This is a genomic window from Micromonospora sp. NPDC048040, from assembly GCF_055587185.1.
The window spans coordinates 1-164,309 of sequence record NZ_JBVJGT010000012.1; the positions used below are offsets into that span (position 1 = coordinate 1).

Genomic DNA, 164,309 nt, shown 5'->3' on the forward strand with positions numbered 1-164,309 from the left:
AACGGAAAGATCCACTCCGGGCGGGCTGCCGAGATCACCTGCACCCCACCATGATCCACGATGGACGCGAGACCCAGTTACGAGACGTCCCTTAGAACCGGCCAGCAACGAGGCTGGTGTGGTCAACAGAGGCACAACCGGCTACTGGCTGCCAGGCTGGCGGTGGGCCGTCACCGGGCCGTCTGGGCCGCCACGGGGTCGTCAAACGTCGACCAGAAATGGCTAACGACGACCGGGAGTGCCCGAAGGAACAGCAGGTCAGCCGCGATGTTCTTGCGGCTGACCTGCTGGGCTACGGACGAGCCGACCTGTACGCCGGATACTGCTGAAGGGGAGGGTCGGCGCTTTGGTCTCGGCCGGGTCAGTCGCAGGCGGTGCCGTCGCCGTCACGGTCCAGGGCCTTGCGATACCCAGGTTCGCCCCGCTGGATCGGTGCCGCCCCCGCCGCGCGCGCCTCGCTGCAGTTGGCGTAGTAGACATCGCCGCTGTCGTCGCCGCCGGGCGATCCGTCATCCGCGTGCTCCGGGTCGTCCAGAAGGTCGCACGCGAAGCCGTCGCCGTTGCGGTCCAGGGCTTTGCGGTACCCGGGATCGCCCTTCTCCAACACGAATACGCCAGCGTCCTCTACGGCGTTGCAGTCGGCGTAGTAGACGCTCGGCGAGGCTTCGGCTTGGGCGAGGCGGTGCGCGCGGAGGAGGACGGAGTCAGTGAGGCGAGCTGCTGCACCGGCGGGCTCGCGGAGGTGGCGGCACTCGTCGGGGCTGAGGACACAGCGTCCTTCGGGTCGTCGTCGCCGAAGACCGCGCTGCAACAGCAGCCGACGAGAAGCACGGCGCCGAGGATCATCCCGCCGACAGCCTTGGGACTGAGGGACTTCTGGGGACGGAGGTTTTCACGTTGGGCAGTGTGCGCTGCCAGTCCGGCAACCCCGACCTGGATGTCCGCTCCCTGACAGCGAATCGGTGCGCGAGGCTATCGACGGCCGCCGCGTAGCCAAGCGAGCAGCCCAAATCGGCGAGCGTTGGCGAGCGACGTATCTGCCGGCGGCGCGCAATTGCCCTGTCGGAGCCGTCACCGCATCCCAATCAACCGCGGCCACTGGCCCAGCCAGGACGGCCCGCGATGACCACTCACCACCCGATCAAGCCGGCCTGGACGTGTGGCGGCTGTGCGGAGGAGTGGCCATGCCAGACCCGGCGACGGGAGTTGCGAGCCGGACTACGACCAGGAGGTCTGGGACGAGCAGGTCCGCCAGCACAAGCAAGGCCACCTGAGAAATGAGCAGCCCAAGGTGCGCATGCAGAGACTGGTCTGATGCCAGCAGTACAGCAGCGAAGTACAGCATCGGTGCCAACCGAACCGGACCGAGAAGCGCCTCAGCAGGCCGTTTGACCTCGTATCGAGCCCGACCCGCCCGGTCACCGAGAGGAAGCGCCGACTCGTGTCATGATCGTCCGGCCCGGTGTCGGCCCAGCTCGCGATGATCGACTGGCGGCGAGCTGCGAGGCCCACGCGGTTCAGGGTGCGCGGCGGCTGAGGTCATGCGCTGGTAGCCTGACGCGTCTCGCGCAAGAGGTGGAGTCCGCCCGGTGCTCAGGATGGTGCTACGTAGGTCAGTCGCGGTGGTGGCCGCCTGCATGGTGACCGCGTGCGGTTTTTCGACGGCTCGTACAGCGGATCGATCAGCGGGCGAGACGATCCCCTCCGCGGCGCAGGCAACGGCCTCGGTCACCGCCACGAAGCCAGCTTCCCCAACGGTTCCGGCGACCGGCGGATCCGGCTACTCCGCGATGCTGTCCGCACGCCTGGTTACCATGGACTCGGTGCCGCCCGGATTCACTGTGGAAATCGCGACAGTCATGTCGCCGGATGCTGGAGATCAATCCTTAGGCGCCGAGGTCTCCTGTTCGGACAGCATGATCCCGCTGCTGTCGGCCACGCGGTTGACCGGGACTCCGTCAGCGATGGCCGCAGCCACCCTCAGCTATGACGCGGGTCCCGATGACCTCTGGGTGGGGAACGAAGTCCTCAGGACCTACGCCGATGACGGTGCACAACGAGCAATGACCGACCTGCGAACCTTCATCGGCCGTTGTCCCACCGTCGTCATGTCGTCCGGCCTTGGCATCGGCGACAGGTACCGCTTCGCAGTGGCACCAGGGCCGCAGTTGGGCGATGACAGTATTTACGTCAGCTGTAGCTCGATGTCCGATTTTGGCACGTTGGAATGCGACAGTATTGTCGTTCGGATCGGAACCACCTTGGTGGTCGTCAAGGAGGAGGGCAACAAGCCCGGCGGCAACAAATATCTCACCCAGCTCGCCGAAGCTGCGCTCCGCAGATTCCGGGCGACCGGATCCTGAATGGCATTACGCGTCCCGAGGCCAGGGCCGTTTGGGACCCGAGTGGCGGGACTGGGCCGTCGGCGTCTACCGGCAAGAGCATCCCAGCCGCGTGACCGTGTTCGACGTGGTCATGGCCGCCCTGGGGACCGGCAGCTGAGTGGCTAGCTGCGTGACCACCGACACGTACGACGCCGGACGTCCCCCGGACGACGGGGACTGTTTGTGCAGGTGAGCGGCTGTGGCACTGCTGGTCAAGATTGCTCGTCGGTTGCCTGTGGAGCAAGGTCGTGGGATGCCACGGGTCGCCCGGGTTGCCTTGGCCGTCAGCATGGCCGCTTCCGCTAGTCTTTGCGGATGGCTGTCCGGGCGGGTCGTGGTGGTCGATGGCGGGCGCCTGTGAAACCTAGGCCACCGTCGTCGTTGGAACTAGCCACCGAGGACCACGATCTTGAGAATGAGGCCACGTTTCGACGGCTAGGATTCTTCGACCTTGACTTGTCAGGGCGGTCGGCGGATGGCGTGGAGTTCGAGCAGTGCCGGTTCAAGGCTCGGACCTGAGCGGTACGCAGCTCGACGGGGCAGCGTTCACGGACTGCCTGTTCGAGAGCACGAACCTGGCAAACCTGCGGGCGGAGAAATCATCGATGATCCGCGCACGGCTGTCGACCTTACGGATGACGGGCGTGCATTGGATCAACGGGGCGTTACGGGATGTGACGATCTCGGAGTGCCGGCTTGACCTGTCGTCGTTCCGCTTCACGGACTTCTCCAGCGTGGTGTTCGAGGGGTGCAACCTGACCCGGGCGGACTTCCAGAACGCGGACCTGAGCGGTGCCCGGTTCACGAACCCTGATCTGACTGGCGCGCAGTTCTCGCAGGCGGCGATGGTGGGGACTCGGTTCGCCAACTGCGTCCTCGTTGGGATCGGTGGGGTGACGAGCATGGGGGGCGCGGTCGTCGCCCATCAAGATCTTGTTGCCTTGTCGTACACCCTGGCCGGCGCGCTGGGGATCCGCATCGAGGATGCCGAGGCCGAGTGATCGCCTGCGGTGTCGGCTCAGCGCTGTCCGTCAGCAACAAGTCAGCGGTTCCATGATCGTCGGTCGGTGCAGCAGACCCGGCCGTGGTTCCGTCTGGCAGCTAGCCTGCTGCGGCCAGCCTGGCTGGATCAGTTGATCAGTGGGCCTCGACGCGTGCGGAAAGGCAACGCGGTTACTGGTAGCCCGCCGACGAGGGCGGCCGCACCGAGGTAGGCCAGCGGCCGGAAGAGGATGAACGTGTACCCGACCCACGCAGGTTCTGCCGGATGTTCGGGTGTGAAGTAGCTGGCAACCAGGAGCACGGCGCTCAGTGCCGTGGCGGGAAAGAGGGCAAGGAGACCTGCGCCGCAGACGACGACGGTGAGGGTCCGCCGCGCCGGGGTGGATTCGTGGAAGCGCCGGAACACCCATGCCGCCAACAGCCAGCCAGCAAGACCGCCGGCAAGTAGACCGGCTGTGGTCAACGGCAGTACGACGGCGGGTGTGGTGCGGGCGACGGCGATCTGGAGCCCGTAGTGGGACTCGGAATCGTCGAGGTAGCCCTCTGAGAAGACCTCCACCAGCCACCCGTCCCGGTGAAGCGCAGTCTCAGGGCAGCAATCGGACGTCTGCTTGGCCGCCGGAAGCCATCCAGCCGCCCGCATCCGTTCGTCCGCTGCCGCTACGAGCTGCTGCGGAGGTTTGTTGTGCGGGTAGGTGAACTGGAAGAAGACCTTCCCCGCCCGATACTCGTCGGTGCCGCCCACCACGTAGGTCCATCGGGGATCGCTGTACTCCGGGTTGTTGTCGAAGATGAAGTCCCAGCGCTGTGGCTGCGCCGACGCCTCTGGCGGCAAGACCGGCTGGACCATCTGCAGCACCTCGGCGTTGCTCGGCAGGGGTGGCGCGGTCTGCCAGCCCAGATAGCTGCCGAACGCGCCCAGGGCCACTGCCGCGAACGTGGCGGCGGAGACCGCGGCAAGAATCCCGGCTGCTCCCCACACCCGGAACCGGAAGCGGATTCCACCGGTGAGCAGGTCCACGACCTCCGCACGGCTCGGCCGGACCCGGTCGGCCGGCGCGGCGTCCAGCAAGGTGGTCACCAGCTCGGCACCGTGCCGGCGCCTGTAGGACCGCGGGTAGGTCAGCAACAACCTGCGGTAACGGCATGCGAGCCTCGCCCGGTCACTCTGTTCTGACATCCGACTTCCTTACCGGTTCGTGAGACGACTGGACGAGGCGTATCAAGAGGGAAGCAGACCAGGCATCGGTGCCCACCCGGCCAGACGCTCCACAGCAACCTCGGAGTTACGACGTAACCGGGCAGCCTCCTGCCGCAGGGCAGCACCCCCGCGTTCCGTGAGCCCGTAGTAGCGCCGCACCCGCCCGTCGACCGCATCCTCACGATCAACCGCGATCAGCCCCTCAGCGGTCAACCGGTCCAATGCCGCGTACAAGGTGCCGGCGCTCAGCTTCACCCGGCCGCCGGACATCTCCGCCACCTGCCGCATCACGCCATAGCCGTGCAGGGGAGGCCCGGCCAGCGCTGCCAGGATCAGGAAGGTAGGTTCCCGCATGGTCACAGCCGCAATATACAGATGATCGATATAGTCAGGAAGCTTCCAGGCCGCGAGCGCCAGGGTCGGACTCTGGCTAACCCATCAAGCGGAGTCAACGCATCAAAGGGAATGCGAAGGCCGGCTGCCGCGTGTCGGGCTCCACTTGATCCGTTACGGATCAGCGTCAGATGATGCGTGACAGCTCCGTCTCAAGATGTTGGCGAGTCACGCAGGGTCGAAGTTCCAGTGAGGTGGCAGGGCGCCATCGCAGAGGGCGCACGCGAAGTCGCCGTCTCGTACGATGTTGCGTTCCCCGCAGGCTGCGCAACGTCTGAAGGTCAGTGCGGCGGTAAAGCCGCCGGGATGCGGCATGCCGAGACGATCAAGTGCTGCGGCGACTGCTGGCCAGCAGTCAGGGTCTGGGCAGTAGCCGGTCGACTGGTTGCTAACCGTCTGGACGAAGTACCCGGCGTTGCTCGCGGCGAAGGCAATCTCTCCGGCGGCCAATACGTCCTGCCCGGCAGCACAGGCAACGTGCTCGCTTTGGCGGGGTGCCACCCGGAGCGTGCCATGAAGGTCGACGACGAACGTGGCAGCCTCGTCGAGCTCCGTCGCGCGTCGCGCGTCGAGCCACGTATCGAGCGCTTCTCGCGTGTCGGCGACGACTATCCCCACCGGGCCTACCTGCCGGGCCAAGATCTCTGCTGGTCCGACATACCGATACCGCTTGAGCCGCGTCACGGCGCGAAGCTACCCGCGCTGACTCCGGCCGTCCATCGAGGTTGGCAAACAGATGCCGGTCGCCTGTCCGGGCCGACCGTCCCGGCGGTGGGTGACGGTCGAGGTCTATCGGCGTGTCACGCATCTTGTGGAGTCAATTTGTAACGGATCAAGCGGAGTCGGACAGCCGGCTGCCGGCGATGCCTGGTCCCGCATGATGGTTGACACGTCGGCCTCGCCTGATGCTTTACACGCTCAGCAACTATCGCCACCGATGACGATCGCGGTGATCTTGTTCCGTTCGAGCCGCTGCCTCAGCAGCTCAAGCTCCACCCGGGTCCCCTCGATGCCGGTGGTAACCGCGCGCTGAGCCGCCGTCTTCGCCTCCGACAACGAAGCTCCGGTATCACGGAAGACCTTCAACAACGCCACACGGCCAGGTCCCGTCACGCCCTCGACGGTGAGGCGTGCCAACCCGCAGCCAGCGACCAAGGCATCGCGGGTCTCGGCGGGGGTGTCATCCCAGCCGAACGTCTCCTCGGCCGAGCCGCAGTGGGGGCAACAACGCCAAGCGGTCCAGTGCAGCCGGTCGCGGACGATGCGCTGGGCCAGATCGCACGTCATCTCAAATCCGCAATCGCCACACGGACGGGTGACTTCTACGCCGTAGGAGATCACCGGCCACCTCTCGCGATCGGTTCAGCTTCACCTGCGCCAGCAGGCGCGACTTCAGCGCGATCATGTCAACCATCAGCCGAGACCGCCGTGTCAAACATCAACCGACGCACGACACCCGGCTGCCGGAGCGCCTTGGTTGCCTGGGGAGCAAGGGGTCGGCGCCGCCAGGTCCAAGCCGTCGCCAGCCTTTCAGACATCGTGAACGGTGCCTATGCGGGCCTCACGGTGTCAACCAAGGTCGTACGGATCCCGAGCAGCTAGTGCCTCAGCCTCCGACAACCCAAGGCGGCTGGCGACCCGCCGTCGCACCCGGACTTGGGCGCGCGTTCGTGGCCGGAACTTCGGCTCCCGCGAGCACCCGCAGACCTGGAAACCCTCGTAGCGCAGTCCCGCCCCGAGAACTGCCGCAACCGCAGCCCACCCGGAGTCATTCCGCCGACGGGGGGCCGCGAAGTCGTGGCCAGCGAAGACCATCGGTTGTCGGCACGAGGTGCACGGGTGCTTCGCGTCGTCCCAGGCGTACTTGTGACTACGGCGACACGACACGCACACGTAGTGGACCTTGTAAGTGGTCTCGGCGTATCGGCACATGTCCGCATGTTAGCGGCTTGCCAAGGCCCGGGAGAGAAGCTGTCGACAGCAACCGGCTGGGACGAGGACATCCGCCAGCTGCTAAGCGAGGACAGCCGCCCGAGGCCCCGAACGCGGACGGCCCCGCCGGATGAAAGCACGCAGAACTTACACGCGAGGGGTCGGAGCGGCCTGGATAAGTCGGGAGTCGACGAGAATCAGGCCCAGGCCGTCAAAGGCGTACCATCAATGCCCAACGACGACCATCAATTCCTCGTGTTTGCGCAGCTTCACGCCGAGTTGACCAACTTCGCCGGACAAGCCGATCGCCCGGAACCAGTTCAACGCCAAGTGAGGGCCTGGTCTACGCCGGCTGCGGCGGTGGATTGAGCCAGGCGAGGGGTTGCCCGGCCAGCGCGGCGTCGGCGAGGCGGTGAGCGGATGCGGTCTTGAGGGCCGCACGTGAGCTGTCGATCCAGCGTTGGACGTTGTCGATGCCTTGATGGCGATACTCGACGGCTTGGACGAGGCATTCGAGCTTGTCGGCGTCGCGGGCGACGACGGCTTCCAGGGTTTCGCCGGTTTCGTATTCGGTGACGGCGGCGGTGATGACGTCGGCGACGGCCGGTGGGCAGGCGGCGACTTGGTCGGCCGTGACGGTGGTGTTGGGTGCGGCGGCAAGGTAGCGCTTGGCGATGTGGGGGATATCGGTGACTCGGGTCTCCTGGGTGTCGTGCAGGACGCAGAGCATGGAGACCCGGGCTGGGTCGGCGCCCTCCATGGCGGCGAGCATCATGCCGATGAGTGCAGTCCGGAAGGAGTGCTCGGCGATGGACTCGGGGTGCTTGACACCAGCGAACCACCACCCGGTGCGGGCCGCCCGCTTGAGTACGCCCGCTTCGAAGATGAAGCTCATCGCTCCGACGGCGTCGTGGTCGTCGCTCATCTGCCCGTCCCTGTGCCGGTGAGTCCGTCTGTTCGAAGGCTGTAGACGATAGACGTTAGTTCCCGTCGGGACTGCGCGGAGATCCGGTCGCTGTCCAGGAGCGCGGTACTGCGTTCGATGAGCGCCCGTCCGGTGTTCGGGTCATCGAGGGCGAGGCTGCGTCGTGCGGTGAGCAGGGCCCAGACGTTGTGGATGTTGAGGTCTACGAACGGGTGGCCGACGTCGAGGCGCAGAACCAGGTGCCGGAGCAGGTGAGAGCCTCGCCAGTCGGTGAGGGCAGCGGGCATGAAGAAGTCGTCGCGTTGGCGATAGGGGATTTCGCCGACCCAGTAGGCCGAGTAGTTGAGGGCCGCTCGTTCGCAGGCGTCGTCCGGGTGTGCACGGGCGATGAAGTCCCGCAGCGGCTCCGGGTCGCCCTGGTTTGCCAGCGACGTGACGACGGAGCGGGCGTCGGGCCACAGCGGCGACCAGGTGTGGAAGGTGGTTGCCCGGTGTGCCTTTCTGGCGCTGGTCTGTGCGAGCCATGCGGCGGTGGTCCGGGTGGGGTCCATGCCGGCAAGGAAGCAGGCCTGCCGGTGTAGCAGGACGTTCGGGTGACGTCCTGCGGCGCTGCGCTCGGCGAGCACGTGAAGGTGTGTGAAGAAGGCGCGTTGCTGATCGGCGGGCAGGAGCGGCCCAGAGGCCACGGGACCGCGCCGACGGTGGGGTGTCGAGACGGCTCTGACGAAGGTGGGTGCCTGCCCCAGGACTGCCCAGAGGACCAGGTCGGTCAGGCGCTGGGTGAGCACTGACCAGCCGAGGGGCTGCTCGGCCAGGTCCGTGCGCTCGACCTGTTCGTCGAGTACCGCGGAGAGGATGAAGTCTGCTTCGGCGGCGTCATCGAGGGCAGCGAGCAGGGTGGGGTTGGCTCCGATTCTTCCGAGCCTCTGGCGGGTCGCGATTGCTTGTCCGAACGGTACTGACGTGAAGGGGCGGCGCCCGGACTCCCAGCTCTGCACGGTCGTGCGGTCGACGACCAGCTCGACAGCTAGCTGCTCCTGCGTCATTGGGATGGATTCGCGGATCAACTTCAGCAGGTACCCGGTCACGCTGCCGCCCTGAACCGCTGGTCGGCCGAGATTTGCCATCTGACATCCCTACGTTGACCGGTGGTCGACGTTTCCCCGCCGGCAGCACCCTCATGGCTCGATATGACCTGCTTAGAGCGCGTCTCAGGTGGCGGCCAGCTGACCTTGGTGGTAGATCGCTTCTACTGTGGACGAGCGGTTGCGCAGGTTGCACGTCGCGACGCTGGACCAGCTCGGCGCCAAGGGGCTGATCGACTGGTCCCGGGCCATCGCCGACGCGGCGTCGGTGCGGGCGAAAAGGGGGGCGACCTGACCGGCCCCAGCCCGGTAGACAGGGGCAAGCCCGGCAGCAAGATCCACGCCCTGTCCGACCGCAACAGGCTGCCCCTGTCCGTCGGGGTGTCCGCTGCGAACACCCACGACAGCCTCTGCCTGGAGTCCCTCATCCAGGCCATCCCTGCCGTGCGTTCCCGGCGCGGACCTCGCCGCCGGCGGCCCGACAAGCTGCACGCCGACAAGGGATACGACTACTCCCACCTGCGCCGCATGCTGCGCGCCCGCGGCATCCGCCCTCGAATCGCCCGCCGAGGCATCGAATCCTCACACCGACTCGGGCGGCACCGGTGGGTGATCGAAAGGAGCTTCGCCTGGTTCACCGGCTATCGCCGACTGACCATGCGTTACGAACGCTCGGCCAGCCTGTACTGCGCGTTCGTCACCCTCGCCGCCGCCCTTACCTGCCACAAGCGCTACCTCAAACTCACCACCTGAGACACGCTCTTACTCGTACTCCTGGTGAGTCCACCGAGCGTCGTCGTGATCGTAGCGTCGTAGTTACCGAACGTTCCAGATCCGGTCCCGTAGTTCGGGGTCGGCCATGTCGCGCTGCCCAGCGAAGGGAGAAACGATGGGGGACAGCACACCCTTCGGGGCCGGCCGTTCGCCTGGGGCCGGCGCACCACGATGGCGACGAGTCTCGTACGAGGAGTACCTCAGCGCCGCCGCGATGACCCTGGCTCGGCGGCATCGTCCGGCGTGGTCGTGGCGCCGGTGGAGATGGGTCTGCCGATGCGGAGCCGACCTGCCCTGCCGCAACCAGCACCGTATCCCGATCAAGCGCGATCACTGGCCGGAGCGGGAGGGGCAGTGAGCAACGAGCTGGAGCAGCGTGTCCTGGAGGCGCATCTGCGGGACGAGGACGGCACGTGCGTTGGTTGTCGGGCGTGGTGGGGGCGGATGGTGCCGTACCCGTGTTGGCAGTCGGATTGGGCGACCAGCCGGCAGGCACGGACGAGCATGGCGCGCTTTCTGGGAATTCAGGCATGACGACGCACGGGCCGGTGTTGCCGATCTGGAGCTGCGGCGGGTGCGGCGCGCCCTGGCCGTGCCGGACCCGCCGAACCGAGTTGCAAGCGGAGTTCGCGGACGCGCCGATGTCGCTGGCGCTCTATATGGGGTCGCAATTCGTCCGCGCGGCGGAGGATTTGACATGGGCGCCCGCCGGCACCCTGCACCGGCGCTTCCTCGGCTGGCTGCGGTGAGCATCCTTCGTCGCGGCGACGAGAAGTTCCACTACAGCGACGGCTCCCACAAGTGGATCCCGCCCGACCCGGACTACGACCAGGAGGTCTGGGACGAGCAGGTCCGCCAGCACAAGCAGGGCCACCTCAGGAACGAGCAACCCAAGGTTCGCATCCAGCGCCTCGTCTGATGCCAGCAGTGCAGCAGCGAAGTACAGCAACCGTGCCAGCCGAACCGGCACGAGACGAGCTTCAGCAGGTCAGATGAACTCGTATGAAGCCCGCTCCGACCGTCTTGCCGAGAGTTGACACCGAAGAGACCGCTGGATCGATCCGAGTAACGCCCACAGGTCGACGGCCACTTCCCGGAAACGGGAGGCGGGCCTTCTGCTGTCGTACAGCAGCGGTGCCGACCTGGCATAACCGCAGCTCGGCCCCGGCCCGGCTGCAAGACTCGCAAGGGTGAGCAGCGACGGCGAGCGCACAGGAACGCGGCGACTGGAGCCCGCCGCGCCGGGGAGCAAGGTGACCCCGCTGGAACTCTTCTACGACCTGGTTTTCGTCTTCGCCTTTCTCAACGTGACGGCGACGAACGCCAAATACCTCACCCCGACCGCGTTGGTGAAGAGCCTTCTGATCCTGGCCCTGCTCTGGTTCGCGTGGACGACCTTCGTCGCGCTGGGCAACGTCGTACGCGTCGATCAGGGTGTCATGCCCCTGGTCGGGTTCGCGACCATGATCGTCGTCTTCGTGCTGGCGGTGACGATCCCGGACGCCTTCTCGGACGCGCCGCACGGGCTGCCGGGAGATCTGGTCTTCGCCACCTGCTATTTCCTGCTACGGGCGCTGCAGGTGCTGGCTCTCTGGCACACCGTGCGTGGCGACCGGCAGTTGCGCCGCCGGTGGTCGGGGCTCGTCGCGCCAGCGCTGATCAGCACGGCGCTGCTGCTCGTCGCCGCACTCGTGCCGCAGCGGCTCTTCACCGGCACCGCCGAGTTCGGCGCCCGGGCCGGCCTGTGGCTGCTGGCCATCGCCGTCGAGTACACCGTCAGCGCGGTGGTCCGGACCGAGGGCCTGACCATCGTCTCGGCCGGGCACTGGGCGGAACGTCATGCCCAGATCGTCCTGATCGCGCTCGGCGAGTCGGTCATCTCCCTCGGGACCGCTTCCAACCTCGCGGTGGGATGGCCGCCCACCTGGCCCATCATTCTCGCCTCCGCGCTCGGCATCGTCCTGATCTCGGCGCTCTGGTGGGTCTACTTCGACGTCCGCGCCATCGCCGCCGAACACATGCTGCACAGCGCCCGGGGCCGCACGCGGGCCGCGCTCGCGCGGGACGCCTACACCTACCTGCACCTGCCGATGATCGCCGGGATCATTCTGTTCGCCCTCGGGCTCAAGCGGGTCCTCACCAACATCGCCGAGCCCACGGTGCCCAGCTTCGAGGATGCGCTCAACGGAGCCGAGGTCTACGTCCTGTACGGCGGAGTCATCCTCTACCTCCTAGCGGTGCAGGGCTTCGAGCGCCGCGCCGTCCGCCGGTCCGACTGGTTCCAGGTGGCCAGGATCTTGCTCCTGACGGCGCTGATTTCGGTGGCTGACCGGCTGTCCGCCATCGCCGCACTGACCCTCCTGGTGCTGGTCGCCACCGCCCTGATCGTCGCGCAGAGCATCCGCACCAGGCAGCTCCGTCGGCGCGTACGCACGTCCAGGCTTGCCGAACAGCGGGAACTGGAGGCCGAGGAGACGACGTGGCGTCGCCGGCACCGATGACCGCGCACGCTGTGACCGGAACAGGCGGCGTGCGGGTCGGGTGCCGGCGACGGCCTCGGCGCGTCGGAAGCGCCCGCTTCTCAGCTCACCGCCTGCCTCACGAGCGCGCCGATCCTGGCTTCGACGTCGGCGGTCAGCTCGGTCAGCGCGAAATAGGTCGGCCACATGGCGCCCTCGTCGAGGTTCGCCTCGTCACTGAAGCCGAGCACCGCGTACCGCGTCTTGAACTTCGCCGCGCTCTGGAAGAAGCAGACCACCTTGCCGTCGCGGGCGTACGCGGGCATCCCGTACCACAGCTTGGATGTGAGGACGGGCGCGTTGGCCTTGATCAGGGTGTGCAGGCGCTCGGCGATCACGCGGTCGGACTCCGACATCTCGGCGATCTTCGCGAGCACCTCGCTTTCCGTGTCGGCCTTGGCGCCCCGCCGAGCGCTCCTCTTCAGCTCCTTGGCGCGCTCCTTCATCGCGCCGCGCTCCTCGTCGGTGAAACCGTCGTACTTCTCGCCGTTCGCGCTGGTGGTCTTCGTCGTGGTCGACATGACAACGTCCTCTCTGTGCCGTGTGGGGGTCGGGCGGTACTGGTCGGTGGAGCCCTCTCCGGGGCCGGCTTCCACCGGTTGGTTCAGCGTTGACCGGTCTCTTCGGCCTTGATCAGCAACAACGTCACCACGTGCCGGCCTGCTGGCGGGTCGGCGCGTTGAGCCGGTTGAAGGCGTTGGTGATCGCGATGTTGAGCAGCAGCGCGGCCAACTCCTTCTGGTCGAAGTGCGTGGCGGCCACGTCCCACACCCGGTCCGGCACCGGGTCCGGCTGGTCGGCGAGCCGGGTCACGGCCTCGGTCAGGGCCAGCGCGGCGCGCTCCTCGTCGCTGAACCAGGGCGTCTCCCGCCACGCGGCGACGGCGTGCACCTGGTCTGCGCTCGCGCCGTGCTGGCGGGCCTGGTGGACGCCCCCGGCCACACACGGGCCGCAGCCGTTGATCTGGCTGGCCCGCAGGTGGCTCAGCGCCAGCAGCTTGCCGTCGACTCCGGCGCCCGCGATGGCTCTGTTGACCGCCATCAGGGCCTCCATCGCCTCGGGGATCAGAACCGCCGGGTTCGGCATGCGCTCGGTCGACATCGCCTCTCCTTCGTCGTGGGTGTCTCTGACAGGAGTCATCCGACCATCGGCGCGCCGGGGCCTGCGCGGTCCGTGGGACACCGTGGGACACCTGGAACGCGATCTAGCAGCGCAAACGCGTCGCCGATCCGGGTCCGTGGTCCGGGACGGTACGGTGTTGCGCGTGTCCAGCCCCCAGGAGCGACTGGTGGCTCAGCTCGCCCGGCTCAAGGAGTTGAGCGGGCTCAGCCTGCGCGCCCTCGCCCGCCAGGCTGGTCTGAGCAGCTCGTCGCTGTCGCGGTACCTGACCGGTCAGCTCGTGCCGCCGTGGGAGGCCGTCGTGGCGCTGTGCCGGGCGGTGGGCCGCGACCCCCGGCCACTGCGCGCGGTGTGGGCCGAGGCGGCCAGGGCCGGCGCGGCGCCCGCCCCACGCCGCAACGATCTGCCGGCCGACCTGTTCGACTTCACCGGCCGGGAAGCGGAGTCCGCGCTGGTCGAAGAGCTGCTGCACACCACCGGCGCGGTCGCGATCGACGGCATGGCGGGCGTGGGCAAGACCAGCCTGGCCGTGCATGTGGCCCATCGGCTCGCCCCTGCTTATCCGGACGGCGGGCTCTACCTCGACCTGCACGGCTTCACCCCGGGCCAGGAGCCGCTGGAGCCGCAGGCCGCGCTGGGCCGGTTGCTGGGCGCGTTGGACGTGACGCACCCCCCGACCGGCGTCACCGAACGCGCGGCGCTCTGGCGGTCGGAGCTGTCCCGCCGGCGGGCTCTCGTCGTGCTCGACAACGCGGTCGACGCGGAGCAGGTGCGCCCGCTGCTGCCCGGCGCGGGGAAGTCCGCGGTCCTGGTCACCAGCCGCCACCGGCTGGTCAGCCTGGACGGGGTGCCGCCGGTGTCCCTGGAGCCGCTGACCGACGACGACGCGGCGCACCTGTTCGGCCGGGCGGCCGGGCTCGCGCTCGCCGAGGAGGAAGCGGTCAGCCAGGTGCTGCGGCAGTGCGGCGGGCTCCCCCTGGCGCTACGGATGGCGGGCGCCCGGCTTCGCCACCGCCCCGGCTGGACGGTGGCGGTGCTGGCCGAGCGGCTGCGCGACACCGCCAACCGCTTCGACTCCGTGTTCGGCATGTCGCTCCGGCAGCTCGACGCGGTCCAGCGCCGCGTGTTCCGGCTGCTGGGCGTCCTGCCGGGCGCCGACTTCGACGCGGCGGTGGTGGGCGCGCTCACCGACATGCCGCCCGCCCGGATCGGCGCGGCGCTGGAGGAGTTGGTCGACGCCCACCTGGTCCAGGAGCCCGCGCCCGGCCGGTACCGGATGCACGACCTGATCCGGCAGTACGCGGCGGACATCGCCGCCGAGGAGGAGCCACAGGCCGACGCCGCCCTGCGTCGGGTCCTCAGGCACTATCTGGCGCAGGCGGTCGCCCACGATCAGACCCTGCCCTCGCCGTACCGCAAGGAACCCTCGCCGGGAGATCCGGCGAAGGCCATGGCCTGGTTCGACCTCGAGTACGTCAACCTGGTGGCCTGCTTCGACGCCGCCGTGCGGCTCGGCGTGGACGAGGTGGTGGCCGAACTGCCGCAGGCCATGCGGGTGTGGTTCTTCCGGCACCGCGGAACCGACGACCAGGCGCGCCTGCTCGAAGCGGCCGCAGCCGCCGCGGCACGTCTCGGCCGCGACCAGCAGCGGGCTTCGCTGCTCGCGGACCTCGGCTACGCCTGTGCCGCCGCCGGCCGCCTTACCGAGGCGCTCTCCGCCTACGAGCTGGCGGAGCAGTCAGGGCCGGACGACGACATCGCGGCCGCCCTGGCGCTGCGTACCGGCCTCGTGCGCCGGGACCTCGGTGAACTCGAAGCGGCACAGGCGCACTTTCGGCGGGCACGCGAGCTGTTCGAGAAGATCGGGCGCCGTGCCGGGCAATCCCAGGCGTTGGCCTTCGACGGATGGGTGACCCTTCACCTCGGGCGGCACCGTGAAGCCGTCGAACTCGCCCGGGCATCCGTCGCCCTGGCGGACGGGCCCGCACAGATCACCGGGCTGGTCACCCTCGGTGTCGCACTGGCACCTGACGATCCGACGGAGTCGCTGCGCACGCTGCACGACGCGTTACAGCTCTCCGAGCAGAACAATCTTCAGCACAACGAGGCGTGGTGCCACAACTATCTCGGTGTCGCGCTGCGGGTCATGGGTTCACCCGAGAAGGCGCTCGAACACCACCGGCGGGCCCTCGAGCTGCTGGAGCCGCTGGCCGAGGTGCAGTTGGAGATCGACTTCCTGCACACCTACGCCGAGACGTGCCGCGCGGCGGGTCGCTACGACGAGGCGCTGGCGCTGCTGGACCGGACCGTCGAGTTCGCGCGTGCCCTGGGCCGGCCGTACGACGAGAAGCGCGCCCGTGCGGCGCGGGAGATTGTGCGCGCCGCACGCTGAGTCATCGCCACCGTCCGTACGCCAACGGCCGGCGACGCGCGGTGGCGCCCGCCCGGCCGGCCGGCCGGCCCGGAGGATGGCGGACCGGCCGGGTGGGGCGCGCTGTCACCAGGCGTAGGTGACGGAGATGGTGACGTTGGGGCAGTTGTCGGCCCAGTCGGTCAGGGCGCTCTTCTCGGCGCTGTCGACGGTGAGCCGCCAGCGGATCTTCACCGCGACCCACTCGTTGATGTAGCGGCAGCGGGCGGAGGCGTAGGGCGGCATCCAGGTGGCCGGGTCCTGGTCCCCCTTGGCCTGGTTGACGTTGTCGGTGACGGCGACCAGGGACCGGCTGTCGCCCAGGTCGTTGGCGAAGGCCTGGCGGCGGCTGCTCGTCCAGTTGCGGGCTCCGGAGTCCCAGGCTTCGGCGAGCGCGACCATGTGGTCGATGTCGAGGTCGCTGGTGAGGGTCCAGTAGGCGTCGTCGTAGTAGGAGTACCAGCGGCCACCGGACAGGGTGCAGGTGCCGCTGATGCTCGGCCTGGTGGTGGCCTCGGCGATGAGGACCTCGTTGCGGGTGTGGCAGCCGTCCCCGTCGGCGTCGATCCAGTGGCGGAACAGGTCGCGGCTGTAGCCGGTGCGTACCTCGGTGGCGACGGGGAGATCGGCGACGGCGGTGGTGAGGGAGGCGGAGTAGCTGGCGGCCCAGGCAGGCTGGGCGAGGCCGAGGGTGGCGGCCAGGATCGCGGCGAGGCTGACGGCCGTTGCGCGCAGGGTGCGGGTCATGATGCTCCGTCCGGGTGAGAGCAGGTGGTTGCCGTACCCATATAGACAGAGTTGAAAGTGATCGTCCAGATCGATATCCGCGAACATCTGGTGGCCGTTGCCCGATGCAGGGACACGACGCGTGGCTGTAGGGGCCACACCACCGCTCAGTGGACGACGCTGTACCAGTGCGCGGTCTCGCCGGGAATCGGCACCAACCGCACCTCGGTGCCGCCGGGGTGGTCGAACATGCGTACCCCGTCGCCGAGCAGCACCGGGGCGAAGAACATCAGGACCTCGTCGAGCAGCCCGGCCTCGATGCACTGCTGGGCGACGTTCGCGCCGAGGATGTTCACGTACTTGTCGCCGGCGGCCTCCTTGGCCTGCGCGACGGCGCTGTGCAGGTCACCGACGAACGTGACACCCGGGTGTGGTGCGGCCGGCGGCCGGTGGGTGAGCACGAACACCGGCCCGTGGTACCGGCCGCCGAACGCGCCCTCGCTGTCGGTGCCGCGGTTCGGGTCGTCGCCGCCGAAGGTGCGGTTGCCGGCCAGGATCGCGCCGACGTCGGCCAGCAGGCGCTCCGCCGTCGGGTTCTCGCCGGCAAGGTGCGCGGTCAGCCAGGACATGTCGCCGCCCGGGCCGGCGATGTAGCCGTCGAGCGACGCCGTCGCCGAGTACAGCAGTTTGGCCATGAGGGCTCCTTTCGCAGTGGTCACTGAATAGCCGGCCGGCGGCCGGAAGAGTCGCCGCCACGCCGAGCGGAGCGGACACCGCCCTCGTCCTCCGCCGGGTCAGGTCCCTCACCTGCCGGCTCCGCTGACGCGGCCGGGCTCGGCGCCGACGCCTTGCCGCCGTCTGCCATGCTCTGGACGGTGACCACCGGCCACCCGACCAGTCCCCGCAGCCGCAGCCGCAAGGGCAGCCGCGTCCGGAGCCGTACCGCCCGCAGGGCCATCCTGCTCGGCGCGGTCGCTGCCGTCGTCGTCGTCCTCGCCGTGGTCGTCGTGCCGTTGCTGCGGCCGCCCGGTCCGCGCCCGCTCTTCCAGCTCCCCGTCGCCTGCGGCGAGACCTGGCAGCTCGGGACCTACCCCGGCCACGACGACTACGACGTCGACCTGTTCCCGACCGAGGGCGAGGCGTGGGGGCGACCGGTGCTCGCGTCCTACGCCGGCACGGTCACCGTGGCCGGGATCAACGGGTCGCTGGGCGGTCGCACCCCCGACAACCCGAGCGGCCCGCGCGGTCGCGGCGGCGGTTACTGGGTGAAGATCGACCACGGCGGCAGGTGGGAGACGCAGTACCTGCACCTGCTCGAACCGCCCCTGGTGCGGGCCGGTCAGCGGGTCGCCCAGGGCGAGCAGATCGGGCGGATCGGCAGCACCGGCAACTCGGGCGCGCCGCACCTGCACTACGAGCAACGCCGGGGCTGGGAGAAGGTCGAGAGCCACTTCGACGGCGAGCCGTCCGGCATCACCCACGACGACACCGAATACACCGTCAGGCGTACGAGCAACAACTGCGCCCCCGGGCAACGGTAGCCGCTGTGCCGGTGCGGTAATTCGCTGCCGGAGCGTCGTACGCGGCTGGCATGCTGGCCGGCGTGACGCCGTTGAGGATCATCAAGGGTGATGCGACCAGCCCCCAGGCCAAGGGCCCGAAGGTGATCGCGCACATCTGCAACGACCTCGGCGGCTGGGGCAGGGGCTTCGTGGTGGCGATCTCCCGTCGCTGGCCCCAGCCCGAACGCGACTACCGCGACTGGCACCGGCACCGCGCGGGCAACGACTTCGCCCTCGGCGCGACCCGCCTGGTGCGGGTCACGCCGGACGTGTGGGTGGCGAACATGGTCGGCCAGCGCGGCATCAGGACCGGCAGCGGCGGCCCGCCCATCCGCTACGACGCCGTCGAACGCTGCCTGGCGTCGCTCGCCGACCAGGCGCAGGCGTTGGGGGCGTCGGTGCACATGCCCCGGATCGGTTGCGGGCTCGCCGGCGGCACCTGGAACCGGATGGAACCCGTCATCGAGCGCACCCTCTGCGCGCGCGACATCGCCGTGACGGTGTACGACCACGGGTGACAGCCCTGCCGGGACGGCTGCCGGCGAACGGGTGGCTTGCGTCTCCCGTAGGGGGAGGCGCGTGGGTTGGGGCCTTGACGGTGAGGCGCTCCACTCGATCGGGGAACCGGCCCGGCGGACCGGGCTGACGGTGAAGGCATCAGGGGAGTGCCCGGCGGCGTGCCGGCCGCCCTCGGGCCCTGACCCGGCCAACGGGGTTCGCGCTCGGTGACCGCTTCGTAGACTCCGGTCATGCCGCGGATCGTGCAGTTGCTGGCCTCGCCGGTGCACCGCTACGTGGGCCGGCCCGCGGACGGCCCGGCGCCGGCGCCGCCCGGCGAGCTGGTCGAGGAGGTCCGGGTCCGGGCGGGCCTGGGCATCGTCGGTGACCGGTACTTCGGCAAGCCGGCGCACCGGGAGGCGAGCGTCACCGTGATCGCGCAGGAGTCGTTGCCGCCCGGTGTCGACCTGGTGCAGGTCCGGCGGAACGTCCTCACCGCCGGCATCGCCGTGGACGAGCTGGTCGGGTCGGTGTTGACCCTGGACTCGGGGGAGGGCCCGGTCAGCCTGCGGGTCAACCGGCCGGCGCACCCCTGCGCCTGGATGAACGTCACCGTCGGGCCCGGCGCGTGGAAGGCGCTGCGCGGCCGGGGCGGCGTCCGCTGCACGCCCCTGAACGACGGTGTCCTGCGCGTCGGCCCGGTCGACGTCACGGTCGAGGGGTAGCCGGGCCCCGGCGGCTTTGACTCTGGTGGCTGCGGCCCTGGTGGCTGTGGCCCCGGCGCTTGTCGGCCGGGCGGCGCAGAGGTCCGGTCTCGTGGACGGGGCAGCTCGACAGCGCGCCGCGGGCACACCCCGCACCCGGCTGGGCGGCGTCGGCCGCCAGCAGGGCGGGTGTCACCCGGAGGCGGGTGGGCGGTCCGGCCGCTGTCTCGCTGGTCGGCCCGGAGCGGAGACGCCCCGGGGAGCGGAGACGTCCCGGCGGCGGTGAGCGCGGATCGCGAGGATGCCTCTACGATTCGGCGTATGGCGCTGCTGCACCGGGCGGAACTGCACCCGTCGAAACTGGAACTCCTGGCGGCGTGGCTGCCCGGCCGGCCGTGGTACCAGGGGCCCGACGACGCCGACGTGGTCCGCGTGGCGGCCTACCGGTTCGACGATCCGGCCGGCGAGGTCGGCATCGAGACGATGCTCGTCCGGGCCGGGGACGGGCCGGTCCACCAGGTCCCGCTCACGTACCGGGGCGCTCCGCTGGACGGCGGCGACGAGTGGCTGGTCGGCACCACGGAGCACTCGGTGCTCGGCCGCCGCTGGGTGTACGACGCCTGCGGCGACCCCGTCTACGCCGCGGCGCTGGCGGGCGCCGTGCTCGCCGGCGCCGGTCAGGCGGAGGAGTTCATCGAGATCGACGGCCGGCTGGAACGCCGTGAGCCCAGCATGACCATCACCGGTGGCGGCACCCCCGGTGCCGACGTCCCGGCGGTGGGCGCGCTGCGTCAGGTGGTGCCGGACGACCCGACGCTCATCGTCACGGATGCCGTCGACCTGGTCGTCGTGCGCCGCCTCGACGGCGGGAGCCGGCCCGAGGGCGCCACGCTGACCGGCGCCTGGGCGGGCCAGCCGACTGCGCTGCCGTTGGCGTACGCCCGGCCGCGCTGACGCCCGCCGGCGCACCTGCCGGCCCTGGACCCGGCGCCCGCCGCCGAGCCCGTCGGGCGTCGGCGTGACGGAGGCCACCGGCAGCGCCGCCCGGACCGGCCCGGACGGGAACTATGGTCGGGGCCATGACCTTGGACGACGGCAGCCCCGACGACTGGACCACGCCCGGCGCGTTCGAGGTCGCCCCCGGGGTCTGGCGCGTGCCGCTGCCGCTGCCCGATGACGGCCTGCGGGCGGTGAACGTGTACGTCCTGCGCCACGACGACGGTCTGGTGCTGGTCGACTCGGGGTGGGCGGTCGCCGGGGCGCGGGCCACCCTCGACGCGGCGCTGGAGGAGTTGGACTCGACGGTCAAGGACGTCCGCCGCTTCCTCGTGACGCACATGCACCGGGACCACTACACGCAGGCCGTGCACCTGCGCCGCGAGTTCGGCATGCGGGTGAGCCTCGGCGCCGGCGAGCGCCCGAGCCTCGAGGTCACCATGTCGCCGGAGCGGGACCCGCTTGCCGAGCAACTCGACCGCCTGCGGCTGCTCGGCGCGGGCGAGCTGGCCGACACCCTGGCGAGGATCACCCGGGGGCGCGCCCCCGAAGAGGACTGGGAGCTGCCGGACGACTGGTTCCGCGGCGGGGACGAGGTCAGGCACGGCGACCGCACCCTGCACGTCGTCGAGACCCCGGGGCACACCCGCGGCCACGTCGTCTTCCACGACACCGGGGCGCGGCTGCTGTTCGCCGGCGACCACGTGCTGCCCACCATCACGCCGTCGATCGGGTTCGAGCCCGTGCTCTCCGCGAACCCCCTCGGCGACTTCCTCGGCTCGCTCGCGCTGGTGCGGCAGCGGCCCGACGCGCGGCTGCTCCCGGCGCACGGGCCGGTGACCCCGAGCGTGCACGCACGCGTCGACGAGCTGGTCGCGCACCACGGCGCACGGCTCGACGAGACGGAGGTCGCCGTCGCCCGTGGCGCGCAGTCGGCGTACGAGGTCGCGGCGCGGCTGCGCTGGACCAGGCGGGAACGCGAGCTGGGCGACCTGGACGTGTTCAACCGCATGCTCGCCGTCACCGAAACGGCGGCGCACCTTGAGCTGCTGGTCGCGCAGGGGCGCCTGACCCGGGCCGACGTCGACGGGTTGCGCTGCTACGCGAGCGCCTGAACGCGGCGCGAAACCCCGTCCCCGGCGCGCCTCTAGGCTGTCCGCATGCGTACCCCGCTCCTGCCCGACGACCAGTCCGTGGCCCCGCGGAGCGGTACGGGGGTGTGGGGGGCGGTGAGCCGCCCGTCCGTGCCCACCCAGCGGGGTGGCGGGTCGACGGCTGCGCCCGGGGGCCTGCCGGGCGTGGCGGAACGGTGCGCCCGGATCGCCCGGTCGCGGCCGTTCGACGTGCTCATCGTCGTGGTCATCATGGCGAACGGGGTGGTGCTCGGCGTCGAGACGTACCCGGACCTCGGTGCCGCGGGGCGGGCCCTGCGCTGGTGCGAGTGGCTGTTCCGGCTGGTCTTCGTCGTCGAGATCGCCATCCGGGTGCTGGCGTACGGCCGCCGGCCGCAGGACTTCTTCCGGCACGGCTGGAACGTCTTTGACTTTGTGGTGACGGCGGCGATCTTCATCCCCGGCCTGCACGGCGACTCGGCGCTGCTGCGCTTCGTGCGGGTCGCCCGGGTGCTGCGGCTGGTGCGGTTCTCGCCGGGGCTGCGCACGATCGTGGCGGCGCTGTGGCGCAGCATCCCCGGCGTGGCCGGCTTCCTCGCGCTGGCCGCCGTGACCCTCTACGTCTACGGCATGGCCGGCTGGCTGATCTTCGGGGAGCGCTATCCGGAGCAGTACGGCGACATCGGTCGTTCCCTGCTGACCCTGTTCGTGCTGCTGTCGCTGGAGACCCTGCCGGACCTCATCGCGCAGGGCATGGCGGTGTCGCCGTGGACGCTGCTCTACTACGTCAGCTACGTGATGATCACGGTGAACCTGCTGCTGAACATCCTGATCGCCGTCATCGTGAACTCGATGGAGGAGGCCCGTCGGCTGGAGATGACCGAGCGGTTGTCGCCCGACTACGACGAGGACGGCGACGGCGTGCCGGACGAGGTGGACCGGATCGCCCTCACCCAGCGGCTGGACGACCTGCGGGCGGTCATCGCCGAGCTGGAACGGGAGCTGCGCATCGACCGGGAGGACGGCCACGGCCCGGCCCGCCACCACCACGGCGAACGTACGGGCGGCCGGCCCCCCGGGTAGGGGACCGGCCGCAGCGTCGGTGGGGCGGGTCAGCCCCAGATGGCCGTCGCCCACTCCGGATGGTCGACGAACGGGTTCCGGTTGCCCTGCCAACGCTCGTAGATCCGCTGGTTGCGGCGCTTCTCGAAGGCGTCCGGCGGGTCGAGCTGGTTCCACTGCAGCAGCACCGACATCCGGCCGTGGTACGGCGCGGTGCCGTTGTTGACCGACTGGTTCATCTCCAGGTTGGGCCAGCCGTCGGTGCCCTCGTACCGGATCGCCATGTACATGATCATGCGGGCCACGTCGCCCTTCACCGCGTTGCGCGGCTCCCACGAGTCGGCGTCGGTGTAGCAGCCGGGCGCCTCGGCGACGGGGCTGCCGCCGTTGTCGAAGTCCTTGTTGCCCCGGGTGGAGTTGACCGAGACGTCGGTCGGCCGCAGGTGGTGGACGTCGGTCCCCGGGCCGGTCGCGGTGCCGAAGTCGCCGTGCGACTTGGCCCAGACGTGCTCGCGGTTCCAGTCGTCGACACCGCCGCCGTTGCTGGTCTTGCTCTGCGACCGGCCGGTGTAGAGCAGGATCACGTTGTTGGTGTTCGCCGGGTCCTGGTCGGTGTCCCGCAGCGCCTCCCACACCTGGTCGTAGGAGAGCTTGGTGTGCACCTTGATGATCGAGTGCAGCGAGCTGCGCAGCGCCGGGCCGGTCTTGCCGATCGCGCTGGCGTAGTAGGTGGAGTCGTAGTCGCCGCCGGGCGAGGTCGGGGTGGGGCCCGGCGTCGGCGACTGGGTCGGCGAGGGCGTGCCGCCACCGCCGCCGAGGGTCATCGCCGTCGGGTTCTTCAGGCCGCCGTGGCTGAAGTAGGCGGTCAGCGTGCCGGTGGCGGTGACGCGCTGGCCCCGCAGGCCCGGGTTGGTGAGCAGCCCGAAGGTGCTCCGGTAGGCGGCGGTGACCTGGACGTAGAGCATCCTGCTCGTGCTGGTCTCGGCCGCCGTGTCGGCGATCGCGATCGCGGTGTCGGACGTGAAACCCGACCGCAGCACGGTCGTGTTGCTGGTCGGTTGACCGATCACGTAGCCGGTCACGGTCGCCGTCCGACCGTCCTGGGTGGCGAGCGCCTGGGCCACGGTCAGGGTGGTGGCGGCCGAGGCCACCGCCGTCGTCACCACCACGGGCGCCACCAGCACGGCGGCCAGCGCGAACGCCGTCGCGAGCCTTCTGGGCCGCAAGCGGGTGCTGTTCTTCGTATTCATGAACAGCGATGCTATCGGTGCGGGCGTGAACGCCGGGAGAGCGGGAGCGCAACATTTCGGGCGCGAGCCGTCGGCGGCGCGGCCCTCCCTCGGCCCGGCCGGCCACTACCGTCGGGGCATGGTCACCGTCGCCGACGTCCGCGCACTGGCACTGACCCTGCCACGGACCACCGAGCACCTCATCCGGGACCGCGTGAAGTTCCGCGTCGGTGCCCTCGTCTACGTCGCGTTCTCCCGGGACGAGACGACGATGGGGTTCGCGTACCCGAAGGAGGAACGCGCCGGGCTCGTCGCCGGCGACCCGGACCTGTTCCTCCTGCCTGACGCGGCCGACCTGCGCTTCAACTGGGTGTGCTGTCGCCTTGACCGGCTCGACCGCGACCACATGACGGAGCTGGTGACGGATGCCTGGCGGATGGTCGTGCCGAAGTTCCTCGCGCGCCAGCGACTGGGCGGCTGAGGGAGGCGCCCCGCCGACCAGCGGCCCACCGCCCGGCCGGTCCGGCCGGCCGGAGATTCGCGGCGGCGAGGTCCGCCACGTCGCCGGCCGTCGGACCGTCGGCGGCGTAGGGTGGTTCGCGTGGATCAAGAGGACCGCATCGCCCTGTTCCTCGACTACGAGAACCTCGCGCTGGGGGCGCGCGACCACCTCGGCGGGGCGGCCTTCGACCTCCGTCCCATCGCCGACGCCCTCGCCGAGCGCGGCCGGGTGGTGGTGCGCCGGGCGTACGCCGACTGGTCGTACTTCGACGAGGACCGGCGGATGCTCACCCGGTCACACGTCGAACTCATCGAGATACCCCAGCGCATGGGCGCCTCCCGCAAGAACGCCGCCGACATCAAGATGGCCGTCGACGCGGTGGAACTGGCCTTCGAGCGCGGCTACATCTCGACGTTCGTGATCTGCACCGGCGACAGCGACTTCACGCCCCTCGTGCACAAGCTGCGCGAGCTGAACAAGCGCGTCATCGGGGTCGGCGTGGAGAAGTCGACCTCGGCGCTGCTGCCGCCCGCGTGCGACGAGTTCCTCTACTACGACCGCCTGGAGGGCGTCGACGTTCCCCCGGCGCGGGGCCGGCGCGCCCGCCCGGCGCGGCTGCCCGGCCCGGAGGCGCAGCAGGCCGAGCCGGAGCGGGAGCCCGAGCCGCAGCCGGTGGGCGAGGAAGCCGCCCGCGACGTCGACACGCTCGCCGTGCTGGTGGCGCAGACCGTGGCCGGCCTGCAGGGCAGCTCCAGCGGCGCGGTGACCGCCTCGACGCTGAAGCGGACCCTGCTCAGGAAGGACCCGACGTTCAGCGAGTCCGACTACGGCTTCCGCACCTTCGGCGAGCTGCTGCGACACCTCGCCCAGCACAACGTCGTCGAGCTGGGGGAGGGCCCCGCCAAGGGCGACCCCGAGGTGTCCCTGCCCGAGCACGGCGACCGGGAGGTGGCGTTCGGGCTGCTCCGCTCGGTGGTGTCCGACCTGGCCGGCGACGAGGGGGCGGTGGCGCTGTCCGGCCTGAAGAACCAGCTCCGCCGGGCGCGGCCTGACTTCAGCGAGAAGAAGCTCGGCTACCGCAGCTTCCTCCAGTTCTGCAAGGCGGCAGCCACCAGCGGCATCGTCGACCTGCGGTGGAGCCAGGACGCCGACGACTACCTGCTCACCCCGCAGTCCTCCTGACCACACCGGTGGCCGTGCCGGCGGGCGGCGCCGGCCCTCCCACGGACGCCAGTTCCTCCGGTGACGTTTGAAGATCCCGAGGATCGGAGAAGGTGCGCTGGCACGGGCACTGCCGCCCGCCGGCTCTCGGGAGGAACTGTCATGACACGGATGGTGCGGGCGGCTGCGCTCGTCGGGGTGTTCGCCCTGGCGCTCAGCGGCTGCGGAGGCGTCGGCGGTGGCGACGGGGGCGATGGCGGTGGCACGGCCACCAAGGGTGCCCTGAGCACGATGGGTTTCGGCCTGTCCGACGAGATCGCCAGGACGCGCGTGGACGCGTTCAGGCGCGACCACCCGGACGTCGACCTGAAGATCACCGAGGGAGCCTTCGACGAGCAGCAGTTCCTCTCCGCGGTCGCCTCCGGCAACCCGCCGGACCTGGTCTACATGGACCGCAAGCTGATCGGCACCTACGCCGAGCGCGGCTCCATCCAACCGCTGACGGACTGCGTCGAGAAGCAGGACATCGACATGGGGCAGTACCGGCCCGCCGCCAGGGAACAGGTCACCCTCGACGGCACCGTCTACGGCATCCCGGAGTTCTCCAGCGTCCGGGTGGTCTACCTCAACGAGGCGCTGCTCAGGCAGGCCGGTCTGACCGCCGACGACGTCGATCTCGCGAACTGGGCGGGGCTGCCGGCGCTCAACGCCAAGCTGGCCACCGTCTCCGGGGGCCGGCTCTCCCGCATCGGCATCGACCCGAAGATCCCCGAGTTCCTGCCCATGTGGGCCAAGGCCAACGGGGCCGACCTGCTCTCCGCCGACGGGACGAAGGCGAACCTCGACGACCCCAGGGTGGTCGAGGCGCTCACCACCGGCGTCAAGCTGATCCAGGACCAGGGTGGCTGGGGGAAGTTCAAGTCCTTCCGGGACACCTTCGACTTCTTCGGCGCGCAGAACCCCCTGGCGAAGAACCAGATCGTCGCGTGGCCGATGGAGGAGTGGTTCCTCAACCAGGCCGCCAAGAACAGCCCGAAGGCCGAGCTGGTGGTCAGGCCCTTCGCCGACCGGCAGGGCAAGCCGGTCACCCTGTCCTCCGGGCAGGCCTGGGTGGTCCCCAAGGGGGCCAGGAACCCGGACGCGGCGTGCGCCTTCGCCAGGACGGTGACCGCCACCGACACCTGGGTCGCCGCGGCCAAGGCCCGCGCCGACGCGCGCAAGGCCGCGGGCCAGCCGTTCACCGGCGTCTACACGGGCAACGTCGCCGCCGACAAGCGGATCTTCGACGAGCTGTACCAGCCCACCGGCAACAGGCGGTTCGACGACGCGGTGGCCACCATCCGCTCGGTGCAGGACAGCGCGTTCGCCATGCCCGCCTCGCCCGCCGGCGCCGAGTTCGACAAGGCCTGGACGGACGCCGTCAACCGGGTGCTCTCCGGCCAGGCGCAGCCGGCGCAGGCGCTGGCCCGCGCCCAGCAGGAGGCGACCGCCGCGCTGGACAAGGCGTCGAAGTAGGCCCGGGGATGGCCACCACCACCGTCCCCGCCCCCGCCGGCCGGCGGCGTCGTACGCCGCTGGCCCGGCGGGAGGCGCGTTGGGCGTACGTCTTCCTGGCGCCCTGGATCGTCGGGTTCCTGGTCTTCAACGCCGGGCCGATGATCGCCAGCGCCTGGCTCAGCCTCACCGAGTACGACGTGATCAACGCGCCCCGGTACACCGGCCTGGACAACTACCGGGAGCTGATGGCCGACCCGATGGTGGCCCGCAGCCTGGGCAACACCGTCTACTACACGGCCCTGCACGTGCCGCTGGTGATGGCCATCTCGCTGGGGCTGGCGCTGCTGCTCAAGCGGGTGGGACGGTTGCAGGGCTTCTTCCGTACCGTCTTCTACCTGCCGGTGATGACCCCGGCGGTGGCGGTCGGCATCCTGTTCCTGCTCCTGCTCAACACCCAGGACGGCCTGATCAACCGCGGCCTCGCCCTGGTCGGGATCGAGGGTCCGAGCTGGACCACCGACCCCGACTGGGTGATGCCCGGCATCGTCCTGATGAGCCTGTGGAGCCTCGGCTCCACCGTGATCATCTACCTGGCCGCCCTGCAGAACGTGCCGCGTGACCTGTACGAGGCGGCGAGCATCGACGGCGCCGGCGGCTGGGCCCGGTTCCGGCACGTGACGCTGCCGATGATCTCCGGTGCGCTCTTCTTCACCCTGGTCGTCAACACCATCGCGTCCCTGCAGATGTTCACCGAGGTCTACACCATGTACTTCGGCAACCGGCAGACGCAGGGCTCGTTCAACAGCGACGCCGCGTCGTTCTACGTCATCCACCTGTTCCAGGAGGCGTTCCAGTTCCTGCACATGGGCTTCGCCTCCGCGATGGCCTGGCTGCTCTTCGTGATCATCCTGATCATCACGCTGGTGCAGGTGAAGCTGAGCAACCGCTTCGTGTACTACGAGGGAGACCGGCCGTGACGGGGCACCGGGGGCGACGCGGCGTGGCCCGCGCGCGCCGGGCCGAGGGAGGCCGGTCGTGACGGCCGCGGCAGAGCGGACGGTCGCCGCCCCCGTGGCCGCCGCCGCGCCGTCGGCCGTCGAGCGCCGGCCGGCGGCCGAGGACGCCGGGCGGCCGGTCTGGCAGCGGGTGCTGCTCGTGCTCGCGCTCGTCGGCGCCGCCGTGGTGTTCACGGCGCCGTTCGTCTGGCTGATCAGCGCCTCGCTGCGGCCCCGTGAGTAGTCCTTCCCCACCGGGTTCCTGCCCACCCCGTTCGCGCCGGGGAACTACGCCGAGGCGTGGCAGGCCGTGCCGATGGTCACCTGGCTGCTCAACAGCCTGGTGGTCGGCGTCGCGGCGGCGGTCGCGGTGACGCTGTCCAGCGCGTGGGTGGCGTTCGGGTTCGCGTACTTCCGGTTCCCCGGGCGGGACATCCTGTTCGGGCTGGTGCTCGCGACGATGATGCTGCCGTTCGCGGTCACCATGATCCCGACGTACCTGATCTGGTCGGAGCTGCGGCTGACCGACACCCAGGTGCCGCTGTGGGCGGGCAACCTGTTCGGCTCGGCGTTCTACGTCTTCCTGCTGCGGCAGTTCCTGCTCTCGCTGCCCCGCGAGTACTTCGAGGCGGCCCGGGTCGACGGGGCGAGCTACCCGCAGTTGTTCTGGAAGCTGGCCTTTCCGTTGATCCGTCCCGCCCTGCTGGTGGCCTTCGTCTTCGAGTTCAAGGCGAGCTGGACGGACCTGATGAAGCCGCTGATCTACCTGCGCAACGAGGAGCTGTACACCCTGCCGCGCGGGCTGAAGGTGGTGCTGGACCGCTTCGGCTACGGCGGCGAGCAGCAGTGGGAGATCGTGCTCGCGGGCAGCGTCATCGCGACCGTGCCGATGCTGGTGCTGTTCTTCCTCGCCCAGCGCCACTTCGTCGAGGGCATCGCCACCACCGGCCGCAAGGGCTGACGCACGGAGCGGCTTGACCCGCCGTACGGGTCGGGTCGGGCCGGTCCCGCGGAAGTCGACCCGCGCCGCCGGGCGGCCGGCGGTGCGCAAGGCCCGGCCGGTCAGGGAATCGTCAGCCCGTACGCGGCCAGGATCTCGGTGATCGGCTGGTAGTAGGTGGTGCCGCCGGTGGCGCAGTTGCCGCTGCCTCCGGAGAGGATGCCGAGGATGGTGCCGGTGGCGGCCACGTAGAGGGGCCCGCCGCTGTCGCCGGGCTCGGCGCAGATGTTGGTCCGGATCAGGCCGGTCACGGTGCCCTGGGCGTAGTTGACGGTCGCGTTGAGCCCGGTGACGCTGCCGCAGCGTACGCCCGTGGTGGCGCCGCTGCGGCAGACCGCCTGGCCGATGTAGGCGTTGCCGGCGCCGTAGACGGTGAGCAGCCCGGGGTGGGTGTAGACCGCGCTGGGGTGGGCGATCCCGCCGGTGTGGCGGACCAGACCGTAGTCGTTGCCGGGGAAGCTGGTGCCGGTCCGGGTGCCGAGGACGGTGGTCTGCGCGCTGTCGGCGTACCAGGTCGAGGCGGCGACGGTGCAGTGGCCGGCGGTCACGAAGTAGGCGGTGGTGCCGCTGCGGACGTTGGCGCCCAGCGAGCACCGTCCGCCGCCGCCGTAGACGGCCTGCCCGCCGGCGATGAGGACGCGCAGGTGGCCCGGCTCCCGGCGCAGCAGCGCCCCGGCGCGCGCGACTGTCGCCCGGAGCGCCGCCACGTCCCGGGCCGGGACGGTGTCGTCGACGGTCAGCGTCATCCGTCCGGTGGCCGGGCCGAGCCCCCAGGCGGTGCCGGGGGTGCGGACCGCTGCGAGCGTGGCCGCGGCGCGGGCGGCATCGGCGTGGTCGGGGGCGGCGTGGGCGGGCTCCGGCAGGCCGAGCATCATCGCGGCGAGCAGGAGCAGGGCGAGCGGGAGACGACGCATCCGAACCTCCGATAGATCCGTCTCTGTCGATTCCCTACAGGATCCACCCGCGGGCCTGACGCGGACAAGCCACGGGCGCGGCAGTCTGCGGACCCGCCGGAGTCCCCCGTCGGGGGCTGCCGCCGACGAGGATCGACGCCGGCGAACGCGGCGCGGCGGCGGCGCCGGCCGGGCAGGTGTCAGTGGCGCGCGGCGGCGGCGCCGGCCGGGCGGGCGGGTGTCAGTGGCGCGCGGCGCCGGCCGCGGAGATGTCAGCGGCGCGCGGCGGCGGCGTGCCGGAGCGCGTCGAGCAGGCCGCGCAGGGCGGGCTGGTCCAGCGCGGCCTCTCGGACGGCCGCGTGGATCGCCCGGACCGGCCGTGGGTGGCGCAGGGGGCGGACCACCACGTCGGGGTGCGGGCTGTCCAGCGCGGTGCGCGGGACCACCCCGACCCCGAGCCCGGCGGCCACGAACGCCTGCGTGGTCGGGTAGTCCTCGCTCTCGACGGCGACGGCCGGGCTGAAGCCGGCCGCGCCGCAGGCGTCCAGCACGGCCTCCCGGCACGGGCCGGCCGGCTCGCTGCCCACCCAGGGTTCGTCGGCGAGGTCGGTCAGGTCCAGCACCCGCGCGCCGGCGAGCCGGTGCTCCCGTGGCAGGACGACCAGGTAGGGGTCGTCGAGCAAATGGACGAGCCGTACGCCGTCGCGGGCCTGCCCCCGGCGGCGGACCACGATGGCCAGGTCGGCCTCGCCCCGCTCCACCTCGGGCAGCGGATCGTCGGGGTCGACCAGCCGGAGGTCGACGCGGACGTCGGGGTGCTCGCGGCGAAAGCGGGCCAACGCCGGCGGCACCAGGGCGGCTCCGGCGGTGGCGAAGTAGCGGACCGCCAGCCGCCCCGTGCGTCCGGCCCGCAGCTCGGCGAGGGCGGTCTCCGCCTCGGCGAGGTGCCGGCCGATGACGGCGGCGTGCTCGGTGAGCAGCCGCCCGGCGGCCGTGGGACGCACGCCCCGGCCGGACCGCTCCAGCAGCGCCGTGCCGGCCTGCTTCTCCAGCGCGGAGATCTGCTGGCTGACGGCGGACGGCGTGTAGCCCAGGTGCGCCGCGGCGGCCGTCACCGATCCGCTGGTCACCACCGCGCGCAGGACCTGCATCCGCCGTACGTCGAGCATGTAGCAGACCTTAACAGTTCGGCAGAAACATTCACTTGTGCTGTTGGGTTGCTCCGGGCACGGTGGACCGGGACGGCGGTGCGGCGAGACGGGGGCGGCGATGGGCGGGGGACCGTGGGCGGTGCTGCGGCTGGGCGTACTGGCCCTGCTGTGGGGCTCGACCTTCTTGTGGATCAAGGTGGCCCTGGAGGGGTTCTCCCCGGCCCAGGTCACCGTCGCCCGGTGCGCCCTCGGCGCCGCCGCGCTGCTGGTCGCCTGCCGTTGGGTGGGGCACCGCCTGCCCCGCGACCGGGCGACGTGGGGCCGCCTGGTGATCGCTGCCTTCTTCTGCAACGCCCTGCCGTTCGCCCTGTTCAGCGTGGGGGAGCGGACCGTCGACTCCGGAGTGGCCGGCGTGCTGAACGCCACGACGCCCCTCTGGTCGGTGCTGCTCGGGGTCGCCCTTGGCACGGAGCGGGCGCCGCGTCCGGTCCGACTGACCGGGCTGCTGCTCGGCTTCGCCGGCGTACTGACGATCTTCGCGCCCTGGGGCCGGGCGGGGCTGGTCAGTGTGGACTCGCTCGCCATCCTCGGTGCCGCCGCGAGTTACGCGGTCGGCTTCGCCTGGATGGGCCGCGAGCTGGCCGGCCGGGGTACCCCCACGATCGCGCTGTCCGCCGCCCAGCTCGTGGCGGCCACCGGGTGGAGCGTCCTCGCCCTGCCCGCCGGCGGCCTGGTGATGCCCCGGCCCACCCCGGCGACCGCCGTCGCCGTCGTCGTCCTCGGCGTGCTCTGCACGGCGGTCACCTTCCACCTCACCTTCCGGGTCGTCGCGGAGGAGGGCGCGACGAACGCCGCCGCCGTCGGATACCTGCTGCCGGTGGTGTCCGTGGCGCTGGGGGCCGTGTTCCTCGGCGAGGGCCTGACGCCGCGTACGGTCGGCGGGATGGTCGTCGTGCTCGCCGGCGTGGCGCTGACCCGCCGCGGCGCGGCGGCCCGGGACGCCCCGCCCGCCGGGAACCCGCCGCACCCGATCGCCGCCCGGTCATGACGGCGCACCCGGCGGGCTGCGGCGTTCCGGCGAGGGCCTGGCGGGGTGGCGCACCGGCGGGCTCGGCGCGGCGCGCCGGCGGTCAACCGGTCCCAGCCGCTACGGCAGCGGGACCGAGATGCCCCGGGCGTGGTCGGTGAGGGCCGCGCCGACCACGGTCGCCTCCAGCGGCAGCACCTCCAGGCAGCGGCGCACGGCGGCGGCCATCAGCGCGTTCGGCACCCGCATCGACAGCGTGCAGTGCGGCACCCAGCGCCCCGGCTGGTAGTGCTCGACCAGCCCGATGCCGGCCTCGGCCAGCCGGCCGTGCACCTCGGCGTGGTGCGCGAGCAACTCGGCGGTGGGGGTCGGGCCCAGCCAGAGCACCCGCCCGACGAACTGACCGGCGTGCTGGAAACTCAACCGCAGCGGCGCGGCCACCACCGTGCCGCGCAGCGCCGCCGCGACCCGCTCCGGGTCGAAGCGGGGCGCGACGGCGAGCGAGACGTGCGGCCGGTGGCGCTGCTCCAGCAGCGACCGCATGCTCTGCACGCCCTCGGTCTCCAGCGCGTCCCAGAGCACCCGGATCCGCCGGGTGGCGTCGGTGTCCAGGTAGAGCTCCAGCGCCGCGACCACATGATCACTCTAGGGTCGCGGTGGTCACGGCACGACGACGGCCCGGCCCTCCAGCGTGCCGTCGGCCATCTTCCGGTACGCGACGACCGCCTCGTCGAGCCGGAAGGTGCTGGCCTTCGGCTTCACCATGCCCCGGGCGCCCAGTTCGAGCACCTCGATGAGCTCCGGCCGGCTGCCCCAGTACGTGGTCTGGATGCTCACCTCGTACGGCACGCCGAAGTAGCTCACCGGCAGCGTGCCGCCGCCGATGCCGACGATGGTGAGGTCGCCGACGGTGCGGGCGGCGGCGGCGCCGAGCGCGAGGGTGGGGCTGGCCCCGACGAAGTCCAGCACCACGTCGGCGCCCCGGCCGCCGGTGGCCCGGCGGATCTCCTGGGCGGTGCCCTCGCCGGAGAGCATGGTGAGGTCCGCGCCGCACTCCTCGCCGAGCTTCAGCGCCTCCTCGCGGGTGTCCACCGCGATCACCCGGGCCGCGGTCGTGGCCTTGAGGATCTGCACGCCGACGTGGCCGAGCCCACCGACGCCGATCACGACGGCGGTGCTGGTCGGCCCGAGCTTCTGCCAGGAGCGGCGGATCGCGTGGTACGGGGTGAGGCCCGCGTCGGTCAGTGGCGCCGCCAGCACCGGATCGAGCCCCTCGGGCAGCGGCACCACGTGCCGGGCGTGCGGCACCAGCATGTACTCGGCCATGCCGCCGTCCAGGCCGAGGCCGCCGCCACCGCCGGGCACCGGCGCCTCGGCGACGTTCTCGCAGTACGGGTCGATTCCCACCCGGCAGCGCGCACAGGTGCCGCAGCCCCACGGGCCGTAGACGGCCACCGGCTGGCCCATCGTCAGCCCGGTGACCCCGTCGCCGAGGGCGTGCACCCAGCCGGCGTTCTCGTGGCCGAGGGTGAACGGCGGGTTCCACGGCACGGCGCCGGCCTCGAAGTCGTGCATGAGGTGGAGGTCGGAGTGGCACGCGCCGGCGGCCCCGATCTTCACCACCACCTGCCCGGGGCCCGGGGCCGGCTCGTCGACCTCGACCAACTCGGGTTCCGACTTCCAGTTCGGCAACCGCAGCGCGCGCATGAACGTCTCCTGTCCTCCGGTTTCCGGCTCCGCCCGCGGCCTGCCCGCTCAGCGCCCGGTCAAACGACCCGCCTTCCGGCGGCGCAGGGCCCGCGCCACGTCGAGCGGCGCGGTGCCGGCCGCCTCGCACGTCTCACCCCGTCCGGGTGAGTCGGCCTCACCCGCCGGTGGGAGCCTGCTCCGAACCGTCGGCCGCCCACACGGCCGCTGGCCGCTGCGCCGGGGCGGCCGTCGCGGACGGGGCCGTGGCGGGGGCGGGCGGTGGTCCGGCACGGCGGGCCAGGCCCCGGTCGACGCCCACGAAGAGCAGGCCAAGCAGCCAGAACGCGACGGCGAAGAAGACCGCGCTGACGCCCACCCCGTCGTAGCCCAGCTCCCCGGCGTCGAGGAACGGGTACGGGTACCGCTCGACCACCAGCCCACGGACCAGCGCGAAACCGAGGTAGCCCAGCGGGAAGGCCAGCCACCACGCCGCGTACCGCGGGCGGAGCCGGCCCCGCCGGTCGAACAGCGCCCAGTCCGCCACCGCGAGCAGCGGCACGACGGTGTGCAGGAACTGGTTGCCCAGCGCCTCGCCGAGCGCGCGGTCGGGCTGCGGCATCGCGAACGGGCTGGCGGGGTTGGCGAGCACCAGGTGGTAGACCACGCCGGTGATGGTGATGTAGAGGGTGACCGCGCCCTTGAGCGGCGACGGTGGTTCGGGACGGTCCCGCCAGGCCAGCCAGGCGGCGTATCCGGCGAGGAGACCGACGGCGAGGTTGCTCTGGATGGTGAAGTACGGCAGCAGGCCGGTGACGCTGGCGGGACCCAGCGCGGTGAGCACGATCCCGGCCAGCACGCTGATCACGATCACCACGCGGAAGACCATCGCCACGCGTCGACGCCGCAGACTCATCGGGGCAAGCTATCAGCCGGGCCGTTCCGGGGCACCGGGCGAGCGCCGGCCGGTGCGCGTCGGCGTCCCACCGGTTGGCCGAGCCGCCCGCGCGGCGCGTTCGTCACGTGCGACCCCTTCCCGGCGACGCCCCGGGGCACGTGACCGGCGGACAGACGTCGGTCCGCCGTGGCCCACGGCGCGATGGCGTGGGTCAGCGACTGCCGCCGCTGCCCGGTGCGGGGCGACCGTGGTCGGGCGAGACCTGGTCGTTGCCGGGCGAGACCCGGATGTTGCCGGGCGAGACCTGGACGTTGCCGGGTGCCGGGGGCCGGCCGGCCGGGACGGAGGGCGATGTCGTGGGTCGCCCGGGCTGCTGGGGGGTCGGGGTGCCGTCGGGCCGGTCGACCGGTGTGCCCGCCGACTCGGGGCCCGCCGACTCGCCGGGCAGCAGGCGGTCGCAGTAGCCGGCCACCTTGCCGCGGCCGCCGGCCGCGCGGACGAGGTCGTCGAAGGCCGGCTTGTCCAGGGCACGGGCCGGGCCGTCGCCGCCCGTCCGGTAGGCCCGGCACAGCCCTGCCACCGACGCGCTCGGGTCGGGCCGACCCTCAGTCGTGGTGGGCGGCGCGGACGGCCGGCCGGGACCCGCGGTGGGGGAGACGGCCGGGGGCGGCGCGGGCGGCGCGGGTGTGGCGGTGGTGGGGGCGGGGCCACGCAGCGGTCCGGGCAGGGTGCCCCCGGCCGCGGCGAAGGCCACCCCGCCGGTGACGGCGAGAGCGACACCGGCCAGCCCGGCGCGGACGCCGAAGCCGGCGAGGGCGCGGCCCCGACGACTCCGCTCGGGACTGCCGACGGGGGTGCCGGCCCGCGCCAGCCGGTACGCCCGTACCGCGGCGTCCTCGCCGGCGAGCTCAGCCGCGCGGGGTGCGGCACGGACCGCCGTCAGGAGCGACGCGACAGGTTGCGGAGCGTCCCGCGGGTCGACGACCGGACCGCCGAGCAGTCGATCGACAGTCTCCTGGTCCATCCGATGTGCTTTCATCTCGTGTCCCTCAGCGCCGCCGGATGCCGGGACGTCACACGGGGTGAGTGTGACGTCCGACAAACACCGGGCCGGGAGACGGGGCGGGGCGGGGCCGCGCGGGGGCGTCAACCCATGGTCTTGGCGCCGTCGATGGCCTCGCGGAGGATGTCGGCGTGCCCCGCGTGCTGGGCGGTCTCGGCGATCAGGTGCAGCAGGACGCGGCGGACCGTCCAGCTCGCGCCAGACTCGAACCAGGGGGCCTGTGGCAACGGGTGGGCGGCGTCGAGGTCGTGCGTGGCGATCAACTCGTCCGTCGCGGCGGCCACCCGGTCGTAGTCGGCGAGCAGCCCGGCGAGGGTCTCGCCGTCGAGCATGCGGAACTGGCCGGCCCAGTCGACGGGATCACTGTTCATCGCCTCGGCGCCGCCGACGGCGAACCGCATCCACCGGTGCTCGACCTGCGTCACGTGCTTGATCAGGCCGCCCGGGCACAGCTCGCTGACCGTGCTGCGGGTCGCGGCCTGCTCGTCGGTGAGCCCCACGACGGTCTGCCGGAGGAAGCCGCGGTGCAGGCGCAGCGTCTCCAACAGGTCGGCCCGCTCACCGGTCAGCTGCTCTGTCGTGGTCATCCCGCCACCCCTCTTCACGGACGTCCGAACGGACTCACGATAGGGCCGGCCACCGACAGAACCGCGTCCCGCCGTGCCGGTTTTCCGCCAGCGGTTGCCGATTCGTCCGATCCGCGATCCACTGAATCACATGGGTGTCATCAAGGTGGGCACGTCGTCCTGGGCGGACCAGATGCTGCTGCGCTCGGGGTGGTACCCGCGCGCGGCGAACACCCCGGCCGGCCGGCTCGGCTTCTACGCCGGGCGGTTTCCCCTGGTCGAGGTCGACACCTCCTACTACGCCGTGCCCGTGCCCGAGACGACGCAGGGGTGGGTCGACGCCACGCCGGAGGGCTTCACCTTCGACGTCAAGGCGTTCAGCCTCTTCACCGGCCACCCGACCCCGGTGGCGGCGCTGCCCCGCGACCTGCGCCCGGCCGGCGGCCCGAGCCGGATCCGGCGCCGGGACCTGCCGGCGACCGCGTACGACGAGCTGTGGGACCGGTTCCGGGCGGCGCTCGACCCGATCGCGGCGGCCGACCGGCTCGGTGTGGTCCTGCTCCAGTTCCCGCCGTGGCTGGCCCGCGGCGCCGCCGCCGAGCGGCGCATCGCCGAGCTGGCCGAGCGCTGCCGGCCGTGGCGGGTCGCCGTCGAGCTGCGCCACGGGTCCTGGTTCGACGGCACGGCGGCGCTGGACACGCTCGGTTTCCTGCGGGAGCGCGACCTGTCGTTCGTCTGCGTGGACATGCCGCAGGGGCACCCCTCGTCGGTGCCGCCCATCCTGTTCGCCACGGCGGAGCTGGCGCTCGTCCGCTTCCATGGGCACAGCAGCGCCTGGGGGACGGGGGACAAGCAGGAGAGGTTCCGCTACGCGTACGGCGACGAGGAACTGCGCCGCTGGTCGGAGCTGCTGACCGAGCTGGCCGGGCAGGCCGGCGAGCTGCACGTGCTGTTCAACAACTGCTGCGGCGACCAGGCCCAGCGCGACGCGGAGCGGCTGGCCGAACTGCTGGGCGTCGAACCGGTGGGGCGGGGCCGCCCGGCGCGGGCGGGAGCGGCGTCGCCCTCCTGACGGCGGGCGTGCGGCCCGTGTGGGCCGGCCCAGCCGGACAAATTCCGTCGACCGGGCCGCGCGAGGGCCGGCATGATCGCCGGGTGGCGGCACCCTCTCGCGCGCTCTTGCGCTGGCAGTTCGACCTGACGTGGTCGCTGTTCGAATACCACCTCGAGCGCCTCGACCCGGCGGACTTCCTCTGGGAGCCGGCCGGGCACTGCTGGACGGTGCGTCGCGGCCCCGACGGCGGCTGGACGCCCGACTGGGCCGACACCGAACCCGACCCGGTTCCGGTCCCGACGATCGGCTGGCTGACCTGGCACATCGGCTGGTGGTGGACGGTCGCCACGGACCACCTCCGGGGGCAGCCGCCACGACAGCGCGCCGACGTGGAGTGGCCGGGCGCGGGCGAGCCGACCGTCGCGTGGCTTGACGCACATGCTCGGCTGGGTCAACGCCGAGTTGATGAAGAACGCCGCCGAGATCGGTCAGCTCCGGCTGCTGCGCGGCGGGACCCGGGGCCTGACCGGGCCGCGCCCCGAGGCCGGGGGCGGCCGGGACGTACCGCGCCGCCGCCCACGTCGCTCAGGAGCGCCGGCCCCTGGTCCGTAGCGCGTCCTCCGTCCGCTCCTCGACGTCGGCGGCGTCGGGGAAGGACCGCCGGGACGGCGCCGGGTCCGGGGGCGCGCCGGGTCCGGCCGGCAGCGTACGGGTCGGCTCGACCGGCCCGAATCCGTGCCGGCCCCCCTTCCCGGTCGGCCCCGCCGGCTCGCCGGCGCGGCGGTCCCCGCGCCGGCCCTCCGGCACGGCGGTCTCCTCACTGCCCTCGTCCATCGGGTCGTGCTCGCCGGTGCCCCAGGGCGGTTCCGCGTCGAAGCCGTCCCTGGTCACCCACGGGGTGACCGACTCCGGTGTGCGCCTGCCCCCGCTGCGTCCGTCTCCTGTCGCCATGGTCACCTCGCTGGTCGGGTCCGCCGCTACCGGCTCCGATTGCCCGTCCCGGGGCCGGTCATGCCTGCGCCGGCGCCCCCGGCGGGGTCGTGCGGGGCGGACTCGCCCCGCCCGGCTCCGGACGCGGAGCGGCGTCCCGCCGCCGAGGAGTCGGCGGGACGCCGGCCGGTGGGCACGTCGCCCGGTCAGCGACCGGCCATCGCCATCCGCTTCTTCTTGGCCGCCGCGCCCATCGCCATCACCGCGCCCATCCCCTTCGGCAGCCCGCCCGCGCGTCCGAGCATCCCCCGGAACACCTCGCCGGGCTTCTGCTGCTCGCCCATGTACGCGGTCACCACGATGAGCGCCCCCGTCAGCGCGGGCACCGCCCACTGGAGCATCCGCATCTTCCGCTGGCAGGACGCCACGTTCGACGGCGTCTGCGAATTGGGTTCGGTGACCCCCTCGACCGACGGGCCGCCGGCCTTCTCCAGCTTCATGCCGAGCAACCGGCTGTAGCCGGTCACCGCCAGCGCGCCGACCGTCAGCGCGGTCTTCAGGGTGCTGACCCGGGCGACTCCCGATTGCGCCGCCATCCGGGGGCTCTCCGTCACCAGTTCGCCGACGGCGCCCGCGAGGTGGGCCCCGATCGCGGCGGCGTTCACCGGCGTCCACCGGGCCCAGCCGGCCGAGGCCATCGGCAACCGCTGGGTCGAGTCGTTCATCTGTGCCGCCGCGCCGTTGACGCCGAACGCTCCCATCAGGGAGCCCCCGAACCAGGCCGCCAGGCCCAGATCGTGCATCGAGCGCAGTGCGGTGTGCCGTTCGGACATCTGATCCCCTTCCACCGTGTCGGGCGCTGCGGCATACCCGCCGCCCGGTCGGCTATGCCCGTCCGTCACCCGCCGATAGGGCGCGGTCACGCGGATACCGGGGAAGACCGGGAACCGGTCGCGTCGCCGCCCGCGCCGCGGCGCGGACCCGGCCGGGCGGCGGCGGGTACGGCGGTCGCGCCGGCGACGGGGCGCGGCCGGGAGGAGTCGGCGGGGCCGGTGCGGGTAGATCGCGGGACGGACGATCCGAGCGAGAGGGGAAGAGGATGTCGCAGCCCGACGAGAGCCGGGAGAAGACCGCCTCCACCGACGCGGTGCTGATGCACCCGGGCAACGATCCGCGCAAGACGACGTCCCAGGTGCCGCCGCCACCCGAGCGCGGCGAGACCCGCGTCGAGCGGGACGGCGAGATGGTGCCCGTCGAGACCGACGAGTGACCGGACCCCGGGCGGCGGGCACGCGGCACGCCGCCCGGGGAGGCGTGCGGGCGTGACGTCGGCGGGACCGACCCGACCGTGGTGCGCCGCCGTCGACCGAGGACGCCTCAGCGGGCCGGCAGGTCCGCGGCGAAGCGAGCCACCCGGGCCGCCAGCGGCGCGGCGGCGCGTACCCAGGTGAAGTGGTCCATCCGGGCGCCGGCCTGCGCCGCGGTGTAGCGCTCGCGCACTACGGGCGCCGCGGCCAGCTTCGCGCAGAGGTGGTCGAGCGTCTCGTGCGGCGTGTACTGGTCGTCGTCGACGCTGACCGCGAGCACGGGGCTGCGCAGCTCCCGGACGGCCGCCTCGGCGTCCACCCCGCCCAGGCGCGGGAAGCGGCCGGTCCGCGCGGTGTGCGCCCAGTCCCGGATCACCCCGCGCGCCTGCCGGCCGCCGAAGCCCCAGCCGGGCCAGACGCCGAGCAGCCGGGCCGTCGCCGCGATCCCCTGGGTGTACGGCAGGACGCCGTACCCGCGCAGGCCCGGGTAGCTGCGCCACCAGGGCATGCCGACGGCGACCAGGGCCAGCCCGTCGACGTCGTGGTCGCCGTGCAGGGCGAGGTGCAGCAGCGCGGTCTGCCCGCCGAGGGAGTGCCCGAGCAGCACCGTCTTCCGCCCGTCCCGCCGGGCCTTGAGCGCCGCCAGCACGGCGCCCACGTCGGCGGCGAGTTCCGCGTAGCCGTAGCGACAGGCGCGGCTCGGCGCCGGCGTGCTCTCCCCGGTGCCCCGCAGGTCGGCCACCGCCACGGCGAGGCCGGCGGCGCGCAGCTCGGCGGCGAACGGCCGGTAGTAGCGTGCGCGCACCCCCATCGCGGGCGAGACCAACACCAGCGGCGCGTCGGCGACGCCGTCCGGCTCGGGGTAGACCTGCAACCCGATCCGGGCCCCGTCGACCTCGACGAACTCCTGCCGGTATTCCCCCGTCGCGTTCATCGCCCCAGGCTACGGCCCGAGGCTACCGGCGGGTAACCGAGGGGTGGTGGGGATCACCCGCGTCGCCGCCGGCCGTCAGGCCAGGGCCGGGGCGGTCCGGCCGACCGTGCTGACCGAGGCGTAGACCGCGCTCAACTGCTCGGCGCAGCGCTTCCACGAGTACCGGCTGCGGACCCGGTCCAGCGCCGCCGTGGCGTACGCGAAGCGGCGGACCTTGTCGGCGAGCAGCCGGCGGATCGCGGTGCCCAACGCCCGGGGGTCCCGGGGCGGCACGAGGTCGCCGGTGAGGCCGTGGACGACCGTGTCGGCGATGCCGCCGACATTCGAGCCGACGACGGGCACGCCGCAGGCCATGGCCTCGAGCGGGGCCAGCCCGACCGGCTCGTACCAGGGGGCGGCCACCACGAGGTCCGCCGAGCGGTACCAGCCGGCCAACTCCGTGCGGGGCACCGCGCCGACCAGCTTCACCCGGTCGGCCACCCCGCAGGACTCGGCGAGCGCCCGGAGCCGGCGGGCGAAGCCGTCCGTGGGGAGCAACCGCGCCGGCGGGCCGCCGACCACCACGCACTCCGCGTCGGGCACGGCCGGCAGGGCCCGGACGACGTCCTGGAGGCCCTTGCGTTCCACCATCCGGCCGACGGTGACGATCCGCGGACGGGTCGGGTCACGCGGGGCTACGGGCCCGTCGGGGCGGAAGACCTGCTGGTCGACCCCGCAGGGGACCAGCACCATCCGGGACCGGGGCACGCCGAGGCGGACCAGTTCGCCGATCTCGTCCTGGCACTGCACGACGATCCGGTCGGCGGCCCGGCCCAGGGCCCGCTCGTAGCCGATCCGGCCTGGTGGACTGGTGTCCCGGGCGCCCTGCTGCCGCCGCTCGACGGTGCCGAGCGAGTGGTACGTCAGCACCACCGGGACCCCGGTGCGTCGGCCGGCGTGCAGGGTGGCCAGGCCGCTCATCCAGTGATGGGCGTGCGCCACGTCCGGCGTCCAGTCGCCGTCGCGCCACTGACCGGCCAGCCAGCGCCCGAACTCACCCAGGTGCGGCATCAGCTCCCGTCCGGGCAACCGCAGCGCCGGCCCGGCCGGCACGTGGCACACCTGGTAGCCGTCCGGAGTGGACACGGTTTCGGGCTGGGCGGTGGACTCCCGACGGGTGTAGACGCGGACGTCGTGCCCCTCGCGCACCAGCGCGGCGGCCTGCTCCGCCACCCGCGTGTGCCGCCCGCCGGCCTCCCCGAGGACGGCGAGCGGGCTGGCGTGCTCCGAGATCATCGCGATGCGCATGTCTTCCTCCATCGGCCGGCCCGGTCGTCGGGGAACGGGTAGCGCCGCGGACGCTGCGCGCCCCGCGAGCCCGTCGCACCCGCATGCGGAGTCCCCTACCCCCGGCCTGGTCGCCTAACCGCCGGCCCGCCGAGTTCTCGGCGGGCCGCCCGGCCGGCGGCACGGACCCGGCCGGCGGTGGGGCGAACCGCCGCACCACCGGTGTCCGGTCGGTCGCGGAGGGTCAGTTCCGGTCGTCGCGGAGCATGCCCGGGCCGAACACCTCGTAGGCGATCCGCTCCGCCGGCACCCCCCGCCGCAGCAGGCCACCCCGGACGGTGTTCATGAACGGCAGCGGCCCGCAGAGGTGCACGTGGGCGTCGGGGGAGAGCGGGATCAACGCGGGGTCGACCCGGCCGCCGGCCACCTCGGCGGCCAGCCCGGCCAGTTCGGCGTCGGTGACGTCCTCGTACCACAGGGCGGTACGCAGGTTGGGCAGCGCGGCGTGCAGGCGTGGCAGGTCGCCGCGGAACGCGTGCGCCGCGCCGGCCCGGTCGGCGTGCACCAGCACCACCGGGCGGTGCGGCTCGGTGGCCGCCAGGTGCTCCAGGGCGGCCATCGCCGGGGTCAGCCCGATGCCGGCGCTGACCAGCAGCAGCGGGCCTTCCCCGGCCACGGCGCTGACCTCGCCGAAGGGCGGGCTGAGCCGGAGGACGTCGCCCTCGGCCACGTGCTCGTGCAGGAAGGTGGAGACCATGCCGTCGGGGCCGGCGCCGGTGCCGCGTACCCGCTTGACGGTGATCCGCCAGTGGTCGGCCCCCGGCCGGCCGGAGAGGCTGTACTGGCGGATCTGCTGCCCGCGACCCTCGTCGAGGTCGACGGCGACCGAGGCGTACTGGCCCGGGACGAAGGCGGGCACCGGGCCGCCGTCGGTCGGGACCAGGGTGAACGAGACGACGTCCACCGCCTCGGTGACCCGACCGGTGACCCGCCAGTCCCGCCAGACCGACGCGCCCTCGGCGAGCCCCGCCGCGGCGTAGAGGCGGGCCTCCCGGGCGATCAGCTCGCAGGCCAGCAGCCAGTACACCTCGTCCCAGGCTGCCGCGACCTCCGGAGTGACCGCGTCGCCGAGCACCTCGCCGACGGCGGCGAGCAGGTGCCGGCCGACGATCGTGTACTGGTCGGGGGTGATGCCGAGCGAGGCGTGCTTGTGCGCGATCCGGTCCAGGATCGGGCCCCACGGCGCGTTGCTGCCGCCGGTCAGGTGTTCCGCGTACGCGACCACGGAGGCCGCGAGCGCGGCCTTCTGCGCCCCGGTCGCCTGGTTGCCGCGGTTGAAGATGTCGAGCAGCTCCGGGTGGGCGTCGAACATCCGCTGGTAGAACCGGCCGGTGATCGCCTCGCCGTGCGCCTGCACGGCGGGCAGGGTCGCCGTCACCACTGCTGTTGAGGACTCCGAGAGCACGACTTGTCTCCTTCTGCGCTGAACCGCTCGGACCCCGCCAGCAAAACAGGCATTCCAGATACCTCTTTAGGGCCGAAGGTCCCGGGTCAGGGGTCGGGTGGATCACAGATCGCGTCCGTCGCCCCGTGGTGGGGCGGGTCGGCGCTGGCTAGGGTCGGGACGTGAAGCTCAACCGGTCCACCGACATGGCACTGCGGATCGCCATGCTCACCGCCGCGAACCCACGGCGGATGACCGTGGACGAGCTGGCCGACCAGCTGGCGCTGCCCCGCAACCACGTGGCGAAGGTGGTGCAGCGGTTGCAGCGGCTCGGCGTGCTGGTCACGATCCGGGGCCGCTCCGGCGGGGTCGCCTTCGCCGAGGGCGGCCACGAGACCACGGTCGGGCGGGTGGTCCGGGCGTTCGAGGGCGACGACGAGGTGGTGTCCTGCGACGAGCCGGCCTGCTCGCTGCGCGCGGCCTGCCGGCTCCGGGACGAGCTGCGGCGGGCCCGTGACGCCTTCCTCGCCGTGCTGGACGGGGTGACCCTCGGCGGCCTCGTCGACGGGCCGACCGGTCCGGTGCTGCTCGCCCTCGGTCTGCCCCGCGCCCGCTCCGCCCCGGGACGTGACTGATCCGGGCGTAGACGCGGCGGAACCCCGCGCCGGGCGGCGCGGGGTTCCGGGACGCGGTCGGGGTCAGGACACGGTGACGGAGCCGTCGGCGGCGCGGACGCAGGCCACGGAGCGGGCGCCGGTGGCGGCCGCGCCGGTCAGGCACTGCCCGAGCACCTGGTGGCCGGCGGCGTTCGGGTGCCACGACTCCTGGCAGGTCTGGAAGTAGCTCACGCAGGTGTTCGCGATCCGCTGGATGGCGATCTTGTCCTTGCCGGCGAGGCTGGTGACGAATACGCCGTTCGGCGGGCTGTCCTGGAGACGGATCGGGGTGGCCAGCGCCCCGGTCGGGCTGGCCCCCGACTCGCAGAGCCGGGCGCCGTCGAAGGCCCGCTGCACGTTGAGGTGGACCAGGTCCGCGCCGGGGAACTCGGCGGCCAGGGCGTCGCGGGTGGACCTCACCAGGGTGCCCAGGCCCTGCGAGAAGCGGTGCCCCGGCAGCAGGCTGGCCCGGTGGATCGGGCAGCCGGCCGCGTACCGCTCGGCACCCAGCGCGCGGAACTTGTCCCGGGTGTCGTCCCGGCTGTCCTCGCTGTGGAAACTCGGCTCCAGGTCGAACGGCAGCGGGTTGGTGTAGTCCTGGAAGACGATCCGGTGCTGGCCGTCGGCGTCGATCTCGCGCAACGTGGTGAGCAGTTGGCGTACGGCCGAGGTGGTCTCGGCGGTCGCGGCGCTCCACTGGGCGGCGGTGGCCAGGTCGGCGTCCGTGCAGGGCTCCTGCTCGACCGGCCCGCCCAGGTAGGCCCAGAATTCCCACCAGCCGGTCCAGGCGTCGGCGATGAACCGGTTGGCGCACTTCTCGGCGACGTCGCCGAAGGTGAACGAGCTGTTGTTCGAGCCGAGGCCGAGCAGCACCAGGTCGATGTCGTGGGTCCGGCCGACCGCGCGGAGCTGGTCGAGCTGGGCGGCCACCTGCCGGCCGCCGGTCCGGGCCGACGAGGCGGTGGCGATGTCGTGCGGCTGGCCGCCGGAACACGCGAGGTTGAACCGGTCCTGGATGCCCGGCAGGCTCGCCCGGTGCAGCGAGGCGTTCGCCGAGCGGTGACAGAAGAACGCGTTGCTGTTGGGCGCGGTCCAACCCGGGAAGCCCTGGGCGACCCCGGTGACGTCGACGACGGGGGTGTACGCGCCGGCGCCCTCGCCGCTGATGAAGCTGTCGCCGAGGGCGACCGCGGCGGTGGGTGGCGCCGCCGCGGCCGGGGCGGGCAGCCCGACGGCGGTCGACAGTGCGGCGGCGGCGACGGCGAGCGCCGCCGCGAGAGTCGTACGACGGAACCTGGACATGACGTCCTCCATCTGTACATCGAAATGTGAAAGATCCTCTCGGCCGCGATCCCATCACCCCGGCACGACGGACGTCAATGGCTCGGCATGGAATGGTCCGATGCGGGACGCACCCGCCCGGTCCGTTTCCGTCTGGTGGCAGCCCCTCCCGGCGTCGACCACACCGCGTCCCGGCGGCCACCGGGCATCGGGTGCCCATGACGGAGCGTCGATCGTCGGGCGGCCCGGGGTCTGTCCTGACGGTCTATGTCCCGCTTGTGCTCACAGGATGTGACGGCTATGGACACCGGTCGAAGTGCGTCTCTACAGTTCCGGCGTCCGGCTTTCTACTTCCACGGGGGTTGCGGTGGCCGTCGGCCGCTCGATGCACGCTGTCCAGGTCCAGAAACGATCCGTACGCCGCCTGATGGCCGGCGGGCTCGCGGCGGCGCTCGGCGCCACCGTGCTGGCCCCGCCCGTGTCGGCCGCGCCGCCGGCCGCCGCCGGTACGGGCGCGGCCACCGAGGCCGCGCGGGCCGCCGCGGCGGCCGAGCGGACCGGCCAGCGGGTGGAGGTCCTCTCCGCCCGCACCGAGTTGACCCAGGTCTTCGCCAAGCCCTCCGGCGGCTTCGTCGCCGAGACCGCTGCCGTCCCGCAGCGGGTGCGTCAGACCGACGGGTCCTGGGCCGACGTCGACCTCGCCCTGCGCCGCGACGGCGCGGGCGGGTTCCGTCCGGCGGTCTCCCCGGCCGACGTGCGGTTCTCGGCCGGCGGTCGCGGCCCGGCCACCACGCTGACCAGCGGCGGCAAGTCCCTGACCCTGTCCTGGCCCGGCGAACTGCCCGCGCCGGTGGTCAGCGGGGACGCCGCGACCTACCCCGAGGTGCTGCCCGGGGTGGACCTGGTGCTCCGGGCCACCCACACCGGCTTCACCCATGTGCTCACGGTGAAGACCCCGCAGGCGGCCGCGAACCCGGCCCTGCGGGAGATCCGCTTCGACCTCGGCGGCGACGTGCGGGTCCGGCGCGACGCCGACGGCTCGCTGCGGGCGCTCGCCGGGGCGGCCGAGGTGGCACGCAGCGCGCCGGCCGAGATGTGGGACTCGACCACGACCTCCGCCACCGGCCGGTCGGTCGCGGGGAAGTCCTCCGCCGCCGGCCCCGGCGCGGGGGCCCGGACGGCTCCGGTCGCCACCGCGATCGACGCCGCGGGCGACCTGGTGCTGCGCCCCACGCCGGCCCTGCTCGACCCGGCCAGGGCCAGCTTCCCGGTCTACATCGACCCGGCCTGGTCCGCGGGCGCGTCCCGCTGGGCGTACGCCACGAACAACAACTCCACCAACAGCGACCTCACCGCCGCCCGGGTCGGCAAGGACTCGGGGAGCGGCGTCATCTACCGCTCCTACTTCGAGTTCCCCATCTCCGCCCTCCGCGGCAAGCACATCGAGTCCGCCTACGTGCAGATGAGGCTGGACCACTCCTTCTCCTGCGGCAGCACGCCGACCTACATGTACCGGTCGGCCGGGATCGCCAGCACCCCCCGCACGGCGTGGGCGCCGACGCTGAGCACCCTGCAGGCGTCCGCCAGTTCGCACGCCAACGAGAGCCCCGGCTGCATCGACTCGCCCCAGCCGGACATGACGGTCAACTTCACCGGCAGCGGCGTCACCGCCGGGCTCAGCAGCGCCCTCACCAGCGGCATGACGGCGATCACCTACGGTTTCTGCGCGTGCAGCGACTCGTCGGGGACCGGTGAGAGCACGCTGGACCGTTGGAAGAAGTTCATCCCCGCCAACGCGAAACTGGTGGTCGACTACGACTCCCTGCCCGGCCAGCCGACCGCTCTCCAGGTCGGCGGGCAGGCCTGCGTCACCGGCGACCGGGTCGCCCTCGCGACCCCGCCGACCCTGTCGGCCGTCTTCCCCGACGAGGACGCCGGCCAGACCCTGCAGACCGCGTACGAACTGCTGGAGATCCCGGCCTCGGGCAGCTACGACAGCAGCACGCCGCGGCTGACCCCGCCGGCCGGCTCGGCGGTGACCGCCGGCGCCCGCTCCACCACGGCGCCCGTGACCGGCGTCCTCGGCGGCAAGGCGTACGCGTGGCGTGCCCGCAGCACCGACCCCGCGCCGTACGGCCTGCTCAGCCCCTGGTCGGCGTGGTGCGAGTTCACCGTCGACGACCAGCCCCCGACGGTGACCGTCGACCCGGTCACCAACCCCGCCCCGCCCGGCCAGTTCTACACCTACAAGCTCCGCTCGCCCGACCCCGACGTGGTGATGTTCCGCTACGGGTGGAGCAGCCCGCCGACGGAGGAGGCGGAGGCCGGCACCACTCTCGGCTACCCCGGGAAGACCGTCTCCGTGACGCTGACCACCCCGGCGTACGGCACGAACACCCTGTACGTGGCGGCCGTGGACAGTGCCGGGAACGTCGGGTACGGCTCCCTTGTTGTCCAGGTGGACCCGCCCGCGGCCGGCTGACCCGCGAACCGGTCACGGCGCCGCCGGGCGCCGGATCCGGACAGACCACGCGACGACGCCGCCGAGGCCCGCACCACACGACGTGGTGCGGGCCTTGCTGCGGGGCGCCGTCGTCCTGTCGCATCTCCCGGTTAGGCTCGCTGCGGCGCGCCGGCCGACCGCCGATGTCGGACGCGGCACCACACCGCCGAGACCTGGGAGTACGACCAGTTGACCGCAGAGCCTGAGACCCTGTACGGGGCCGACGACCTCACGCACCTCGAGGGGCTGGACGCCGTCCGCAAGCGGCCCGGCATGTACATCGGCTCCACCGACAGCCGTGGCGTGGGTCACCTCGTCAACGAGATCCTCGACAACTCCACCGACGAGGGCGTCGCCGGCCACGCCTCGAAGGTCGAGGTGACGCTGCACGCCGACGGCTCCGTCCAGGTCGACGACGACGGGCGGGGCATCCCCACCGACGTGCACGCCAAGTCCGGCATCTCCGGTGTCGAGCTGGTGCTGACCCGGCTGCACGCCGGCGGCAAGTTCGGCGGCTCCGGCTACAAGACCTCCGGCGGTCTGCACGGCGTGGGCGCCTCGGCGGTCAACGCCCTGTCCCGCCGGTTCGACGTCACGGTCCGCCGGGGCGGCAAGATCCACGCGATGTCGTTCCGGCACGGCGTGCCGGGGATCTTCGACGGTGACGGCCCCGAGGCGGCCTTCACCCCGGGCCCCGGGCTCCAGATCGTCGGCGCGATGAAGCGCGGCCAGCGCACCGGCACCTCGATCCGCTGGTGGCACGATGCGCGCTACTTCGAGACCGGCGCCGCGCTGGACGCGGACGCCGTCCGGATGAAGCTGCGCAACACGGCCTTCCTGGTCCCCGGCGTGAGCTACACGCTGCGCGACCACACCGGCGAGGAGCCGACCGACGAGCGCTTCCACTACCCCAACGGCCTGACCGACATGGTGGAGTTCCTCGCCCCGGCCGGCGACCGGCCGGTCTCCGGCACGCTGCTGGTCACCGGCGAGGGCACCTACCGGGAGAACGCCGCCGACGCCAACGGGGTCATGCAGTCCAACGTGCAGCGCCGGGCCGAGGTCGAGGTGGCCTTCCGCTGGGGCACCGGCTACGAGCGCACCGTCGAGTGCTTCACCAACACCATCCGCAACGCCCACGGCGGCACCCACCGCAAGGGCTTCGAGCGGGCCCTGGCGCGCACCCTCGCCGACGCGGTCCGCAACACCCGTGGCCTGCTGAAGGCCAAGGAGGACCCGCCCACCCTGGACGACGTCTTGGAGGGCATGACGGCGGTCGTCCACGTCCGGATCCCGGAGCCGCAGTTCACCTCGCAGACCAAGGACGAGCTCTCCACGGCCGGCATCACCAAGGTGATGCAGTCGCTGGTCGAGCAGCACCTGAAGTCCTGGCTGGAGGACCGGAGGACCAAGGCCGAGGCGCGCACGGTCCTGCAGAAGATCGTCGACGCGGCCCGGGTGCGGCTGACGCAGAAGCAGCAGAAGGACGCCGCCCGGCGCAAGACCGCCCTGGAGGGCGCGTCGATGCCGGCCAAGCTGGTCGACTGTCGCGCAGCGGGCATCGAGCGCAGCGAGTTGTTCATCGTGGAGGGCGACAGCGCCCTCGGGACAGGTCGACTTGCCCGGTCTGCCGAATACCAGGCGCTTCTTCCGATCCGGGGCAAGATCCTCAACGTGCAGAAGGCCAACCTTCAGCAGGTGCTCGACAACGCCGAGTGCGCCGCCATCGTGCAGGTGCTCGGCGCCGGCTCCGGCCGCACCTTCGACCTCTCGGCGATGCGGTACGGCCGGGTGCTGATCATGGCGGACGCCGACGTGGACGGCGCGCACATCCGCACCCTGCTGATCACGCTCTTCGCCCGCTACATGCGGCCGCTGATCGAGGCCGGCCGGCTCTACGCGGCCATGCCGCCCCTGCACAAGATCACCACGAAGGGGCGCAACCCGCAGACGATCTACACCTACACCCAGGCCGAGATGGAGGCGACGGTCCGCAAGCTGGAGAAGGCCGGCAAGCAGATCGTCACCCCGATCCCGCGCTTCAAGGGTCTCGGCGAGATGGACGCCGACGAGCTGTGGGAGACCACGATGAACCCGGCCACCCGGGCCGTCCGCCGGATCACCCTCGACGACGTCGACGCCGCCGAGCGGATCCTCGAGCTGCTGATGGGGGAGAAGGTCGAGCCGCGCCGCAACTGGCTGATCGACTCCGCCGACCGGGTCGACCGCGAGGCGATCGACGCATGACCAGGCCCGCCACCACCCGTCCGGAAGAGAGCTGACCGATGGCACGCCGCAAGGACGACCGCGCCAAGGTGGACCTGTCCGCCTTCGACCAGGCCGGCGCGCGGGTCTTCGACAACCCGCTGGTCACCGAGGTCTCCGACTCCTACCTGGAGTACGCCTTCTCGGTGATCCACTCGCGGGCTCTGCCCGACGCCCGCGACGGCCTCAAGCCGGTGCACCGGCGCATCCTCTGGTCGATGTACGAGCAGGGGCACCGCCCCGACCGGGGGCACGTGAAGTCCGCCCGCATCGTCGGCGACGTGATGGGCAAGTACCACCCGCACGGCGACACCGCGATCTACGACGCGATGGTCCGGCTCGCCCAGGACTTCTCGCTCAACGCTCCGCTCATCGACGGGCACGGCAACTTCGGCAGCCCGGACGACGGGCCGGCGGCGGCGCGCTACACCGAGGCCCGGATGTCGCGGGAGGCGATGCTGCTCGTCGGCGAGCTGGGCGAGGACACGGTCGACGTGGAGCCCAACTACGACGGCTCCCTGACCCAGCCCACCGTGCTGCCGGCGGCCTTCCCCAACCTGCTGGTCAACGGGGCGTCCGGGATCGCGGTCGGCATGGCGACGAACATGATCCCGCACAACCTCGGCGAGGTGGTCTCCGCCGCCCGCTGGCTGATCAACCACCCGGACGCCACGCTGGACAAGCTCATGGAGTTCGTCCCCGGGCCCGATCTGCCCACCGGTGGCCTGCTGCTCGGGCTCGACGAGGTGCGCCGGGCCTACGAGACCGGGCGCGGCGTGGTCCGCATGCGGGGCCGGGTGGAGATCGGCCCGCTGGAGGGCAGCCGGGGCCGGCAGGCGATCACGGTCGTCGAGCTGCCGTACGGCGTCGGCGCGGAGAAGGTCATCGCCGCGATCACCAACGAGGTCAACAAGACCAAGCGGCTCACCGGCATCGCCGACGTCAAGGACCTCACCGACCGGGAGAGTGGCACCCGCCTGGTCATCGAGTGCAAGGTCGGCGTCAACCCGCAGGCCCTGCTCGCCGACCTCTACCGGCTCACCCCGCTGGAGCAGTCGTTCGGCGTCAACAACCTGGTGCTGGTCGACGGGCAGCCGCAGACCCTCGGGCTGAAGGCGCTGCTGGAGGTCTTCCTGGCCCACCGCTACGAGGTGGTCACCCGGCGCAGCTCCTACCGCCGCCGCAAGCGCGAGGAGCGGCTGCACCTGGTCGACGGTCTGCTGATCGCCCTGCTCGACATCGACAAGGTGGTCAAGCTGATCCGGGCCAGCGAGGACGCCCAGGCGGCCAAGGACGGCCTGATGCAGAAGTTCAGGCTCTCCGAGATCCAGGCCACCTACATCCTGGACACTCCGCTGCGCCGGCTGACCAAGTACGACCGGATCGAGCTGGAGGCCGAGCAGGAGAAGCTCCGCACGGAGATCGCCCAGCTCTCCACGATCCTCGACGACCCGAAGGTGCTGAAGAAGGTCGTCTCGGACGAGCTGGCGGCGGTGGTGAAGCAGTTCGGCGCCCCGCGCCGCACCACGCTGGTCGACGGCGACCTCAAGGAGGTGCTGGCCGCGTCCGTGCCGGCCGGCCCGCTGGAGGTCGCCGACGATCCGTGCCAGGTGATCCTGTCCGCGACCGGGCTGGTCGCCCGGACCGCGGCGGAGTCGGAGGAGGCGTCCGAGGGGCGCCGGCGGCACGGCCGCGTCAAGCACGACGCCGTACGCGCCATCGTCCACTCCACCGCCCGGGGGCGGGTGCTGCTGGTGACCAGCGCCGGCCGCGCGTTCAAGGTCGACGTGCTGCCGCTGCCGGTGCTGCCCGAGCAGGCCGGGACGGTGTCGCTGCGCGGCGGGATGGCGGCCGCCGAGCTGGTGCCGCTGGAGCCGGGGGAGACGGTGGTCGGGCTGGCGCCGCTGGGGCCGACGGCCGAGGGCTCACCGGGGCTGGCGCTGGGCACCCGGCAGGGCGTGGTCAAGGTCTGCGCGCCGGAGTGGCCCGTCCGCTCCGACGAGTTCGAGGTGATCGGCCTGCGTGAGGGCGACGAGGTGGTCGGGGCGACCTGGCTCACCGACGGGGCGGAGACGCTCACCTTCGTCACCTCGGAAGCGTCGCTGCTGCGCTTCGCCGCCGGGCTGGTCCGTCCGCAGGGTGTCAAGGGCGGCGGCATGGCGGGCATCAACCTGCCGGCCGGCGCCCGGGTGGTCTTCTTCGGCGCGGTCCGCACCGACGACCCGGGTCACGGCGAGCCGATGGTGGTCACCTCCACGGGAGCCACGGTGAAGGTGACGCCGTTCCAGGCGTACCCGGCGAAGGGGCGGGCGACCGGCGGGGTGCGCGCCCATCGCTTCCTCAAGGGTGAGACCGACGTGGTGGTCGCCTGGGTCGGGTCGCGTCCGGTGGGCGCGACCGCCACCGGCGAGCCGGTGGAGCTGCCGGCGGCCGACCCGCGCCGCGACGGCTCCGGCTTCGCCGTCATGCTCGGCCCGACCGTCGTCGGCCACCAGGTCGAACGCGACTGACCCCCGGACGGTCGAGGGGACGGCTGCTGACGCACCCGTCCCCTCGACCGTCCACCCTCCCGCCCACTCCCCGCGTCGATCATGAAGTTGTTGCCGCGACACGCCGGGCGGTGTCGAGGACAACAACTTCATGATCAACGGGCTATGGCCTGGGGGTGGGGGTGGGGGTGGTGCCGCGGAGGTGGGCCACCAGGCGCATGCCGTGGTAGACGACCAGGGCGGCGGCGGTGCCCAGGGCGATGCCGTTGAAGGAGAGGTCGCCGGCGGTGAGGGTGTAGTTGGCCGCGCCGACGATCACCGCGACCGCCGCCGTCATCAGGTTCACCGGGTCGTGGAAGTTCACCCGGTTCTCGATCCAGATCCGGGCGCCGAGGATCGCGATGAGGCCGTAGAGCGCGGTGGTGGCACCGCCGAGCACGCCGGCCGGCACGGTGAGGATCAGCGCGCCGAACTTCGGGCTGAGCCCCAGCAACACCGCCGCCACGCCGGCCACCCAGTACGCGGCGGTGGAGTAGACCCGGGTCGCGGCCATCACGCCGATGTTCTCCGCGTACGTGGTGGTGCCTGAGCCGCCGCCGGAGCCGGCGAGCACGGTGGCCAGCCCGTCGCCCAGGAACGCCCGGCCCATGTCCCGGTCCAGGTTGCGGCCGGTCATCGCGGCGACCGCCTTGACGTGCCCGGCGTTCTCGGCGATCAGCACCAGGATCACCGGGATCACCAGCACCACCGCGCGCAGGCTGAAGCTCGGCGCGTGGAACTCCGGCAGGCCGACCCAGGCGGCGTCCCGCAGCCCGTCGACCGCCTTCGGGTCCAGGTCGCCGAGCGCGGCGGCGAGCAGCCAGCCGACCAGCACACCCAGCAGGATGGACAGCCGGGCCAGGAAGCCCCGGAAGGCGACCGTGGCGAGCAGGATCGCGGCCAGGGTCACCACCGCGATCAGGGGCTGCGCCTTCACCCCGGTGCCGCTGCCGCCGCCGTCCCACGCGACCGGGGCGAGGTTCAGGCCGATCAGCGCGACGATCGCCCCGGTGACGACCGGCGGCATCAGCGCGTCGATCCAGCGCGACCCGGCGAGCTGCACGACCAGCCCGACGGCGGCCAGCGCGACGCCGGCCACGACGATGCCGCCCAGGGCCGGGCCGATGTCCCCGCCGGCCTTCGCGGCCAGCACCGGCGCGATGAAGGCGAACGACGAGCCGAGGTACGAGGGCAGCCGGTTGCCGGTGATCAGCAGGAACAGCAGCGTGCCGAGCCCGGAGAAGAAGAGGGTGGTCGCCGGCGGGAAACCGGTGATCAGCGGCACCGTGAAGGTGGCGCCGAACATGGCCACGACGTGCTGCACGCCGACGCCGAGCGTGCGCGGCCAGGACAGCCGTTCGTCGGGGTGGACCACGTCGCCGGGGCGGATGGACCGGCCGTCGCCGTGGACCGCCCAGGCGGACCAGCGGGAGCGCGGCTCGGTGGAGGACTTGGTCATGCGTCGCCCTTCGCGTCGTCAAGAGGTGACGGGGGCGCTGACGAAACCCAGGAGTCGTTTCTAGCAGAGCGCCGCCTCGCCCCACCCGCCACCCCGGCCACCAGGCACGATCGGTCCCGCACCTGATGCCCTGTCCCGCACACGATGCCCCTTTCGTCGGGCGGAAAGTGCAAGATCGGCGGGCGGGGATCGGGGCGGGGGTGGGCGCGCGGCGGGGTTATCTGCCGGTGAGGACCCGGTCGTGATCGGGGCCGGACTGGCGGACGATCGCCGGTGCCGGAATCGTGGGGCGGAGCGTGAGCAGGCTGCCCACCAGGCCCGAGAAGAGCACGACCACGCCGAGCGCGATCGCGGTGGCCGAGGGGAGCACCACCCGCAGGGTGTCGTGCGGGTTCAGGTCGCCGAACCCGTCCAGCCCCCAGTAGGCGACCGCCCCGACGGTGCCGGCGACACCGGCGACGAGCAGCAGCAGGCCGACGGTGACGCTGGTCTCCAGCCGCAGGAGGCGGATCCAGCGGTCCGACGCGCGCCGCGGGACGAGTGCCTCCTGCCGGCCGTAGATCTCCGCGAGGCCACCGAAGAGCACGAGCTGCACCCCGACGAGCACCATCAGGCAGGCGTACACCAACGTGCTGACGTCGAGCCGGACCGGGCCGAGGGTCAGCGGGCCCGGGGTGAGCGCCCCCACGCCGGCCAGCCCGAGCGCGGCCAGCGCGGCGCCCGGCCGGACGAGGGTCTTGCGCGGCGCGAACACCAGCAGGAACCGCAGGTGCCGCCAGCCGTCCCGCCAGGTCCGCAGGTGCGGCGGGCGGGACCGGCCGTCCGGCGACAGGGTGGTCGGCACCTCGACGATGTCGTACCCGGCCAGCGCGGCGCGCACCACCAGCTCGGAGGCGAACTCCATGCCCGGCATGCACAGCCCGAGCGCGCGGATCCGCTCGGCGTTGAAGCCGCGCATGCCGCAGTGGAAGTCCCGGACCTCGCGCAGCCCGAACAGCCGCCGGCCGAGCCAGCTCAGGACCGGGTTGCCCAGGTAGCGGTGCAGGGGCGGCATGGCGCCCGATGCGATGCCGCCCCGGAACCGGTTGCCCATCACCACGTCGTGCCCGGCGCGCAGCGCCTCGACGAACGGGCCGAGGTCGGCCAGCGCGTACGAGTCGTCGGCGTCGGCCATGATGACGTACCGGCCGCGCGCCTGGTCGATGCCGTTGAGCAGGGCGCCGCCGTAGCCGCGGATCGGGGCGTGCACCACCCGGGCGCCGGCCCGCTCGGCGATCTCCTGCGACCCGTCGGTGGACCCGTTGTCGGAGACCAGCACCTCCCCGACGACCCCGCACTCCCGCAGCGAGCGCAGCGCCTTGCGGACGCAGACCTCCAGCGTCTCAGCCTCGTTGAGGCACGGCAGCAGCACCGTGACCTCGATCTCCGGTTCGTTCGTCATGATCCCCGTTGCTTTCTGCCGTGGTGGGCGCGAGCCGGTCCGGCTCGCCGTCAGCCGAGATGAGCCCGACCGGATCGCCGTCGGCCAGCGGGCGCCCGACCGGCTCGCCGTCGGCCGACGCGGGCCGATCCGTCGGATGGGGTGTCGAGCGCAGCCGCTGCCAGCCGACAGCGGCGGCGATCGGGAGGAACGCCAGGGCCGGTAGGCCGTAGCGGTGGTCGAACATCGACGTGGCCACCGAGAAGACCATGATCCCGAGGCCGATGCCGGCGTACAGCAGGGCGACCAGGCTCAGCCGCAGCCGGCCCCGGCGCGGCCACACCGCCCCGACCAGCGCGATCAGCAGCATGGCGGCCAGGACCGGCGGCGGGGTGACCCCGTACCGGCCGTAGCCGTGCAGGAAGCGGCTGGCCGCGTTCGGCTCGACGTCCCGCGACGGCGCCGGTCTCCACTCGTACCCGGGGCCGGCGGTGCGCGGCACGCAGTCGTAGTCGGCCGCCCAGTCGGTCGGCGCGGGCTGCGGTCGCCACCAGTTGGCCAGGCACGACTCGGTCGGCGCGAGTGGGGTCGGCCAGAAGTAGCGCGCGGTGTCCGACGCCACGGCGGCCAGGTAGTCGCCGGGCTGCTGGCGGAGCACCTCCCGGGCGAACTCGTCGAGGTCCTCGGGGCGTTCGGCCTGGCGGATGGGGCTGTCCCGGTTCCAGATGAACCAGTCGGGCCGGGCGGGGCGCTGGCCCAGCGGCTGCGCCGGGCAGAGCTTGCGCAGCCCCGGCCGCAGCTCCAGCCGGTCGCAGTCGGCGATCTGCGCGGTCCGTCCGTAGAGGAACTTCCCGCCCTCCAGCCCCAGCGCGCCCTTCACGGTGCCGATGCCGGCGAAGGCGGCACCGAAGAACACGACGACGCCGAGCAGGTACGCGGTGGGCGCCCGCCAGCCGCGCCACGGCACGAGGAGGAACAGCAGCAGGGCGCCGAGGGCGACCACGCCGGTGGGTCGGGTCGCCATGCCCAGCGCGACGGCGACGCCCGCGCCCAGGGCGGCGAGCGTCCCGGGCCGTTCCCGGCGGACCAGCAGCAGCGCCGCGAGGGCCAGCGCGGTGGTGAACAGCGTCTCGGTGAGCAGATACTGCTCCAGCGTGAGCTGGGTGGCGTCGAGCAGGACCGGCGTCGCGGCGAGCGTGGCCGGCCACGGGCCGACGCCCAGGCGGCGCAGCAGCAGGTAGGCCGCGACGCCCAGGGCGAGCCCGGCGAGGTGCTGCACGGCCACCACGGAGGCGACCGTGCCGGTCCACTCGAAGGCCCTGAGCAGCCACGGGTACGTCCACCGGGCCGGCATGTCCGGCCACTGTGCGGAGAGCCGGAGGTACGTGCCGGAGTCGCCCTGGAACCACAGCGCGGGCGGGTACGCCGCCATCGTCGTGATTCGCAGCGCGAGCCCGGCGGCGAGCACGACGAAGAACCCGACGTGGCGACGCAACAGGGCGGGGAGGGAACGAGCGCCGGCCCGCCGTGTGGCCGGGCGTCCAACGAGCACGGAAAGCTCCAGGAGACAGCGGAGAGTGATTGAGTGGTCAAGCTAACACGGTGACCGGTGACGGTGGGTGCACTGACCGGACCCGAGGGCGGCTCAGGCGACGCCGGCGGGTCGAAACTGGACGCTGACCCGGGGCCCGACGGGGCGGGCCGTCTTCGGTACCGCGTGCTCCCAGGTGCGCTGGCAGGAGCCGCCCATCACCACGAGGTCGCCGTGCCCGAGCGGGAAGCGCAGGCTGTCGCCGCCGCCCCGGGGCCGCAGCAGCAGCGTGCGCGGCGAGCCGAACGAGACGATGGCGACCATCGTGTCGGTGTGCGCGGAGCGGCCCTGGGTGTCGCCGTGCCAGGCGACGCTGTCCCGGCCGGAGCGGTAGAGGCACATGCCGGCGGTGACGAAGGGCTCGCCGAGCTCGGGGGCGTAGTGCCGGGTGAGCGCGGCGCGCGCCTGCGTGAGCAGCGGGTGCGGCAGCGGCCGGTGGCCGGAATACCAGCAGAGCAGCCGCGGCACGTCGACCTCGGCGTCGTACATCGTGCGGCGCTCGGCCCGCCACGGCACGTCCCGCAGCAGCGTGTCGAAGACCTGGTCGGAGCCGGCGACCCAGCCGGGAAGGTGGTCGACCCACGCGCCCCGGGCGAGCGGGTGCCGGCGCAGCCGGCCGGCCAGCGGCCCCAGCGACGGCCCCGCGTCGGTCAGGTCCAGCATCGACGGCTGGTACGCGGCCCCGGTCATCCGCCCAGCGTACCGGCCCGGTTGGCACAGGTGTACGACGCGGGGGATCTCGTCGCCCGCCCGTCACCTGGCGCACACGTCGGCGTCGCCCGGCGTCGGCGGGCCGCCCCTACCGTGAGGCGGCTCCGTCCGGGCCCGGGCGGGCCGCGCGCCGAGGAGACGACCAGTGCAGAGCAGTTCCACCCGCGTGCCGGTGGCGCCGCGCCCGGCGGCCCCGCCGCAGGCGACCCCTGTCCGCCCGGCCCGCCGAGCCGTGGTCGCCGTCGGTTGGCTCGCCGCCGCCTGGGTCGTCCCGGTGCTGGCGTACGCGCTGGGCGTGGCCGCCGTGCTCCCGCCGCTCGTGCTCGTGCTGACGGCCGCGCTGCTGCGGGTCGGGCGCACCCTGCTGGACCGGCTGGTGCTGGCGACGGCGCTGCTGCTCGGGGCGCTCTGCGCCGCCGCCCTGCTCTTCTCGGTCTGGCCGTGGGGCCTGCACCCGGTCCCGGTGGCCGGCACGGCGCTGACCGCGCTGCTCGGCCTCGCCCTGGTCACCGGGGTCCGGCCGCGCCTGCCCCGCCCGGTGGCGGCCGACGCGGCGCCGGTCGTCGCGGCGGCGTTGGCGACCCTGGCCCTGGCCTGGCCCTACCTGCGCGCCGACGGACTGGCCGGCCGGCTCGCGTACGCGATGACGGGCGAGGACAACAGCCGGCACCTGGCCGCCGTGGAGGGCATCCGGGCGGTCGGCGGCTACCTGTTCAGCGACCCGGACGGCGCGGCCCGGATCGCGCCCGAGGCGATGGTCTGGTACCCGCAGGGCTTCCACGTGACGGCCGCGCTGCTGGACGGCTTCCTGCGTTCCTCGACCGCGCCCGGCTCGGCGACGAGCACCCTGGACCACTACCTCGGCTGGTCGCTGGCCGCGTACGCCCTGCTGGTGCTCGCGGTGCTCTGGGCCGCCGCGCGGATCGCCGGCCGACTGCTCGACCCGCTGCGCGCCGCCGCCCTGGCCGGCGCGGTCACCGCGCTCGCCCTGGGCTCGGAGCTGGCCCGCTTCGTGGTGTACGGCTACCCGGGGGAGAGCCTCGGCCTGGCGCTGACCGCGATCCTGGTCGCGCTGGTGTGCCGCCCGGTGGCCCACACCGGCACCCAGCTCTGCCTGCTCGGGGCGCTCTGCGTCGGGGTGGGGTTCGCGTACCTGATGTTCCTGCCGGTGGTCGGGGCGCTGGTGCTGGCCTGGCTGGTCCGGCACCGGCGGGCGGTGCGCCGGCGGCCCTGGCTGGCCGGCGTGGTGGCCCTGGCCACGGCCGTGCTCACGCCGCTGCCGAGCGTGGCGGGCCTGCTCTTCACCGACCAGGTCGACAACGCCGCCACCGGTGGCGGCGTCTTCCCGCGCTACGACGCCTACCTGGCGCTGACCGGCGTGGTCGCCGCGGGTCTGCTCGCCGGCGGCCTGCGGCTGCCGGTGTGGCGCCGGTACGCGGGCGCCCTGGCCGTGGCGCTGGTCTTCGCGGCCGGCTTCCGTGCCTGGTTCGCTGTGCAGGGCACCGACCCGCGTTACTACTACGGCAAGACCCTGCACCTGCTGCTGGTGGTCCTGTTCGTCGGGGTGGGCGCGGTGTTCCTGCTGCGGCCGGTGCCGTGGCGCGCGCGGCGGCACCCGGGCCGGTCCGGCGCGGTCGCCCGGGCGCTCGTGGCGCTGTCGCTGGTGGCGGCGACGGCCGGAGCGGCCGGCCTGGCGCGCGGCGGCGGGATCTTCGCCCAGCCGTTCGGCGCCCGGACCACCACCTGGGCGGCGGCCTGGTGGTCGGGCCTGCTGGACCGGCCGAGGCAGGCCGACGTGACCATGCGCGCGCTGGCCCACGCGCCGGTACGCGACGGCGAGGTCACGGTCGTGGTCAGCGAGCACCGGCGGGAGGGCTACCTGGAGACGCTCTTCCTCGCCACCCTCCAGGGCACCCACGGCGCCTCCGCGCCCGCGTTCTACAACCTGCCGCTGTCCGAGCCGGCCCGCTCGGCGGCCCTGGTCGAGCAGGAGCGGCGGCCGATCCGCTTCCTCGCCACCGGGCCGGAGGCGGCGGCGGTCGTCGAGCGGCTCCTCGCCGAGCGCCCGGAGCTGCGCTCCCGCATCACCCTCGAACTCCTGCCCTGACGGCGGCCGTGGCTAGGGTGTCGACGTGCTCATCTCCCAGTACACGTACTTTGCCTTGAGTTCGACACAGGTGTCGGCAGTCCAGATCACCGCCCGGCTCGGCATCGAGCCCGATGAGGTGCTCGTTCGCGGCAGCCGTCGGGAAGAGCCGGTAATACCCGCCATGCATCGCTGGAAGGTCGCTTGCCGCAAGCCCGGATTGACCGTCGACGAACAGGTCGCACGGATTGTGGACCGCCTGTTCGACAACGCCGAACGCATTGGCGCACTTGCTGACGAGTTGGGGCGGCTCGACGGGACGTCGTGTGCGAGCACGCTGCAAGTCGTCCGGGTGTTCGAACACCCGGACGGTGAGGAGGAAGACCTGAGCAGCCCGGTCGAAGGCTGGCAGAAGCTCCCTGGGCAACATCAACTATTGGGCTGGCATCTCGACGGCCGAGCACTGGAGTTCCTTCGGCTGACGGGAGCGGAACTGGACGTGGACGAGTACGCCTACGGATGAAGCACTCAGGTCGACGATTTCGGGTTCAGTTGATGGTGGGCGTCGCGACCCACCAGTCTGGTCTTTCTTCGCGCCAGGGCAGCTGGCCTGTGTAGTTCCAGTGCCGGCGGAGGTGTTCGAGGAGGTCTTGTTGGGCGGCCTCGATGGGTGCGTCTGGTGGCGTGTCGGGTAGGTCGCCGCATCCGACGGCTTCTGGTGTTCCCCAGACCGAGATCCGCCACCGTTTGAGCGTCCGGTAGAGCAGGACCTGTTGGACGACCCTGTTCATGAGGAAGGCTACCTGCCTGCTGCCTGTAGGCGGCTATTCGGCGACGAAGACGCCCACGCCGGGCAGCGTCTCGGTCATCCCCTTGATCCGTAGCACCTGCATGGCGCGGTCGATCACCGGCTCGGTGACCCCGTAATGCTCGATCAACTCTCGCCGGCTGGGCAGCTTGGAGCCGGGCGGGAACTCGCCGGATGCGATGCGTTCGGCGAGGTCGTCGGCGATCTGCTCGTAGCGGTAACGCGGTGGCACGGTGTTCCCCTCGGTTGGCAACACGAGTAGACCACCTACGTCAGCCCTTGACTACCCAACGGTACCTATGGGAGGTTGCCGAGGAGGTCGATTCCCCCGGTTGGCGCTGTGGGCCGTCCTCGCCGGCGTGGATGCCTGAGCGCACACCCGCGATCGGGCATCCACGCCTCCGGACACCTGCGACACGAGGAGGCGGCCGTGATCCCTTCCATGTCTTCAACAGGGCGACTCATGACCGAAGCCGCAGAGGCGAGCCGATGAAGCGGGTCTCTTACGACGAGTACGTCCTGGCAGTGGCGCTGACCCTCGCGCGCCGCCATCGGCCGGTCTGGTCAGGGCGGCAATGGCGACGCTTCTGCCGGTGCGGAAGCGACCTGCCATGTCGGAGCCGTCATCTCATCCCGATCAACCGTGGTCACTGGCCCCGCCAGAACGGCCCGAGATGACGACCCATCGTCCGATCGTGCCGACCTGGACGTGCGGCGGCTGCGGCACCGAGTGGCCCTGCCAGACCCGCCGCCGGGAACTGGTGGCCGAGTACGACCGCGCCCAGGTGTCGCTGGCCCTCTACCTGGCCGCCCAACTCGTCGATGCCGCCCAGGACCTGGCCCACGTTCCCGCAGGCCACCTGCACCACCGGTTCCTCGGCTGGACCCGGTGAGCATCCTGCGGCCGGGCGACGAGAAGTTCCACTACAGCGACGGCTCCCACAGGTGGATTCCGCCCGACCCGGACTACGACCAGGAGGTCTGGGACGAGCAGGTCCGCCAGCACAAGCTGGGCCACCTGCGCAACGAGCAGCCCAGGGTGCGCATCCGACGCCTCGTCTGACTCCGGCGGTTCTCCGCCGGGATCAGGCCGGCGTGGCGGCGAGGGAGGCCAGCACCGCGTCGGCCACCCGGCCCCGGCCCAGGCCGTCCACCGTCGACCAGGCGCGGGCGGACAGGGCGGCGCGGCGTTCCGGGGAGGCGAGCAGCCCGGTGAGGGTCCGGGCGGCGGCGGCCCGCGCCGCCCGCCCCGGCACCCCGGCGGCGGCCAGCTCCGGCAGCTCGCCGAGGCCGGCGACGAGACCGTGCGCGACCACCCGCTGGTACGACTCACGTTGGTTGTCGACCACGCAGACCAGCGCGGACGGCGCGCCGAGGCAGCACAGCTCCCACGTGGACGTGCCGGCCGCGCTGACCACCAGGTCCGCCGCGCCGATCAGCGCGGGCAGCTCGTCGGTGGGCGGCACCGGGCGCAGCGACTGCCCCCGCCCCGGCGGCACCGCCGCCAGTTCCGCCTCCACCTCGGGGCGGCCGACCACGACGGTGAGGTCCATCGGGTGCCCGGTGGCCAGCAGCACCCGGGTCAGCACCGGGGCCGCCCCGACCGCGTCGGTGCCGCCGAAGAACGCCAGCACCCGGGGCCGGCCCACCGCTGTCGCGGGCCGGGGCGCCGCCGGCCGGGCGGCCACCACCGAGTCCCGCAGCAGGGCGTACGTGGTGCCGGCGAGCAGCCGGCCGGCTGGCGCCACGGTCGCCGCGCCGAAGTTCTGGTCCAGGTAGAGGTCGGCGTCCTGCCCCCGGGTGTCGCCGTCGACGACGGCCAGGGTCAGCACGCCCGCCTCCCGCAGCGCGCCCGCGCCGGCCGGGTCCAGCTCGTACGAGTCGAGCACCAGCACGTCCAACTCGTGCCGGCGCGCGGTCGCCACCAGTTCCTGCGGGGTCTCCGGGCCGGGGTGCAGCGGGATGCCGCGGGCGGCAAGTTGCGCGCCCGCCCAGCCGACCCGCTCGACGGTGCCGAACACCTCGACCGAGGCCCCCCGGGCGAGGAACTCCTCGCCGAGGGCGAGACAGCGGACCAGGTGCCCGACGCCGCGCCGCGGCCCGGCGTCGCAGCGCAGTCCGACGCGTACGGTGCTCAGGACTCCTCCAGCCGTTTCTGTCGTACGCCGGCGTTGACGGCGCGCAGCGCCGGTTGCCCGTCGAGCCAGTCGGCGAGCTTGGCCAGCGGCACGCTGACGTCCCCGAAATGGTCGGCCACCGCCCGCACCAGGGTCCAGTCGGCCTCGGTGTCGAGCGTGAGCCGCAGGTCCGACCGGTCCGGGGTGAGCGTCACCCCGAGCACCCGGAACAGCTCCGGACGGGAGTGCGCGTACGAGGTCACGTGCACCCGGTGGTGGTCGGTGGCGAGCCGGTCCAGCGTCCGCAGCGTGTCCGCCCGGACGATTTCGACGTCCAGGCCCCGGGGGAGGGTGCGGGCGATGGACGTGCTGGCGTAGTCGAGCCCGGGCACCGCGCGCCAGACCGCGGCGACCAGCGTGATGATCTCGGGGTCGAGCAGCGGGCAGTCGGCGGTGAAGCGCATCACCGCGTCGCCCGGGTGGGCGTCCAGCGCGCCGACGAAGCGGGTGAGCACGTCGTCGACGGGGCCCCGGTGCCACGCTACGCCCAGCCGGTCGCACTCGGCCACCACCGCGTCGTCGGCGGGCTCGGTGCTGGTGGCGACCACCAGGTCGGCGAGGACGCCGCTCTCCCGCGCGGCCCGCACCACCCGGCCGAGGACGCTGCGCCCGGCGAGCGGCCGGAGCACCTTGCCGGGCAGCCGGGACGAGCCCATCCGGGCCTGCACGACGCCCACGATCCGCGGGCCGGTGCCGGTCGCGGCCGCCTCGGGTGGCTGGAGGGCTCCTGCCGGTTCGGGTGCCCGCCGGTGCCCGGTGTCGGTCTCGCCCGCCGTCGACCGGGAAACGGTGCCGGTCGGGCCGGGCGCCGTCGGGGTGCCGGCGGTCGCTGTGTCGGTCACTGATTCTCCTCCGGCTTCGGGGCGAGGGCCTGCCGGGCCCGGCGCTTGGCCGCCCGGGCGCCCCGCTTCGCGATCCGCGCCGGCGCGATGGCCAGCCGGCCCACCCGGTAGCTGAGCGAGCCGCTGAGCAGGTGGATCGTCGCGTCGGCGCGGCGCAGCGCCCGCTCCCGCGAGGTGAGCAGTTCCTCGGTCCACTTGAGCAGCGCGGCCAGCCGGGTCAGTTCCTCGCGCTGGCGCAGCCACGCCTCCCGCAACTGCTGGTAGCTGCGACTGCCGAGCGGTGGGTCGGTCGGCTCGACGGCCCGCAGCTCGGTGGCGAGGGCGACGCGCCCGTCGGCGTCCAGCCCGTGCAGGGCGGCGGCGATCGCCGCCTCGGCCTCCACGGCCGCGGCGACGGTCGGCCGGTCCAGGTCGTGGCCGGCGACGCCGCCGAGCACCACGGTCAGGCCCGCCACGTCCAGCGTGGACGTCCACGGGTGGGCGTACCCGCCGGTGAGCAGCTCGGCGGCGAAGCGCCACAGGCTCCGGGCGAGCACCACGTCGACGGCGAGCGGTTCGGCGGCCCGCCAGCTCGGGTCGAGCACCGCGTAGGCGTCCCCGGCCACGACGACGTTGTCCACGCTGGCCAGCCCGAACGGGCCGGCGAGCCGGCCGTCGGCGTCGACCTGCCCGGCGAGCCAGCGCGCGTACCCGCGCAGGAGCCGGCGCAGCGCGTCCGTGTCCCGCCGCAGGCAGCCGTCGAGCAGCAGGGTGCGCAGCAGGCGCCCGTCCGGCACCGGCCCGGTGAGCGCCCCCGGGTCGCGGTACGCGGCCAGCCGGCTGGCGAACGGCGCCGCCGCCGGCCCGCCCCGGGTCTCCGCCTTGGCGGCCCGCCACCGCCAGCCGTCCGGGCCGTCGACCACCTCGACCATGCCGGCCCCGGGCGGCCCGGTCTGCACCAGCGCCACGGGCAGGTCGGCGCGCCCTCGGGCGGCCGGGTCCGCGCCGGCCGGGGCCGTGGTCGCGGGGTCCGGGGCGGCCGGGTCGTCGGACTTGCGGGCGAGCACCAGCCAGGCCGGCGCCAGCTCGCCCGCCCGGCCGGCGTGCAGCGCGTCGACCGCGAGCCGGGCCGGGTCCTGGAGCACCGTGTCCCGGGCGACGGCGCGGGAGCCCGCGCCGTGCAGCGCCGCGTCGAGGAACCCGGACGCGGTCCGCCGCGCCAGCGCGCCCGTGTCGACCAGCGCGGTCGGCGCCGCCGGGTGCGGGTACGCGGCGAAGCAGGCGTCCGCGCGCAGCCCCCGGGAGCCCAGCCGCTCGCGCAACTGCTCCAGGTTGGCCGGGCGGTCCGCGTCGAGCACCCCGCCGATCATCCAGGCGGAGTCGTCGCGCCCGGCGTACCAGGGGGAGGTGGCGACGAGCCGGTGCAGGCCGAGCGGGTTGTCCAGGCGCAGCAGCAGCGTGCCGCCGGGGCGCAGCGCCGCCGTCAGCCGGTCGAGCACGCCGGCCCAGCCGAACCGCGTCCCCTCCACCGACTCGACCGCGTCCAGGCCGGCGCCGGCGATCACCACGTCGAACCGCTCGCCCGCCGGCAGCCCGGCCGGGCCGGCCACCACGACGTGCGCGGCGCGCTCGGCGAGGGCGACGCCGTCGGGGTGGCTGCGCAGCAGGCAGGTCACCTCGGCGTGCGCCAGCCGGTCGAGCAGCGCGGGGTCGTGCGGCCCGGCCAGCAGCACCCGCGCGCCGGCGGGCACCACGCGGGCGGCCAGCGCCGCCAGCGGCCCGCCCTCGGCCAGTCGCTCCGCTGGCAGGTCGGACCAGGCCAGCATCTCCCCGCCCGGCAGCGCGATCCGGGGTGCCGTCTCAGTCGTCACTCGTCTCCTCCTGGAGGTTCGCCCACCCGAGCAGCTCGCGCAGCTCGGCCGGCGTGCAGCGGTGGTCGGTGCCCAGCTCGGCGCGGGCGATCGAGACGGCGGTGGGCAGGTCCACCTGTTCGCCGTGCAGCTCCGGCCACTGGCGGCGGATCCGGGCGGTCCCGCCGAAGGTGGGGTCCTCGTCCGCGAGCACCATCGGGTCGCCGTACACGGCCGGCTCGCAGCCGGCGGCGATGCCGTAGAAGATGGCGCTGGTCAGCCGGTTCGACGCCACCCGCCGGTGCCGGCGCAGCTCGGTGAGCTGCTTGTCGAGGAAGAGCGGGTCGGTGTCCTTCCACCAGTGGCCGCGGTAGCCGTGGCAGATCACCCGGAAGCCGGCGTTCTCGTAGAGCCGGCGCACCCGGCGCATGCCGTACTCGTGCCAGTAGAGGCAGACGGTGACCGGGCCGGGCTCGGTGTCGCGGATACGGGCGATCAGATCCCGGTGGTCGCCCCGTACGTGCTGACCCTCCCAGCCGTGGAACGGGTACCAGATGGTGCCCTCCCGTTCCGTCTCCGGCGGGTCCTCCGGCCGTATGGCCAGCAGGTACGCGAAGGGCGCCCCGATGACGGTGACGTTGCGCCGCCCCACCGACCAGGCCCGCCGCCGGGTCTGCTCGGACCAGAGCAGGCTCGGGGTCCGCTCGGCGTACGGGTGGCCGGGGGCGAGGCCGTCGCCGATGTTCCAGCCGTGCTGGACGTACCCGTTGATCCGGGGCGGATGGCCGTCGCCCAGCCCGGCGTAGCGGGCCAGCACGTGGGCGTGGCCGTAGAAGTGGTTCGCGTGGTGCATCGGGTCCCCTCAGGCGGCGGAACGCGCCGTGGCGGCGCGCAGCGCCGTGCCGAGGGCGTCGATGACGCGGTCCTGGTCGGCCTCGGTGAGGTCCGGGAACAGCGGCAGGGACAGCTGCTGCTCGTAGAACGACTCGGCCACCGGGCAGGATCCGCGCCGGTAGCCCAGGTCGGCGAAGGCCGGGTGCCAGTGCACGGGGATGTAGTTGACCTGCACCCCGATGCCGGCGGCGCGCATCCGGTCGTACACCTCGCGGCGGCGCCCGTCGAGCACCCGGATCGGGTAGAGGTGCCACGCCGGGGCGGCCCAGGACCGCCGGCCCGGGGTCAGCACGCCGGGCAGGTCGGCCAGCGCCTCGTCGTAGCGGGCGACCAGGCGGGCCCGGCGGGCCAGGAAGTCGCCGAGCCGGCGCAACTGGCTGCGGCCCAGCGCGCAGAGCACGTCGGGCAGCCGGTAGTTCAGCCCGAACTCGTGCACCTCCTGGTGCCAGCCGCCCTCGTCCGGCCAGCGCTGCTCGTCGCGTTCCCGGACCAGGCCGATGTTGCGGAACCGGCGCGCCCGCTTCAGCAGGTGCGGGTCGGTGGCGGCGACCGCGCCGCCCTCGGCGGTGGTGAGGTTCTTCGTCGGGAAGAACGAGAACGTGGTCAGGTCGGCCAGCGAGCCGACCGGCCGCCCCCGGTAGGTGGCGCCGATCGAGTGGGCGGCGTCGGCGAGCAGCAGCGCGTCCGTGCCGGCCGTCGCGGCGCGCAGCGCGTCGTAGTCGGCCGGGTGGCCGGCGTAGTCGACCGCGGACACCACCCGGGTCCGGCTGGTCGTCGCCGCGGCGACCGCCGCCGGGTCGAGGGTGAACGTCTCGTCCTCGACGTCGGCGAAGACGATCTTCGCGCCGAGGGCGACCGCGCTGCTGGCGGTCGCCACGAACGTCATGGGCGGCACGACCACCTCGTCGCCGGGGCCGACCCCGGCCGCCGCGTACGCCACGTGCAGCGCCGCGGTGCCGTTGGAGACCGCCGCGCAGCCGGCGCCGCCGGTCCACCCCGCCAGGTCGGCCTCGAACCCGTCGACCTGCGGGCCGGTGGTGAGCCAGTCGCTGCGCAGGGCGGCGACCACGGCGGCGACGTCGTCCTCGGTCACCGACTGCCGGCCGTACGGGAGCAGCCCCGTCATGCGGCGATGCCGAGCATGTCGCGCAGGTGCTCCACGCTGAGCCACTCGTCGTTGCTGTCCGACTGGTACGCGAACCCGTCCGGCACCGGCTCGCAGCCGACCGGCGGCTGGTAGCCCCAGGTGGCGATGGTCGGCTGCACGATGTAGCGGTCCTTCGCCCGCAGGGTCCGGCGGCTGTCGTCCGGCGCGATCATCTCCTCGTGCAGCTTCTCGCCGGGGCGGATGCCGACCTCGTGCGTGGTGGCCTCCGGGGCGACCGCCTCGACCAGGTCGAGGATGCGCATGCTGGGAATCCGCGGGACGAACAGCTCGCCGCCCTGCATCTGGTCGAACGAGTCCATGACGAACTGGACCGCCTGGTCGAGGGTGATCCAGAACCGGGTCATCCGCTTGTCGGTGACCGGCAGGCTCTTGCCCTCGGCGGCCAGCCGGCGGAACAGCGGGACCACCGAACCCCGGCTGCCGACCACGTTGCCGTAGCGGACGACCGCGAACCGGGTCGGGTGCTGCGCGGCGTAGTGGTTCGCCGAGACGAACAGCTTGTCGCCGACCAGCTTCGTCGCGCCGTACAGGTTGATCGGGCTGGACGCCTTGTCGGTGGAGAGGGCGATGACCTTCTTCACGCCGGCCTCGATCGCCGCGTCCACGACGTGCTGGGAGCCGGTGATGTTGGTGGCGATGAACTCCGACGGGTTGTACTCGGCGGTGTCCACCTGCTTGAGCGCGGCGGCGTGCACCACGTGGTCCACCCCGTGCATCGCGCGGGTCAGCCGGTGCCGGTCCCGGACGTCACCGATGAACCAGCGCAGCCGCGGGTCGTCGCCGAGCTGCTGGCGCAGCTCGTACTGCTTGAGTTCGTCGCGGGAGAACACCACCACCCGGGCCGGGTCGGCCTCGGTGAGGACGTGCCGGAGGAACGTCTTCCCGAAGGAGCCGGTTCCGCCGGTGATCAGAATGGAAGACCCATTCAACTCGCTCAATTGGTGCTCCCGTGGTCGTGGTTGTTTCCGCGGCGACCTTGCCCGGTCGACCGGATCGAGACGCTAGACCCGGCGGGTTAACACCCCGACGCCCCTCGGTGAACGGTCGCCGCGTCTGGAGTGAATGCGGAACACCTTGCAGGCAAACACTTTTCGCCAGTTCAGGGCCAGGTTGAGGGGCCTTCGGCCTCGGCTACACTCGGCCCGCACGTCGAGGCGTGCGGACCAGTTACGGAGGAAATCGCGGTGGAACTTCAGCGACTGAGGGTCGTCTTCCGCGCGGCGTTGGAGCTTTCCGACGACGCCGTTGTGGACAATCTCGAATATCGCGGAATCGAGAAGTGGGATTCGCTCGCGCACATGTCGTTGGTGGCCGCCATCGAGGACGAGTTCGGCGTCATGCTGGACACCGACGAAGTGATCGACCTCAGTTCCTTCGACCGCGCGCGGCAGATCCTGGAGAAGCACGGTGTCGTCCTCACCGACTGACACCGGCACGGCCGCCGCGTCCGGACCGGGCGCCGGCCGGGACGCGCCCGCCCGCCGGGTCCTGGTCACCGGGTCGACCCGGGGGATCGGCCGCGCCGTCGCCCGGCGGCTAGCCGCGCAGGGCTGCGCGGTCGCGGTGCACGGCCGGCTGCCCGGCTCCGCCGACGAGGTGGCCGCCGACCTGCCCGGCGGACCGCACCTCGCGGTGCACGGCGACGTGGCGGAGCCCGACCAGATCCGGGCGGCGATGCGCACCGTATTCGCCCGGTGGCGAGGGCTGGACGCGCTGGTCGTCAACGCCGGGGTGCACGAGGCGGGGCTGCTGGGCTCGGTGCCGGACGAGACGGTGACCCGGCTGTTCGCGGTCAACGCGGCCGGTGCCGCGCACACGCTGCAACAGGGGTCGCGCCTGTTGCGCCGGGGCGACCGGCCGGCGGTGGTGCTCACCGCCTCGCTGGTCGGCTCGGCCGGAGCGGCCGGCCAGGCCGTCTACGCGGCCAGCAAGGCCGCCGTCGAGGGGCTCACCCGGGCCGCCGCGAAGGAACTCGGTCCGGCCGGGATCCGGGTGAACGCGGTCGCGCCGGGCTTCATCCGTACCGACCTGCTGGCCGACCTCGACGAGCCGGGCCGTCGGGCCCGCGTGGACGCCACGCCGTTGCGCCGGCTCGGCGAGCCGGAGGAGGTGGCCGAGGTGGTCGCGTTCCTGCTCTCCCCGGCCGCCGCCTTCGTCACCGGCCAGGTGCTCGGCGTGGACGGCGGGCTGACCCTGTGACCGGCCTGCCGCACCCCGACGCGGCCGGTCTGCCGCACCCCGACGCCCGGCTGGTGGACGCGGCGACCGGCCGGCAGGTCGGGGGCGCCGAACTCGCCGCCCGGGTCGCCGACCTCGCCGCGCTGCTCGACCGGGAACCACCGGGCGTGGTGTTCGCCGCCGCCCCCGCCGAGATCGACGCGGTGCTGCGGATCCTCGCGGCCTGGCAGGCCGGCCGCGCGGTCGCGCTGCTCGACCCGCAGATCGCGCCGGGCGCGCTGCGCGAGCTGGTCGACCGGTTCCGCCCCGCCGTGCTGCTCACCGGCCCGGAGCCGGTCGACGGCTACGAGGCGGGCCCGGTCGGCCTCGGCCCGGCCTGGCGGCGCACCGGGCCCGCCGGACCCGCGCCCCACCCCGACCTGGCACTGCTGCTGACCACCTCCGGCTCGACCGGCAACCCGAAGCTCGTGCGGCTCTCCGGCGCGGCGGTGCGAGCCAACGCGGCGGCCATCGCCACCGCGCTCGGCATCGACGGCGACGAGGTGGCCCCCACCACCCTGCCGCTGCACTACACGTACGGGCTGTCGGTGCTCACCAGCCACCTGCACGCCGGCGCCACCGTGCTGCTGGAGCGCTCCGGCCTCACCTCCCGCGAGTTCTGGACCGCCGTCGACCGGCACCGGGTCACCTCCCTGGCCGCCGTGCCCTACCAGTACGAGATGCTGCGCCGGCTGCGCTTCGCGCCCGCCCGGCACGAACGGCTGCGGACGCTCACCCAGGCCGGCGGCCGGCTGCACCCCGAGCTGGTGGCGGACTTCCACGGCCGGGTGGCCGAGGTGGCCGGCCGCCTCTTCGTCATGTACGGGCAGACCGAGGCGACCGCCCGGATGACGGTGCTGCCGCCCGACCGGCTACCGGAGAAGCTCGGCTCGGTGGGGCTGCCGGTGCCCGGCGGGGCGCTGTCGGTCCGCGCCGACGACGGCACGGAGACGACCGCGCCCGACCGGACCGGCGAGATCGTCTACCGGGGACCCAACGTGATGATGGGCTACGCCGAGACGGCGGCCGACCTGGCCCGCCCCGACGAGCTGGGCGGCGTGCTCGCCACCGGCGACCTGGGCCGGCTCGACGCCGACGGGTTCCTGCACGTCACCGGCCGGATCAAGCGGATCGCCAAGGTGTTCGGGGTCCGGGTCAACCTCGACGACGTGGAACGGTCCCTCGGCCACCACGGGCCGGTCGCCGCGATCGCGGGCGCGGACCGGCTGGTGGTGGTGGCCGAGGGCGCCGACGCCGACCGGCTCGCCCGGATCCGCGCCGAGGTGGCGGAGGCGCTGGGCACCCACTCGTCCGGAGTCCAGGTGCGTGGCGTGGACGCCCTCCCACTGACCCCGACGGGCAAGCCCGACTACCGCGCGCTGGAGGCACAGTGCTGACCGACGTGTTCACGCTCACCCAGCCCGAGAAGGAACACCGGCTCCGCGACGAACTGGTCGGGCTCCTGGCCCACCACCGGCGCCACTGCCCGCCGTACGCGCGGATCCTGGACGCCCTGGGCGGCGCGGACGGCGACGTCGAGACGCTGGCCGACCTGCCCTGGCTGCCGGTGCGGCTGTTCAAGACCCGCAAGCTGGCCAGCGTGCCGGACGACGAGGTGATCCGGGTGCTCACCTCCAGCGGCACCACCGGCGAGGTCAGCCGGATCCACCTGGACCGGGAGGCGGCGGCCACCCAGTCCCGGATGCTGGCCCGCACGCTGGGCGCCGTGCTCGGCCCGCGCCGGCTGCCGATGGTGGTGGTGGACCGGGCCGGCGTGGTCGGCGACCGGCGCTCCTACTCGGCGCGCGGCGCCGGGGCGCTCGGCATGGTCAACTTCGGCCGCGACCACCTGTGGCTGCTCGACGCCGACGACCGGCCGGACGCCGCGGCGCTCAAGGACTTCCTGGCCCGGCACGGGGACGCGCCGTTCCTGGTCTTCGGCTTCACCTTCATGGTCTGGCGCTACCTCTACGAGGTGGCCCGCGACCACGGACTCGACCTGTCGAACGGGATCCTGGTGCACTCCGGCGGCTGGAAGAAGCTCGCCGACCAGGCGGTGGACAACGCCGAGTTCCGCCGCCGGCTCGGCGCGGACACCGGCCTGGAGCGGATCCACAACTTCTACGGGATGGTCGAGCAGATCGGCACGGTCTTCCTGGAGGGGCCCGACGGCGGCTCCCTCTACTGCCCGGACTTCGCCGACGTCATCGTCCGCGACCCGGTCACCTGGCGGGAGGCGCCGATCGGCACGCCCGGCGTGATCGAGGTGCTCAGCACCCTGCCCACCTCCTACCCGGGCAACGTGCTGCTCACCGAGGACCTCGGGGTGGTGCACGGCGTCGACGACGGGCACTGGCCGGGCAAGCGGTTCAGCGTGCTGGGCCGGCTGCCGCGCGCCGAGGCCCGGGGTTGCAGCGACACCTACGTCGGAGGTCAGGCATGACGGTACGGATGAGGTTCCCCGCCGGGCCGGAGGTGCCGGTGGACGACCTGCTGCCCCCGGCCGCCGACCCGCCGCTGACCGTCGGCGACGAGCGGATCGTGGACTTCCTGACCTCGGTCTCCCGGCGGCTGCTGGCCCCGGCGCTGGCCCGCCGCCATCCGGAGCTGGGCTCGCTCGGGTTCTTCCTGCGCCGCCGGGAGTTGCTGCGCGGCGTCGAGCGGCTGCACGCCGGGCTCGACGACGGCGTGCTCGCCTTCCCCCGGGGCGTGGTGTTCCACATCCCGCCCGCCAACGTGGACACCATCTTCGTCTACTCCTGGGCGCTGTCCGCGCTGGCCGGCAACACCAACGTCGTCCGGGTGTCGCCCCGCTCGGCGGCGGCGGCCGACGCGATCCTGGACGTGCTCAACGACAGCCTCGACGCCGCCGACCCGGTCGTGGGCCGCACGCAGCGCATGGTCACGTACGGCCACGACGACGCGGTGACCGGCCGGCTCAGCGCAGGCTGCGACGTCCGGGTCGTCTGGGGCGGCGACCGGGCGGTGACCGCCGTGCGCCGGCACCCGCTGGCCCCCGCGGCGCGGGACCTCACCTTCCCCGACCGCTCGTCGTTCGCGGTGCTGTCGGTGGCCGGCTGGGAGGCCGCCCCGCTCGCCGCCCGGCGGGACGCCGTGGCGCGGTTCGCCAACGACGCCTACTGGTTCGACCAGGCGGCCTGCGCGTCGCCCCGGGCGGTCTTCCTGGTCGGCGACGCCCGCCGCGCCGACGCCGTCCGGGCCGAGTTCGTGGCGCTGCTCGGCGTGGCCGTACGGGAGCGGGGCTGGGACGTGGACGCGGCGATGGCCGTCGAGAAGCGGGTCGGCGCGTACGGGCTGGCCGCCGACGGGGGAGTGGCCCGGATGGTGTTCCACGACAACCTCGTCGCCACCCTAGAGCTGGACGGGCCGGCGGCGGCGCCCCGGGAGTGGCTCGGCGCGGGGACGTTCGGCTTCGTCACCCTGGGAGAGCTGACGGAGCTGGCGCCGTTCGTGCGCCGGCGGGACCAGACGCTGACCCACTTCGGGTTCACCCGGTCCGAGCTGGTCGACTTCGCCCGGCGGCTCGGCGGCCGGGGCATCGACCGGATCGTGCCGTTCGGCGCGGCGCTGACCTTCGCGCCGGTCTGGGACGGCCACGACCTGCTCCGCGAGTTCGTCCGGCTGGTCACGGTCGCCGACTGATCCCGTACCCCCGGCGCCCCGCCCGGGCGGTCGCACGAGGAAGCCGGCGCCCGTCCGGGCGTCCGCATGAGGAGGGGGCCCGGTCCGTGCGGACCGGGCCCCCTCCTTTCGCGGTGCGGGTGGCCTCAGACGAGGTCCCAGCTCAGCGGCGTCCCCTTCGGCACGTCCCGGGTGAAGGCGCGGCCGAGGACCCGGTCGAGGTCGGCCGGGGGGAGCCCGCCGGCCGGCCGGATGGAGCGCACGACCGCCGCGGTGACCGGGTCGCCGGCCCGGACGTCCTCGACCACCCAGAGGGACCGGCGGAACCGCAGCCCCTCCCGCTCGGTCGGGGTGGGCCCGATCGCGGTGCCGCCCAGCGCCGCCCACGCCCGTTCCGACTCGACGGTGAGGGCGGTCAGCTCCGCCGGCTCCAGCGAGAAGTCCGAGTCGACGCCCCCGTCGGCGCGGCGCAGCGTCACGTGCTTCTCGATCAGGCAGGCGCCGAACGCCACCGAGGCGACCGGGACGCCGATGCCCGGCGTGTGGTCGGACAGGCCCACCGGCAGGCCGAACGTGTCGGCCAGCACGGGCAGCCGGCGCAGGTTGCTGTCCTGCGGCGGCGCCGGGTAGGACGCCGTGCAGGCGAGCAGCACGATGCCGCCGGCGCCGCCCTCCCGGGCTGCGCGGACGGCCGCGTCGATCTCGCCGACGGTGGCCATCCCGGTGGAGATGACCAGCGGTTTGCCGGTGGCCGCGACGAGCCGGATCAGCGGCAGGTCCACCAGCTCCGACGACGCGATCTTGTACGCGGGCGCGTCCAGCTCCTCCAGCAGCTCCACCGCCGTCGCGTCGAAGGGCGAGGAGAACACCGTGAGACCGTGCCGGCGGGCCCGCTCGAAGATCGGCGCGTGCCACTCGTAAGGGGTGTGGGCGCGCTCGAAGAGCTGCCAGAGGCGCTCGCCGCCCCACAGGTCGTGCCCGTCGGAGAGGCGGAACGCGGGGGCGTCCACGTCGATGGTGATGGTGTCCGGCCGGTACGTCTGGAGCTTGAGCGCGTGCGCCCCGCTGGCCGCCACCGCGTCGACGATGGCGAGCGCCCGGTCCAGGCTGCCGTTGTGGTTGCCGGACATCTCCGCGACCACGAGGGGCCGCTCGCCGGGGCCGACCGCGTGCGGGCCGATCTTGACTGTCGCCGTCATCTTCCTCTGCTCTTCTCCGTCCACACCACCTGGTGCGGCGTGCCGTCGATGTCCCGCTCGTAGCGCCGGACCTCGCGAAATCCGAAGCGCCGGTGCAGGGCCAGCACCGGCTTGTTGGCGGCCAGCGTCTCGCCGCCCAGCGTCTCCGCCCCGAGGGTGTCGAAGGCGTACGCGATGGCGGCCCGCTCCAGCGACAGCCACGCCGTTAGCAACTGCCCCCGGGCGTCCAGGCCGTCGATGTCGAGGTAGAAGCCCCAGGTGAGGGCCCGCTCCGGTGAGGTCACCCCGGAGAACGTGACGATGCCGGACGGCACCTCGTCGTGCAGGTGCACCAGCACCCGCCGGTCCGGGTCGACCCGGACCCTCGCCCACCAGGCGGTGTGCTCGACCAGGCCGATCTCGTGGCTCGTCAGGCTCACCGCCCGCACCTGCGGGTGGTTGCGCCAGAGCAGCATCCGGTGCAGGTCGCCGTTGTCTGCCGGCCGCAGCGGCCCGGCCACCGGAGGCTCGGTCGTCGGAAGCCCGGTCGTCGGAAGCCCGGTCATCGGCGGCTCGCCATCGCGGTGGTCTGGTCCGCCGCCGTCCCGGTCGCGGGTCGCCCGGTCTCCGCGACCTGCCCGGTCTCCGTGGCCTGCCCCGCCTGGCCGGCCTCGGGCGAGGGGAGGGCCGGCGGGACGGGCCGGCCCCGCACCCGGCCCGCCGCCCGGTGGGCCCGGCGCAGCGCCGCGTACGCGAGGTAGCTGTTCCGCCCGACCAGGCGGTGCTTGAGCCCCGCGACGCCGGCGGGGCGGGAGTAGCCCGCGTCGGGCAGGTAGCGGCGGTAGTGCTCGGCGACCCGGCGGAAGAACGCGCGGCGCAGCCGCGGGTGCAGCCGGCCGTCGTTGCCCGCCACCACCAGGTAGTGGCTGATCATCAGGGTGAACAGCTCGGCCCGCAGCCGGTCGTCCGGGGCGTGCCGGTCCAGCCAGTCGAAGAGCCGCTCGTACTGGTCGAAGGCGTCGAAGTGCCGGCGGCTGCGGGTGGAGGTGATCGCGCCGAGCCGGCCCTGCCGGTAGAGGTAGCAGACCCGGTCCAGCACGGAGATCCGCTCCGCGCCGATCAGCAGCGGGTGGCTGAACGGGATGTCCTCGTACCAGCCGGGGAAGAAGCGCAGCTCCAGCTCGGCCATGAACCCGCGGCGGACCACCTTGTTCCAGGCGGTGTGCTGCACCCTCAGCAGTTGCGGCCGGTCGGCGAGGCGGACCACGCCCGGCACCCCGCGCAGCAGGTGGCTGCTCGCGTCGACCTCCCGCCGGCCGCCCTCGTGCACCCGCAGGTGGTCCAGCATCAGCACGTCGGGCCGGTCCCGGCGCAACCGGTCCAGCACCGCCGGGATCGTGCCCGGCGGCAGCCAGTCGTCGCTGTCGACGAACCAGACGTACGCGCCGGTGGCCACGTCGAGACCGGCGTTGCGGGCCAGCCCGAGGCCGACGTTGTCGGTCAGGTGGACGGTACGGATGTCGACCCGCCCGGCCGCGTACGACCGCAGCATCTCCCCGCAGCGGTCCGGGGAGGCGTCGTCCACCGCGATCAGCTCCACCGCGCCCGCCTCGCCGGCCGGGATGTCGGCGCGGATCGACTCGAGGCACTGGTACAGGTACGGCTCGACGCCGTACACGGGCACGACGATGCTCAGCAGCGGTGCTTGCGTCGGCTCAATGACCACGCCGACACCATCGACCGCGCGGATGGACGGCCCCGGAACCTCACGTTGCCGGCGAAGGTGGAGTCACTGAACAGCCGCCCAGCACGGGGTTAACGGTTCAGGATGCGCCTCACCGGGCCGCCCACCACCCGCTTGACCCGGGTGCGCAGGCGCTGCTCCCGCAGCGTCTCCGCGTCCTGGTGCAGCTCCGCGTTGCGGTCCCGCAGCCACTGGATCCGCTCCAGCAGCACGTCCGGCGCGGTCGCGCTGGCCGGCCGCACGGCCGGCGGGAACGTGGTGGCCCGCACCCGCGCGTCGAACCGGGCGGCGCTGTCGCCGTCGGCGAAGGCATTGCCCAGGTCGTGCTTGGCGAGGAAGGCGAGCATGGTCTCGTAGCGTGCCTTGTGGCCGTCGTTGAGCGCCGTGTAGTCCGCCTCGTCGTAGAGCTGGGCGGCGTCGACGTCGGCCGGCACCTCCTTCATCACCCGGTGCGGGATGTCGAAGTACCGGGCCAGCTCCAGGGTGCGCGAGTCGTGGGCGAAGAGGTAGCCGGGCGTGCCGGCGACCAGCGCGGTGATGGTGCCGTGGATCCGGGTGCCGAAGGCGAACTCGAACCCGGAGAGGTAGTCCATCCAGGTCCAGGGGTCGACGAACATCCGCACCTTGTCCTCGGTGAACAGCGGGTGCGAGGTGTGGATCGGGATCGCGCTGGACTTGCCCCGGTCGTCGGGGGCGTCGCCGTAGAGCAGGGTGCCGAGCGTCTTGAGGTCCTGCGGCAGGTAGCGCAGGTTCGGGTACCGCTCGTGGTGCCGGGCGATGATCTTCGCCATCGACTTCACGTACGGCGAGACGGTGAGCGCGAGCCGGTCGTCGGGCGCCAGCGCCGCCTTCCGCTTCTCCACCCGCAGGCTGTCGCCGTGCAGGAACATCGACGGGCAGCCGATCACGTCGACGGCGGAGAAGCCCAGCGTGCGCAGGTAGCCCTCGGTGATCTCACCCCGTACGCCGATGCTGTGCGAGCGGTCGAGCACGGCCCGGACGAAGCGGGTGACGGCGTCGTCGATCGGGCGCAGGTACTCCCGGTCGCCCTTGACGTCGGTCTGCACGCCCACCCCGAGCACCACCACCGGGATCTTCAGCCGCTCGACGAGCTTCGTCATGAGTTCGATGCGGTGGGCGTAGCTGCGCCGGAAGGCGTTGGCGAGCGGGATGACGTAGACGTCGTACCGCTCGTTGATCATGTCGGCGTCGCGCGGGTTGACCTTGAACTCGGTCGGGGTGATCTCGGTGGTGCTGGTCTGCAGCAGCTTGTGCGCGGCGTGGCTGAAGACGAGGTTGCCGTTGTTCTCGCCGATCCAGTTCCCCTCGAAGGCCTCCTCGGGGGAGTAGACGTCGAACGGGCCCTTTTTCGCCCGCATCAGGATCCGCTGGTGCATCCGTCCCCGCCTCTCGTCACCTCCGGGTCACGGAATATTAGGCCACCGGCCGGCCCCGGCACAGACGCGCGTCACTCCGCCACGCGGAGGGACGGAACCGTCACGCGGTGGACGGGGACGCCGGGGGACATCCGGGGCGGCGGGTAGGGTGCCCGGCGGCGGCGCCGACCGGAGGCCGCCGCGGGCCGTCCTGCGCCGCCCGCCGACGGCCGAGGAGGAGACGTACGTGCTGGTGACCCTGCGGACCGCCGGGCCACCGGCATGACGGGGGCCGCGACCGTCGCGCCGGAGGCCCGGCCCGCGCCCCCGGCCGGTCGGCTGCCCTCGCTGACCGGGCTGCGCTGGGTGGCGGCCCTGCTCGTCTTCGGCTTCCACGCCGGCACGATGGGGATCATCGCCGAGCCGGACCACCGGGCAGTGGTGAACTGGGTCTTCACCCTGGGCCTCTCCGGCGTGCAGTTCTTCTTCATCCTCAGCGGTTTCGTGCTGGTGTGGTCGGCCCGGCCGACGGACTCCCGCCGGGCGTTCTGGCGTCGCCGGATCGCCAAGATCTGGCCCAGCCACGTGGCGCTGTGGGCGCTCGCCCTGCTGGTCGCGGCCTGGTTCGCCGACCCGGTGGACCGCGTCGTCGCGGTGGAGAACCTCTTCCTGCTCCAGGCGTGGGACCCCCGGCCGGGCGCGTTCTACAGCATCAACACGGTCAGTTGGTCGCTGTCCTGCGAGTTCTTCTTCTACCTCTGCCTGCCGCTGGCGCTGCCGCTGCTCCGCCGGGCCCGGCCGTGGGCACTGTGGACCGTGGTCGTCGCGGTGCCGCTGCTGATCCTGGCGCTCTGGCCGGCCCAGGCCCTGGTGCCCGAGGAGAGCCGTTGGTGGTTCACCCAGATATTCCCGCCCGTCCGGTCCCTGGAGTTCTGGATGGGCGTGGCCGCCGCCGAGCTGATGCGGCGCGGCCGGTGGCGGGGGCCGGGCCTGCCGGTGGCGAGCCTGGTCTTCGTGGCCACCTGGGTGGTCGCCGCGCAGTGGGTACGCGCCGAGCTGTGGGCGGCGTTGCTCTCGGTGGCGTACATCCTGGTCATCACCGCGGCGGCGGACGCGGACGTGCGCGGGCGGCGGTCGCCGTGGCGGTCCCGGCCGATGGTCTGGCTCGGCGAGGTCTCCTTCGCCTTCTACCTGGTGCACGTGCTGGTGATGGTGACCGTGCTCCGGCTCACCGGCGACTGGGGCGTCGGGTACCGCGGCTGGTGGGGGCTGGCCGCGGTGCTCGGTTTCCTGCTGGTCAACCTGGCCCTCGCCGGAGCGTTGCACCGCTTCGTCGAGACGCCGATGATGCGGCTGCTCGGCCCGCGCCGCCCGGCCCGGCCGACGCCGCCGGTCGAGGGTGTGGCCGACGCGCGGCAGCGACCGCCGGCCGTGCCGGGGGCGCGGGGGCGCGTCGTGCCGCGCCCCCGGCACGCCGAGCCGGAGGCGGACCACCGACCGGCGTACGTCGAGTCCCCTGCGACCGCCGGCCGGCCGCGCCCCCGGGCGTAAAACGACCGCGTCCATCGGCCCAGGTCGACCACCTGGGCGGCCGGACCACCCGTCCACCCTGGTCCGTGCGGTCCGGGGTGGACGGCCGGACGCGCCGAGCACCGGGCCGGAGGGCCGCCGAGACCGCCGCACCCGGGACACGCCCGGCGGCGATGCGGACCGGCGGCATCGGCGGTAGCGTGGTCGCGTGCTTGCCGTCGCGCTCACCTGTCCCCTGTGGTGGGTGGCGCGGTGGGCCGCGCGGCTGCTGACCGGCCTCGCCGTCGCGGTCGCGTTCGCCGTCGGCGCCGGGGCCCTTCCCGCCGTCTCGGCCCAGGCCGGAGTGCCGTCGACCGACACCTGGGCGCCCCCGGCTCACACCTGGGCGCCCCCGGCCCCGGCGCTCCCCGTCACGCTGGCACCCGCCGACCCGCCCGTGGTCGTCGCCGACCACCGCGTCGTCGCCGACGGTGTCGCCGCCGACCGGGCCGCCGCTGACCGGGCCGCCACCGGCCCCGGCCACCCCGCCGCTCCGGCCGACCCGGGCGCAGCCGCCGGGGCCGTCACCGTCGGCCCGGTCCCCGCGCCGGCCGGGCACACCCCGGGGACAGTCGGCCCCCGGGGCCCGCCGCACGTGTGATCCGCACCGCCCCGCGGGGCACGCGCCCCGCGACCGCACCCGCCGCAACGGCGTAGGAAGGGCACCTTCCGCTGTCGCAGGCGTTGGCAAAGGCGCCCGTCCTCCGCCCTCCACCACCCGCACCCGTCCCGGCGGCGGGACGTGGCACCGCCGCGCCCCGCCATCCGGGCGCCGGGTGCGCCCCGCTGCCGCACTCGCTCCCCGTGAGGTGCCGACCATGGAGACCGTCGTCTACCAGTTCCTGATCGAGGTGCCGCGGGCCGTCGCCATCTGGTCCGCCCTGCTCCTGCTGGCCCTGACCGTGCTCGCCGTGCTGGTCGCCCGCCCCGAGCGGGTCCGTCCCGACGGCGAGCCGGTCGCCCCGCCCGCGGTCGACCCCGAGGCGGAGGCGGCCGACCTGCGCCGCTACGCCGAGGAGGTGGCCGTCGCGGCGGGCCGGGCCGCCCGCACCGCCCGGCGGCGGCGGGCCGACTGGCTCGCCGCGCAGGAGGAGGCCGACCGGGCCTGGCGGGCGTACGACGAGGCGGAGACCGCCGCCCGCCGCTTTACCGGGGCCGCCGCCCTGCCCGCCCCGCGCACCCCGCGCACCCCCGCCGAGTACGCCGCCCGCGAGCGCTGGCTGCACCAGGCGGCGGTGGCGGCCCACTGGCGCGGCGACCTCTCCACCCGCCAACTTCGCGAGGTGTTCGGCCGCCGGGCCGGCTGGGATCCCCGCCGACACCCGGTCGAGCAGGAGATCGCGCTGGCCCGGGCGGTACGCGCCGCGAGGCGGGCCGACCACCGGGCCGCCGCCGAGCGGGAACGGTTGGCGTGGCGGGACGCCGACCTGGCCGCCGAGGCGGCGCGGGCGCTGGCCGGGGAGGCGTACGCGGCGGCGGTCCAGCTCCGGCCGGGCCGGCTCCCGGCGGCCCGGCCGGTGTCCGCCGGGCGTCGGCCCGCGCTCGCCGCGCGCTGGCGGCCCGCGCGGGTGGGCTGAACCGCCGGGGCAATTTCGTGACGCCGGTCATAGCGGTGCCGAACCGGTCATCCGGCGCGGCCCGGCCGATTCCCGCCGACGATTCCGCGCCGATGTCCGTCGCTCGTCCGGTTGTCGACGCAAGGTGCGTCGGGAAACGGTCGTCCCATTGAGTCGCGTCAGTGCCGAACTGACCGCAAAAAAAGTCCCTCGATCAAGGTTTAAGCAGGTGGAAGCGGGTTGGCAGGGCGCGGGCCGACCAGTAGTGTCGGCCCGTCCGGTGCGGTACCCGATCGCAAGAGGCGACGCCGCGCCGACCCGCCTAATCGTGAACAGGCGAGCCGGGGACCCAGTGCAACATCGGGGTGAATCCGCGGGCCACGGCCCACGGTAGGGCGTTCTTCCCGCCCGAATCCGTCAGCTAACCCGGTCGGCGGCGTCGGAAGGAGTTCCATCCCCGTGCAGCACCCACCCGCCCCCCGGTCGTTCCGGCGCCTCCACGGCGCCGCGGTGCCCGCGCTCGCCCGACCGCACGCCGCGAGCTGACCCACCGGTCACCGCCCGTCGCCCGGCATCCCGGGCGCATCCCCTGAGTGGTCCACCACCGCCGGACGCCGTCCGCGCGGTCGGTCCCCCCTGCGCGGACCGGCGGCCGCTCACCCCCCGAGCCCGTGGAGGAAACCGTGAAGCACCACCTCAAGCGACAGCTCCGTCGCCTCACGTCCGAGCGTCCGTACCAGGTGGCCGCCGCGTCGGCCGCGGCGCTCGTGCTCGCGTCGGGCACCGGCGCGCTGCTGGCCGGCACCGACGAGGCACCCGCCGCCGCACAGGCCCCGGTGGCCGTGAGCGAGCTGCGGGACGGCACCGTCGCCTCGCGCGGCGACGCCCGCGTCGCGGCGGCCCCGTCGACCGGCGCCCCGGCCGCGTCCAGCGCCGCTCCGTCGGCCAGCGCCACCAGCGCCGCCCCGAACCCGGACCTGACCCGCAAGCCGGAGCCGCCGAAGCCGCCGAAGGCGAAGTCCCTGGACTACGACTACCAGGCCCAGACCACCTTCTACAACTGCGGTCCGGCCGCCGTCCGGCACGCCCTCAGCGCCGCCGGCATCGCGCGCAGCCAGGACGCCCTCGGTGCCCAGCTGGGCACCGACGAGATGGGCACCGACTCGGCCGAGGACACCACCCGGGTGCTGAACGCGACGGTGAAGGGTGACCCGTACCGGACCCGGATGATCCCGGGCGGTGCCGCGACCCCGGCGCAGATGGACCAGCTCCAGGCCGACGTCGTCGCCGCCATCACGGACGGGCGGGGCGTCGTGGTGAACGTCGCCGGCAGCGCCACGGACACCGACGGCGGCTGGCACTCGTTCCCCGGCGGCCACTACATCGCCGTCGTGGGCTACCAGGACGAGGGCCGGCTGGTGAAGATCGCCGACTCGGCGAACCCGGCGACCGCGTCGTACTGGATGTCCACCATCGCCCTGGCGAACTGGGCCGCCACCCGCGGCTACTCCGCCTGAGAAAGACACCCGTCGGGCGTCGGCTCCCCACCCCGGGAGCCGGCGCCCGATGTCGTCTCCGGGTCACGGCCCTCGCCGGGGCGTACGGCGGGTGGCACACTGCGGCCTATGGTCGATGAATCGGGTGACCGGGACGGCCGGCGCGTCCTGCTGCTGCTGCACGGCATGGGCGCGACCGGGGACGTGTGGCTGCCCTGGGCGCCGCTGCTGGAGCGCCGGTGGGCGGGGCGATGGCTGGCGCCGGACCTCGCCGGCCACGGCTGGTCGCCGCCGCTGCCGGCGTACTCGTTCGCCGGGCTGGCCGACCGGATCGCCGCGGGGCTCGCGGCGGGGGACCGGCTCGTCGTGCTGGGGCACTCCCTCGGCGGCGTGGTCGGGCTGGCGCTGGCCGCCCGCCGCGCCGGGCTGCCGGTCGACGCCGTGGTCGGGCTCGGCATCAAGGCCGTCTGGTCCCCGGCCGAGCTGGCGAAGGCCGGGGAGCTGGCCGCCCGACCGGTGACCTGGTTCGCCAGCCGGGACGAGGCGGCCCGCCGGTACCTGCGGGTGGCCGGCCTGACCGGGCTCCTCGCGCCGGACCACCCCGTGGTCGAGGCCGGGCTGCGGCAGGTCGACGGCCGCTGGCGGCTGGCGATGGACCCCGCCGCGTTCGGGGTGGGGGAGCCGGACCTGCCGACCCTGCTGGCGGCGACGGACGTGCCGGTGCTGCTGGCCCGCGGCGAGCACGACCCGATGGTCACCGACGCCCAGCTCAAGGAGCTGGGCGTGCCGGTCGCCACCCTGCCCGGCCTGGGCCACAACGCCCACGTCGAGGCCCCCGAGGCCGTCCTGGAGCTGGTCGACCCGTACCGCTGACCCGCGAGGCGGCGGCCGGTCAGGCGGTGGCGGGGAGGGTCGCCCCGTCCGGCTCGACCGGCAGGCCGGTCCCGCCGACGGCGCGCGGCGTCGGCGGGTTCCAGTCCGCGTCGAGCTGCCGCCGCGCGGCGTCCAGGAACGCCTCGGCGTACGACTCGGCCGGGAAGTCGCCCAGGTAGCGGCTCCGGGTGGCCCAGCGGGCGGCGGCGAGCGGGTCGGTGTCGAGCAGCGCGGCCAGCACCTCGTCCACGTTGGACATGTCGCGGCGCAGCACGTAGCCCGAGCCGGCCAGCGGGAACCGCTCGGCGAACCGGTCGCCCTCGTCGCCCATGTCGGTGACGGCGTACGGCTTGCCGGAGTAGAGGTAGTCGGAGATCACCCCGGACACGTCGGAGACCAGCGCGTCCGAACGGTTCACGCACTCCGTCAGGGTCAGCTCGCGGGTGGCGGCGGCGCCGAAGACGTGCTGCCGGCCGGTACGGGCCCGGTCGGCGGCCAGCAGCTCGGTGAGCCGGCCCAGCTGCCGCGCCGAGGCCGGGTTCTGCGAGGTGTACGGGTGGGCCCGCAGGATCACCGTCGCGCCCCGGTCGAGCAGCCGGCGCAGCAGCGTCTCGGCCACCGGCAGCGAGCAGTAGTTGGCGTCCGCGTGGTGGCCCGTCCAGGTCGGCGTGTAGAGCACCGTGGGGTTCGGCAGGCCGCGCACCGGCTCCGGGCGGACCTCGATCGACTCGACCTGCGGCCGGCCGACCACCACGAACTTCTCCGCCGGGATGTCCACGCCCGCGCGGGCGTACCGGTCGACGGCGGCCTGACCGGCGACGAAGATCCGGTCGAAGATGGCCGAGACCGGGTTGGCGCTGGGGGCCTTGTCGCTGTCGCCGTGGTGCAGCTGGACGTGGGTGAGCTGGGTGAAGCGGATGCAGTGGCTGTTCTTCGCGCCGTGGTTGACGTAGAACGCCACCCGCAGGCTCGGCACCAGCGCCTCGTCCATCGCCTTCGTCGTCGGGCAGTAGACCACCGGCGCGGTGGTGGCCGCCGCGACGGTGGACAGGAACTCCGGCTCCCGCACCATGACCAGGAACGGCCGGCCGATCCGCTCCAGGTACGGCAGCCACATGGTGACCTGGTATTCCGAGCCGGGCGGGGCGGAGAAGTGGAGCAGGAACTCGGGCTGGTGCCGGCGCAGCGCGCGGGAGACCGCCGACCCGCCGGCCCCCGGCCGGAACCGCCGCCGGGCCAGGTCCAGCCCGACGGCCCCGGCGCCGGCGGCGACCAGCGCGACGGCGGCCAGCGCCACACCGGCCGGCAGGGTCGCCGCGGCGGCCGCCGCCACCACGGCGAGCAGCCCCAGCAGGGCGTCGCCGAGGCGCGCGGCGACCAGGGGCGTCCAGGTGCGCACCGGCAGGTTCGCGGCGCGCACCTCCAGGCCGCCGGCGTCCCGCAGCGGCCCGACGAGCAGCACCAGCCCCAGCAGGACCAGCGCCGTCGCGGCCAGCGCGGGGTCGAAACCGGCGTCGAGGCGCCGGGCGTACCCGACCAGGACCGCCGCCGCGACCAGCGCGGTCTCGGCGACGCTGTCGGCGCCCGGGCGGACCCGCCGTTCCCAGGCGGCCGCCGCGAGGGCGGCCACCGCCAGCCCCAGCCCCCAGCCGGTCGCGCCGGTCAGCGCGACGACGAGGAACGCCAGCACCGCCAGGCCGGTGGCCAGGGCGCGGGCGATCAGCTTCCGGACCAGGTCACCACGCATGTCGGCTCCGTTCCCCGCCGTGGCCCGAGACCCGCGTCAGCCGGCGCTGGCCGGGCTGGCGGCCCGCTCGGCCTGCCCCGGCACCGGCTGGGCCGGCACCTCGCCCGGCGCGCGGCGCACGTCGATGACCTGACCGGTCAGCTCCGAGATCAGCACGTCCAGCGAGGCCTGGGCGACGGTCTCGGCGGCGAGCAGGGTGTGCTCCGGCTCCTCGCCGAACGCCTTCGTGCGCATGGGGGTCGCGGTGCGCTCGGGGTTGATGCAGTTGACCCGTACGCCGAACTCGGCCCACTCGTCGGAGAGCGCCTGGGTGAGGTTGACCAGGGCCGCCTTGGTGGAGGAGTAGAGGGCGTACTGGGCGCGGCCCCGGGTGTAGGAGCTGGACGTGTAGAGCAGCAGCTGACCCTTGGTCTGCTGGAGGTAGGGCAGCGACTGGCGGGCGGCGATGACCGGCCCGACGAAGTTGACCTGGAGCACCCGGTCCATGGTCTCCTCGTCCATCTCGACGAGGGCGCCCTTCTCCAGGATGCCGGCGGTGACCACCACGTGGTCGATCCGGCCGGTGGCCTCGAAGGCGGTCTTCAGCGCCGCCTCGACGTCCGCGGCGCGCTCCACGTGGGTGCCGGTGCTGGAGCGGCTGAACGGGAAGACCTGCGCGCCGTAGCGGCGGGCCAGCTCGGCCAGGTCGTGGCCGATGCCGTAGCTGCCGCCGAAGATGACGATGGTCCGGCCGGTCAGCTCCTCGGTGTAGCTGCGGTGGTCGGTGACCCGGGGGGCCTGCGCGGCGGCGAGCTGGAACAGCTTGTCCGCGAGGTGCACGTCGACCGGGTGGGTGACCTTGATGTTCTCGTCGGAGCCGTCGATGACCTTGATCGGCGTGCCCGGCAGGTAGCGCAGCACCACGCCGCAGTCGTCGGTGGCGGCGAAGTGGGCGTCGCCCTCGGCGATCCGGTACGCCTCGCGGATCGTGCCCGAGCGGAACGCCTGCGGGGTCTGGCCGCGGCGCAGCGACGAGCGCACCGGGATGTCGGTGATGCAGTCGTCCTCGTCGACCTGGATGATCGTGTCGGCCGACGGGATGGCCACGTCGACCGCGGAGTACGTCCAGAGCGCGTTCACGCACTCCCGGACGATCCGGCCGCTGACCAGGGGCCGCACCGCGTCGTGGAAGAGGATGTTGCAGTCGCCCTCGCCGACCGCGTCCAGCGCGATCCGGGTGGTGGCGTTTCGGGTGTCGCCGCCCTCGATGACCTTGGTGACCTTGCGGAAGCCGGCCTTGTCGACGATCTGCTGGGCCTCGGCGACGTGGCCGGTGGCCATCAGCACGATGATCTCGTCGATCTCGGGGGCGGCCTCGAAGACCGCCAGGGTGTGCTCGATGATCGGCTTGCCGGCGATCTTCAGCAGCTGCTTCGGGATGCCGAGACCCAGCCGCGTCCCGGTGCCGCCGGCCAGCACCACCGCCACTGTCCGCGAGGGCCGCCAAGGCGCCGGGGTCTCCGGTGCGGCGTCCGGGCCAGTGGTGTGGTCCTGCGTCATTGCCGAATCCTCACTCTCAGGGGTGCGTGAACAGACGGTTCCGCCCGCGCGGCGACCGGATGAACCTTAACGCGCCGACCGCGCCGCCCCAACGGGACGACGCGGTCCGACGGCATCTCCGTCGATGCCGTCCGGCGCGCTACTTGCCGTTGGCGAACGCCTCGTACGCCCGCAGGACCTCGTCGGTCGGGCCGTCCATGCGCAGGACGCCCGATTCCAGCCAGATCGTCCGCTCGCAAGTGTCCCTGATCGAGGAGAGCTGGTGGCTGACGAGGAACACCGTGCCGGCGCTCTCCCGCAGCTCCCGCACCCGCTGCTCGCTGCGCTTGCGGAAGCCCTTGTCGCCGGTGGCGAGCGCCTCGTCGATGAGCAGCACGTCGTGCTTCTTGGCCGCGGCGATGGAGAAGCGCAGCCGGGCCGCCATGCCGGAGGAGTAGGTGCGCATCGGCAGCGAGGCGAAGTCGCCCCGCTGGTTGATCCCGGAGAACTCGATGATCTCCGGGGTCTGCCGCTGCACCTCCGCCGGCGGCATCCCCATGGCCAGGCAGCCCAGCACCACGTTGCGCTCGCCGGAGAGGTCGTTGAGCAGGGCCGCGTTCACGCCGAGCAGCGAGGGCTGCCCCTGGGTGTAGACCGCGCCGCGGTTGACCGGCAACAGGCCGGCGATCGCCCGCAGCATGGTCGACTTGCCCGAGCCGTTGCTGCCGATCAGCCCGATCGCCTCGCCCCGGTACGCGGTGAAGCTGACCCCCTTGACCGCGTGCACCTCCCGGATGTTCGGCGCCGAGGTGCGGCTGACCATCCGCTTGAGCGCGCCGACCGGCCCGCCGCCCCCGCCGCCGCCCTTGTGCACCCGGTAGATCACGTGCGCGTCGTCGACCACCACGGTCGGCACCCGGTCCTGGACCCGGGGCAGCGTCACCGTCACGTCGTTGGACGACTCGAACTGCTCAACCACGGCCGTACTCCTGTTCGCCCCGCCAGAAGTAGATGAAACCCCCGACGCCCATCACGATCGCCCAGCCCGCCGCGGCCAGCCAGAGCTGGAGCACGGAGGAGCTGAGCAGCGGCGCCTGCTCCAGCAGCGCGACGCGGGCCAGCTCGATGTAGACCAACGCCGGGTTGAACTCGACCAGCTTGCTGGCCCAGGCGGGCAACTGCTCCTCGAAGAGCGTCACGCTGTAGAGCACGCCGGAGCCGTACATCCAGGTGCGCAGGACGAAGGGCATGACCTGCTTGAGGTCGGCCAGCTTCGCGCCCATCCGGGCCACCGTCATGGTGAGCCCGGCGTTGAAGACCGCCTGGAGGATGATCGCCGGGACCAGCAGCAGCCAGGCGAAGGTGATCGGCTCGCCGGTCACCAGCACGATGGCGACGAGCACCACCATCGAGCCGAGGAGCTGCTGGAACTGGGTGACCGTGACGGCCAGCGGCAGGCAGGCCCGGGGGAAGTGCAGCGCCCGGATCAGGCCCAGGTTGCCGGTGATCGACTGGGTGCCGTTCTGCACGGCGGTCTGGGTGAAGTTGAAGATGAACAGACCGGTGCAGAGGTAGGCGATGAAGTTCGGGATGCTGTCCTGCTTCAGCACCACGCCGAAGATCAGGTAGTAGACCGCCGCGTTGGTCAGCGGGGTGAGCACCTGCCACAGCTGCCCGAGCCGGGCGTTGCTGAACGACGCGACGAGCTTCGCGTTGGCGTACGCGGCGATGAAGTGCCGGTAGCGCCAGAGCCGCCGGGCGTACTCGCCCAGGGGCGGCCGCTCGCCGGCGACCCGGAGCCCGTGGCGGGCGGCCAGCTGCGCCTGGGTGAGGCCGGAGTCGGGGTCGGCCAGCGCGGTGTTGGCCATGGGATGGGCGCTCCGATCTTTCGTGACGACGGATGAGGCGCGACGATGGAACCAAGCGGGGAGCGCCGCCTCGCCGCTGCGTGGACAGTAGTCCGAAACACGTCGGGACGCAACCGTACCGTCGTTGCGCTACATTGTTCCTCGTGACAGCCGAGACGAGCTCCAGGTGACGACCGGGAAGAGGCGGGCGCCGGCCGGCGCGGCGGTGCTGCGGGACGACATCACCACGGCGATCCGCCGCGCGCTGATGCAGGAGCTCGCCGCGGTCGGCTACGGCCGGCTCTCCATCGAGGCGGTGGCCCGTCGGGCCGGGGTGAGCAAGACCGCGATCTACCGGCGCTGGAGCTCGAAGCTCGAACTGGTGCTGGAGATCGTCGCCGCGGCGGCCACCGGCAAGCTGCCGGCGCTGGACACCGGCACCCTGCGCGGCGACCTCCAACTGCTCTTCCAGGTCGTGGCGCACGCGTTGCGGCACCCGCTGGCCTCGCAGATCATCCCCGACCTGCTCGCCGAGGCGGCCCGCAACCCGACCATCGACCAGACCCTCCAGCAGCTGCTGCGGGCGCGGCAGCAGGAGATCGGCGGCCGGCTGATCGGCCGCGCCGTGCAGCGCGGCGAGCTGCCGCCCGACACCGACCCCGAGGCGGCCGTCGACCTGATCGTCGGCCCGCTCTACTGGCGGCTGGCGATCGCGCGGACCCCGCTCACCGACGCGTACCTGGACACGCTGGTCGAGGCGGTGGCCACCGGGCTCGGCGCCGGCGCCGGCGTGCCCCGGCCCCGCGCGGCGGCCACCGACGCCACGCCCGCCTGACCGGCCACCCCGCGCCCGCCCCGGCGCGCGTCCTGGACCGGTGCCGCCCGTTCTGTGCGGGCCCGGGGCTCGCCGCCCCGAACCCTCCGGGCCGGAGGTCGCCGTCCGCCCCGGCGCGCATCCAGGACCGGTGCCGCCCGCCCTGGTGCCGTCGGGTCAGCGCGGCGCGTCGACCGGCAGCCGGGAGACGATGTGCCGGGCGATCTCCAGCGAGCTGGTCGCGGCGGGGGAGGGCGCGTTCAGCACGTGCACCTGCCGGTCCGCCTCGACGATGAGGAAGTCGTCCACCAGACCGCCGTCGGGCAGGATCGCCTGGGCGCGGACGCCGGCGCCGGCCCGGACGATGTCCGCCGGGGTCAGCTCCGGCACCAGCCGGGCGAGGCTCGCCGCGAACCGCTTCTTCGACAGCGACCGGGCCACCTCGGTCAGCCCGTAGCGGTAGTGCCGGCGGCCCAGTGCCCACAGGCCCCGGTAGGTCAGCTCGTCCCAGATGTCGCGCGGGCTGATCCGGCCCCAGGAGTAGCCCTCGCGGGCGGTCGCCAGCACGGCGTTCGGGCCGGCGTGCACGCTGCCGTCGATCATCTTGGTCAGGTGCACCCCGAGGAACGGGAACTGCGGGTCCGGCACCGGGTAGATCAGCCCCCGCACCAGGCCCTGGCGCTGCGGCACCAACTCGTAGTACTCGCCCCGGAACGGCACGATCCGCACCGGCGTGGACACCCCGGCCAGCCGGGAGATGCGGTCGGCGTGCAGACCGGCGCAGTTGACCAGGACGTCCGCGACCACCTCGCCCCTGGTGGTGCTGACCACCACGCCCTCGGGTCGGGTGGCCACGCCGGTGACCTCGGTCTCGGTGCGCAGCTCCGCCCCGCCCGCCGCGAGCAGCTCGGCGAGCTTGCGGCAGACCGCCCCGAAGTCGACGATGCCGGTCGAGGCGACGTGCAGCGCGGCGACGGCCGCGACGTGCGGCTCGTACTCGGCCGCCTCGGCGGCCTCGATCAGCCGCACCGGCAGGCCGTTGGCCGTGGCCCGCTCGTGCAGGGCGTGCAGCCGGGGCAGCTCCTCCGGGTCGGTGGCGACGATCAGCTTGCCGCAGATGTCGTACGCGAGCCCGTGCCGCTCGCAGAACTCGACCATCGACGCGCTGCCGGCCTTGCACATGGTGGCCTTCAGGCTGCCCGGCTTGTAGTAGACGCCGGCGTGGATGACGCCCGAGTTGTGCCCCGTCTGGTGGGCCGCCCAGCCGGCCTCCTTCTCCAGCACGGTGACCTGGTCCCCGGGCCGGTCGGTCATCAGCCGGTGTGCCACGGCGAGCCCGACGATGCCGCCACCCACCACCACGAACCTGGTCATCTCATCTCCCCTGCCGACGCCGCGACCGATGGTAACCAAGCCGTCCCGCGTGCCCGACTCGCGGACGACCCGCCCGGTTGGCCTAGACTGCTCCGGGTCCATCACTCTGGGGGTCACATGTCTGAGGTCATCGCGCTCGGCCAGCCCACGGTCGGCGAGGCGGAGCTCGCGGCCATCGCCGAGGTCTTCGCCTCCGGCTGGCTCGCCGGCTCCGGGCCCACCTGCCGCCGCTTCGAGGAGCGCTTCGCCGCCACCGTCGGCACCCGGCACGCCCTCGCCACCAGCAACTGTGGCTCGGCGCTGCACCTGGCGCTGCTCACGCTCGGTGTCAAGCCGGGCGACGAGGTGATCGTCGGCGACTACACCTTCCCGGCCACCGGGCACTCGGTGATGTGGACCGGCGCCACGCCGGTCTTCGCCGACGTGCGGCCCGACACCTGGACGGTCGACCCGGCCGCCGTCGAGGCCGCGATCACCCCGCGCACCGTCGGCATCATCGCCGTCGACGCGTTCGGGCAGCCGGCCGACTACGACGAGCTGCGCGCCATCGCCGACAAGCACGGCCTGTTCCTGGTCGAGGACGCCGCCTGCTCCGCCGGCGCCACCTACAAGGGCCGGCCGGCCGGCAGCCTGGCCGACGTCGCCACCTTCAGCTTCCACGGCCGCAAGGGCATCACCGCCGGCGAGGGCGGGGCCTACGTCACCGACCGGGACGACCTCGCCGCCCACGCCCGCAAGCTGCACACGTACGGGGTGGAGGGGGCGCTCACCCGCGCCGAGCTGTCGCACCTGCCGATCCCGACCTTCACCGAGCTGGGCTACAACTACCGGCTCTCCGACATCTCCGCGGCGATCATGCTCGCCCAGCTCGACCGGCTGCCGGACCTGCTGGCCGCGAAGCGCCGCACCGCGGCCCGCTACGGCGAGCTGCTCAAGGACCACGAGCTGATCACCACCCCGTACGAGGCGCCCGACCGCGAGCACCCCTGGCAGTCGTACGTCGTCACGCTGGCGCCCTCGGTCGACCGGGGCGCGGTGGCGCTGGCGCTGCGGCAGCGCGGTGTGCAGTGCACCTTCGGCACGTACGCCTCGCACGTCCAGCCGCTCTACGGCCAGACCACGCCCTGCCCGGTCTCGGCGGACCTGTTCGCCCGGCACCTGGCCATCCCGATGCACGCCAACCTCACCGACGCCCAGGTCGAGACCGTCGCGGCCACGCTGGTGGACGTCGTCAACACCGCGGCCACCAGCCGCTGACTCCCCAAGGAAGGACACGCTCCGCCATGTCGAAGCAGACCGTCTTCATCACCGGAGGCGCGGGTTTCATCGGCCTGCACGTGGTGCCGATGCTGTTGGAGAAGGGCTACAAGGTCCGCATCTTCGACAACATGTTCCGCGGTGACCGGGACCGCGTCGCGGAGCTGGTGGCCACCGGCGACGTCGAGCTGATCGACCAGGACGTCCGCTACGGCGGCGCCGTGCACGCGGCCATGAAGGGCTGCGACTACGTGATCCACCTGGCCGCGGTCTCGATCAACAAGAGCCAGGCCGACCCGTACGAGTCGATCGACATCAACATGGTCGGCAACCACAACGTGTTCGCCGCCGCCGCCGACCACGGCGTCAAGCGGCTGGTCTTCGCGTCGTCGGCCTCGGTCTACGGCGACCCGAAGAAGCTGCCGATGCACGAGGACGACCGGCTCGACCCGCTCACCCCGTACTGCATCTCCAAGCGGGCCGGCGAGGACCTGCTCGGCTTCTACCAGCGCAGCAAGGGCCTGAACTGGATCGCCCTGCGGTTCTTCAACGTCTACGGCCCGGGCCAGAAGCCGACCGCCTACTACACCTCGGTGATCAACCACTTCGTGAAGCGGCTCAAGAACGGCGAGCCGCCGGTCATCGACGGCAAGGGCGAGCAGTCGATGGACTTCATCCACGTCCACGACATCGCCCGCTCGGTGGTCGCCGCGATGGAGGCCGAGCAGGGCAACGTGCCGGTCAACATCGGCACCGGCATCGACACCTCGATCGCGACCCTCGCCGAGATCCTGATCAAGGCTGTCGGCGTCGACGTGCAGCCGCAGTTCAACCCGCGCGAGGTGCTGGTCAGCCGGCGCGCCGCCGACATCACCCGGGCCCGCGAGGTGCTCGGCTGGGAGCCCACCATCGCCGTCGAGGACGGGATGACCGACCTCATCAAGACCGAGGTCGCGTGACCCAGTCGCCGTCCGCCGGGGGCCCGTCGTCGCACGGGCTCCCGGCGAACCCGTACAACCCGCACGCGTGGGTGATCGGCGAGCCGGTGATCGGCGCGGGCACGTGGATCGGCGCGTTCACCGTCATCGACGGCTCCGGCGGGCTGACCATCGGCGCCGGCTGCGACATCAGCTGCGGCGCGCAGATCTACACCCACTCCACCGCCCGGCGTTGCGTGTCGGGGCGTGCCCATGCTTCCGTTGACCGGGCGCCGGTGGTGATCGGCGACCGGGTGTTCATCGGGGCGAACGCGACCGTGATGATGGGCGTCACCATCGGTGACGGCGCGGTCGTCGGCGCGGGGGCCGTGGTCACCAGAGACGTGCCACCGGGGGCGGTCGTGACGGGAGTCCCCGCCCGGGTGGTCTCCACAGTCGAGTTGGACGGCGGCGATGTCCGGTTCGTCCCTGTAGCGGAGAGCTAGGAGCACCCCTCCCGTGCGTATCGCAGTGGTCAACAACTTCTTCCCGCCGCGCGCGGGCGGAAGCTCGCACCTGTCCGAGTCGCTCGCCAAGGGCTACGCCGCCGAGGGGCACGACGTGCTGGTGCTCACGGCCGCCTACCAGGACGCCCCGGAGGTCGAGGAGCGCGACGGGCTGCGGATCGTCCGGCTGCCGGCGTGGATGCTGCCGCAGACCCGGCTGGCCGTGAGCTTCGACATCTCGTTCACCACCCGGCCCAGCCTGCTGCGCCGGGTCCGCAAGCTGCTCGACGAGTTCCGGCCGGACGTCATCCACCAGCACGGCCAGTTCTTCGACCTGACCTGGGCGACCGCGCTCTACGCGCGCAAGCGCGGGGTGCCGGCGCTGCTGTCCATCCACACCCGGCTGGAGAACCCGCAGGCCCGCTACGCGAAGGTGTTCCGCGGGCTGGACGCGACCATGGTCAAGCCGTTCATGTGGCGGTCCAAGCCGCGGCTCGTGGTGATGGACGTGCTCATGCAGGAGTACATCGAGGCCCGCTACCAGGGCGCGCACTCCGGCCTGGTGCCGATCCCGGTCGGGGTGGACCCGGACTGGGTGGTCGGCGGCAACGCCCAGCGGGTCCGTGAGCGGCACGACCTGGGCACCTCGCCGGTGATCCTGTCGGTGGGGCACGTGATCCCGCTGCGGGACCGCATCGCGCTGGTCGAGGCGCTGCCCGAGGTGCTGGCCAAGGTGCCGGACGCGAAGCTGCTCATCTGCGGCCAGGTCTACTACGGGGTGTTCGCGGAGCGGGCCCGGGCGCTCGGCGTCGAGCACGCCGTCATCGCGGCCGGCAAGGTGGCCAAGAGCGAGATCCCGGACTACCTGGCCGCCGCGACGGTGGAGTCGCACGAGCAGGGGCTCGGCCTCGGCACGGCGACCCTGGAGGCGATGGCGGCGGGCGTGCCCGTGGTGGCGCCCGCACGGGCGGACAACTTCCCCGGCATCTCGCTGCGCGACGGCGAGAACGTCCTGCTCTGCCGGCCCGGCGACGTGTCGGGCCTGGCCGAGCGACTGATCGCCGCGCTGACCGACCCGGCCCTGGCCAAGCAGATCGGCGTCAACGGCCAGTCCCTCATCCGGGAGCGCTTCAGCCTCGACCGGGTGCTGCACCGGCACCTGGAGGTGCTCGGCGAGATGGCGGCGGCCCGCCGCCGCTGACCGTACGACGAGAAGGTGCCCCCGACCACGAGCGTGGTCGGGGGCACCGGCGTTTCGCGGGACGGTGTCCGCCGGGCACGGGCCGGCGGACAGGCGTCAGGGGGTGGTGACCGGCGCGGCGGCCTGGTCGGCGGCGGAGCGGGGCACCGGAACCTGCTCGACGGGGATCGCCTCATCGGGGGCGGCCTCGTCGGGCGCCCCCCGGCGGAGCTGCCGCACCCCGGACAGGGCGGCGATGCCGGCGGCGAGGAGGTCGGCCACCGTGAAGATCAGCCGGGAGGCGAGGGCGATACCCGTCGCCGCCCCGATGCCCCCGGCACCGGCGAGGAAGGGCGCCATGGTGGCGACCAGCACGGCCTCCCGGACGCCGAGCCCGGAGGGGGAGAGGAAGGCGAACATCCCGACGGTCATCGCGATGGCGAACGAGCCGATGCTGCGCAGCAGGCCGCCGACGCCGGGAGCGGCCTGGGCGTTGGCCAGCAGCCACAGGTGCACGCCGAACAGCGTGTAGCCCAGGGCGCTCCAGCCGACCACCCGCAGCACGCCGGGCAGCGTCAGCCGGTGCTGCAGCGGCGGTCGGCGCAGCACCTTGAGGACGATCTGGATCAGCCGGGTGAGCACCGCCGGGATCGCGCAGATCAGGGCGATCGGGAACAGCACGGCGACGATGTAGAGCGCCACCCGGACCGGCTCGGCGTACTCGGCCCCGGTCTCGGCGGTCGCGTCCAGCAGCGAGGGCAGGCTCAGCAGGCCGACGCCGAGCGCGGCGACCACGCCGAGCCCCAGCGCGACCAGCGTGGCCAGGAAGGCCCGCGCGCGCGGCAGCCCGGCCCGCCGGCCCAACTCCATCTGCAGGACGTACGCCCACACGCTGCCAGGGATGTACTTGCCGAGCTGCCCGACCATGCAGATCCGCAGGGCGGCGGGAACGGACACCCGGTGCTCCAGGTCCTCCGCCGCGGCCCGCCACGCCATCGAGTTGGCGAACATCCCGGCGAGCACCGCCAGCACGGCGAGCACCACCGAGGGCCACGCCAGGTCGAGCCAGGTCTGCCGGACGTCCGGCCACTGGCTGACGACGCTCCAGGTCATGCCCGCCGCGATCGCCGCGATCACCACGACCCGTACGCCCAGCGAGAGCCAGCGGGACGCACCCTTCGCCGTGCCGGCCTCCTCGGCCGGTGCGGTCACCGTTTCGACCTGCGTCGCGGTCTCTGCCACGGCCGTCCTGCCTCCGCGTCGCCCTGACCCGTTGGGGTCGCCTGCACAATTCGCCGAGACTAGCGCAGCGCGGGGCGTACCACGAACCCAGCCCGGTCGGCGAGTCGGGCCCTCGCCGGGCGTGCGCGGATTCTCGCCGGGGCGGTCCAGATGTGCCGGGGTCCTCCCGCGCTGCTACGGTCTGCACGCTGCCCCACACCCCAAGGAGAGCTCCTGTGATCCCGATTTCCGTCGTCAAGCTGGACGAGGCGGCCGAGCGGTTGGCGGTCGAGGTGATCCGTTCGGGCGTCATCGCGCAGGGACCGATGGTGGCCCGCCTGGAGCGCGAGTTCGCCGACCTGGTCGGCGTCGAGCACGCGGTGGCCGTCAACAACGGCACCACCGCGCTCGTGGCCGCGCTCCAGGTGCTCGACCTCCAGCCTGGCGACGAGGTCGTCACCAGCCCCTTCACCTTCGTCGCGACCCTCAACGCGATCCTCGAGGCGGGCGCCACCGCCCGGTTCGCCGACATCCGCGAGGACGACTTCTGCGTCGACCCGGAGGCCCTCGCCGCCGCCGTCGGCCCGCGCACCAAGGTGCTCATGCCGGTCCACCTGTACGGCCAGCCCGCCGACATGGACGCGATCGCCCCGCTGGCGCGGCAGCACGGCCTCGGCCTCGTCGAGGACACCGCCCAGTCGCTCGGTGCCACGATCTCCGGGCGCGGCGCCGGCAGCTTCGGGCTCGGCACCTTCTCGCTGTACGCCACCAAGAACCTCACCACGGGTGAGGGCGGCATGATCACCACCGACGACGCCGGCCTCGCCGACCGGCTGCGGGTGCTGCGCAACCAGGGCATGCGGCAGCGCTACCAGTACGAGGTGGCCGGGCACAACTACCGCCTCACCGACCTGCAGGCCGCGCTGGGCATCCCGCAGATCGCCGCGTACGGCGAGAACGTCAAGCGCCGCAAGGACAACGCCGCCCGGCTCTCCGCCGGCCTGGCCGACGTCCCCGGGCTGCGCCTGCCGACCGAGCTGCCCGGCCGCTCGCACGTCTGGCACCAGTACACGGTGCTGGTCACCGACGAGGCCCCGGTGAGCCGCGACGAGGTGATCACCCGGCTGAACGAGCGCGGCGTGGGCTGCGGCATCTACTACCCGAAGACCGTCTACGACTACGACTGCTACCGGGACCACCCCCGCGTGGTCGCCGACCCGGCGCCGGTGACCGACCGGGTCGTGCGCCAGTGCGTCTCGCTGCCGGTGCACCACCACCTCTCCGACAGCGACGTCGACCAGGTCGTCGAGGCCGTCCGCGCGGCGGTGGGCGCATGACCGCCAAGCTGCGTTTCGCCCTGGTCGGCACCGGGATGATGGGCTCGCTGCACGCCCGGGTGATCGCCCAGTCCGACCGGGCCGAGCTGGCCCGGGTGATCGAGCCCCGGCGCTCCGTCGGCCAGCAGATCGCCGAGCGGTACGGGGCCGGCTGGGCCCCGAACGCCGACGACCTCTCCGACGTCGACGCCGTGGTGATCGCCGCGCCGACCGAGTTCCACCACGGCCTCGCCGACCAGGTGCTCGCCGCAGACAAGCCGCTGCTGATCGAGAAGCCGGTCTGCGGCAGCCTCGCCGAGACCGAGGAGATCGTGGCCACCGCCGGCAAGCGCGGCGTGCCGCTGCTGTGCGGTCTGCTGGAGCGGTTCAACCCGGCGGTGCTGACCGCCCTCGCCCTGGTCGACCGCCCGGTGCACCTGACCGCCACCCGGCACTCGCCGTACGCACCGCGGATCCGCACCGGGGTCGCCTGGGACCTGCTCATCCACGACGTCGACCTGGCGATCCAGGCGTTCGGCGGCGAGGAGCCGGTGGGGGTCCGGGGCACCTTCGGCCACTTCCACCCGGACTCGCTCGCCGAGGCGGAGGACGTGGCGGAGACGGTGTTGAACTTCGGCAGCGGCGCCCTGGCCAACGTCTCGGCCAGCCGGATCGGGCAGCGCAAGGTCCGGACGCTGGTGATCAGCGAGGTCGACCGGCTGATCGAGGCGGACCTGATCCGCAAGGACGTGACCATCTACCGGCACGTCTCGTCGGACGCGGCCACGCCGGACGGGCGCGGCTACCGGCAGCAGAGCATCATAGAGGTGCCGGAGCTGCTCACCAACCGGGAGCCGCTCGCCGCCCAGCTCGACCACTTCCTGGACATCGTCGCCGGTACGGCCGACGCCGACGTGGAGCGGCAGCGCATCCTGCCCGCGCACCGGGTGGTCGGCCGGCTCTTCGCCGACAACGGGCGCTGACGGGCTGACACGCGAGGGGCGGGGCGACCACGGTCGCCCCGCCCCTTGTCGTCGTCCGGCCCGGCGGCGGGCACGCACGGCCGTGCCGCCGACGTGAACCCGCCCCGCCGGCCTGCCGGGCGTCTCCCGCCAGGCCGTCTGCCCCGAGGGCCGGGGCACCGGCGTGCCCCGGCCCGTCGCGCTCAGCTCCCGGTGGCGCAGCTCCGGCCGGCCTCGGTGACCCGGTAGATGCTGATCCGCCCGATCGTGTGGGCCAGCTCCAGCCGGTCGCTGGCCTCCAGCCGCTCGCGCTCGTAGTGCTTGTCCCAGGCGCCGGGCATGTTCCGCTTTCCGACCACCACGTACGAGATGTTGAACTGGCGCACCTCGCACCCGGCGGGCCGGGCGTCGGCGTTGTCCACCAGCCAGTTCCACGCGTCCCACCGCCGCTCGTAGTTCTCCGTCGGCAGGCCGGGCAGCGGCGGGATGCCGAACAGCAGCGGCACCTCGTAGTCGGCGTAGGCCCAGGTGATGAACTCGTGGTGCCGGTCGTAGGCGACGGTGGCGCCGGGCGGGTTGTTCTCCGCCAGCCACTCGAACGTCTTCTCGTAGGAGGAGCCCACCGGCGCCCGGCCCTTGAACGCGCCGCGCAGCGGCTGCCAGCTCGCCGGTACCGCGGCGAGGCCGAGCAGCACGGCCACCAGCACCCCCGCGGCGATCGCCGTCGGCGCCTCCGACCCGCGCAGCGCCCCGGCCTTCGCGGCGACGCGGGTCAGCAGCCACTGCACGGCCAGCCCCAGCACCACCGCGCCGGCGACCGCCAGCAGCCCGTACACCGGGAAGATCATCGAGCGGACCCGCTCCCGGACGCCGTACCACAGGCTGGAGAGCGTCATCGCGGCCGTCGAGTCGGACGCGGCGGTCCACACCCCGATCGCCGTCCAGACCACGCCGGCGGCGAACCACGGCCGGGCCCACCGCAGCCGCGGCAGCACCAGGCAGAGCGGGGAGAGCAGCAGGCACGGGATGACCAGCCAGAGGCCGACCTGGATCGTCGGCTCGCTGAGCTGGAAGTCCTTCCCGCCGACGCCCGGGTAGGCGAACAGCACGTAGCGCTGCGGGTCGGTGACCCAGTACTCGAACGAGTCGCCGTACCTGCCGAGCAGGGCGGGCGGGTTGGACAGCCGCTCGCCGTTGGCGCCGGCCAGCACCCCGAGCAGCGGGAGCAGCGGCACCAGCGCGGCCAGCACCATCGCGCCGGCCGACGCGGCGACCCGGCGCAGCACCCACCGGCCGCGTACGGCCAGCAGCATGCCGACCGCCAGGACGGCGATGAACAGCACGTCGTACGTGTGCGTCATGACGATCCCGGCGCCGCACAGGCCGGCGAGCAGGCCCAGCCGGACCGGGTGGGCGCCACGCGCGGCGAGCGCGATCAGCAGCGCGATCGCCCCGGCCATGCAGGGGGCGGTCTGCTCGGTGATCCGACCCGTGATCACCGACATCCACATCGGGCCGAGCACGGCCGGCGCGGCGGCGGCGCTGGCGGCCACCACCGGCCTGCCGCCGAGGGCCCGGACGCAGGCGTAGACGGCCGCCACCAGCGCGAGCGGCCCGACGAGGATCGACCAGGCGCTCAGCACCGTGCTGATCCGCCCGCCGGAGATCTCCGCCGCCTGGGCCCAGGCCACGTTGGCCGCGAGCGGGTAGAAGGAACAGGACAACGCCGGATCGGTGGAACCGGTGGTGCAGGCCGAGGAGATCAGCACGCTGTCGGTGTCCATGATCCGCCGGGTGAGGAAGCCGTGGTTCATGGCGTCCCACCCGGGCGGGGCGACGAGCCGGCCCAGCATCAGCCAGCCGAAGGCGACGCTGACCACGGCGGGCACGGCGATCCCGAGGACGTCGGCGCGGCCGGGGCGTACCGCCGGGAGCCGCAGCCGGGTGATCCGCGCCCGCCACCCGGCGTCGGTCGGCCGCCCGGCGGCGTCGCCGCCGACGGTGGCGGTGCGGTCGGCGGCGTCCGGGTCGACCAGGCCGCGGGTCACCAGCCGGGACGCGAGCACCGCGAGGCCGGCGAGCAGCACCTCGGCGGCGAGCACCGCCAGCGGGCCGTCCGGCAGCCCGAGTTTCGGCAGCCATGTCATGGCGAGGGTGACCAGGCCCAGGGTCAACGCCGGGGCGGCGGCCCAGGTGGCCCACCGGTAGCGGCCCGGGGGCAGCGCGAATCCGAGCAGCGCGCCGGGCACGATGGCGACGGCGAGCGCGATGAGGCTGGTCAAACCGTGGATCCTTTCCAACGGAACTCGCGGTTGCCCCGCGGCGGCTGGTGCGCGGAGCCGAGGTGCGGCCGCCCGTGCGGCCACCCGGTCGGCGAGCGGCCGGACCAGTATAGGAACGGGAGCCGGCCGTGCTGACCCGGCGAACCCGGCGTCGGCGACGCGTCGTCACCGGCGTCGTTTTTGCGGTGGATCATCCCGGCCCGGTGGCGACTGTGGCCCGGAGGGACCAAATCGTCCCGGTGTGGCGGTACCCGAGCGATACCGGCGCGTTCCTTCGCGTTAAGGTCACACCGGCGTGGTGGCGGGTGGCCGCGGGCGCCGGTGCCGTCGCTGGTCAGCGACGATGGACGGACAGGCGGGTCGCCGCGACCGCTGTCCCGTCCCGTCGCGTTCCGTCGGGGCGCGCCGGTGGCGTCCGGGCGCCGACGGTCGCCGAAGCGGGGAACGCTGCCGTCACGGCGCCAGTGACGGTCGGTGAGCCAGTCGTCGATCTCGTAGGGAGCTAGTCCTTGTTCGGCAAGTTGATGGGACCGGCGGGAGTCGCCGCCCGCGGCGCGCTGCTGCTGCTGGCCTACCTGGTGATGCTCGCCGCCGGCGCGCTCGGTTGGATCGGCGCCTTCGCCGTCGCCGGGCTGGCCGCGCTCGCCGGCGAGTACGCGCTCGCCCGCTGGTCGCCCGCCACACACACGCTGCTCGATAAGGTCGGCCTGCGGGGCGACTACCGGCAGCTCGCCCGCGACCTCGCGGTCGTCCTGCTGGTGGTCGCCGAGGTCCGGCCGAGCGCGTGGGAACTCAGCCTGGTCCTGGTGCTGCCGTCGACAGTCTGGCTGATCTCGGTCTTCGCCGGCGCGCTCGCCACGATGATCGACCGGCGCAACCCCCTGTCGGCGCTGGTGCGCAACATCGAGCTCGGCCCGATGCGGGCCGCGCCCCGCCCGCCGGACTGGGCGGCCTGGCTCGCCGGCGACCGGCTGGCCCTGGTCAACGTGGTGCTGGCGCCGGCCGCCGTGTTCGCGGCGGTGCTCGACAACGCCGCCCCGGTGATCGGCGCGGGAGTGGTGGCGGTGTTCGCCGCCGCGCTGGTGGGCGGGATCGTCGCGCTGACCTGGCTGCGCGGGCGCGGGATGGGCCAGAGCCCGCTGCTGCCCGCCGTCCAGCGCTGGCTGGACAGCTACCGGCCGGAGGTGGCCCTCTACTTCGCGGGGCCGGCGAAGGACGTCTACCAGGCCAACATGTGGCTCGCCCCGACCGAGGCGCTCGACCAGCGCGGCGTGGTGCTGCTGCGCAACAAGGAGGCGTTCCTCGAGCTGGCCGACACCCGGCTGCCGGTGATCTGCGTGCCGGCCGGCGTGGACTTCATGAACCTCGAACTGGGCAGCGTGCGCGCCGCGCTCTACGCCGCGAACGTCGGCGCGAACATCCACATGCTCCGCGAGCCCGGCATGAAGCACGTCTTCGTCGGGCACGGCGACAGCGACAAGCAGGCCAGCGTCAACCCGTACAGCAAGGTGTACGACGAGGTGTGGGTCGCCGGCCTCGCCGGGCGCGAGCGGTACGCCCGCGCCGGGGTGGGCGTGCTCGACTCCGACATCGTCGAGATCGGACGGCCGCAGCTCGCCGGGGTGCACACGTTCGGCGCGGAGTCGGTCGACCGGCCGTTCACGGTGCTCTACGCCCCGACCTGGGAGGGGTGGCTGGACGACGACCCGTACCACACCTCGCTGGTGCTGATGGGGGAGCGGATCGTCAAGGGGCTGCTGGCCACCGTGCCGGCGGTCCGGCTCATCTACAAGCCGCACCCGCTGACCGGCTCCCGCGCCAAGGAGGCGAAGACGGTGCACGAGCGGATCGTGCAGCGGATCCGCGCGGCGGGCGGTGACCCGGACGCGACCTCCCTGGACGGCACGCGGCACCTCGTGGTCACCGGCCGGACGCCGGCGCTGTTCGACTGCTTCAACCAGACCGACCTGCTGATCAGCGACGTGTCCAGTGTGGTCTCGGACTTCGTCCAGAGCCAGCGGCCGTACGTGGTGGCGAACCCGGGCGGCCTGCCGGAGGACGAGTTCCGCCGGGAGTACCCGACGTCGCGGGCGGCGTACCTGCTCTCCCGGGACTGCGGCGAGCTGGAGAAGATCGTGTCCGTCACCCGGGCCGGCGACGACCCGATGACCGACGCCCGGCGGGAGCTGAAGACCTACCTGCTCGGCCCGGCCGAGGCGAACCCCATGGAGCGGTTCCGGGAGGAGATCGCGCGGCTCTGCCGCTGAGCACCGGCGCGTACGCGACGGCGGTGGACGGGAGCGCCCGTCCACCGCCGTTCTCGTCGGAGGGGTCAGCCCTGCCGCTGCGGCGGGGTGTCCACGTCCCGGGAGACGACCTCGCCCCGCTCGTCGACCCAGCCCTTCGGCCGCGCCGGGTTGCCCGCCACGAGCTGGTACGGCGCCACGTCCTTGGTCACCACGGAACCCGCCGCGATCATCGCGTACTCGCCCACCTCGATGCCGCAGACGAGGGTGGCGTTCGCGCCGATCGAGGCGCCCCGGCGGACCGTCGTCGGGGTGATCTTCCAGTCCGGGTTCTGCGCGCGGGGCCGGAAGTCGTTGGTGAAGACGGCGCACGGCCCGACGAACACCTCGTCCTCCAGGGTCACCCCCTGGTAGACGGAGACGTTGTTCTGGATCTTGACCAGGTCGCCGACCGTGACGCCGGCGTCGACGTACACGTTGCGGCCGATGACGCAGCCGGCGCCCACCTGGGCGGAGGACCGGATGTGGGCCAGGTGCCAGACCTTGGTGCCGTCGCCGACCCGGGCACCCTCCTCGACGTCGGCCGTCGGGTGGACGAAGACCGAGGGGGACGGGGAACTGCTGTCAGTCATCCTTCAACTCGCATGGGTCGCAGGGCGCGCCGGGCGCCGTCGGTGACCCGCGTTCGGCGTACGCCGGGAGGGGCGGCCGCCCGCGCGGGTCCGGGCTGCCGCGCCGGCCCCGGGCACGGAGAGTGAGGCCGGGGCGCGCGGACTCGGCGTAGCATATCGACCCGCTCAGCCCAGCAGCGCCGCCACGGCGTCGGCGACCGGCACGTCCGCCGGCAGGGCGTCGGCGGCCACCACCGCCGGCACCGGCAGCGGCCCGTAGATGTGGGGGAAGAGCGCGCCGCCGCGCGACGGTTCCCAGCGCAGCGCGTCGCCGAGCCGGGCCGGGTCCACGGTGAGCAGGGTCAGCCCGGTGGCGCCGGTGAAGTGCCGGCGGGCCGTCTCGACCACCTGGTCGGGCCCGGAGAGGTGGATGAACCCGGACTGCGCGTCCGTGGCGGTGCCGGCGAAGTGGCCCGCGGCCAGGGCGTCGTCCCACTCGACGGTGGTCAGCAGCTTGTAGATCACCCCGGCAGCCTACGCAGAACCGGCCCGGTTCTCGGCGGTACCGCCCGCGCCGCCGCTCTCGGTGCGGGTCTCCGGGCTCCGACCCGGGGCCCGCCGCCCGCTCCCGGCGGGGCCGGAGAGGTCCGGGCCGCCGTCCGCACGGCGGTCGCCGCGGGGCCTACCCTCCCGCTCCCGGCCGGCTTCTGCCACCATTCGGGGTCGACATACCGACGAATGGGGGCCCCGGGTGCGCATCCTGCTGGTCGAGGACGACCGTCGGGTGGCCGCCGCGCTCTCCTCCGCCCTCACCCGCCGGGGGTACGAGGTCGAGCACGCCGCGACCGTCGCCGCCGCCCTCTCCGCCGCCCCCTGCGACCTGGTGCTGCTCGACCTGACCCTGCCGGACGGGGACGGCACCGACCTGTGCCGTGAGCTGCGCCGGCGCAGCAGCCAGCTCGGCATCATCGCGGTGACCGCCCGGGGCGAGGAGCGGGACCGGGTGCTCGGCCTGCGGCTGGGCGCGGACGACTACGTGGTCAAGCCCTTCTCCATGACCGAGCTCCAGGCGCGCATCGAGGCGGTACTGCGCCGGGCGGCGCACACGGTGCCCGAGCGTAACCTGATCGAGGCCGGGCCCGTCCGCATCGACGTGGCCGCGCGGACGGTCGCCGTGGCCGGCCGGCCGGTGGCGCTGACCCGCAAGGAGTTCGACGTCCTGCTCTCCCTGGCCCGGCAGCCCGGGGTGGCGGTGCCCCGCGAGCGGATCCTGCTCGACGCCTGGGGCACCACCTGGGGCGACGGGCACACCGTCGAGGTGCACGTCGGCTCGCTGCGGGGCAAGCTGGGCGACCCCCGCCTGGTGGAGACCGTCCGTGGGGTCGGCTACCGGCTGCGCGGCGAGTGAGGCGCCGTGCGACGTCGGCTGGTGATCAGCTACCTGCTGCTGATGGTGCTGGTGCTGATCGCGCTGGAGACCCCGCTGGCGGCCACCCTGGCCACCCGGGAGACCGACCGGGTGCGCGCCGACCGGCTCGCCGACGCCACCCGGTTCGCCTCGCTGGCCGGCCCGGCGCTGCGCGGCGGGACCCCCGGCCCGCTCGACAACGAGCTGCGCAGCTACGACGACCTGTACGGGATCGGCGCGGCGGTGGTCGACCGGGACCGCCGGACGGTGGCGGCCTCCGAGAGTTGGCGGCCGGCGGCGGGGACCCGCGAGGCGCTGGACACCGCGCTCTCGGGCCAGCAGGCCAGTGGGCCGGAGTCGGTCTGGCCGTGGGTCGACCGGCCGATCGTGGTGGCGGTGCCGATCAACGACGGCGGTGAGGTGCTCGGGGCGGTGGTCACCGCCACCCCGACCGACTCGGTCCGGCGCGCGGTCACCGTCTGGTGGCTGGTGCTGGCCGGGACGGGGCTGCTCGCCGTCCTGGCCTGCGTGCTCACCGCGTTCGGGCTGGCCGGCTGGGTGCTGCGCCCGGTCACCGAGCTGGACGCGGTCACCCACGAGATCGCCGAGGGGGACCGCGGCGCCCGCGTACAGCACCGGCTCGGCCCGCCGGAGCTACGCCGGCTGGCGACCAGCTTCAACCACATGGCCGACGTCGTCTCCGACGTGATGGACCGGCAGCGCGCCTTCGTCGCGCACGCCAGCCACCAGCTGCGCAACCCGCTGACCGCGCTGCGCCTGCGGGTGGAGGAGCTGGGGCTGGGCCTGACCGACCCGGATGGCCAGGCCGAGCACCGGCTGGCCCTGGAGGAGACCGACCGGCTCGCCCTGGTGCTGGACGCGCTGCTGACCCTGGCCCGCGCCGAGCGGCGGGAGAACCAGCGGGTCACCGTCGACGCGGCGGCCGTGGCCGCGTCCCGGGTCGCCGCGTGGGAGCCGCTCGCCCGGCACCGGTCGGTCACCCTCCGGCTCGCGGCGGAGGACGCCCCGGCGTACGCCCGGACCGTGCCGACCGCCATCGACCAGGCCCTGGACGCGCTGATCGACAACGCCGTGAAGTTCAGCGGCGCCGGCGGGGCGGTGACGGTGACCGTGCGGCACCACGAGGGCGGGACGGCGCTGGAGGTCCGGGACACCGGCCCGGGCATGACGGAGAGCCAGCTCGGCCAGGCGACCGAGCGGTTCTGGCGGGCGCCGGAGGTGCAGAACGTCGACGGCGCCGGGCTGGGCCTCACCATCGTCGCCGTGCTGGTCGACGCCTCGGACGGGCGGCTCACCATGCGCCGGGGCGAGCCGCGCGGCCTGGTCGCCGGCCTCTGGTTCCCGGCCCCGACCCGGCCGGCGGCCCCGGCGGACCCGAGGGACCCGGCGGATCAGGCCGAGCCGGTCCCCGCCGGTGCTCCCGCACCGCCCGTCGGCGCGCCCGCCGCACCGGTCGGGCCGGGGCACGCCGTGACCGGGTGACGCCCCGCCCGGGCGACGTCGCCGGCGGTCGACCGCCAGGGTCAGGGCTTGGCGGCGCGGTACCAGCCGGCGGCGCCGGGGTGCAGCGGCAGCGGGGAGGTGGCGATGGCCGAGCGCGGGCTCATCCGGCCGGCGGCCGGATGAGCCGCGGCCAGCTCCTGCCGGCGTTCCATCAGCAGCCGGGTCACCTCCCGGACCAGCGCATCCGGCAGGTCGGCCCGGACGATCAGGAAGTTCGGGTTGGCCACGGTGGTGACCGGGTCGGTGCCGTACACCGAGCGGGGGACGTCCCGGGAGACGTAGACCTGGGGGTTGCTGCCGCGCAGCAGCTCGGTCCACTCGCCGAGGTCGACGATCCGGGTCGCGCTGTCGTCGGCGAGCTGCTTCACCGCGCTGACCGGCAGCCCGCCGGAGAAGAAGAACGCGTCGATCGTGCCGGCCCGCAGCGCCGCCACCGAGTCGTCGAGGCCGAGCCGCTCCCGGTGCACCCGGTCGCCGCCCAGGCGCGCCACCTCCAGCAGCCGGGAGGCGGTGATCTCGGTGCCGGACCCGGGGGCGCCCACGGAGACCCGCCGCCCACCCAGGTCGGCCAGCGTGCGGACCGGCCCGCCGGCGGTGGTGACCAGGTGCAGCAGGTCGTCGTAGACCCGGGCGACCGCGACGACCGACGGGTGCGTCGCCGGCGCGGCCGGCAGCACGTCGGCCTGGGTGAAACCCAGCTCGGCCTCGCCCGAGCCGACCAGCCGGACGTTCTCCGCCGAGGCGGCGGTCACCACCACGCTGGCCTCGACGTTCGGCATCTCCCGGTTGAGGATGTCGGCCAGCGACCGGCCGAAGGCGTGGTAGACCGCCGTCGGGCTGCCGGTCGCGATCCGGATCCGCACCGGCGGCTCGGGGGAGTCCTGGCAGCCGGCGAGGCCGGGCAGCGTCACCACCAGCAGCAGCGACAGCAGCGCCGCCGGACGACCGGGGCGCGGGCGGCCATGTCGGAACCAGGACGACGGGCGCACGGCGCGGGCGCGGCAGGACCGGGTTCGGCTCACGGGCTGCACTCTGCGCCGCGCGGGCCGTCACCGCAACCCGAGGCCCACCGGTCGGACTACGACCCCGGCGCCGGGTCGACGGTGAGGCTCAGTTCGCTGCGGTACGCGACCGAGGTCGGAACGGCGGTCCCGGGCGGTCCGCCGGTGCCCCGCCCGACGCGGTCCGCGCGGTGGTCGCGGTCATCCGGCCGTCATGCCGGCTCGGCCGCCCGGGCGGGCTCCAGCGCGGCGCTGTGCAGGATCCGCTCGCGGTCCGGGCCGTCGGCGACGCAGACCAGGAAGCACCCGGTGCCGGGGCGCAGCAGCGCCGGCACGTCCAGCAGAGCGGCCCCGCGCACCAGGACGGCGGCCAGTTCCCGGTCGGTGAGCCGGACGCCGAGGATGTGCCGGCGCACGTGCCGCCCCCCGGCGAGCAGGGCGGCCCGCCAGGCCGCCGCCGCCAGCCGGGGCCGCCACACCCGCCGCGCCGTCGACGCGCCGGGGACCAGGCCGCCCAGCAGCTCGCGCCGGCCCTGCCGCCAGCCGGCCTCCAGCGTCCGCGCGTACGCCGGCCGGTCCGCCGGGGGCACCGAGAGCCGGTGCAGCTCGTACCGGCGGCGTAGCCCGCCGACGGTCACCTCGTGCCCGATCGGGACGTCCAACCGGCCGAGCAGTTGCCGGAACCGTAGGGCGGCCTCCTCCCGGTTGAACTCGACGGTCGCCGGACGGTGGTGCGGCACCGGGCGGCGGGCGCCGGCGACGGCCGGCGGGGGCATGCAGCGCAGCAGGCAGGCGGCCTCGAACGCGTCGGCCAGGGTCAGCCAGTCCAGCGGCGGCGGGGTCGACGGGAGGCGCGGCCGGTCGAGCAAAATCGGTTCGGGAGCCAACTCAGGCACTCCTTGTCGGCGTCGGGGTCCCCCTACCGTGGCCCGAAGACGCCGACGGGGAAACCGATCCGCCCCAGCCTTGAGGAAATCTTGCGGCAGCCCTACAGCTCGGTGACGACCAGGTCGACCTGGCGTGGCCGGTGGGACGGCCCGGGCTGCTCCAGCACTGTGTACTTCAGGTCGCGCAGCGCCGCCACCAGCCCGTCGGCCGAGCGCGGCCGGGCGCCCGCGGTCAGCAGGTCCCGCACCAGCCGACCCTTGGTCGCCTTGTTGAAGTGGCTCACCACCGACCGGACGGGCACGCCGTCGACCTCCCGCTCGTGCAGCACCCGGACCGTCACGGTGCGGGCGGCCACCTCGCCGCGGGGCGCCCAGGTGGCCGCGTACGCGCCGGAGCGCAGGTCGAGCACCGGCCCGGCGCCGGCTGCGGCGTCCATCGCCGGCGCGAGGGCCCGCCGCCAGTACGCCGACAGCGCGCCCACCCCCGGCAGCCGCGCCCCGATCGGGCAGCGGTAGGGCGGGATGCGGTCGGTGAGTCGCACCGCGCCCCAGAGGCCCGAGCTGATCAGCACCGACCGGCGGGCCGCCCGCTGCGCGGCCGGCGGGAGCGAGGCGAGGTCGAGCGCCTCGTAGAGCACGCCGGTGTAGAGCCGGTCGGCGGGGGCGGTGGCCGCCACCCGCAGCCGGGCGTTGCGCCGCAGCTCGCCGCGCTGGCCCTCGCTGAGCCCCAACGCCGCCCGGGCCGCCTCCTCGTCGCCGCCGTCACTGAGCGCCACCAGCGCGGCCAGCACCTCCTCCCGGGCGCCGGTCAGCTCCGGCAGGGAGAGGCGGGCGAGGTCCAGCCGCCGGCCGGTGCCGGCATCAGCCTTCCCCTCGGAGGGCGGCAGCAGGATGAGCATGGGTGACTCCTCGCCTCGGCGCGGCGCCCGCGCGCCGGCCCGGCCAGCGTACGGCCCGTCCCTACCGCCACGGCCGCACCGGAGTCTCCGGGTGGTACACGCGATAGCCGCCCACCTCGGCGAGCAGCGCCGCGTCGGCCCGGTCGCCGAGCAGCCGGCGCAGCCGCCGCTCCGCCGCCGAGTCGACCGCGAGCACGTACCCGGGCCGGTCGGCCCGCCCCACCTGCCGCCAGTACGCGGAATAGCGGTTCTGCCCCGGGGTGAGTTCGCCGTCGAGCACCGCGCACACCACCGACTCGTCGGTGTTGAAGATCAGCCGGTTGCAGGTCCAGTAGTCCCCGTACACCTCGTGGGGGCCGCCCGCGCGGAGCCGGTCGGCCAGCTCGCGGGCCTGCCGCTCCTCGACCCGGGACGCCTCGGTGCCGGTGGCGGCGAACTGCACGGTGACCACCAGCATGGTCGCGGTCAGCGCGGCGAGCACGGCGGTGGCGAGCGCCCCGCCCAACCGGCCGAGCGCCCCGACCGTGCCCCGCCAACAGGCGACCGAGGCCAGCCAGAGCGGCCACAGCACCGCCGGCAGGGAGAGCTGGAGGACCGACAGGTACCGGGCGTTGTCCAGCGGGCTGGTGGCGGCCAGCGGGCTGCGCACGTACGACAGCAGGGTCAGCGCCGCGCCCACGACCAGCGCGAGGTGCACCACCGGGCCGACCCGGCGGCCGGGCGGGGTGCCCGCGGCCCGGCGGTACGCGACCACGGCGAGCGCGGCGGCGACCACCAGCAGCAGCGGGTAGAGCAGGCCGAACCACCCCTGCCAGCGGGAGCAGCCGTCCACCGGGCAGAGTCCGGTGGCGAGCGGCACCCCCTCCAGCAGCCCGCCGTCGAGCCGCCGGCTCCACGGCGGCGTCGGCCCGGCCCGGGTGCTGACCTCGCGCAACACCGACAGCGAGTCCTCGCCGGGCGGAGCGACCAGGTTGTCCCGGATCATCGGCGCGATCCCGACGGCGAACCCCGCCAGCAGCAGCACCCCGGCCCAGCCGAGCAGCTCCCGGCGGGCCACCCAGAGCAGCGCCAGCGCGGCCACCCCCAGGTAGGGCAGGATCAGCCAGTCCGACCAGGCGGCCACCCCGGCGAGCAGGCCGAAGAGCCCGACGGCCAGCCGGCGGTGCCGCACGGTGGCCCGGGCGAGTCCCACCACGACCAGCAGCATCAGCAGCACGGCGACCTTGACCTCCGGCCGGCCGCCGACCACGGTCAACTGGTCCCGGACCACCCGCTCCCCGCCGAGGGCGAGCAGCCCGACGACGAAGGCGGCGAACCAGGGCGAGCAGATCCGTCGGGTCAGCCGGTGGATCAGCCAGAGGAAGACGGCGTAGAGCAACAGCAGCGGCAGGCGCAGCAGCGGCCAGCTCGGCCCGGCGACCGCGATCAGCGGCGCCGCCAGGTAGGACTCCAGCACGCCCATGTAGCGCTGGCCGTAGAGGAAGACGGGCAGCTCGCGGCCCTGCGCGATGTGCATCGCGGCCAGCCCGAAGGTGGCCTCGTCGCTGTTGGAGACGGGCACCGTGTGCAGGGTCAGCACCAGCCGGTAGCCGACCCCGGCGAGCCCGAACAGCAGCGCGACGAGCGCCGGCCGGTCGAGCTGCGGACGCCACCGCCCACGCCTGTGTACTGGTTGCGACACGACCAACGCCCCCGTCGTCGTCCCGACCGGAGTGTTACACGCCGCCGGGGCCGGGCGGGGCGGTTCGGCGCAGCCGGCGGCCGGCGAAGATCGCCTCGCGTGGCCGAGGTCGTCGGGTTGTGGCAGGGTTGCTGACGTGCCACCCACTCCCGCCGGCCAGTTGGCCGTACCGAACCTGCACCGGGCCGCGCGGATCGAGGACGCCGTGCACGCGCTGGTCGAGCGTCGGCTGCGGCGTACCGGCTGGCGGACCAACATCATCGCGTACGCCGGCTACGGCACGCCCGGTTGGGTACGGGTGATGTGCCGGGTGCTGCTGGGGCGGCCGGACACCCGCCAGCGGGGCCGGCTGGAGAAGGTCCGTGGCTGGCGCAGTTTCACCACCCTGCCGGCCAAGCACGTGACGGTGACCGTCGAGGCCGGCGGGGTGCGCCACGAGGCGCATGCCGACCGCAGCGGCTTCGTCGACACCGTGGTCGATGCGGACCTGCCGCCGGGGTGGGGCGCGGTGCGGATCAGCCTGCCGGACGCCGAGCCGGTCGAGGCGCCCGTGCGCATCCTCGACCCGGAGGTGCGCTTCGGCATCCTCTCCGACATCGACGACACGGTCATGGTGACCGCGCTGCCCCGCCCGCTGCTCGCGGCCTGGAACACCTTCGTCCTCGACGAGCACGCCCGGACGGCGGTGCCCGGCATGGCGGTGCTCTACGAGCGGCTGGCCACCGCGCACCCCGGTGCGCCGGTCTTCTACCTGTCGACCGGCGCCTGGAACGTCGCGCCGACGCTGACCCGGTTCCTGTCCCGGCACCTCTACCCGGCCGGGCCGCTGCTGCTGACCGACTGGGGGCCGACCGCGGACCGCTGGTTCCGCAGCGGCCGGGAGCACAAGCGGGTCACCCTGGCCCGGCTGGCGAAGGAGTTCCCCGACGTGAAGTGGCTGCTGGTCGGCGACGACGGGCAGCACGACCCGGAGATCTACCGCGAGTTCGCGGCCGCCCACCCGCAGAACGTGGCGGGGGTGGCGATCCGCCGGCTCTCGCCCACCCAGGCGGTGCTGGCCGGTAGCCTGCCCGCCCCGGCCGGCAGCTCCTCGGCGGGGCCGGTGGGGCAGAAGTGGCTCTCCGCGCCCGACGGCGCCGGCCTGTGGAAGCTGCTGCGCGACGCCGGCCTGGTCTGATTCCCGGTCGGCGACCCGCGCCGGGGCCGGGCGCTCAGTCGTGGCGGAGCCAGAGCACGCCGAGCGGCGGCACCTGGAGCGCGGCGGACGCCGGCAGGCCGTGCCACGGCACGTCCTCGGCGTGCACCTCGCCCAGGTTGCCGACCCCCGACCCGCCGTAGTGGTGGGAGTCGGTGTTGAGCACCTCCGCCCAGGCGCCGCCGGCGGGCAGCCCGATGCGGTAGTCCGGCAGCGGCCGGGCGGAGAAGTTCGCCACGCAGACCAGGGTCGCGCCGTCGGGGGCGATCCGCACGAACGAGACGGTGTTGTTGGCGACGTCGTCCGCGGCGATCCACCGGAACCCGGCCGGGTCCGTGTCCTGTGCCCACAGTGCGGGGGTGTCCCGGTAGACGCGGTTCAGGTCGCCGACGAGGCGCTGCACGCCGGCGCGGGCCGGGTCGTGCAGCAGGTGCCAGTCGAGCCCGCGCTCCTCGCTCCACTCCCGGTCGTCGGCCAGCTCGCAGCCCATGAAGAGCAGTTGCTTGCCCGGGTGCGCCCACATGTACGCCAGCAGGGCGCGGACGGTGGCCAGCCGCTGCCAGGTGTCGCCGGGCATCTTGCCCGCGAGGGAACCCTTGCCGTGCACCACCTCGTCGTGGCTGATCGGCAGTACGTAGTTCTCGCTCCAGGCGTACGCCAGGGAGAAGGTGAGCTGGTGGTGGTGATGCTGCCGGTAGATCGGGTCCTTCGAGGTGTAGAGCAGGGTGTCGTGCATCCAGCCCATGTTCCACTTGAAACCGAAGCCGAGCCCGCCGGCGTCGGTGGAGCGGGTGACCCCCGGCCAGGCGGTGGACTCCTCGGCGATCATCACCACCCCGGCGTGGTGCTTGTAGACCGTCGCGTTCACCTCCTGCATGAACGCGATCGCCTCCAGGTTCTCCCGCCCGCCGTACCGGTTCGGGACCCACTGCCCCTCGGGGCGGGAGTAGTCCAGGTAGAGCATCGAGGCCACCGCGTCGACCCGCAGCCCGTCGACGTGGAACTGCTCGCACCAGTAGAGCGCGTTGGCGACCAGGAAGTTGCGCACCTCGCGGCGGCCGAAGTCGAAGACGTACGTGCCCCAGTCGGGGTGCTCGCCCCGGCGCGGGTCGGGGTGCTCGTAGAGGGGGGTGCCGTCGAAGCGGGCGAGGGCCCACTCGTCCTTGGGGAAGTGCGCCGGCACCCAGTCCAGGAGCACGCCGACGCCGGCGGCGTGCAGCCGGTCCACCAGGTAGCGGAAGTCGTCCGGGTCGCCGAACCGGGACGTCGGCGCGAAGTAGCCGGTGACCTGGTAGCCCCAGGAGCCGCCGAACGGGTGCTCCATCACGGGCAGGAACTCCACGTGCGTGAAGCCCAGCCCGGTGACGTACGCGGTCAGCTCCTCGGCCAGCTCCCGGTAGTCCAGCCCGGGCCGCCAGGAGCCCAGGTGCACCTCGTAGACGCTCATCGGCTCCTGGTGCGGCTGCCGGCGGGCCCGCCGCTCCAGCCAGGCGGCGTCGCCCCACTCGTACGTGGACCGGTGCACCACCGACGCGGTGGCCGGCGGCACCTCGGCGTACGCCGCCAGGGGGTCGGCCTTGTCCCGCCAGTGCCCGTCGGCGCCGAGGATCCGGTACTTGTAGCGGGCGCCGGCCGAGGCGCCCGGGACGAAGACCTCCCACACCCCGCTGGCGCCGAGCGAGCGCATCGGCCAGCCGTCGTCCGGGGCCCAGCCGGTGAAGTCGCCGACGACCCGGACGCCACGCGCGTTCGGCGCCCAGACGGCGAACGCGACGCCCTCGTCGAGGACCCGCGCGCCGAGCGCCTCCCAGAGCCGCTCGTGCCGGCCCTCGCCGATCAGGTGCAGGTCCAGTTCGCCGACGGTGGGCGGGTGGCGGTACGGGTCGTCGTGCACCCGGCCGTCGACCTCGATCCGGTAGTCGAGCACCTCGCCCGGCACCGTGGCCTCGAACACGCCGACGTCGTGCACCCGACGCATCGGGTGCCGCCGGCCGTCGACGAGGACGGCGACGTCGGCGGCGCCCCGGCGCATCGTGCGGACGACCGTCCGCCCGTCGGCCGGGTGCGCGCCGAGGACGGCGTGCGGGTCGTGCGTCGCGCCGGCGATCAACTCGTCCATCGGGGGTCGTCCTCCTGCCCGGGAACGGTGGGGGCGGTGCCGCCCGAGAGGTCGTCGGGAACGTTCTCGACGGTCAGGCCCTGCGCCGCCAGCGCCCCTGCCGCCGGGCCGGCCGGCGGAGCGGGCCGCCGCACGGTCAGCACGTGCGCGGGTTGCAGGTACGGGTCGAGCCGCACCGCGTTGTGCTGCCCCCAGTCGTAACTGGCGCCGGTCAGCTCGTCGTGCACCGTGAACCGGTCGTGCCAGTCGAAGCCGAGCGCCGGCATGTCCAGCGTGGTGTTGCCCCACTGCACGCCCTGCGCGTCGAACGAGCAGACCACGACGACCGTGTTGCCGGTGTCCGGGTCGTGTTTGGACCAGCAGAGCAGCGCCGGGTTGTCGATCTCGTGGAAGACGAGGTTGCGGAGCTGGTGCAGGGCCGGGTTCTCCCGGCGTACCCGGTTGAGGGTGGCGACGAACGGCGCCAGGGAGCGGCCCTGCGCCTGCGCGCCCGTCCAGTCCCTCGGGCGCAGCTCGTACTTCTCGCTGTCGAGGTACTCCTCGGCGCCGGGGCGGGCCACGTGCTCGAACAGCTCGTAGCCGGCGTACATGCCCCAGGAGGGGGAGAGCAGCGCGGCCAGCACCGCCCGGATCTTGAACATGGGCGGGCCGCCGTGCTGCAACGAGGAGTGCAGGATGTCCGGCGTGTTCGGCCAGAAGTTGGGTCGCATGTGGTCGGCCGCCGCGACCAGCTCCTCGCAGTACGCCCGCATCTCGGCCGCCGAGGTGCGCCACGTGAAGTACGTGTACGACTGGGTGAAGCCGATCTTGCCCAGGCCGTGCATGATCGCCGGCCGGGCGAACGCCTCGGCGAGGAAGAGCACGTCCGGGTCGACCTTCTTCACCTCGCCGATCAGCCAGTGCCAGAAGTCGACCGGCTTCGTGTGCGGGTTGTCCACCCGGAAGATCCGGATGCCCTCGCCCACCCAGTGCAGCACCACCCGCAGGATCTCCGCCCGGATGCCCTCCGGGTCGTTGTCGAAGTTCAGCGGGTAGATGTCCTGGTACTTCTTCGGCGGGTTCTCCGCGTACGCGATGCTGCCGTCGGCCCGTGCGGTGAACCACTCCGGGTGCTCCGTCACCCACGGGTGGTCCGGCGCGCACTGCAACGCCAGGTCCATCGCCACCTCCAGGCCCTGCTCGGCGGCGGCGGCGACGAAGTCCCGGAAGTCCTCCGGCGTACCCAGGTCGGGGTGGATGGCGTCGTGGCCGCCCTCGGCGGCGCCGATCGCCCACGGCGAGCCGACGTCGTCCGGGCCCGCGGTGAGCGAGTTGTTGCGGCCCTTGCGGTTGACCCGGCCGATCGGGTGGATCGGCGGCAGGTAGAGCACGTCGAAGCCCATCGCGGCGACGCCGGGCAGGCGCTCGGTGGCGGTGGCGAACGTGCCGGAGCGGGCCGGCGCGTCGACGGTGGCCGGGACGGCCCCCTCGGAGCGGGGGAAGAACTCGTACCAGGCGGAGAAGAGCGCGCGGGGGCGGTCCACCCAGAGCCGGTGCTCCTCGCCGGTGGTGACCAGCTCCCGGACCGGGTGCTCCCAGAGCAGGCCGGCCAGCTCCAGCGCCGGGGCGACCCGCCGGGGCAACGGCAGCCGGTCGTCGCGCAGCGCCGCCACCGCCGCCGACACCCGGTCGACGTCGCCCGCCGGCACCAGCGCGGCGGCGGCCGTCAGCACCCGGGCGCCCTCGGCGAGGTCGTTGGCCAGCTCCGCCGGCCCCTGGCCGGCGGCGAGCTTCTTGGTGACCGCGTTCTGCCAGGTCAGGTAGGGATCGTGGAACGCCTCGACGGTGAACACCCACTCGCCGACCGCGTCCGGGCGGATGACCGCGTGCCAGCGGTCCTGGCCGGGCTCGCCGGGGCGCATCCGGGTGAACGGCCGGGCCCGCCCGTCGGGGCCCAGCCACACCACGTTGCAGCCGAGCGCGTCGTGCCCCTCTCGGTAGGCGCGGGCCGACACCGGCACGGGCTCGCCCACCACCGCCTTGGCCGGGTAGCGACCGCAGGAGACGACGGGGGAGACGTCTTCGATCGGAAACCGTCCAGTCACCCCGCCAACCTACTGCGCGAGATCGATTCCCGCGCGGCTCAGCCGGCGGCGCCCACCGACCGGTACACCTCCAGCGTCCGCCGCGCCACGGCGTCCCAGGAGAACTGCTCGACGGCCCGGCGCCGGCCGGCGAGCCCGAACTCCGTGGCGCGCCCCGGGTCGGCCAGCACCTCGTTGACCCTGGTCGCGAGGTCGGCGACGAAGCGGCCCGGGTCCAGCGGCCGGCCGGAGCCGTCGGCGGCCTGCTCGATCGGCACCAGCAGCCCGGTCCCGCCGTCGGCGACCACCTCCGGGATGCCGCCGGTCGCGGTGGCCACCACCGCCGTCTCGCAGGCCATCGCCTCCAGGTTCACGATGCCCATCGGCTCGTAGACCGACGGGCAGACGAAGACCGTGGCGTGCGTGAGCACCTGGATCACCTCGTGCTTGGGCAGCATCTCGGCGATCCAGACGACGCCCGAGCGGCCCGCCCGCAGCTCGGCCACCAGGCCCTCCACCTCGGCGGCGATCTCCGGGGTGTCCGGCGCCCCGGCGAGCAGCACCAGCTGGGCGTCGGCGGGCAGGTCGCGCGCCGCGCGCAGCAGGTAGGGCAGCCCCTTCTGCCGGGTGATCCGCCCGACGTACACCACGCTCGGGCGGGCCGGGTCGATGCCGAGCCGGTCCACCACGTCGGTGCCGTGGTCCGGGGAGTACTCGTCGGTGTCGATGCCGTTGTAGACCACCCGGACCCGGTCCGGGTCCACCGCCGGGTAGGCGGTCAGCACGTCGCGCCGCATCCCCTCGCTGACCGCGATGACCGCGTCGGCGGCCTCGAAGGCCGTGCGCTCGCACCAGGACGAGAGCGCGTAGCCGCCGCCGAGCTGCTCGGCCTTCCACGGCCGCAGCGGCTCCAGGCTGTGCGCGGTCACCACGTGCGGCACGCCGTGCAGCAGCTTCGCGGTGTGCCCGGCCAGGTTGGCGTACCAGGTGTGGCTGTGCACCACGTCGGTGCCGGCGCACGCCGCCGCCATCTCCAGATCCACGCCCATCGTCCGCAGCGCGGCGTTCGCGCCGCCCAGGCCCGCCGGTTCGGCGTACGCGGTGACGCCCGGCTCGGTGCGCGGCGCGCCGAAGCAGTGCACCCGCACGTCGGCGAGCCGGCGCAGCTCCCGGGCCAGGTACTCCACGTGCACCCCGGCGCCGCCGTACACCTCGGGCGGGTACTCCCGGGTCAGCAGGTCGACGCGAAGGTGCGCGGATTCCGTCATCCACCGCACCCTAGTGCAGAAGTGTGCCCGTACGAGTGGTGAAGTCCGCGGCGGATGGTTAGCGTCTGAACATGGCTGCCAAGGTGCTCGCGATCGTCCTGGCCGGCGGAGAGGGCAAGCGCCTGATGCCGCTCACCACGGACCGGGCCAAGCCGGCCGTCCCGTTCGGCGGGATGTACCGCATGGTCGACTTCGTCCTCTCCAACCTGGCGAACGCCGGCTATCTCAAGATCGTCGTGCTGACCCAGTACAAGTCGCACTCGCTGGACCGGCACATCACGAAGACGTGGCGGATGTCGACGCTGCTCGGCAACTACGTCACCCCCGTGCCGGCGCAGCAGCGGCGCGGCCCCTGGTGGTTCGCCGGCTCCGCCGACGCGATCTACCAGAGCTTCAACCTGATCAACGACGAGCAGCCGGACCACGTGATCGTCTTCGGCGCCGACCACATCTACCGGATGGACCCGCGGCAGATGGTGGAGGACCACATCGCCTCCGGCGCCGGGGTCACCGTGGCCGGCATCCGGCAGCCGCTGTCGACGGCCGACCAGTTCGGCGTGATCGAGGTCGGCGAGGACGGCCGGCGGATCCGGGCGTTCCGCGAGAAGCCCACCGACGCGGTCGGCCTGCCCGACGCCCCCGACCAGATCTACGCCTCGATGGGCAACTACGTCTTCAGCACGAAGGCGCTCTGCGAGGCGGTCGAGCGCGACGCGGAGGACAAGACCAGCAAGCACGACATGGGCGGCAGCATCATCCCGATGCTGGTCGAGCGGGGCGAGGCCAACGTCTACGACTTCCGCGACAACGAGGTGCCGGGCAGCACCGACCGGGACCGCGGCTACTGGCGCGACGTGGGGACGCTCGACTCCTTCTACGACGCCCACATGGATCTGATCAACGTGCACCCGGTGTTCAACCTCTACAACTTCGAGTGGCCGATCTACACGGAGCAGCCGCCGTACCCGCCGGCGAAGTTCGTGCACCAGTGGGGCGAGCGGGTCGGCCGGGCGGTCGGCTCGATGGTCTCGCCCGGCGCGGTGATCTCCGGCTCGCTCGTGGAGAACTCGGTCGTGTCGCCGAAGGTGAAGGTGCACTCCTGGGCCCACGTGGACGGCGCGGTGCTGATGGAGGGGGTGGACATCGGCCGCCACGCGGTGGTCCGCCGGGCGATCCTCGACAAGAACGTGGTCGTGCCCGAGGGAGCCGAGATCGGCGTCGACCTGGAGAAGGACCGGCAGCGCTACACCGTCTCCGACAACGGCATCGTGGTGATCGGCAAGGGACAGAAGGTGGAACCGTGAGCAGTCATCCCCGGGCCGGCAAGCCCGCCCAGCCCGCCGACCTGGTCGACGTGCCGCGGCTGGTGACCGCCTACTACGCCGAGCACCCCGACCCGCAGGACCCGGCGCAGCAGGTCTCCTTCGGCACGTCCGGGCACCGCGGGTCGAGCCTGCGCAACGCGTTCAACTCCGACCACATCCTCGCGGTCACCCAGGCGCTCTGCGACTACCGCCGGGAGCGGGGCCTGGACGGCCCGCTGTTCGTCGGCCGCGACACCCACGCCCTCTCCGCCCCGGCCGCGGTGGACGCGCTGGAGGTGCTCGCCGCCAACGAGGTCACCGTGCTGCTGGACAGCCGGGACGGCTACACGCCCACCCCGGCGGTGTCGCACGCCATCCTCACCCACAACCGGGGGCGCACCAGCGGGCTGGCCGACGGCATCGTGATCACCCCGTCGCACAACCCGCCCGACGACGGCGGCTTCAAGTACAACCCGACCCACGGCGGGCCGGCGGACACCGACGTCACGAAGTGGATCCAGGACCGGGCCAACGCCATCCTGGCCGACGGGCTGAAGGAGGTCCGCCGGATCCCCCACGCGCGGGCCCGCGCCGCCGACACCACCGGGTCGTACGACTTCCTCGCCGGCTACGTCGACGACCTGCCGGCGGCGATCGACGTCGACGCGATCCGCGACGCCGGGGTGCGCATCGGCGCGGACCCGCTCGGCGGGGCGAGCGTCGCCTACTGGGGCGAGATCGCCGAGCGGCACCGGCTGGACCTGACCGTGGTCAACCCGGCCGTCGACCCCACCTGGCGGTTCATGACCCTGGACGGGGACGGCAAGATCCGGATGGACTGCTCGTCGCCGAACGCGATGGCCTCGCTGATCGCGGCCCGCGCCGACTACCAGGTCTCCACCGGCAACGACGCCGACGCCGACCGGCACGGCATCGTCACCCCCGACGGCGGCCTGATGAACCCCAACCACTACCTCACCGTGGCGATCGCCCACCTGTTCCGCACCCGGACGAACTGGGGTCCGGCCGCCGCGGTCGGCAAGACCCTGGTCTCCTCCTCGATGATCGACCGGGTCGCCGCCGACCTGGGCCGCCCGCTGCTGGAGGTGCCGGTCGGCTTCAAGTGGTTCGTCCCCGGGCTGCTCGACGGCGCGGTCGGCTTCGGCGGCGAGGAGAGCGCCGGCGCGTCGTTCCTGCGTCGCGACGGGGGCACCTGGACCACCGACAAGGACGGCATCCTGCTCTGCCTCCTCGCCGCCGAGATCATCGCCACCACCGGCCGTACGCCGAGCCAGCACTGGACGGAGCTGGCCGAGCGCTTCGGCGCGCCCGCGTACGCCCGGATCGACGCGCCGGCGAGCCGGGAGCAGAAGGCCGTGCTCGGCAAGCTCTCGCCGGAGCAGGTGACCGCCACCGAGCTGGCCGGCGAGCCGATCACCGCGACCCTCACCGCCGCGCCGGGCAACGGCGCGCCGATCGGTGGGCTCAAGGTCACCACCGACTCCGGCTGGTTCGCCGCCCGGCCGTCGGGTACGGAGGACGTCTACAAGATCTACGCCGAGTCCTTCCAGGGGCCGAAGCACCTGGAACGCATCCAGCAGGAGGCGAAGGACTTGGTCACCGAGGTGCTCAAGCGGGCCTGAGTACTCCTGCCCACACGCCTTGGCGTTCGGGCATGCCGGCCGTCCTCCGCTGTCGAGCTGCCCTCACAGACGGGGCAGCGACCGCTCCGGCTTGGTCCCGTAAAGGGGCAGCTCGACAGCGTTCCACCAGTCACGTCACGGCCGCTGGCCGCGCACCCGCCAAAGCCCTGGCCGGGACGCGACCGGTCAGCGGGGCGGCGGCAACTCGCGGCGGTTGAGCTGCTCGCGGAGGCCCTTCGGCAGCAGTTCGCGGAGCTGGTCGGGGAGCAGCGGCAGGTCCAGCAGGCTCAGCTTCAGCTGGTTGCGTTCCTGGTAGCGGCGCGGATCCAGGCGGACGACCAGGCCCGCGTCGGGCCGGTAGCGCACCTGCACGACGCCCTCCGTCGCGGCGTCGCGGATCACCAGGCCGTCCACCTCCACCGCCACCGGCCCGGAGCCCTCGCGCAGCTCCAGGTGGATCGTCTCGTCGGGGGAGAGCACCACCGCGCGGGAGATGCCGGCCATCGGAGCGGACGGGGTCACCAACACGGCGTCGGTGGCCGGGGAGACCAGCGGGCCGCCGGCGGCGTAGCTGTATGCGGTGGAGCCGGTGGGGGTACTGACCACCAGCGCGTCGCAGCGGTAGTACCCGTACTGCTGCCCGTCGACCGCGAGGGAGGCGTCGACGAAGCCGGAGCCGGGTTGGCGGATCAGCGCCACGTCGTTGAACGCGACGAGGTCGTCGCCGCACACGTCGCAGGCCAGGCAGCTGTGGCTCTCCACCGTGAAGTCGTGCGCCACCAACCGGTCCAGCGCCGTCGGCAGGTCCGGCGGCTCCACCTCGACCAGGAAGCCGAGCTTGCCGACGTGTACGCCGAGCACCGGTTTCGGGTCGTGGACGGCCGAACGCAACGCGCCGAGCATGGTCCCGTCCCCGCCGATGGCGATCAGCGCGTCCGACCGGACGGCCACCTCGCCCACCGGCAGCGGCTCGACGGCTGCCGGCACCCGGTGCCGGTCCTCCGCGCGTACGGCCAGGGACATCCGGTGCCGGGCGGCCCATTTCACGATGGTGTCGACCACCGCGGAGACGTCCCGGGTGGGATGCAGCACCAGCCCGAGCAGGCTCCGGTCCATGCGTACACCTCATCACATCCCGCAGTGTCCGGACGGGCGTACCGGTAGGTGCGCCGGCGCTCGGAGACCGTCGGCGCACCCCGCGTCCGACCGGCTGCGGGGCCTACTTCCTGCGCGGTATATGCCTTCAAGTGCCGTTGTGGGGCTTTCGCGTCACGGGTGGGGGTTCCGGTCGTTGTAGAGACGGGCGGGGGCCCGGAAGGGCCCGGTACGCCGTGCCCACGCGTAGGTGGCGCGTCGGGCGGAACCACGAGGAGGATCCTTGAAGATCGTCGTTACCGGTGGCGCCGGTTTCATCGGGTCCAACCTGGTACGCGCGCTCGCCGACGCGCCGCGGGTCGGCGAGATCGTGGTGGTGGACGACCTCTCCACCGGATCGCTGGACAACCTTCTCGACCTGCCCGTCCGCCTGTTCACCGGCACCATCCTCGACCCCGACCTGCTCGACGAGGCGGTGAGCGGGGCCGCCAGCGTCGTCCACCTCGGCGCCCTCGGCTCGGTGCCCCGCTCGATCGACGACCCGCTGCGCAGCCACCACGCCAACGCCACCGGCACCCTCAGCGTGCTGGAGGCGGTCCGGCGCCACCGGGTGCCGCACGTCGTGGTCGCCTCGTCGTCCTCCGTGTACGGCGTCAACCCCGTCCTGCCCCGGCAGGAGACCCTGCGACCGATGCCGGTGAGCCCGTACGCGGTCTCCAAGCTCGCGACCGAGGCATACACGCTCGCCTACGCCTCCTGCTATGGCATCGAGGTGCTGCCGTTCCGCTTCTTCAACGTCTACGGGCCCCGGCAGGCCGCCAACCACGCGTACGCCGCCGTGGTGCCGCGATTCGTCTCCGCGGCGCTGCAGGGCCGGCCGCTTCAGGTGCACGGCGACGGCACCCAGACCCGCGACTTCACCTACGTCGGCAGCGTCACCGACGTGATCGTCGACGCGGTTCTGCGGCGCGTCTCCGCCTCGGACGTGGTGAACCTCGCCTTCGGCGCGCGAATCTCGCTACTGGAGCTGATCGCCGAGTTGGAGGACGTGCTCGGCCGCAGGCTCGACGTGGAGCACGGCCCGGCCCGAGCTGGCGACGTGCGGCACTCCGACGCTGACAACCGGGTGCTGCGGACGCTCTTCCCCGACGTCACGCCGGTGCCGCGTGCCCAGGCGCTGCGGGCGACGGTGAAGTGGTACGAGACCCGCGCGGAGCAGCCGGTCTGATGACCGACCGGCAACCGGCCGCCAGCCAAGGTCCGGCGACCCTGGTCGAGGGCGTCCCGAGTTCGGCGGCGGGAGACGCTGTCGCAGCAGCACCGGATACCCCGCGCACGGGGGATGCGTCGTGGCAGGCCGGCCGGTCCCGCAACCGGGCCCTGGCCACGGGCATCGCCTCGTCCCTCGGGGGCAAGGCGGTGGGCCTGGCGGCGCCGCTGCTGATCACCCCGGTCGCCTTCGACTACCTCGGTGCCCAGCGGTACGGCCTGTGGATGGCGGTCACCTCGCTGACCAGCATGGCGCTTTTCGCCGACTTCGGGCTCGGCAACGGCCTGCTCACCCGGCTCGCCCGGCTGCACGCCACCAACGACCGGCGGGCGGCGGCGCGGGAGATCGCCAGCGCGTACGCGATGCTCGGCGCGTTGGCCGCCGGCCTGCTGGCGGTCCTGGTGGCCACCGTGCGGGTGGTTCCGTGGCCCGCGTTGCTGAACGTCACCGATCCGGCGGTCGCCCGCGACACTCGCGCGGTGGTGCTGCTCTGTTTCGGCGCGTTCCTGGTCAACATCCCGTTGGGGCTCATCCAGCGGATCCAGTACGCCCACCAGCAGGTCGCGCAGAGCAACCTCTGGCAGGCCGGCGGCAGCGTCGTCTCGGTCGGGCTGGTCTTCGCGGCGGTCGCCGCCGACGTCGGTCCCGTCCCGGTGGTCGGCGCCGCCGTGCTCGCCGTCCCGCTGGTGAACTACCTCAACGCGCTGTGCTGGTTCCGGGGGAAGGGACGGGCGTTGCGCCCCCGCTCCGTCGACGTCCGTGGGGCGACCATGGGCGCCCTCCTTCGGTTGGGCGTGAGGTTCTTCGTGCTCTCCGTGCTGACGTCCATGGCGCTCAACGTCGATCCGTTTCTGGTCGCTCGGCTCCTGAGTCTGGAAGCGGCCGCGAACTACGCTGTTGTGCTGCGCATGTTCAGTGTGTTGTCGCTCTTCGTGACGCTGGTTAACTTGCCGCTCTGGCCAGCCAACGGCGAGGCGCTGGCAAGGGGAGACCTTGCCTGGGTGCGTCGCAGCACCCGTGTGATGACCCTCCTCTCGGTTACTGCCGTCGCGCTCCCGGCGGCAGGGCTCGTGGTGTTCGGCGACGATGTACTTCGCTTCTGGGTGCGATCGGCGGAAACGCCGACGACGTCGGTGACCATGTTCGCCGCGCTCGCCGGGTGGTCGGTGCTGGTGGCCTCGTCGTCGCCGATGTTCATGGTGCAAAACAGCGTCGGCCTGCTAGGTCCGCAGTTCGTAGGCTGGGCCAGCTTCCTGGTGGCGTCACTTGCGCTCAAGGTCGCCCTGGCCGGTCAGCTCGGCCTGGCGGGTGTCGCTCTCGCTGGGGCGTTCGCGTACGCGTTGACGGTGCTACCGGCGGCCCTGGTCGGTTACCGCAAGTCACTCGCCGTGGTTGCGGCCCGGAGTGACGGGAAGGGTGGGGATGTACCGCTCCGCTGACGTGACGATCAGAGTCGTCATACGCACCATCGGGCGGCCGTGATGCGGGTGGACTCGTGCGAACCCCGACCGCTGGTGAATCGGCTCGCGTTCCTGATCGACAAGGCGTGGACTGCTGGGTCCCGCCTGCGGCGGGCGGCGCGCGGGTGGGCCGCCGCGCCCCGCTTCGCCGCTCGAGGAGATGGGGTGGTGTTCGACCCCGACGGGATCTATACCTACGAGACAATCGAGCTCGGCTCCAATGTGGATCTCGGTTACCGGCCCGTGCTGATGGCTGCCCACAGCCGCATCCGGATCGGCGACAACGTCATGTTCGGCCCGCAGGTCACCATTCGGGGCGGCAACCACCGGATCGACAGGGTTGGCGTGCCGATGATTGCGGTTCACAAGCAACCAGGGGACGAAGACTACGACCGGGGCGTCACGATCGGCGACGATGTCTGGATCGGTACCAGGGCGATCATCCTGCAGGGCGTGACCATCGGCCGTGGCGCGGTGGTCGGCGCGGGAAGTGTGGTCACCCGGCCGGTTCCGCCGTACGCGATCGTCGCCGGGAATCCAGCTAGAGTCATCCGGCTCCGTTGGTCGGTGCAGGCGATCGTCGCGCACGAGCGGAAGCTGTATCCGCCCGATCAGCGGCTGCGAACTGATGAACTGGCTGCGCTGGCGGAGTTCGAGGGCCCGGCTCCAGTTTCGTCGGTGACGAAGTCGCTCACCGTCGATCTCCAGGACCGGTAGTCGAACGACTGTGCCCGCTGGCGGGCGCGGCGGCTCATCTGCCACCACTGCGCGTCGTCCATGGCTAGCGCTCGGGTGAGGCCGTCCCGGACGTCCGCTGCTGTGGGACCTGCGAGAACGATCCCCTCCTGGCCGTCGGTGATGTGATGAGCGAGATCGCTCGTGTGGTTGAGCAGGACAGGGCAGCCAGCAGCCAGGCTCTCCGGCACCTTGGAGGGAAAGCCGGCGCGGGCGTATCCGGCGGTCGGCCGTACGAGGACCGAGAAGTGCGAACGCGCCAGTTCCAGGAGTACCCGCTGCCGTGCAACCCGGCCCAGGAACGTGATCTGACTGTCGAGTTCGGCCAGGTCATGCTCGTCCAAGTCGGAGACGCCAGTGGCCTGGCTTCGGTTCATGCCGGCGATGACCAGACGCACCCTGGCGCGGTCCTCAGGAGCCAGTCGGCGTATGCCTGCCAGCACCACACCGAGCAGGTCCTTGGGGCCGGCCGAGCCGGCGTACAGCAGTCGTAGGCCGTCGTGTAGTGGTGGGGGCGCGGGTGCCTCGTAGTCGGCGAGATCCACCTGTGGCGGGACGACCATGGTACGTCGGCCATGTTCGAGGAAGTGCTGCTCCAGCGCCTCGGAGATGGCTATGACGCGATCCGCTGTCCGACCGGCGAGGAAGGCCGTCCACCGGTGCCGGATGAAATACGGCGTCAGGCGGCCCCGCGGAAACTGCTCGGGGTCGTGCCGCTCCACCACGTCCACGGTCAACGGGCAGCGCAGTGTCAGTCGCAGGGCCGCCCAGGTGGTGAGGGTCCACAGCCCGAGCGGCAGGTACGCCCCAGTCAGCTCGTCCGTCCGTACCCCCGACCGGCGTAGCGCGGCAAGTGTCCGCCACGGCCGGGTGCGTTGGTGCAGCCATCGACCGACACGGCCCCTGCTGCGGCTGGTCAGCGTGATGAGGTGGACGCCGGTCGGCAGCTCCGGGTCGAGATCGGGGCGGCTGCCGTCGGCCGGCCAATCGTTGACGATCAGTGTGGTTGCGCCCTCTGGGGTGGCGGAGCGAGCTAGCTGGAGCAGCCGGTTCGACATGGCGTCCCCGTGCGGGAACCGGTATGCCGCGAGGGCCAGCAGTCTCGGCGGACCTGATTCCTCGCTCGCTCCAAACTCGAGCGACGCGTGGGGTGCCTGCTGCTCTGTCATGCGATCCTTCCGGTTCGGCCCTGTCGCCGCAATTTTGGGGAAATGTCGGTGTTACCCTACGCACTCTCACTGTCACCAACGACCGTAGAGCCGGTCGGTGCCGTCCACGCCGAAGGGAGTGTTCATGGAGACGTCCATCCCGCCATCCCGCCACGACCCGACGTCGCTGCTACCTGGCCGGTCGCGCCCGGTCGTGGTGCAGCATTCGGCCGGTAAACCCGGCGCCAACGGTCCGTTGACGGCCGTGCGGCGGGTACTCGACTCACCGCTCGCGCAGCGTTACGAGTTCGTCCGCATGCACCAGGACGGCGGCAACGGGGCCGTCGACGCCGCCCTGCTGCGTGACTGGGTGCGGCTGCTGCGCCGCACACGCCCGGACCTGGTGCACGTGCGCGGGTTGCAGAACGAGGGATTCCACGGCGTCCTCGCGGCCCGGCTGGCCGGCTGCCCCCGGATCTTGGTCACCGTGCACGGCACGGTCCGTGACCTGCGGCAGGGTGGTCGGAGCTGGCGGCGTCGGCTGCTGACGTACGGCGCGGAGCCGGCGACGCTGCGGATGGCCAGCCACGTCGCCACCGTCTGCGAGTATGCCGCCGGACGGGACTTCCTGCGCCCGTACGCCGGCAAGTTCGTGGGGGTCATCCCCAATGGGGTCCCGCTGCCACCCGAGCCCACGGCGGCACGGGACCGGGTGCGCGGCGAGCTGGACCTACACCCCGGCGACGTGGTGATGATCGCGGTCGCCAGGTTGACCTGGGACAAGGGATACGGCGTTCTGGCCGACGCGCTGCGCCGGCTCCCGGCGGCCGGCTCCCGGCGGGTGCTGCTCGTCGCCGGCGACGGGCCGGACCGGGCCGGGATCGCGACGGCCCTGACCGGCGCGGACGGGACCGAGGTGCGGATGCTGGGGAACCGGTTGGACATTCCTGAACTGCTCGCCGCCGCCGACGTGTTCGTCTTCCCGACGCTGCACGAGAACCTTTCCAACGCGTTGCTGGAGGCGATGGCGCACGGACTGCCGGTGGTCGCGTCGGCGGTGGGCGGCAACGTGGAGGTGCTGCGGTCCGGCGGCGGCCGACTGGTGCCGGCGGGGGACCCGGACGCGCTGGCGGCGGCGTTGGCCGGGCTGCTCGACGATCCGGCGGAGCGGCACCATCTGGGCCAGCTTGGCCGCAAGGTGGTCGGCGAGGGCTACAGCCTCGACGTGATGCTCCAAGCGCTCGACGGCGTCTACGAACGGATGCTGCGGCGGTGACCGCGCCGGACCGCTGCCCGGTCCGGGTCGTCGTGCTCGGCTTCACCGTGCCGGACGACCTCTTCGCCGAGATCATGGCCCGGGACACGATCATGCCGGTGCAGACGCACACCTTCGCCTGGGCAGTAGTGCGTGCTCTGCGCGCCGCGGGTTGCCCCGTGCGGCTGCTCTCCGCGGCCCCGGTGTCCAACTGGCCCGGTAACCCCCGGCTGCGGTTCCGGCCCGTCGCGTTCCGCCAGGACGACGTGGAGGGGCGGTTGCTCGGCTTCGTCAACGTGCTGGGTCTGAAGCACCTCACCCGGTTCGTGGCCGCTTGGCGGACGGGTACCCGCATGCTGCGCGACGGGGGCGCGGACGTGCTGCTGGTGCACGGGGTGCACTCGCCGTTCCTGTGGTTCGGGGCGCTGCGCGGGCGCCGCCTCGGCGTCCGGGTGGTGCCGGTGCTGACCGACCCGCCGAGCGTCGACCTGCCCACCGACGGACGGCTGGTCCGGTGGTTGCGTCGGCTGGACCGGGCCCTGGTCCGCACCGCGCTGGCCCGCTGCTCCGGCGTGGTCACGCTGACCGACGCGCTCGGCGAGGACTTCGCCCCGGCTCTGCCCCGGCTGGTCATGGAGGGCATCTTCACCCCGGCCGGCCCTACCGCTGGGGTGGCGGGGGAGGCGCCGCCGGAGACCGGGATCCGGGAGGTGGTCTACGCCGGTGGGCTCAGCCGGGCGTACGGCGTCGACCTGCTGGTGAAGGCGTTCTGTGGGCTGCCTGACGCCGACCTGCGGCTGCGGGTGTACGGCCGGGGTGAACTCGAGGAGTGGCTGCGCGACCAGGCCGCTGTGGATCCGCGCGTCGAACCGCCCGCGCTGCTGCCCCGGGAGGCGCTGCTGCCGCGGTTGGCCCGAGCGGCCGTGCTGGTGAACCCGCGTCCCGTCGGGCAGGACTTCGTCCGCTGGTCCTTCCCGTCGAAGCTCATCGAGTACCTGTCCACCGGCGTTCCGGTGGTGACGACCCGGCTGCCCGGCATACCCGAGGACTACCGGCCGTGGCTGGTCCTCGCCGACACGGACTCGGTCGAAGGGCTGCGGGACGCGGTCGACCGGGCGCTGCGGCTGTCACCCGGGGAGCGCGACCGGATCGGGCGTGGGGGCGCTGCCTTCGTCAGCGAGACCCGGGGGCCGTCCGCGCAGGGCCGCCGCATGCGTGACTTCCTCGCCGCACTGTCCGGTGCCGGGCAGGCCGACGTGCCGATCCCGGCCGCACCCGAGCCGGTCCGCCCGCGCTGACCGGCCGGGCTGCAGGGCAGACGGTCCTCCGGCAGTCCGTACCGGCCGGTGTCAGCGCCGTCCCACCGGGACGTGGCCGTTTCGGTCGACCGGATTCCGCATCGGCGCGAAGGTGTCGGGCCGTCGGCGTCGGCGTCGGCGTCGGCCACGGGGCGGTGGCGCCAGCACCACGGGCAACCGGGACCAGAGTGCCAGCACCAGCCAGGCGAACGGCGAGATCTCCCAGTGGCCGCTGAGCCAGATGGGCGTCCACCCGACGACGAGGCTTCCGACGAGCAGGGCGTTGTTGCGTCCGGACCGGGGCGCGGCATCCATGACCACGTGCGCGACCAGCGCGCCGAAGATGACGATCCCGATCAGGCCAGCGTCGTTCCCGAGCGTGAGCAGCAGGGAGTGTGCCCCGATACCGAAGTAGGGGTTGGTGCCCGGGAATGCTCCTACCCCGATGCCCACCAGCGGCGACTCCCAGAAGGACGCCTCGGCGATCGGCCAGACGAGGAGCCGTCCGGAGAGGTCGTCCAGCGGTCTGTTGAAGACGGTGTCGAACCACTCGGGCCGGTATGGGGTGAGGTGCCCGAACGGCACGACCGCCAGCATGAGGGCAGACACTGCCGCGGACCAGGCCCAGGCGGGCCGGTACACCCATGCGACCAGCAGGTACGCGGCGACGAGGGCGAGGGCGATGAGGCTGGCCCGGGTCCCGGTCAGCGTGACCGCGTGGACGAGCAGCGGGATGAGCGCCATGAGCGCTACCCGGACGAGCCGGTTCCCGGTTCGGGCGACCAGCAGCATGAGGCAGACGAGAGCGCCGGTGGTCAGCGCGTAGGCGGTGTAGTTGATGCCGACTCCATCGAGACCGACACGCAGTGACCCCTCCTCGGCGTCTTCCGCGAGGACGAGTCGGACCGCTGTCCACGTCGTGCCGCCGAGCAGGGCGCCGGCCACCACCAGCGCGCGGGCACGACTGGTCAGTACGTGACGGGCGGCGATCAGCAGGAACGCCACCGTCCACCACGCCTGTACCGCGACCTGGCTGGCCGCCACGTCGCGGGTCCACATCAGCGTCGCGGTGATCCAGCCGCAGAGCAGCAGGGCCAGGTAGTCCAGTGGTCCCAGCCGAGGAACACGTCCGCTGCCCAGCAGGGCTAGGCCGGCCAGCCACAGCCCGGATCCGTACAACATGCCGGGATCGACGGGTGCGATCGCGGCCGCCAGAGCGATCGGCGGCACGCCGAGCCAGGTCGGCCGGAAGCGGAGCTGCTCGGGTACGGCGTGTGCCGGCCCGGCGGCGCGTCGTGCCGGTCGGACGGAGTGTCGGAGCGCCGCCGCTGCCGGTGGCCGCGCCCCCGGCGCTTCCAGCGTGGACCCTCGCGCATCGGACCGATAGGCCACAGCTCTCCTCCTGCCCCGGACGGTGGTCGCTTAGCGTCCGCCTGACTCGGGCGACGACGAGGCCGCCGTCCTTTCCGCCCGGTGGGGCGGGGCCGGAGTCGACCCCGCCTGTCTCGGGAGGGTCAACGAAGCAGGGGTTCCGAGGTGGTGGTTCCCCGAGCCGGTCGCTCATGCTCACCCGGTCGAGGTCGCCGTCCGGCCCCGGTTGTGGCGGCTATCGGCGCGCTGACTTGCGGCAGTGTCCTTGGGCCAAATTTGCCCTTTCGGTTGGGCGGTGTGAGCCGGTTCGGATGGTTTCGCCTAGGTCGTAGGAAAATGGGTCTCCATGTGAATACTGCCCGTTCGTCCCGTTTGGCCGTTTCCCGGTCCTGGGCCGGCTCGTTGCGGGGATGTGACTGCCGCTGCCCGTGACCTGCGGCGCAGCCGTCGTGATCCGCCAGAAAGCGAGACGGGGAGCAACCAGTGACGTATTCGACCACCGGCCGCCGGGTTCTCATCACCGGCGGCACGGGTTCCTTCGGCAAGACGATGGTGCGGAGGCTCCTCGACCGCGGCGCCGGTGAGGTCCGGGTGTTCAGCCGTGACGAGGCCAAACAGGACGACATGCGCCGCATGCTCGGCGACGACCGGGTCCGCTACCACGTCGGGGACGTGCGCGACTACGACTCGGTGCTACGGGCCAGTCGGGGCATCGACCACATCTTCCACGCGGCGGCCCTGAAGCAGGTCCCCTCGTGTGAGTTCTTCCCGCTGGAGGCGGTGCGGACCAACATCCTGGGCAGCGCCAACGTCGTCGAGGCGGCGGAGCGCAACGGGGTGGGCTCGGTGGTGGTGCTGAGCACCGACAAGGCCGTCTACCCGGTGAACGCGATGGGCATGAGCAAGGCCCTGATGGAGAAGGTGGCCCAGGCGCACGCCCGGAACAACCCGAACAGCGCGACCACGGTCTCCTGCGTCCGGTACGGCAACGTCATGTACTCGCGTGGGTCGGTGATTCCGCTCTTCATCGAGCAGATCAAGGCGGGCCGGGCGCCGACGGTCACCGACCCGGGGATGACGCGGTTCCTGATGTCGCTGGCCGATTCGGTGGAGCTGGTCGAGCACGCCTTCCAGCACGCCCGGCCCGGCGACATCTTCATCCGCAAGGCCGCCGCCTGCACCATCGGCGACCTGGCGGAGGCGGTCTGCGCGCTCTTCGATGTGCCCGCCAAGCTCGATGTGATCGGCGTCCGGCACGGCGAGAAGCAGGACGAGACGCTGGCCAGCCGCGAGGAGCTCGCCCAGGCCGACGACTTCGGCGATTTCCTGCGGGTGCCGCTGGACGCCCGGGACCTGAACTATGCGCTCTACGTCTCCGAGGGTGGACTCGGCGAGGGGCCCACGGAGGACTTCAACTCCGCCAATGCGCCGCGGATGGGCGTACCGGAGATCATGGAGCTGCTGAAGACGCTGCCCGAGGTGCGCGCGGAGCTCGCCCTGCGGGACCCGGTGCTGGCATGCTGAGGCTCGCGGTCACCGGAGCCGGCGGCTTCCTCGGCTGGCACGTACGGGTGCTGCTGCGCGTCCTCGGCTGGCCGGACCCGGTCGTCGTCACCCGGGCGGAACTCGCCGACCCCGAGCGGGTCGCGGCGAAGGTCGGCGGGGTCGACCGGGTGCTGCACCTGGCCGGGGTCAACCGGGGCGAGCCGGCGGACGTGTCCGCCGGCAACGTGCAGCTCGCGGCCCAGCTCGCGCAGGGTCTCAAGCACTGCCCGACGCCGCCCGGGACGGTGGTCTTCGCCAACTCGGTGCAGGCCGGCAACGGCACGCCCTACGGCGACGCGAAGGCTGCCGCCGCCGGCATCCTTGCCGACACGGGCCTGTCGGTCGACGACGTCCTGCTGCCGAACCTGTACGGGGAACACGGGCGGCCTTTCTACAACTCCGCGGTCGCGACCTTCTGTCGGCTGCTCGCCGAGGGCGGCCGGCCGGAGGTGCACGCCGACCGGGAGCTGAGCCTGGTGCACGTCACCGACGCGGCGGCCCGGCTCGTCGGCGTTCCGGCCGGGGGATCGTGGGATCCGGCCATGCCGGCGCTGCGGATCGGCGTGCGGGCCCTCGCCGACCGGCTCGCCGACGTGGCCGCCACCTACCGGACGGGGGAGATCCCGGCTCTGCTGGACCGGCACGACGTCCGGCTGTTCAACACGTACCGGTCGCACTGCTTCCCCGCGCACTATCCGCTGGCGCTGCCGCGCCGGGCCGACACCCGGGGCGAGTTGGTCGAGACGGTCAAGGCGCACGGGGGAGGCGGCCAGACCTTCTGCTCCACGACCCGTCCCGGCATCACCCGGGGCGAGCACTTCCACCTGGCCAAGATGGAGCGGTTCGTCGTGCTGCACGGCACGGCCGAGATCAGCCTGCGCAGGGTCGGCGACACCGAGGTGGTGCGGTTTCCCGTCTCCGGCGACGAGCCGGTGCTGGTGGACATGCCCACCATGTGGGTGCACAAGCTGGTCAACACCGGATCGGACGAGCTGGTCACCATGTTCTGGACGAACGAGGTGTTCGACCCGGACCGGCCGGACACCTGGCCCGAACCGGTGGAGGCCCCCCGGGCGGAGCAGCCGGTGGTCGACGCGTGAGGATCGGCCTGGTCAGCCAGTGGTATCCGCCGGAAGAGGTGTTCATCCCCGGCAACCTGGCGCGCCAGTTGGCGGATCGGGGCCACGAGGTGCGGGTGCTCACCACCTTTCCGAGCTACCCGCACGGCCGCATCTTCCCGGGCTGGCGGCAACGCTGGCGGCACACCGAGGCTGACGGCCCGGTCACCGTCCGGCGGGTGCCCGCCTACCCCAGCCACGACACGTCCGCCGCCCGGCGCGCGCTGAGCCACCTCTCCTTCGGGGCCAGCAGCGCGCTGGGCGGCGTCCGTTGGTTGGCCGGCGCCGACGTCACCTACGTCTACCACCCGCCACCCACCTCGTTCGCCGCGGCGGCGATCGTCCGCGCGGCCCGGCGTACGCCGATCGTGCTCCACGTGCAGGACCTGTGGCCGGAGTCCGTGCTCGGGTCGGGCATGGCGCCGACCGGCCGGGCCGGCCGGGCGTTGCAGCGGGGGATCGCCGCGCTGATGCGCGCGACGTACCGCCTGGCCAGCGCCGTCGTGGTGATCTCGCCGGCGATGGCCGATCTGGTGGTGGCCCGTGGCGCGGACCCGGCCCGGGTCCGGGTGGTGTGGAACTGGACCGACGACGCGCTGTTCCGGCCGGTGCCGGCCACCGACGCGGCCCGCGCGGCGCTCGGCCACCGTGGACGCTGCACGGTGATGTTCGCCGGCAACATCGGCCTGTTGCAGGGCATCGAGACCGCGATCCGGGCGGCGGCCGCTGCCCGCGACCGGATCGACCTGGTGCTGGTCGGCTCCGGCGCGGACGAGGACGCCGCCCGGCGGCTCGCCGCAGACCTCGGTGCCGACAACGTCCGCTTCGTCGGCCGGCGCCCGGCCGAGCAGATGGCCGAGCTGTACGCCGCCGCGGACTGGCAGCTCGTCTGCCTGCGCCCCCTGCCCGCGTTGCGCGGCAGCATCCCGTCGAAGCTGCAGGCCGCCCTGGCCTGCGGCGCCCCGGTGATCGCCTCCGTGGGCGGCGACGCCGCGGCCCTGGTCCGCTCGACCGGCGTCGGGCTGGTCTCCCCGCCGGGAGACTGGCAGGCGCTCGCCGCGCGGTTCTCCGTCGCGGCGGCCGAGTCCCCGGCGGCGCGGGCGGAGCTGGGTCTGCGGGCCCGGCGCGTCTATCAGGAGCGCATGTCGCTGCGGGTGGGCGTGGACCAGTTCGAGGACATCATGAGCAAGCTGGCAGCAGAGAGAGGACGGGCATGACCCGGATCATGACGGTGGTCGGCACCCGACCCGAGATCATCCGGTTGTCCCGGGTGATCGCCCGGCTCGACGACACGGTGGACCACCTGCTGGTGCACACGGGGCAGAACTGGGACAGCACGCTCTCCGACGTCTTCTTCAAGGAGCTGCGGCTGCGCGAGCCGGACCGGTTCCTGCGGGTGGACACCTCGTCGCTCGGTCGCGTGCTGGGCGGCGTGCTGGTCGGCATGGAGGCGGTCGTCGCCGAGACGCGGCCGGACGCGCTGCTCGTGCTCGGCGACACCAACAGCTGCATCGCCGCACTGATGGCCCGGCGGATGCGGGTGCCGGTCTACCACATGGAGGCCGGCAACCGCTGCTTCGACCTGAACGTCCCGGAGGAGACGAACCGGCGGCTGGTCGACCACGTCGCCGACTTCAACCTGGTCTACACCGAGCACGCCCGGCGCAACCTGCTGGCCGAGGGGCTGCACCCGCGCCGGATCCTGCACACCGGCTCGCCCATGCGGGAGGTTCTGGAGCACTACCGGTCGGACATCGCCGCGTCGGCGGTCCTGCGACAGCTCGACCTCACGCCCGGTCGGTACTTCGTGGTCAGCGCGCACCGCGAGGAGAACGTCGACCAGCCGGCCCGCCTCCAGCGTCTGCTCGACTGCCTCAGGGCGGTCCGTGGCCGCTGGGGGCATCCGGTGCTGGTCTCCACGCACCCGCGTACCCGCAAGCGGTTGGAGGCGTTGGCGCCGGACACGACCGCCCTGGAGGGGATCGCGTTCCACGAGCCGTTCGGCCTCTTCGACTACGTGCACCTCCAGACCAGGGCCTACTGCACGCTCTCCGACAGCGGCACGATCAGCGAGGAGGCCGCGATCCTCGGCTTCCCTGCCGTGACGCTGCGCGAGTCGATCGAGCGTCCCGAGGCGTTGGACGCCGGCGGGATCATCATGACCGGGCTCGACCCGCAGGGCGTGGTCGAGGCGGTCGAGGTGACCGTAAACCAGGTCGCCGCCCAGGGGGTGCCGTGCCCGGTCGACTACCGGGTCCCGGACACCTCCCGTCGGGTGGTCGACTTCATCCTCTCCACCGTTCGGCGGCACCACGACTGGGCGGGCATCCGCCGCTGAGGTGTGTACGACAGGGCCGGCGACCGGAGCTCCGGTCGCCGGCCCTGTCGTGCCCCGTGCCGACAGGACCCGCCGCGGGCCCCGTACCCGGCCTGATCGGGCGTGCCCCGGGCCCCAGCGGGCGGGTCGACCGGGCCGGGCGGAGGACACCGGCCGCGCCGGGGCGAGGGGGACGCCGGCCGGGCTGGCGTTCTCCCTGGCGCGTAGACGCGGACGTGTGGACGCCGCCGACCCGGCGGGCCGGCGGCGTCCACGGGGAGACCTCAGCGCGACAACGGAACCTGCACCGGGGCGGCGTGGACAGGACCGGTCGGGTGGGCACAGAGCTGGGCGAGCTGGGCGACGACCTTCTCGGGGGCGTCGTACGGGTCGAGGCCGCTGACCTCCATCGGGTCCAGCGCGGGCACCGCCACGTGCGAGACCAGCGGGTGCAGCGGCCGGGTGTCGACCTCCCCGGTACCGAAGAGGTCCTCGTGCAGCTTCTCGCCGGGCCGCAGCCCCGTGTAGACGATCGGCACGCTGCTGTCCGCCTGCTCGGCCATCTGCCGCGCCAGGTCGGCGATGCGGACCGGCTCGCCCATGTCCAGCACCAGCGCCTCCCCGTCCCGCCCGATCTCGGCGGCCTGCAACACCAGGTGCACCGCCTCCTGCACCGTCATCAGGTAGCGGGTCACCTCGGGGTGCGTGACGGTGAGCGGTCGGCCCAGCTCGATCTGTCGTTGGAACGCCGTCACCACCGAACCGCGGCTGCTCAACACGTTGCCGAAGCGGACGCTGAGGAAGGTGCCGGGGAAGCGGGAGGCGGCGTGCGCGGTCAGCCGTTCGGTGATCCGCTTCGAGTAGCCGAGGACGCTGATCGGGTCGGCCGCCTTGTCGGTGGAGATGTTGACGAACCGGGCGACGTCGCGGCAGGCGTCGAGCACGGAGAGGGTGCCCCAGACGTTCGTCTTCACCGCCTCGCCGGGGTGCCGCTGGAGCAGCGTGAGGTGCTTGAGCGCGGCGGCGTGGAAGATGACCTCCGGCCGACGCTCGCGGATGATCCGTCGGATTCCCTCGTCGTCGCGAAGGTCGGCGAGGATCAGCTCGGGGCCGTCCAGCAGGGCCCGGCCGGCCAGCGACATCTGGAGGGCGTGCAGGGCCGACTCGTCGCGGTCGAGCATCATCAGCTCGCCCGGTTCCGCCTTCATCACCTGCCGGCACAGCTCCGAGCCGATGGAGCCGCCGGCGCCGGTGACCAGGATCCGTCGACCGCTGAGCCCGTTGGTGTCCAACGCCATGTCGGCGACCACCTGCCGGCGCCCGAGCAGGTCGCCGATCTGCACGTCGCGGACGTCGGTGACGGTGATCCGGTGGTCGACGAGGTCCCGGACGGGAGGCAGCACCTTGAACGCCGCCCCGGTCCGCAGCGTGGCCTCCCGAATCTGCCGGATCAGCGCGGCGTCGGCGTTCGCGACGGAGAAGATCACGGTCGTCGCGCCGGTACGCCGGACGGCCGCCGTGACGTCCCGCCGGCCGCCGAGCACGCGTACTCCGCCGATGCGCAGGTCCCGCTTGTCGGGGTCGTCGTCGAGGGCGCCCACGGGCCGGTACCGCCCGCGCGGGTCGCTGAGCATGGCCCGCAGCAGCCCCTGCCCGGCGTCGCCGAGCCCGAACAGCAGCACCGGGTTCGAGGACCGGACGTCCGGTCGCATGGCGAGGTCGCGGCGGTGCCGGTAGGTGAGCCGGGCGGCGAGCATGAACAGCAGCGCCAGGGCGCCCCCGACCAGCGGGGCGCTCGCCGGCACCGGCCGCACGCCGGCCGGGAGCAGCCCGACCAGCAGGATCGCGGCGGTGGTGGCCGCGGTGCCGGCGACCCCCTGCACCTCCTGGAGGCTGCCCAGCGGGTGGCGTCCGGAGTAGATCCGGCGCACCGCCGCGACGGCCACGTGCACGACGGCGGCGAGGGCGCCGCAGGCGACGGCGCGCGCGAGCTGGTCGGGCGTCAGGTCGAACTCGTAACGGAACCAGACCGCGGCGAGGAACCCGCAAACCCAGGCGGTGCTGTCGGTGGCGAGAAATCCGATGGTCCGGCGGCGCGCCCTGGACCGGTGTGACCCCTGCTCGCTGAGTCGGATGGTCTCTGTTTCCGGCGGCATCTGTGCTCCCTGTCCGTCTCCGACCGCTTCCGCCATGGGGCGGAAGGAGCTTTAGGCTACTTTAGTTGATACATGCCTAAAAGCGATGTTTGGGAGCTTTCGGGTTTGATGACCGAATTTTGGCCGAGGGGTCGAGACCGTGTCGGGTCAACGGGCGGGTACCCCCTTGACGACCACGCCGTCCGGCACGTCCCGCACGACGCAGGCACCCGCCCCGACCGTGCTGTTCCGCCCCACCCGCAGGCCCTGCAACACGGCCGCCGTCGTGCCGACGAGCACCCCCTCCGCCAGGTGGCAGTCGCCGGAGACGGCGGCGAGTGGGTTGACCGACACGAAGTCGGCGAGGGTGCAGTCGTGGCCCACGGTGGTGTTCTGGTTGAGGTGCACGTGCCGGCCGACGGTGACGTTCGTGGTGACGCGGGCCCCGGCGAAGGCGACGAAACCGGGGCCGTGCACGGTGTCCGGCCCGATCGTCGCCGCCGGGTGCACGAGGCTCGCCGCCGGCACGCCGTACGCGTCAACACGCCCCGCGACGGCCCGCCGGACGTGCGGGTCGCCGATGCCGATCACGTGGTGCGTTTCCGGGGGCGCGTCGCGCAGCCAGGCGACTCCGCCGAGGTAGGGGACGTCGAGCCGCTGCACCCGCTTCAGGTTCTCCTCGGACGGGCGGTCGTCGACGAACCCGAGGAGGCGCCAGCGCCGCCGGCCGGCCACGGCGTCCGCCGCCCGGGCGATCGTCAGGACCTCCCGGCCGTGGCCACCGCAGCCGACGACCACCAGGGGAGTCGTCACGCCGTCGACGCCCCCGCCCGCACCGCCAGGAACTCGTCCACGGCGGCGAGGACGTGGCCGATCTGTGCCTCGTCAAGGACGCTGCCACTCGGCAGGGCCAGCCCGTCGGCGAACAACCGCTCCGCCGCGCCGGTGACGAGACGCTCGGCGGTGGCGTACGCCGGTTGCAGGTGCATCGGCTTCCAGACCGGTCGGGTCTCGATGTCCCGCAGGGCCAGGTGGGCCGCCAGGTCGGCGGCCCGCCACCCGGACCGCTCCGGATCGACCGCGATGGTCGTCAGCCAGCAGTTGGAGCCCGCGTCCTCCGCGCCGAGCAGGCGTACGCCGGGGACTGGGGCGAAGAGCTTGGCGTACCGGTCGCGAAGCTGCCGGCGCCGGGCGATCATCCCGTCCAGCCTGACGAGCTGGGCTCGGCCGAGCGCGGCGAGCAGGTTGCTCAGCCGGTAGTTGTAGCCCGTCTCGCGGTGCTCGTAGTGCGGCGTCGGTTCGCGGGCCTGGGTTGCGAGGTACCGGGCCCGGGCCAGCAGGGCCGTGTCGTCGGAGACGAGCATGCCGCCGCCCGACGTGGTCATGATCTTGTTGCCGTTGAAGGAGAGGATGCCCGCCTGGCCGAAGGAGCCGGCGGGCCGGCCGCGATGGGTGGCGCCGAGGGCCTCGGCGGCGTCTTCGACGATCGGGACGCCCGCCGCGTCGCAGACCGGCAGCAGCGCGGTGTAGTCGACGCAGCTGCCGAAGAGGTCCACCGGAACGACCGCCCCGACACGCTGGCCCCGGAAGGTCAGGTTTCGGATCAGCTCGGCGACGAGAGCGACGTCGACGTTGCCGGTGTGCGGGTCGCAGTCGACGAAGACCGGTCGGGCGCCGGCGTACCGGACCGCGTTCGCGGTCGCCACGAACGTCAGCGTCGGCACGATGACGGCATCCCCGGGCCCGACTCCCACCCCGAGCAATGCCAGGTGCAGCGCGGCCGTGCCGGAACTTACGGCAACGGCCCCGCGGGCGCCCACCCTCGCGGCGACCTCGCACTCGAACGCGTCGAGGTCCGGCCCGACGGGCGCGACCCAACCGGACCGCAGGGCGGCGACGACGTACGACTCCTCCAGCGGCCCGACGTCGGGCGCAGACAAATGGATGGTGCGGCTCATCGGCCACCTCCGGCGGGAACGGTCAGGGTGGTCTCCCGGCCCGGCGCGGCGGGAACGAGCGAGGGCGTGCCGAGGAACTCCGGCGCGGTGGCCGAGCCCGCCGCGGAGATCCCCTCGCGGCGCAGCACGGCGCGGACGGTCGCGGCGAGGATCGACAGGTCCAGCCGCAGGCTGCGATGGTCGACGTACCAGACGTCAAGGTCCAGCTTCTCCTCCCAGCCCAGGCTGTTGCGTCCACGTATCTGGGCCAGCCCGGTGACGCCCGGCCTGACCTCGTGCCGCCGGGCCTGGGTGGGGGAGTAGCGCGGCAGGTACTGGGTGAGCAGGGGACGGGGGCCGACCAGGCTCATGTGGCCGCGCAGCACGTTCCACAGCGTCGGCAGCTCGTCCAGGCTGGTGGAGCGCAGGAACCGCCCCAGCGGCGTCAGCCGGTCCCCGTCGCACACCCGTCCCCGCCGCGGATCGGGCGGGAGCATGGTGCGGAACTTGACCAGCTCGAACACCTGGCCGTGCCGGCCGGCGCGCGGCTGCCGGAACAGCACCGGCCGGCCGAGCCCCGCGGCCACCAGCGCCGCCACCACGAGGACGAGCGGCGCGGTCAGCACCAGCAGCACCACGGCTGCCGTCAGGTCGATGGCCCGCTTGAGGCCCTCCGGTCGGGCCCGCTCCGCCAGATCCCCCGGCGCGTTCACGGAACCATGCACGGTGTCGACCTCCAAGCCAATCGAGTCATTATGGACCAGACAGGTTGTATCAGGCATGAAAGCGTCAAGCGGGCAGAATCGCCCCACTAGGTTCTGATTCCGACAGGTCAACCGCCCAACCGTCCGCCAGGACTCGGTCGGCTACCAAGACGTGACCTTCGATCCGGCCCGACCGGCAGTAGAGTCCTCGACCGTCGACAGGGCGAGGGGGAGGACCGTGCTGCACCTGAGGGTGATCGCTCCACCGGACCAGTCCGCCGCGGTGGCCGAGCTGCTGGCCGCCGACCCCGGGGTGACCCATCTGGCCGTGCTCGCCGGCGCCGCCCGCCAGCCCGAGGGCGACCTCATCCTCTGCGACGTGGTCCGGGAGAGCGCCGACGGCGTGCTGCGCGACCTGCGGCAGCTCGGCGTGGAGGCACGCGGGGCCATCGCGGCCGACGACGTGGAGCTGGCCATCTCCGCGGCGGCCGACCGGGCGGCCCGGACGGCGCCCGGCAGCGGCGCGGACGCGGTGGTCTGGGACGAGATCGCCGCCAAGACCGGCGAGCAGACGGAACTGTCCGCCACCTACCTTGTGCTGATCACCGTCGCCACCATGCTCGCCGGCATCGGTGTCCTGCTCGACCAGCCGATCCTCATCGTCGGCGCGATGGTCGTCGGCCCCGAGTTCGGCCCCCTGGCCGCGCTCTGTGTGGCGCTGCTGCGCCGCAGGCTGCCGGTCATCGTCCGGTCGGTGCAGGCGCTGGTGGTCGGTTTCCTCGTCGCCATGGTGGTCACCGTGCTCAGCACCTGGGCGCTGACCGCCGCCGGTCTGGTCGACCGCGGGATGCTGTTGGCCGATCGCCCGCTCACGGACTTCATCTGGCGGCCGGACGCGCTCTCCTGGGTGGTCGGCCTGCTCGCCGGTGTGGCCGGCATGCTCTCGCTGACCTCGAAGAAGTCCGGCAGCCTGGTCGGGGTGCTGATCTCGGTGACCACGGTGCCGGCCGCCGCGAACGTGGCCGTCGCCGCCGCGTACGGCGTCTGGCACGAGGCGGCCGGCTCGGCCCTCCAGTTGGTGATCAACCTCTGCGCGATCGTGCTCGCCGGCCTGGTCACGCTGGTGGTGCAGCAGTCGTGGTGGTGGTACCTGGCCCGGCGCGGCCCCGGGCCCGGCCGGGCCCGTCCCTGACCCCCGTCAGGGCCCCTCGTCACCGCCGTCCAGCCGGCGGGTGAGCAGCGTGCGCAGCGGGATGGACTCGCCGTCCCGGCCACCCGCGCCGACGACCAGCGGCGGCGGGCTGGGCTGCGGCTCGGCCCCGAGCAACCGGGCGCGCAGGCCGCCCGACACGGTCAGCAGGTGGAACCGCCCGTCCACGTCGACCGCCCGGGTCCGGGCCCGGTCGACGTACCAGCCGCGCAGCCGCGTCCGGTAACGGCCGCGCCCGTCGTAGGCCCGGGCCGTGAGCCGTTCCGTGGGCAGCCCGCGCCGGATCGCCTCGGCGACGAACCAGGCCACGAGCTCCGCCGCCTGCGCCTGCTCGGCCGCCCGGCGCCGCTCGTCGGCCGCCGCGTGCGCCCGCACCGCCCGTCGCTGCCGCTCCCGCCACTCCAGGCCGTCGCCCTCGTCCACGACCGCGACGGTACGCCGCGCGGCCCGCCCCCGGTACCTGTGGCTCCCCGCGCGGCCCGCCCCGGTACCGGTTGCTTCCGCGCCGTCCGCTGATCTCGGGCAGCGGTCGCCACCGGCCGCACCCGCCGGCCTCGGGCCCGCCGGGCGGTGCGCGTTCGCGCCCGCCCGGCGGGATGACCTCAGGCCAGGCCGGCCCGGCGCAGCGCGTCGGCCATGGCGCTGTTGGCCGCTGCCGGCGCGGCGCCGCCCCGGCCGCCCTGCCGCTGCGGCGACCCGCCGCGCCCGCCGCGTCCGCCCTGCCCACCGCCGTCCCGGCCACCCCGGTCGCCGCGCGGCCCGCCCTGCCCGGGCTGCCCGCCGCGCTCGCGGCGACCGCCCTCCGGACCGCCGCGACCGGCGCCGGCCTCCGCGTCGTCCTCCAGCCGCAGGGTGAGCGAGATCCGCTTGCGGGGCACGTCGACGTCGAGCACCTTGACCCGGACCACGTCGCCGGACTTGACCACCTCGCGCGGGTCCTTCACGAACGTCCGGGACATGGCCGAGACGTGCACGAGGCCGTCCTGGTGGACCCCGACGTCCACGAACGCGCCGAACGCGGCCACGTTGGTGACCACGCCCTCCAGCACCATCCCGGGCGTCAGGTCGCTGATCTTCTCCACGCCCTCCACGAAGGTGGCGGTGCGGAACTCCGGCCGGGGGTCGCGGCCCGGCTTCTCCAGCTCGGCGAGGATGTCCGTGACGGTGGGCAGGCCGAAGGTGTCGTCGACGAAGTCGGTGGCCCGCAGCCCGCGCAGGATGGCGCTCCTGCCGATCAGGGACCGCACGTCCTGCCCGGTGCTGGCCAGGATCCGGCGCACCACCGGGTACGCCTCCGGGTGCACGCTGGACGAGTCCAGCGGGTCGGCGCCGCCCGGGATGCGCAGGAAGCCCGCGCACTGTTCGAACGCCTTCGGCCCGAGCCGCGGGACCTTCTTCAGCTCGGCCCGGGTGCGGAACGGCCCGTTGGCGTCGCGGTGCAGCACGATGTTCTCCGCCAGCCCGGCGCCGATGCCCGACACCCGGGTCAGCAGCGGCGCGGAGGCGGTGTTGACGTCGACCCCGACCGCGTTGACACAGTCCTCGACCACCGCGTCCAGCGACCGGGAGAGCTTCACCTCGGACAGGTCGTGCTGGTACTGGCCGACGCCGATCGAACGCGGGTCGATCTTGACCAGCTCGGCGAGCGGGTCCTGCAGGCGGCGCGCGATGGAGACCGCGCCGCGCAGCGAGACGTCCAGCCCGGGCAGCTCCTGGGCGGCGTACGCGGACGCGGAGTAGACCGACGCCCCTGCCTCGGAGACCACCACCTTGGTCAGGTTGAGCTGCGGGTGCCGCTTGATCAGCTCCCCGGCCAGCTTGTCCGTCTCCCGGCTGGCGGTGCCGTTGCCGATGGCGATCAGCTCGACGCCGTGCGCGCCGGCGAGCCGGGCGAGGGTCTCGATCGAGGCGTCCCACTGCCGGCGCGGCTCGTGCGGGTAGATCGTGTCGGTGGCGACCACCTTGCCGGTGGCGTCCACCACGGCGACCTTCACGCCGGTGCGCAGGCCCGGGTCCAGCCCCATCGTGGGCCGGGTGCCGGCGGGCGCGGCGAGCAGCAGGTCGCGCAGGTTGGTGGCGAAGACCCGCACCGCCTCCTCCTCGGCCGCCTGCCACAGCCGCATCCGCAGGTCGGCGCCGAGGTGGATGAGGATCCGGGTGCGCCAGGCCCAGCGCACCGTGTCGGCCAGCCACCGGTCGGCCGGCCGGCCCTTGTCGGTGACGCCGAACCGGCCGGCGATCGCCGCCTCGTAGCGGCTCGGCCCGGTGGGCGCCGCGTCGGCCTCGCCGGCCTCCTCGGGCTCCATGGTCAGGTCGAGCACGCCCTCCTTCTCGCCCCGGAACATGGCGAGGATCCGGTGCGAGGGCAGCTTCGGGTACGGCTCGGCGAAGTCGAAGTAGTCGGCGAACTTCGCGCCGGCCGACTCCTGCCCGTCGCGTACCCGCGAGACGAGCCGGCCCCGCGACCACATCTGCTCGCGCAGCGTGCCGATCAGGTCGGCGTCCTCGGCGAACCGCTCGATGAGGATGGCCCGGGCGCCCTCCAGGGCGGCGGCGGGGTCCGCGACCCCCCTGTCCGCGTCGACGTAGCCGGCGGCGGCCTCGCGGGGATCCCGGGACGGGTCGGCCAGCAGCGACTCGGCGAGCGGCTCCAGCCCCGCCTCGCGGGCGATCTGCGCCCGGGTCCGCCGCTTGGGCTTGTAGGGCAGGTAGATGTCCTCCAGGCGGGACTTCGAGTCGGCCGCCATGATCTGCGCTTCCAGGGCCTCGTCGAGCTTGCCCTGGCCGCGGATCGACTCCAGCACCGCCGCGCGCCGCTCGTCCAGCTCGCGCAGGTAGCGCAGCCGCTCCTCCAGGGTGCGCAGCTGGGTGTCGTCGAGCAGGCCGGTGGCCTCCTTGCGGTAGCGGGCGATGAACGGCACGGTGGCGCCGCCGTCGAGCAGCTCCACGGCCGCCCGTACCTGGCGCTCGGCGACGCCGAGCTCCTCGGCGATCCGCTGATGAACAGAGAGGGTCACGATCTCGATCCGCCTTCGGTGTGGGTTCCGCTGAGCATTGTGCCGGCCCCCACCGACTGCCGTCGCCGCCCCCGCCCCGGCGCGTCGCCGCCCTGCCCGAGCGCGCCGCCGCACTGCCCCGGCGAGCCCGTCCCGGCACGTCGCCGCTCCGCCCGGTGCCGCCTCCTCGGTCCGGCGCCCATCGCCGCCCTCCCGGCGGGCGTGCCGGCGGCGACCGGTCGTCGGTCCGGCCCGTCCTGCGCTAGCGTGGCGATCATGGAACCTCCCGCGGACCCGCGGGCCCGGCGGCTCTTCGGCGGCAGCGCCCGGGCCCTCGGTGACCTCGCCGCCAGCCCGTTCCGGGCCGACCGGGACCGGATCGTGGCCTCGCCGTTCTTCGCCCGGCTGAACGGTGTCACCCAGGTGGTCAGCCCCGGCGGCTCCGGCCTGCTGGTGCACAACCGGCTGACCCACAGCCTCAAGGTCGCCCAGGTGGCACGCGCGATCGCCGAGCGGCTCACGGCCGACGGCGAGCACCGTGACCTGCTGGAGAAGTTGGGCGGCTGCGACCCGGACGTGGTGGAGGCCGCCGCCCTCGCGCACGACCTCGGCCACCCGCCGTTCGGGCACCTGGGGGAGCGGGTGCTGGACCGGCTGGCCCGGCAGCGGCTCGGGCTCACCGACGGCTTCGAGGGCAACGCCCAGTCGTACCGGATCGTCACCAGCACCGAGATCCGCGGCGCGGCGACCACCGGCCTGGACCTCACGGCGGCGGTGCGGGCGGCCATGCTGAAGTACCCGTGGACGCGCCTGGACCATCCGGACCCGCACCCCCGCCTGCTGGACCCACCGCCGCGCGGTGCCACCCCGCCGCCCGACGACCCCGGCAGCGGCTCCTCGAAGTTCGGCGCGTACCGGACGGAGGTCGACGACCTGCGGCAGGCTCGGGAGCCGTTCGTCGGCCGGATTCCGGACTGGCAGCAGACCGTCGAGGCGTCGGTGATGGACACGGCGGACGACATCGCGTACGCGATCCACGACGTGGAGGACTTCTACCGCGTCGGGGTGCTCCAGCAGGGCGCGGTCTCCGCCGAGCTGATGGCCTGGCAGCGCGAGAGCGGGCACTTCCGGGCCATCACCGACGCGGCCCTGACCGCCGCGGCCCGCCGGCCCGGCTCGGCGATCGAGCGGCTGCGCCGGCAACTGCACCGCAAGGACGCCTGGATCGCCGACGACGAGGCGTTCGCCGCCGCCGTCGAGCACGTCCGCGAGGAGCTGGTGGAGGGGCTGCTGGCGATGCCCTTCGACGGCTCCATCGAGGCGGAGCAGTACGTGGCCCGCTTCTCCGCCCGCTGGACCACCCGCTTCGTCGACGCGATCACGGTGGTCGAGCAGCCCTCGGTCCGCTCCGGCCACGTGCTGCTCGCCCCGGCGCAGTGGCACGAGGTGCAGGTGCTCAAGTTCGTCCACCACCGGTTCGTGCTGGCCCGGCCCGACCTGGCCCTGCACCAGCGCGGGCAGGCCCGGCTGCTGGGCACCCTGGTGGAGGCGCTGCTGGACTGGCTGCTCGACCCCGAGGAGGAGTCCCGGCTGCCACGCCGCCTGCACGACCTGGTGGAGCTGGCCGAGGCGGAGCTGCACCCGCGTACGCCGGACCGGCTCGGCAAGGCCCGCGGCCGGGCGATCGTCGACTTCGTCGCCCAGCTCACCGACGGGCAGGCGGTCGCCATGCTGGACTCCCTGTCGGGCCGCTCCGGCGCGCTCTGGACCGACGCGTTCGTCCTCTGAGGACGGTCAGGCGACGGCCTGCCACCAGCCGTCGACGGCCGGCGGGTCGTCCACCACCACCCGCTCGCCGGGGCGGGGCACGGCGAGCCGCACGTCGCGGGCCTTCGCTTCGGCCCAGATCCGGTCCACCGGCTCCGACCAGTCGTGCAGGGCGAGGTTGAACGTCGCCCAGTGCACGGGGAGGAGCAGCCCGCCGCGCAGGTCGAGGTGGGCGGCGACGGCCTCCTCGGGGAACATGTGGATGCTCGGCCAGGCCCGGTCGTACGCGCCGATCTGCATCAGCGTGACGTCGAACGGCCCGTGCTCGGCGCCGATCGCGGCGTAGCCGTCGAAGTAGCCGGAGTCGCCGGTGTAGAAGACGTTCCGGTGCGCGCCGGCCACCACCCAGGAGCCCCACAGCGTGCCGTCGCGGCGCAGCCCCCGGCCGGAGAAGTGCTGGGCGGCGGTGGCGGTGATCTCCAGCCCGGCGACCCGGTGGCTCTCGGACCAGTCCAGCTCGACGATCCGCGCCGCCGGGACGCCCCAGCGGTCCAGGTGCGCGCCCACCCCGAGCGGCACCAGGAACGGCGCCGACTGGAGGTCGGTCAGCGCCCGGACGGTCGCCAGGTCGAGGTGGTCGTAGTGGTCGTGCGAGATCAGGATCGCGTCGACCGGGGGCAGCTCGTCGAGGCGGACCGGCATCTCGTGCAGGCGGCGGGGGCCGACCAGGGCCGACGGCGAGCACCGCTCGCTCCACACCGGGTCGAGCAGCACCTTGCGGCCCTCGATCTCGATCAGCGCGGAGGCGTGGCCGTACCAGACGACGTTCAGCTCGCGTGCGACGTCGGTGGCCGGGGCGGCGCCCGGGCGCAGCAGCGGCACCGGGGCGCTCGGGCGGCGCTTCTGCTTGCCGAAGATCAACTCGCGGATCAGGCCCCGGTCGGGCGTGCCGGCCATCGAGCGGGCGCCGCCGGGGTTGTGGAAGGTGCCGTCGCGGAACTGCGGCGAGCGCGCCGCCCGCTCCGCCCGCGCGCCGGTGAGCCGGCCGCCGAGCGCCGCCGGCACGTCCCGGGCCACCCACGCCAGCCCGGCCAGCGCGGCCAGCCCGGCCGCCCCGCGCAGCTGGCGCCCCAACGCCCGGTCGAGTCCCGCGCGTTCCGCTGGTGCGCCCATCGCCGTCCCTCCGCCGTGTCCCGTCGTACACGGTAGCCGGGTCTCCGGCGGGTCTGCGGGCGGTCAGGGTGGCCCCGGCCGCACGCCCGCCGGGACCACCCGCGCCGCGCGGCGGCTCAGCCGCCGTTGCTGGGCCGCTGCACGGCCGGACGATGGATGGCGCCGGTGCCGGTGAGGCGGTCGACCGCGGCGAGGAAACGCCGGCCCATCCGGGCCCGGGCCTCGACGGCGGGATGGGTGGCGCCGTAGTCGTCGGCGCCGGCCTGCCCGTCGGCGAAGAGGGCGTACGTCAGCAGGGGCGCGCCGGCCGCGTCGAAGATCACCCCGGCCTCGTGCCGGGCGTCGGCGAACCAGCCGGCCTTGGTGGCGATCCGGGCCCGCTCGGCCGAGGACATGACGCGCCGGACCCCGTCGGTGTACGCGACGGGGGCGCGCAGCAGCCGCAGCACGAACGCCGTGGCGGCCGGCGAGAGCAGGGTGCCGCCCACCAGGGCGCGCAGCAGGTCGTGGGTCTCCCGGGGGGTGCTGGTGCCGAGGAAGAACCGGTTCGGGTTGGCCACCGGCTGCACCTGCGTGTTCGGGAAGCCCTTGTCCCGCAGGATCTGGTTGAGTTCGGCGGCGGGGCAGACCAGGCCGCACAGCCGCACCGCCGTGTCGTCGGAGACGGTCAGCAGGTTGGCCAGCGCGTGGCCGAGCGTCACCGAGCTGGGGTAGGCGCCGTCCAGGCTGAACATGCCGTCCCCGCCGGGCACCACGATCGCGGCGGTGACCTCGACCCGCTGGTCGAGCGCCAGCAGCCCCCGGTCGACCTTGTCCAGCACCGCCGCCGCCACCGCGATCTTGTTGACGCTGTACGCCTCGATCCGCCGGTCCGGCTCGTCGGCCACCGCCACCGCCGGCTCGCCGGCCGGGTCGGCGACGCTGACGTACGCCTGCCAGTTGCCGCCGGCGCGGTCGGTCTCCCGCGCGTAGCTCTCGGCGACCCGACGGGCGGCCTGCCGGGGTGTGGCCGGAGCCGGTTCGGTGACCTCGGGGGCGGCGGACGCCGGCGCGGCGGCGCCGAGCACCGTCCCGGCGGTGGCCACCGTGCCGAGTCCCAGCGCGGTCCTGCGGTTCACCCGGATCGTCAATCGTCTCTCCCGTCGTGGTGGTCGGCCGTGCTCTCCGGCCCACCACCCTAGGCGAAACGATCGACGCCGGTGATCCCACGACGCGCTCACCCGGCCGATCCCGCTGGTCGCGCCGGTGACGACCACCGTCCGGCTCACGGCGCGAGCACGACCTTGACGCAGCCGTCCCGCTTCTTCTGGAACATCTCGTACGCCTGCGGCGCCCGCGCCAGCGGCACCCGGTGGGTGCGCAGGTCCTCCACGCCCAGCGGGTCGTCGTCGGAGAGCAGCGGGATGATCTCGTCGGTCCACCGACGCACGTGGCACTGGCCCATCCGCACCTGGATGCCCCGGTCGAACATCTCCATCAGCGGCATCGGGTCCACCTCGCCGCCGTACACGCCGGAGATGGAGACGGTGCCACCGCGCCGGACCGCCTTGAGCGCCGCCTTGAGCACGACGAGCCGGTCGACGCCGACCTTGTCGGTCATGGTCTGGGCGAGTTTGTCGGGCAGCAGCCCGGCGGCGGTCTGGGCGATCTTGCCGAGGGGAGCGCCGTGCGCCTCCATGCCGACGGCGTCGATCACCGCGTCGGGGCCGCGCCCGTCCACCAGGTCGATCAGCGCACCGGGCACGTCGTCCAGCTCGCTGACGTCGAGCACCTCGATGCCGTGCCGGCGCGCCATCGCCAGCCGCTCCGGAACCAGGTCCAGCCCGATCACCCGGTCGGCGCCGAGGTGCCGGCCGACGCGCGCGCAGAACTGGCCGACCGGGCCGAGCCCGAAGACGGCGAGGGTGCCACCGCGCGGGGTGTCCGCGTACTTCACCGCCTGCCACGCCGTCGGCAGGATGTCGGACAGGTAGAGCCACCGCTCGTCGGGCCCGGTCTCCGGCACCTTGATCGGGCCGAACAGGGCGTGCGGTACCCGCAGGTACTCCGCCTGCCCGCCGGGCACCGAGCCGTAGAGCGAGGTGTAGCCGAACAGCGCGCCGCCCTTGCCCTCGGACGTCACCTGGGTGGTCTCGCACTGGGCGTAGAGCTGCCGCTGGCACATCCAGCAGGTGCCGCAGGAGATGTTGAACGGCACCACCACCCGGTCGCCCGGCTTGAGCCGGGTCACCCCCGGGCCGACCTCCTCGACGATGCCCATCGGCTCGTGGCCGAGGACGTCGCCGGGCTTGAGGTACGGCCCGAGCACCTCGTAGAGGTGCAGGTCGGAGCCGCAGATGGCGGTCGAGGTGATCCGGACGATCGCATCGGTCGGCTCCTCGATCCGCGGATCCGGCACCTCCTCGACCCGTACGTCCCGCTTGCCCTGCCAGGTCAGTGCCTTCATGTCCCGATGTCCCCTCTCGCATCCTCCGGTGGACTGCTACCCGTCCACGCCGGCTTGAACCGGGCGTGAACCGGACCCGCCGGCCGGCTGCCCGACGGCCCGGTCGGTTGCCTGGTTGCCTGGTTGCCTGGCTGTCCGGTCCGTGAGTGCCGGCGTCAGACAGTGGGCGTCGGGGCGCGGCTGGGCGGCTGGCCGTCCCGGGTGGCGGCGGCGAGTTGGTGAGGTGGGTCGGGGGCACGTGGTGGCTGTCGAGCTGCCCCGTGGGGCGGGGCAGGGTGGTTGGTGACGTGCTGCGGGCGTGACGGCGGCGGGCGGGCGAGTGCCGGAAAGCGGGCGGGCCGCCGCACCCGCAGGGGTGCGACGGCCCGCCGTCGGCGTGCTGCCGGAAGGGGTCAGGCGCCGGGGGTGTTGTCGCCCCGCTTCGAGGTGGCCATCAGGTAGTCGCGGTTGAGTCGGCCGATCGTGTTCAGCGGGATGCCCTTCGGGCAGACCACGGTGCACTCACCGGCGTTGGTGCAGCCGCCGAAGCCGGCCTCGTCGTGCGCGTCGACCATGCCGATCACCCGGGTGTAGCGCTCCGGCTGACCCTGCGGCAGCAGCGAGAGCTGGGTGATCTTGGCGGCGGTGAAGAGCATGCCGGAGCCGTTGGGGCAGGCGGCCACGCAGGCGCCGCAGCCGATGCACTCGGCCGCCTCGAAGGCGGCGTCGGCGTTGGCCTTGGCGACCGGGGTGGAGTGTGCCTCGGGGGCGCTGCCGGTCGGCGCGGTGATGTAGCCGCCGGCCGCGATGATCTTGTCGAACGCGCCCCGGTTGACCACCAGGTCCTTGATGACCGGGAACGCCCGGGCCCGCCACGGCTCGATGTCGATCGTGTCGCCGTCGGAGAACTGCCGCATGTGCAGCTGGCAGGCGGTGGTGCCGCGCTGCGGCCCGTGCGCGTTGCCGTTGATCATCAGGCCGCACATGCCGCAGATGCCCTCGCGGCAGTCGTGGTCGAACGCCACCGGCTCCTCGCCGGCGAGGATCAGCCGCTCGTTGAGCACGTCGAGCATCTCCAGGAACGACATGTCCGGGGAGACGTCGTCGACCTTGTAGGTCACCATCCGACCCTTGTCCTCGGGGCCGGACTGGCGCCAGATGCGCAGGGTCAGGTTCACTTGTAGCTCCGCTGCGTGGGGTGGACGTATTCGAACTTCAGGTCTTCCTTGTGCAGCACCGAGGGCTCGCCGGTGGCGGTGAACTCCCAGGCCGCGACGTACGCGAACCGCTCGTCGTCGCGTTCCGCCTCGCCGTCGGGCGTCTGGTGCTCGGCCCGGAAGTGGCCGCCGCAGGACTCCTCGCGGTGCAGGGCGTCGATGCACATCAGCTCGGCCAGCTCGAAGAAGTCGGCCACCCGGCCGGCCTTCTCCAGCGACTGGTTGAGCCCCTCGCCGGTGCCCGGCACCCGGACCCGCTGCCAGAACTGGTCGCGCAGGGCGCGGATCTCGTCGATCGCCTTGCGCAGCCCGGTCGCGCTGCGCTCCATGCCGCAGTGCTCCCACATGATCTGGCCCAGCTCGCGGTGGAACGAGTCGACGGTCCGGTCGCCGTCGACCGCCAGCAGCCGCTGGATGCGGTCCTCGACGTCGGCGCGTGCCTGCACGGCCGCCGGGTGGCTGGCGTCGACCTTGTCGAACGGCCCGGCCGCCAGGTAGTTGGCGATGGTGTTCGGCAGCACGAAGTAGCCGTCGGCCAGGCCCTGCATCAGAGCCGAGGCGCCGAGCCGGTTCGCGCCGTGGTCGGAGAAGTTCGCCTCGCCGACCACGAACAGGCCCGGGATGGTCGACTGGAGGTCGTAGTCGACCCAGAGGCCGCCCATCGTGTAGTGCACGGCGGGGTAGATCCGCATCGGGACCTCGTACGGGTCCTCGCCGGTGATCCGCTCGTACATCTCGAAGAGGTTGCCGTACTTGGCCTCGATGGCCTTGCGGCCGAGCCGGTTGATCGCGTCGGCGAAGTCCAGGTAGACGCCGAGCCCCGTCTGGCCGACGCCGCGTCCCTCGTCGCACACGTTCTTGGCGGCGCGGGAGGCGATGTCCCGGGGGACCAGGTTGCCGAAGGAGGGGTAGATCCGCTCCAGGTAGTAGTCCCGCTCGTCCTCGGGGATGTCCTTCGGGCTGCGGGTGTCGCCCTTGGCCTTGGGCACCCAGACCCGGCCGTCGTTGCGCAGCGACTCGCTCATCAGGGTCAGCTTCGACTGGTGGTCGCCGGAGACCGGGATGCAGGTCGGGTGGATCTGCGTGTAGCAGGGGTTGGCGAAGTACGCGCCCTTGCGGTGCGCCCGCCAGGTGGCGGTGACGTTGCAGCCCTTGGCGTTGGTGGAGAGGTAGAAGACGTTGCCGTAGCCGCCGGAGGCGAGCACGACCGCGTCCGCGAACTCCGTGGTGATCTCGCCGGTGACCATGTCCCGGACGACGATGCCCCGGGCCTTGCCGTCGACGACGATCAGCTCCAGCATCTCGTGCCGGGCGTTCATCTCGACGTTGCCGAGGCCGATCTGCCGCTCCAGCGCCTGGTACGCGCCGAGCAGCAGCTGCTGACCCGTCTGGCCCCGGGCGTAGAAGGTGCGTTGCACCTGCGCCCCGCCGAAGGAGCGGGTGTCCAGCAGGCCGCCGTACTCGCGGGCGAACGGGACGCCCTGGGCGACGCACTGGTCGATGATGTTGACCGAGACCTCGGCCAGCCGGTGCACGTTCGACTCCCGGGACCGGAAGTCGCCGCCCTTGACGGTGTCGTAGAAGAGCCGGTGCACCGAGTCGCCGTCGTTGCGGTAGTTCTTGGCGGCGTTGATGCCGCCCTGCGCGGCGATGGAGTGCGCCCGGCGCGGGCTGTCCTGGTAGCAGTAGGACTTGACCCGGTAGCCCTGCTCGGCGAGCGTGGCGGCGGCCGAGCCGCCGGCCAGGCCGGTGCCGACCACGATCACGGTCATCTTCCGGCGGTTGGCCGGGTTGACCAGCTTGGCCTCGAAGCGGCGGCGGTCCCAGCGGGTCTCGATCGGGCCCTCGGGAGCCTTGGTGTCGGCGATCGGGTCGCCCTCGGTGTAGAGATCCATGTCAGGACACCAATCCGGTGAGTACGGCGAACGGGACCACCAGGAAGCCGGCGCAGAGCGCGACGGCGAAGACCAGCGCGGCGGTGCGCGCCCGGCGCTCGCCCTTCGGGGTCTGCTGCCCCAGGCTGCGGAACGCGCTGAACGCCCCGTGCCGCAGGTGGAAGCCCAGCGCGACGATCGCCAGGGTGTAGAAGAGCGTGACGTACCAGCGCTCCGGCGCGAAGTCGGCGACGACGTTGGCGTACGGCTTCGTCGGGTCGCCGACCGGGTTCAGGTGACCGGTGGTCAGGTCCAGCAGGTGGTAGATCACGAAGAGCAGGATGATCACCCCGCCCCAGCGCATCGTGCGGGCCGCGTAGCTGCCCTGGACCTTCGGGCGGTGTGCGTACCGGACCGGGCGGGCGGCGCGGGAGCGCCGGGCCAGGGCGGTGGCGGCGGCGATGTGCGCCACGACGGCGACGGTCAGCGCGCCGCGCTGGATCCAGAGGAACCAGACGCCCGGCAGCAGCGGCTTGCCGATGTCGCGCAGCCAGTGCGCGTAGTGGTCGAACGAGGTCTCCCCCGTGAACACCTTCAGGTTGCCGAGCATGTGCAGGATGAGGAACAGCACCAGGATGATGCCCGTCACCGCCATGACGGCCTTGAGGCCGACGTTGGAGCGGATGGGCGACCGTGTTCTCGTGACTACCACGCGAACGACGCTAGGAGCACATGGATCAGTCGTCCAATGCATCGACCTCGCAGTCTTGATAGCTATAGGCTATGTAGATGCAGCTCCATCAGCTGAAGTACTTCGTGGCGGTCGCCGAAGTCCGACATTTCACCCAAGCCGCCGATCTGGTGGGCATCACGCAACCATCCTTGAGTAAGCAAATTCACGCCCTGGAGGACGCCCTCGGCGCCCCCCTCTTCGAGCGGGTAAGGGGCAACATCGCGCTGACCGCGGCGGGGGAGGTGCTGCTTCCGCTGGCCAAGCGGATCCTCGCCGACGTGGACACGGCGACCCGCGAGGTGCAGGAGCTGGTCGGGCTGCGGCGCGGCCGGGTCCGGCTCGGCGCCACCCCCAGCCTGGCCACCTCGCTCGCCCCGCCGGTGCTGCGCCGGTTCCGCGACGCCCACCCCACCGTCGACCTGCGGGTGGAGGAGAGCGGCTCGCAGGACCTGGTCCGCGACCTGCTTCGCGGCGACCTCGACCTGGCGCTGATCATCATGCCGGCACAGGGCAGCGATCCCGGGCTGCGCGCGGACCCGATCCTGCGGGAGAGCCTGGTGGTCGCCTCGGTGGAGGAGCTGCCGGTCGCCCCCGGCGCCGGCCAGCTGCGCGTCGGCGACCTGCGCGACCAGCCGATGGTGATGTTCCGGGAGGGCTACGACCTGCGCGACGCCACCATCCAGGCCTGCCGGGAGGCCGGCTTCGAGCCCACCATCGCGGTCGACGGCGGCGAGATGGACGCCGTGCTGAGCTTCGTCGAGGCCGGGCTGGGCGTCGCGCTGGTGCCCGGGATCGTGGTGGCCCGCCGGGCGGGCGTCCGGGTCACCCGGCTGGCCCCGCCCGGCGTCCGGCGGACCATCGCGGTCGCCCGACGCCGCGACGTGGTGCCCACCCACGCCGGCCGGGAGCTGCGCCGGATACTGCTGGAGTACGTCCGCGACGCCACCACCAACGGCGACCTGCCGCCCGGCGTCGAGCCGCTCTGACCCGCCGGGACAACCCGTCGGCAAGGTGACCTCGGGTGCGCAAGGCGGAAGGCGAATCCCGGCCGGCGGTCGACCTACGCTGCCCGCATGGCAACCGGCAGCGCCGTGGTGATCGGCGCCAGCATGGGCGGCCTGCTGGTCGCCTGCGCACTCACCGAGGCGTACGACCGGGTCACCCTCGTCGACCGCGACGTGCTGCCCGAGCGGGCGGCCAGCCGCCGGGGCGTGCCGCAGGGGCGGCAGTTGCACGTCCTCCTGGCCCGGGGCCGGCAGGCGTTCGAGGAACTGCTCCCCGGCATCACCGCCGAGCTGACCGCGAACGGCGTGCCGACGGTCGACCTGCACGAGCAGGTCCACTGGTACAACGACGGCCACCGGATGCGGCGCGCGCCGTCGCCGCTGCTCGGCTTCGGGGTCAGCCGGCCGCTGCTGGAGCAGGTGGTCCGGCGGCGGGTCGCCGCCCTGCCCGGAGTCCGGATCGTGTCAGGCTGCGAGGCGGAGGGGCTCACCACCACCGCCGACCGGCGCCGGGTCACCGGCGTGCGGCTGCGCCCCCGCGACGGGGAGCCGCACACCGTCGAGGCCGACCTGGTGGTGGACGCCGGCGGCCGGGGCAGCCGCAGCCCCGTGTGGCTGGCCGAGCTGGGCTACCGGCCGGCGCCCGAGGACCGGGTCCGGATCGGGGTCACCTACGTCACCCGCACCTACCGCCGCGAGCCGCACCACCTGGAGGGGCTGCTCGGCGCGCTCACCAACGCCGTGCCCGGCCAGCCGTGGGGCGGCATCGTCGCCGTGCAGGAACAGGACCGGTTCGCGGTGGCGCTCAGCGGCGTGCTCGGCGAGGAGCCGCCGGCCGACGACGAGGGGATGGCCGCCTTCGCCGACCGCCTCGCCGCCCCGCAGATCGCCGAGCTGCTGCGTACGGCGCGGCCGGCGAGCCCACCGGTGACGATGCGGTACCCGGCCAGCGTGCGGCGCCGCTACGAGCGGCTGCGCCGCTTCCCGGCCGGCTATCTCGTGGTGGCCGACGCGTTGTGCAGCTTCAACCCGGTCTACGGGCAGGGCATGACCGTGGCCGCGCTGGAGGCGCTGTTGCTGCGCCGGCTGGTCCGGCGGCGGCCGGACCGGCTCGCCCGGAGCTTCTTCCGGGGCGCGCGTCGCCTGATCGACGGGCCGTGGTCCATCGCGGTCGGCACCGACCTGCGCTTCCCCGAGGTACCCGGTCGGCGTTCGCCGCGGGTGCGCCTGGTCAACGCGTACGTCGGCCGGCTGCACGCCGCGGCGGCCCGGGACGCGGCGCTGGGCGCGGCGTTCCTGCGGGTGCTCAACCTCGTCGACCCGCCGGCGCGGCTGCTCTCCCCGGCGGTGCTGCTGCGGGTGCTGCGCGGCTCGTCCGCGTCGGCGCGCTGACCCGCCCGGCTCAGCCGCGCCCGGCGTCCCGCCCGTGTCGGCGCGCTGCCCCCGCCGGGCTGACCCGGCGGCCGTCGCGGAGACGAATGCCGGCGTAGCCCGGCCGCACCGGGACTGGACTACCTGCCCTCGGCGTCGTCCATCGCGCGGTAGATCCGCTGCTCCGACACCGGGTACGGGGTGCCCAGGGCCTGGGCGAAGACGTTCACCCGCAGCTCCTCGATCATCCAGCGGATCTGCCGGACCGCCGCCGACTGCCGGCGGCTCGGCGGCAGCGCGGCGAGCATGTCCTGGTATTCCTTCTGCACCACCGCGATCCGGTCCTGCTGCTGCTTGTCGCGCTGCGGGTTGCCGGGCAGCCGGTCCAGCCGCCGCTCGATCGCCGTGAGGTAGCGCAGCACGTCGGGCAGGCGCGCGTACCCGGTCTCGGTGACGAAGCCGGCGTGCACCAGGCCGGTGAGCTGGGCCCGGATGTCGGCCAGCGCCGCCACCACGGCCAGGTTCTGGGTCTTGCCGAGCCGCTGCTCCACCGCGTGCGCGGCGGCGAGCACCCGGCGCACCCGGTCCATCACCTCGACCACGGTGTCCACCAGGTCGGCGCGGACCTTCTCGCGCAGGGCGGCGAAGCCCTCGGCGTCCCAGGCCGGGCCGCCGGCGTTGCCGATCAGCTTGTCGATCGCCGCCCCGGCGGCATCCTCGATGAGCTGCTGCACACCCCCGTGCGGGTTGCGGCTCAGGGCCAGCTTCGCCTCGTTGCTCAGCCGCCCCTGGAGGAACCTCGCCGGCGACGGCACGGTCAGCCGGAGCAGCCGCCGGGTGCCCGCCCAGTGCGCGGCCTCCTGCTCGGCCGGCGAGTCGAACACCTTCACCCCGACCGTGGCGCCCTCGTCCACCAGCGCCGGGTACGCCGTCACCGCGTACCCGGCCCGGACCTGCTCGATGGTGCGCGGCAGCGTGCCGATGCCCCAGTCGGTCAGCCCGGTGCGGGCCACGTCCGGCGCGGCGGCGGCCACCACCTGGCGTACCTCCGCCTTGAGTTGGCGTTGCAGGGCCGGCAGGTCCTTGCCCTCGGCGACCGGCTTGTTCTCCTCGTCGAGCACCCGGAAGCTCACCCGCAGGTGCGCGGGGAGCCGGTCGAGGTCCCAGGCGTCGCGGGGCACGGTGACGCCGGTCATCCGGCGCAGCTGCCGGGTCAGCGCGTCCAGCAGCGGCTCCTCGCCGGCCGGCATCGCGGCGAGCGCCGCGCGGGCGTAGTCCGGCACCGGGACGAAGTTGCGGCGCACCGCCTTGGGCAGCGAGCGGATCAGCGCGACCACCAGTTCCTCGCGCAGCCCGGGGACCTGCCAGTCGAAGCTCTCCGCCGGCACCTGGTTGAGCAGCGGCAGCGGAATGTCGACGGTCACGCCGTCGGTCGCGGTGCCCGGCTCGAACCGGTAGGTCAGCGGCAGGGTCACCCCGTCGGCCGACCACTCGTCGGGATAGTCGGCCTCGTCCACCCCGCCGCGGCCGGCGTTGACCAGCAACTCCCGGGTGAAGGTGAGCAGGTCCGGCTGCTCGCGGCGGGTCTTCTTCCACCAGGCGTCGAAGTGCCGCCCGGAGACCACGTCCGCCGGGACGCGGGCGTCGTAGAAGTCGAAGACGGTCTGGTCGTCGACGAGGATGTCGCGGCGGCGGGCCCGGTTCTCCAGCTCCTCGATCTCCGCCAGCAGCCGCTGGTTGTCCCGCCAGAAGTGGTGGTGGGTCTGCCAGTCGCCCTCCACCAGGGCGTGCCGGATGAACAGCTCGCGGGACAGCGCCGGGTCGATCCGGCCGAAGTTGACCTTGCGAGAGGTGACCAGCGGGACGCCGTAGAGCGTCACCTTCTCGTACGCCATCACGGCCGCCTGCTTCTTCTCCCAGTGCGGCTCGCTGTAGCTGCGCTTGACCAGGTGCTGGGCGAGGGGCTCGACCCACTCCGGCTCGACCCGGCCGTTCACCCGGCCCCAGAGCCGGGAGGTCTCCACCAGCTCGGCGGCCATCACCCACCGCGGCGGCTTCTTGAACAGCGCCGAGCCCGGGAAGAGCGCGAACTTGGCGCCCCGCGCGCCCAGGTACTCGTGCTTCTGGGCGTCCTTGAGCCCGATGTGCGACAGCAGGCCGGCGAGCAGAGACTGGTGCACCTTGGGGGTGTCGATCTCCTCCGGCAGGTCCGCGCCGCCCCGGCGCCGACCGCCGCCGTCGGCGTCCCGCGCCGGTCGCCCCTCATCGGGGGTACGCAGCACCTGGCGCAACTGGCTGACGATGTCCTGCCATTCGCGTACCCGCAGGTAGTTGAGGAACTCCGCCTTGCACATCCGGCGGAACGCGCTGGAGGACAGCTCGCGCTGCTGCTCGCGCAGGTGCCGCCACAGGTTGAGCAGCGTCACGAAGTCCGACTCGCGGTCGGTGAACCGGGCGTGCGCCTGGTCGGCCTGGGCCTGCCGGTCCGCGGGCCGTTCGCGGGGATCCTGGATCGACAGCGCGGCGGCGATCACCATCACCTCGGTGGCGCAGCCGTTGCGCTCACCCTCGACGACCATCCGGGCCAGCCGCGGGTCGACGGGGAGCTGGGCGAGCCGCCGGCCGAGTGGGGTGAGCCGCTTCGCCGGGTCGGTCTCGGCCGGGTCCAGCGCGCCCAACTCGTGCAGCAGGTTGACGCCGTCGGCGATGTTGCGTCGGTCCGGCGGGTCGATGAACGGGAACGCGGCGATGTCGCCGAGCCCGATCGAGGTCATCTGGAGGATGACCGAGGCGAGGTTGGTGCGCAGGATCTCGGGGTCGGTGAACTCGGGGCGGGACAGGAAGTCCTGCTCGTCGTAGAGGCGGATGCAGATGCCGTCCGAGGTGCGCCCGCAGCGCCCCTTGCGCTGGTTGGCCGACGCCTGCGAGACCGGCTCGATCGGCAGCCGCTGCACCTTGAGCCGGCTGCTGTATCGGGAGATGCGGGCCGTGCCCGGGTCCACCACGTACTTGATGCCGGGCACGGTGAGCGAGGTCTCCGCGACGTTGGTCGCGAGCACCACCCGGCGCCCGGCGTGCGGGGCGAAGACCCGGTGCTGCTCGGCGGTGGAGAGCCGGGCGTAGAGCGGCAGGATCTCCGTGCCGCGCAGCGCCGGCTTCTTCTCCACCAGCTTGCCCAGCGCGTCGGCGGTGTCCCGGATCTCCCGCTCGCCGCTGAGGAAGACCAGGACGTCGCCGGGCCCCTCGGCGGCCAGCTCCTCGACGGCGTCACCGATGGCCTGGATCTGGTCCCGGACGTTCTCCTCGTCGTCCCCGTCGTCCTCGCCCTCGGCGACCTCGACCAGCGGCCGGTAGCGCACCTCGACCGGGTACGTGCGCCCGGACACCTCGACCACCGGCGCCGGGACGCCCTCCGGCGCGTCGTCGGTGGGCGGCCCGGCGAAGTGCCGGGCGAACCGCTCGGTCTCGATGGTCGCCGAGGTGATGATCACCTTGAGGTCGGGGCGGCGGGGGAGGAGCTGCCGGAGGTAGCCGAGGATGAAGTCGATGTTGAGGCTGCGCTCGTGCGCCTCGTCGATGATCAGGGTGTCGTACTGGCGCAGCATCCGGTCGGTCTGCAACTCGGCGAGCAGGATGCCGTCGGTCATCAGCTTGACCAGGCTCCGGTCGCTCACCTGGTCGGTGAAGCGCACCTTGTAGCCGACCACGTCGCCCAGCTCGGTGCCGAGCTCCTCGGCGATCCGGTCCGCCACCGTACGCGCGGCCAGGCGGCGCGGCTGGGTGTGCCCGATCAGCCCGTTGATCCCGCGCCCCAGCTCCAGGCAGATCTTGGGCAGCTGGGTGGTCTTGCCGGAGCCGGTCTCGCCGGCCACGATCACCACCTGGTGGTCGCGGATCGCGGCGGCGATGTCGTCCTTGCGCTCGCTGACCGGCAGCTGGGCCGGGTAGGTGACCACCGGCACGGCGGCGCGCCGGTTCTCCAGCCGCGCCTCGGCCCGCGCGACGTCGGCGGCGATCTCGGCGAGCGCCTCGTCGCGCCGCTGCGGGTCCCTGAGCCTGCGCACCCCGTCCAGCCGCCGTTGCAGACGACGCTGGTCGCGGAACATCAGGGGGCGGAGGCGGCGGTGCAGCTCGCGGACGGGATCGGTCGCGGCGGGTGCGGCTGGATTCTGCATGTCGTCGCCAAGGATAGGCAGCCGGCGGCCGGACCGCTCCCGGGTTACCGCTCCGCCCGCGCGCGTCCGCCCGCGCGGGCGCCGGCGGGTCTAGAGTTGACCGCCGACCGACGTCGAACCACGGGGATGCGCGATGACGATGCGGGACACCGACCGGGCCCTGGTGCAGGCTGCCACAGCGGTCGCCAAGCTGCGTTGCCGCAGCGAGAACCACACGGTCGCCGCCGCCGCGCGGACCACCGACGGTCGGGTCTTCACCGGGGTGAACGTCTACCACTTCACCGGCGGCCCCTGCGCGGAGGTGGTCGCGGTCGGCGCCGCCGCCACCCAGGGCGTCACCGAGCTGGAGACGATCGTCGCGGTGGGCGACCGGGGGCGTGGGGTGATCGCGCCCTGCGGGCGCTGCCGGCAGGTGCTGCGCGACTATTTCCCCACCATCCGGGTCATCGTCGGGCCGATGGACGCGCTGCGCGTGGTGCCGGTCGCCGAGCTGCTGCCCGAGACCTACGTCTGGGCCGACCACCAGCTCGACGGCCCGTCGCTGCCGGCGGCCCGCGCCGGGGACTGACGGCTCAGTCGCCGGCCGCCGCCTCCAACATCGACCGGGGGACCGGCACGCTCTCGAACCGCACGTTGCCCTCCGGCACCATCCAGCTCATCACCTGCACGGCCAGCTGCCCGGCCCGCACGGCCGGGTCGTTGTGATACAGCTCGCGGGCCTCCTCAGGGCTGATCGGGAGCACGACGAACCCGCGCAGCCGGTCGTCGTCGGCCCCCACGAAGGGCCCCGCCGCCAGGACGAGACCCTGGTCCACCAGCCCCGCCTGGTGGGCCAGGTGGGCGTCCTGCAACCGGTCGGCCGCGTCCAGCGGCAGCTCCGGGGCGTCCGGCGGGCGCACCAGGAGCACCACCGTGTGCTGGTCGAATCGCATCCCCCCAGCGTAGGGCCGGGACGTGCCGCCGGGCGGCGGCGCGGCGGATCGACCACCGCTGGTTAGGCGGCCCTAACCGGGTGGTCTAAGGTAAGGCGAACCTAAGCACAGCTTGCGGGAGACTCGTGACCACCCTCGCCACCCCACCGGCCCCGGCCGGCGCCCGGCCCCGCGCGCATGGCGGCCGTCGGGCGGCGGTCGCCGTCGCCGCCGCGCTGGCGCTGCTGTTGGCCGTGCTGGCGAGCTTCGCGCTCGGCAGCCGGTCGCTCGCCGTCGACGAGGTGTGGCGCGCCCTGGTCGCCCCGGACGGCGGCGAGGCCACCACCATCGTCCGGGAGCTGCGGATGCCGCGCACCGCCCTCGGCCTCGCCGTCGGGCTGGCGCTCGCCGTCGCCGGGGTGCTCTTCCAGGCGCTGACCCGCAACCCGCTCGCGGAGCCGCGCATCCTCGGGATCAGCGCCGGCGCGTCGTTCGGCGTGGTGCTCGCCATCTCCGTCTTCGGCGTCGGCAGCCTCGCCGGCTACGTCTGGTTCGGCATCGGCGGCGCGCTCCTCGCCGGCCTGCTGGTCTTCGCCGTCGCCACCCGCGCTCGCGAGGGCGCCAGCCCGGTCACCCTCGCGCTGGTCGGCGCGGCCCTCGACGCCAGTCTGGCCTCCGTGGTGTACGCGCTGCTCAGCATCGACGCCCGCACGTTCGAGGACTACCGGTTCTGGGTGGTCGGCGGGCTCACCGGGCGGGATCTCTCGGTGGCCGCCCAGGTGCTGCCGTTCGTGCTCGCCGGGCTGACGCTGGCCGCCCTCGTCGCCCGCGGCCTGGACGCCCTCGCCCTCGGCGACGACGTGGCCCGGGGCCTCGGGCACCGGATCGGGCTGGTCCGCCTCGGCGGCGGCGTCGCCGCCGTGCTCCTCACCGGGGCGGCCGTCGCCGCCGCCGGCCCGATCGCCTTCGTCGGGCTCGCCGTGCCGCACCTGGCCCGTGCCCTGGTCGGCGCCGACCACCGCTGGACCCTGGCGGTCTCCGCAATGCTCGGGCCCGCGCTGCTGCTCGGCGCCGACGTCGTCGGCCGGCTGGTCGCCCCGCCCGGGGAGGTGCCGGCGGGCATCGTCACCGCACTCGTCGGCGCCCCGCTGCTGGCCTGGCTGGTCCGCCGCGCGAAGGTGGTGACGGCGTGATCGGCCTCGCCCTGGTCGGCGCTCTGCCGCCCGCCCTGCTCGTTCCCCGCGCGAAGGTGGTGACGGCGTGACCGCCCCCGCCCGCCCCGCCACCCGCAAGCCGGCCGACCGGTCGACGGGCCGCCCCCGTGCCGGAGTCGTCGCGCTGCCCGGGCGTTCGCTGGTGCGCGTCGGCCCGGTCAGCGTGCAGATCCGCCGCCGCTCGGTGCTGGTCGCCGCCACGCTGGTCGTGCTGCTGCTGGGCGCCGGGGTGCTCAGCCTCTCCCTCGGCACCCCGTACGTCGCCCCGGTCGACGTGCTGCGCGCCCTCTCCGGCGCCGGCACCCCGTACGACCTGGTCGTCTTCGACCTGCGGCTGCCCCGGCTGGTGCTGGCCGCGGTGGCCGGCGCGGCCTTCGGGGTCGCCGGCACGCTGATCCAGAGCGTGGCCCGCAACCCGCTCGCCAGCCCGGACGTCGTCGGCATCACCCAGGGCGCCGGTCTCGCCGCCACGGTGGCCCTGACCGGCGGGGCCGCCGCGGTGATCGTGGCGCCGGCGGCGCTGGCCGGCGGCCTGGCCGCCGCCGCGCTGCTGTTCGTCCTCGGCGCCCGGCACGGGCTGGCCGCCCAGCGGTTCGTGCTCGCCGGCGTGGCGGTGGCCTTCGCGCTGCGGGCCCTGACCGAGGTGGTCATGCTCACCGCCGACCCGATCGACGGGCTGCGCGCGCAGATCTGGCTGATCGGCACGCTCGCCGGCAAGGGCTGGACCGAGGCCATCTGGATCGCCGCCACCCTCGTCGCGCTCCTGCCGGTGCTCGCCTGGGCCGGTTGGGCGCTGAACAGCACCGCGCTGGACGACGACACCGCCCGGGGGATCGGCCTGCGCCCGGTGGCCCGCCGGGTCGGCCTCGCCGGCACCGGGGTGCTGGCCGCCGCGATGGTCACCGCCCAGGTGGGCGCGGTCGACTTCGTCGCCCTGGTCGCCCCGCAACTGGCCCGGCGGCTGGTCCGCGCGGAGCGCCCCCCGCTGGTCTGCGCCGCGCTGCTCGGAGCGCTGCTGCTGGTGCTGGCCGACCTGGCCGGCCGGCGGCTCTTCGCCCCCACCCAGCTGCCCGCAGGGGTGCTGACCGCCGCCATCGGCGGCCCGTACCTGATCTTCCTGCTGGTCCGCGGCCGCCGGCGGCCCTCGTGATGTCCCACCCTGGCAAGGAGGCATGATGCTCTCCACCCGCGACCTGGTCGCCGGCTACGACGAGCGGACGGTGCTGGACGGGCTCGACCTGGAGCTGCCCGCCGACGCGTTCACCGTGATCGTCGGGCCCAACGCCTGCGGCAAGTCCACCCTGCTGCGCACCATGGCCCGTCTGCTCACGCCCCGGCGGGGCGCGGTGCTGCTCGACGGCGCCGCCATCCGGGACCTGCCGACCCGCGACGTCGCCCGGCGGCTCGGCGTGCTGCCGCAGAGTCCGCTGGTGCCGGAGGGGGTCACCGTCGCCGACCTGGTCGGCCGGGGCCGGCAGCCGTACCAGCGGTGGTGGCGGCAGTGGTCGGAGGAGGACAGCGCCGCCGTCGACCGGGCCATGGCGCTCGCCGACGTGGCCGGGCTGGCCGGCCGGCCCGTGGACACCCTCTCCGGCGGTCAGCGGCAGCGCGTCTGGATCGCCATGACCCTCGCCCAGGACACCGAGGCGCTGCTGCTCGACGAGCCGACCACCTTCCTCGACCTCGCCCACCAGGTGGAGGTGCTGGACCTGCTGCACCGGCTGCGCGCCGAGCGGGGCCGGACGGTGGTGGCCGTGCTGCACGACCTCAACCAGGCCGCCCGGTACGCCGACCACCTGGTCGCGATGCGGTCCGGCGCCGTGGTGGCCGCCGGGCCGCCCCGGGAGATCCTCACCGCCGACCTGGTCCGGGACGTCTTCGGGCTCGACTGCGTGGTCGTGCCCTGCCCGGTGACCGGGGCGCCCCTCGTGGTGCCCGCGCTCACCAGCCCCTCGCTGACCCGGCCGTCCGACGCGGCCGACCTGGTCGGCTCAGCTCCGGCGGGACCGCCGGCCCCGGCGGCCCGCCCCCCGGCCGAGGACGCGCTCACCCCGCGCACCGGCTCGTAACCCTCGAAAGGAATCTGATGCGTCGTCTCGCCGCCGCCCTCACCGCGGCGCTGGTCCTCGGCGTCGGCCTCACCGCCTGCGGTGAGAGCGACCCGGTCGCCGGCACCACCACCGGGGAGACCCGGGAGATCACCCACGCCATGGGCACCACCAAGGTGCCGGCCGACCCGAAGCGGGTCGTCGTGCTCGACACCGACAAGATCGACACCGCGCTGTCCCTCGGCGTCACGCCGGTCGGCGCCGCCACCGCGGGCGAGGCGAAGAGCTGGCCGACCTACTTCGGCGAGGAGAAGCTCGCCGGCATCAAGGAGGTCGGGGTGCTCACCGAGCCCGACCTGGAGGCCATCAACGCCCTCAAGCCGGACCTGATCCTGGGCAGCAAGTTCCGCCAGGAGAAGTTCTACGACGAGCTGAAGGCCATCGCGCCGACCGTGTTCACCGAGAAGGTCGGCATCACCTGGAAGGAGAACTTCCTCCTCGACGGCAAGGCGCTCGGCAAGGAGCAGCAGGCCAAGGACCTGCTCACCGCGTACGAGACCCGGGCCAAGGAGTTCGGCGCCAAGCTGGGCGACGCCGCCGACCGCAAGGTGTCCATCGTCCGCTTCATGCCGACCGAGATCCGGGTGTACGGGCCGGACTCGTTCTCCGGCATCGTGATCGGCGACACCGGCCTGGGCCGCCCCGAGCGGCAGCTGCTGACCGGCAAGGAGGACCGGCGGATGGACCGGGTGAGCCCGGAGCGCATCGGCGAGGTCGACGGTGACGTCATCTTCGTGACCGCGTACGGCGAGAAGGCCGCCGCCGAGCAGGCGAAGGTCACCGGCGGGACGCTGTGGAAGGCCCTGCCGGCGGTCAAGGCGGGCAAGGCGCACGTCGTCTCCGACCAGATCTGGATGACCGGCATCGGCGTCGGCGCCGCCAGCCGGATCCTCGACGACCTGGCGAAGTACCTCACCGCCTGACCGACGTCTGCCCGGGTTCGCCGGGCAACCGCCTGTGGTGGGGGGGGGGGCGCCGGGGGGGGGGGCACGGGGGGGGGGGGGGGGGGGGGGGGAAGGGGGGGGGAGGGTGGGGGGGGGGGGGGGGGTGAGAGGGGGGGGGGGGGAAAAGCAGCAG

The 164,309-nt window shown here is 73.3% G+C and carries 144 protein-coding genes, 2 pseudogenes and 1 riboswitch; of the genes and pseudogenes, 73 read left to right on the forward strand and 73 right to left on the reverse strand.

The window, feature by feature from the left end:
- Positions 1 to 361: 361 nt before the first annotated feature.
- A complete protein-coding gene (locus tag ACZ6O2_RS14690; protein ID WP_466023179.1) occupies positions 362 to 811 on the reverse strand; it encodes an excalibur calcium-binding domain-containing protein in 450 nt (149 codons plus the stop codon).
- A 778-nt stretch (positions 812 to 1,589) separates the two neighbouring features.
- Between ACZ6O2_RS14690 and ACZ6O2_RS14695 the strand changes: the two genes are divergently transcribed.
- Positions 1,590 to 2,363 (forward strand): hypothetical protein, encoded by a 774-nt coding sequence (locus tag ACZ6O2_RS14695; protein WP_466023180.1) that lies wholly within the window; start codon positions 1,590 to 1,592, stop codon positions 2,361 to 2,363.
- 515 nt (positions 2,364 to 2,878) lie between these two features.
- Complete coding sequence (locus ACZ6O2_RS14700) at positions 2,879 to 3,385, forward strand: pentapeptide repeat-containing protein (protein WP_466023181.1); 507 nt, start codon at positions 2,879 to 2,881, stop codon at positions 3,383 to 3,385.
- A gap of 128 nt (positions 3,386 to 3,513) precedes the next feature.
- Here the strand turns inward: ACZ6O2_RS14700 and ACZ6O2_RS14705 are convergent, their stop codons facing one another.
- From ACZ6O2_RS14705 to ACZ6O2_RS14730, 6 genes are all read right to left on the reverse strand, one after another.
- Positions 3,514 to 4,467 (reverse strand): hypothetical protein, encoded by a 954-nt coding sequence (locus tag ACZ6O2_RS14705; RefSeq protein ID WP_466023182.1) that lies wholly within the window; start codon positions 4,465 to 4,467, stop codon positions 3,514 to 3,516.
- 141 nt (positions 4,468 to 4,608) lie between these two features.
- Positions 4,609 to 4,941, reverse strand: coding sequence for a PadR family transcriptional regulator (locus ACZ6O2_RS14710; protein WP_466023274.1), 333 nt, complete (start codon positions 4,939 to 4,941; stop codon positions 4,609 to 4,611).
- A gap of 207 nt (positions 4,942 to 5,148) precedes the next feature.
- Positions 5,149 to 5,664 (reverse strand): hypothetical protein, encoded by a 516-nt coding sequence (locus ACZ6O2_RS14715; protein WP_466023183.1) that lies wholly within the window; start codon positions 5,662 to 5,664, stop codon positions 5,149 to 5,151.
- A gap of 234 nt (positions 5,665 to 5,898) precedes the next feature.
- The gene (locus tag ACZ6O2_RS14720) at positions 5,899 to 6,321 is read right to left on the reverse strand and encodes a hypothetical protein (protein WP_466023184.1); all 423 of its coding nucleotides are present in this window, start codon (positions 6,319 to 6,321) and stop codon (positions 5,899 to 5,901) included.
- Between the two features lie 934 nt (positions 6,322 to 7,255).
- Positions 7,256 to 7,837, reverse strand: coding sequence for an HD domain-containing protein (locus ACZ6O2_RS14725; protein WP_466023185.1), 582 nt, complete (start codon positions 7,835 to 7,837; stop codon positions 7,256 to 7,258).
- On the reverse strand, positions 7,834 to 8,964 hold the full coding sequence (locus tag ACZ6O2_RS14730; RefSeq protein ID WP_466023186.1) for a helix-turn-helix domain-containing protein: 1,131 nt from the start codon (positions 8,962 to 8,964) through the stop codon (positions 7,834 to 7,836). Before ACZ6O2_RS14730 ends, ACZ6O2_RS14725 begins: the two co-directional genes overlap by 4 nt.
- On the opposite strand from ACZ6O2_RS14730, the pseudogene ACZ6O2_RS14735 reads away from it, so the two are divergent.
- From ACZ6O2_RS14735 to ACZ6O2_RS14750, 4 genes and pseudogenes are all read left to right on the forward strand, one after another.
- Positions 8,943 to 9,675, forward strand: a pseudogene (locus tag ACZ6O2_RS14735) (IS5 family transposase). The gene ACZ6O2_RS14730 and the pseudogene ACZ6O2_RS14735 sit on opposite strands and share 22 nt — an antisense overlap.
- Positions 9,676 to 10,109: 434 nt before the next feature.
- Positions 10,110 to 10,445, forward strand: coding sequence for a hypothetical protein (locus ACZ6O2_RS14740; RefSeq protein WP_466023187.1), 336 nt, complete (start codon positions 10,110 to 10,112; stop codon positions 10,443 to 10,445).
- Positions 10,442 to 10,615, forward strand: a complete 174-nt coding sequence (locus ACZ6O2_RS14745; protein WP_441173654.1) for a hypothetical protein — start codon at positions 10,442 to 10,444, stop codon at positions 10,613 to 10,615. The genes ACZ6O2_RS14740 and ACZ6O2_RS14745 overlap by 4 nt, the downstream gene beginning before the upstream one ends.
- Before the next feature lie 271 nt (positions 10,616 to 10,886).
- Entirely contained in the window at positions 10,887 to 12,197 is a 1,311-nt protein-coding gene (locus tag ACZ6O2_RS14750) for a low temperature requirement protein A (protein WP_466023188.1), read from the forward strand.
- A gap of 80 nt (positions 12,198 to 12,277) precedes the next feature.
- On the opposite strand, the gene ACZ6O2_RS14755 is transcribed toward ACZ6O2_RS14750, so the two are convergent.
- Together ACZ6O2_RS14755 and ACZ6O2_RS14760 are read right to left on the reverse strand one after the other, a co-directional pair.
- Entirely contained in the window at positions 12,278 to 12,736 is a 459-nt protein-coding gene (locus ACZ6O2_RS14755; RefSeq protein WP_466023189.1) for an iron chaperone, read from the reverse strand.
- Between the two features lie 124 nt (positions 12,737 to 12,860).
- Positions 12,861 to 13,316, reverse strand: a complete 456-nt coding sequence (locus ACZ6O2_RS14760; RefSeq protein WP_466023190.1) for a carboxymuconolactone decarboxylase family protein — start codon at positions 13,314 to 13,316, stop codon at positions 12,861 to 12,863.
- Positions 13,317 to 13,479: 163 nt separating this feature from the next.
- On the opposite strand from ACZ6O2_RS14760, the gene ACZ6O2_RS14765 reads away from it, so the two are divergent.
- A complete protein-coding gene (locus ACZ6O2_RS14765; RefSeq protein WP_466023191.1) occupies positions 13,480 to 15,726 on the forward strand; it encodes an ATP-binding protein in 2,247 nt (748 codons plus the stop codon).
- Positions 15,727 to 15,831: 105 nt separating this feature from the next.
- Here ACZ6O2_RS14765 and ACZ6O2_RS14770 read toward each other — a convergent pair whose 3' ends face one another.
- Both ACZ6O2_RS14770 and ACZ6O2_RS14775 read right to left on the reverse strand, forming a co-directional pair.
- Positions 15,832 to 16,491, reverse strand: coding sequence for an HNH endonuclease family protein (locus ACZ6O2_RS14770; protein ID WP_350706635.1), 660 nt, complete (start codon positions 16,489 to 16,491; stop codon positions 15,832 to 15,834).
- 146 nt (positions 16,492 to 16,637) lie between these two features.
- A complete protein-coding gene (locus ACZ6O2_RS14775; RefSeq protein WP_466023192.1) occupies positions 16,638 to 17,165 on the reverse strand; it encodes a dihydrofolate reductase family protein in 528 nt (175 codons plus the stop codon).
- Positions 17,166 to 17,333: 168 nt separating this feature from the next.
- Here ACZ6O2_RS14775 and ACZ6O2_RS14780 point away from each other — a divergent pair, with 168 nt between their 5' ends.
- From ACZ6O2_RS14780 to ACZ6O2_RS14805, 6 genes are all read left to right on the forward strand, one after another.
- Positions 17,334 to 18,011: a M23 family metallopeptidase gene (locus ACZ6O2_RS14780; protein ID WP_466023193.1), complete on the forward strand. Its 678-nt coding sequence runs from the start codon at positions 17,334 to 17,336 to the stop codon at positions 18,009 to 18,011.
- Positions 18,012 to 18,073: 62 nt separating this feature from the next.
- Positions 18,074 to 18,550 carry a macro domain-containing protein gene (locus ACZ6O2_RS14785; RefSeq protein WP_466023194.1) on the forward strand — a complete coding sequence of 159 codons (477 nt, stop codon included), beginning with the start codon at positions 18,074 to 18,076 and terminating at the stop codon, positions 18,548 to 18,550.
- A 231-nt stretch (positions 18,551 to 18,781) separates the two neighbouring features.
- A complete protein-coding gene (locus ACZ6O2_RS14790; RefSeq protein ID WP_466023195.1) occupies positions 18,782 to 19,255 on the forward strand; it encodes a molybdenum cofactor biosysynthesis protein in 474 nt (157 codons plus the stop codon).
- 300 nt (positions 19,256 to 19,555) lie between these two features.
- A complete protein-coding gene (locus tag ACZ6O2_RS14795) occupies positions 19,556 to 20,188 on the forward strand; it encodes a CG0192-related protein (RefSeq protein WP_466023196.1) in 633 nt (210 codons plus the stop codon).
- A 125-nt stretch (positions 20,189 to 20,313) separates the two neighbouring features.
- Positions 20,314 to 21,345: an MBL fold metallo-hydrolase gene (locus ACZ6O2_RS14800; RefSeq protein ID WP_466023197.1), complete on the forward strand. Its 1,032-nt coding sequence runs from the start codon at positions 20,314 to 20,316 to the stop codon at positions 21,343 to 21,345.
- A 45-nt stretch (positions 21,346 to 21,390) separates the two neighbouring features.
- Positions 21,391 to 22,425 (forward strand): ion transporter, encoded by a 1,035-nt coding sequence (locus ACZ6O2_RS14805; RefSeq protein WP_466023198.1) that lies wholly within the window; start codon positions 21,391 to 21,393, stop codon positions 22,423 to 22,425.
- A 29-nt stretch (positions 22,426 to 22,454) separates the two neighbouring features.
- On the opposite strand, the gene ACZ6O2_RS14810 is transcribed toward ACZ6O2_RS14805, so the two are convergent.
- Complete coding sequence (locus ACZ6O2_RS14810; protein ID WP_466023199.1) at positions 22,455 to 23,654, reverse strand: endonuclease; 1,200 nt, start codon at positions 23,652 to 23,654, stop codon at positions 22,455 to 22,457.
- A gap of 118 nt (positions 23,655 to 23,772) precedes the next feature.
- Between ACZ6O2_RS14810 and ACZ6O2_RS14815 the strand changes: the two genes are divergently transcribed.
- The 6 genes from ACZ6O2_RS14815 to ACZ6O2_RS14840 all read left to right on the forward strand — a co-directional run bounded on the left by ACZ6O2_RS14815 (position 23,773) and on the right by ACZ6O2_RS14840 (position 28,749).
- A complete protein-coding gene (locus tag ACZ6O2_RS14815; RefSeq protein WP_350706617.1) occupies positions 23,773 to 24,114 on the forward strand; it encodes an MmcQ/YjbR family DNA-binding protein in 342 nt (113 codons plus the stop codon).
- Positions 24,115 to 24,234: 120 nt separating this feature from the next.
- The gene (locus tag ACZ6O2_RS14820; RefSeq protein ID WP_350706615.1) at positions 24,235 to 25,317 is read left to right on the forward strand and encodes a PIN domain-containing protein; all 1,083 of its coding nucleotides are present in this window, start codon (positions 24,235 to 24,237) and stop codon (positions 25,315 to 25,317) included.
- 141 nt (positions 25,318 to 25,458) lie between these two features.
- Complete coding sequence (locus ACZ6O2_RS14825; RefSeq protein WP_466023200.1) at positions 25,459 to 26,811, forward strand: extracellular solute-binding protein; 1,353 nt, start codon at positions 25,459 to 25,461, stop codon at positions 26,809 to 26,811.
- Positions 26,812 to 26,819: 8 nt separating this feature from the next.
- The gene (locus ACZ6O2_RS14830; RefSeq protein WP_466023201.1) at positions 26,820 to 27,770 is read left to right on the forward strand and encodes a carbohydrate ABC transporter permease; all 951 of its coding nucleotides are present in this window, start codon (positions 26,820 to 26,822) and stop codon (positions 27,768 to 27,770) included.
- Between the two features lie 58 nt (positions 27,771 to 27,828).
- Positions 27,829 to 28,032, forward strand: coding sequence for a hypothetical protein (locus ACZ6O2_RS14835; protein ID WP_466023202.1), 204 nt, complete (start codon positions 27,829 to 27,831; stop codon positions 28,030 to 28,032).
- A 72-nt stretch (positions 28,033 to 28,104) separates the two neighbouring features.
- Entirely contained in the window at positions 28,105 to 28,749 is a 645-nt protein-coding gene (locus ACZ6O2_RS14840) for a carbohydrate ABC transporter permease (protein ID WP_466023203.1), read from the forward strand.
- Positions 28,750 to 28,850: 101 nt separating this feature from the next.
- On the opposite strand, the gene ACZ6O2_RS14845 is transcribed toward ACZ6O2_RS14840, so the two are convergent.
- Positions 28,851 to 29,702, reverse strand: a complete 852-nt coding sequence (locus ACZ6O2_RS14845; RefSeq protein ID WP_466023204.1) for a S1 family peptidase — start codon at positions 29,700 to 29,702, stop codon at positions 28,851 to 28,853.
- A 251-nt stretch (positions 29,703 to 29,953) separates the two neighbouring features.
- Positions 29,954 to 30,850, reverse strand: a complete 897-nt coding sequence (locus ACZ6O2_RS14850) for a LysR family transcriptional regulator (protein WP_466023205.1) — start codon at positions 30,848 to 30,850, stop codon at positions 29,954 to 29,956.
- 100 nt (positions 30,851 to 30,950) lie between these two features.
- Between ACZ6O2_RS14850 and ACZ6O2_RS14855 the strand changes: the two genes are divergently transcribed.
- Positions 30,951 to 31,880, forward strand: coding sequence for a DMT family transporter (locus ACZ6O2_RS14855; RefSeq protein WP_350706603.1), 930 nt, complete (start codon positions 30,951 to 30,953; stop codon positions 31,878 to 31,880).
- 99 nt (positions 31,881 to 31,979) lie between these two features.
- Here the strand turns inward: ACZ6O2_RS14855 and ACZ6O2_RS14860 are convergent, their stop codons facing one another.
- The 5 genes from ACZ6O2_RS14860 to ACZ6O2_RS14880 form a co-directional block, all read right to left on the reverse strand.
- Complete coding sequence (locus tag ACZ6O2_RS14860) at positions 31,980 to 32,495, reverse strand: 2'-5' RNA ligase family protein (protein WP_350706601.1); 516 nt, start codon at positions 32,493 to 32,495, stop codon at positions 31,980 to 31,982.
- Positions 32,496 to 32,519: 24 nt separating this feature from the next.
- Entirely contained in the window at positions 32,520 to 33,566 is a 1,047-nt protein-coding gene (locus ACZ6O2_RS14865; protein ID WP_466023206.1) for an NAD(P)-dependent alcohol dehydrogenase, read from the reverse strand.
- Positions 33,567 to 33,723: 157 nt separating this feature from the next.
- Positions 33,724 to 34,461, reverse strand: coding sequence for a Pr6Pr family membrane protein (locus ACZ6O2_RS14870; RefSeq protein ID WP_466023207.1), 738 nt, complete (start codon positions 34,459 to 34,461; stop codon positions 33,724 to 33,726).
- A gap of 193 nt (positions 34,462 to 34,654) precedes the next feature.
- The gene (locus ACZ6O2_RS14875; protein ID WP_466023208.1) at positions 34,655 to 35,467 is read right to left on the reverse strand and encodes a hypothetical protein; all 813 of its coding nucleotides are present in this window, start codon (positions 35,465 to 35,467) and stop codon (positions 34,655 to 34,657) included.
- Positions 35,468 to 35,589: 122 nt separating this feature from the next.
- On the reverse strand, positions 35,590 to 36,093 hold the full coding sequence (locus tag ACZ6O2_RS14880) for a DinB family protein (protein WP_466023209.1): 504 nt from the start codon (positions 36,091 to 36,093) through the stop codon (positions 35,590 to 35,592).
- 130 nt (positions 36,094 to 36,223) lie between these two features.
- Between ACZ6O2_RS14880 and ACZ6O2_RS14885 the strand changes: the two genes are divergently transcribed.
- The 3 genes and pseudogenes from ACZ6O2_RS14885 (at position 36,224) to ACZ6O2_RS14895 (ending at position 37,738) form a co-directional block, all read left to right on the forward strand.
- Positions 36,224 to 37,144, forward strand: a complete 921-nt coding sequence (locus ACZ6O2_RS14885; RefSeq protein ID WP_466023210.1) for a DUF72 domain-containing protein — start codon at positions 36,224 to 36,226, stop codon at positions 37,142 to 37,144.
- Between the two features lie 83 nt (positions 37,145 to 37,227).
- Positions 37,228 to 37,536: pseudogene (locus ACZ6O2_RS14890) on the forward strand (DinB family protein); the annotation flags it as partial.
- Between the two features lie 19 nt (positions 37,537 to 37,555).
- On the forward strand, positions 37,556 to 37,738 hold the full coding sequence (locus ACZ6O2_RS14895; RefSeq protein ID WP_466023211.1) for a hypothetical protein: 183 nt from the start codon (positions 37,556 to 37,558) through the stop codon (positions 37,736 to 37,738).
- Here the strand turns inward: ACZ6O2_RS14895 and ACZ6O2_RS14900 are convergent.
- Positions 37,712 to 38,077 carry a hypothetical protein gene (locus tag ACZ6O2_RS14900; protein WP_466023212.1) on the reverse strand — a complete coding sequence of 122 codons (366 nt, stop codon included), beginning with the start codon at positions 38,075 to 38,077 and terminating at the stop codon, positions 37,712 to 37,714. The genes ACZ6O2_RS14895 and ACZ6O2_RS14900 overlap by 27 nt on opposite strands.
- A gap of 185 nt (positions 38,078 to 38,262) precedes the next feature.
- Positions 38,263 to 38,889 (reverse strand): hypothetical protein, encoded by a 627-nt coding sequence (locus ACZ6O2_RS14905; RefSeq protein WP_350706586.1) that lies wholly within the window; start codon positions 38,887 to 38,889, stop codon positions 38,263 to 38,265.
- Positions 38,890 to 39,155: 266 nt separating this feature from the next.
- Between ACZ6O2_RS14905 and ACZ6O2_RS14910 the strand changes: the two genes are divergently transcribed.
- Positions 39,156 to 39,326, forward strand: a complete 171-nt coding sequence (locus ACZ6O2_RS14910) for a hypothetical protein (RefSeq protein ID WP_350706584.1) — start codon at positions 39,156 to 39,158, stop codon at positions 39,324 to 39,326.
- 107 nt (positions 39,327 to 39,433) lie between these two features.
- Here the strand turns inward: ACZ6O2_RS14910 and ACZ6O2_RS14915 are convergent, their stop codons facing one another.
- From ACZ6O2_RS14915 to ACZ6O2_RS14925, 3 genes are all read right to left on the reverse strand, one after another.
- The gene (locus ACZ6O2_RS14915; RefSeq protein WP_466023213.1) at positions 39,434 to 40,297 is read right to left on the reverse strand and encodes an alpha/beta hydrolase family protein; all 864 of its coding nucleotides are present in this window, start codon (positions 40,295 to 40,297) and stop codon (positions 39,434 to 39,436) included.
- A gap of 75 nt (positions 40,298 to 40,372) precedes the next feature.
- Positions 40,373 to 41,584 carry a glycosyltransferase gene (locus tag ACZ6O2_RS14920; RefSeq protein WP_466023214.1) on the reverse strand — a complete coding sequence of 404 codons (1,212 nt, stop codon included), beginning with the start codon at positions 41,582 to 41,584 and terminating at the stop codon, positions 40,373 to 40,375.
- Positions 41,585 to 41,807: 223 nt separating this feature from the next.
- Entirely contained in the window at positions 41,808 to 43,088 is a 1,281-nt protein-coding gene (locus tag ACZ6O2_RS14925; RefSeq protein ID WP_466023275.1) for a globin domain-containing protein, read from the reverse strand.
- Between the two features lie 101 nt (positions 43,089 to 43,189).
- On the opposite strand from ACZ6O2_RS14925, the gene ACZ6O2_RS14930 reads away from it, so the two are divergent.
- Positions 43,190 to 43,642 (forward strand): RrF2 family transcriptional regulator, encoded by a 453-nt coding sequence (locus tag ACZ6O2_RS14930; protein WP_466023215.1) that lies wholly within the window; start codon positions 43,190 to 43,192, stop codon positions 43,640 to 43,642.
- Between the two features lie 63 nt (positions 43,643 to 43,705).
- Here ACZ6O2_RS14930 and ACZ6O2_RS14935 read toward each other — a convergent pair whose 3' ends face one another.
- Complete coding sequence (locus tag ACZ6O2_RS14935; RefSeq protein WP_350706576.1) at positions 43,706 to 44,965, reverse strand: SGNH/GDSL hydrolase family protein; 1,260 nt, start codon at positions 44,963 to 44,965, stop codon at positions 43,706 to 43,708.
- Between the two features lie 364 nt (positions 44,966 to 45,329).
- Between ACZ6O2_RS14935 and ACZ6O2_RS14940 the strand changes: the two genes are divergently transcribed.
- The 3 genes from ACZ6O2_RS14940 to ACZ6O2_RS14950 all read left to right on the forward strand — a co-directional run bounded on the left by ACZ6O2_RS14940 (position 45,330) and on the right by ACZ6O2_RS14950 (position 52,222).
- Positions 45,330 to 47,426, forward strand: a complete 2,097-nt coding sequence (locus tag ACZ6O2_RS14940; RefSeq protein ID WP_466023216.1) for a hypothetical protein — start codon at positions 45,330 to 45,332, stop codon at positions 47,424 to 47,426.
- Positions 47,427 to 47,636: 210 nt separating this feature from the next.
- Positions 47,637 to 49,694, forward strand: a complete 2,058-nt coding sequence (locus ACZ6O2_RS14945; RefSeq protein WP_466023217.1) for a DNA gyrase/topoisomerase IV subunit B — start codon at positions 47,637 to 47,639, stop codon at positions 49,692 to 49,694.
- A 38-nt stretch (positions 49,695 to 49,732) separates the two neighbouring features.
- Complete coding sequence (locus tag ACZ6O2_RS14950; protein WP_466023218.1) at positions 49,733 to 52,222, forward strand: DNA gyrase/topoisomerase IV subunit A; 2,490 nt, start codon at positions 49,733 to 49,735, stop codon at positions 52,220 to 52,222.
- A gap of 142 nt (positions 52,223 to 52,364) precedes the next feature.
- Here the strand turns inward: ACZ6O2_RS14950 and ACZ6O2_RS14955 are convergent, their stop codons facing one another.
- From ACZ6O2_RS14955 to ACZ6O2_RS14970, 4 genes are all read right to left on the reverse strand, one after another.
- Entirely contained in the window at positions 52,365 to 53,699 is a 1,335-nt protein-coding gene (locus tag ACZ6O2_RS14955) for a uracil-xanthine permease family protein (RefSeq protein ID WP_466023219.1), read from the reverse strand.
- Positions 53,700 to 53,916: 217 nt separating this feature from the next.
- Entirely contained in the window at positions 53,917 to 55,140 is a 1,224-nt protein-coding gene (locus tag ACZ6O2_RS14960) for a glycosyltransferase family 2 protein (RefSeq protein ID WP_466023220.1), read from the reverse strand.
- On the reverse strand, positions 55,082 to 56,671 hold the full coding sequence (locus ACZ6O2_RS14965) for a glycosyltransferase family 39 protein (RefSeq protein ID WP_466023221.1): 1,590 nt from the start codon (positions 56,669 to 56,671) through the stop codon (positions 55,082 to 55,084). The genes ACZ6O2_RS14960 and ACZ6O2_RS14965 overlap by 59 nt, the downstream gene beginning before the upstream one ends.
- A gap of 93 nt (positions 56,672 to 56,764) precedes the next feature.
- Positions 56,765 to 57,400 carry an alpha-ketoglutarate-dependent dioxygenase AlkB gene (locus ACZ6O2_RS14970; RefSeq protein ID WP_350706562.1) on the reverse strand — a complete coding sequence of 212 codons (636 nt, stop codon included), beginning with the start codon at positions 57,398 to 57,400 and terminating at the stop codon, positions 56,765 to 56,767.
- A gap of 166 nt (positions 57,401 to 57,566) precedes the next feature.
- Here ACZ6O2_RS14970 and ACZ6O2_RS14975 point away from each other — a divergent pair, with 166 nt between their 5' ends.
- Together ACZ6O2_RS14975 and ACZ6O2_RS14980 are read left to right on the forward strand one after the other, a co-directional pair.
- A complete protein-coding gene (locus tag ACZ6O2_RS14975; RefSeq protein WP_466023222.1) occupies positions 57,567 to 59,528 on the forward strand; it encodes a hypothetical protein in 1,962 nt (653 codons plus the stop codon).
- A 25-nt stretch (positions 59,529 to 59,553) separates the two neighbouring features.
- The gene (locus ACZ6O2_RS14980) at positions 59,554 to 60,030 is read left to right on the forward strand and encodes a DUF4279 domain-containing protein (protein ID WP_466023223.1); all 477 of its coding nucleotides are present in this window, start codon (positions 59,554 to 59,556) and stop codon (positions 60,028 to 60,030) included.
- A 301-nt stretch (positions 60,031 to 60,331) separates the two neighbouring features.
- Here the strand turns inward: ACZ6O2_RS14980 and ACZ6O2_RS14985 are convergent, their stop codons facing one another.
- Entirely contained in the window at positions 60,332 to 60,571 is a 240-nt protein-coding gene (locus ACZ6O2_RS14985; protein WP_013476970.1) for a winged helix-turn-helix domain-containing protein, read from the reverse strand.
- Positions 60,572 to 61,010: 439 nt separating this feature from the next.
- Here ACZ6O2_RS14985 and ACZ6O2_RS14990 point away from each other — a divergent pair, with 439 nt between their 5' ends.
- Both ACZ6O2_RS14990 and ACZ6O2_RS14995 read left to right on the forward strand, forming a co-directional pair.
- On the forward strand, positions 61,011 to 61,208 hold the full coding sequence (locus ACZ6O2_RS14990) for a flavin reductase (protein WP_466023224.1): 198 nt from the start codon (positions 61,011 to 61,013) through the stop codon (positions 61,206 to 61,208).
- On the forward strand, positions 61,205 to 61,378 hold the full coding sequence (locus ACZ6O2_RS14995; protein WP_350686106.1) for a hypothetical protein: 174 nt from the start codon (positions 61,205 to 61,207) through the stop codon (positions 61,376 to 61,378). Before ACZ6O2_RS14990 ends, ACZ6O2_RS14995 begins: the two co-directional genes overlap by 4 nt.
- A 22-nt stretch (positions 61,379 to 61,400) precedes the next feature.
- Here ACZ6O2_RS14995 and ACZ6O2_RS15000 read toward each other — a convergent pair whose 3' ends face one another.
- From ACZ6O2_RS15000 to pseB, 6 genes are all read right to left on the reverse strand, one after another.
- Positions 61,401 to 62,453 (reverse strand): PseG/SpsG family protein, encoded by a 1,053-nt coding sequence (locus ACZ6O2_RS15000; RefSeq protein WP_466023276.1) that lies wholly within the window; start codon positions 62,451 to 62,453, stop codon positions 61,401 to 61,403.
- On the reverse strand, positions 62,450 to 63,172 hold the full coding sequence (locus ACZ6O2_RS15005) for a cytidylyltransferase domain-containing protein (protein ID WP_466023277.1): 723 nt from the start codon (positions 63,170 to 63,172) through the stop codon (positions 62,450 to 62,452). Before ACZ6O2_RS15005 ends, ACZ6O2_RS15000 begins: the two co-directional genes overlap by 4 nt.
- Positions 63,173 to 63,330: 158 nt before the next feature.
- Positions 63,331 to 65,184, reverse strand: a complete 1,854-nt coding sequence (locus tag ACZ6O2_RS15010; protein WP_466023225.1) for a methyltransferase domain-containing protein — start codon at positions 65,182 to 65,184, stop codon at positions 63,331 to 63,333.
- Positions 65,174 to 66,016 carry a hypothetical protein gene (locus ACZ6O2_RS15015; protein ID WP_466023226.1) on the reverse strand — a complete coding sequence of 281 codons (843 nt, stop codon included), beginning with the start codon at positions 66,014 to 66,016 and terminating at the stop codon, positions 65,174 to 65,176. The genes ACZ6O2_RS15010 and ACZ6O2_RS15015 overlap by 11 nt, the downstream gene beginning before the upstream one ends.
- Before the next feature lie 9 nt (positions 66,017 to 66,025).
- On the reverse strand, positions 66,026 to 67,183 hold the full coding sequence (locus ACZ6O2_RS15020) for a DegT/DnrJ/EryC1/StrS family aminotransferase (RefSeq protein WP_350706547.1): 1,158 nt from the start codon (positions 67,181 to 67,183) through the stop codon (positions 66,026 to 66,028).
- A complete protein-coding gene (gene pseB / locus ACZ6O2_RS15025) occupies positions 67,180 to 68,163 on the reverse strand; it encodes a UDP-N-acetylglucosamine 4,6-dehydratase (inverting) (RefSeq protein ID WP_350706545.1) in 984 nt (327 codons plus the stop codon). Before pseB ends, ACZ6O2_RS15020 begins: the two co-directional genes overlap by 4 nt.
- A gap of 246 nt (positions 68,164 to 68,409) precedes the next feature.
- Between pseB and ACZ6O2_RS15030 the strand changes: the two genes are divergently transcribed.
- Genes ACZ6O2_RS15030 through ACZ6O2_RS15050 form a run of 5 tightly spaced genes read left to right on the forward strand, consistent with a single transcriptional unit; the run spans position 68,410 to position 73,105 of the window.
- The gene (locus ACZ6O2_RS15030; RefSeq protein ID WP_350706543.1) at positions 68,410 to 68,652 is read left to right on the forward strand and encodes an acyl carrier protein; all 243 of its coding nucleotides are present in this window, start codon (positions 68,410 to 68,412) and stop codon (positions 68,650 to 68,652) included.
- Positions 68,633 to 69,424: an SDR family NAD(P)-dependent oxidoreductase gene (locus ACZ6O2_RS15035; RefSeq protein ID WP_466023227.1), complete on the forward strand. Its 792-nt coding sequence runs from the start codon at positions 68,633 to 68,635 to the stop codon at positions 69,422 to 69,424. The genes ACZ6O2_RS15030 and ACZ6O2_RS15035 overlap by 20 nt, the downstream gene beginning before the upstream one ends.
- 5 nt (positions 69,425 to 69,429) lie before the next feature.
- A complete protein-coding gene (locus ACZ6O2_RS15040) occupies positions 69,430 to 70,839 on the forward strand; it encodes an AMP-binding protein (RefSeq protein WP_350706695.1) in 1,410 nt (469 codons plus the stop codon).
- Complete coding sequence (locus ACZ6O2_RS15045; RefSeq protein ID WP_350706541.1) at positions 70,833 to 71,885, forward strand: LuxE/PaaK family acyltransferase; 1,053 nt, start codon at positions 70,833 to 70,835, stop codon at positions 71,883 to 71,885. The genes ACZ6O2_RS15040 and ACZ6O2_RS15045 overlap by 7 nt, the downstream gene beginning before the upstream one ends.
- Complete coding sequence (locus tag ACZ6O2_RS15050) at positions 71,882 to 73,105, forward strand: acyl-CoA reductase (RefSeq protein ID WP_466023228.1); 1,224 nt, start codon at positions 71,882 to 71,884, stop codon at positions 73,103 to 73,105. Before ACZ6O2_RS15045 ends, ACZ6O2_RS15050 begins: the two co-directional genes overlap by 4 nt.
- A 125-nt stretch (positions 73,106 to 73,230) precedes the next feature.
- On the opposite strand, the gene pseI is transcribed toward ACZ6O2_RS15050, so the two are convergent.
- From pseI to ACZ6O2_RS15070, 4 genes are all read right to left on the reverse strand, one after another.
- On the reverse strand, positions 73,231 to 74,283 hold the full coding sequence (gene pseI, locus ACZ6O2_RS15055) for a pseudaminic acid synthase (RefSeq protein ID WP_393452402.1): 1,053 nt from the start codon (positions 74,281 to 74,283) through the stop codon (positions 73,231 to 73,233).
- Positions 74,280 to 74,783 (reverse strand): GNAT family N-acetyltransferase, encoded by a 504-nt coding sequence (locus tag ACZ6O2_RS15060; RefSeq protein ID WP_466023278.1) that lies wholly within the window; start codon positions 74,781 to 74,783, stop codon positions 74,280 to 74,282. The genes pseI and ACZ6O2_RS15060 overlap by 4 nt, the downstream gene beginning before the upstream one ends.
- A gap of 41 nt (positions 74,784 to 74,824) precedes the next feature.
- On the reverse strand, positions 74,825 to 75,988 hold the full coding sequence (locus tag ACZ6O2_RS15065; RefSeq protein ID WP_466023229.1) for a glycosyltransferase family 2 protein: 1,164 nt from the start codon (positions 75,986 to 75,988) through the stop codon (positions 74,825 to 74,827).
- A gap of 89 nt (positions 75,989 to 76,077) precedes the next feature.
- On the reverse strand, positions 76,078 to 77,403 hold the full coding sequence (locus tag ACZ6O2_RS15070) for a polysaccharide pyruvyl transferase family protein (protein ID WP_350706534.1): 1,326 nt from the start codon (positions 77,401 to 77,403) through the stop codon (positions 76,078 to 76,080).
- Positions 77,404 to 77,664: 261 nt separating this feature from the next.
- Between ACZ6O2_RS15070 and ACZ6O2_RS15075 the strand changes: the two genes are divergently transcribed.
- The 5 genes from ACZ6O2_RS15075 (at position 77,665) to ACZ6O2_RS15095 (ending at position 82,876) form a co-directional block, all read left to right on the forward strand.
- Complete coding sequence (locus ACZ6O2_RS15075; protein ID WP_350706532.1) at positions 77,665 to 78,933, forward strand: acyltransferase family protein; 1,269 nt, start codon at positions 77,665 to 77,667, stop codon at positions 78,931 to 78,933.
- Positions 78,934 to 79,120: 187 nt separating this feature from the next.
- A complete protein-coding gene (locus tag ACZ6O2_RS15080) occupies positions 79,121 to 79,552 on the forward strand; it encodes a hypothetical protein (RefSeq protein WP_466023230.1) in 432 nt (143 codons plus the stop codon).
- Between the two features lie 217 nt (positions 79,553 to 79,769).
- On the forward strand, positions 79,770 to 80,528 hold the full coding sequence (locus ACZ6O2_RS15085) for a hypothetical protein (protein ID WP_466023231.1): 759 nt from the start codon (positions 79,770 to 79,772) through the stop codon (positions 80,526 to 80,528).
- Between the two features lie 288 nt (positions 80,529 to 80,816).
- Positions 80,817 to 80,958: riboswitch (cyclic di-AMP (ydaO/yuaA leader) on the forward strand.
- A 220-nt stretch (positions 80,959 to 81,178) separates the two neighbouring features.
- Positions 81,179 to 82,024, forward strand: a complete 846-nt coding sequence (locus ACZ6O2_RS15090; RefSeq protein WP_350706526.1) for a C39 family peptidase — start codon at positions 81,179 to 81,181, stop codon at positions 82,022 to 82,024.
- A gap of 108 nt (positions 82,025 to 82,132) precedes the next feature.
- Complete coding sequence (locus ACZ6O2_RS15095; RefSeq protein WP_350706525.1) at positions 82,133 to 82,876, forward strand: alpha/beta fold hydrolase; 744 nt, start codon at positions 82,133 to 82,135, stop codon at positions 82,874 to 82,876.
- 19 nt (positions 82,877 to 82,895) lie between these two features.
- On the opposite strand, the gene ACZ6O2_RS15100 is transcribed toward ACZ6O2_RS15095, so the two are convergent.
- The 4 genes from ACZ6O2_RS15100 to ACZ6O2_RS15115 form a co-directional block, all read right to left on the reverse strand.
- Complete coding sequence (locus ACZ6O2_RS15100; protein ID WP_466023232.1) at positions 82,896 to 84,623, reverse strand: CDP-glycerol glycerophosphotransferase family protein; 1,728 nt, start codon at positions 84,621 to 84,623, stop codon at positions 82,896 to 82,898.
- 36 nt (positions 84,624 to 84,659) lie between these two features.
- Positions 84,660 to 86,162, reverse strand: a complete 1,503-nt coding sequence (locus tag ACZ6O2_RS15105) for a D-ribitol-5-phosphate cytidylyltransferase (protein WP_466023233.1) — start codon at positions 86,160 to 86,162, stop codon at positions 84,660 to 84,662.
- 139 nt (positions 86,163 to 86,301) lie between these two features.
- Complete coding sequence (locus ACZ6O2_RS15110) at positions 86,302 to 87,120, reverse strand: ABC transporter ATP-binding protein (protein WP_350706519.1); 819 nt, start codon at positions 87,118 to 87,120, stop codon at positions 86,302 to 86,304.
- Entirely contained in the window at positions 87,113 to 88,009 is an 897-nt protein-coding gene (locus tag ACZ6O2_RS15115) for an ABC transporter permease (protein ID WP_466023234.1), read from the reverse strand. The genes ACZ6O2_RS15110 and ACZ6O2_RS15115 overlap by 8 nt, the downstream gene beginning before the upstream one ends.
- 205 nt (positions 88,010 to 88,214) lie before the next feature.
- On the opposite strand from ACZ6O2_RS15115, the gene ACZ6O2_RS15120 reads away from it, so the two are divergent.
- A complete protein-coding gene (locus ACZ6O2_RS15120) occupies positions 88,215 to 88,823 on the forward strand; it encodes a TetR/AcrR family transcriptional regulator (RefSeq protein WP_466023279.1) in 609 nt (202 codons plus the stop codon).
- A 156-nt stretch (positions 88,824 to 88,979) separates the two neighbouring features.
- Here ACZ6O2_RS15120 and lhgO read toward each other — a convergent pair whose 3' ends face one another.
- Positions 88,980 to 90,176 carry an L-2-hydroxyglutarate oxidase gene (gene lhgO, locus ACZ6O2_RS15125; protein WP_466023235.1) on the reverse strand — a complete coding sequence of 399 codons (1,197 nt, stop codon included), beginning with the start codon at positions 90,174 to 90,176 and terminating at the stop codon, positions 88,980 to 88,982.
- A 117-nt stretch (positions 90,177 to 90,293) separates the two neighbouring features.
- On the opposite strand from lhgO, the gene ACZ6O2_RS15130 reads away from it, so the two are divergent.
- Genes ACZ6O2_RS15130 through ACZ6O2_RS15145 form a run of 4 tightly spaced genes read left to right on the forward strand, consistent with a single transcriptional unit; the run spans position 90,294 to position 94,057 of the window.
- Positions 90,294 to 91,433 carry a DegT/DnrJ/EryC1/StrS family aminotransferase gene (locus ACZ6O2_RS15130; RefSeq protein ID WP_466023236.1) on the forward strand — a complete coding sequence of 380 codons (1,140 nt, stop codon included), beginning with the start codon at positions 90,294 to 90,296 and terminating at the stop codon, positions 91,431 to 91,433.
- A 26-nt stretch (positions 91,434 to 91,459) separates the two neighbouring features.
- Positions 91,460 to 92,392: an NAD-dependent epimerase/dehydratase family protein gene (locus ACZ6O2_RS15135; RefSeq protein ID WP_350677830.1), complete on the forward strand. Its 933-nt coding sequence runs from the start codon at positions 91,460 to 91,462 to the stop codon at positions 92,390 to 92,392.
- Positions 92,389 to 92,856 (forward strand): acyltransferase, encoded by a 468-nt coding sequence (locus tag ACZ6O2_RS15140; RefSeq protein ID WP_393303558.1) that lies wholly within the window; start codon positions 92,389 to 92,391, stop codon positions 92,854 to 92,856. Before ACZ6O2_RS15135 ends, ACZ6O2_RS15140 begins: the two co-directional genes overlap by 4 nt.
- Before the next feature lie 13 nt (positions 92,857 to 92,869).
- The gene (locus ACZ6O2_RS15145; protein ID WP_466023237.1) at positions 92,870 to 94,057 is read left to right on the forward strand and encodes a glycosyltransferase family 4 protein; all 1,188 of its coding nucleotides are present in this window, start codon (positions 92,870 to 92,872) and stop codon (positions 94,055 to 94,057) included.
- Positions 94,058 to 94,153: 96 nt separating this feature from the next.
- On the opposite strand, the gene ACZ6O2_RS15150 is transcribed toward ACZ6O2_RS15145, so the two are convergent.
- On the reverse strand, positions 94,154 to 95,278 hold the full coding sequence (locus tag ACZ6O2_RS15150) for a lysylphosphatidylglycerol synthase domain-containing protein (RefSeq protein WP_466023238.1): 1,125 nt from the start codon (positions 95,276 to 95,278) through the stop codon (positions 94,154 to 94,156).
- Between the two features lie 215 nt (positions 95,279 to 95,493).
- On the opposite strand from ACZ6O2_RS15150, the gene ACZ6O2_RS15155 reads away from it, so the two are divergent.
- The gene (locus ACZ6O2_RS15155; RefSeq protein ID WP_466023239.1) at positions 95,494 to 96,594 is read left to right on the forward strand and encodes a DegT/DnrJ/EryC1/StrS family aminotransferase; all 1,101 of its coding nucleotides are present in this window, start codon (positions 95,494 to 95,496) and stop codon (positions 96,592 to 96,594) included.
- Positions 96,591 to 97,556, forward strand: a complete 966-nt coding sequence (locus tag ACZ6O2_RS15160; protein ID WP_466023240.1) for a Gfo/Idh/MocA family protein — start codon at positions 96,591 to 96,593, stop codon at positions 97,554 to 97,556. The genes ACZ6O2_RS15155 and ACZ6O2_RS15160 overlap by 4 nt, the downstream gene beginning before the upstream one ends.
- A 182-nt stretch (positions 97,557 to 97,738) precedes the next feature.
- Here ACZ6O2_RS15160 and ACZ6O2_RS15165 read toward each other — a convergent pair whose 3' ends face one another.
- Positions 97,739 to 99,817, reverse strand: coding sequence for a DUF6541 family protein (locus tag ACZ6O2_RS15165; RefSeq protein WP_466023241.1), 2,079 nt, complete (start codon positions 99,815 to 99,817; stop codon positions 97,739 to 97,741).
- 509 nt (positions 99,818 to 100,326) lie between these two features.
- On the opposite strand from ACZ6O2_RS15165, the gene ACZ6O2_RS15170 reads away from it, so the two are divergent.
- Positions 100,327 to 102,084, forward strand: a complete 1,758-nt coding sequence (locus tag ACZ6O2_RS15170) for a CDP-glycerol glycerophosphotransferase family protein (RefSeq protein ID WP_350706502.1) — start codon at positions 100,327 to 100,329, stop codon at positions 102,082 to 102,084.
- A 65-nt stretch (positions 102,085 to 102,149) separates the two neighbouring features.
- Here the strand turns inward: ACZ6O2_RS15170 and ACZ6O2_RS15175 are convergent, their stop codons facing one another.
- Positions 102,150 to 102,695 carry an acyltransferase gene (locus ACZ6O2_RS15175; RefSeq protein WP_466023242.1) on the reverse strand — a complete coding sequence of 182 codons (546 nt, stop codon included), beginning with the start codon at positions 102,693 to 102,695 and terminating at the stop codon, positions 102,150 to 102,152.
- A gap of 165 nt (positions 102,696 to 102,860) precedes the next feature.
- Positions 102,861 to 103,199 (reverse strand): DUF952 domain-containing protein, encoded by a 339-nt coding sequence (locus ACZ6O2_RS15180; protein ID WP_350706498.1) that lies wholly within the window; start codon positions 103,197 to 103,199, stop codon positions 102,861 to 102,863.
- Between the two features lie 226 nt (positions 103,200 to 103,425).
- Between ACZ6O2_RS15180 and ACZ6O2_RS15185 the strand changes: the two genes are divergently transcribed.
- A complete protein-coding gene (locus ACZ6O2_RS15185; protein ID WP_350706496.1) occupies positions 103,426 to 104,082 on the forward strand; it encodes a response regulator transcription factor in 657 nt (218 codons plus the stop codon).
- Between the two features lie 6 nt (positions 104,083 to 104,088).
- On the forward strand, positions 104,089 to 105,585 hold the full coding sequence (locus tag ACZ6O2_RS15190; RefSeq protein WP_350706494.1) for a sensor histidine kinase: 1,497 nt from the start codon (positions 104,089 to 104,091) through the stop codon (positions 105,583 to 105,585).
- A gap of 41 nt (positions 105,586 to 105,626) precedes the next feature.
- Here the strand turns inward: ACZ6O2_RS15190 and ACZ6O2_RS15195 are convergent, their stop codons facing one another.
- From ACZ6O2_RS15195 to ACZ6O2_RS15210, 4 genes are all read right to left on the reverse strand, one after another.
- Positions 105,627 to 106,595: a TAXI family TRAP transporter solute-binding subunit gene (locus ACZ6O2_RS15195; protein WP_466023280.1), complete on the reverse strand. Its 969-nt coding sequence runs from the start codon at positions 106,593 to 106,595 to the stop codon at positions 105,627 to 105,629.
- Between the two features lie 224 nt (positions 106,596 to 106,819).
- Positions 106,820 to 107,494: a hypothetical protein gene (locus ACZ6O2_RS15200; protein WP_350706492.1), complete on the reverse strand. Its 675-nt coding sequence runs from the start codon at positions 107,492 to 107,494 to the stop codon at positions 106,820 to 106,822.
- Positions 107,495 to 107,595: 101 nt separating this feature from the next.
- On the reverse strand, positions 107,596 to 108,393 hold the full coding sequence (yaaA, locus tag ACZ6O2_RS15205) for a peroxide stress protein YaaA (RefSeq protein ID WP_466023243.1): 798 nt from the start codon (positions 108,391 to 108,393) through the stop codon (positions 107,596 to 107,598).
- Between the two features lie 61 nt (positions 108,394 to 108,454).
- Complete coding sequence (locus tag ACZ6O2_RS15210; RefSeq protein WP_466023244.1) at positions 108,455 to 110,074, reverse strand: hypothetical protein; 1,620 nt, start codon at positions 110,072 to 110,074, stop codon at positions 108,455 to 108,457.
- Between the two features lie 136 nt (positions 110,075 to 110,210).
- Between ACZ6O2_RS15210 and ACZ6O2_RS15215 the strand changes: the two genes are divergently transcribed.
- Positions 110,211 to 111,251 (forward strand): App1 family protein, encoded by a 1,041-nt coding sequence (locus tag ACZ6O2_RS15215; RefSeq protein ID WP_466023245.1) that lies wholly within the window; start codon positions 110,211 to 110,213, stop codon positions 111,249 to 111,251.
- Between the two features lie 34 nt (positions 111,252 to 111,285).
- On the opposite strand, the gene glgB is transcribed toward ACZ6O2_RS15215, so the two are convergent.
- From glgB to glgA, 3 genes are read right to left on the reverse strand one after another with little or no spacing between them, the layout of a single operon-like run.
- Positions 111,286 to 113,388, reverse strand: coding sequence for a 1,4-alpha-glucan branching protein GlgB (glgB, locus tag ACZ6O2_RS15220; RefSeq protein WP_466023246.1), 2,103 nt, complete (start codon positions 113,386 to 113,388; stop codon positions 111,286 to 111,288).
- Positions 113,376 to 115,472: an alpha-1,4-glucan--maltose-1-phosphate maltosyltransferase gene (locus ACZ6O2_RS15225; RefSeq protein WP_466023247.1), complete on the reverse strand. Its 2,097-nt coding sequence runs from the start codon at positions 115,470 to 115,472 to the stop codon at positions 113,376 to 113,378. The genes glgB and ACZ6O2_RS15225 overlap by 13 nt, the downstream gene beginning before the upstream one ends.
- A gap of 38 nt (positions 115,473 to 115,510) precedes the next feature.
- Positions 115,511 to 116,719 (reverse strand): glycogen synthase, encoded by a 1,209-nt coding sequence (glgA, locus tag ACZ6O2_RS15230; protein ID WP_350706481.1) that lies wholly within the window; start codon positions 116,717 to 116,719, stop codon positions 115,511 to 115,513.
- A 71-nt stretch (positions 116,720 to 116,790) separates the two neighbouring features.
- On the opposite strand from glgA, the gene glgC reads away from it, so the two are divergent.
- Complete coding sequence (gene glgC / locus ACZ6O2_RS15235; RefSeq protein WP_350706479.1) at positions 116,791 to 118,023, forward strand: glucose-1-phosphate adenylyltransferase; 1,233 nt, start codon at positions 116,791 to 116,793, stop codon at positions 118,021 to 118,023.
- Positions 118,020 to 119,666 (forward strand): phosphoglucomutase (alpha-D-glucose-1,6-bisphosphate-dependent), encoded by a 1,647-nt coding sequence (gene pgm / locus ACZ6O2_RS15240; RefSeq protein WP_466023248.1) that lies wholly within the window; start codon positions 118,020 to 118,022, stop codon positions 119,664 to 119,666. The genes glgC and pgm overlap by 4 nt, the downstream gene beginning before the upstream one ends.
- A gap of 186 nt (positions 119,667 to 119,852) precedes the next feature.
- On the opposite strand, the gene ACZ6O2_RS15245 is transcribed toward pgm, so the two are convergent.
- Positions 119,853 to 120,782, reverse strand: a complete 930-nt coding sequence (locus tag ACZ6O2_RS15245; RefSeq protein ID WP_466023249.1) for an NAD(+)/NADH kinase — start codon at positions 120,780 to 120,782, stop codon at positions 119,853 to 119,855.
- Between the two features lie 262 nt (positions 120,783 to 121,044).
- On the opposite strand from ACZ6O2_RS15245, the gene ACZ6O2_RS15250 reads away from it, so the two are divergent.
- The 3 genes from ACZ6O2_RS15250 to ACZ6O2_RS15260 are packed head-to-tail and all read left to right on the forward strand — an operon-like array spanning position 121,045 to position 124,208.
- A complete protein-coding gene (locus ACZ6O2_RS15250) occupies positions 121,045 to 121,989 on the forward strand; it encodes an NAD-dependent epimerase/dehydratase family protein (protein ID WP_466023250.1) in 945 nt (314 codons plus the stop codon).
- The gene (locus tag ACZ6O2_RS15255; protein ID WP_466023251.1) at positions 121,989 to 123,470 is read left to right on the forward strand and encodes a lipopolysaccharide biosynthesis protein; all 1,482 of its coding nucleotides are present in this window, start codon (positions 121,989 to 121,991) and stop codon (positions 123,468 to 123,470) included. Before ACZ6O2_RS15250 ends, ACZ6O2_RS15255 begins: the two co-directional genes overlap by 1 nt.
- Positions 123,471 to 123,512: 42 nt before the next feature.
- Positions 123,513 to 124,208 (forward strand): acyltransferase, encoded by a 696-nt coding sequence (locus ACZ6O2_RS15260; RefSeq protein WP_466023281.1) that lies wholly within the window; start codon positions 123,513 to 123,515, stop codon positions 124,206 to 124,208.
- Here the strand turns inward: ACZ6O2_RS15260 and ACZ6O2_RS15265 are convergent.
- Positions 124,103 to 125,395, reverse strand: coding sequence for a glycosyltransferase (locus ACZ6O2_RS15265; protein WP_466023252.1), 1,293 nt, complete (start codon positions 125,393 to 125,395; stop codon positions 124,103 to 124,105). The genes ACZ6O2_RS15260 and ACZ6O2_RS15265 overlap by 106 nt on opposite strands.
- A 124-nt stretch (positions 125,396 to 125,519) precedes the next feature.
- On the opposite strand from ACZ6O2_RS15265, the gene ACZ6O2_RS15270 reads away from it, so the two are divergent.
- Together ACZ6O2_RS15270 and ACZ6O2_RS15275 are read left to right on the forward strand one after the other, a co-directional pair.
- Positions 125,520 to 126,650, forward strand: coding sequence for a glycosyltransferase family 4 protein (locus tag ACZ6O2_RS15270; RefSeq protein WP_466023253.1), 1,131 nt, complete (start codon positions 125,520 to 125,522; stop codon positions 126,648 to 126,650).
- Entirely contained in the window at positions 126,647 to 127,927 is a 1,281-nt protein-coding gene (locus tag ACZ6O2_RS15275) for a glycosyltransferase family 4 protein (protein WP_466023254.1), read from the forward strand. The genes ACZ6O2_RS15270 and ACZ6O2_RS15275 overlap by 4 nt, the downstream gene beginning before the upstream one ends.
- A gap of 51 nt (positions 127,928 to 127,978) precedes the next feature.
- On the opposite strand, the gene ACZ6O2_RS15280 is transcribed toward ACZ6O2_RS15275, so the two are convergent.
- Complete coding sequence (locus ACZ6O2_RS15280) at positions 127,979 to 129,109, reverse strand: O-antigen ligase family protein (RefSeq protein WP_466023255.1); 1,131 nt, start codon at positions 129,107 to 129,109, stop codon at positions 127,979 to 127,981.
- A 672-nt stretch (positions 129,110 to 129,781) separates the two neighbouring features.
- Here ACZ6O2_RS15280 and ACZ6O2_RS15285 point away from each other — a divergent pair.
- From ACZ6O2_RS15285 to wecB, 4 genes are read left to right on the forward strand one after another with little or no spacing between them, the layout of a single operon-like run.
- Entirely contained in the window at positions 129,782 to 130,822 is a 1,041-nt protein-coding gene (locus ACZ6O2_RS15285) for an SDR family NAD(P)-dependent oxidoreductase (protein WP_466023256.1), read from the forward strand.
- Positions 130,816 to 131,943 carry a polysaccharide biosynthesis C-terminal domain-containing protein gene (locus tag ACZ6O2_RS15290; RefSeq protein ID WP_466023257.1) on the forward strand — a complete coding sequence of 376 codons (1,128 nt, stop codon included), beginning with the start codon at positions 130,816 to 130,818 and terminating at the stop codon, positions 131,941 to 131,943. The genes ACZ6O2_RS15285 and ACZ6O2_RS15290 overlap by 7 nt, the downstream gene beginning before the upstream one ends.
- Positions 131,940 to 133,178 carry a glycosyltransferase family 4 protein gene (locus ACZ6O2_RS15295; protein WP_466023258.1) on the forward strand — a complete coding sequence of 413 codons (1,239 nt, stop codon included), beginning with the start codon at positions 131,940 to 131,942 and terminating at the stop codon, positions 133,176 to 133,178. Before ACZ6O2_RS15290 ends, ACZ6O2_RS15295 begins: the two co-directional genes overlap by 4 nt.
- Entirely contained in the window at positions 133,175 to 134,299 is a 1,125-nt protein-coding gene (gene wecB, locus ACZ6O2_RS15300; protein ID WP_466023259.1) for a non-hydrolyzing UDP-N-acetylglucosamine 2-epimerase, read from the forward strand. Before ACZ6O2_RS15295 ends, wecB begins: the two co-directional genes overlap by 4 nt.
- 263 nt (positions 134,300 to 134,562) lie before the next feature.
- On the opposite strand, the gene ACZ6O2_RS15305 is transcribed toward wecB, so the two are convergent.
- The 4 genes from ACZ6O2_RS15305 to ACZ6O2_RS15320 all read right to left on the reverse strand — a co-directional run bounded on the left by ACZ6O2_RS15305 (position 134,563) and on the right by ACZ6O2_RS15320 (position 139,075).
- Positions 134,563 to 136,434: a polysaccharide biosynthesis protein gene (locus ACZ6O2_RS15305; protein ID WP_466023260.1), complete on the reverse strand. Its 1,872-nt coding sequence runs from the start codon at positions 136,432 to 136,434 to the stop codon at positions 134,563 to 134,565.
- Between the two features lie 147 nt (positions 136,435 to 136,581).
- Positions 136,582 to 137,226, reverse strand: a complete 645-nt coding sequence (locus ACZ6O2_RS15310) for an acetyltransferase (protein WP_466023261.1) — start codon at positions 137,224 to 137,226, stop codon at positions 136,582 to 136,584.
- Positions 137,223 to 138,371 carry a DegT/DnrJ/EryC1/StrS family aminotransferase gene (locus tag ACZ6O2_RS15315; RefSeq protein ID WP_466023262.1) on the reverse strand — a complete coding sequence of 383 codons (1,149 nt, stop codon included), beginning with the start codon at positions 138,369 to 138,371 and terminating at the stop codon, positions 137,223 to 137,225. Before ACZ6O2_RS15315 ends, ACZ6O2_RS15310 begins: the two co-directional genes overlap by 4 nt.
- Positions 138,368 to 139,075 carry a sugar transferase gene (locus ACZ6O2_RS15320; protein WP_466023263.1) on the reverse strand — a complete coding sequence of 236 codons (708 nt, stop codon included), beginning with the start codon at positions 139,073 to 139,075 and terminating at the stop codon, positions 138,368 to 138,370. Before ACZ6O2_RS15320 ends, ACZ6O2_RS15315 begins: the two co-directional genes overlap by 4 nt.
- 217 nt (positions 139,076 to 139,292) lie before the next feature.
- Between ACZ6O2_RS15320 and ACZ6O2_RS15325 the strand changes: the two genes are divergently transcribed.
- Positions 139,293 to 140,246, forward strand: coding sequence for a DUF389 domain-containing protein (locus ACZ6O2_RS15325; RefSeq protein ID WP_350706444.1), 954 nt, complete (start codon positions 139,293 to 139,295; stop codon positions 140,244 to 140,246).
- A 6-nt stretch (positions 140,247 to 140,252) separates the two neighbouring features.
- Here ACZ6O2_RS15325 and ACZ6O2_RS15330 read toward each other — a convergent pair whose 3' ends face one another.
- Together ACZ6O2_RS15330 and ACZ6O2_RS15335 are read right to left on the reverse strand one after the other, a co-directional pair.
- Complete coding sequence (locus ACZ6O2_RS15330) at positions 140,253 to 140,687, reverse strand: hypothetical protein (protein ID WP_350706442.1); 435 nt, start codon at positions 140,685 to 140,687, stop codon at positions 140,253 to 140,255.
- A gap of 179 nt (positions 140,688 to 140,866) precedes the next feature.
- On the reverse strand, positions 140,867 to 143,281 hold the full coding sequence (locus ACZ6O2_RS15335) for a Tex family protein (protein ID WP_466023264.1): 2,415 nt from the start codon (positions 143,279 to 143,281) through the stop codon (positions 140,867 to 140,869).
- A gap of 255 nt (positions 143,282 to 143,536) precedes the next feature.
- On the opposite strand from ACZ6O2_RS15335, the gene ACZ6O2_RS15340 reads away from it, so the two are divergent.
- Positions 143,537 to 145,048 (forward strand): deoxyguanosinetriphosphate triphosphohydrolase family protein, encoded by a 1,512-nt coding sequence (locus ACZ6O2_RS15340; RefSeq protein ID WP_350706438.1) that lies wholly within the window; start codon positions 143,537 to 143,539, stop codon positions 145,046 to 145,048.
- Between the two features lie 6 nt (positions 145,049 to 145,054).
- Here the strand turns inward: ACZ6O2_RS15340 and ACZ6O2_RS15345 are convergent, their stop codons facing one another.
- The 6 genes from ACZ6O2_RS15345 to ACZ6O2_RS15370 form a co-directional block, all read right to left on the reverse strand.
- Positions 145,055 to 146,200, reverse strand: a complete 1,146-nt coding sequence (locus ACZ6O2_RS15345) for an MBL fold metallo-hydrolase (RefSeq protein WP_350706436.1) — start codon at positions 146,198 to 146,200, stop codon at positions 145,055 to 145,057.
- A 116-nt stretch (positions 146,201 to 146,316) separates the two neighbouring features.
- Positions 146,317 to 147,318 (reverse strand): serine hydrolase, encoded by a 1,002-nt coding sequence (locus ACZ6O2_RS15350; protein ID WP_466023265.1) that lies wholly within the window; start codon positions 147,316 to 147,318, stop codon positions 146,317 to 146,319.
- A 146-nt stretch (positions 147,319 to 147,464) separates the two neighbouring features.
- Positions 147,465 to 148,646 (reverse strand): zinc-dependent alcohol dehydrogenase, encoded by a 1,182-nt coding sequence (locus tag ACZ6O2_RS15355; RefSeq protein WP_466023266.1) that lies wholly within the window; start codon positions 148,644 to 148,646, stop codon positions 147,465 to 147,467.
- A 392-nt stretch (positions 148,647 to 149,038) separates the two neighbouring features.
- Complete coding sequence (locus ACZ6O2_RS15360; RefSeq protein ID WP_350706426.1) at positions 149,039 to 149,803, reverse strand: succinate dehydrogenase/fumarate reductase iron-sulfur subunit; 765 nt, start codon at positions 149,801 to 149,803, stop codon at positions 149,039 to 149,041.
- Positions 149,800 to 151,737 (reverse strand): fumarate reductase/succinate dehydrogenase flavoprotein subunit, encoded by a 1,938-nt coding sequence (locus ACZ6O2_RS15365; RefSeq protein WP_466023267.1) that lies wholly within the window; start codon positions 151,735 to 151,737, stop codon positions 149,800 to 149,802. Before ACZ6O2_RS15365 ends, ACZ6O2_RS15360 begins: the two co-directional genes overlap by 4 nt.
- A 1-nt stretch (position 151,738) precedes the next feature.
- Positions 151,739 to 152,428 carry a succinate dehydrogenase cytochrome b subunit gene (locus ACZ6O2_RS15370; RefSeq protein WP_466023268.1) on the reverse strand — a complete coding sequence of 230 codons (690 nt, stop codon included), beginning with the start codon at positions 152,426 to 152,428 and terminating at the stop codon, positions 151,739 to 151,741.
- A 77-nt stretch (positions 152,429 to 152,505) separates the two neighbouring features.
- Between ACZ6O2_RS15370 and ACZ6O2_RS15375 the strand changes: the two genes are divergently transcribed.
- Both ACZ6O2_RS15375 and ACZ6O2_RS15380 read left to right on the forward strand, forming a co-directional pair.
- Positions 152,506 to 153,435, forward strand: coding sequence for a LysR family transcriptional regulator (locus tag ACZ6O2_RS15375; RefSeq protein WP_357451968.1), 930 nt, complete (start codon positions 152,506 to 152,508; stop codon positions 153,433 to 153,435).
- Positions 153,436 to 153,522: 87 nt separating this feature from the next.
- Positions 153,523 to 154,845 (forward strand): FAD-dependent oxidoreductase, encoded by a 1,323-nt coding sequence (locus ACZ6O2_RS15380; protein WP_466023269.1) that lies wholly within the window; start codon positions 153,523 to 153,525, stop codon positions 154,843 to 154,845.
- A 119-nt stretch (positions 154,846 to 154,964) separates the two neighbouring features.
- On the opposite strand, the gene hrpA is transcribed toward ACZ6O2_RS15380, so the two are convergent.
- The gene (gene hrpA, locus ACZ6O2_RS15385) at positions 154,965 to 158,999 is read right to left on the reverse strand and encodes an ATP-dependent RNA helicase HrpA (protein WP_466023270.1); all 4,035 of its coding nucleotides are present in this window, start codon (positions 158,997 to 158,999) and stop codon (positions 154,965 to 154,967) included.
- Between the two features lie 133 nt (positions 159,000 to 159,132).
- On the opposite strand from hrpA, the gene ACZ6O2_RS15390 reads away from it, so the two are divergent.
- Complete coding sequence (locus ACZ6O2_RS15390; protein ID WP_350706415.1) at positions 159,133 to 159,567, forward strand: cytidine/deoxycytidylate deaminase family protein; 435 nt, start codon at positions 159,133 to 159,135, stop codon at positions 159,565 to 159,567.
- 4 nt (positions 159,568 to 159,571) lie between these two features.
- Here the strand turns inward: ACZ6O2_RS15390 and ACZ6O2_RS15395 are convergent, their stop codons facing one another.
- A complete protein-coding gene (locus ACZ6O2_RS15395; protein WP_350706413.1) occupies positions 159,572 to 159,931 on the reverse strand; it encodes a YciI family protein in 360 nt (119 codons plus the stop codon).
- 125 nt (positions 159,932 to 160,056) lie between these two features.
- Between ACZ6O2_RS15395 and ACZ6O2_RS15400 the strand changes: the two genes are divergently transcribed.
- The 4 genes from ACZ6O2_RS15400 to ACZ6O2_RS15415 all read left to right on the forward strand — a co-directional run bounded on the left by ACZ6O2_RS15400 (position 160,057) and on the right by ACZ6O2_RS15415 (position 164,155).
- The gene (locus tag ACZ6O2_RS15400; protein ID WP_466023271.1) at positions 160,057 to 161,103 is read left to right on the forward strand and encodes a FecCD family ABC transporter permease; all 1,047 of its coding nucleotides are present in this window, start codon (positions 160,057 to 160,059) and stop codon (positions 161,101 to 161,103) included.
- Between the two features lie 67 nt (positions 161,104 to 161,170).
- The gene (locus ACZ6O2_RS15405; protein ID WP_466023272.1) at positions 161,171 to 162,274 is read left to right on the forward strand and encodes a FecCD family ABC transporter permease; all 1,104 of its coding nucleotides are present in this window, start codon (positions 161,171 to 161,173) and stop codon (positions 162,272 to 162,274) included.
- A 25-nt stretch (positions 162,275 to 162,299) separates the two neighbouring features.
- Complete coding sequence (locus ACZ6O2_RS15410; RefSeq protein WP_466023273.1) at positions 162,300 to 163,193, forward strand: ABC transporter ATP-binding protein; 894 nt, start codon at positions 162,300 to 162,302, stop codon at positions 163,191 to 163,193.
- 17 nt (positions 163,194 to 163,210) lie between these two features.
- On the forward strand, positions 163,211 to 164,155 hold the full coding sequence (locus ACZ6O2_RS15415) for an ABC transporter substrate-binding protein (protein ID WP_350706406.1): 945 nt from the start codon (positions 163,211 to 163,213) through the stop codon (positions 164,153 to 164,155).
- Positions 164,156 to 164,309: the final 154 nt, after the last annotated feature.

Excerpts from the sequence above, each read along its gene's own strand:
- ACZ6O2_RS14710 (WP_466023274.1), bottom strand. The coding sequence starts at position 4,941 with ATGCGGGAACCTACCTTCCTGATCCTGGCAGCGCTGGCCGGGCCTCCC.
- ACZ6O2_RS14725 (WP_466023185.1), bottom strand. The coding sequence starts at position 7,837 with ATGAGCGACGACCACGACGCCGTCGGAGCGATGAGCTTCATCTTCGAA.
- ACZ6O2_RS14730 (WP_466023186.1), bottom strand. The coding sequence starts at position 8,964 with ATGGCAAATCTCGGCCGACCAGCGGTTCAGGGCGGCAGCGTGACCGGG.
- ACZ6O2_RS14755 (WP_466023189.1), bottom strand. The coding sequence starts at position 12,736 with ATGTCGACCACGACGAAGACCACCAGCGCGAACGGCGAGAAGTACGAC.
- ACZ6O2_RS14760 (WP_466023190.1), bottom strand. The coding sequence starts at position 13,316 with ATGTCGACCGAGCGCATGCCGAACCCGGCGGTTCTGATCCCCGAGGCG.
- ACZ6O2_RS14770 (WP_350706635.1), bottom strand. The coding sequence starts at position 16,491 with ATGACCCGCACCCTGCGCGCAACGGCCGTCAGCCTCGCCGCGATCCTG.
- ACZ6O2_RS14775 (WP_466023192.1), bottom strand. The coding sequence starts at position 17,165 with ATGGCCAAACTGCTGTACTCGGCGACGGCGTCGCTCGACGGCTACATC.
- ACZ6O2_RS14780 (WP_466023193.1), top strand. The coding sequence starts at position 17,334 with ATGCTCTGGACGGTGACCACCGGCCACCCGACCAGTCCCCGCAGCCGC.
- ACZ6O2_RS14790 (WP_466023195.1), top strand. The coding sequence starts at position 18,782 with ATGCCGCGGATCGTGCAGTTGCTGGCCTCGCCGGTGCACCGCTACGTG.
- ACZ6O2_RS14795 (WP_466023196.1), top strand. The coding sequence starts at position 19,556 with ATGGCGCTGCTGCACCGGGCGGAACTGCACCCGTCGAAACTGGAACTC.
- ACZ6O2_RS14800 (WP_466023197.1), top strand. The coding sequence starts at position 20,314 with ATGACCTTGGACGACGGCAGCCCCGACGACTGGACCACGCCCGGCGCG.
- ACZ6O2_RS14805 (WP_466023198.1), top strand. The coding sequence starts at position 21,391 with ATGCGTACCCCGCTCCTGCCCGACGACCAGTCCGTGGCCCCGCGGAGC.
- ACZ6O2_RS14810 (WP_466023199.1), bottom strand. The coding sequence starts at position 23,654 with ATGAATACGAAGAACAGCACCCGCTTGCGGCCCAGAAGGCTCGCGACG.
- ACZ6O2_RS14815 (WP_350706617.1), top strand. The coding sequence starts at position 23,773 with ATGGTCACCGTCGCCGACGTCCGCGCACTGGCACTGACCCTGCCACGG.
- ACZ6O2_RS14825 (WP_466023200.1), top strand. The coding sequence starts at position 25,459 with ATGACACGGATGGTGCGGGCGGCTGCGCTCGTCGGGGTGTTCGCCCTG.
- ACZ6O2_RS14830 (WP_466023201.1), top strand. The coding sequence starts at position 26,820 with ATGGCCACCACCACCGTCCCCGCCCCCGCCGGCCGGCGGCGTCGTACG.
- ACZ6O2_RS14840 (WP_466023203.1), top strand. The coding sequence starts at position 28,105 with ATGGTCACCTGGCTGCTCAACAGCCTGGTGGTCGGCGTCGCGGCGGCG.
- ACZ6O2_RS14845 (WP_466023204.1), bottom strand. The coding sequence starts at position 29,702 with ATGCGTCGTCTCCCGCTCGCCCTGCTCCTGCTCGCCGCGATGATGCTC.
- ACZ6O2_RS14850 (WP_466023205.1), bottom strand. The coding sequence starts at position 30,850 with ATGCTCGACGTACGGCGGATGCAGGTCCTGCGCGCGGTGGTGACCAGC.
- ACZ6O2_RS14855 (WP_350706603.1), top strand. The coding sequence starts at position 30,951 with ATGGGCGGGGGACCGTGGGCGGTGCTGCGGCTGGGCGTACTGGCCCTG.
- ACZ6O2_RS14865 (WP_466023206.1), bottom strand. The coding sequence starts at position 33,566 with ATGCGCGCGCTGCGGTTGCCGAACTGGAAGTCGGAACCCGAGTTGGTC.
- ACZ6O2_RS14870 (WP_466023207.1), bottom strand. The coding sequence starts at position 34,461 with ATGAGTCTGCGGCGTCGACGCGTGGCGATGGTCTTCCGCGTGGTGATC.
- ACZ6O2_RS14875 (WP_466023208.1), bottom strand. The coding sequence starts at position 35,467 with ATGGACCAGGAGACTGTCGATCGACTGCTCGGCGGTCCGGTCGTCGAC.
- ACZ6O2_RS14880 (WP_466023209.1), bottom strand. The coding sequence starts at position 36,093 with ATGACCACGACAGAGCAGCTGACCGGTGAGCGGGCCGACCTGTTGGAG.
- ACZ6O2_RS14885 (WP_466023210.1), top strand. The coding sequence starts at position 36,224 with ATGGGTGTCATCAAGGTGGGCACGTCGTCCTGGGCGGACCAGATGCTG.
- ACZ6O2_RS14900 (WP_466023212.1), bottom strand. The coding sequence starts at position 38,077 with ATGGCGACAGGAGACGGACGCAGCGGGGGCAGGCGCACACCGGAGTCG.
- ACZ6O2_RS14905 (WP_350706586.1), bottom strand. The coding sequence starts at position 38,889 with ATGTCCGAACGGCACACCGCACTGCGCTCGATGCACGATCTGGGCCTG.
- ACZ6O2_RS14910 (WP_350706584.1), top strand. The coding sequence starts at position 39,156 with ATGTCGCAGCCCGACGAGAGCCGGGAGAAGACCGCCTCCACCGACGCG.
- ACZ6O2_RS14915 (WP_466023213.1), bottom strand. The coding sequence starts at position 40,297 with ATGAACGCGACGGGGGAATACCGGCAGGAGTTCGTCGAGGTCGACGGG.
- ACZ6O2_RS14920 (WP_466023214.1), bottom strand. The coding sequence starts at position 41,584 with ATGCGCATCGCGATGATCTCGGAGCACGCCAGCCCGCTCGCCGTCCTC.
- ACZ6O2_RS14935 (WP_350706576.1), bottom strand. The coding sequence starts at position 44,965 with ATGTCCAGGTTCCGTCGTACGACTCTCGCGGCGGCGCTCGCCGTCGCC.
- ACZ6O2_RS14940 (WP_466023216.1), top strand. The coding sequence starts at position 45,330 with ATGCACGCTGTCCAGGTCCAGAAACGATCCGTACGCCGCCTGATGGCC.
- ACZ6O2_RS14950 (WP_466023218.1), top strand. The coding sequence starts at position 49,733 with ATGGCACGCCGCAAGGACGACCGCGCCAAGGTGGACCTGTCCGCCTTC.
- ACZ6O2_RS14955 (WP_466023219.1), bottom strand. The coding sequence starts at position 53,699 with ATGACCAAGTCCTCCACCGAGCCGCGCTCCCGCTGGTCCGCCTGGGCG.
- ACZ6O2_RS14960 (WP_466023220.1), bottom strand. The coding sequence starts at position 55,140 with ATGACGAACGAACCGGAGATCGAGGTCACGGTGCTGCTGCCGTGCCTC.
- ACZ6O2_RS14970 (WP_350706562.1), bottom strand. The coding sequence starts at position 57,400 with ATGACCGGGGCCGCGTACCAGCCGTCGATGCTGGACCTGACCGACGCG.
- ACZ6O2_RS15015 (WP_466023226.1), bottom strand. The coding sequence starts at position 66,016 with ATGCACCACGCGAACCACTTCTACGGCCACGCCCACGTGCTGGCCCGC.
- ACZ6O2_RS15020 (WP_350706547.1), bottom strand. The coding sequence starts at position 67,183 with ATGACGGGGCTGCTCCCGTACGGCCGGCAGTCGGTGACCGAGGACGAC.
- ACZ6O2_RS15050 (WP_466023228.1), top strand. The coding sequence starts at position 71,882 with ATGACGGTACGGATGAGGTTCCCCGCCGGGCCGGAGGTGCCGGTGGAC.
- pseI (WP_393452402.1), bottom strand. The coding sequence starts at position 74,283 with ATGACGGCGACAGTCAAGATCGGCCCGCACGCGGTCGGCCCCGGCGAG.
- ACZ6O2_RS15070 (WP_350706534.1), bottom strand. The coding sequence starts at position 77,403 with ATGCACCAGCGGATCCTGATGCGGGCGAAAAAGGGCCCGTTCGACGTC.
- ACZ6O2_RS15075 (WP_350706532.1), top strand. The coding sequence starts at position 77,665 with ATGACGGGGGCCGCGACCGTCGCGCCGGAGGCCCGGCCCGCGCCCCCG.
- ACZ6O2_RS15085 (WP_466023231.1), top strand. The coding sequence starts at position 79,770 with ATGGAGACCGTCGTCTACCAGTTCCTGATCGAGGTGCCGCGGGCCGTC.
- ACZ6O2_RS15095 (WP_350706525.1), top strand. The coding sequence starts at position 82,133 with ATGGTCGATGAATCGGGTGACCGGGACGGCCGGCGCGTCCTGCTGCTG.
- ACZ6O2_RS15100 (WP_466023232.1), bottom strand. The coding sequence starts at position 84,623 with ATGCGTGGTGACCTGGTCCGGAAGCTGATCGCCCGCGCCCTGGCCACC.
- ACZ6O2_RS15105 (WP_466023233.1), bottom strand. The coding sequence starts at position 86,162 with ATGACGCAGGACCACACCACTGGCCCGGACGCCGCACCGGAGACCCCG.
- ACZ6O2_RS15115 (WP_466023234.1), bottom strand. The coding sequence starts at position 88,009 with ATGGCCAACACCGCGCTGGCCGACCCCGACTCCGGCCTCACCCAGGCG.
- lhgO (WP_466023235.1), bottom strand. The coding sequence starts at position 90,176 with ATGACCAGGTTCGTGGTGGTGGGTGGCGGCATCGTCGGGCTCGCCGTG.
- ACZ6O2_RS15130 (WP_466023236.1), top strand. The coding sequence starts at position 90,294 with ATGTCTGAGGTCATCGCGCTCGGCCAGCCCACGGTCGGCGAGGCGGAG.
- ACZ6O2_RS15135 (WP_350677830.1), top strand. The coding sequence starts at position 91,460 with ATGTCGAAGCAGACCGTCTTCATCACCGGAGGCGCGGGTTTCATCGGC.
- ACZ6O2_RS15160 (WP_466023240.1), top strand. The coding sequence starts at position 96,591 with ATGACCGCCAAGCTGCGTTTCGCCCTGGTCGGCACCGGGATGATGGGC.
- ACZ6O2_RS15175 (WP_466023242.1), bottom strand. The coding sequence starts at position 102,695 with ATGACTGACAGCAGTTCCCCGTCCCCCTCGGTCTTCGTCCACCCGACG.
- yaaA (WP_466023243.1), bottom strand. The coding sequence starts at position 108,393 with ATGCTCATCCTGCTGCCGCCCTCCGAGGGGAAGGCTGATGCCGGCACC.
- glgB (WP_466023246.1), bottom strand. The coding sequence starts at position 113,388 with ATGGACGAGTTGATCGCCGGCGCGACGCACGACCCGCACGCCGTCCTC.
- glgA (WP_350706481.1), bottom strand. The coding sequence starts at position 116,719 with ATGACGGAATCCGCGCACCTTCGCGTCGACCTGCTGACCCGGGAGTAC.
- glgC (WP_350706479.1), top strand. The coding sequence starts at position 116,791 with ATGGCTGCCAAGGTGCTCGCGATCGTCCTGGCCGGCGGAGAGGGCAAG.
- ACZ6O2_RS15245 (WP_466023249.1), bottom strand. The coding sequence starts at position 120,782 with ATGGACCGGAGCCTGCTCGGGCTGGTGCTGCATCCCACCCGGGACGTC.
- ACZ6O2_RS15255 (WP_466023251.1), top strand. The coding sequence starts at position 121,989 with ATGACCGACCGGCAACCGGCCGCCAGCCAAGGTCCGGCGACCCTGGTC.
- ACZ6O2_RS15260 (WP_466023281.1), top strand. The coding sequence starts at position 123,513 with ATGCGGGTGGACTCGTGCGAACCCCGACCGCTGGTGAATCGGCTCGCG.
- ACZ6O2_RS15265 (WP_466023252.1), bottom strand. The coding sequence starts at position 125,395 with ATGACAGAGCAGCAGGCACCCCACGCGTCGCTCGAGTTTGGAGCGAGC.
- ACZ6O2_RS15270 (WP_466023253.1), top strand. The coding sequence starts at position 125,520 with ATGGAGACGTCCATCCCGCCATCCCGCCACGACCCGACGTCGCTGCTA.
- ACZ6O2_RS15280 (WP_466023255.1), bottom strand. The coding sequence starts at position 129,109 with ATGTTGTACGGATCCGGGCTGTGGCTGGCCGGCCTAGCCCTGCTGGGC.
- ACZ6O2_RS15290 (WP_466023257.1), top strand. The coding sequence starts at position 130,816 with ATGCTGAGGCTCGCGGTCACCGGAGCCGGCGGCTTCCTCGGCTGGCAC.
- wecB (WP_466023259.1), top strand. The coding sequence starts at position 133,175 with ATGACCCGGATCATGACGGTGGTCGGCACCCGACCCGAGATCATCCGG.
- ACZ6O2_RS15305 (WP_466023260.1), bottom strand. The coding sequence starts at position 136,434 with ATGCCGCCGGAAACAGAGACCATCCGACTCAGCGAGCAGGGGTCACAC.
- ACZ6O2_RS15315 (WP_466023262.1), bottom strand. The coding sequence starts at position 138,371 with ATGAGCCGCACCATCCATTTGTCTGCGCCCGACGTCGGGCCGCTGGAG.
- ACZ6O2_RS15340 (WP_350706438.1), top strand. The coding sequence starts at position 143,537 with ATGGAACCTCCCGCGGACCCGCGGGCCCGGCGGCTCTTCGGCGGCAGC.
- ACZ6O2_RS15345 (WP_350706436.1), bottom strand. The coding sequence starts at position 146,200 with ATGGGCGCACCAGCGGAACGCGCGGGACTCGACCGGGCGTTGGGGCGC.
- ACZ6O2_RS15355 (WP_466023266.1), bottom strand. The coding sequence starts at position 148,646 with ATGAAGGCACTGACCTGGCAGGGCAAGCGGGACGTACGGGTCGAGGAG.
- ACZ6O2_RS15365 (WP_466023267.1), bottom strand. The coding sequence starts at position 151,737 with ATGGATCTCTACACCGAGGGCGACCCGATCGCCGACACCAAGGCTCCC.
- ACZ6O2_RS15375 (WP_357451968.1), top strand. The coding sequence starts at position 152,506 with ATGCAGCTCCATCAGCTGAAGTACTTCGTGGCGGTCGCCGAAGTCCGA.
- ACZ6O2_RS15380 (WP_466023269.1), top strand. The coding sequence starts at position 153,523 with ATGGCAACCGGCAGCGCCGTGGTGATCGGCGCCAGCATGGGCGGCCTG.
- hrpA (WP_466023270.1), bottom strand. The coding sequence starts at position 158,999 with ATGCAGAATCCAGCCGCACCCGCCGCGACCGATCCCGTCCGCGAGCTG.
- ACZ6O2_RS15390 (WP_350706415.1), top strand. The coding sequence starts at position 159,133 with ATGACGATGCGGGACACCGACCGGGCCCTGGTGCAGGCTGCCACAGCG.
- ACZ6O2_RS15395 (WP_350706413.1), bottom strand. The coding sequence starts at position 159,931 with ATGCGATTCGACCAGCACACGGTGGTGCTCCTGGTGCGCCCGCCGGAC.
- ACZ6O2_RS15410 (WP_466023273.1), top strand. The coding sequence starts at position 162,300 with ATGCTCTCCACCCGCGACCTGGTCGCCGGCTACGACGAGCGGACGGTG.
- ACZ6O2_RS15415 (WP_350706406.1), top strand. The coding sequence starts at position 163,211 with ATGCGTCGTCTCGCCGCCGCCCTCACCGCGGCGCTGGTCCTCGGCGTC.